Origin of the sequence: Streptomyces sp. NPDC019890 (genome assembly GCF_044903445.1) — a bacterium.
GTDB lineage: Bacteria > Actinomycetota > Actinomycetes > Streptomycetales > Streptomycetaceae > Streptomyces.
The window spans coordinates 226883-454729 of the sequence record NZ_JBJDQK010000005.1; the positions used below are offsets into that span (position 1 = coordinate 226883).

Sequence of the window (227847 nt, forward strand, 5' to 3'; positions counted from 1 at the left end):
AGGATCTTGACCAGCAATGGCCGACGAGAACACTCCCGCCATCACCGAAGAAGAAGAGCAGGGGCTGCGGATCGAGCCCGTCGGGCTCGAGACGGAGATGCAGCGCTCGTATCTCGACTACGCGATGTCCGTCATCGTCTCGCGTGCGCTGCCCGACGTACGGGACGGTCTCAAGCCCGTCCACCGTCGTGTGCTCTACGCGATGTACGACGGCGGATACCGGCCCGAGAAGGGCTTCTACAAGTGCGCCCGCGTCGTCGGCGACGTCATGGGTACGTACCACCCGCACGGCGACTCCTCGATCTACGACGCGCTCGTACGTCTCGCCCAGCCGTGGTCGATGCGGATGCCGCTGGTGGACTCCAACGGCAACTTCGGCTCTCCCGGCAACGACCCGGCCGCCGCCATGCGGTACACCGAGTGCAAGCTGATGCCGCAGTCGATGGAGATGCTCCGGGACATCGACGAGGAGACCGTCGACTTCCAGGACAACTACGACGGCCGCAATCAGGAGCCGACGGTTCTGCCGGCCCGGTTCCCGAACCTGCTGGTCAACGGTTCGGCCGGTATCGCGGTCGGCATGGCCACCAACATTCCGCCGCACAATCTGCGTGAGGTCGCGGCGGGCGCCCAGTGGGCGCTGGAGAACCCTGACGCCACCCACGAGGAGCTGCTCGACGCACTCATCGAGCGAATCAAGGGCCCGGACTTCCCGTCCGGCGCGCTGGTCGTGGGCCGCAAGGGCATCGAAGAGGCGTACCGCACCGGTCGCGGCTCCATCACGATGCGCGCGGTCGTCGAGGTCGAGGAGATCCAGAACCGCCAGTGCCTGGTGGTCACGGAGCTTCCGTACCAGACCAACCCGGACAATCTCGCGCAGAAGATCGCCGACCTGGTGAAGGACGGCAAGATCGGCGGCATCGCGGACGTCCGCGACGAGACCTCCTCCCGCACCGGCCAGCGCCTGGTCATCGTGCTCAAGCGGGACGCCGTCGCCAAGGTCGTGCTGAACAACCTCTACAAGCACACCGACCTGCAGACGAACTTCGGCGCGAACATGCTGGCGCTGGTCGACGGCGTGCCGCGCACGCTCTCGCTGGACGCGTTCATCCGCCACTGGGTGCACCACCAGATCGAGGTCATCGTCCGGCGTACGAAGTTCCGTCTGCGCAAGGCGGAGGAGCGGGCGCACATCCTGCGCGGTCTGCTCAAGGCGCTGGACGCGATCGACGAGGTCATCGCGCTGATCCGGCGCAGTGACACGGTCGAGACCGCGCGCGAGGGCCTGATGGGCCTGCTGCAGATCGACGAGATCCAGGCCAACGCCATTCTCGAGATGCAGCTGCGCCGACTGGCCGCCCTGGAGCGCCAGAAGATCGTCGCCGAGCACGACGAGCTGCAGGCCAAGATCAACGAGTACAACGCGATCCTGGCCTCGCCGGAGAAGCAGCGCCAGATCGTCAGCCAGGAACTGGCCGTCATCGTCGAGAAGTTCGGCGACGACCGGCGCTCCAAGCTGGTGCCCTTCGACGGTGACATGTCCATCGAGGACCTGATCGCCGAGGAGGACATCGTCGTCACCATCACGCGTGGCGGCTATGTGAAGCGTACGAAGACGGACGACTACCGCTCGCAGAAGCGCGGCGGCAAGGGCGTACGCGGCACGAAGCTGAAGGAAGACGACATCGTCGACCACTTCTTCGTCTCCACGACGCACCACTGGCTGCTGTTCTTCACCAACAAGGGCCGGGTCTACCGCGCCAAGGCGTACGAGCTGCCGGACGCCGGCCGCGATGCGCGCGGTCAGCACGTCGCCAACCTGCTCGCCTTCCAGCCGGACGAGCAGATCGCCGAGATCCTGGCGATCCGCGACTACGACGCCGCGCCCTATCTGGTGCTCGCCACCAAGGGCGGTCTGGTGAAGAAGACGCCGCTGAAGGACTACGACTCGCCGCGATCGGGTGGTGTCATCGCGATCAACCTCCGTGAGACGGAGGACGGCAGCGACGACGAGCTGATCGGCGCGGAGCTGGTGTCGGCCGAGGACGATCTGCTGCTCATCAGCAAGAAGGCGCAGTCGATCCGGTTCACGGCGACGGACGATGCGCTGCGCCCGATGGGACGCGCGACGTCCGGGGTCAAGGGCATGAGTTTCCGTGAGGGAGACGAGCTCCTCTCGATGAATGTTGTGCGGCCGGGTACGTTCGTGTTCACTGCCACCGATGGCGGGTACGCGAAGCGGACCGCCGTTGACGAGTACCGCGTTCAGGGGCGTGGTGGCCTCGGAATCAAGGCCGCCAAGATCGTCGAGGACCGCGGTTCGCTGGTCGGCGCGCTGGTGGTCGAGGAGACGGATGAGATCCTCGCCATCACGCTGGGCGGCGGTGTGATTCGTACGCGAGTCAACGAAGTCAGGGAGACGGGCCGTGACACCATGGGCGTCCAACTGATCAACCTGGGCAAGCGCGATGCCGTGGTCGGTATCGCTCGTAACGCCGAGGCCGGTCGTGAGGCGGAAGAGGTCGAAGGGGCCCTAGAGGTCGAAGGGACCGTAGAGGCCGACGGTGAGGCGGCCGAGGTGGCAGTCGAGGGCACGCAGCCCTCGGCCGGGGAGCACGAGGAGTAAAGCGTGAGTGGAGCCACGGGCGCCGGATCGGCCGCTGCTGGAGCTGCTGGAGCGAACGGTGCCCGTGGCTCCGCCACGGACTCCCAGGGGGTTACGGTGACGGACACCCGGGGGGCAAACCCCCCTTACGAGACGTACGGCGGCGAGCAGCCGCCCCAGCAGCCTGCGCAGCCGTACCACCCGCCACAGGCGTATCCCTCGCCGCCGGGCGGTGGCGGCGCGCCGCAGGCGGGGGGCGCCGTGCGCCTGCCGCGCACTGGGGCGCGCACGACGCCGCGTACCCGCAAGGCGCGGCTGCGGGTGGCCAAGGCCGACCCGTGGTCGGTGATGAAGGTCAGCTTCCTGCTCTCCATCGCGCTGGGCATCTGCACGGTGATCGCGGCCGCGGTGCTGTGGATGGTCATGGACGCGATGGGCGTCTTCTCGACGGTCGGCGGGACGATCAGTGAGGCCACCGGCTCCAACGAGAGCAATGGCTTCGACCTTCAGTCGTTCCTGTCGCTGCCGCGGGTGCTCATCTTCACCTCGGTGATCGCGGTGATCGATGTGGTGCTGGCGACGGCGCTGGCGACGCTGGGGGCCTTCATCTACAACCTGTCGGCCGGTTTCGTGGGCGGTGTCGAGCTCACGCTCGCCGAGGACGAGTGAGGCATGACAACCGATTTTGGGACTGGCCCCGACGTGCGCTAATCTTCATGAGTCAGCGCGCAGCGCGGCGGGGCTATAGCTCAGTTGGTTAGAGCGCATCCCTGATAAGGATGAGGCCACAGGTTCAAATCCTGTTAGCCCCACAGTCGTGATTCGGCCCGTATGGAGATTCTCCGTACGGGCCGATCGCTTTGTCCGGAGCAGTAGTTGAGGCGTGCACGGTTGGTACGCAGGTCACCGATCGGTATCGGTCGGTGTGTATAGTCGGGCGCCAGAAGTCCTCATACGTCAAGGAAAGACGAGGTCGCGCGGTGAAGAAGCTTCTCCTGGTCGCACTGGCCGCCATCGGCGGGCTCCTCGTGTACCGCCAGATCCAGGCGGATCGCGCCGAGCAGGATCTGTGGACGGAGGCGACCGACTCCGTGCCCGCAGGTTCGGGTGTGTGAGACGCAGCATTCTTGGATCACCAAGCCCCGGTCGCTGAAGCGGCCGGGGCTTCGTGCTGCCCGCGCCCGGTCGCTGCGGGGTGGCGTTGCGGGACCGTGACAATCTTGCTCTTGAGTTCACCGAAGCAAATCACTAGCTTGCAAGAGCAAATGCGGGGGACTCGGGAGGGGAACACGAGTGACGGCACGACTGGGCCACCGCGCGCCGGTGGCGACGATCGGAGCGGCGCTGCTGGCCCTTGCGGCCGGCCCGCTGCCGGTCGCGAGAGCAGCCGCACCGGCCGCGGAAGCCGGGCAGGCAGGCAAAGCGGGTCAGGCGGCGGAAGCCGGGCAGGCGGCGCGGGCCGAGGTGCCCGACGGGAAGAGCGGGCTGGTCATGGTGCTCGACTCCTCCGGCTCCATGGCCGACGACGACGGCACCGGGCAGACGCGGATGGCATCCGCCCGTGCGGCCGTCGGAACGGTCGTCGACGCCCTTCCGGACGGCTTTCCCACCGGCCTGCGGGTCTACGGCGCGGACCAGCCCAAGGGCTGCACCGACACCCGACTGGCCCGACCGGTCGGGCCACTGGACCGCGCGGGCATGACGCAGGCCGTGGCAGCCGTGCAGCCCAAGGGCGACACCCCCATCGGGCTCTCGCTGCAGAAGGCCGCCAACGACCTCCCGGCGCCCGCGGAGGGCTCCATCGGGACCCGTACGATCCTGCTGATCTCCGACGGCGAGGACAACTGCGGCTCCCCGCAGCCCTGCGAGGTCGCCCAGCAGCTCTCCAAGGGCGGGATCGGGCTGCGCATCGACACCGTCGGCTTCCAGGTGCGGGGCGCGGCACGAGCGCAGCTCGAGTGCATCGCGAAGGCGGGCAACGGCCGCTACTACGACGCACCCGACGCCAAGGCGCTCGCCCGCCAGCTGCAGCGCTCCGCACAGCTGTCCGCCGACGGATACCGCTTCCGCGGCAAGCAGGTCGAGGGCGCGCTGCAGCGGGACGCGGCACCGGCTCTCCTACCGGGGCAGTATCTAGACACCATCGGCCCGGGCGAGCGGCGGTACTACGCGGTCGACCTCGATGCCGAAAGCACTGTTCAGTTCTCGGCGACGGCGGTGCCCCAGCCCGGCGCGGCGGTGGACACCTTGGACGCACTGCGCACCAGGATCGCGTACGGCACTGACAGTTCCTGCGGGACGAGCACCGAGCACTTCTTCCAGAAGGAGGGGGCCACCCCGCTGACTTCGGCGGTGGCCCGGATTCCCAGCGAGAAGGGCACGAGCTCCTGCGACAAGGCGGGCCGCTACTGGCTCGTCGTCGAGCGGGAGAGCAAGAAAGGCTCGGACGCCGCGCGCTGGCCGCTGGAGCTGACGTACGGGTCCGAGAAGCCGCTGCCCAAGGGTGTGACGCCGGCCCAGTCGCAGCCTGAGTACGGGGACGGCGGCAAGGCCGCCCAGCTGCCGACCGGGGACCCTCGCGATGTGGCGGGCGGCACCGGCTTCAACGACGCCAGGGAGATCGGGCAAGGCGTGTGGCGGGACAAGGTGCTGCCGTCGCAGACGCTCTGGTACCGGGTCCCGGTCGGCTGGGGTCAGCAGCTGCGCTACGACGTGGAGTTCGCCAACGAGCCCACTGTGGACGGCGCCTCCTCGGTCTGGTCCTACGGAGCCACACAGGTCTTCACGCCGGGCAGGGCGCCGGTCGGCGGCGGCACCGGGGAGTTCAGTCCGCAGTCCGTCTACAACGGCCGGCCGATGGCACTGAAGATGGGCACCGTGCCGGTCGCCTGGACCAACCGCCACGAGTCCCACCCCAATGTCGTCCCCGTGCACACCAAGGGCGGTTTCTACATCGCCGTCACGCTCGGCGCCAAGGCCGCTGAAATCGCCGAGAACCCCCAGATCGGCGTCCTGTTGCGGGTGGCGGTGCTGGGTGACGAACTGTCCGGTCCGCAGCATGACGCGCCCCCGCTCGCGAAGAAGGGGGACAAGCAGGGTGATTCGGCTGCCCGCGAAGACAGCACAGCGGCTGCCGGGGCAGGATGGTCCGGCACCGCGACCGCCGCGGCGGCAGGCGGCGCAGTCGTCCTGATCGCGGGCCTGGTGCTCGTACTGGTACGGCGGACAAGGAGAAGCGCGTGAAGAGGCAGCGCGGCAGCGGCCGGGTGACGCTGGCGGCCCTGGCGGCGATGTGCGCGGTGGCGGCGCTGCCCGGGCAGGCCTGGGCAGCCGGCGAGCCCAATCCGTACGCCTTCGACAGCGAGGCCAAGACGGTCAAGGGCTCGGCGGTGAACAGCGACGGGCCGCCCCTGACGGCCGGATCGACCTACCGGGACACCATCAAGCCGGGCCAGAAGCGCTATTACCGCGTCGACCTGGATGACAAGACCAATGCGTACATCTCGGCGGTGGCTGTCCCCAAGCTGGCGACCAAGGTCGCGTACGCGGACAAGCTCGCGGTGAGCATCGAGGACCGATCGGGCATCAAGTGCGGTGACGACGACGCCCAGTTCGGCTCGGCCACATACGCCAGGCCGGTGGCCGCGTATGCCGACCGGACCATCGACAAGGACAGCAGCAGCTGCCAGGAGGCAGGCGCGTACTACGTACTCCTGGAGCGGTCCGGCGAGGACACCTCGACGCCCGAGCCGTGGGACGTGGAGATCCGTTTCGCCTCCGAGCCGGGGCTGAAGTCGGCCGGACCGACCGCGCCGCCCGAGAACTGGCCGTCCGCATCCCCCGCCGCGCCCGGCGGCGGGCCGCAGAAGCGGCACGGCGGCACGAGCTTCACGGACGCCACCGGCCTGAAGGAAGGCGAGTGGCAGGACCAGATCACCCCTGGCCAGACCCTCTTCTACCGGGTTCCGGTGAACTGGGGACAGCAGATCTTCGCCAGCGCCGACCTCGGCAGCAGCGCGGCCCCCGACAGCGCGCAGAGCGTCGGCAACGCACTCGTCATGGCCCTGCACAACCCGGCACGCGGGATGGTGGAGGACGCATGGAGCATGTACTACGACGGCAAGCAGAAGACGCTGGCGCTCGATCCGCTGCCGCCGGTGGCGTACGAGAACAGGCACGACTCCGACAGCTCCAACAGCGCCATGCGGTTCGCCGGCTGGTACTACCTCTCGGTCACGCTCAGCCCTGAGATCGGCGAGCAGTACGGCAAGAAGGCGATCCCGCTGACGCTGCGGGTGAACGTCGAGGGCGAGGCGCAGAGCGCTCCGGCATACGCGGGGCCCGCGGGGGACTTCGAGGTCACCCAGGACGACCAGGAGGCCGCGGACAGCGGGAAGAGCGCGCCTCAGGAGGCGAAGAGCGACACGATGAAGCTGGTCGCGGCGGCCGGGATCGGTGCGGGGGCCGTGCTGGTGGTGGGGCTCGGCGTGTGGACGCTGATGGCCCGGCGGCGGACGGGCCCGGGTGCGGTGCCCGAGGCGGCGCGGGGGCCGGCCGCTCCATTCCCGCCGCAGGCGCAGGGCCAGGTCCACGGGCACGTTCCGGGGCAGGCACAGGGCCAGGTCCACGGGCACGTTCCGGCTCAAGGGCACGTCCCGGGACAGGCGCCGGGGCAGTACGGGCCGCCGCCCTCCTGGTAGTTGAGGGCCGGAGGTTCAGGCCTGGGTCAGTGCCCAGATACCGACCGCGAAACACAGCAGCGCGACGATCAGCACCGGGACCGCAACCTTCGGGGGCGGTCCCGGTCGCTTTCCGGCCGTCGGAATTGGCGCGTGCGAGAGCGGAACCTGCGGGCTCTGAGCGGTGTAAGCACGAGTGGAAGGCGGTTCGTACTGCACCGGGGCGGTCGGCCCGGTCGGAGCATGAAGGGGGGAGGCGCTGTGCGCCGGTACGGGTGTGGGGATGGGGGTCGGCGTGGGCGTCGGCTCCGGTGCCGCGGGCATGGGGGGAGGAGTGGACGGCTCGGCCACGTGCGGGAGTTGTGCCGGCGGCTGCTGCGGTGGCGGGGCCAGATGGAAGCTGCCCGTCTCCGACGGCGGGAGCGGCGGCTGCACGGGAGCCTGCGTGGCCTGTGCGCCCTGCGGCGGGCCCTGGGGGGCCTGTGGGGCAGCTTCTGCGGCCGTTACGGGACCGGTCGGGCCGAAGCCCCCGGGGAGCGGCCCGATCTGGTCGAAGACCTCGACCGGCTCGTCGTCGGCCCCGGCGTCCGGAAGGATTTCGACGGCCGCCGTCAGCGCCTTCCGCGCGCCCGTGGCCGTACGGAACCGGGCCCCCGGATCGGGTTGCAGCAGACCGGCCAGCACCTGCCACAGCGGTTCCGGGATGCCCTGGGGAGCCCCGGGAGTCCCGTTGTTGGCGAAGTGCTCGACCAGCGCCCTGGAGTCGGGCTTCTGACCCTGCAGCAGATAGAGCGCGACCAGGCCGACCGCAAAAAGATCGGCCGGGAAGTCCGGCTCCGCGCCCATCATCTGCTCGGGCGCGAAATAACCGGGCGTGCCCACCACATAGTTCGTCTCGGTCAGCCGCGGCTCACCCTTGCGCATCGAGATGCCGAAGTCGGACAGCCGCAGATGCGGCCGCCCGGTTCCGGTGGCCTCCAGCAGGATGTTCGCCGGCTTGATGTCGCGGTGCACGACCCCCTCCGCGTGCACCGCGGCAAGTCCGGACAACAACTGATCGAGCAGGGTGCACACAAAACGGGGAGGCAGCGGGCCATAGTCGCCGATCACATGCGCCAGCGACCCGCCACTCACCAGATCCATGGTGAACAGCACCTTGTCGTCGTCCGCGGCCCAGCTGGCCGGGGCGAGGACATGCGGGTGATCGATCCGCAGAGCCTGCTCGCGGACGAAGCGCAGCAGCGTGTGCGCATCGCTCTGCTGCAGCACCTTGGCCGCGACATAGCGACGGCGCCGGTGATCCCAGGCACGCCAGACCGCACCGACACCGCCGCGTCCGATCGGGTCGATCAGTTCATACCGACCAGCGAAGACCTCACCCATTGCGCTGCGCCCGCTCCCCGTCCCCAGTGAGGCCCGCTGCCTCGGTCAGCTCTCGTCAGCTCTGATGCGACTCGTAGTGGGCGACCGCGTCAGCGGTGCGCCCCGCGCCGTACACCCTGAGGAACTCTGCCAGCTCGGGGTGGCTCGGGGCGAGCGAGTCCGCAGCATCGATGATGTCGCCCGCCGCGGCCACGGAGCGCAGCAGCGACTGAATCTCCCGTACGACACGGCGCACCGTCGGCGCACCGGAGCTGGTCGTGCTCTGGCTGGTACCGGTCAAGACGGAGCCCCCCTGCGACTTCTTGATCTCTTCCATCCGGTCGGTGGCTTCGACAGCGCTGACGCTCCCGTCGGCGACCTGGCTCGCCAAATCCTGCAGCGCCTGCACGCGCTGGACGACCGCGGGGTTGCCGATCTTGGCGCGCTGGCCGCTCATCAGCTGGGAAAGCATGGGAGCCGACAGCCCGAGCACCGCCGCGAGGCGGGCCTGATTCAGCCCCAGATCATCAATCAGCCGACGGAAGAGCGCCCCCAGCGGCTCTCCGTACCAGCTGCGCTGCAGCTCTCTGGCTCTTGCGGTTGTTTCCTGCTGAGCGGCGTCCATGTGCGTCTCCCCATCGCTTCCCCAAAGCGGGCTTCGCTGCTGCGAACCACGTCGAGCATCTTACGGAGAGTGGTCGCCCATAGGGAGTCCTAATCCTTTTGCAGGATCTGGGGGGTCACCCGGTACTCTGGTCTGCGGCGGTCGCCGAGACAGGGTTCTGCTCGGCCGTACCCACCCATCCCGGGGCCTTAGCTCAGTTGGTAGAGCGCTGTCTTTGCATGGCAGATGTCAGGGGTTCGACTCCCCTAGGCTCCACAACCCAAGGGCGCTCCGATCTGTTCTCGACAGATCGGAGCGCCCTTTTCGCTGCCCTCCCTACCGCCTCGCAGCTGTGCTCGCACTGCGGACTGGACCGTCCGGGTGGTGTTCATCCGAAGAACTGCACAGCGGCGGCGTAGCTCCCGCACTTCTCGAGATGCGTACACATCATGAGGAAGGTATGTAGATCGCTCAACCCGAAAGCGAGGGGTCATGGCCGCCTTGAAGGTCAGAAATCTGTGGACCGCGTTCCTCAGCGCATTCTTTGCGCTGCTTGCCTCGGTGGGGCTGACCACCGCGACCACCGCCGCCGAGCAGCCGGCCGCGCAGACGCCGGACCGGCCGGGTCTGCCCACCGTGCCGAAGCAGAGGCGCCGACAGGCCGTCCGGGCGACGGCATCATCCCCCCATCCACGATGGAACCCGATCGCGCGCGACAGATCGCTGCCGCCGACGATCAAGCAGCGCATCCGCGCCGAGGCCCATGGCTCGTCGCCCGCCGGCAGGCACCTGCCCGCACTCGACGCCGACAGCGCCGACGCTCTCCACCTTCCCGACGGCGGACCGCGCATCACTGCCGACCCCGCCACCGACCCGGCGCTCGCCACAGCGTGAGGCGCCGGGAGCTCTCACTGTCTCCCGGCGCCACCAGCCATCAGTGGTCGTCGCGATCCGCGGCTTCCGCCTCAGCCTGCTTCGCCTGCACCTCCGGGTCGAGATCGGTTCGCTCACTGCCGTCCACGGACGACAGCGGCGCGCGGTCGGAGACCTCCGTGGCAGCGGGCGGTTCGACCAGCCAATCGGGGTTGGCCTGCTTGTCCCACCACTTCCAGACGGCGACAGTTGCACCGGCCACCACGCCAATGATCGCAAGGCCCTTGGCGAGACGACCGGCCCTGGCGCGCCGTTCGTGCTTCCTCACCAACTTCTCGATTTCCTTCGCCGTCACCTGCCCACGTAGCGCGGCCAGCGCCGCTGCGGAACGGGCCACAGCCTCTTCCCGAACGGGCTGAGCGGCGGCCACCGCGTGCTCGACACGCGGAACGGTGTAGTCCGCCGCCTGACGAGCGGTCCTCCGGGCCTGAATCGCGGCCCGGCGCGCAGCGCGGTCCACATTCGGCGGCACATGCGGCGCCACACGCGTGCCGTACTGCACACGCGCCTGCACACGGGCCTTCTTGGCTGCCTTCGAGACTTTTGGCGCGAGCCGTACGCGGGCCTCGTGCGCATAGTGCGCGGCCTGGTCCTTTGCCGTATCGGCGTAGGGCGCCACCACGTCCGCGGCGTGCAGCACGCTGTCCTTCGCCGTACCGGTCGCGGCGCGCACGCTGTCCATGCGGGTCACGGGATCCTCCTCCTCGGTGGCGTTCTGGGGGACTGGGGCTTAATTCCAGTTGGGCACAGTTTCGCCTTTCCACCCGTTTCGAAATCATGCCTGTTGACTGGCGTCTCGGCATGCGGGGCGGGCATCCGGGTCATGTAGGTACCTTGTGGACGACGATGCCACGGTTCGCCTCATAACGCGCCGCCCAGTCGGCTACCCGGCGGCTTTTCTCCCTGCACGACTCTTCCGTGCGAGGATCGGGAGACGTCAGAGAAGACTTACGGAAGGCACACCGTGGCCGAGCAGCTTTACGCCACCCTGAAGACCAACCAGGGCGACATCGAGATTCGGCTCCTGCCGAACCACGCCCCGAAGACGGTCAAGAACTTCGTGGAACTCGCCAAGGGTGAGCGTGAATGGACCCACCCGGCGACGGGCAAGAAGTCCACGGACAAGCTGTACGACGGAACGGTCTTCCACCGCGTGATCAGCGGCTTCATGATCCAGGGCGGCGACCCGCTGGGCAACGGCACCGGCGGCCCGGGATACGAGTTCGGGGACGAGTTCCACCCCGACCTCGCCTTCGACAAGCCCTACCTGCTGGCCATGGCCAACGCCGGCCCGGGCACCAACGGCTCGCAGTTCTTCATCACCGTGTCGCCCACCGCCTGGCTCACCCGTAAGCACACCATCTTCGGCGAGGTCGCCAATGAGGCCGGCAAGAAGGTCGTGGACGCCATCGCGGGCACCCAGACCAACCCGCGCACCGACCGCCCGGTCAAGGACGTCGTCATCGAGTCGGTCGTTGTCGAGACCCGCGAAGGCTGATCCCACGGGAACCAATACGCCCCGCTCGTCCGTATGGATGGGCGGGGCGGTGTGTTGAGCCAGTGCTGTTGAGCTAGGGAGATCGAGGACTCATGGACCAGGCGCCAGGCAGTCCGCAGGAGCCGCAGGACGCGCACAGCCTGCCCAGCTGCTACCGGCATCCGGGCCGCGACACGGGCATCACCTGCACCCGTTGCGAACGGCCGATCTGCCCGGACTGCATGGTCAGCGCGTCGGTCGGGTTCCACTGCCCCGAGTGCGTACGCAGCGGATCCGGTACGGGACACTCCGCGACCGCCAACCAGCCGCGGACCCTCGCCGGCGGTGCTGTGTCGGCCAGCCCTCACCTGGTCACCAAGATCCTGCTGGCGATCAATGCCGCCGTGTTCATCGCCGCGCTGGCGAGCGACCGCGTGGTCAGCGATCTTGCTTTGGTCGGACAGTGGCCGCCGGCGCCGTTCGCCCCGGTGGAAGGCGTCGCCGAGGGACAGTGGTACCGGCTCTTCACCTCGATGTTCCTGCACCAGGCGGTATGGCACTTCGCATTCAACATGCTGGGCCTGTGGTGGCTCGGCGGTCCCCTGGAGCAAGCGCTGGGGCGCATCCGCTACCTCGCGCTCTATCTGATCTCCGGACTGGCCGGCAGCGCCTTCACCTACCTGCTCGCCTCCCCGGACCAGGCCTCGCTCGGTGCCTCCGGCGCCATCTTCGGACTGCTCGGAGCCACGGCCGTACTGATGCGCCGCCTCAACTACGACATGCGGCCGGTCATCGCCCTGCTCGCGCTGAACCTGCTCTTCACCTTCACCTGGTCGGGCATCGCCTGGGAGGCGCATGTCGGCGGCCTGATCGCGGGCACGGCCATCGCCTTCGGCCTGGTGCACGCGCCCCGTGAGCACCGCACCCTCGTGCAGGCCGGGACCTGTGCACTGGTCCTCGTCGCGACCGTCGTGACCGTGCTGGCCAGGACCACCGCGCTCACCTGAGCGAGACCTTTCCCCAAAGTTGTCCACAGCGCGTGGCGGATCTTGTGCATGCTGTGGGGAACAAGCGTGCCCCTTGTCGCTGAGCTGGGTTTTCCCAGCAGGGACAAGGGGCGGGGCGCTTCACCAAGATGGCCGATGCAGTCACACCGGCGTCAATGCCCGGAGAGTTATCCACAGATCGTCTGACCTTTTCCCCATGTGGAAAACCTGTGGATAACCTCAGGGCAGGGCTTGGCGGCCGAGCTGCGGCGGCTGCCGAAGCAGCGGAAAAGCTACTTCCACTGAGTGGAGACACCAAAGCCGGCGGCGATGAAGCCGAAGCCCGCAACGATGTTCCAGTTGCCGAAGCTCTTGATCGGCAGGTCGCCCTCGGTCACATAGAAGAGGACGATCCAGGCAAGACCGATCAGGAACAGCGCAAGCATCACCGGCGCGACCCAGCTGCGGTTGGTCAGCTTGAGGTTCGTCGCCTGCTTCGACGCCGGCGGCGTGAAGTCGGCCTTCTTGCGGATACGTGACTTCGGCACGAGGGACTCTCCTGTCGATGCGCTGCGTGACCGCGCAGGGAACTGTGGCTAAGCGCCGGGCTGGAGCGAGGGGGACCACGGCCTCACCCGGGCGTCCGTTAGCGTAGTGCTTCCGCGGCGCCTAAGGAGATAAGGGTACGTTGAGCAATTCTGCCGACTCCCCCCAAGGGCCGGTTCAGCGCTTCGAGTGGCGGCTGGTCCGGTTGCTGACGGCTGCCGTTTTCGCGCTTGCCGGGCTGATCTTCGTGACCAGCTTCAATACCGCCAAGGGCACCAATATCCGTACCGACACGTCGCTGCTGAAGCTCTCCGACCTGATCCAGCAGCGCAGCGCCAAGAACGCGGACCTCGACGAGTCCACCGCGGCGCTGCGCGGGGACATCGACGTCCTCGCCCAGCGCGACGACGGCTCCACCAAGGCCGAGGACGTGAAGCTCGGCGCTCTGGAGAAGGCCGCGGGTACCGAGAAGATCAGCGGGCCCGCCGTCACCGTCACCCTCAACGACGCGCCGCCGAACGCGCAGGCCGCGCCCGGCTACCCCGAGCCGCAGGCCAATGACCTGGTGATTCACCAGCAGGACCTGCAGGCCGTCGTCAATGCCCTGTGGCAGGGCGGCGCCCGGGGCGTCCAGGTCATGGACCAGCGGCTGATCTCGACCAGCGCCGTGCGGTGCGTGGGCAACACGCTGATCCTCCAGGGCCGCGTCTACTCCCCGCCGTACAAGATCACCGCGGTCGGTGACCGGGGCGCGCTCAAGAAGGCGCTCACCGCCTCCCCGGCGATCCAGAACTACCAGCTCTATGTGAAGGCCTACGGCCTCGGCTGGAAGGTCGACGACCGCGGGGCGGTGACTCTCCCCGGTTACTCGGGCACAGTGGATCTCCACTACGCGAAGCCGGTGCGGTAGCCCCTGGGGGGACGGTGGGACGGACGGTGTCGGTACGACTGGTCGTCAGGACCTTCAGTGAGCTCTGCATCACCGCCGGCACCTTGATGGTCCTCTTCGTCGTGTACGTGCTGTTCTGGACCGGCGTCAAGGCGGCCGGTGCCGGTGACGGCCAGATCGACAGGCTCCAGGAGGAGTGGTCCCGGGGCCCGGTCGCGTCCCCCGCCCCGGCGCCCGGGCGGACGACGACGCCCGTTCCGCCGGCTCCCAAGGCGTACGAGGACGGCAAGCCCTTCGCCGTGATGTACATCCCCCGCTTCGGCAGGAGTTGGGACTGGCCGGTCCTGGAAGGCACCACGACGGGCACCCTCAAGAAGGGCCTCGGGCACTATGCGTCCACCACGGCGCTCGGCGGCACCGGCAACTTCTCGGTCGCCGGGCACCGGCGCACGTACGGCGATCCCTTCAAGGACTTTCCACAGCTGCGCCCGGGGGACGCGGTCGTGCTGACGGACGGGACGACCTGGTTCACGTACCGCATCGACCATGAGCCCTACCGGACGGTCCCGAGCGACATCGGCGTGATCGATCCCGTCCCCGGGAAGTCCGGCTTCGACGGGCCGGGGCGCTATCTGACCCTGACCACGTGCGATCCGGAATGGGGCAGCAGCCACCGGCTGATCGCCTGGGCGCATCTGGACGCCACGCAGCCTGTGACCGACGGCAAACCGGAAGCTTTGCACAGCTGACCCATGCACCCCTGCCGACCCTTAGTCTGGTGCGGTACCGAACGGAAAGGGACAGCATGTACGGCTGGATCTGGCGGCATCTGCCGGGCAATGCATGGGCGCGGGCGTTCATCTCGCTCGTGCTGATCCTCGCGGTCGTGTACGTGCTGTTCCAGTACGTCTTCCCGTGGGCGGAGCCGCTGCTTCCGTTCAACGATGTGACGGTCGACGGAGCGGGGGCGGCCCGATGAGCGCGCGCATTCTGGTCGTCGACAACTACGACAGCTTTGTCTTCAACCTCGTTCAGTACCTGTACCAGCTCGGTGCGGAGTGTGAGGTTCTGCGCAACGACGAGGTGGCCCTCTCGCATGCGCAGGACGGCTTTGACGGGGTGCTGCTCTCCCCCGGGCCGGGCGCGCCCGAGCAGGCCGGGGTCTGTATCGAGATGGTCCGGCACTGCGCGGACACAGGTGTACCGGTCTTCGGCGTCTGTCTGGGCATGCAGTCGATGGCGGTGGCGTACGGCGGTGTGGTGGGCCGCGCGCCCGAGCTGCTGCACGGCAAGACCTCGCTGGTCACACACGAGGGCAAGGGGGTGTTCACCGGGCTGCCCTCGCCCTTCACCGCGACCCGCTACCACTCGCTGGCCGCCGAGCCCGCGGAGCTGCCGGACGAGCTGGAGGTCACGGCGCGTACGGCGGACGGCATCATCATGGGGCTGCGTCACCGTGAACTGGCCGTCGAGGGTGTGCAGTTCCACCCCGAGTCGGTGCTCACCGAGCATGGCCATCTGATGCTCGCCAACTGGCTGGAGCAGTGCGGCGACACCGGCGCGGTCGGGCGTTCGGCAGGGCTCGCACCGGTGGTGGGCAAGGCCGTGGCGTGAGCTCGCCGCCCCCCGGTGACGGGCACGAGTACGACCCGCTGACGGATCCTCTGCCGCCAGCGGAGCATGGCTCGCCGTGGTTCTTGGCGACGGACGGTCCGGCGGACGAGGGGTATGCGCAGCAGGAGGAGCCACCGCCTCAGTCTCAGTCCCAGGAGTGGTCCGGCTATCAGCAGCAGTACGCCGTGGACGACTCTGAGGGCTATCAGCGGGACTGGTATGCGCAGCCGCAAGCGCAGCCGCGGCCGGAAGCGGAACCTCAGCGGATATCCGAGCCCCTGCCGATGTCTGAGCCGATACCCGTACCGGACGACGAGACCGTGGCCCTGCGTACGTCGGAGACCCGGCGCGCCGCCGAGACGCCCGCCGGTCCCGGCCGCGCCGAGCGCCGCCGGGCGGCCAAGGCCCGCGGGCGCAGGCGCCCCGAGCCCACTGCCGCCGCCTCGGCTTCCGGGGCGCCTGGGGCGCCCGCCAAGCCTCTTTCGCGCGTCGAGGCCCGCCGTGCCGCGCGTGCGGCGAAGGACAGCCCCGCTGTCATCGCCAGCCGCGCCATCGGCGAGCTCTTCATCAGCTTCGGCGTGCTGATGCTGCTCTTCGTCACCTACCAGCTCTGGTGGACGAACATCCGCGCCGGGCAGGAAGCCAGCCAGGAGACGAACAAGATCCAGGACGACTGGGCGAAGGGCCGCAAGCCCGGTGCGTTCGAGCCGGGGCAGGGCTTCGCCATCATGCACATCCCCAAGCTGGATGTGGTCGTCCCGATCGCGGAGGGCATCAGCAAGCACAATGTCCTCGACCGCGGGATGGTGGGTCACTACGGCGAGGGGAAGCTCAAGACCGCAATGCCGTCGGACAAGTTGGGCAACTTCGCGGTCGCGGGCCACCGCAACACCCACGGCGAACCCTTCCGGTACATCAACCGTCTCAAGCCGGGGGATCCGATCGTCGTGGAGACCCAGGACGCGTACTACACGTACAAGATGGAGAGCATCCTCCCCCAGACGTCGCCGTCGAACGTGAGCGTGATCGGTCCCGTGCCGCCCGGCTCCGGGTTCACCGAGCCCGGCCGGTACATCACGCTGACGACGTGCACGCCGGAATTCACGAGTACGTACCGAATGATCGTGTGGGGCAAGATGGTCGAGGAACGGCCGCGCAGCAAGGGCAAACCCGACGCGCTTGTCGGCTGAATGCTGTGGGACTTCTGGGACTTCAAGACGGGAAAAGTGCAGTGTCACGTGCGCGTAGCCGGACCGCCGGCGTCATCAGTGTCTTCGGCGAGCTGCTGATCACTGCGGGCGTGGTGCTGGGGCTCTTCGTCGTCTACTCCCTGTGGTGGACGAACGTCCTTGCCGACCGCGAGGCTTCCAAGCAGGGCGACCAGATGCGCGAGGACTGGGCCGGCAGTCCCGGCGCGCTCGACACGAAAGACGGCATCGGCTTTCTGCACGTACCCGCCATGAACAACGGCGAGGTGCTGGTGAAGCAGGGCACCGATTCCACGAGCCTCAACGACGGCATCGCCGGCTACTACAAGGACCCGATCAAGTCGGCGCTCCCCTGGGACAAGAAGGGCAACTTCACGCTGGCCGCGCACCGCGACGGCCACGGTGCGAAGTTCCACAACATCCACAAGCTGAAGGACGGCGACCCGATCGTCTTCGAGACGCGGGACACGTGGTTCGTCTACAAGGTCTACAAGAAGCTCACCGAGACCTCGAAGTTCAACGTGGATGTGCTGCAGCCGGTCCCGAGGGAGTCGGGGAAGACGAAGCCGGGCCGGTACATCACGCTGACGACGTGCACGCCCATCTACACCTCCGACTACCGGTACATCGTGTGGGGCGAGCTGGTGCGTACGGAGAAGGTCGACAAGGACCGTACGCCGCCGGAGGAACTGCGCTAGCCGTACGATGAGTCGGGCCCGAAGCCGCAACTGAGCCTTGCGACTTCGGGACCTTGTCTGTACGGCGTCGGTTACCGCAGAACGTTCAGCGCCGTGCCCGCGCTCCAGGCCTCCAGCAGCCCTCGATGCACGGCGGTGATGCCGCCCTCGGCGGAGATGTTGAGCGCTTCCCGGGTGAACGGGCATGTGGCCACGTAGAGAGCGACGTCGGCCTAGTGCAGCACCTTGGCAGCCCCCAGAATTTCTGGATGTCGGGGCTCGTCACGGAGTTGTGAGGCGCGAATCGCTTGCACTGGACGACGAGAGGTCGCCCGTCCGGGGTACGGCCCGTGATGTCCACGCCACGGTCGCCGCCACCGCCGCGTACGACGACGGCGGTGCAGCCGTCACGGCGCAGCAGGCCGACGATGTGCTCTTCGAACTCGTAGCCGTTCATGGCGTCGATGGCGGCCATGACTCCGGCGAGCGGCCGGTCTTCCCGGGGGCCTTCCAGTCGGCGCAGCCGAGTGTGGTGGAGGCAGAGCTTGCGCTCGACGCGTTGGATGTCCTGGCGTAGGGCTATCAGTTCCTTGCGGTGTTCGCCCGAGGCCTCGATGAGGGCGTTGAACATGGGGACGACGGCTGTGCCGAGGATGTCGGTGATGCGCTGGTCGATGCGGCTGTCGAGGGAGCAGGCAGGTCTGTGGACGGAGTTGTCCACCGGGGCGGTGCGTGCCATGTACTCCATGTCCAGGAGGTATGTACGCACCTGACGTGCGACGTCGCTGTCGCGGAGCAGCATGGCGACGTTGAGGACGGCTCGACGTGGCCAGATGGCCATGCCCGAACGGGGCTATGGACAACTCTCGGGATAGGAACTCAGTGTGAGTTCCTTGAATTCCTGCAGCTCAGCGCCGCGCAGGACTCGTAGACCGTTAATCTCGAGCGCTTCGCGGTGTCGGCTGAGAAGGTTGTTGATCACCGTCTCGGCGACCCCGAAGTAGGCGGCAACCATCGCTGTCGTCACATGCATGCCGTCCGGCAGCAGCGACAGCGTCTTCACTTCGTCGAGCACCTCTGTTCGCGCGGCAACACCCTCGCGCAGCGACCTCGACTCCAGCAGTACGGCTTCGTTGATCACGTGTCCGTCCCTTGAAGACACGACCGATGGTCGAGAACATGCGCGAAGTGGGCGGCGGCACAAGAAGGGCCCCGGCGCCCATCAAGGGCGCCGGGGCCTCCGTCGTACCGCGGGCGGCGACTAGCCGAAGATTCCGCCGTCGTTGCCGCCGCCACCGTTGTTCCCGCCGCCACCGTCGATGGTGCGGACACTCACCTGCTGGCCGGGAGTCGCAGGGGTGCCGGCCGCCGGGTCCTGGATGATGACCCGGGCCTTGTCGTCGTTGGGACCGTCGACGTTGCCGAGCTGCAGGCCCGCCTGGGCGAGGAGCTGCTTGGCCTCGCCGAGTGTCTTGTTGAACAGGTTCGGCACCTGGGCGGTCTGCTGCGGGCCCTTGGAGACCTGAAGGGTGACCGTGGTTCCCTTGGCCGCCTTCGAGCCGCCCGTGGGGTCTTGCGCGATGACCGTACCCGCGGGCTGATTGGAGTCCACGTCGGTTCGGGCGACCTGGAACTCAAGGCCTTCCAGCTGGGCCTTCGCGGCGTCGAATTGCGCTCCCACGACCGGCGGCACGTTGATCTTGGACTGCTTGGCGACGGTGAGGGTGACCTTCGCGCCCTTCTCGGCCTCGGAGCCGCCCTTCGGGTCCTGGTCCAGTACGGTCCCCGGGTCCTGTTCAGATTCGGTCTCCACGACCTTGACGTCGTTGAAACCCTTCTTCGCCAGGGCGTCCTTGGCGTTCTGCAAAGACTTCTCGGTGACGTCGGGAACCTCGACCTTGGGCGCGCCCTCGGAGACGACGACCTGGACGGTCTCGCCCTCCTTCATCTTGCCGCCCTCACCCGGCGTCTGGCTGCAGATGCTGCCCTTGGGCTGTTCGCACCGCTGCGTACCGGACTGCGCGACCTTCACGTGCGAGTTCGTTGCGAGCTCCTGTGCGTCGGACAGTGTCTTGCCCACCAGCGCAGGTACCGGCACATCGCCGCTGCCGCCGCCACCGCCGAAGACCGACTTGCCGATCAGCACCGCGCCGACCAGCACCAGGATGCCCGCGAGGACCAGCAGGATCGTCGAGGTGTTCGACTTCTTCTGACGGCGGCGGTCCGGACGGTCGTCGTAACCGCCATAGCCCCCGTCATCCGGGTTCATCGGCGGGAGCATCGACGTCTGGCCCGCCGGGTCGGCCTGGCGCAGTGCCGTGGTCGGCTGGTCGTCCGCGCCGTACCCGCCGTAGCCGACCGCGCCCATCGCCGCCGTCGCCGCGACCGGTTGGCCGTCGAGGCAGGCCTCGATGTCCGCGCGCATCTCGTCGGCCGACTGGTAGCGGTAGTCGGGGTCCTTGACCAGGGCCCGCAGGACGATGGCGTCCATCTCGGGCGTGATCTCGGGGTCGAAGTTGCTGGGCGGCTGCGGCTCCTCGCGTACATGCTGATACGCCACCGCCACCGGGGAGTCGCCCACGAACGGGGGACGGACTGTGAGGAGCTCGTAGAGCAGGCAGCCGGTGGAGTACAGGTCGGAGCGCGCGTCGACCTGCTCGCCCTTGGCCTGCTCCGGGGAGAGGTACTGGGCGGTGCCGATGACGGCCGCGGTCTGTGTCATGGTCATGCCGGAGTCGCCCATCGCGCGGGCGATGCCGAAGTCCATGACCTTGACCTGGCCGGTGCGCGTCAGCATGACGTTCGCCGGCTTGATGTCGCGGTGGACGATGCCGTTGCGGTGCGAGTACTCGAGCGCCTGGAGGATGCCGATGGTCATCTCCAGCGTGCGTTCGGGCAGCAGCTTGCGCCCGGAGTGCAGCAGCTCTCTGAGCGTGGAGCCGTCCACGTACTCCATCACGATGTACGGGATCGAGACCCCGTCGACATAGTCCTCGCCGGTGTCGTAGACAGCGACGATCGCAGGGTGATTGAGCGAGGCGGCCGACTGGGCCTCACGGCGGAACCGGGCCTGGAAGGACGGGTCGCGGGCGAGGTCGGCCCGCAGCGTCTTCACGGCGACGGTGCGGCCGAGCCGGGTGTCGTGGGCGAGGTAGACCTCTGCCATGCCACCGCGGCCGAGCACCGAGCCCAGTTCGTACCGGCCGCCGAGGCGACGCGGCTCTTCCATAGCTGTTCCAGCCCTCTCCGTCAGTCCCGACCGCACCCTCGTGTGGTCCGGCGGTTAGCTGTTCGCGCATACGCTACCGGCCGTGTACCACCTGATCGGCCTGTGACCGTCACCTGATACCCGACCGGTATCGCAATGTGCAGGTATGGACGCCGGACGTGATCCGCGTCACTTCTTGCTGTCCAGTACCGCCTGCATCACGGCCTTGGCGATCGGGGCGGCGAGGCCGCCGCCGGTGATGTCGTCGCGCTTGGCCTCGCTGTCCTCGACGACGACCGCGACGGCGACCGGGGATCCGTCGCCGGTCTTGGCGTACGAGATGAACCAGGCGTAGGGGTTTTTGCTGTTGTTCTCGCCGTGCTGGGCGGTGCCGGTCTTGCCGCCGACCGTGGCGCCGTCGATCTTGGCCCTGGTGCCGGTGCCGTTCTCGACGACGTTCTCCATCATCTGCTGCAGGAGCTGCGCGTTCTTCTGGGAGAGCGGGCGGCTCATCTCCTGCGGCTCGTTCTTCTTGATGATGTCCAGGTTGGGCGATTCCAGCTGGTCGATCATGTACGGCTTCATCAGCTTGCCGTCGTTGGCGATCGCCGCGGTGACCATGGCCATCTGGAGGGGGGACGCGGCGGTGTTGAACTGGCCGATGGAGGACAGCGCGTTTCCGGGGCGGTCCATCGTCTTGTCGTAGACGGAGGCGGCGGCGCGCACCGGGGTGTCGACCTCGGGGTTGTTGAAGCCGAACTTCTGCGCCGTCTCCAGCATGTCGTCGCGGCCGACCTTGTCACCGAGCTTCGCGAAGACCGAGTTGCAGGAGACCTTGAGCGCCTGGTTCAGGCTGGCGTTCTTGCAGCCGCTGGCGTGGTTGACCATCGGCGTGCGGGTGGTGGGCAGGATGTACGGCTCAGGGGTGTCCGTCGCCGCCTCGATGTCCGTGACTTCGCCGTGCTCCAGGGCTGCGGCCGCCGTGACCACCTTGAAGGTGGAACCGGGCGGGTAGACCTCGCGCAGCGCGCGGTTGAGCTTCGGCTTGTCCTTGTCCTTCTCGAGCTTGTTCCAGGCGATCTCGTCCGATGCGCCGTAGCCGGCGAAGGAGGCGGGGTCGTACGAGGGGGTGGAGGCCAGCGCGAGGATCCTGCCGGTCTGCGGGTCGATGGCCGCGACGGCGCCCTTCTTGGAGCCGAGGCCCTTGTAGGCGGCCTTCTGTGCGGCGCCGTTGAGCGTCGTGACGACGTTGCCGCCCTTCTTCTTGTCGCCGGTGAACATCGCCATCGTGCGGTCGAAAAAGAGCTGGTCGGAGTTGCCGGTGAGGATGCCGTCCTCGAGCTTCTCGATCTGGTTGGCGTCGAATGCCTGGGAGGCGTACCCGGTGACGGGAGCCCACATGGGACCGTCGACGTAGGTGCGCTTGAACTTGAAGTCCGTGTCCTTCGTCTCCACGGAACCGGTGATCGGCTTGCCGTCGACGATGATGTTGCCGCGCTCGGCGGCGTACCGCTCGATCAGGACACGGCGGTTCTTCGAGTTTGTATTGAGGTCGTCCGCCTGGACGTACTGGAGCCAGTTGGTACGCACCAGGAGGGCGAGTACCAGGAGCCCGCAGAAGATCGCGATCCGGCGCAGGGGCTTGTTCACGGTCGGACCACCTGGGTCATCTCGGCGTCGGGGGACGGAGCGGGAGCCGGCGCGGGACGGCGCGCGGTGTCGCTGATACGGATCAGGATGCCGATGAGCGCCCAGTTGGCGATCACGGACGAACCGCCGTACGCCACGAACGGCATCGTCATTCCGGTGAGCGGGATGAGGCCCATGACACCGCCGGCGACGACGAAGACCTGGATGGCGAAGGCGCCGGAGAGGCCGATGGCGAGGAGCTTGCCGAAGGGGTCGCGGGCGGCGAGGGCGGTGCGTACGCCGCGCTCCACGATCAGGCCGTAGACCAGCAGGAACGCCATCATTCCGGCCAGGCCCAACTCTTCACCGAAGGTGGAGAGGATGAAGTCGGAGTTGGCGGCGAAGCCGATGAGGTCGGAGTCGCCCTGGCCGAGGCCGGTGCCGAGGGTGCCGCCGGAGCCGAAGGACATCAGCGCCTGGCCGATCTGTTCGCTCTGCCGCCAGGTCTCCTCTGCGAACGGGTTGAGCCAGAATTCCACCCGCTGCTGGACGTGCGGCTCGAAGGAGGCGACGCCGACCGCGCCGACGGCGGACATCAGCAGACCGAAGACGATCCAGCTGGTGCGCTCGGTGGCGACGTACAGCATGATCACGAAGAGGCCGAAGAACAGCAGCGAGGTGCCGAGGTCGGTCTCGAAGACGAGGATGAGGATCGACATCGCCCAGACCATCAGGATCGGTCCGAGGTCACGGCCGCGGGGCAGATACAGGCCCATGAAGCGGCGGCTGGCCAGCGCGAGGGCGTCCCGCTTCACCATCAGATAGCCGGAGAAGAAGATCGCAATGATGATCTTCGCGAACTCGCCGGGCTGGATGGTGAAGGGACCGAGACTGATCCAGATCTTGGCGCCGTTCACCGCCGGGAAGAACACCGGCAGGATCAGCAGGACCAGGGCCGCTGCCATCGAGATGTACGTGTAGCGCTGCAGGATGCGGTGGTCCTTGAGCAGCATCAGTACGCCGACGAAGAGGCCGATGCCGATCGCGGAGTACATCAGCTGCTTGGGGGCGTCCGGGCTGAAGCCGCCGAAGAGCTTCTGGGCGCGCTGGATCAGCCGGGGCGACTGGTCCAGTCTCCAGATCATCACCAGTCCGAGGCCGTTGAGCAGCGCGGCCAGCGGAAGCAGCAGCGGGTCGGCGTACTTGGCGAACTTGCGCACCGCGAGATGGGCCACACCGGCGAGCAGGCCGAGGCCGACGCCGTAGCCGAGCACTCCGGCCGGCAGCTTACCGTCGAGTGCGAGACCCACGTTGATGTACGCGAACACGGGGATGACGACTGCGAAAGCGAGCAGCATCAGCTCGGTGTTGCGACGGCTCGGTGCTTCGATCGCGCCGATCGTGGTGGTGTTGGTGACAACGCTCATGGTGGAGAGGCCCCCTACGGCCTATTACTGCTTGCCGCAGTTCGAGGCCAGCTTCTGCTCCTCCTCCGAGAGGGTGGGGCCCGGAGTGGGAGTGGCTGCGGTCGGCTTGGTCTTGGCGTTCTGGGTGGTCGGCTTGCCGGTGGTGCCACCGGCCTGGCCCTCGCCGGGCGGCGCGGTGCTCGCGCGGTCGGCCGCTTCGCGGCGCTGCTCGTCCTTCTTGCAGGCCGAGGCCTGTACGGCGAGCTCGTCGATCTTCGCGCGGGCCTTGCCGAGGCTGTCCGCCGTGATCGTCGCCTCCACCTGCTTGCGCTGGTAGGGCGGGAGGTACTTGAGTTCGATCTCGGGGTGGTCCTTCTCCACGTTCGAGAGCGAGACCCAGGCCAGGTCCTGGCTGATGCCCTGGTAGAGGGCGACGTGCTCGTCGTTGGAGCCGACGTAGTACTGGGTCTGGGTCCAGCGGTAGCCGCCGTACAGACCGCCGCCGACGACTGCCAGCGCAAGCACGGCGTAGAAGCTTCTCTTCAGCCACTTGCGGCTGCCGCGCGGCTTGATGAAGTCCTCGTCGGTGTACGCCCCGAAGCTGCCCTCGGGCGGCATGCCGCCGTAGCCCATGCCGTCGCCGCTGCCGGGCGGGCCGAAGCCGCCGGGCTGCGGGGATACGGGGCGGCCGAGGCCGGCGGCGCGTCCCGCCGGGGTCTGCATGGCGCCGCCGTCGTTCAGCTGGAGCTGGTTCTCGGCGACCGCGCCGACGACGACCGGGGTGTCGTTGAGCTGCCCGGCCAGGGTGTCGTTGGAGTCGGTGTCGAGGACGTCGGCGACGATGCAGGTGATGTTGTCCGGGCCGCCGCCGCGCAGCGCGAGCTGGATCAGGTCCTGGACGGTCTCCTGCGGGCCCTGGTAGCTGGCGAGGGTCTCTTCCATCGTCTGGTGGGAGACGACGCCGGAGAGCCCGTCGGAGCAGATCAGATAGCGGTCGCCGGCGCGCACCTCGCGGATGGAGAGGTCGGGCTCGACATGGTCGCCGCTGCCCAGCGCGCGCATCAGCAGGGAGCGCTGCGGGTGGGTGGTGGCTTCCTCTTCGGTGATCCGGCCTTCGTCGACGAGCCGCTGCACCCAGGTGTGGTCCTGGGTGATCTGGGTCAGCACGCCGTCGCGGAGGAGATAGGCGCGTGAGTCGCCGACGTGTACGAGGCCGAGGCGCTGGCCGGTCCAGAGCAGGGCGGTGAGCGTGGTGCCCATGCCTTCGAGCTGGGGGTCCTCCTCGACCATCAGCCGCAGCTGGTCGTTGGCGCGCTGCACGGCAGTGCCGAGCGAGGTGAGGATGTCCGAGCCGGGCACGTCGTCGTCGAGTGTGACGAGCGTGGAGATGACCTCCGACGAGGCGACCTCGCCGGCGGCCTGGCCGCCCATGCCGTCGGCGATGGCCAGAAGGCGGGGGCCGGCGTAGCCGGAGTCCTCATTGCCCTCCCGGATCATGCCCTTGTGTGATCCGGCGGCGAAGCGCAGAGACAGACTCATGCGCACCTCGCCCGTCGGATCGGGGTACAACCGGTCTCGAGCCACACTGCCCACCCTCCGGTCGGGAGCCCGTCCCGGTCCGCTGTTGGGACCGCTGCGGCTCGCTCGCTCCGCTCGCTCATTGTCGTACTACTTCCGCAGCTCGATGACGGTCTTGCCGATGCGGATCGGCGCGCCCAGCGGAATCGGTGTCGGGGTGGTGAGTCGGGTCCGGTCGAGATATGTGCCGTTGGTGGACCCGAGATCCTCGACGATCCACTGGCCGTCACGGTCCGGGTAGATCCTGGCATGCCTGCTGGACGCGTAGTCGTCGTCCAGCACGATCGTGGAGTCGTGCGCCCGGCCCAGGGTGATGGTCTGGCCCTGCAGCGCCACCGTGGTACCCGTGAGGGTGCCTTCCGAGACGACCAGTTTGGTGGGTGCTCCGCGGCGCTGGCGGCCGCTCGGCTGTTGCCGCTGCGGCGGTGGCGCGGCGGTCTGGCGCGTCTGCTGGGGACGCGCGTCGGCATTGCGGCGTGAGCCGCGCTGCGTGACGCGCGTACCGAACAGGTCGCTGCGGATGACCTGGACGGCCACGATCACGAACAGCCACAGAACGGCCAGGAAACCTAGCCGCATGACCGTCAGGGTCAGCTCTGACATTGCCCCCGCTTCACCCTTCGGCTTGCCGGTAAACGATGGTGGTGCTGCCCACGACGATCCGCGAGCCGTCGCGGAGCGTAGCGCGGGTGGTGTGCTGCCCGTCTACCACGATGCCGTTGGTAGACCCGAGATCCTGGATCGTCGAGGGCGTTCCGGTCCGGATCTCACAGTGCCGGCGCGAGACGCCGGGGTCGTCGATCCGCACATCGGCGTCGGTGCTGCGACCCAGCACCAGCGTCGGGCGGGAGATCTGATGGCGGGTGCCGTTGATCTCGATCCAACGTCGTACTTGGGTGCTCGGCATCGGTCCGGGACCGGGTGCCGGGCGTCGGTCCCCGACGGGCGCGGGGCCGGGGCGGCCGACGCCCGGAGGGGGCGCGGCCGGCATGGGAGGTGCTCCGGTGGGCGGGTAGCCGTAGCCGCCGCGGGCGCCGCCCTGGGGGGCGACGGGGCCGGGGCCGACGGGAGCCCGCTCGGGCGACTGTGACGTACTCGACGCGAGGGTGCGGCTGCGCACCCGGTACAGACCGGTGTCGAGGTCGTCCGCCTTCTCCAGGTGGACCTTGATGGGTCCCATGAAGGTGTAGCGCTGCTGCTTGGCGTAGTCGCGGACCAGGCCGGAGAGTTCGTCGCCGAGCTGACCGGAGTACGGGCTCAGGCGCTCGAAGTCGGGCGCGCTGAGCTCCACGATGAAGTCGTTGGGGACGACCGTCCGCTCGCGGTTCCAGATCGTCGCGTTGTTGTCGCACTCCCGCTGGAGGGCGCCCGCGATCTCGACGGGCTGGACCTCGGACTTGAAAACCTTGGCGAAGGTGCCGTTGACCAGACCTTCGAGACGCTGCTCGAAACGCTTCATGACTCCCATGGGGCACCTCCTCCGTCGTTGCCGTCCTGGTACTGCTTACTGATCGTATCCACGCGTCGGGAAATCGGCTGGTTCCCCTTGTCTGCCCCGTCGATGAGTGTCACCTCTCACACGGATCGTAGAGGCGGCTTCCTGACAGTGTCCCGCACCCGGGAGGCTCCCTGGAGGAGTGGGGGGCGGCCGCCTTCCGTTCCCTGTTTCCCGCCGGGGTGTGCCAAACAAACGGATGTGAATCCACCCTGCGCAGCGTGCTAATCTTCTGGATGTCGCCAGGCGCTCGCACCGAACAGGTGAGGGACGAGGCGGCGGCACCCAATGCGCGGGTGGCGGAATAGGCAGACGCGCTGGATTCAGGTTCCAGTGCCCGAAAGGGCGTGGGGGTTCAACTCCCCCCTCGCGCACAGAGAAACCGATGAAACGGGTCTCGACCAGTGACGAAAGTCCTGGTGGGGCCCGTTTCTCGTTGTTCGGGATCGCATCGGCCCGAGGTCGGTACGTACGGGGCGGTTCTACGTGAATGAGACCACATCATGACATGCCTCACGGTGCGGTCTCTGCTTGCTTGATGATCTTCAGTTGGTGTGCGCTCCGCGCCGGCGCCGCATCGTCAGCTCGTGCGGCTTGTCTTGGCCGGCTGCCCTGCCGCGGCGCGATGTGTGGCTGTGCGACGTTCGTCGTTCGGGGGCGATACGAAAGTGGGCCGTGCGCGGCGGGGTGTGCTGTCTAGGGTGCTGGCGTGGACGCGTCATCGAGGATCCGGGCCGGCTGGGCATGGCTGGCCGCACCCGAGCTGTGGTCGCGGCGGAGGACCGCCGGTGAAGTGGTGCTCGCGCTGGTGCTCGGCCTCATGGCGGCCGGGACCGAGGAGCTGACGGGCGGCGAGGGCTCGAGGCTGTTCGTCGTGGGGGCGTCGGCCGCGCTGCTGTCGCTGCTGCGGCGCAGGATGCCGACGCCGGTGCTTGCGGTCAGCGGGGTGCTCGCCCCGCTCATGAGCGGGTTCGCGCCGCTGCTGATGGTCGTGGGGTGGTCGGCCGGGCGCAGGATCGTGGGCGCTGGCCGGGCGCTGGCGGCGTTCACCGTCGCGTACTTCCTGTTCGTCGGCACCATGCTGCTGGACAACTGGACGCAGCAGGGGCCGATGACGCTGGTGCTGCTGGCCACCCTGTACTTCCTGGCGACGACCGTCGTGCCGGGGCTGGCCAGTCGCTACTGGACACAGCGGCGGACCCTGCTGCACGCGCTGCAGCAGCGCAACGCCCAGCTGCTGTGGGAGCGCGCGATGGTGGCCGGGCAGGCGCGGCTGCGTGAGCGGCAGCGGATCGCCCAGGACATGCACGACAGCCTCGGTCACCAGTTGGCGCTGATCTCCGTGCATACGGGGGCGCTTGAGGTGGATCCCGAGCTGACGGGGCGGCAGCGGGAGGCGGTCGGGGTGCTGCGGGAGGCTTCGGTGGCCGCGATGCATGAGCTGCGCGAGGTCGTCGGGATTCTGCGGGACGGGGTCGAGGGGCCTGCGCCGGTGGACGAGTCGGGGCGGGCCGCGCGCGGTACGGCAGGCATCGAAGGGCTCGTGGAATCGGCCCGCTCGGCGGGCAATGCGGTGGAACTGCGGTGTGCGGGCGAGGTCCGGCCGCTTGCCGCGGCGGCCGACCATGCCGCCTACCGCATCGTGCAGGAGGCGCTGACCAACGCGTTCAAGCACGCTCCCGGCGCTCCGATCGCGGTGGAGCTGCGGTACGAGCCGGACTCCTTCGTCGTCGAGATCGTCAGCGGGGCTGCGGCGGCTGCGGCGCCCGGCGAGGTGGTCAGCGGCGGTCAGGGGCTGACCGGGCTGCGTGAGCGGGCCCGGCTGGTCGGCGGCATCGTGCATGCGGGGCCCGCGGACGGCGGGGGGTTCCGGGTGGCGGGTGTGCTGCCGTACGGGGTCGTGGAGGCGGCGCCGTTCGTTGCGGCGGAGGACGACTTCCGCCAGCAGTCGCCGAGGGCTGCGCTCGGAAACGGTGGTCCGGTCATGGACTGGACCGTTTCGGAGCGGGAGCTGGCGATGGGCGGGAAGCGCAGGAGCAGGGGCGGCGGTCTGGCGCTGGGCTGCGGGATAGCGCTTGCGGCACTTCTGGTGCTGGGGGTGGCGGCGGTCTTCGGGATGTTCTTCCTCGTGGGGTCGGTGAGCGAGGGGATGATCGACCCGGCCCAGTACGAGAGCGTGCGGGTCGGGGCGGACGAGGACGAGGTGCGCGACCGGCTGCCGAGTGGGGACACGATCGCGACGGCCGGTTTGAGCGGCAAGGGCCCTCAGGAGCCTGCAGGCTCCGCATGTCTGGTGCTGATGTCCTCGGAGGTGGGGGACGACGTCGACACCGAGCCGGTGTTCCGGTTCTGCTTCAAGGGCGGCAAGCTGATCGAGAAGAAGTCCTACGAGGTCAGCCGGTGAGCGACGGCAGCCGTCGGTAGCTGTGGGGGTGCATGTGACGGGGTCGCCGATCCGGGTTGTCATCGCTGATGACGAGCCGCTCATCAGGGCCGGGATCCGGATGATTCTCACCTCGGACCGGGGGATCGAGGTCGTGGCGGAGGCGGCGAATGGGAGTGAGGCGGTCGACCTGGCCCGTTCGCACAGCGCCGATGTGGTGCTCCTCGACATTCAGATGCCGGTGATGGACGGGCTGACGGCGCTGGGGGAGCTGCGCAGGGCCGTACCGTCGGCGCGGGTGATCGTGCTGACGACCTTCGGTGAGCGCGAGAACGTACTGCGGGCGCTGGAACAGGGCGGCGCGGGCTTTCTGCTGAAGGACACGGCGCCGGCGGAGCTGATCGGTGCGGTACGGGCGGCGGCAGCGGGGGATGCGTATCTCTCCCCCGGAGCGACGCGGCATGTGGTCGACCAGCTGGCCTCGGGGCGGGCGGCCGCCCGCGGCGAGGAGGCGCGGGCACGGGTGGCCGGGCTGAGTGCGCGCGAGCGTGAGGTGCTGGCGCTGCTCGGGGAGGGGCTGTCCAACGCGGATGCGGGGCGGCGGCTGCACATGAGCGAGGCCACGGTGAAGACATATGTGAGCCGGATCCTGGCGAAGCTGGAGTGTGAGAACCGGGTTCAAGCGGCGCTGCTGGCGCGGGACGCGGGGCTGGATGCCGGTGGTGGGGGACCGTTGAGGGGCTGATCGGTGGGCGGAGCTCTCGGCCGGCGGCTGCTGCGAGGCTGGTTCGGCCGACGTTTCACGTGGAACATCCGCGTTGCCTGTTCCACGTGAATCGCCCGCAGAGGGTGCTGCCTCCGCGGGCGTTCGCAGGTTCGGAGGTCGTCAGGCCGCGAGGCGGGCGGCCAGTGCCTTGCCTTTCTCAGCGGCTTGGTCCAGCGCCTTCGTACGGGATGCGTCGGCGAGCGGAATCAGCTCCGCCATCTCCGGCTTGGAACGGGCCATTGTCAGCTCGGGGACGATGAAGTCGACCTCGGCGCCGAGCATGCCGACGAACACCTTTTCCAGATAGTTCTGGACGAACTCGAAGCCCTCGCGCGGGGTACCGGCGGCGTACGAGCCGCCGCGGCTGGCAACGACCGTGACAGGCGTGCCGGCCACCGGCCCGTCGGGACCCGTGTTGTGGCCGACGACGATCACCTGGTCCAGCCATGCCTTGAGGGTGGACGGGATCGTGAAGTTGTACATCGGTGCACCGATCAGAACGGCGTCCGCCGCTTCGAGTTCGGCGGTCAGCTCGGCGCGCAGTGCGTCCTCGATTCCGGCGGAGACGGCGGCGAAGTCCAGGTGGGGCAGCGGCGTGGCGGCGAGATCCCGGTAGACGACGGTGCCGTCGGGGTGCTGCTCCTGCCAGGCCTTGACGAAGGCGGCGGTGATGTCGCGAGAGGCCGAGCCCTGGGGGAAGACGGCGGAGTCGAGATGCAGCAGCGTGGCCATGAGGTTCTCCATGGAGGTGGTGACGAGGGACTAAAATTCCGTATGGACCTATGAATAGCATAGCTACTTATTTTTTGTAAGTCCATGATGGAGGCGCAGTACCCTGGAGCCATGGCGGAACCCCGGGAACACAGCGAAGAAGCGTGCAAGAGCGTCGACGGGGGCATCGCGCGTGTCTTCGAGCTGTTCGGCAAGCGCTGGACGGGGCCGATCGTCTTCGTACTGCTGCAGCGGGCGGTGCACTTCGCGGAGCTGCGGCGAGCCATCCCAGGCATCAGTGAGCGCATGCTCTCGGACCGGCTGACCGAGCTTGCGGCGGCGGGGCTCGTCGTGCGGGAGGTCGACGCGGGGCCGCCGCTGCGGGTCGCGTACCGGCTGACCGAAGCGGGCGCGGCGATGGAGCCCGCGCTCAAGGAGCTGGGGCTGTGGGCAGACAGGTACCTGGCCAAGGGGCGGTCGGGCGCCTGCTAGCGCGGGGATCTCCGCAGGCCGCGTAGTTGCGCAAGGTTATCCACAGGGGGAGACGGCTGTTGGGCGGCAGCGGTACGGTCGTTGGCAGTTGATGTTGAGGTTGTACGACGACGGGGGAGGCAGCGCGTTATGGGCGAGGCTCAGACAGTGGCGCCGGTGCAGCAGGCGGAGTTCGACGGCGCGGGGGCGCGCTCGGACGAGAGCTCAGCTTCCGGGAGTGGTGTGCGTATTCCAGTAGTGCCGGGCTTCGCGCGGCGCAAGGGCCGGGGGGCGGACGGCGCTGCGGGTGGCGCGCGATCGCCGAAGCAGGAGGGGAAGGCGCTGCGGGACCGGGTGCCGCGGTCCTCTCACGACTCGCTGGTGCTGGCAGTGGCGCGGCCCGACGCGGTCGAGGCCGTCGAGGAGTCCAGCCGCGGCCGGGTGCCCGGGCTGACGCCGATACGGGTGGGCAGGATGGCCGCCTCGCCCTTCGCCTTTCTGCGCGGCTCGGCCGCTCTGATGGCTCACGACCTGGTGGGCACCCCGGTCACCGGGGTGAGCGCGCAGATCTGCGGTGACGCGCACGCGGCGAACTTCGGTCTCTACGGCGATGCGCGCGGCCGCCTCGTCATCGACCTCAACGACTTCGACGAGACCGTTGTCGGCCCGTGGGAGTGGGATCTCAAGCGGCTCGCGGTCTCGCTGGTACTGGCGGGGCGCGTGGTGGGCGCGGACGAAACCATCTGCCGGGCGGCCGCGTTCGACGCCGTGGGCGCGTACCGGCGCACCATGCGTCTGCTGGCAAGGATGCCTGCGCTGGACGCATGGAACGCCATCGCCGACGAGGAACTCGTGTCCCACGCGGACGCGCGCGATCTGCTCGGCACGCTGGAGCGGGTGTCGGAGAAGGCCCGTAACAACACGAGTGCGCGATTCGCCGCCAAGGCGACGGAGGCGGTGTCCGACAGCGGTGAAGAGGGACGGCGCTTCGTGGATGCGCCGCCGGTGCTGCGGCGGGTGCCTGATGCGGAGGCGGCGGTCGTCGCCGCGTCGCTCGAGGAGTATCTGCGCACGGTGTCCGAGGACCGGCTGCCCCTGCTCGCGCGGTACGCGATCCACGATGTGGCGTTCCGGGTGGTCGGCACCGGGAGCGTCGGCACCCGGTCGTATGTGGTGCTGCTGCTCGACCACCGCGGAGATCCGCTGGTGCTGCAGGTGAAGGAGGCGCGTCCCTCGGCGTTGCTGCCCTATCTGCCGGCGGCCGGGTTTCCGACGGCGGAGGTGGGGCACGAGGGCCGCCGGGTGGTGCTCGGACAGAAGCGGATGCAGGTGGTCAGCGACATCCTGCTCGGCTGGACGACGGTCGACGGACGGCCGTTCCAGGTGCGGCAGTTCAGGAACCGCAAGGGCAGCGTGGACCCGGCTGCGCTGACACCCGACCAGCTCGACGACTACGGACGGATGACCGGCGCGCTGCTCGCCCGGGCGCATGCGCACAGCGCCGACCCACGGCTGATCGCCGGGTACTGCGGCAAGAACGAAGAGCTGGACGAGGCGGTGGCCGGCTTCGCCATGATCTACGCCGACCGCACGGAAGCGGATCACACGGAGCTGCTGATGGCGATCAAGAACGGGCGGATAGCCGCTGAGCTGGGGGTGTGACGGGGTGCTCCGCCGCGCCCGTAGGCTGGACGGGTGACCCAGGATGCCCCCGGGGGGCCGACGACCCGGAACCAGGAAGAGCAGGACGCGCAGACCCGGCCCGAGGCCCGGCTGGAGAAGGCGGTGCGCGCGGCCGAGCAGGCGCTGATCGAGTTCGAGATCGCGCTGGAGACGTTCCGGGTGGAGGTGGAGAACTTCTCCCGGCTGCACCACCAGAAGCTCGGCCCGATGTATGCGCGCCTGGACGAGCTGGACGCCCAGATCGCGGAGGCCCGGGCTGCCCGTACCGGCGACCCGGAGGATCTGCGTAAGGCCCAGGAGGCGCGGGCGATGGTGATGCCGATGCCCGGCGTCGAGGAGCTGTTCCACGACTGGATGGACTCCGACGGCCTCTCCCCCGAGGCCGCCGCGATGCTCAACGATCAGCCCGTGCAGGCGCCGAAGCGGGTGCGGCCGAGCGAGGAGGCACGCAAGCTCTACCGCGAGCTGGCACGCAAGGCGCATCCGGACCTGGCGCAGGACGAGACCGAGCGGGAACGGCGGGGCGAGTTCATCGCGCGGGTGAATGCCGCGTACGGGCTCGGCGACACGGGCCTGCTCCGGGAGCTGGCCGAGGAGTGGGAGGCCGGGCCGGTACCCGCCGAGCAGCGGCTCAGCGAGAGCGAAGAGCTCTACGCCCGGCTGGAGTGGCTCTCGCAGCGCAAGGAACTGCTCACGGCAGTGGCCAAGGAGCTGGAGGAGAGCGCGATCGGTGCGATGCTGCGAATGGCGCCCGAGGACCCGGACCGGCTGCTGGAGGAGATCGCCGAGCAGCTGCTTGCGCAGGTAGCCGAGCGTGAGAATGAACTGGCCGGACTGGTGCAGTAGTTTTCCTGAGGCATCCCGGGAAGTCGCAGACCCCTGCGGCGTAGGTACGAGAAAGGCATGACCCATGAATTTCGCCCCGCTGCCCTCGGTGGACCCCGCGGCGGTACCGGCCGACGGTCTGGTGCTGGACGTCCGGGAGGACGACGAGTGGGCGGCCGGGCATGTCAAGGGCGCTCTGCACGTTCCGATGAGTGACTTCGTGGCCCGTTTCGGTGAGGTGACCGAGGCGCTGGCCGACGGAGGCCGGGCGTATGTGATGTGCCGGGTCGGCGGGCGGTCCGCGCAGGTCACCCAGTATCTGGTGCAGCAGGGCATCGACGCGGTGAACATCGAAGGCGGCATGCTCGCCTGGGACGGCGCCGGGCGCCCCATGGTCACCGACGACGGCACCCCGGCTTTCGTCCTCTGAGGCTCTGCCGGCGCACTCCGACTCAGCCGAGGGGGTGGGCGGCCAGCAGGTCGCCCAGCGCCTCCTCATGGGCCGCGGCCGGGCCGAGCGAGAGCTCCAGCTGTTTGGCCCAGGCGTGATAGCGGTGCAGTGGGTAGTCGGTGTCCGCGCCGAAGCCGCCGTGCAGATGCTGGGCGGTCTGGACTACGCGGCGTACGCCCTCCGAGGCCCAGATCTTGGCCACCGCGACATCGCCGGACACCGGCAGCGGGCCGCCGACCCCCGCACTCCCTTGAGCCGGGCCCAGCCGCCAGGCCGCCTGCCAGAGGGTCGCTTCCATGGCGCGTAGATCGATATAGCGGTCGGCGGCCTGTACAGCGACGGCCTGGAAGGTCGCGACCGGGAAGCCGAACTGCTCTCGCTTTCCGGTGTATTCACTGGTCATCGCGAGCACGCCCTCGCCGAGCCCGAGCGCGAGCGCGCACGTTCCGGTGGCCAGCAGCTGGCGGAGCCACTCCCAGGCACCCTCGGCGTCGATCAGGTCCTGGCTGCCTATCCGTACGGAATCCAGACTGACCTCGGCGAAACGCTCGCCGCTGGTGGAGACCTGATCGGCGAGCGCGAGGCCGTCATGGTCCCTCGGGACCAGGGCGAGGACCCCGCGGCCGTCATCGGTGTGCGCGGGCACGGCGATGCGGTCCGCGTTCTGGGCCCAGGGCACGCCCGTCTGCACCCCGTCGAGCACCCAGCCGTCCTTGCGTTCGGCGTCCCGGCGGGCGGCGACGGCGAGTTCGGCGGGATCGTGGCCGGTGCGGCCGTTGGCTCCGACGGTGAGCACCAGTTCCCCGCGGCCGACCCGGGGGAGGATCTCGTGGCTCAACCGGGGGCTGCCGTAACGTTCCACGGCCATGGCGACCGCGCTGGTCTCCAGCAGCGGCACCCGGGCCAGGACCTTCGCTGACTCGCGCAGCACCAGACAGAGCGCGATGGGGTCGAGGCCTGCCCCGCCGTGCTGCGGGGGCAGGACCAGACTCAGCAGATCGGCCTGCGCCAACCTGGCCCACAGCGGCCGGTCGAACTCCTCGGCCACCGCGCCCGGAGTGAGAGCGGGGCTGGGCACTCCATCGGGCGCGACGCCAGAGAAGACCGCCCTTGCCGCTTCGACGGCCGCCTGCTGCTCCTCGGTGAAGGTGAAGTCCACTGCCTGTCCTCCCACGCACCGGCGCATCCTGAAGCGCTGCTCGAATCCGTATCCGATCCGTATCTGACGGACCGTCAAGATAGAACACGTTCTTGAAAAAGAACACAGTGCGGGAGGGAGCGAGCCCGTTCGGGGAGCTCAGCGGTCGAAGTCCAACTCCACTTCAGGGGTGGCCGGATGGGACTGGCAGGCCAGCACATAGCCCGCCTCGGTCTCTTCCTGCTCCAGCGCGAAGTTGCGGTCCATACGCACCTCGCCCGAGACCAGGAGTGCCCTGCACGTGCCGCAGACCCCGCCCTTGCAGGCGTACGGCGCGTCCGCGCGGCTCCGCAGCACCGTCTCCAGCAGCGACTCACCCTCCCGCACCGGCCACTTGCCGGACCGGCCGTCGAGGGTCGCGGTCAGTGCAGCGCGAGTCGGCGTGCTCACCGGAGCCGAGCTTGGGCCGGAGCCGTCGTCGACGTGGAAGATCTCCTCGTGGATACGGCTGCGGTCCACAGCGAGCCCGCGCAGCGCGCGCTCGGCGCCCTGGACCAGACCGAAGGGTCCGCACAGGAACCAGCCGTCCACGTCCGCCACCGGAAGCAGAGCCGGCAGCAGGCCCGTCAGCCGCTCCTGGTCCAGCCGCCCGGACGGCAGTCCCGACTGCTGCTCCTCCCGCGAGAGCACGGTGACCAGCTGAAAACGGTCCGGGTAGCGGTCCTTGAGGTCGGCAACCTCGTCCAGGAACATCGTCGAGGCCGCGGTGCGGTCGCTGCGTATCAGACAGAACCGGGCCTCCGGCTCCCGAGCCAGCAGCGTCGCCGCCATCGACAGCACCGGGGTGATGCCGCTGCCGCCGACGATCGCCGCGAAGTACCCAGGGCGAGGGGCGAGCAGGAAGCGGCCCATCGGAGGCATCACCTCGACGGTGTCGCCGACGGTCAGTTCCTTGAGCGCGTACGTCGAGAACTCGCCGCCGTCGACCAGCCGGATGCCCACGCGCAGCACGGGATCAGCGTTCGCCGGGGCGGCGGGGGCGCAGATCGAGTACGTACGGCGGATTTCCTCGCCGTCCACCAGCCGGCGCAGGGCCAGGTGCTGACCGGGGGTGTGGCGGAAGGTCTCGCGCAGCTCGGACGGCACCTGGAGGGTGACGGCCACCGAGTCGTCCGTGAGCTGTTCGACCTCGCTGACCCGGAGCGGATGGAACATCTACAACTCCTTGAAGTGGTCGAAGGGTTCACGGCAGCTGACGCAGCGGCGCAGTGCCTTGCAGGCGGTGGAGGAGAACCGGCTCAGCAGCTCGGTGTCGGTGGAGCCGCAGTGCGGGCAGCGCACCGAGAGGGAGAGCGGCACCGGCCCCTCCGCCGCGTGCGGGCGCGGCGGGGCTATCCCGAACTCGGAGAGCTTGCGTCGCCCTTCAGCGCTGATGTCGTCCGTCGACCAGGCCGGGGAGAGAACCCTGACGACGGAGACGTCCGGTATCCCGTGGTCGTGCAGCACCTGCTCGATGTCCGAGGTCATGGCCTCGATCGCCGGGCAGCCGGTGTACGTCGGGGTCAGCTTCACCTCGACCCTGCCGGGTCCGAGTATCTGCACCCCGCGCAGCACGCCGAGCTCTTCCAGCGTCAGCACCGGCAGCTCGGGGTCGGGCACCGAGCCCGCGAGCCTGCGCAGCTCCGCCTCGAGCCGGGTCTCGGTCCGATCGGTCCGATCGCTCACATCGGTCACCATGACGCCCCCGGGTGGCTGCGGTGCAGATGCTGCATCTCGGCCAGCATCCGCCCGAAGGACTCGGTGTGCAGACCCTGCCGGCCCGCGCCGGCGGCCCAACCGCCGGAGCGCGGTCCGGCGGGCACGGTCAGCGTCGAGCGCTCCAGGACGGCGGTGACGGACTCGAGCCAGCCCGCATGCAGCGCCTGCCAGTCGACGTCCAGCCCTTCGACCGGCTCGAACATCTCGCCGGTGAATCGCCACAGTGCGTCGACCGCCCGCTGCATCCGCTCATGGCTCTCGGCCGTGCCGTCGCCGAGCCGCTCGGTCCAGTGCTCGGCGTGGTCCTGGTGGTACGCGACCTCCTTGACCGCCTTCGCCGCGAGCCCGGCGAACTCACCGCCGCCGGCCGCCAACTGCCCGTACAGCAGCCGCTGGTAGACCGAGAAGTAGAGCTGGCGGGCGATGGTGTGCGCGAAGTCGCCGTTCGGCTGCTCGACCAGCTGGAGGTTGCGGAAGGCCCGCTCCTCGCGAAGGTACGCCAGCTCGTCCTCGTCCCCGACGAGGGAGAGCAGCACTCGCGCCTGGCCCAGCAGGTCCAGGGCGATATTCGCGAGGGCGACGTCCTCCTCCAGGACGGGCGCATGGCCCGCCCACTCCCCCAGCCGGTGCGAGAGCACCAGCGCGTCGTCGCCGAGGGCCAGTGCCGCGGCGTTCGCCGTGGTGGTCACAGGTGCTTCACCCCTTCCGGGATCTCGTAGAAGGTCGGGTGCCGGTAGGGCTTGTCGGCGGCCGGCTCGAAGAACGGGTCCTTCTCGTCGGGCGAGGACGCGGTGATCTCCGTTGAGGGCACCACCCAGATCGACACGCCCTCGTTCCGCCGGGTGTACAGATCGCGTGCGTTGCGCAGGGCCATCTCCGCGTCGGGGGCGTGCAGGCTCCCCGCGTGAGTGTGGGACAGCCCGCGGCGTGAGCGCACGAAGACCTCCCACAGCGGCCAGTCGGTCGAGCTGCTCATGCCGTCGCCTCCCCGGGCTTCGCGTGCTGCGGCGTGTGATGCGTCGCGTGTGTTTGATGCTTTTCGGCGTATGCCGCGGCCGCATCCCGGACCCAGGCGCCCTCTTCGTGGGCCTGGCGGCGCTGAGTGAGCCGTTGTTCGTTGCAGGGGCCGTTGCCCTTGAGGACCTCGTGGAACTCGGCCCAGTCGATCGCACCGAAGTCGTGGTGGCCCCGCTCCTCGTTCCACCGGATATCGGGGTCCGGGAGGGTGAGGCCAAGGGCCTCGGCCTGCGGGACGCAGATGTCCACGAAGCGCTGGCGCAGTTCGTCGTTGGAGTGCCGCTTGATCTTCCAGGCCATGGACTGGGCCGAATGGGCCGACTCGTCGTCCGGCGGGCCGAACATCATCAGCGACGGCCACCACCAGCGGTTCACCGCGTCCTGCGCCATGTCGTGCTGCGCGGGAGTCCCCTTGGAGAGCGTGAGCAGCAGCTCGTAACCCTGGCGCTGATGGAAGGACTCCTCCTTGCAGATCCGGACCATCGCGCGGGCATACGGGCCGTACGAGCAGCGGCAGAGCGGCACCTGGTTGGTGATCGCCGCGCCGTCCACCAGCCAGCCGATCGCGCCGACATCGGCCCAGGTCAGCGTGGGGTAGTTGAAGATCGAGGAGTACCGCTGGCGGCCGGCGTGGAGCTTGTCGAGCAGTTCCTCACGGCTTGTGCCCAGGGTCTCGGCGGCGCTGTACAGATACAGCCCGTGGCCCGCCTCGTCCTGGACCTTGGCCATCAGGATCGCCTTGCGTCGCAGCGAGGGCGCCCGGGTGATCCAGTTCGCCTCGGGCTGCATGCCGATGATTTCGGAGTGGGCGTGCTGCGCCATCTGGCGGACCAGCGTCGCCCTGTACGCGTCAGGCATCCAGTCGCGCGGCTCGATGCGCTCGTCGGCGGCCACGGCGGCGTCGAAAACCGCCTCGTACGTATCCGCAGTCACTGCCGTCATCCGGGCCCCCTACCGACCGATCGTTCGGTTCATTGGCTTCAATGGTGAGTCGACGGCCCGTAGGGTGTCAACCCTGTGGATAACTGAGGTGGACCGATGGGGATCGGGGCGGGATGGACTCCTACGAGGACGAGGACGTCAAAGGCGCCAGTAGCCTGAGCTCCGAGCCGCCGTCCGACGACGCCCCCGAGCAGCCTCCTGCAGCCCGGGGCGAGGTCCGGCCCCCAGCCCGGACCGAGTCCGTCCCCGCGTCCCGGACCGAGCCTCAGCCGGCGTTTGTACCGGTCTCGCAGGGCCCGAGTGTTCCGTCGGCCCAGGGGCCGGCCCAGGAGACGCAGGCAGCGGGCGGTCCACAGGCGCCGAGCGCCCCGCCCGCGCCGGGCACGCATGCCCCGCCCGCATCGCCCCCCGACGTCCCCGTTCCCCTGCGCGGCATCGCCGCTCTCTCCCTCCCCTACCAGGTGGCCGCCGCTCTCTCCCTCGCTCTCGTCGGCGTATTCGCCTGTGTCCACCTGGCCATGGTGTTTCTGCACGTGGCGCCGTCCAACACGGTGACCAAGGAGCACGGCGAGGCGGTCGACGGCTGGGTCTATCCCGAGTTCGAGCAGAACTGGAAGCTCTTCGCCCCCAACCCGCTGCAGCAGAACGTCGCCGTGGAGGTGAAGGCCGAGTACGCGGCCGCCGACGGCAGCCACAAGAACACCGACTGGATCGATCTCACCGCCGAGGACGGCGAGGCGATCCGCGGCAATCTTCTGCCGAGCCATGTGGAACAGAACGAGCTCCGCCGGGCCTGGGACTTCTACGTGAACTCGCACGACAACGAAAACCGCGGGAACGGCCTGCGCGGCCAGCTTTCCGAGAGCTATGTGCGCCGCATCGTGATGCAGCGGCTGGACGCGCACGATCTTGGCGGCCCCGTCGAGCGCATCCGGCTCAGGTCCTCGACCCGCTCGGTCAAGGCTCCTGAGTGGAGCGACGAGAAGATCGACACCCGCGCCTCGTACCGGGTCCTGCCCTGGTGGACGGTCACCGCAGCCGATCTGCCCGGGGGAGTCCGCAACGGGCGGACGGAGGCCGGGCAGTGAACGCCACTCCCGACCGCACGGTCGCCAGGGCCGTCCAGCGCGTCACGTCCACCGCCCTCGGCCCCTACCAGAGCGCCGTCGTCCGGATCGGCTTCGCCGCCACCTGGCTGCTCTTCCTGCTGCGGGAGCTGCCCAACCGCCATGAAATGTATGGGCCCCACGGCCCATGGAGCTGGGAAATGGCGCGCCAGCTTATTTCGGGCAATGACGCCTTCACCGCGCTCATGTGGGTGGACAACACCGTCTGGTTCGAGATCGTCTACGCCGGCGCCATGCTGTCCAGCGCGTTGCTGATGCTCGGCTGGCGGACCCGCACCATGTCGGTGCTCTTCATGATCGGTGTGCTGTCTCTGCAGAATCGCTCGATATTCATGGGCGACGGCGGCGACAACGTCATCCATCTGATGGCCATCTATCTGGTCCTGACGCGCTGCGGGCAGGTCTGGTCCCTGGACGCACGGCGGCTCGCAGCGGCCGTGCCGGGCGGGCCGTCGGCTCCGGGCGGGCCGGTAGTTCCCGTGGGGCCGGTAATTCCTGCGAGTCCGAGTGGTCCGCCTCGTGACCGGGTCGGCCCCGCCCTCTGGGTGGTGCTGGGATTCGCTCTGTTCAGTGCGACATTCCTGAACCAGACCGGCTGGTTCGTACTGCTCCTGCTCTGGGTGCTCTGGGTGGCACAGGCGCTGTGGTGGATGGTGAACCGGTACGCCCCGCACGGCGAGCCCCGCGCCCTGCTGGACATTCTCGCCAACCTGGCGCACAACGCGGCGCTCTTCGTGATCATGGCCGAGGTCTGTCTGATCTACGCCACCGCCGGCTGGTACAAGATCCAGGGCTCGCGCTGGCAGGACGGCACCGCGCTCTACTACCCGCTCAAACTCGACTACTTCACGCCCTGGCCGGCGCTCTCCGACCTCCTCGCATCCGGTGGCGTGATGGTGATGATCCTTACCTACGGCACGGTGATCGTGCAGGTCGCCTTCCCGTTCACGCTCTTCAACCGGCGCGTCAAGAACGTCCTGCTGGGCGCCATGATGCTGGAGCACGCGGCCATCGCGGTGCTGCTCGGGCTGCCCTTCTTCTCACTCGCGATGATCGCCGCGGACGCGGTGTTCCTGCCGACCGCCTTTCTGGTCTGGCTCGGCACTCGGATGGCCCGGGGGCGGGACCGGCTGTTCTCGCGCGGAGACGCTGCCGGGCCGGAACAGCGGCGGGGCGACCCCGGACCAGCCCCGTACGCTCGTCGGGTGACCCGAGGTCGGCGTCGGGCCGCATCCGCTGCCGTGGGTGCCGGGCCAGGCTTTCAGGCTTGGTTCCAGCACCCGTTGGGCCTGTTCAGGGCCAGATCTGGCCGTAGAAGTGTCCACCCCATCAGTTCCACAACGTCCACATCCGCCCCCTCCAGGGGGATCATGCCAGCCACGGGGATGCGGCATCATCGGGCAGTCTCGGGGCCCTACGAGGGCGACCAGGCGGAGCGACTGCACTGAGCACGCGGCTACAGCACCGCAGTACCGCAACTGCAGCAACCGTCCCCGTCCAGCCAGCTGGTGCGGGCCGCCAAAGACCGCCTCTGAAGCGGTCCCGGGCCGTCGCGGGGCTACCACGGTGGCGGCTTGCGCCCCTGTACAGCGCTGGTTGGGAACGCCTAGCAGCGGGGCAGGGTGCCGCTCTCCTTGGTGAGTTTGGTGCTGTGGGCCCAGCCTTCGGTGTTCGTCCCATCGATACGGGCGTAGATCCACTTGTTGCCGTAGGCGTTGGTGATGTAGCAGTGGTAGTAGAGCTTCACACCGGTCTTGACCACGGTCACGTACTGGCATTCCGCGTACGGCCCGGTGTAGAGGTGGGACGTCTCGGCCAGGTAGCCGTAGCCGTCGCTGCGGTTCTCGTGGCCCCAGCCGGTGCAGGCCGTCGACACCGGGGTGGGCTCCTTCACCGTCGGGCTGGGCTTGGTCTCTGGGGAGGCCGACGGGCTCTCGGTCGGCTTGTCGCCTTCGACGCCGGGCTTCTTCGTGGGGCCCAGCTCCTCGTCCTCGTGACCGTCCGGCTCCTCCGAGGTCGACGGCTTCGAGGACGTGCCGGGAGAACCGGCGGACGACGGGGTGCTGCCCCCGGTCGGCCAGGGGCTGTCCGTGGGGGAGCCGACGCCGGGCGGCGTCGCCTGTGCGCCGTCCGTGGTCGTGCCGCCCTGTTGGGACGTCAGGGCGTAGGTGATGCCGGCGCCTGCGGCGAGGAGCGCGACGGCGGCCGCTGCAGCGACGACGGTGCGGTTGCTGCGGCGCCCTGCGCGACGGGCTGCCGTCCGGCTCGTCTCGGGAGCGGGGACTCCGGCGTGGCCCGCGACCGGCGCGCCGTGCTGCGGCAGCGGCGGCAGGTCGGGCTGCGCGTAGCCGGCGTGCGGAGGCTCAGGCTGCGGGGCGGGCTGGGGGAACAGCGGGGGACCGAACCCGGGGGCCGGTGCGGCGGCGGCCGCAGCCCCGGGACCCACCGTGGGAGCGGGTGTCGGCGTCGGAGCAGCGGATGAGAGGTGGACCGTCCCGCCGGAGGCGACGCGCTCTAGCATGCCGCGCGCCTGTTCCGCGGTGGGCCGGTTCTCCGGCTCCTTCGCCATCAGCGCCTGGAGCACCGGCGTGAGCGGTCCCGCCCGGCGGGGCTCCGGCAGGGGCTCGGTGACGATCGCCGAAAGGGTGGACCACGCGGACGTGCGGCGGAACGGCGAAGTGCCCTCCACGGCTGCGTAGAGCGTCATGCCGAGCGACCAGATGTCCGACGCGGGACCGGGCTCCCTGCCCTGCGCGCGCTCCGGCGGCAAATAGTCGAGGGAACCGACGAGTTGACCGCTCTGGGTCAGCTTGGACATGGCGTCGTCGCCGGAGGCTTCCATGCTGGCGATGCCGAAGTCGGTGAGCACGACCCTGCCGCCGTGCTCGATCAGCACGTTTCCCGGCTTGACGTCCCGGTGGAGTACGCCGGCCCGGTGCGCGGCGTCGAGCGCGTCCATCAGCTTGGCGCCGATCGCGGCGGCTTCGTGGGGCTCCAGTGTGCCGCGCTCCGTCAGCACGTCGTCGAGCGAGGGCCCGTCGACGAGTTCCATGACGATGACCGGGAGGCCCTGCTCCTCGGTCACGTCGTGCACGGTGACCACGCCGCTGTGCCGGATACGGGCGGCGGCCTGCGCCTCCCGCTGCATCCGGGTCCGCACGTCGGCCAGTTCGGCTGCGGAGGTGTCGGTGAAAGCCCGCAGGACCTTGACGGCGACCTCTCGGTTCAGGAGTTCGTCCACCGCCCGGGCGACCACTCCCATGCCGCCTCGCCCGATCATGGAGGTCACCCGGTAACGCCCGCCGAGTACCTTGCCCGTCAGCTCTCCGCCATGCGCTTCCCCCGCGGTCACCGCACGCTCCGTTCCGTGGTTGTTCGTGAACCATCAATCCGAAGTCCTCAAGGGTAGAGGCAGGGGCGTGAGGGGAAGGCGGCGGCCGTGCGCAGGTATGTGGCTGCCCATCAGGGTTGTCGCCCATGGCGGGCACGGCGGTCCCCGGCCTGCGTCTCGGCTGGCGTCAGATGTCAGAGCCGGGTGCCAACTGCCGCCGTCCAAGGGAAAAGCGAAGACGATGGGCCCGGGGGAAGCCCCGCTGGCTCAGCAATGATGCAGGGTGCGCCTGCAGGGCGAGCGCACCAGATACGCACCAGACAGGGCAGCGATCACCGGTCAACCACGGTCACTCGGGAAGGCTGGAGCACACCCCGATTCGTATCGTTTCCACAGCTCAGCAGGCATGCCTGGTGGAAGCGGCCCGTGATTCCCAAGCTCAGAGCACGGGTCCAATTACGCCCGCAGGGGGTGGTATGCGATGCAGGAGAGCGGCTGTTCGACACCGTAGCCTGAGGCGATGAGCGATGACGATGCCACGAGGGCTGTACGGCAGTGGAGTGAGGCCGCGCCTGATGCTGTGCTGCTCGACGGCTTCCATGCGCTGAAGCACGCGCTTCGTTTCGGGGCGGACGTACGAGTCGCAGTCACCGGCAACAAGGAGGCCGCCCTGGCGCTCGCTGCTTCGCTCGCCGACGACGTGACGGACCGCATCAGGGATCTAGTCGTTGAGGTACCAGTACAGACCCTGCGCGAACTGGTGCCGAGGATTCACCCCACGCAGGTGGCCGCTCTGGCCACCAGACGCAGCCGTCAGACGAACTTGGCGGGGTTGGGCCGACTGCCACGGACGTCACCGATCGTCGTTCTGGACAACCCGCGCAATCTTGGGAATGTCGGGGCCGTGGTTCGTCTTGCTGCGGGTTTTGGGGTCACAGGCGTGGTCACTACCGGCGACGTGGACCCGTGGCACCCCAACGCGGTGAGGGCGGGCGCGGGTCTCCATTTCGCCACCGCCGTCGAACGGCTCCCCTTCAGTGATCTTCCACCAGGCCCGATGTATGTCCTGGACCCGGAGGGGGAGGACATCAGGTTTGTCGCCATCCCTGGTGACGCGCTGCTTGTGTTCGGCTCTGAGCGGCACGGGGTCTCGCCCGAGCTCCGGGGCCAGGCAACCAAGCTGCTGGCGCTTCCCATGCGGCCCCAGGTGTCGAGCTACAACCTTGCCACCAGCGTGGCCATGGCTCTGTTCCACTGGGGAGGTCCGCTACAGGGACCAGACGCCCAGGACGGCTGAGAGCTCTCCACAGCCGTTGCGCTGGAACCGGCGCGGCGCCACGGTCACCGACCGGTACCAGCATGTGCGCCACCACTCGGACACGGCCTCACTGACCGCGTGGGCGGCGGCCGAGGATCTGCCGATCATCGGGATCGACAATCTGCCGGGCGCGGTTGCCGCTGGAGCGGACCGAGCTGCCGCGGCGGTGTGTGCTGCTCTTCGGGCAGGAAGGGCCCGGGCTGACGGAGGAGGCGCGCAAGCACGCGACGATGGTGTGTTCGATCGCCCAGTTCGGCTCGACTCGCTCGATCAACGCGGGCGCCGCGGCGGCGATGCATGCGAGGGTTCAGCGGTATGCGGAGATCCCCTCCCCATAGGGAGTCGCGTTGTGCCGCGGGCCGTGACCCAAGAGGGACATCCTCCTGGATCACGGCCCGTCGGTCTCAGGCCTGGCGGCGGACCTCCACCACACGGAAGCGGTTCGAGACGAACGCGCCGTCGCACAAGGCCGCGTTCGCCGCCGGGTTGCCGCCCGAGCCGTGGAAGTCGGAGAACGCCGCCGTCTGGTTGACGTACACCCCGCCCGTCAGATTCAGGGAGAGCTGCGCCGACTCGTCCAGACAGACGTCCTCGATCGCGCGCTCCGTCTCCCCGGACGTGGTGTACGCGCCGACCGTCATCGCGCCCTTGTCGCGGACCGTTCGCCGCAGCAGCTCCACCGCGTCCGCCGTCGAGTCGACCGCGACCGCGAAGGAGACCGGGCCGAAGCACTCCGACATGTAGACCGCTTCGGCGTCGGGCTTGGCGCCGTCGAGCTTGACGATTACTGGCGTACGGACGACGGCGTCCGGGAATTCCGGATTGGCGATCTTCCGAGAGGGCAGGGCCACCTCGCCCAGTTCGGCCGCCGCGTCCAGGCGGGACTTGACGTCAGGGTTGACCAGAGCGCCCAGCAGGGCGTTCGCCCGCGCGTCGTCGCCGAGCAGGCCGCCCAGCGAGGCCGCGAGGTCGGTGACCACGTCGTCGTACGACTTGGGTCCGGCGTCCGTCGAGATGCCGTCCCTCGGGATCAGGAAGTTCTGCGGGGTGGTGCACATCTGGCCGCTGTACAGGGACAGCGAGAAGGCCAGGTTGGACAGCATCCCCTTGTAGTTGTCGGTGGAGTCGACGACGACGGTGTTGACGCCGGCCTTCTCGGTGTAGACCTGCGCCTGACGGGCGTTGGCCTCCAGCCAGTCACCGAAGGCGGTGGACCCCGTGTAGTCGATGATCTTGATCTCGGGCCGCACCGCGAGGGTCTTGGCGATCCCCTCGCCCGGCCGCTCGACGGCCAGAGCGACCAGGTTCGGATCGAAGCCCGCCTCGGACAGCACCTCGCGGGCCACGCGCACCGTGAGAGCGAGCGGCAGCACCGCGCGCGGGTGCGGCTTGACCAGCACCGGGTTGCCCGTGGCCAGGGAGGCGAACAGCCCCGGATAGCCGTTCCACGTGGGGAAGGTGTTGCAGCCGATCAGCAGGGAGATGCCGCGGCCTGCGGTCGTGAAGGTCTTCCGCAGCTCCAGGGGGTCGCGCTTGCCCTGCGGCTTGGACCAGTCGGCGGCCTCGGGGGTGCGGGTCTGCTCCTGGTAGGCGTACGCGACGGCCTCGAGGCCGCGGTCCTGGGCGTGCGGGCCGCCTGCCTGGAACGCCATCATGAAGGCCTGCCCGCTGGTGTGCATCACCGCGTGCGCGAACTCATGGGTGCGGGCGCTGATCCGCGAAAGGATCTCCAGACAGACCAGGGCGCGGGTCTCGGGCCCCGCCTCGCGCCAGGCGGTCATGCCCGCCCGCATGGCGGGCAGCAGGACGTCGATGTCCGGGTGGGGGTACTCGATGCCCAACTCCGGGCCGTACGGTGAGACTTCGCCACCTGTCCAGCCGTCCGTGCCCGGCTGGTCCAGCTCGAAGCGGGTGTTGCGCAGGGCCTCGAACGCCGCGAGTCCGTCGGCCGGCGCACTCTCGCCGTATGCCTTGGGGTGCTCGGGGTGCGGGGACCAGTAGGCGCGGGTGCGGATGGCTTCGAGGGCCTGGTCGAGCGTGGGCCGGTGGGTCTCGGTCAGCTGCATGGAAGGACCAACTCCTCGTCGAGCTGGGCAGGGAAGGATTGACAGAGTTAGAGTAACCGAACGATCGGTCGGTACAAGGGGGCCTGTCAAACCTGTGGACAACTCATCGGGGAGGATCGCTTCCATGACCGCCATCGATCAGAGCCGTACCGTCGCCGTGGTCGGCACCGGCACCATGGGTCAGGGCATCGCCCAGGTCGCCCTTGCCGCAGGCCATCCCGTACGTCTCTACGACGCCGTCCCCGGACGGGCGGCCGAGGCCGCGAAGACCATCGGCGCCCGCCTCGACCGGCTGGTCGAGAAGGGCCGCATGGACGCCCCCGAACGGGACGCCGCACGCGCGCGCCTGCACCCGGCCGCGGACCTCGCCGAGCTGGCCGATGCCGCGCTCGTCGTCGAGGCGGTACTCGAGCAACTGAAGATCAAGCAGGAGCTGTTCACGGCGCTGGAGGAGCTCGTTGCCGACGACTGCCTGCTCGCCACGAACACCTCCTCCCTCTCCGTCACGGCCATCGCGGGCGCCCTCAAGCACCCCGGCCGCTTCGTCGGACTGCATTTCTTCAATCCGGCGCCCCTGCTCCCCCTTGTCGAGGTCGTCAGCGGCTTCGCCACGGACGAGGCGTCGGCCACGCGCGCGTGGGCGACGGCAGCGGCCTGGGGCAAGACCCCGGTGCGCTGCGCCGACCTGCCCGGTTTCATCGTCAACCGCATAGCCAGGCCCTTCTACGCGGAGGCCTTCGCCGTCTACGAGGAGCGAGGCGCCGACCCCGCCACGATCGACGCGGTGCTGCGCGAGTCGGGCGGCTTCCAGATGGACCCCTTCGAGCTCACCGACCTGATCGGCCAGGACGTCAACGAAGCCGTCACCCGCTCCGTGTGGGAGTCCTTCTTCCAGAACGAGAAGTTCACCCCTTCGCTGCCGCAGCGGCGGCTCGTCGAGGCGGGTCTGCTGGGCCGTAAGTCTGGCCGTGGCTGGTACGACTACGCGGAAGGTGCCGTCCGCCCGGAGCCGCACACCGCAGAGCCCGCCGACGCCCCGGAGTACGTCATCGCCGCGGGCGATCTGGGAGCCGCCGCCGAGCTGCTCGACCTGATCCGCGAGTCCGGCATCACGGTGCGCCAGGAAGGCGAGGACATCGGTAACCGGCTGGTGCTGCCCAGCGGCGGCCAGCTGGGGCTCGCGGACGGACAGATGTCCGGAGAGTTCCGCGACGTCGTCTTCTTCGACCTGGCGCTGGATTACCGGGCCGCCACCCGGATCGCCCTCTCTGCCTCCCCGGACACCCCGGAACGCACCGTTTTGGAGGCCACCGGCCTGTTCCAGGCGCTGGGCAAGGAGGTCAGCGTCATCGGAGACGTACCCGGCATGATTGTCGCCCGTACCGTCGCGATGCTGGTGGATGCCGCGGCCGACGCCGTGGCCAAGGGAGTCGCCACCGAGGACGACATCGACACGGCGATGAGGCTCGGCGTCAACTACCCGCTGGGGCCCCTCGAATGGAGCCGCAGGCTCCCCCAGGGCTGGGCCTACGAGCTGCTGCAAGAGCTGGACCTGCGCTATCCGGGTGGGCGCTACGCACCCTCGGTCGCCCTCTTCCAGCACTCGCTCGCCGGTGACGCGAAAGGAGCGGCCGAATGACCACCGCCAAGCGCGACACGTACACCCCGGAGACGCTGCTGACCGTCGCAGTCCGGATCTTCAACGAGCGCGGTTACGACGGCACGTCCATGGAGCATCTCTCCCAGGCGGCCGGCATCTCCAAGTCCTCGATCTACCACCATGTGGCAGGCAAGGAGGAACTGCTGCGCCGGGCCGTCAGCCGGGCGCTGGACGCGCTCTTCGCGATCCTCGACGAGCCGGGAGCCCTCCGGGGGCGTGCCATCGAGCGGGTCGAGTACGTCACCCGGCGCACCGTCGAGGTGCTGATGGCAGAGCTGCCGTATGTGACGCTGCTGCTGCGCGTACGGGGCAACACCAAGACCGAGCGCTGGGCGATGGAGCGGCGGCGTGAGTTCGACCAGCGGGTGGCCGATCTGTTGAAGGCCGCCGCGGCGGACGGTGATCTCCGCACCGACGTGGACATCCGGCTGGCGACCAGGCTGCTCTTCGGCATGGTGAACTCGCTCGTCGAGTGGTACCGGCCGCATCCGGGCAGCGGCTACGACGGCGACCAGGTCGCCGAGGCGGTCGTCGGACTCGCCTTCGACGGGCTGCGTACGGACTCGTAGGCGCCCGGCGGCCTCCCCTCATGGGGCGGCTCTCGGCTAGAGCGGCTCGGCGTCCGGAGCGGATGCCGGGCCGAGAGCCGTACCCGGACTCGGGCCCGGCCCGGGGTCGAGGTCCGTCTCCTCGAAGACCAGCAGCGTACGGGTGGACAGCACCTCCGGGATCGACTGGAGCCTGGTCAGTACGAGCTCGCGCAGCGTGCGGTTGTCCGAGGTGTGCACCAGCAGCAGGACGTCGAAGTCTCCGCTGACCAGTGCGATATGGGCGGCACCCGGCAGCGCCTGGAGCTGTTCGCGCACGGTGCGCCAGGAGTTCTGGACGATCTTCAGCGTGATGTAGGCGGAAGCGCCCTGGCCTGCCCGCTCGTGGTTCACGCGGGCGCTGAAACCGCGGATCACTCCGTCGTCGATGAGCCGGTTGATCCGGGCGTACGCATTGGCGCGGGAGACATGGACGCGCTCGGCCACGGATCGTATCGAGGCGCGACCGTCCGTCTGGAGGATCCGCAGGATGTCCCGGTCGATGGAGTCGAGCGGGCGAGGCGGAGGCGTCTGCTCCGCCCGGTCCCCGCCCTCGGCCATTTGTTCAGCTGCCATATCCCCCGCTTCCCTAGCATGGACGACCTGTCTCTATATCAGGCTGTGGAGAACCGTTTGTCCACAGGCTGAAGGTGCCTGTAGCCAAAATGCGTCCACGACCGAACAATCGGTAGGTGAGGCGGACCACAGTCGTGCCGCTTCGTCGTCGCCCCCACGAGGAGGTGCTCGCGTTGAGAAAGAGCAGCATGACGGTTCAAGAGCTGCCCGGTGTCACGGCTGCCTACCGGCCCACCCCGCCCCCGGCGTGGAAGCCCCGCACCGACCCCGCACCGCTGCTCCCGGACCCGGAGCCGTACCGCGTGCTCGGCACGGACGCCGCAGCCGGGGCCGACCCCGAGCTGCTGCTGCGGCTGTACGCGGAGCTGGTGCGCGGCCGCAGGTACAACGCCCAGGCGACCGCGCTGACCAAGCAGGGCCGGCTCGCCGTCTACCCGTCGAGCACCGGGCAGGAGGCGTGCGAGGTGGCGGCTGCGCTGGCGCTGGAGGAGCGGGACTGGCTCTTCCCCAGCTACCGCGACACTCTCGCGGCCGTGGCCCGCGGCCTCGACCCGGTGCAGGCGCTGACCCTGCTGCGCGGCGACTGGCACACCGGCTACGACCCCCATGAGCACCGCATAGCGCCGCTGTGCACCCCGCTCGCCACCCAGCTGCCGCATGCAGTCGGGCTGGCTCACGCCGCCAGGCTCAAGGGTGACGACGTCGTCGCGCTCGCCATGGTCGGCGACGGCGGCACCAGCGAGGGCGACTTCCACGAGGCGCTCAACTTCGCGGCGGTCTGGCAGGCCCCGGTCGTTTTCCTCGTGCAGAACAACGGCTTCGCGATCTCCGTGCCGCTGGCCAAGCAGACGGCGGCACCCTCGCTCGCCCACAAGGCCGTGGGGTATGGAATGCCCGGCCGGCTCGTCGACGGGAACGACGCGGCCGCGGTCCACGAGGTGGTCAGCGATGCGCTGGCGCGGGCCAGGCGCGGCGGTGGTCCGACGCTGATCGAGGCCGTGACGTACCGCATCGACGCGCATACGAACGCCGACGACGCGACCCGCTACCGGGGCGAGAGCGAGGTCGAGGCCTGGCGCGCGCACGATCCGATCCGGCTGCTGGAGCGGGAGTTGACGGAGCGCGGACTGCTCGACGAGGACGGCATCGGGGCGGCGGCCGACGCCTCCGAGACGATGGCCGCGGATCTGCGCGAGCGGATGAACGCCGACCCGGTGCTGGACCCGATGGACCTGTTCGCGCATGTCTACGCCGAGCAGACCAGCCAGCTGCGGGAGCAGGCGACGCAGCTGCAGGCCGAGCTCGACGCTGAGGGAGAGGCGAGATGACCACCGCCGCGGTGAAGCCCGCCTCGATGGCGCAGGCCCTGCAGCGCGCGATGCGCGACGCGATGGCCGAGGACCCGGCCGTACATGTGCTGGGGGAGGACGTCGGCACGCTCGGCGGGGTCTTCCGGGTGACGGACGGGCTCGCCAAGGAATTCGGCGAGGACCGCTGTACGGACACGCCGCTCGCCGAGGCGGGCATCCTCGGCACGGCTGTCGGCATGGCGATGTACGGGCTGCGGCCGGTCGTCGAGATGCAGTTCGACGCCTTCGCGTATCCGGCGTTCGAGCAGCTGATCAGCCATGTGGCGCGGATGCGGAACCGCACCAGGGGCGGCATGCCGCTGCCGATCACCGTCCGGGTGCCGTACGGCGGCGGGATCGGCGGGGTCGAGCACCACAGCGACTCGTCCGAGGCGTACTACATGGCGACTCCGGGGCTCCATGTCGTCACGCCCGCGACGGTCGAAGACGCCTACGGGCTGCTGCGGGCCGCGATCGCCTCCGACGACCCGGTCGTCTTCCTGGAGCCCAAGCGTCTGTACTGGTCGAAGGCGCCGTGGTCGCCGGACGCGCCGACCGAGGTCGAGCCGATGGGCCGGGCCGTGGTGCGGCGGCAGGGGCGGAGCGCCACGCTGATCACCTACGGGCCTTCCGTGCCGGTCTGCATGGAGGCCGCGGAGGCCGCCGCGGCCGAGGGATGGGATCTTGAAGTCGTCGATCTGCGCTCGCTGGTGCCCTTCGACGACGAGACGGTCTGTGCGTCCGTCCGGCGTACGGGACGGGCGGTCGTCGTCCACGAGTCCACCGGCTTCGGCGGCCCTGGCGGGGAGATCGCCGCGCGGGTGACGGAGCGCTGCTTCCACCACCTGGAGGCACCGGTGCTGCGAGTGGCCGGTTTTGACATTCCGTATCCGCCGCCGATGCTGGAGCGGCACCATCTGCCGGGAGTGGACCGGGTACTGGACGCGGTCGCACGGCTGCAGTGGGAGGCGGCGAGCTGATGGCTCAGGTGCTCGAATTCAAGCTCCCGGACCTCGGGGAGGGCCTGACCGAGGCGGAGATCGTGCGCTGGCTGGTGGCAGTGGGCGATGTCGTTGCGATCGACCAGCCGGTCGTCGAGGTCGAGACGGCCAAGGCGATGGTGGAGGTGCCGTGCCCCTACGGGGGCGTGGTGACTGCGCGTTTCGGCGAAGAAGGCACGGAACTTCCCGTCGGCGCACCGCTGTTGACGGTTGCGGTGGGGGCGGTGGATTCCCTCGGATCCGCGGCTGCCGCCGGATCCTCCGCCGTCTCCGAGGCCTCGGCCGGGGCGAGCGAGTCGTCCGGCAATGTGCTGGTCGGCTACGGGACGGGGGCGCCGGCGGCTCGTCGTCGCCGGATCCGGCCCGCTACTTCCGCTCCGGCCGTTCCTGTCGTGACTCCTGCCCCCGCGCCGGCTGCGGAGCCGGAGCGGCGCGTGGTGCGCGCGGTGGCGGTCGAGGAAGTGGCGCAGAGCGGCCCCGTGCCCGTCATATCGCCACTCGTTCGCCGGCTCGCCCGTGAGAACGGCCTCGATCTGCGTCAGTTGACCGGATCCGGACCCGAGGGCCTGATTCTGCGGGCCGACGTCGAGCACGCGTTGCGGGCAGCCGAGACGCCGGCCGCTCCCGAGCCCGTGCTCGCCGCGGCGCCCGCCTCCGCGGCGGCGCGCGGTGAGCGGACACCGCTGCGCGGCGTGCGCGGAGCCGTGGCCGACAAGCTCTCCCGCAGTCGGCGTGAGATACCGGACGCCACCTGCTGGGTCGACGCTGACGCGACCGAGCTGATGGCCGCGCGGGCCTCGATGAACGCCGCGGGCGGGCCGAAGATCTCGCTCCTGGCACTGCTGGCCCGGATCTGTACGGCCGCGCTCGCCCGCCACCCGGAGCTCAATTCCACGGTGGACATGGACGCCAGGGAGATCGTGCGCCTGCCCGAGGTGCATCTCGGTTTCGCCGCGCAGACCGAGCGAGGGCTGGTCGTCCCCGTTGTACGGGATGCGCATCTGCGCTCGGCCGAGTCGCTGAGCGCGGAGGTCGGGCGGCTGACGGAGGCGGCCAGGCAGGGGACGCTGACCCCGGCGGATCTGACGGGCGGGACGTTCACCCTGAACAACTACGGGGTGTTCGGTGTCGACGGCTCCACGCCGATCATCAACCACCCCGAGGCGGCGATGCTCGGGGTCGGCCGGATCGTACCGAAGCCGTGGGTGCACGAGGGCGAACTGGCCGTACGCAAGGTCGTCCAGCTCTCGCTCACCTTCGACCACCGGGTCTGTGACGGCGGCACCGCGGGCGGTTTCCTGCGCTATGTCGCCGACTGTGTGGAGCACCCATCGGTGCTGCTGCGCAGCCTCTAGGTCCATACAGCGAGACGGACGGGCAGAGATCCAATCGGGGCTCCCCGCCCACGCAATCGCGGCCCATACTTCAGGCATGACCGCGTATGACGCCATCGTGCTCGCCGGAGGTGCCGCGAAGCGGCTGGGCGGGGCCGACAAGCCGGCGGTGAGCGTGGGCGGGCGCCCCCTGCTCGACCGCGTGCTCGGCGTGTGCCGCGACGCGGGACGCACCGTTGTCGTCGGCGGGCGCAGGGCCACCGCGCGCCCCGTGGTCTGGGCGCGTGAGGAGCCCCCGGGCGGCGGGCCGCTCGCCGCGCTGGACGCCGGCGTGCGACAGGTCGAGGCACAGGCAGTCCTTGTGCTCTCGGCCGATCTGCCGTTCCTGGGGGAGCGAACGGTACGGCAGCTGATCGGCACCCTCGGGACGAGCGGGCGCGAGGCGGCGCTGCTCACCGATCCCGACGGCCGCGACCAGCCTCTCGTCGCCGCGTACCGCATCGAGCCGCTCCGTCGTGAGCTTGCTCTTCTCGCCACCGAGTACGGGAGTCTGGCCGGGCTGCCGTTGCGCCTGCTGACGCAGGAACTGGATCTCGCCCGGATCGATGCGGAGCCGCTCGCCTCCTTCGACTGCGACACCTGGGAGGACATCTCCGCGGCCCGGGCCCGTATCAGGGAGCATGGGAACGTGCTGGACGAATGGATCACCGCAGTCAAGGACGAACTCGGCATCGAACTCGACGTCGACACCGGCGTCCTGCTCGACCTCGCCCGGGACGCGGCGCACGGCGTCGCCCGTCCCGCGGCACCGCTCACCACCTTCCTGGTGGGGTACGCGGCGGCTCAGGCGGGCAGCGGCGGCCCGGCGGCGGTCGCGGAGGCCGCCCGCAAGGCGGCCGCGCTCGCCAGGCGCTGGGCGGAGGAAGCCGAGCAGGCCACCCCCGAGGCAGGGGCCGCCAAAGGCACCGAGCCTCCCGGGCCGGTCAAGGCCGCCGAGCCGGCCGAACCGGACCGGGGCGACGCCGGATGAACGGTCAGGAGCAGGAGGCCGAGTCGGACGGCGTCGAGGAAGCTCTCGCACTGGTCGGCCGACCGACGCGGCAGGAGCCTGCCCCCGGCTCCGATCCCGCCTCCGGCTCGGCTCCCGGCACTGACCCCGGGCCGACCGGCCAGGCCGCCACGGTGCGCCATCGCGCGACCCCCTGGCCCGACGCCCGGGCACTCGCCGCCCGCATCGGGCGCGCCGCCCCGCCCCGTGCCGCGCGCATCCCCCTCGATCAGGCTCGTGGCCGGGTGCTCGCCGAGCCGCTCACCGCACTCTGCGACCTGCCCTCCTTCGACACGTCCGCCATGGACGGCTGGGCCGTCGCGGGCCCGGGTCCCTGGACCGTTCAGGACAGCGGTTCGATCCTTGCCGGGCACGGCGAGGCCCCGCCGCTCCCCGACGGCGCGGCGGTACGGATCGCCACCGGGGCCCGCATCCCGCCCGATACCACCGCGGTGATCCGCAGCGAGCACGCCCGTGCCGCGGACCGCGGCCAGTTGTACGCCGAGCGCGCGGTGGTCACCGGTCAGGACATCCGGCCGAGGGGCCAGGAGTGCCGTTCCGGCGAGCAACTCCTGCCCGCCGGCTCGCTGGTGACCCCGGCCGTGCTCGGCCTCGCTGCCGCCGCCGGCTATGACGGGCTGCTCACAGTCCCCCGGCCGCGGGTAGAGGTCCTTGTCCTCGGCGATGAGTTGCTCACCGCCGGACTCCCCCACGACGGCCTGATCCGCGACGCGCTCGGGCCGATGATCGGCCCCTGGCTCAGTGCCCTCGGCCTGGATGTCATCGCCACCCGCCGCCTCGGTGACGACGCCGAAACCCTCCACGAGGCCGTCACCACCTCCGACGCCGATCTCATCCTCACCACGGGCGGTACAGCCGCAGGCCCCGTCGACCATGTCCACCCGGTCCTGCGGAAGGCGGGCGCCGAGCTGCTGGTCGACGGTGTCGCCGTGCGCCCCGGGCATCCGATGCTCCTTGCCCGCCTGGCCCATGAGGGCGCCCGGCACGCCCGGCACCTGGTGGGCCTGCCCGGCAATCCCCTGGCGGCCGTCTCGGGGCTCCTGACGCTCGCCGAGCCGCTGCTGCGGGGACTTGCGGGCCACCCGGCGTCCGTTCCGTATCGCGCTCCCGTACGTGACGAGGTGCACGGGCACCCGTACGACACCCGCCTCGTGCCCTTTGTCCACCGCGCCGAACAGCTGGTGCCGCTGCACTACAACGGGCCGGCCATGTTGCGTGGCATCGCCGCCGCCGACGGGCTTGCCGTCGTACCGCCGGGCGGTGCGCGGTCCGGCGACGAGCTGGAAGTGCTCGATCTGCCGTGGACATCGGGGATCTCCTCGGTCGTCGGAGGAGGACGTTTCACGTGAAACTTCCCGGCCATGACGCCATGGCCCGGAATGCCGACGAACAGCTGGTCACCAGCCGGGTGAAACTCCCCCGCCGCATTGTCGAGCACCCGCTGCGGCAGGTCGGCAAGCGACTGCTGATGGCCTTGGGGGTGCTGGCCCTGACCGTACTGCTCGTCTGGGCCGACCGGTCGGGGTACCACGACAACGCCGACGACTCCGTCGACTTCCTCGACTCCGTCTACTACGCGACGGTCACCCTCTCCACCACGGGATACGGCGACATCGTCCCGCACAGCGACGCGGCCCGGCTCACCAATGTGCTGCTGGTGACGCCGCTGCGCGTGCTCTTCCTGATCATCCTGGTCGGCACCACTCTCGAGGTCCTCACGGAACGGACCCGGGAGGAATGGCGCTTGAATCGCTGGAGGCTTCAATTGCGTGAGCACACCGTCGTTGTGGGCTTCGGCACCAAGGGCCGGTCCGCGATTCAGACGCTGACTGCCACGGGCCTGAAGAAGGTACAGATCGTCGTGGTCGACCCCAGCAGCAAGGTGATCGAGACGGCCAATGCGGAGGGCTTTGTGGGGGTGATCGGCGACGCGACCCGCAGCGATGTGCTGCTGCGGGCCGAGGTGCAGAAGGCCCGCCAGATCGTCATCGCCACACAGCGCGACGACACGGCGGTGCTTGTCGCGCTGACCGCGCGGCAGCTCAATCGCGGGGCGAAGATCGTCGCGGCGGTGCGGGAGGAGGAGAACGCGCCGCTGCTGCGCCAGTCCGGTGCCGATGCGGTGATCACCAGTGCCAGTGCGGCGGGCCGGCTGCTGGGCCTGTCCGTGCTCAGCCCGAGCGCGGGCATAGTGATGGAGGATCTGATCCAGCAGGGCAGCGGGCTCGACCTCATCGAACGGCCGGTGACAAAGGCCGAGGTGGGGCGTGGTGTGCGGGAGACGGACGACCTGGTGGTGAGCGTGCTGCGGGGGCATCGGCTGATCGGTTACGACGATCCGGCGGCGAGCCCTTTGCAGCTGACGGACCGGCTGATCACTATCGTGCGCGCGGATGGTGGCTCACCCCTCAACAGTCTTAACAGGCTGGCTCCGGAGTAGCCTCGCGCCCATGCATGCGATCACGATTCCCGAACCCGGTGGTCCCGAGGCGCTTGTCTGGGCCGAGGTGCCCGATCCCGTGCCCGGCGAGGGAGAGGTCCTCGTCGACGTCGTCGCGAGCGCCGTCAACCGCGCCGATCTGCTGCAGCGGCAGGGCTTCTACGATCCGCCGCCCGGTGCGTCCCCGTATCCCGGGCTCGAATGCTCGGGGCGCATCTCGGCCCTGGGGCCCGGTGTCTCGGGATGGGCCGTCGGCGACGAGGTGTGCGCGCTGCTCGCGGGCGGTGGTTACGCGGAGAAGGCCGCCGTGCCGGCCGGGCAGCTGCTGCCGGTGCCGGAAGGGGTGGACCTGATCACGGCGGCGGCGCTGCCGGAGGTGACCGCGACGGTGTGGTCGAACGTGTTCATGATCGCGCACCTGCGACCGGGCGAGACGCTGCTGGTCCACGGTGGCGCGAGCGGCATCGGCACGATGGCGATTCAGCTGGCCAAGGCGGTGGGGGCGCGGGTGGCCGTCACGGCGGGTGGGCCGGAGAAGCTGGTGCGGTGCGCGGAGCTGGGCGCGGACCTACTGATCGACTACCGCGAGCAGGACTTCGTGGAGGAGCTGCGCAAGGCGACGGACGGGGCGGGGGCGGACGTCATCCTCGACATCATCGGCGCGAAATATCTGGACCGGAATGTGCGGGCGCTGGCGGTCAACGGACGGCTGGCCGTGATCGGCATGCAGGGCGGTGTCAAGGGTGAGCTGAACCTGGCGATGCTGCTGGGGAAGCGGGCGGCGGTGACGGCGACGTCGCTGCGGGGCCGGCCGCTGGGTGAGAAGGCGTCGATCGTGGCGGCGGTGCGGGAGCATGTGTGGCCGCTGATCGAGGGGGGCCGGGTGCGGGCGGTGGTGGACCGGCGGATTCCGATGCGCGATGCAGCGGAGGGGCACCGGGTGCTGGAGTCCGGCGCGAATATCGGCAAGGTCCTGCTGGTCTCGCCTGCGGCGGGCTGACCTCACCCGCCCCCTTGATTGTGGGGGCGTCCCACGCCCCGGGTGCGGGGCTGCTTCCACTCGCCCGCCCTGAGTGTGGGGGTACCCCCCCCAATGCCGTGGCGGCTTCGCCGCACGGCTCAGCAGGGGCTCTGCCGGTGTGCTGCGTACCCCGGGGGCCGGGCTCCCGGCGGCTGCGCCGCGCGGTCCCCTTCGCCTCCGACAACGGTCTGCGCCCGTTCGCTCCGGTCGCCGTACCGGCTTCGCCGGACGGCATGAAGCCGAGGTTGAGAGTGGGGTACTGCGTGCCCACGCACCTGCGCCACCGTCGCGGCTTCGCCGCACCGGCCGGCTCTCGCACGGGCTGAAGTTCCGCGCCGCGTGGCCGGGGGGCGCCGTGCCCCCCGGGCCCTCAATGGCGGTGGCTTACCAGGACTACAGGTACGGGCCCGAACGGATTGCTCCGTGTTGGCCGTCATCGTCGTCGTGCGGGGCGCCCGGTGGCAGAGCTCGGCGCATTTGTTCCAACTGGGCGCGGGCTGCCATTTGCTGGGCGAACAGGGCCGTTTGGATTCCGTGGAAGAGGCCCTCCAGCCAGCCCACCAACTGGGCCTGGGCGATGCGGAGTTCCGCTTCGGAAGGGATTGCCTCGTCGGTGAAGGGGAGCGAGAGGCGCTCGAGTTCCTCGACGAGTTCAGGAGCGAGGCCGTCCTCCAGTTCCTTGACCGAGCTGGCGTGGATCTCCTTGAGCCGGACCCGGCTCGCCTCGTCCAGAGGGGCTGCCCTGACTTCCTCCAGCAGCTGCTTGATCATGCTGCCGATCCGCATGACCTTCGCAGGCTGTTCGACCATCTCCGTCACCGGGACCTCGCGCGACTCGTCGTCACCGTCACCGCCGCCGAGTGCCATTCCGTCCTGCCCCACGACAAGGACGTGGGGGCTCTCCTGCGACCGTTCATTCCTCGGCATCTCCATGCCGCCATTCTCTCGTACATGGGCGTCACCACACGGTGTGCCCCCGTACGAGAGTGATCCACCCTCGTACGGGGGCACAAAACCGCAGGCAGCGCGATCAGTGGCCGATCATGTTGCCTCGCGGCGGGCCAGCGCCCCGCGCGAGCGCGTCACCAGCGCCGCCAGTAGCGCCGCGCCCACCGGGACCGCGACGAGCAGTGCGGCCAGGGTTTCCCAGGGCACGATGATCGGTACGTACGGCGCCGAACCGCCCGAGCCGTAGCCCTGGTCCAGTGCCTGCTGGTACCACTTGATCTGCTCGCGCTCCTCGGTGAGCCGCAGCCCGATCGCGGGCAGTACACCGGCTGCCGAGCCGAGCACCACACCCATTGCGGCCACCACCCCGCACTGGAAGCCGCTGAGCGTCCTGCGCACCCGCGGCGGGGCGCCGACCGCGGCGAGCGTCTTCAGATCGGCCTCGGCATCGGCCTGGGCGAGGCCCGTGGCGATACCGGCCGCGCCGATGGTGATCAGCCCGGCGAAGACGGTCAGCGACAGCAGGATGATGCTGTTCTTGCTGGTGTAACCCTCCTCGATGTGCAGGGCTACATCGGAACCGGTTTTGTCGAGCTCGCCGTCGAGACGCTGGCGCTGCTCGCTGCTCGGCATCTTGTCCGTCGAGTAGTACGCCCCGAGCGGCACCGTGGTCATGCCCGCCGACTTGGCCGCGGCAGGCGGCACGATCATCGAGACGCCGTACGACACGGGCTCACCGGCGACCTGATGCACGGAGAAGGTCTTGATCACGCCCGGCGCATCCTGGCCCTTCTGCTCGGCCTCGTCGGCCTTCTTGGTGTCGGTGATCAGACGGATGCCGATCTTGCCCTTGGCGTCGACGTTGCGCTTGTCGAACGCGACGACCTGTCCGGACGCCAGCGCCTTTTCGGCGCCGGGGTCGTCGATCGCGAGCACCTTCAGCAGCTTCGCGTCGCCGACCAGCACACCGCCTTCGACATTCGCGTAGCCCGCGGAATCCTTGCAGCGCCAGTCGGCGGAGAGCTTGCGGCGCTCGGCCTTGCTGAACTTCTCCGAGGGGTCCACGTCCGGCTTGGTCGGGTCCGTGATCCACAGCGGGCACTGGTTGGCCTTCGGCACGACGATCTCGTAGCGGCCGCACCCCTCCGCGTCGCTGTACGGCGAGCAGCTGGACTTGCCGACCGCGATCCGGTCCACATCGGCCCGTACGTCAATGGGCAGCAGCTTCTGCACGGTGGCGCGCACCGCCGGGACATCGCGCCCGGCTCCCTCGTCGAGGATCACGGAGACCGCGCCGTGCGGCAGACGTGCCTGGTACTCGGCCTCGCTCTGGGCATCGCTGCTCGCGGCGTACGTCACCACGGCCACCGTGCCCGCGACCGCGGCCAGCACCGCGGCCACGGCGGGAGCCGTGCGGCCCCGGTTGCGCACCGCGTCACGCAGTGCGAGGCGCGGAGAGAGCGGCAGGATGCGTCCGGTCCGGCCGAACAGGCCCACCAGGGCGGGGGTCAGCGCGACCACGCCCAGCTCGGCGACGGCGCTGCCCCCGGCGACGATGATGGACTGGTCGGTCACCACCGATCCGTAGAGCGCGATCACCACGCCCAGTGCCACCGCGATCAGGCCGACGACGGTCAGCGCGCGGCTGCTCTTGCGGACGCCGCGTCGACCGGTGAGCGAGGCCAGTACGGACTGCCGGGAGGACGTGATCGCCGGGACGATCGCGGCCATCAGGCCCGTGAGTACGGCGAGCAGCCCGATGCCGAGCAGCTCCAGCGGCCGTACGTCGAAGCTGCCGAAGCGCTGGCCCATGGAGTCCTCGAGCACCGGCTGCAGAGCGAAGGTGAGCAGCAGGCCGAGGACCGTGCCGACGACCGCCGCGGCGACGCCGATCACCAGACCACCTGCGAGGACGATGGCGCGGATATGGCGGCGGTCGCCGCCGTTGGCGCCGACCAGACCCAGCTGGCGGCGCGAGCGCCGGGCGCCGACCGCGAAGGCGGGCCCTGCCAGCAGGCAGATCTCGAGCATGGCGAGGCCGACGACGGTGCCGACGGCAGCAAGCGCGGCGGCCTTGGCGGCCGTGCTGTCCTCGAAGGTGCCCCAGCCCTCTTCCTGGTAGATCGGAACGTCGGCCTTGGCGGGCGGGTCGAGAGCGACCGCGCGCGAATTGACCGCCACACCCTTGGCGTTGATCTCCTTGACCTTGTTCCACGTGAAACCACCGGGAACGGTCACCAGATGGGTGGTGTTCGCCTCGCTGACGGGCAGCCCGGCCTTTTCGAGGGCCTTGTTGAGCGGGGCGAGAAATGCGCCCGGCAGCGCGTTGACCTGGTCGGTGTCCAGTTCGTCGGGGAGTTCGTACGAGCCGACGATCTTGTACTCACGGACGAGTCCGCGGGCCGTGAGTGTGCCGCCCACCTTCAGACCGCTGGACTCCAGGAAGTGCGTGGTCGCTGCGACCTCGTCGGACTTCTGCGGCAGCCGGCCCTGGTCGACGACCATGATGCCCTTGGCCATCGGGTCGGAGGACTTGAGCTCCCGGATCTCGGTGTTCAGCAGACCGTGCGTGGTGCGCAGCTTGCCCGAACCGGTGGAGTCCGACAGGGACTTGGTGCCGGCAGGCAGCGCCTTCGTGATGTCGGTCTTGCCCTCGGGCCACGGCTTGCCGTCGAAGTCCCCGACCGGCACATAGCTGTTGGCGTCGGGGGTCTGTTTGATGGGTGTCCCGCCCATGCCGGGGTCGGACACCCGCGCGTCCGCTGCGCCGAGCGTGCGCTCAAGGCTCTGCTCGGTGGACAGTTCCGCGCTGCGCAGGGTCAGATCCGCGGCGCTCACGCCGAGGATGGGGAGCGCGATCATCGCCAGGACGAGGAAACTGCGTCCTTTGGAGCGCCAGGCGTCGCGGCGGGCGATCCGTATCGCGGCCCGCCAGGAGTGGTACCAGGTCTTCACAGCTCGGCCGCCTGGCCGGAGAGCAGCGAGTCGGCCTGGCTGCGGATGGTCTGGTCGACGACCGCGCCGTCGCGCAGGAAGACCACACGGTCCGCCCATGCCGCGAAGCGCGGTTCGTGGGTTACGAGAATGCCGGCCGCACCGGCGTCACAGCGCGAGCGCAGCAGGGCGAGTACGGATTCACCGGTCTCCGAGTCCAGGGCGCCGGTCGGCTCGTCGGCGAGGACGAGACGGCGCTCGCCGACCAGGGCGCGGGCGATGGCCACACGCTGCTGCTGACCGCCCGACATCTCGTCGGGGAAGCGGTCGGCGAGATGCCCGAGCTCCATCTCCTCCAGTGCGGCGACGGCCTCGTTACGGGCCTTGCGTGCGGAGATGCCGTCCAGCTCGCGCGGCAGGGAGACGTTCTCGGCGGCGGTGAGGGCCGGGATGAGGTTGTAGTCCTGGAAGACATAGCCGATGCTGCGGCGGCGCAGGGCGGCGAGCGTCTTGCGGTCGGCGGTGGTGATGTCGGTGTTCTCGACGATCACGCGGCCCGAGGTGGGGGTGTCGAGCCCGCCCGCGATGGTGAGCAGCGTGGACTTGCCGGAGCCGGACGGGCCCATGACGGCGACGAGTTCGCCGGGGAAGACATCGAGGTTGATGCCGCGCAGCGCATGCACCTCGGTGGCGCCGCTGCCATGGACACGGGTCAGTTCCTGGAGTTGCAGCACAGGTTGCTGGGACTTCTGTGACTGGTGTTGAGACATGGGAAGGGTCCCCCCTTGGACGGACGGTGTACGTACGAGCGGATGTACGGAGCTTCAGAGATGCGAAGAGCTCTGTGAGGTCTGTGAGCTCTGTGAGGACGGTGAGAACGGCGAGGACGTGAGAACGGCGAGGACGGAGCGGTTGCCGAGCGGGACGCCGGGCAGCCGGGCTAGGTCGGCGTCGCGGGCCGAGGCTGCGCCGGTGCAGCGGGCTGCCCGAGGAGAGAAGCCGCCGTCGTGCTCTCGGCCCCCTGCTGGGCTGCCGCGGAGAGCCGGATGAGTCGCGCCTCGCAGTGATCGAGCCAGCGTGCCTCGGCCTCGGTCTGGAAGATCAGCTGCTCCAGCACGAGCAGCCAGGCCACGTCGTCGCGCTCGGCCGAGCTGCCGCCCTCGATCACGGCCAGGGCCTGCGCCTTGAGCCGGGTGTAGTCCTGCATCGCCCTCACGGTGTGGTGGCGCTGGGACTGAATGACGTCACGGATGTCCACGCCGGGCGCGCCGACCGCCATCGCGAGCTTGATGGCCAGCTCGTCACGTGGCGGGCTGCTGCGGTCCACGGGCGTCTCGAACCAGCTCTTCAGCTCGGTCCGCCCGGCATCGGTGATGACGTAGAGCGCATGGCCGGCGTCGTCCTCGCCGCCCTGGGCGACCATGCCGTCGCGCTCCAGGCGGTTGAGGGTCGTATAGACCTGGCCGACGTTGAGCGGCCAGGTGGCACCGGTACGCGACTCGAACTCCGTACGGAGCTGGGAGCCGTATCGAGGGCCGTGCTCAAGGAGGGCAAGGAGCCCGTGTCGGATGGACATACTCAGTATGTATACCGGGTATGTGAGGGCCGGCAACCACCAATAGGCGGAGCCCGTGCCTCCATCTTGAGGATGACGCGAGGATCAACGACGCCTCAGCCGCAGGCCCAGAAAGCCGATGCCGAGCCCCATGAGGGCCATTCCGATCCCCAGTGACATCGGGGAAATCTGGTGCGCGATGGGCTCGGGAAGCGCCTGAGGTCCCTGGTGACGTGCGGCGGCGGGTGCGGTACGGGTCGGCGTGGGCGTCGGCGCGGCCCAGGCGCCGTCCGGCTCCTCCGTCTCCAGTGCCTCGTCCTCCGAAGGAGGGGGCTCCGGCTTGGCCGGATGCGTACGGGACGGGGCCGCGGAAGCGGAACGGGACGCGGAAACGAACGCCGATGGTGACACGGACGCTCCGGTGGACGGCGTACGGGCCGGGTCGTCGCGGTCGTACGACCCGCCGTCGCCCTCGTCATCGCTCGGGCTCACCGTTCTGGGGTGCCGGCCGGGCCGGGGCCGCCCCTCCCCGGCCTGCCGCCCGGCCAGAGAGGCGGCGGGAGAGGCCGTTGGTGAGGGGTCGGAGGCCTCGGACTCCTCGGCGTACGCCACGGGCGTGGCCAGCAGCAGGAACGAGGCGACCATGATCGCGCACTGTGTGCGGAGCCTTGGAGTCACCGGGTGACCCCCTCCCGTGCCGAGTCGCCGAGTCGCCGAGATATCGGACTCAGGGTCACATGCCATGACTCTTCCGGCATCTCGGGCAGCTGCACGAGGGGACGGGGACGGGGACGGGAATCAGGAACAGGCGAGGGAACGGGAAACGGGAACGGCCCGGCACGAGCGCTGTGCCGGGCCGTTCCGGGAAAACGGTGCGGGCCGGGTCAGCCCGCCTTGCCCGTGGAGATCGTGAGCTCGAACTCCTGGCTCTTCGGCACGATGGCCTCGCCCGAACTCGGGTACTGCGAGACGACGGCGTCCTTGGGGTACTGAGGGTTGTCCACCTCGGTCACCTTCCAGGTCCAGCCGGCTTCCCGCAGGCAGTCCTTCACCGAGAGGATGTCCTTGTAGAGGAGCTGCGGGGCCTGAACCTTCGACGGGTCGGTGCCGTCCTCCGTGGCGTCCGTGCACTTCGACTTGTCGATCGTCCGCGTACGGTCCGGCGCCTTGACGCCCGCCTCCACCGACTCGCTCGCGCTCGGGTCGCCGCCCGTGTTGTCCCCGGTCCCCGAGTCCTTGTTCAGCGCGATCACCGTGATCAGGCCGCCGACCGCAAGCAGCGCCACCACGATCGCGCCCACGATGACCGGCATGTTCCGCTTGCCGCCGCCGCTGCTGCCGCCCGGCATCGCCGTCTGCGGTGAGATGGAGTACGGAGGCGGAGTCGAGGCCACCGGAGCATGCTGCTGATACGGCGAGACCGGAGCGGGCGTCTGCGGATACCCGTAGTGCGGCGCCGGAGCGGGCGCCGGGGTCGGCGGCCCGTACGGACCCGGCTGGTAGGGCGTCTGCACGCTCTGCGGTGCCAAAGGCGCCTGGTCCAGCGGCGGGAAGACCGCGGAGCCGACGCCCGCGCCACTCGTCGTCGGCGCGCCGCCGATGATCACCGGCGCCCCCGTCTGCCCGGCGCTCGCCACCCGCGCGATCTCGTCGCGCATCGCCGCGGCGCTCGGGAAACGTTCGTTGGGGTTCTTCTTCAGCGCCCGCGCGACCAGTGCGTCCATCGCGGGCGTGACGGAGCGGTTGATCGTGGACGGAGCGACCGGCTCCTCCTGCACATGCGCGTACGCGATCGCCAGCGGCGAGTCCGCGTCGAACGGCAGCCGTCCGGTCAGCAGTTGGAACAGCATGATGCCGACGGAGTACAGGTCGGACCGCGCGTCCACGCCACGCCCCAGCGCCTGCTCGGGCGACAGATACTGCGGCGTGCCGACGACCATGCCGGTCTGCGTCATCGAGGTGACGCCGGACTGCATGGCGCGCGCGATGCCGAAGTCCATGACCTTCACGACATTGCGCTTGGTCATCATCACGTTGCCGGGCTTGATGTCGCGGTGGACCAGGCCCATCTCGTGGCTGGTCTCCAGGGCGGCCAGCACATCGGCCGTCACCTTCAGCGCCTTGTCGGCCGGCATCGCGCCGTACTGTGCAATGTCCGCCTGCAGTACGGATCCGAGCGGCCGGCCCTCGACGTACTCCATCACGATGTACGGCATCAACGAGCCATCGAGCTCGTCCTCGCCGGTGTCGAAGACCGACACGATGTTGGTGTGCGACAGCTTGGCGACCGCCTGCGCCTCGCGCCGGAACCGCTCGCGGAAGGACTGCTCGCGCCCCAGTTCCGTATGCAGCGTCTTGATGGCGACCTGACGGTCCAGCGCCGAGTCGTACGCGAGGTACACGGAGGCCATGCCGCCTTCGCCGAGCAGGTCGCGCAGCTGATACCGGCCGCCGGCGACCGACCCTCCCGCATAGCGGCCCTGTGCGCCGTCCTGGCTCATTCTGTGCTTCCCCCTCGGCACGAAGGCCCGTGATCCGTATGGCCGCGACCCGTATTGCCGTGATCAGTATTGAGATGATCCGTTGGCGTGATCCGTATTACGGGCCAAGTCTGCCCGAGGGCAGAGACACGTCAAGCCAGGTGCCCGTTCCGTGACCGTACGCACAACAAGCGTCTCGGAAGCGTTACAGGAAAAGCATGGAATTTGCGTGGCCGGACCGGCAGCGGGTTTGATGGCCGGTCCATCCCGAAACCGCCGCGCCGCCCGAAGGCTGTAGCGTGACGTGACAGAGAACTGAGGACGACAGCGAACCCCGCACGCAACACTACGCAGGCGGACAGATACGACGGCGAGGACTGATGGCACCCGAACCCGAAGCCGGCAACGGCGGAGTGCCGGATGCGGCCGACTCCTGGGGCATCGGCGGAGTGGTCGGCGACGGCCGCTATCGCCTGACGCACCGTCTTGGACGCGGTGGCATGGCCGAGGTGTTCGCCGCGGAGGACGTACGGCTCGGCCGTACCGTCGCCGTCAAGCTGCTCCGACCCGATCTCGCCGAGGACCCGGTCTCCAAGGCCCGTTTCACGCGTGAGGCGCAGTCGGTGGCCGGCCTCAACCACCATGCGGTGGTGGCGGTCTACGACTCCGGCGAGGACGTGGTGGGCGGTCAGACTGTCCCCTACATCGTGATGGAGCTCGTCGAGGGCCGCACCATCCGTGATCTGCTCGTCAACGCTGAAGCCCCGCCGCCCGAGCAGGCGTTGATCATCGTCTCCGGTGTGCTGGAGGCACTCGCCTACTCGCACCAGCACGGCATCGTGCACCGTGACATCAAGCCCGCGAACGTCATCATCACCAACTCCGGTGCCGTGAAGGTGATGGACTTCGGCATCGCGCGCGCCCTGCACGGCGCGCAGTCGACCATGACCCAGACCGGCATGGTCATGGGCACGCCCCAGTACCTCTCCCCCGAGCAGGCGCTGGGCAAGGCCGTCGACCACCGTTCCGATCTGTACGCCACGGGCTGTCTGCTCTACGAACTCCTCGCCCTGCGTCCCCCGTTCACCGGCGAGACCCCGCTCTCGGTGGTCTACCAGCATGTCCAGGACATCCCGGTGCCGCCGTCCGAGGTCTCGGACGTGGTGCCGCCGGAACTCGACGGTCTGGTGATGCGCTCGCTCGCGAAGGACCCGGACGACCGGTTCCAGAGCGCGGAGGAGATGCGCGGCCTCGTGCAGTACGGGCTGCAGATGCTGCAGCAGCAGGGCAGCCACTCCGGCACCTGGAACACCGGTCCGGTCGAGATGCACGACGCCGCGTTCACCCCTGCGATGGGCATGACCGGGCCGACGGCGATGCATCATCCGGTGCACGGCGAGACCTCGCAGGGGCCGCTGTTGCCGCCGATGAACCCCAACGACGGCGGATACGACGGCGGTCACCGGGACGGCAAGGGCGGCCGCGGAAAGATGTGGCTGTTCGCCGTGCTCGCGGTGATCGCGATCGCGGCGGGTGTCGCGTTCGCGGTGGACAGGGCGAAGGACGCCGGTACGGGTCAGAAGGACGACACGAAGACGTCGCAGTCCCCGACGACGCCGGAGGCCTCGCCGACGCCGTCCGAAGAGGAGTCGCAGAGCGAGGATCCGGACCCCACGGGCGACGAGCAGCAGCCGACCTGGACGCCGTCGTACACGCCGTCGTACACGCCGAGCGATCCGCAGACGCCGACGGACGACCCGACGACGGCGGATCCGACGGAGCCGACGGGGGATCCGACCGGGGATCCGACGACGGCGGATCCGACGGAGCCGACGGGGGATCCGACCGGGGATCCGACGGGTGGGCCGGGGGAACCGGGCGGCGGTCCCTGACGGGCGCGGTGCGGCAGGCCTGGGCTCTGCCCCGGGCCCCGGTCCTCAATCGCCGGACGGGCTGAAGTGTGGGGCTGCGCCGCCCAAACCCGGCGGGCTCGATAGTGCTCAGCCCGTGAAGGCCTCGCGCACCGCCTCGTACTCGCTCGTCCACCACACTGCCAGGGCCGACGCCGCAGGGAACTGCGGGTCGGCCCTTCGGTCGTGCAGTTGGTAGCGCCAGCGCAGTATCCAGAAGTCGTTCAGCCGCTCCCACCACACCCGGTGCACCGCCGCCGTCAGCTCCGCCGCGTCCGCGCCGGCCGCCCGCCGGTAGGCCCGCGCATACGCCCGTACCTTCGGCAGCTCCAGCTCCCCGGCCGGCTGGACGAAGAAGATGGCCGCCGCCCGCACCGCCTCCTCCGCGCGCGGCTGCACCCCCAGCCGGTCCCAGTCGACGATCGCGGCCGGCTCCCCGCCCCGGTAGAGCAGATTCAGCGGGTGGAAGTCGCCGTGCACCCAGCCGCCCGCGGACGCCGGCGGCGGTCTGCGGGCGGCATGGCGCTCCAGCAGTTGGCGCCGCTCCAGGAGGCGGTGTTCGGCCAGGGCGTCGAAGGCGTCCAGGGGACGGGCCCGGCGGGCCAGCACCAGCAGTTCGTCGATGAGCGCGAACGTCTCCTCCGGGTCGGCGCTCTCGTACTGCCTGCCCTCGGTGGCGTCCACGTCCATGACCTGCTCCAGACAGGTGTGCACGAGCCCGAGGAGCGAGCCGAGCCGCTGGGACTGGAGGGTGGTCAGATGCGCGCCGTCGTGGTGCCGTCCGTCGATCCAGGGGTGCAGCGCGTAGCACCGCCCGCCGATCACCGCGACAGTGTCGCCGTGGGCGTCCTCGAGGGGCGGGGCGACCGGCACGCCGAGCGTCTGGAGCCGCTTGGTCGCACGGTGCTGGCGGGTGATGGCCTCGCGGTCTCCGTCGAGATGGTGCTTGAGGAAGTACGCCCCTCGGGTGGTGGCGAGCCGGTAGCCGCGGTTGAGGAGGCCCTGGGTGACGGGCTCGCAGGAGAGTGGTTCGCCCGGGTCCTTGTAGCGGTTCAGCAGTGGACCGATGGGAGGGGCAGTTGCAGATGAGCGCGGCACTCGCCAGATGTTAGATCACGCAGCGTGGTCAATGGGCGGCTCTTGGAGATAATCCGGAGGGTGCACCGTGGCGAGCTGTGCCACGCCACGCCGGACCACTTCGCGCAGATTCTTGCGAAATGCTGCGATTTTCCCGTCTTCGCGCGCGAAAGTGGTCTCACACATTTACTCTTCCCGTGTCCGGGGTGACCGGGATAACGTGCCGGTGTTCCGGCGCCTGCAAGGCTGTGACCAGTGGTTGTTCCCGCATTTCTCGATTTACTTGGAAATCCAAGCAAAATCGCAGGTCAAGTGGGGTTTCGCAGTAAGGCGACACACTGGGTAACGTGCCTTTGGCAGGGCGCTCGCCGGGGCACCTGTCACGCCTGATCCCGGCCGAGTCGCACCCACCCCGTGCACAGGTACGGATACAGGCGAGCCGCACTGGTTTCCCGGCGGACCCCGGGGGCCGGACCGACGGAGGAGCACGCACGTGACCGTGGAGAGCACTGCCGCGCGCAAACCGCGCCGCGCCAGCAAGCGCGCGAGCGCAGCGAAGAAGCCGCAGAGTGCCGAGCCCCAGCTCGTCCAGCTGCTGACCCCCGAGGGGGTGCGAGTCGAGCACCCCGAGTACGAGATCGACCTGAGCCCGGACGAGCTGCGCGGACTGTACCGGGACATGGTCCTGACCCGCCGCTTCGACGCCGAGGCCACCGCACTTCAGCGGCAGGGCGAGCTCGGACTGTGGGCGTCGCTGCTGGGCCAGGAGGCCGCACAGATCGGCTCCGGCCGGGCGCTGCGCGACGACGACTATGTCTTTCCGACCTACCGCGAGCACGGCGTCGCCTGGTGCCGCGGGGTCGACCCGACCAATCTGCTGGGCATGTTCCGCGGTGTGAACCACGGTGGCTGGGACCCCACCACCAACAACTTCCACCTGTACACGATCGTCATCGGCTCGCAGACGCTGCACGCCACCGGCTACGCGATGGGCGTGGCCAAGGACGGCGCCGACTCGGCCGTGATCGCGTACTTCGGCGACGGCGCGTCCAGCCAGGGCGATGTCGCCGAATCGTTCACCTTCTCCGCGGTCTACAACGCCCCGGTCGTGTTCTTCTGCCAGAACAACCAGTGGGCCATCTCCGAGCCGACCGAGAAGCAGACCCGGGTGCCGCTCTACCAGCGCGCCCAGGGCTTCGGCTTCCCCGGCGTCCGAGTCGACGGCAATGACGTACTCGCCTGCCTCGCCGTGACGCGGTGGGCGCTGGAGCGGGCCCGCCGCGGCGAGGGGCCCACGCTGGTCGAGGCGTTCACCTACCGGATGGGCGCGCACACCACGTCGGACGACCCGACCAAGTACCGGCACGACGACGAGCGGCAGGCCTGGGAGGCCAAGGACCCGATCCTTCGGCTGCGCACCTACCTGACGAACGAGGGGCACGCCGACGAGGCGTACTTCACCGCGCTGGACGAGGAGAGCGACGCGCTCGCCAAGCGGGTGCGGGAGGCGGTGCGGGCCATGCCCGACCCGGACGACATGGCCATGTTCGATCATGTCTACGCGGACGGGCACGCGCTCGTCGACGAGGAGCGCGCGCAGTTCGCCGCCTACCAGGCGTCCTTCGCCGAGGAGGGCAACTAACCATGGCCGTACAGAAGCTTCCCCTCGCCAAGGCGCTCAACGAGTCGCTGCGCAAGGCCCTGGAGACCGACCCCAAGGTCCTGATCATGGGCGAGGACGTCGGCAAACTCGGCGGCGTCTTCCGGGTCACCGACGGACTGCAGAAGGACTTCGGTGAGGACCGGGTCATCGACACCCCGCTCGCCGAGTCCGGCATCGTCGGCACGGCCATCGGTCTCGCGCTGCGCGGCTACCGGCCCGTCGTGGAGATCCAGTTCGACGGTTTCGTCTTCCCCGCGTACGACCAGATCGTCACGCAGCTCGCGAAGATGCACGCCCGTGCGCTCGGCAAGATCAAGATGCCGGTCGTCGTGCGCATTCCGTACGGCGGCGGCATCGGCGCGGTCGAGCACCACAGCGAGTCCCCCGAGGCGCTCTTCGCGCATGTCGCGGGCCTCAAGGTGGTCTCGCCGTCCAACTCCTCCGACGCGTACTGGATGCTCCAGCAGGCGATCCAGAGCGACGACCCGGTCATCTTCTTCGAGCCGAAGCGGCGTTACTGGGACAAGGGCGAGGTCGACACCGAGGCGATCCCCGGCCCGCTGCACAAGGCCCGGACCGTCCAGACCGGCTCCGACATCACGCTCGCCGCGTACGGGCCGATGGTGAAGGTCTGTGTCGAGGCGGCGGCCGCGGCCGCCGAGGAGGGCAAGTCGGTGGAGGTCCTGGACCTGCGCTCGATGTCCCCGATCGACTTCGACACCATCCAGACGTCGGTGGAGAAGACGCGCCGCCTGGTCGTGGTGCACGAGGCGCCGGTCTTCTACGGCTCGGGCGCGGAGATCGCCGCCCGGATCACCGAGCGGTGCTTCTACCATCTGGAGGCCCCGGTGCTGAGGGTCGGCGGCTTCCACGCGCCGTACCCACCGGCGAGGCTGGAAGAGGAGTACTTGCCGGGCCTGGACCGGGTACTCGACGCCGTCGACCGCTCGCTCGCGTACTGAGAAGGGCCCCTAGATCATGTCTCGCTACCGCGAATTCAAGATGCCCGATGTGGGCGAGGGCCTGACCGAGGCCGAGATCCTCAAGTGGTACGTCCAGCCCGGTGACACCGTCACCGACGGCCAGGTCGTCTGCGAGGTGGAGACCGCGAAGGCAGCCGTCGAGCTGCCGATTCCGTACGACGGGGTGGTGCACGAGCTCCGCTTCGAGGAGGGCACGACGGTCGACGTCGGCACGTCGATCATCACCGTGGACGTGGCCCCGGGTTCGGAGCCGGAGAAGCCCGCGGAGCCGGCGGCTCCACTGGCCGCTGCCGCTCCGGTCGCTGCCCCGGCCGAGGAGAAGAAGCCGGAGGGCCGGCAGCCGGTCCTCGTCGGCTACGGCGTCGCCGAGTCCTCCACCAAGCGCCGCCCGCGCAAGGGGGCCCCGGTCCCGGAGCAGCCCCAGGCCGCGCCCGCGAGCACGTACTACGCGCCGCCCGCCGCCGCGGCGGTCCAGGGCGAGCTGAACGGCCACGCGGGCACGGTCACGCTGGACCGTCCGCTCGCCAAGCCGCCGGTCCGCAAGCTCGCCAAGGACCTCGGCGTCGATCTGACGACGGTCACCCCGACCGGTCCGGACGGGATCATCACCCGCGAGGACGTCCACGCGGCGGTGGCCACGGCGCCCGTCGTCGCCCTTCCGGAGCCGTTGGCCGAGGCGCCTGCGCCGGTGGCGGCGGGTGCGCGGGAGACGCGTATCCCCGTCAAGGGCGTACGGAAGGCCATCGCGGCGGCGATGGTCACAAGCGCCTTCACCGCGCCGCATGTCACGGAGTTCATCACGCTCGACGTGACGCGGACGATGAAGCTCGTCGAGGAGCTCAAGGCCGACAAGGACATGGCAGGGCTGCGGGTCAATCCGCTGCTGCTGGTCGCCAAGGCGCTGCTGGTCGCGATCAAGCGGAACCCCGAGGTCAACGCCGCCTGGGACGAGGCCAACCAGGAGATCGTGCTCAAGCACTATGTGAACCTGGGCATCGCGGCGGCCACCCCGCGCGGTCTGATCGTGCCGAACATCAAGGACGCGCACGACAAGACGCTGCCCGAACTGGCGGCGGCGCTGGGTGAGCTGGTCTCCACGGCCCGCGAGGGCAAGACCTCTCCTGCCGCCATGCAGGGCGGCACGGTGACCATCACCAACGTCGGAGTCTTCGGCGTCGACACGGGCACGCCGATCCTGAACCCCGGCGAGTCCGCGATTCTCGCGGTCGGCGCGATCAAGCTCCAGCCGTGGGTCCACAAGGGCAAGGTCAAGCCGCGCCAGGTCACCACGCTCGCGCTCTCCTTCGACCACCGGCTGGTCGACGGCGAGCTGGGCTCCAAGGTGCTGGCGGACGTCGCGGCGATCCTGGAGAACCCGAAGCGGCTGATCACCTGGTCCTGATCCACAGGCCCTGATCCGCAGGTCACAAGGCAAGGCCCGGGCGAGTGACGCCCGGGCCTCTGCCATGCCTGTCCGGTGTGCCCGAAGGAGCAGCCCGAACTGCCCTTGTCCCCCCTCCGCCCGCCGGACATGATCGTCCGGGGCGGCGGCAGACGATGACTGGCGATGGGGAACACCATGACTTCAGCGCGCCGTTCGGCGTTTTTCGATGCCGACGAGACGGTGATCACGACCAAGAGCATGTTCGCGTTTCTGCGCCACTGGATGGCTCAGAACGGAGACTCCGGGTCCGGATACGACAGGATCATGGCGGACATCAGAGCCATGGCCGCGAACAACGTCGACCGCAGCGAGATCAATCGCACCTACTACCGGCTCTTCAAAGGCGTACCGCAGCGGGAGCTGTCGGCAGCGGGCCGCGAGTGGTACGCCGGCTACCGCGCCGGGCCCACCGCGTTCGTCGGAGCCACGCTCGACGCCCTGGACGAGCATCGTGCGGCCGGCGATCTGATCTGCCTTGTCTCCGGCTCGTTCCGCGGTGTTCTCCTGCCGCTTGCCGAGGAGATCGCTGCGGACGTCGTCCTGTGCACCGAGCCCGTCGTCACGGAGGACGGACTGCTCACCGGCGAGGTGCACCAGCCGATGATCGGCGCGGCGAAGAGTGCCGCGGTGGCCGACACCATCACCGAACACGGCCTCTCACCTGCGGATTGCTATGGATACGGCGACCATCTGTCCGACCTGGGACTGCTGGAGCAGGTCGGGAACCCTCATGTCGTCGACGTCGATCCGGCGCTGGTCGCCCTCGCGAAGGAGCGGGGCTGGCCGGTGCTGTCGTCCGCTCCCGCGCCTGCGCGCCGCGCGGCCGACCGCTGAAATGTAGGCGGTAATTCCACTTCGATTAACCCCCGGGTATTTCTGTCCGGGGGTTCTTTTCGCTTTCTTTCCCATTGTGTTGCCGATTTATTAACGAAATCGTCCGGCGGGTCATTCGGGTATGCGCATGCGGTGCGGTAGTTATTTCCTGAACTTCTTTTGTATCGTGTTCAATTTGTTGGTGGTGAGCTATATCACATAGGATGGCTGAATCCCGTCGGTATCCTTGACTTGTGCCCGGAGTCGGATGACCGCCGGCGCGCTTCAAAGCAACAGGGGGTAGTCTTGCTGGGCGTCTCGGAAATTAAGGAAAGAGAGATCACTGTACGGCGCGTCGTCGTGGCAATCGGGAATGGACTGCTGCGTTACGGCGTCGAGCGAATGCTTCAAGTGCCACCGAAGGTTGAGATCCGATCCCTGCCGGGGCTCGCCGGAGCGCTCACTGACGGTCTCGACGACGGAGACCTGCTCATCGCGCTGCTGAGTGAGGTCGACGACGCAGTTGCCGCGGAATTACGCCAGAACGAGGATCGCGGAGTCCGCATCATGCTGCTCATCGAGGACGACGATCTCGATGAGCTGCCCAATATGACCGGTATCAGGGCCGGGTTTGTGAAGATCGACGGGATCAACGAGGACACTCTGAACAAGGCCCTGGCCTCTGTTGCCGGGGGTAACGTACCCATCCCCCCTGAGCTCGCCCAGGATCTGCTCCTGCTCGCGACCCGGCGCAACGACGCGCCGCGGGGTCAGCTGAGGCTGACCCCGCGGGAGCAGGAAGCACTTGTACTCATGGTCGAGGGGCTGAGCAACAGGCAAATTGCCCGCAGGCTGCAGATATCCGAGCACGGAGCGAAGCGCCTGGTGGCCAATATTTTGGCAAAGATGGACTGCAACAATCGCACGCTCGCTGTTTCAAGGGCTCTGCGTGAAGGCCTCTACGAGCGTTATGTGAAAGCCCGCGAAATGAACTGACAACCCTCTGTGAAGGTCTTGTGCAAGGGAGCTGCTAAGAGGGGATCTCATAGTAAGCGGAATCCCCCCAGGTTGCTGTTGCCAGGTGGCCCTCGGCGTCAATGCCGAGGGCCACAGGCGAACTCAGACCAGTCAGCACGGACGTGATCGAGCCATCACGGGCCACCCGCTTGATCTCGCCGGCCGTGCGGTCGGTGACAAAAACGGAACCCGCCTTGTCGGCGACGATTCCCACACCGAGTCCGTCGAAGTCCTCGGAGTGGGTTTCCACGGTCCCGTCCCGCGTGACGCGGGACAGCACGCCACCCTCGTAATTCGACACATAGATCGTGCCGTCGGCGGCCTCGACCACACCCACCGGGGTGCGCAGCCCGTCGGCCACCCTGCTGCTCCTCCCGTCCGGGGAGACGCTCATGAGCTCGTTGCTCGCCCGGTTGGTGACGAGGAGGTTCTGCCGGGAGTCGAAGCTGATGCCGGTCGGGGTGTGGAAGCCGGAGGCGAACCTCTCCAGCTTCCCCGCGGCCGGGGCGCGGTAGACGACATCGGCGTTGTAGTCGGCGACGTAGAGGGCGCCCCGCCGGTCCACGGCCAGACCGGCGGGGGCCTCAAGACCCTTGACGTGGACGGAGCGCTTGCCGTCGCGGGTGATCCGCTCGACCGTGCCGGCCGACCAGTTGGACACATAGACCGAGCCGTCCCGGCCGTAGGCCAGACCGGTCGGCGACGAGAAGCCGGTGTATTTCGGCTTCCCGGCCTCCCGGGCCTTCGCGGCGGGCTCGCGGCCCGTCCCGCCTCCCGGGGTGGGGGGACCGGAGGATGCGGAGGATCCCGGCGACTGCGATGCGCCGGTGCGCCCCGTGTCGTCGTCGCTCGTGCAGGCTGCCACGGAGGACACCAGCAGGCCGCCCACGAGAAGCTTCGGCAGGAGTAAGGAACGCATGACCACCTCTTGGGGGGAGTGGATGAGTGCGCCGACGGTCAACGTACGAGTTGGAGCGCACTCCACCGCAAGGGCCGACCGGACTGCGGAACGGCTCAACGCCCCTTGCTGCGTACAAAGTCGGTCACGGACTGGGCCATGTAGTCGGTCATCTCGTCGGTGAGCCCGGGGTGCACACCGATCCAGAAGCTGTGCTCGGTGATGATGTCGCTGTTGGTCAGCTCGCCGGCCACGCGGTAGTTCGTGCCCTGGTAGGCCGGGTGCCGGGTCAGATTGCCCGCGAAGACCTGACGCGTGCCGATGCTCCTCGCCTCCAGGAAGGCCACCAGCTCACGGCGGGTGAAGGGGGCGTCCGGCAGCACGGTGAGCACAAAGCCGAACCAGCTCGGCTCGCTGTTCGGGGTGGCGCTCGGCAGCAGCAGACCCGGCACGTCCGCCAGCGCGTCGTGCAGCCGCTGCCAGTTGCGCCGGCGTGCCTCGATGAAGACGGGCAGCTTGGCCAGCTGGGTCAGGCCCAGCGCGGCCTGGCTGTCGGTCGCCTTGAGGTTGTAACCCACATGGGAATAGATGTACTTGTGGTCGTAACCCTCGGGCAGAGTGCCCAGCTGCCACCGGAACCGCTTGGCGCACTTGTTGTCCTCGCCGGGAGCGCACCAGCAGTCCCGTCCCCAGTCGCGCAGTGACTCGACGATGCGCGCCAGATGCAGATCGCTCGTGGAGACCACCCCGCCCTCGCCCATGGTGATGTGGTGCGCGGGGTAGCAGCTGAGCGTGGAGAGATCGCCGAACGTACCGGTCAGCCGGCCGTCGTAACGGGCGCCCAGGGCATCGCAGTTGTCCTCGACGAGCCACAGGTCGTGCTGCTCGGCCAGCTCCGCGATCTCGCGGGCCGCGTACGGATTGCCCAGCGTGTGGGCGAGGGCGATCGCCTTGGTCCGCGGGCCGATCGCCGCCGCGATCCGGTCCACGCTCGCGTTGTACGTACCGAGCTCGGTGTCCACGAACACCGGCACCAGACCGTTCTGCAGCACCGGGTTGACGGTGGTGGGAAAGCCCGCGGCGACCGTGATGACCTCGTCGCCGGCAACCAGCCGCCGGTCGGCCAGCTGCGGGGACGTCAGCGCGCTGATCGCCAGCAGATTGGCGGACGAGCCCGAATTCACCAGGTGCGACTTGCGTACGCCGATGGTCTTGGAGAAGCGGCTCTCGAATTCCTGCGCGGTCTTCTTCGCCACGATCCGCATCTCCAGTGCGGCCTCGACGAGCGCCACGCGGTCCTCGTCGTCGAAGACCGGCCCTGAGGAGTACAGCGGGGTCACACCGGGCACGAACGGCCGGTCGGACTCGGTGGAGCGATGGAACTTGCGTACGGCGTCGAGGAGCTGGGCCTTGGCTTCTTCACGGCTGTCTGTCTGCACGGGTGCGCTGGTCACACTGGACCCCTTCGCTTCGTGTGGTGGGAAATCAGGACTGACCGCGGTCAGCGGCCTTCGGCTTCGAAGGCCGTCTCCAGCAGGCGGACCGTCTCGTCGAGACCGGTGCGTGCGGCGTTCTCGTTCTGCAGCCGCCACGCGACCTCCTGGAGGCCGGGCTCCTCCAGCACGCTGCGTACGGATTCCCTGATGGCCTCCACCGACGCCTCCTCCGGGTGCAGTACGCGGGCGGCGCCGACCTCGGCGATCCGGTCCGCATGCTGGTACTGGACGCACATCTGCGGCAGCCCGAGCTGAGGAAGGCCGGCGGCGGTCGCGGCCATGGCGCTGCCCGCACCGCCGTGGTGGATGACCGCCGTGCAGGTCGGCAGCACCTGCGAGAGCGGCAGCGTGTGGATCAGCCGGGTGCGTGCCGGGCGCTCGCCCAGCTGGTCCAGCTTGATGTGGTCGCCGACCGCGATGACCACATCGAGGTCGAAGGCGGTCAGCGCCTGCACCGTGCGCTGGAGGACATTGGCGTGGTCGCCGCCGATCGGCGCGTTGCCGAGGGTGACGAGCACGCGCGGTGCGTCGGGCTGCTCGAACAGCCACTGAGGCATGACACCCGCCCCGTTGAAGGGGACGTACCGGCTGGGAACGGCGTTGGCCGGCGGGGTCCGCCACTGCAGTTCCGGCGGGCAGTTGTCGATGATCTTCCAGTGGCTGTGCGCCTCCTCGCCGAGGCCCCACTTGCGGCGGATCGGCCGCAGCGCCTCGGCGATCGGCTCGTCGACCGCGGGGTCGGCCAGCAGCCCCCAGCCGTGCAGGACGGTCGGCACACCGATCAGACCGGCCGCGATCGGGGCCGCGTACTCCCAGTCGGTGCACAGGATCAGGTCGGGCCGCCAGGTGTCGGCGACGGCCACGGTCCGGTCCACGGTCCGCTCGGTGGCGGGCACGTAGTAGTCGATGATGTGGTCGGTCAACTCGGCGATCGACGAGCCCTGCTGGGCCCTTTTGGTGCCGAGGTCGCCGAGACGGAAGTCCTCGGCGACCGCCACGGACGAGATTCCCGCCTCGGCGGTCAGCCGCGCGAACCTGTCGGGCAGCGCGGCCAGTACCTCGTGACCGGCGTTCCGCAATGCCCACAGCGTCGAAATCATTGGATAGAGATGCCCCTGGTTGGGGGCACTGGTCGCCAGAATTCGCATTGCTCGAACATAAGGAATCGATTTTCCCTCGGTCAATGCCCGCCAATTATCAGCCCTTTGGGTGTAGCCGTCTGGTGCATGCCCTCACGGGCAGCCCAGAATCGCCTTGTCGGGCGGTCTGTGGCGCTGGCAGGGTCGTCGGCATTCGTCCTCGAATGCTGGACAGGTGAATTCCATGCGCATTCTGGTTACCGGCGGGGCAGGCTTCATCGGTTCGCACTATGTGCGCAGCCTCCTCGGCAGCGATCTGCCCGCGCGCGCGGTGGAACGGCTCACCGTGCTCGACAAGCTGACCTACGCCGGAAGAAAGAGCAATATCGCGGCACATCTTGCTGATCCGCGGCTGACGTTCGTGCACGGCGACATCGGTGACCCGGAGCTGGTCGACGAGGTCATGGCCGGCCAGGACGTCGTGGTGCACTTCGCCGCCGAGTCGCACGTCGACCGGTCCATCGCCGAAGCCTCGGTCTTCGTCCGTACGAATGTGCTCGGCACAGAAGTGCTGCTCAGCGCGGCTCGGCGGCATGACGTCGGCACCTTCGTACATGTCTCGACCGACGAGGTCTACGGCTCCCTGGAACGGGGCTCATGGCCCGAAACCGATCCGATGAACCCCAACTCCCCCTACGCGGCGAGCAAGGCGTCCTCGGATCTGCTGGCCCTCGCGTACCACCGTACATTCGGAATGGACGTACGCATCACCCGCTGCTCCAACAACTACGGCCCGTACCAATTCCCCGAGAAGGTCATCCCGTTGTTCGTGACCAATCTTCTCGAAGGGAAGAAGGTGCCGCTCTACGGCGACGGAATGAACGTACGCGACTGGCTGCATGTCGACGATCACTGTCACGGCATCCGGCTGGTGGTGGAGAAGGGGCAGCCGGGCGAGATCTACAACATCGGCGGCGGGCAGGAACTGGCCAATATCGAACTGGCCCATCTGCTCCTCGACGCACTCGGCCAGGGCCGGGAAATGATCGAGCATGTCGAGGACCGCAAAGGCCACGACCGTCGCTACTCCGTGGACTGGTCGAAGGCACGCGCGGAAATCGGCTATGAGCCGCGACACGACTTCTCCTCCGGGCTCGCCGACACCATCGACTGGTACCGGGAAAACCAGGACTGGTGGACGGCGCTGAAGAAAAGGTGAATCGCTGATGCGTGGAATCATCCTGGCGGGCGGCGCCGGCACCCGGCTGCGGCCGCTGACCTCGGTGACATCGAAACAGCTGCTTCCGGTCTACGACAAACCCATGATCTACTACCCGCTCTCGATCCAGCTGCTGGCCGGGATCCGCGAGATCCTGATCATCACCACCCCCGAGAGCCGCGAGGACTTCCACCGGCTGCTCGGGAAGGGCGAGCGTCTTGGTGTGCGGATCGAGTACGCCCAGCAGGACGAACCGCGGGGCCTCGCCGATGCCTTCCTGCTCGGCCGCCGCTTCATCGGTGACGACCAGGTCTGCCTGGTCCTCGGCGACAACATCTTCCACGGACAGGACCTGCCGACCATTGTGCGCAAGGAGGTCGCACAGCTCGACGGGGCAACTCTCTTCGGCTACCAGGTGGACGATCCTCAGCGGTACGGCGTCGCGGTACTCGACGACGAGGGCCGGCTGGTCGACATCGAGGAGAAGCCCGCCGAACCCAAGTCGGACCTGGCGGTCACCGGGCTCTACCTCTACGACAACGACGTGGTCTCGTACGCGGCTCAGCTGTCGCCCTCCGCGCGCGGTGAACTGGAGATCACCGACATCAACCGGCGCTATGTGGAGCAGGGCAGGGCGCGGCTGGTGAATCTGGGCTCCGGTACGGCGTGGCTGGACACCGGGACCCACGACAGCCTCTTCGAGGCGGCCGGTTATGTCCATGCCGTGCAGTCGCGGCAGGGGGTACAGATCGCCTGCATCGAGGAGGTCGCGTTCCGGATGGGGTTCATCGGGGCGGACGACGTGGCCAACAGCATCGACGCGTACGGGCGTTCGTCGGACTACGGACGTCATCTGGCGCGGCTGGTGGGCTGAGCGCACGACAAAGGATGGCCGTCCCGGGGGGTGGGGACGGCCATCCGGCATGTCGGTGCTTCAGGATGTGGTGGCGGCTGCCGTGGAGAGCTTCTGCGCCAGCAGATTCAGCACATCGTCGAGGGTGTGCTCGAGGGTGATCTCCTCCTCGTCGACCGGGGTGCCGAACTCGTTCTCCAGGGCGGTGGCGAGCTCCACCAGGGTCAGCGAGTCGAACTCCAGGGACTCCAGCGTCGGATTGTCCGCCAGCGCGGCGGCATCGAGCTCGAAGGTGGACAGAAGGATTGCCGTCACCCGGCTCAACAGGTCGCTCATGGATCTTTTCTCCTCATCGGTGTGGTCGTTCAGGGGTCGGTGTCACGAGGTGACTGCGGTGACATCCGGCCAGCGCAGTACGGTCGAAGCCCAGGTCAGCCCGCCGCCGAAGGCCGTCAGCAGTACGCGCTGCCCCGGCCGCAGAGTGCCGGACGCGGCCGCGTCGGCGAGCGCGAGGGGTATCGAGGCGGCGGAGGTGTTGCCCACCCGCTCGATCTGCGAGACGACCCGCTCCCCCGGGACGTCCAGCTCGGCGGCGACGGCGTCGAGGATGCGCTGGTTCGCCTGGTGGGCGACGACATGGTCGAGGGTGTCGGCGCTCCAGCCCGCGCTCGCCAGCACCCGCCGCGCGGACTGCGACATATGGGCCACGGCATTGCGGTAGACCCGCTTGCCCTGCATCTGGAAGTAGTGGTCGGCCCGTTCGACGCTCTGCCCGGGGGCCGAGCGCTGGCGGGAACCGCCCGCGGGGATCGTGATGAGATCGGCGAGCGACCCGTCGCTGCCCAGGTCGTACGGTCCGAGCGCGCCCTCCTCGTCCGCGGTGCCCGCACGCAGCACCACGGCGCCCGCCCCGTCGCCGAACACCGCACGGGTGGTGCGGTCCTGCGGGTCGAGGATGGTCGAGTACGCGTCCGCGCCGATGACCAGGACCCGCTCGGCGATGCCGGCGGCGATGAAGCCCGAGGCGACGGCGAGGCTGTAGACGAATCCGCTGCACACGGCCGCCACATCGAAGGCGGGTACGGGGCCGAGGCCGAGGCGTCCCGCCACATCGGGCGCGGTGGCCGGACACGGCCTGTCCGGCGTTGTGGTGGCCACCAGCACCGCGTCCACGTCCGAGGCTCCGGCCGACTTCAGCGCACGGAAACCCGCTTCGACGGCGAGGTCCGAGGTGGCCATCCCCTCGTCGATCACATGCCGCTGGGCGATGCCCGTACGGCTGCGGATCCATTCGTCGCTGGTGTCGAGTTCGGCGGAGAGGTCATGGTTGGTGACCACTCTGGCCGGCAGCCAGGAGCCGACACCGGCGACGACGGCGGCCCTGTGGTGCCCCTGAAGTTGATTGCCCGGTTGACTCTCCGGTCCTGAAACCATGTCGATTCTTCCCCTTGTCGAAGCCGCGTCGAAAGTCTTCCAAGTGGTGTCGGAAATAGGGAATTTCATGGAAGCCGGTTTCGAAAGTATTCATCGAAGTGGGCCGGCGTCAACGGATATCTAGGGGATGCTTGCAGGTCACATCGGGCGGCGTAGCCGATCGGCCACCCCGGTCTGGCAGTTGTGGAGCGAGAATTCGGGAAACTAATGTCCATGACGTACTTCCTGGGCGGTTGTTACGCCGAAATTACCGGGAGAGGAACGGAAGATGAGCACCCACGTCATGGTGGTCGCAGACCGCTTCACCGGCTTTGTGCACTCGGACGACGTCCGCACGATCTCCGGACTGACTGCGGAGATCAACAAGGGCGTGTTCGACGACGGAGACGGCGAGGTCCTGCTGCACGAGGGGCAGGGCGTCGGCAGCTTCGAGCGCACGTACGTCCAGCAGGCCATCGACCGTCGCAAGCTGACCGACCGGATTCGCTTCACCGGCCCGGAGGTGGCCCCGGAAGGCCGCGATGTAGTGCACAAACACAGCGAGAACAACGTCTTGCTGGCGGGCCTGAGGCAGCTGGACGAGGCGCGCTACACCGCTGACATCCGGGTGCACGGCGACAATGAACTCCTCCTCGACCACCAGACCGGCGAGCACGTCCAGGGCATGGTCATCGTCGAGGCGGTGCGCCAGCTGTTCCTCGGTGTCTTCGAGCGCGGGTACCGCAATCGCTGGCCTCTCAGCGATTTCTACATCGTCTGGAACTCGGTGAATCTGACGTTCGGGAACTTCCTCTTCCCGCTCCCGGCAGAAATACGCTGCACCGTGCGTGAGCTGTCGGTCGACAAGCCGGATCGGCAGCTCGACTTCGAGCTCGACTTCGAGCTGTATCAGAGCGGAAAACTGGCGGCTTCGGGACAGGTCGGTTTCTCTGGATTCCCTCGCCAGAAAATCGCAGTACTTGAGCGTCGCAAGGCCCAGAAGGCCCTCAAGGGTCACCTTGAGGCCAGCGCCTGACTTCTTGCACTTCTTCACTCCACTTCACTTCTCCAGGAGGAAATCCTCGTGTCCGCACGCCTGTTGCTCGTGACCGAAGTGCCGGTGCAGAGCGAAGAGATCGACAAGACCGGCGCGGCCTGGGCCGCCCACAACGCGGCCTCCGGGCACAGCGGCTCCGTGCTCTACCGCTCGCTCGACGACGCCGGCCTGCTGGTGGAGCTGACGCCCATCAGCGGCCTCGGGGAGATCGCCGAGCGCGAGGCTGCCCACCGGGAGCTCTACGCCACGATCGCGCCTGCCCTGGCCGGGGACTTCCGCCGCCAGGTCGTCGAATTCGTCGAGGCTCCGAAGGACACCGACGAGCCGCTGCCGGCCACGCCGTACATCCAGCTGAGGCATGTCGAGGTGAAGCCGCCGGCGTACGACGCCTACCGGGAGTGGCGGGACCGCACGATCTTCGACGTCGTACGCACCCACGACGAGGTCGAGGTCTTCCTGGCCTACCACTCACTGCTGAGCACCGAGCCCGGCGTGCTGTTCGTCTCCGGATTCTCCGTCGAACCCGACGTCTACCAGGCGGTGTTCACCTCCCCCCGGTACCAGGACATCGTCAAGCAGGCCGGGGACACGTACATCACCGACCGGGGGCTCTACACCCGGATCTACGCCCGCGTCGAGAACTGAGGGGATCCCATGACTGAGGTGCGGGATACGGGCCGGGATGTGGCCGTCGTCAGCGGCGCCACCGGCGGAATCGGCGGCGCGGTCGTGGAACGGCTGGCCGCGGACGGAGCGCACGTGGTGCTGCTCGGACGTGACGCGGCGCGGCTCGAAGCGGCCCGCAAGCGCATCGCCGGGCGGCTCGGCGAGAGTGGCGACGCTGCGCACGAGCTCACCGCCGTGGTGCTCGACATCAACGAGACCGCGTCGGTCGAAGAGGGCATCGCCTGGGTGGTGGGCCGCTTCGGCCGGATCGACGTCCTGGTGAACGCGGCGGGCGACGGACCGGTGGCGCCCCTCCTGGAGTCCACCGACGAGCAGTGGGACACCACGGTCAACAGCAAGCTCTTCGGCGCGATACGGCTCACCAGGGCGGTAGCGAGGGCCATGGTGGAGCGGGGAGCCGGCCGGATCGTCTTCATCAACGGCTCGTTCCGGCGCGAGCCCGATCCGCTCTTTGTGATCAACGCAGTCGCCAACGCCGGGCTCGGCGGCTTCGCCAAGGCGATCTCCCGCGACCTGGGCAGGAGCGGACTGCGGGTCAACACCGTGGACCCGGGAGCGACCGACACCGATCTGTGGACACAGACCCTCGCGGACCTCGGGCAGCGCTTCGGCATCAGCCCCGACCAGGTGGGCCAGGACTTCCTCGGCAAGACGCCCTACGGATCGCTGCCGACGCCCGCCGATGTCGCGGAGGCGGTGGCCTATCTCGTGTCGCCCGGCGCCGCCCAGGTCAACGGAGCCTCGATCACCGTCGACGGCGGCGCCTCGGTGGCGCTGTAGGTGGAGGGATCCCACATGGTCACCACGGCACAGACAGCCTCCTCCGCTGCCGCGCGTTCCACGGCGGCGTCCTGGCGTGCGGCCGTCATCGCCGCGGCCGCAACCTGCTGCGCGGTCTCCACGATCTATATGACGCAGCCGGTCTTTCCCGAGATCGCCGCGTCCCTCGATGTCGGCCCGGAGGACGCGCGGTTCGTCTTCACCGTGGCGAGCTTCGCGTACGCCCTGTCGTTCTTCCTCTTCGGGCCGCTCTCCGACCGCTTCCGCAGCAAGGTGCTGGGCGCGGCCGGGGCGGTGACGGTCGCCGCACTGATCGCCATTGCCGCGGTGGTCCCCGGCTTCACCGCGTTCGCGCTGCTGCTCGCCGTGGCCGGGATCGCGGCCGCGGCGGTACCGGCCGCGATGATCGCGCTGATGCCGAGGATCGCGCCGGACGGTCTGGTGGGCGTCTTCTTCGGGCTGATCATCGGGGCCACCGTCGCCGGCATCACCCTCGGACGCTCGTTCACCGGGGTTGTCGCCGGCTGGGCGGACTGGCACAAGGCGGTGCTGCTGCTCGCGGCGCTCAATGTGGTGACCGCGGTGCTGATGCGGCTGCTGCCGACGCCGGGCGCGGGTGAGCAACGGGCCCGCAAGCCGGTGGGGCAGGCCTATCTGGCAGCGCTGCGGATGTTCGGACAGGGGCCCGTGGTCCGGCTGTTCGGGGTCGGGGCGCTGCTGTTCTTCGGGTATCTCGGACTCGTCACCTTCCTCACCTACCGGCTGCAGGGCGCCCCCTTCCACTACAGCGCCGGGGCGATCGGCACGGTCAGCCTGATCGGTCTGACCGGAGTGCTGGGCGCACCGCTGGCCGGACGGCTGAGCAGCCGGATCGCGCCGCGCCAGGTCGTCCTGCTGGGTCTTGGCCTGGTGCTGGCCGGTGTCGCGGCGCTCGGGGCGGCGGCCGGCACCGCGCTGCTGGTGGTCGGAATGCTGCTGCTCTTCCTCGGCGTCTTCTCGTGCCAGCCGGCCGTGCTGGTGCTGCTCGCGCGGGCCGTGCCCGAGGAGCGGAGGGGCGCCGCCTCGTCCATGTACATGCTCGTCTGCCTGCTCGCGGGCAGCGCAGCGAGCGCCGCGCTCGGCCCCGTGTGGACCGGCGGCGGCTGGGGTGCCGTGGTGGCCACCGGTGCGGGTTCCGTGGCACTCGCGGCCGCACTCGCCGCACTCGGCTTCCGGGACACCACAGCGGTCCGGGACAACACAGCAGAAGGGAGCGGTTCGCGATGAGCCGTTCGGGGACCTACCGGCTCAGCCCCACCACCCAGGGGCCGTCGTATCCGCCCAGTGAGATCGTCGACGCCGACGGGGACTTCGTGGTGATCGGCATGATCAACCGGGAGGGACCTTCAGGGGGTCTCGAACGGTCCTGGGGATCGGCGATCGTCAGCCCCAAGAGCGAGCTGCCGCCGTTCGGCGAGCAGGTCCCCTACACCGTCGTGCGCGAGCTCGGCGACGAACTCGACCCGGCGGACCGGGACATGGTGCTGTATACGCTGCCGCTCCCGCTGCCCTGCAACAACTACCCGATGGTCTTCGCGCCCGAGCAGCGCCCCGACGCGAACGAGATCGTACGGCCGAGCTATCCGCTGCATCAGGCGCCGATCCCCGATCTGCGTCCGGAGGACGGGCCCAAGGTGACCGAGCCGATCACGCTCGGCCGATGGGTCCAGGCGGAGGGGGAGCTGGAGGTGGAGCTCACCGAGGACGGCCGCGGCGCCGTGTTCCGGATGGAGTTCGGGGGGCTCGTCCCCAGCAGCCTCTACACCGTGATGTCCCTGCGGCAGCACGACCTGGACCCGGCCGGTCCCACCAGACCGGGGCCACTGGGTGTGCCCAATGTCTTCGTCACCGACGAGGAGGGCCGGGCAAGTTACCGCGCGACCATGCCCCATCCCTTCCCGGCGCCCGGCACACCGGGAGCGAACCGGATCATCAATGTCGTGGTGCTGTGGATGAGTTATCAGCAGAACTACGGCGGTGCCATCGGCTGGTTCGGTCTGGGCGGGGATATTCACGCCCAGTTGAAACTCCAGAAGCCTGCATTTCACGAATTTGTAACGACGGATTGAATCGAGGTCGGCGGCTGTGCCGTTCATCACTGTGACCACTTGGCCGAATCAGACGGACGAGAAGTGCCAGGAGCTGATAGAGGAGATCACGAAGGCCACGCACAAGGTCACCGGAGCGCCACTCGACAAGATAGCGGTGGTTATTCAGGAGATTCCCCAGAATCGCTGGGGCGAGGGTGGGATCATGGCTACGAACCCGGAATTTCCGGAGTTGAGCCGGCGTCGGTCCTGAGCCGGCTCAGGTCCTGACCATGGAACAAGGAGTCACCCAGGCATGGCAGTTGAGTCCCACAACGAGAAGGACCGCTACACCACGGGGTTGGCCATCCTTCAGCAACTGGCCGCTGAGGAACGTCCTTCGGTGCTCGACAGTTTCTCCGACATCGCACCGGATCTCGGCCGGTTCACGGTGGAGTTCCCCTACGGCGACATCTATGCGCGGTCCTCACTCACCCTGCGTCAGAGGCAACTGGCGACAGTGGGCGCCCTGACGGCTCTCGGGAATGCTGCACCGCAGCTGAAGTTCCATATCGGCGGAGCGCTCAATATCGGTGTGACGCGGCGCGAGATAGTCGAGGCGATCCTTCATGTCGTGGTGTACGCGGGATTCCCGGCGGCCATCAACGGCATCAATGTTGCCAAGGCGGTGTTCGCGGAGCGCACGGACGACGGCGACGAGGCCCCGCACGGGGTCAGCGAGAAGGACGAAACGTCGCGCTACGACCGCGGCTGGGACGCGCTCGCCGAGATCGACGGCCATGCCGGCGAGGCGGTGATCGAGAGCCTCAAGGACATCGCTCCCGATCTTGCCCGCTACATCGTGGAGTTCTCCTTCGGCGACATCTACACGCGCGGCGGCTTGGACCTGCATGCCCGCGAGGTGGTGACGATCGCCGCGTGCACCGCGCTGGGGACGGCCCGTCCCCAGCTCAAGGTGCATGTGAACGGGCTGCTCAACGTCGGCGGCACACAGGACGAAGTCGTCGAGACCATTCTGCAGATGGCCGTCTACGCGGGCTTCCCCGCCGCGATCAACGGCATCACGGCCGCCCGCGAGGTCTTCGCGGAGCGGGCGGCCGCCGGTCAGTAGTGGGCTATGGCGCCAGGTTCGGGTAGGCCCGGGCGGCCCGCGGGGGCACCGCGAACGTCGCCCGGCTCCGTACCTCCATCACCGAGTTGATGCCGTTGTTGCGGCGAACCCCGATGTCGCCGTGATGCCCCCGCGCATCCGCCGCGTTCATCACCGCGCGGGTGGCGTTGAAGTCCTCCATGGTGCGCTGCAGGGACACGAAATGGGTCCCGGGCGCACCATGGTCGAGCGTCGCGAAATCCCGCCGGTTGATCCGGGGACGCCCGTGGAGCCGGGCGCGGCCGGTGGCCTGCGCATGTCCGACCGATCCGTGCGCACCGGCCAGCGCGGGCAGCCGGTCCGCGTCGCTGCGTGCGTCGTCCACCAGCTTTTCGGCCTCGTCGGCGCTGATGCCGGGGGCGTACATCCGGGCGCTGCGGGTGTCGCGGTCCTGCTCGTACCAGCTGTCGAGATCGAGCTCGATATAGCTCACATGCATGGTGGTGCCGCCGGCCAGCGGGCCCTCGGCGACGGTGATGGACTCCTCGGTCGCCTGGTTGCCGCGCAGCCCCGAGTGGAAGCCGAGCAGCAGCGGCGCCTTCGGGGAGAGCCCGCGCTCGGGCAGCCGCTCGGCGGGCAGCCCGCCCCCGACAAACCCGGTGCGCACCTCCCGTATCCGCAGCCGTACGCGCTGGTCCAGCGGGCCGGGTCCGAACAGCGCGTCGGTGACCTCCGTGAGGCGGTCCTCGTCGTCGGACGCCAGATGCAGACAGGCGTCGATGTCCTCCAGTACCGGGTTCTCCCAGCGCGCCATGGGGATGGCGCGGGGTACGGGGGAGCGGACGGCGGTGTGCCGCGCGTACCAGCCGAATCCCCAGCCCAGGCAGGTGAGCAGTCCGTCGGGTCCGTACGGGAAACGCTCCTCCAGGGCGGCGAGCGCACCCTCGAGGCGCTCGGCGTCCGCGGCGGTGGGGTGGTCCAGGACATCGAGCATGAGCAGCCGATGGAACCGCGGGGCGAGCGGACGGCCCTCCTCGTCGGCACGAAAGGTCGGTTCCCATGCGTGCTGGGCCTCGGGCAGCTTCATACGAGTTCCTTGTGGGGCGCGGCGTCGGGCTGGAGGCGGGCGTATGCGGCGGCCCAGTCGGCAGGCGGTGTGCCCGGCTCGCTGAACAGCCCGAAGGTCGTACGGACGGCGCTCCCGCTCTCGATGGCCGCGATCAGTGCCACCGCGATGTCCGCGCGGGAGACCATGCCGTCGGCGTGCGGATCCTGGGTGAGGGTGATGGCGTGCGCACCGGGTGGATCGTCGGTGAGCCAGGTGGGGCGGACGATCGTGTACGGCAGCCCGGCGGCGCGCAGATCCTCTTCGGAGGCGATCCTCGCGGGCAGCTGCGTGGCGTCGACCCGGCTCAGCGGGTGGGCCCTGCCATGGCCGACGACGAAGGAGCTGACCAGCAGGATGCGCGGGGGCGAGGGGAGTTCGGCGGCAGCGGCGAGCAGGGTACGCATGGCCTGCTGGGCGTGCACCCGGGCATCGCCGCGCTTGGGGACGAGGACGGCGGCGTCGGTGCCGGTGAGCGCCCGGCGGACGGGCCCGACCTCGTCATAGGTGTCGAGCCGGCGTACATGGTGACCCCCGGCGCCGGCGAGTTCCGCGAAGTGCACCGCGGTGGTGCCGGGCGACATGGTCCCGGCGATGACGAGTCTCATGTCAGCACGTTAGGAGCGGGAGATGGCAGAGGGGAAAGACCGCCCGGGTCTCAACTCATAGGCAACGGTTATGAATTCGCGGCGATGCGTATCCTGGCTCCATGATTCCGGAGGCGAGGCTGCTGCGCTATTTCCTGGCCGTGGCCGAGGAACGGAACTTCACCCGCGCCGCCGAGCGCCTGCACATCGCGCAGCCGGCGCTGAGTGCCCAGATCCGCCGTCTGGAGTCCCAGCTGGGTGTACGGCTCCTGGAGCGGACCACCCGTGTGGTGCGACTGACCGAAGCGGGCCGTGCGGTCCAGGAGCGGGGCCCGGCCGCCTTGGCGGCGCTGTCCGAGGTCTGGGACGCCGCGCGCCGCGCGGGCCGGGGCGAGCTGGGCCGCCTCCGCATCGTCTACAGCGCGAGCACCGGCTACGGCACCGTCCCCCACCTGGTGGAGTCCCTGCAGCGGCACCACCCCGACATCGACGTGAGCACCGAGATGCTCCGTACGCCCGACATCACGCGTGCCGTGCTGGAAGGGCGCGCCGATGTCGGCATCGCGCGTACCCCGGAGCCGGCCGAGGGTGTGCGCGTGCGACCGCTGCGCCTGGAGCGCAGGGGGATTCTGGTCGCCGCGGGCCATCCGCTCGCGGGCGCGGCCCCGGTCGTCGACCCGGCGGGGATCGCACCGTTCCCGGTGCTGGCGCATCCGCGCGAGGCCAACCCGGTCCACTACGACGAGCTGGTCGAGCTGTTCCGGCGCGCGGGCGTGCGGCCCCGGCTGGTCGAGCGGCCGGTGGCCTTCGACCCCACGCAGCGCGTACTGCGCGACGCGGAGACCGTCGCGCTGGTCGGTGAGGCCTCCGCGGACGGACTGGCCCCGTGGCTGCGGTGGGTGCCGCTGGCCGAACCGCACGCCCGGCTGCTGGTCGCGCTCGTGCTGCCGGACCCCGCGCCGCCGTCGGCCGAGCGCTTCGAGCAGGTGGCGGTCGAGGCGGCCGCCGAGGTGGGCTGGCTGCCCCCCTGATGCGGTCCGTCGGCCGCCGTCACGACGAGACGCCGTCACAACGAGACGCCGACGCGGATCGCGTCGGCGTCTCGGGTGCTGCGGGGCAGGATCAGTCGCGTTCGGCGCCGGCCGGCAGCGAGCGCAGCTGCATCGTCTGCGCGGTGCTGGAGCCGAAGCCGAAGTCGAGCAGCTTCGCCGCGTCCTTGTAGCGGTCGGCGCCGTTCAGGGTGACGCCCACGAAGGTCTTGCCGTCGCGGGTGGCGGCGAAGACCAGGCAGGGTCCCGCGGCGGTGCCGGTGCCCGTCTTGATGCCGATGGCACCCTTGTACGAGCCGAGCAGCTGGTTGGTGTTGTACCAGGTGTAGGTGCGCTTGGCGCCCGTGCTGCTCGTCGCCGTGGTGACGTACTTCGGCGTGGCGACCACGGCACGGAAGTTGGAGTTGGTCATGGCGTACTTGGCGATCTTCGCCAGGTCGCGCGGCGACGTGTAGTTGCTCCCGGCGGACGAGATGCCGTCGAAGGAGTCGAAATGCGTGTTCTTCAGACCGAGTTCGGCGGCCTTCTTGTTCATCTTCCCGATGAACGACTTGGTGCGCGCGGCGGTGGTGGTGCCGGTGCCGAGGAGGTCGGCGAGGGCGTACGCGGCGTCGCAGCCGGAGGGCAGCATGGTCCCGTAGAGCAGCTGACGGACGGTCACCTTGTCGCCGGTCTTGAGGTCCGCGGTGCTGGCGCCCTGCTTGACGACGTAGTCGCGATAGGCCTGCTTGACGGTCACGACGTGGTTGAGATTGATGCCCTTCGTGGTGACCACCACGGCGGCCGTCATGATCTTCGTCGTGCTGGCCATCTGGCGGCGGGTGTCCGGGGTCTTGGTGTAGACCGCGGTGCCGGTCGTGCCGTTGATCAGGATCGCGCCCTTGCTGGCGATCGGCGGTACGGGGACCGCGTGAGCGGGGGCGGCCAGGGGCGAGATGGTCAGCAGGGAGCCGGTGGCGAGAACGACCACGGCGGCCTTGCGCACGCCCGGGAGGCTGATTGTCAAGAGAACGCTCCGAGTTCGCGAATGCGGTGAAAAGGGCGGTAAAGGACCACGGCAGAAAGAGGGTCCCAGTACGAGACCACTGAGAGCCCTCAAGGGATGTACGCCCACGGCACATCAGTTGACCCAAGTCCCGTCCTGCATCTCGTCCTGCATCGTGGACGCGACCTTCTGATGCACCTGTGTTGTATCTATGCTGTGCGCATGCCCGCCGCCGCACCCGCCGCCGAACGCGTCTACACCCACATCAAGCAAGCCGTCCTCGACCGCCGTTACCAGGGCGGCACCCTCCTCACCGAGGGCGAACTGGCCGACGCCGTCGGCGTATCGCGCACCCCCGTCCGCGAGGCGCTCCTCAAGCTCGAGGTCGAGGGGCTGATCAAGCTCTACCCCAAGAAGGGCGCCCTGGTCCTCGCTGTCTCCGCGCAGGAGATCGCCGATGTCGTGGAGACCCGGCTGCTCGTCGAGGAACACGCCGCACGCAAGGCCGTGCCGGCATCACCGCAACTCCTCGCCCGGCTGGAAGAACTCCTCGAGCAGCAGAAGCGGCAGGGCGAGGAGGGCGACCTGGCGGCCGTCGCGGTCACCGACCGCTGCTTCCACGCCGAGATCGTGCGCAGCGGCGGCAACGAAATCCTCTCCCGCCTCTACGACCAGCTCCGCGACCGGCAGCTGCGGATGGGCGTCGCCGTGATGCACTCCCACCCCGACCGGATCGCCAAGAACGTCGTCGAACACAGCGAGATCCTCGAAGCGCTGCGTGCCGGTGACCCGGACGCGGCAGCCGCGCTCGTACACCGGCATGTCGGCTGGTTCAGCAACCTGGCGCGGGGCGAAGTCCGATGAGCGCATCCGCCGTCGCCCTGCCGGGCGATCCACCCGGCGGCCAGCGCGCCGCCGCGGTCTGGGGCATAGGCGTCTCCGTCTACTTCGTCGCCGTCATCTTCCGTACGTCCCTGGGCGTAGCGGGCCTGGACGCCGCCGACCGCTTCGACGTCAACGCCTCCGCCCTGTCCACCTTCTCCATCCTCCAACTGCTGGTGTACGCGGGGATGCAGATACCCGTCGGCCTGATGGTCGACCGGCTGGGCACCAAGAAGGTCCTCACGCTCGGCGTGGTGCTGTTCACGGCCGGGCAGCTGGGCTTTGCGCTCTCCCCCTCGTACGGCATGGCACTCGCCTCCCGCGCGCTGCTCGGCTGCGGCGACGCGATGACCTTCATCAGCGTGCTGCGGCTCGGTACGCGCTGGTTCCCGGCCCGCCGCGGACCGCTGATCGGGCAGGTCGCCGCGCTCTTCGGGATGGCGGGCAATCTCGTGTCGACCATCGTCATCGCGCGCATGCTGCACGGCATGGGCTGGACCGCGACCTTCGCGGGCAGCGCGGTGGCCGGAGTGGTCGTGCTCGGGCTGCTCACCTTGTTCCTGAAGGACCACCCCGAGGGGCACGAGCCCCCGCCCGCGCAGCACGCCGGATCCGATTTCGTACGGAAGCAGATCGCGCTGTCCTGGCGGGAGCCCGGCACCCGGCTCGGACTGTGGGTGCACTTCACCACCCAGTTCCCCGCCATGGTGTTTCTGCTGCTGTGGGGGATGCCCTTCCTGGTCGAGGCACAGGGCCTGTCCCGGGAGACCGCGGGCACGCTGCTGACCCTGGTGGTGGTCACCAACATGGTGGTGGGTCTGGTGTACGGGCAGATCATCGCCCGCCACCATGCGGCCCGTGTCCCGCTCGCCCTCGGCACGGTCGGGGCGACGGCACTGCTCTGGGCCACGACCATTGCGTACCCCGGTGACCGGGCGCCGATGTGGCTGCTGATCACACTGTGCACGGTGCTCGGCGCGTGCGGTCCCGCTTCGATGATCGGCTTCGACTTCGCCCGCCCGGCCAATCCGCCGGAGCGTCAGGGGACGGCCTCGGGAATCGTCAACATGGGCGGTTTTGTGGCCTCGATGACGACGTTGCTGGCGGTCGGAGTGCTGCTGGACGCGACCGGGGGCAACTACCGGATCGCGTTCTCGTCGGTCTTCGTGCTGGAGGCGCTGGGGATCGCGCAGATCCTGCGACTGCGGGCGCGCACGGTGCGGCGGGAGCGGGAGCGGTTGGTGGCGAGCCGGGTGGAGGCCGTGCACGTACCGGCGTGAGGCGCGCCGATGCCATGACGGCGGAACCCGTCACCGGCGCGGGCGGTCCGCCCGCGAGGGGCCGCCCGCCGCCGGGCGTCCGCAGGCCTGCCCGGCGGAGGCGATCCCTCGCGAGCGACCGGGCTGCCGGGCTGCCGTCAGGGGGTGACCGCGAACTCGCGCAGGATCGCCGCGGCCAGGTCGGGGTCGCCGTCCACCTTGATCCGGTCCGGCACCGCGGTCGCCCGCACCCGGCCGCAGGCCAGGCGTACGAAGGTCTCCCAGTCCAGAGCGAGGGTGACGATCGGCCCGAGCGAGGGCGCCCCGTCGATCGTGCCGTGGCCGTCCGCGTCCACCCGGACCGTCCGCAGGAACTCAACCGGGCCGTGCACATCGAAGACGACCGCGGAGTTCGCCGGTGCGCCGGCGTCCTTCGCGACCACCTTGGGCAGGGCTTCGAGGAGGCAGTCCCGGGTGATGTACGCGCCGGGGGAGTCGAGGTTGCCCGGCTTGTTCAGCGCGACACGCAGATCCTGCTCGTGCGCCCAGGTGTCGAACGCGCGCATCCGCATGGCGAGTTCAAGGGTCTGCTCGGCGCCGAGCGGGGCGCGGACCTTGGCGTCGGGTGCGCGGTTCTCGTTGCGCAGCTGACGGGCCCGGCGGATCATCGTGTACTCGAGCTCGGAGGTCATCTCCGGCGCCGTGTGGTGGCGGCGCACATCGACCTGCATCTCCATATAGCGGGCGAACTCGCTCTGCACATGGTAAAGATCGCGCGGCAGCGTATGGATGGGCCGGGGATCGCCGAGCATCTCGCACTCCATGCCGATGACATGCGAGACGAGGTCACGCACCGACCAGCCCGGGCAGGGCGTTGGCCGGTTCCACTCGCCCTCGACGAGTGGCTGCACCAGCTCGGCTATTGATTCGATGGAGTGGGTCCAGGCGTCGGCGTAGGTCTGGAGGCTGGGATGGACGGTCACGGGACCCCTCGGCGGTTCTGCGGTACGCGGGCTGGGCTGCTGACTGCTGGGCTGCGTGGGAGGCTCGGCAGTTAAGTTACGCTGCCGGGCGGCACCCCGGCAGTGCTTTCGTGTGACGATCGTAGGCCCGTGTTTGAGGGCTCGAATGCCAGGACGGTGGTAGTGTGCGCGCCTCACTCATCCAGATCGCAGTAGACCCGGACGAATCGGTTGATTCTCGCCGCCGACGGGCCGCGTCGCTGGTACGGGCGCAGCACGGCGCCGATCTGGTGGTCCTGCCGGAGCTGTGGCCCGTCGGTGCTTTCGCGTACCAGTCCTTCGAGGACGAGGCGGAGTCGCCCACCGGACCGACCTACGAGGCGATGGCGAAGGCGGCGAGCGACGCCGGGGTCTGGCTGCATGCGGGCTCCGTCGTCGAGCGCGACCCGGACGGCACGCTCTACAACACCTCCCTCGTCCTCTCCCCCACCGGTGAGCTCGCCGCCACCTACCGGAAGATCCACCGCTTCGGCTTCGACAAGGGCGAGGCGGTGATGATGGGCGCGGGCGAATCGTTGGTCACCGTTCCGCTGCCCGAGCTCACGCTCGGCCTCGCCACCTGCTACGACCTGCGCTTCCCCGAGCTGTTCCGCGGCCTGGTGGACGCGGGTGCGCAGGCCTTCGTCGTGCCGGCCGGCTGGCCCGCCCGCCGCCGCGAGCACTGGACCCTGCTGGCCCGCGCCCGCGCCGTGGAGAACCAGGCGTACGTCCTGGCCTGCGGCACGGCGGGCACGCACGCCGGGGTCGAACAGGCCGGGCACAGCATGGTGGTCGACCCCTGGGGCGAGGTACTGGCCGAGGCGGGTCCGGGCGAGGAGGTCCTGAGCGTCGAGCTCGACGTGACGAAGGTGTTGACGACGCGGGAGCAGTTCCCGGTCCTTAAGGACAGGGTGCTGGGCGTGGCGGCGCCGCGCCGCGACTAGGCCGTTTCGTTTGTCCCCGCCGATCGCGTGCTCCCCGCCGACGCCGTGACGGGCGGCTGTTCTCAGCCGTCGAGTGCCGCCGCCATGTGGTCGAGGTCGGCGAGGAGTTCGGTGAGGCGTTGCTCCGGGACGGCGTCGGTCATGCGCTGGTCGATGGCGTAGACGGCGGAGCGTGCTGCCGCGAGGCGACGGTGGCCCTCCTCGGTGAGGTGGGCGGGCAGAGCGCGACCGTGGTCGGTGGTGGCCGGCCGGGTGATGAGGCCGGCGTCCTGCAGTCCGCGAAGGACGACGTTCATGGACTGCCGCGTGACGAAGGCGCCGCGGGCCAGCTCGGCGTTGGACAGGCCGGGTTGCTGGTCGAGGAGTTCGAGGCAGGCGTACTGCGGCACCGTCAGGCCGTGCTCACGCAGGGCTCTGTCCATCGCGCTGCGCAGCGCCGCGGCGGCGCGCTTGAGGCGGTATCCCAGTCGCTCGGTCACGTCGGCGGCCGGGGCCCGGTCGGCGGGAGTCCCATCATGCATGTCAGGAGTTTGACATGTAAGCACGACGCCGTCTATCTTCCAGGTATGTCAAAGTCCTGACATGCAGCGCGATCGAGGAGTACTCATGACTGTCACCGCCGGCGGACCGGACTTCATCGCCCTGCAGGTGCGCGATGTCGAAGCGGCTGCCGCCTTCTACGAGAAGCACCTCGGGCTGCGCCGGGCGCCCGCCTCGCCGCCCGGCGCCGTGGTGTTCGCCACCGAACCGGTCCCGTTCGCCGTCCGCGAGCTGCTGCCGGGAGTGGATCTCGACGCCGTCGAACGGCCCGGCCTCGGGGTCGCCCTGTGGTTCCGGACCACCGACGCACAGGCCCTGCACGACCGCCTCCACGCCGCCGAGGTCCCCATCATCAAGGCACCCGAGGACGGTCCGTTCGGCAGGATGTTCACCTTCGCCGGCCCCGAGGGCTACGCCATCACCACGCACGAAGGCTGACCATGACCGCCATCGTCATCACCCCGCGCGGGCCGTTCTCACTTGCGGCGAGCATGCGCTTCCTGGAGGGCTTCACACCCGCCGGGTACCGCGACGCCTCAGCCGGCAGGGTGCTGCGCCTGGCCTTTCCCGCCGACGACGGCCACTCGACGGTGAGCGCGGAGGTGCGGCAGGCGGAGGACTCGGAGGGCGCCGTACAGGCGGATGTCACCGTGCACGCCGGGACACCGGGCGAGGGCGGGGTGGGCACGGCATCTGCGGAATCGGACGGGACGAGCGGGGTGCGGGCGCAACTGGCCCGCATCCTCTCGCTCGACGTCGACGGCAGCGGGTTCCCACGGCTCGCCGAGGCCGATCCCGTCGTGGCCGAGCTCATCGCGGCGTACCCGGGGTTGCGGCCGGTGTGTTTCTACTCGCCGTACGAGGCCGCGGCCTGGGCGGTCATCGGCCACCGCATCCGGATGGTCCAGGCCGCCGCGATCAAGGCCCGTATCGCCGAGCACCATGGACCGCGCGTCACCGTCGCCGGGGAGTCGCTGCACGCCTTCCCCACCCCGCTGGTCCTGCGCGGACTCGGCCGTGTTCCGGGCCTGCCCGAGACAAAGGTCGAACGATTGCGTGCCCTCGCCGACGCAGCTCTCGCCGGTGATCTCGACGCCGCCCGGCTGCGCGCGATGCCAGTGGAAGACGCGCTTGCCCATCTGCGGACCCTGCCCGGCATCGGCCCCTTCTCCGCGGAGCTCATCCTCATCCGCGGCGCCGGACACCCCGACGTCTTCCCCCGCCATGAACGCCGGCTCCACGCCTCGATGGCCGTTGCCTACGGCCTTGGCGACCCCGAGGCCTCCGATGCGCGTCGGCTCACCGGGATCAGCGATCACTGGGCGCCGTACCGCAGTTGGGTCGCACTACTGCTGCGCACGCGCCGCGAGGAGAAGGCGGGGCCGACAGCCGGCGGTCGCTCGGTGCGGTAGTCCCGCGGCGGTCGGGTCCGGCCACACTCTGGGACGCCCTTCGGGCGTGTCCTCAATCTCCCCCCGGACTTCGTCCGGGGGGACCCCCAGACGGGCTTGATTTTCAAGCCCGGCCGGCGATTGAGGCGTGGGGGACCCCCGACCGCACCTCTTAATCGTCGTCGCCCTCGCGTTCCCTCTCCGCCATACGGATCACGCACACCGCGACCGCGATCATCAGCGCCGCGTCAGCGTCCTCCCGTACGACATTCACCGCGTACGTCTCCCGCACCCGGAACCACTGCCGGGAGATGTGCGCCAGCAGTTCCCCCTCGTACTCGACCGTGAACTCGCGGTCCAGGATCCGGCCGCTGACATCGAGCTCCGTGCCCTCGACGAGCGTGACGCGGTAGTGATTGCGCAGCAGCGAGAGCCGTTTCCTGCGGATCGTGGCGAGCGGCTGGTCGTTCCGCTCGATGGTCATCGCGTCCCGCAGGCTGAGCAACTTCTTGCGCAGCGTGACGAGTACAAGCCCGGCCGGATCCTTGAGCTCCAGCGTGTCGCGCAGCCGCAGCGCCTTGCCGTCCACGAGGAAGGCGTGGCGGCCCGCCTCGTCGTCGATCCAGTAGTCGTCACCGATCGCGAAGATCTTGTCGCGTACGAGGTATTTCATGGCTGGAATGCGTACCCCGCAGCGTGCTGTTGGATGGGGGTATGGCTACACGTGCACGCGTTCGGGCCCCCGAGCTGATCGGCAAGGGCGGCTGGCTCAATACCGGCGACACCCAGTACACCCTCGCTGACCTGCGAGGACGCATCGTCATTCTGGATTTTTGGACGTTTTGTTGTATTAACTGTCTGCATGTTCTGGACGAGCTGCGTGAGCTCGAGGAGAAGCACCGCGACACCGTGGTGATCATCGGGGTCCACTCGCCGAAGTTCGTGCACGAGGCCGAGCACCAGGCCGTCGTCGACGCCGTCGAGCGCTACCAGGTGCACCACCCCGTGCTCGACGATCCCGAGCTCGCCACCTGGAAGCAGTACGCCGTACGGGCCTGGCCCACGCTCGTCGTCATCGACCCCGAGGGGTATGTCGTCGCCCAGCACGCGGGTGAGGGGCATGCGCACGCCATTGAGAAGCTCGTGGAGGAGCTGGAGGCAGCGCACGAGGCGAAGGGCACCCTGCGGCGCGGCGACGGGCCGTATGTCGCGCCCGAGCCGGTTGCCACGCATCTGCGCTTCCCCGGGAAGGCGCTCGCGCTGCCCGGTGGTGGCTTCCTCGTCTCCGACACCACCCGTCACCAGCTGGTCCGGCTGGCCGAGGACGGCGAGAGCGTCGTTCAGCGGTACGGCGACGGTGAGCGCGGGCTCGTCGACGGTGGTCCGGACCGGGTGCGGTTCAGTGAGCCGCAGGGTCTCGCCCTGCTGCCCGGGGGCCGCATCGTCGTCGCCGACACCGTCAACCACGCCCTGCGTGAGCTCGATCCGGAGACCGGCGAGACGACGACCATCGCCGGCACCGGCCGCCAGTGGTGGCAGGGTTCGGCCACGTCCGGGCCCGCCCTCGATGTGGATCTCTCCTCGCCGTGGGACGTGGCCTGGTGGCAGGGCCGGGTGTGGATCGCGATGGCGGGTGTCCACCAGCTGTGGGCGTACGACCCGGAGACCAAGGCCGTCGAGGTCGCGGCCGGGACCACGAACGAGGGCCTCGTCGACGGGCCGGCCGCCGAGGCCTGGTTCGCCCAGCCGTCCGGGCTCGCCGCGACCGAGGACCGGCTCTGGATCGCCGACTCCGAGACCAGCGCGGTCAGATGGATCGACACCGACGGGGCCGTGCACACCGCCGTCGGCACCGGGCTCTTCGACTTCGGCCACCGGGACGGGGCCGCGGGTCAGGCCCTGCTGCAACACCCCTTGGGCGTCACCGCGCTGCCCGACGGCTCCGTGGCCGTCAGCGACACGTACAACCACGCGCTGCGCCGCTTCGACCCGGCGACGGGCGAAGTGACCACGCTCGCCACCGACCTGCGGGAGCCGAGCGGCGCCGTGCTCGTCGGGGACGAGATCGTGGTGGTGGAGTCGGCCCGGCACCGGCTGACCCGGCTGCGGCTGCCGGAGGAGGCGGTACGCGTCGAGGCCGTCGCCCACCGCACGCAGCGTGCCGCGACCGAAGTCGCCGCGGGCAAGCTCCAGCTGGATGTCGTTTTCCAGGCCCCGGCGGGCCAGAAGCTGGACACCCGGTACGGTCCTTCGACCCGGCTGCTCGTCTCCTCGACCCCGCCGGAGCTGCTGCTCGGCGGCGACGGCGCGGGCACCGATCTGTCGCGGGCACTGGAGATCGACCCGGCAGTCGCCGAGGGCGTACTGCATGTCTCGGCGATGGCGGCGTCCTGCGACGACGACCCCGATGGGGGCACCTCCCGGTCGGAGACTGGGGGAGAGTACCCGGCCTGTCATGTGCACCAGCAGGACTGGGGAGTTCCGGTGCGGGTGACCGCGGAGGGGACCTCGCGGCTGCCGCTCGTACTGGCCGGGATGGATCAGGAGCAGTAGCGGAAAGATCGGTCGGACGGCGCCTAGTGGAACAGGCCCTGCTTGATCATCTGCCGACCCGCCGCGCCGTCCAGGCAGCCCTCCACCCACAGACCGGGGTCGTACGTTGCCTTCCGCCCGCCCCACCCGGCGGCCTGAATCCGCGCGCATCCACCGGCCAGGAGCTTCTTGGTCTCCTGGCCGGTGGGGTCGGCCTTCCGGATGCGGCTGCCCTGGATGTAGCCCGCCTCGTACGTGATGTCCAGCGCCCACGGCGGCCGTTCGTTGTACCGCTGGATGATGAACCAGGATCCCGCGAGCAGGACCGCGACCGCCGAGGTGAGCGCGAGGGACAGGGTGCGTCGCGACGGGCCCGGGCGGTACGCGCCGAGCGTCTGATGACCGTGCAGAACCATGGTCGCCAGCGTGGCGCGCGGACGCTTTCGCAGATGTTTCGCGCGGCCTCAACGGCCGGGCGGATCAGGCGACTTCAGCCCTCCAGGAAGGCCGTCAGCGCGTTCGCCAGCAGATACGGGTCCTCGGCGCCGCACAGTTCACGCGCGCTGTGCATCGACAGGATCGCGACGCCGATGTCGACGGTCCGGATGCCGTGTCGGGCGGCGGTGATCGGGCCGATGGTCGTTCCGCACGGCATCGCGTTGTTCGACACGAACGTCTGCCACGGCACGTGGGCCTTCTCGCAGGCCGCGGCGAACACGGCACGGCCGCTGCCGTCCGTGGCGTACCGCTGGTTCACATTGACCTTGAGGATCGGGCCGCCGTTGACGCGCGGGTGGTGCGTCGGGTCGTGGCGCTCCGCGTAGTTGGGGTGGACGGCGTGGCCGGTGTCGGAGGACAGGCACACCGTGCCCGCGAAGGCGCGCGCCTTGTCCTCGTACGTACCGCCGCGCGCGAACACCGAGCGCTCCAGCACATTGCCGAGCAGCGGGCCGTCGGCGCCGGTGTCGGCCTGTGAGCCGTTCTCCTCGTGGTCGAAGGCGGCGAGTACCGGGATGTAACCGAGCTCCGGCGACGCGGAGGCCGCGGCGAGCGCTGCCGTCGCGCTGTGCACGGACAGCAGGTTGTCCATCCGCGGTCCGGCGACCAGCTCGCGGTCGCGGCCCAGGTGGGCGGGCGCCTCCAGGGCGTGCGTCATCAGGTCCCAGCCGGTGACCTCCCCGGCCGCGAGCCCGAGCTCCTGCTCCAGGAAGGAGATCAGACCGCGCTCGTCGCTGACGTCGCCCAGGCCCCAGATGGGCTGCATGTGCCGCTGCTTGTCGAGCTGCAGACCCTTCTCGTGGATCGAGCGGTCCATGTGGATGGCCAGCTGCGGCACGCGCAGCAGGGGCCGGTCGATATTGACCAGCCGCGTGGTGCCGTCGCGCAGGGAGAGCCGGCCGGCCAGGCCCAGATCACGGTCGAGCCAGGAGTTCAGCAGCGGGCCGCCGTAGATCTCGACGGCGATCTGACGCCAGCCGTGTGCGCCCATGTCGGGCTGCGGCTTGACGCGCAGATTCGGTGAGTCGGTGTGGGCGCCGACGATCCGGAACGGGGTGTGCGGCGCGGCGCCCTCCGGCACGTACCAGGCGATGATGGCCCCGCCGCGCAGTACGTACTTGCCGCCGGTCGTCCCTTCCCAGGCGTCCGTCTCCAGGACCTGCCGGAAGCCGGCCTTCTCGAGCCGCTCGGCGGCGGCGGCCACCGCGTGGTACGGAGACGGCGCGGCCGCCAGGAAGGACATGAGGTCGTCGGTGTGTCCGCGATCGAAGCGAGGTGCGCTGCTCATGGAGTCACCTTAACGAGGGGCGTACGCCCGGGCGCAGAGATGGAAGCGGCCCGCCCCCCGGGCGGGAGGCGGGCCGCATCACGAACGGGCCGGAGCGACTAGAACGCGGCCTCGTCCAGGTCCATCAGAGAGCTGTCGACCGTCTCCGCGAGCGCGCGCTCGACCGAGACGCCCGGCAGCACGTTCGCGGCGAAGAACTTCGCGGCCGCGATCTTGCCCTGGTAGAACGGCACGTCCTTCGCGGACGCCGTCTCGAGCTTCTCCGCCGCGACGGCCGCGCCGCGCAGCAGCAGGTAGCCGACGACCACATCGCCCGAAGCCATCAGCAGACGGGTGGTGTTGAGGCCCACCTTGTAGATGTTCTTGACGTCCTCGCCGGTGGCGATGAGGTCGTTCGTCATCGTGCCGACGATCGCCTCCAGGTCCACCGCGGCCTTGGCGAGCGCGTCGCGGGCCGGGGCCAGCTCCTCGCCGCCGGTGCCCACCGCCAGGAACTTCTTGATCTCCTCGGAGAGGGTGTTCAGCGCCTGGCCCTGGTCGCGGACGATCTTCCGGAAGAAGTAGTCCTGGCCCTGGATGGCGGTGGTGCCCTCGTAGAGAGTGTCGATCTTGGCGTCCCGGATGTACTGCTCGACCGGGTACTCCTGCAGATAGCCGGAGCCGCCGAAGGTCTGCAGCGACTGGGCGAGCTGCTCGTACGACCGCTCCGAGCCGTAGCCCTTCACGATCGGCAGCAGCAGGTCGTTCAGCGCGACGAGGGACTTGGTGTCCTCGCCCGCGGCCTCCTTGACGGCGATCTCGTCCTGGACGGAGGCGGTGTAGAGCACCAGGGCGCGCATGCCCTCGGCGTACGCCTTCTGCGTCATCAGCGAACGGCGCACGTCGGGGTGGTGCGTGATGGTGACCTTGGGCGCGGTCTTGTCCGCGAAGTTCACCAGGTCCTGGCCCTGGACGCGCTCCTTGGCGTACTCCAGCGCGTTCAGGTAACCGGTGGAGAGGGTCGCGATCGCCTTCGTGCCGACCATCATCCGGGCGAACTCGATGATCATGAACATCTGGCGGATGCCGTCGTGCTTGTCGCCGATCAGCCAGCCCTTTGCGGGGTGCTGGTCGCCGAACGTGATCTCGCAGGTGTTGGAGGCCTTGAGGCCCATCTTGTGCTCGACGTTCGTGGCGTACACGCCGTTGCGCTCGCCCAGCTCGCCGGTCTCCCAGTCGAAGTGGAACTTCGGCACGAGGAAGAGGGACAGACCCTTGGTGCCCGGGCCGTGGCCCTCGGGGCGGGCCAGCACGTAGTGAAGGATGTTCTCCTCCATGTCGTGCTCACCGGAGGTGATGAAACGCTTCACGCCCTCGATGTGCCAGGAGCCGTCCTCCTGCTGGACGGCCTTGGTGCGGCCGGCGCCGACGTCCGAGCCGGCGTCCGGCTCGGTGAGCACCATCGTGGAGCCCCAGCGCTTCTCGACGGCTATCTCGGCGACCTTCTTCTGCGCCTCGTTGCCCTCTTCGAAGAGGATGCCGGCGAAGGCCGGGCCGGAGGAGTACATCCAGATGGCCGGGTTCGAGCCGAGCAGCAGCTCCGCGTACGACCAGATCAGGGAGCGGGGAGAGGTGGTGCCGCCGATCTCCTCGGGGAGACCGAGCCGCCAGTACTCGGAGTCCATGAAGGCCTGGTAGCTCTTCTTGAAGGACGCCGGGACGGGCGCGGTGTTGGTGGCCGGGTCGAAGACCGGGGGGTTGCGGTCGGCATCGGCGAAGGATTCGGCCAGCTCGTTCTCGGCGAGACGGGCGATCTCCTCAAGGATGCTCTTTGCGGTGTCGACGTCCATCTCCGCGAACGGGCCGGTGCCGTACAGCTTGTCGCGCCCGAGGACCTCAAAGAGGTTGAACTCGATGTCGCGGAGATTCGACTTGTAGTGCCCCATGGCGACGGCTCCGTAAGGTCGGTATCAGCGGCGCGAAGCGCCTCATTGAGGTGGTGCTCGGGCGATGGCAGGCGGATTTCTTTCCACCTACCAGTCAGTAGCTACGATGATGCTACCCGTCGGTAATAAGATGCAACCCCTATGGGGCAAGTGTGACTCGCTACTCTTGCGGACATGTACGGCTACGACCAGAACCCGGGCGCTCAGCAGCAGTACGTACCGCAGCAGCCCTCCTACGGGGAGCAGCCGCTCTACCCCGAGCCGTCGCCCCCCTCCCTGGCCGACGCGGTGCGGGCCTTCACCACCGGGTCGCTGTCCGCCGAGGACTTCCAGCAGATCTTCGCGACCTCGAAGGTCTACTGTCCGCGCGGTGACAACCCCGGCTTCCTGGCGCTGCACAACACCCAGCAGCCGGTCATCCCCATGTTCAGCACGCTCAAGGAGCTGCGCAGGTACGCGGGCAAGGAGTCGAAGTACTTCGTGATCACCGGCGCCGAGGTGATCGATCTGCTGCCGACCGGGTACGGCTTCGTCCTCGACATGGAGGGCGATCACCGGATGGTCTTCGACGCGAAGGCCGTCGAGCAGATGGTGGACTTCGCCATGCGGCGGATGTACGGCTAGGCACTGCTGTACGGCCAGGCACTGTCCGGCCGATGCTGTCTTGGGCGCCCGGGGGGAATTCCTCCCGGGCGTCGTGCGTTCCCGGTGGCATGAAGTTCATTCTTCAACTAAATTGGACGCACAAGGAGGCCCTGTCATGCCTGCAGTGACCGTCGAGAACCCGCTCACCCTGCCGCGCGTCTCCGCGCCCGCCGGGGTGCTGCCGCGGCCCGTGCTCGCCGTGTCCACGGCGCCGACGGGCTTCGAGGGGGAGGGCTTCCCGGTGCGGCGTGCGTTCGCCGGGATCAACTACCAGTACCTCGACCCGTTCATCATGATGGATCAGATGGGCGAGGTGGACTATGCGCCGGGCGAGCCCAAGGGGACACCCTGGCATCCGCACCGCGGGTTCGAGACCGTCACCTATCTGATCGACGGAACCTTCGTCCACCAGGACAGCAACGGCGGCGGCGGGACCATCCAGAACGGCGACACCCAGTGGATGACGGCCGGCTCGGGCCTGCTCCACATCGAGGCGCCGCCGGAGTCGCTGGTGGTGTCCGGCGGGCTCTTCCACGGGCTCCAGCTGTGGGTGAACCTGCCCGCGAAGGACAAGTGGATGGACCCCCGCTACCAGGACATCCGCGGCGGAAATGTCCAGCTGCTCACCTCGCCCGACGGCGGTGCGCTGCTGCGCGTCATCGCCGGTGAGCTGGACGGTCATCAGGGCCCCGGCATCACGCACACGCCGATCACGATGATCCACGCGACGCTCCGGCCGGGCGCGCAGATCACCCTGCCGTGGCGGGAGGACTTCAACGGCCTGGCGTACGTCCTGGCCGGGCGCGGCGCGGTCGGCACCGAGCGGCGGCCCGCCCACATGGGACAGACCGCGGTGTTCGGCGAGGGCGGCGCGCTGACCGTGTGGGCCGACGACGCCCAGAACGGCTCGCACACCGGCGACCTCGAGGTCGTGCTGCTGGGCGGGCAGCCCATCCGTGAGCCGATGGCGCACTACGGGCCGTTCGTGATGAACACCCGTGAGGAGCTGCAGCAGGCCCTCGAGGACTTTCAGAAGGGCCGCCTGGGCACGATCCCCGCGGTGCACGGCATGTGAGCTGAGCCCGGCAGTGAGCCGTGCCCGGCATGTGAGCTGAGGCGACCAGGGTGCCTCACCCGCCCGGCCCCGGTGGGCGGGACGGGGTGGCACCCGCCGTGGTCGGCTGGGCCCTGTGCAGACCCTTCTTCCCGAGCCCGTGCGGCGGCTCGCCGCCTGGTGTGCAGTCGCGCTGCTGGTCGCAGGTGTGGCCGCCGTCGGGATCTGGCTCGTCATCACCCTCAAGACCGCCGTCACACCGGTGCTGCTCGCGCTGCTCGGGACCGCTCTTCTCGGGCCCCTGAACCGGCGGCTCATCAGGATGAAGATGCATCGGTCGCTCGCCGCCGGGCTCACCTGTGCCGCGGTGGTCGCCGTCTTCGGCGGGGTCACCTACATCGTCGTCAGTGCGCTCGTCGAGACCGGCGACCAGATCACCGCCTCGCTGCGGCAGGCCGCCAAGGATCTCGCCAAGCACTTCGGGGCCGCCGGGACCTCGCTCGACGATCTCGCCAAGAACTCGAAGGAACTGCTCGGGAAGTTCGGCGGGACCGCCGCGTCCGGGGTGATCAGCGGGCTCAGCGTGGTGGGGGAGGTGATCGCCACCGGCGTGCTCGCGCTGCTGCTCAGCTTTTTCTTTCTGCGGGACTCGCACAAGGCCGCCGGAGCCCTGAGGTCGCTGGCGCCGAGGGCGACCGGGGACCTCGTCGAGGCCATGGGGCGGCGCGCCTTCGAGGCCGTCGAGGGCTTTATGCGCGGGACGACCTTCATCGCGCTCATCGACGCCCTCTGCATCACCGTCGGCCTGCTGATCCTCCGCGTCCCCGGCGCCGTCGGACTCGGCGCGCTCGTCTTCGTGGGCGCGTACATCCCCTACCTCGGCGCCTTCATCTCCGGTGCCGTCGCCGTGCTCGTCGCGCTCGCCGACCGGGGAATTGTGATCGCCCTCTGGGTGGTGGGCGTGGTCCTCGCGGTGCAGGTGCTGGAGGGGCATGTGCTCCAGCCCGTGATCCAGAGCCGTCTGGTGCGGATGCACCCCGCCGTCGTGATGCTGGCGATCACCGCGGGCGCATCCGTCGCGGGCATCCTCGGCATGCTTCTTGCCGTGCCGGTCACCGCCGCCGCCTTCGGGGTGATCGGTGAGCTGCGCAGGCGCTACGAAAGCGGCGCCGACGGCTCGTAGCGCGCCGGTGGCTCGTGGAGCTCGAACCAGATCGACTTGCCCTCGCCCCGCGGCTCCACGCCCCACGCGTCCGCGAGCACCTCCGTCAGCAGCAGGCCACGCCCCGACGACGCCAGCTCGCCGGGCCGGCGCTTGTGCGGCAGTTCGTCGCTCGTGTCCGTGACCTCCACGCGCAGCCGCCGTGCGGCGTCGTGGGTCACCTCGGCCACCAGCAGCGCGTGCCCGTCCGTGTGGACCAGCACATTGGTGACCATCTCGGAGACCATCAGCACCGCGGAGTCGATCTGTTCCTGGTCCGCCCAGTCGTGCAGGAGCTCGCGCAGCTGCTGCCTGGCGGCCGCGATCCGTTCCGGTTCGGCCTGGGCCACGCTCATCGCCGTGCGCCGCGGCGCTCGCCGGGCCGGCGTTCCGTCCCGGCCGAGCAGCAGGACCGCGATGTCGTCCTCGCGCCGGTCCGCGAGCGGCCCGGTCGTGTGGTGCGAGCCGGGGCCGTGCACCGCGTGCACGAGGGCGTCCGCGAGTTCCTCCAGCGACTGGTCCGCGTGCTCCTCCAGGACCGTACGCAGCCGGGTCCACCCGGTGTCCAGATCGTGCCCGCCCGTCTCGAGGAGACCGTCCGTGCAGATCAGCATCGTCTCGCCGGGCTCAAGGACCAGCCGCGTCGTCGGATAGTCCGTGTCCGGGTCGATGCCCAGCGGCAGTCCGCCTTCGGTCGGGCGCACCAGCACCGTGCCGTCACAGGTGCGGACGATCGGCTCCGGGTGGCCGGCCCGGGCGATCTCGACGCTGCCGGTGGCCGGTTCGACCTCCAGATAGAGGCAGGTCGCGAAGCGGGGGCTGAAGTGGTCGCCTTCGTCGTGCGCATCGGCCCCGAAAAAATCATGCAGCCCGTGCAGGAAGCGGGAGGCGCGGGAGAGCACCGCGTCGGGCCGGTGCCCCTCGGAGGCGTAGGCGCGCAGGGCGATCCGCAGCTGGCCCATCAGTCCGGCGGCGCGCACATCGTGGCCCTGCACGTCGCCGATGACCACGGCGAACCGCCCCGACGGCAGCGGGATCATGTCGTACCAGTCGCCGCCGACCTGGAGTCCGCCGCCCGTCGGGACGTACCGCGCGGCGATCGCCATCCCCGGCACCTCGGGCCCGAGCACCGGCATCATCGAGCGCTGCAGGCCGAGCGACAGTTCGCGCTCGGAGTCGGCGACACCGGCCCGGGCGAGGGCCTGCGCCAGCATCCGGGCGACGGTGGTCAGCACGGACCGTTCGTCGGGCGTGAAGGCGACGGGGTGTTTGAAGGCGGCCATCCAGGCGCCGATGGTGCGCCCCGCGACGATCAGCGGCAGGTACGCCCAGGACTCCCGCCCGAAGGGCTCCGCGAGCGGCCAGGTGGTGGGGTAGCGGCGGCGGTACTCCTGCGGTGTCGGCAGATACACCGCGCGCCCGGTGCGTACCACGTCCGCCGCCGGATAGTCCGTGTCCAGCGGCATGTCGATGAACGGGCTCTCGTCGCCCGGCCGGTACCCGTGGTGCCCGATGACCGTCAGCCGCTCGCCCGCCGTCCCGAAGACGGCGAGCCCGTCCGGCGAGAAGCCCGGCATGGACAGCGAGGCGGCGACCCGCAGCACCTCGGCGGTGGAGCGTGCCTCGGCCAGCGCCCGGCCGGCGTCCAGCAGGAACGCCTCGCGCGAGCGCCGCCAGTCGCCGGTTATGGGCGTCTGCGCGGCGGCTCCCGGCTGCGGCTCGGCCACCTCCTGGATCATGCCGACCAGGCGGAAGTCGCCGTCGACCGCGATCGGCTTGGAGCGGCTGCGTACGGTGCGCAGCACCCGGCCCGCCTCGTCCACGATCCGCAGCCGCGCCTCGGCGAGGGTCTCCTCGGCGATCGCGAGGCTGACGACGCCGTTGATCTCGTTCCAGTCGACCGGGTGGAAACGGGAGCGCACGACGGACTCGGGGAAGTCGCCCGGTACGGCGGGCATACCGAGCAGCCGGGCGGCCTCGGCGTCGAGGGTGACCGTCCCGGATGCGTTGTCCCACCGCCACAGGCCGGTGGCGATCGTGGCCAGGACGTCCTCGGTGCGCATTGGGTTACTTTATTCCGATCCTCATGGCGGTGACCTGCCAGCCTGCTGGCATGCGTATGTCAATGGGGTGAAGGGGAACCGGCCGGTACCCTTGACGGGCCCACCCCCTCTCAAAACGCTAAGACTGGATGAACGACGATGCATCGGTACAGGTCCCACACCTGCGGCGAGCTCCGCGCCTCTGACGTCGGAGCCGACGTCCGGCTGAGCGGCTGGCTGCACAATCGCCGAGACCTGGGCGGCATCCTCTTCATCGATCTGCGCGACCACTACGGCATCACGCAGCTCGTCGCCCGCCCCGGCACTCCCGCGTACGAGGCCCTCGACAAGGTCAACAAGGAGTCGGTCGTCCGCGTCGACGGCAAGGTCGTCTCGCGCGGCGCGGAGAACATCAACCCCGAGCTGCCGACCGGTGAGATCGAGGTCGAGGTCTCCGCGGTCGAACTGCTGGGCGCGGCGCAGCAGCTGCCGTTCCAGATCAACACCGACGACGGGGTGGGCGAGGAGCGGCGTCTCGAGTACCGCTTCCTCGACCTGCGCCGCGAGCGCATGCACCGCAACATCATGCTGCGTACGGCGGTCATCTCCGCCATCCGGCACAAGATGACCGCGCTCGGCTTCAACGAGATGGCGACCCCGATCCTGACCGCGACCTCCCCCGAGGGCGCGCGCGACTTCGTGGTGCCCTCCCGGCTGAACCCCGGCAAGTTCTACGCGCTGCCGCAGGCTCCGCAGCAGTTCAAGCAGCTGCTGATGATCTCGGGCTTCGACCGCTACTTCCAGATCGCTCCCTGCTTCCGCGACGAGGACGCCCGCGCCGACCGTTCGCCGGGTGAGTTCTACCAGCTCGACATCGAGATGTCCTTCGTCGAGCAGGAGGACGTGTTCCAGCCCGTCGAGAAGCTGATGACGGAACTCTTCGAGGAGTTCGGCGGCGGCCGTCATGTCACCTCCCCCTTCCTGCGGATCCCGTTCCGCGAGGCCATGCTGAAGTACGGCTCCGACAAGCCCGACCTGCGTGCCCAGTTGGAGCTCGTCGACATCTCGGACGTCTTCGAGGGCTCGGAGTTCAAGGCCTTCGCCGGAAAGCACGTGCGTGCGCTGCCGGTGCCGGACACCGCGGGGCAGACGCGGAAGTTCTTCGACGGTCTCGGTGACTACGCCGTCGAGCACGGCGCGAAGGGCCTGGCCTGGGTGCGGGTCGGCGAGGACGGCACACTGAGCGGCCCGATCGCCAAGTTCCTCACCGAGGAGAACGTCAAGGTTCTCACCGAGCGTCTCGCGCTCGCGCCCGGCCACGCGGTCTTCTTCGGCGCGGGTGACTTCGACGAGGTCTCGAAGATCATGGGCGCGGTCCGCGTCGAGGCGGCCAAGCGGGCGGGCCGCTTCGAGGAGGGCGTCTTCCGGTTCTGCTGGATCGTCGACTTCCCGATGTACGAGAAGGACGAGGAGACCGGAAAGATCGACTTCTCGCACAACCCCTTCTCGATGCCGCAGGGCGGCCTCGAGGCCCTTCAGACCCAGGACCCGCTGGACATTCTGGGCTGGCAGTACGACATCGTCTGCAACGGCGTGGAGCTGTCCTCCGGCGCGATCCGGAACCACGAGCCCGAGATCATGTTCAAGGCGTTCGAGATCGCGGGCTACTCGCGCGAGACCGTCGAGCACGAGTTCTCCGGCATGCTGCGCGCCTTCCAGTACGGCGCCCCGCCGCACGGCGGCATCGCCCCGGGCGTCGACCGCATCGTGATGCTGCTGGCCGACGAGCCGAACATCCGCGAGACGATCGCCTTCCCGCTCAACGGCAACGCCCAGGACCTGATGATGGGCGCGCCGACGGAGCTGGACGAGGCGCGTCTGCGCGAGCTGAACATCGCGCTGCGCAAGCCGGTCGCCAAGTCCGGCGAGTAGTTCTACGTCGTAACGCACCCGGAAGGGGCCCGGAACCGAAAGGTTCCGGGCCCCTTCTCGGCTGTCGCGGGCAACCCTGGCCGGCGACGGCGACTTCCAGGCAGGTGTCGCCGCCCGGAGTACACCGCACTGATCGGTGTACTCGTCGAGGGCTGGGCTCCGCCGTCTTCGTCAGCCTCTGTGTCTCCGGCGACGCCTCACGCGCTCTGACCGAAACGCAACGGATGATCTTAAACGTCCGATTTGACGTCGCCGGGGCCGAGGTCGCCCCCACCCCGCCCCGAAGCAGCAGCACGACACGTCCCCGAACTGAAAGGCCCGCACATGTCCCTCCGCACAGGATCGTTCCCGGCGGTCGCCCTGGCCGTTGCCGGTCTGCTGCTCACCGGCTGCGCGGGCGATACCGGCAAGGTGGCGCCGGCGGCCGCGAATGTGTCCCCGAGCGCGAGCGCCGTCGGCAGGTCGGGCCCCGGCAGTCACTCCGGCCCCGAGGCGCTGGCCGGCCGGGCGCGGGAGATCCCCTCTCTCGGACCGGGGATCCGCGCGGAGATCACCCCGGCGAGCCGGCAGGCGGTGGTGGTGGTCGGCCAGGGCCCCGATTCCAACCGGTCCGTCGCCGTGCTCTATGAACGTGATCCCGTCCTGGGCTGGCGGCCCGTGACCGGTGCATGGCCGGCGCACAACGGGCTGCTCGGCTGGACCGACGACCATGAGGCGGGCGACCGTCGCTCCCCGATCGGGGTTTTCGGCCTCACGGACGCGGGGGGCAGACTGCCCAACCCGGGCACGAAGCTCCCGTACGACGAAGGACCCGACTTCGACGCGCCCGGCACCGGCTTCGAGGGGGAGCCCCTGGAGGGTTCCTTCGACCATGTCGTGGCCATCAACTACAACCGCGAGCCGGGGACCACGCCGCTGGACTGGACCCGGCCGCTCGGCGCGGACAAGGGCGGCGGCATCTGGATCCACGTCGACCACGGCGGGCCCACACAGGGCTGCATCTCATTGCCGCTCGAGCGGATGGAGCAACTGCTGCGGTGGCTGGATCCGGCGAAGCGGCCGGTGGTGGTGATGGGCGACGCAGCGGCGCTGGGCGAGTGAGGTGACGCGCCGCACGGCCGCGGGGCGGGAAAGCCGAAGGGGCCCGCGTGCTGCGGGCCCCTTCGGGACTGGCGTGTGCGACGACGTACGCGTACGTACTGGACCCCGTCCGACCTGATCGGCCGGGCAGGGGCCTACGCCTTCTTCGGCTCCTCCAGGCGCGGGAACAGCACCGCGCCCTTGGTCACTGTCGCGCCGGGCGAGAGCTTGCCCCACTCGCCCGCGTGCTGGACCTGCTGGTCCGCCAGCGCGCCCAGCGCGGCCTCGGCTCCCAGCGACTCCCACAGCGCCTGCGAGGTCTGGGGCATCACCGGGTTCAGCAGGACCGCGACCGCCCGCAGGGACTCGGCCGCCGTGTACAGGATCGTCGCAAGACGGGCCTGGCCCTCGGGCGAGTCGTCCTTCGCGACCTTCCACGGCTCCTGCTCGGTGATGTAGCCGTTGACCTGCTTCACGAAGTCGAAGACCGCCAGGATGCCGCCCTGGAAGTCCAGCTCCTCGCCGATCTTCCGGTCGGCCTCGGCGACCGCCTTCGCGAGCCCCTCCTGGATGGCCTTCTCCGCCTCGCCGGAGGCGTCGGCGGACGGCAGCGTGCCACCGAAGTACTTGCCGACCATCGCCGCGACGCGGGAGGCGAGGTTGCCGTAGTCGTTGGCGAGCTCGCTCGTGTAGCGGGCGGTGAAGTCCTCCCAGGAGAACGAGCCGTCCTGGCCGAACGCGATCGCGCGCAGGAAGTACCAGCGGTACGCGTCCACGCCGAAGTGCGAGGTCAGGTCCTGCGGCTTGATGCCCGTCAGGTTCGACTTGGACATCTTCTCGCCGCCGACCATCAGCCAGCCGTTCGCGGCGACGCGACCCGGCACCGGCAGGCCGTTCGCCATCAGCATCGCGGGCCAGATGATCGCGTGGAAGCGCAGGATGTCCTTGCCGACCAGGTGCACATCGGCCGGGAAGGTCTCGGCGAACTTCGCCGGGTTCTCGTTGTAGCCGACGGCCGTCGCGTAGTTGAGCAGCGCGTCGATCCACACATAGATGACGTGCTTCTCGTCCCACGGCACCGGGACGCCCCAGTCGAAGGTCGAGCGCGAGATGGAGAGGTCCTGCAGGCCCTGCTTGACGAAGTTCACGACCTCGTTGCGGGCGGACTCGGGCTGGATGAAGCCGGGGTTGGCCTCGTAGAACTCCAGCAGCTTCGGTCCGTACTCGCTGAGCTTGAAGAAGTAGTTCTCCTCCTTGAGGATCTCCACCGGCTTCTTGTGGATCGGGCAGAGCTTCTGCCCGGCGTACTCGCCCTCGCCGTCCAGCAGATCGGCGGGGAGCTTGTACTCCTCGCAGCCCACGCAGTACGGGCCTTCGTACCCGCCCTTGTAGATCTCGTCCTTGTCGTACAGGTCCTGCACGAACTCCTGCACACGGTCGGTGTGCCGCTTCTCCGTCGTACGGATGAAGTCGTCGTTCGCGACGTTCAGATGCTCCCAGAGGGGCTTCCATGCCTCCTCGACGAGCTTGTCGCACCACTCCTGGGGCGTGACGTTGTTCGCCTCGGCAGTGCGCATGATCTTCTGACCGTGCTCGTCCGTGCCGGTGAGGAACCACACCTTCTCGCCACGCTGACGGTGCCAGCGTGTGAGCACGTCGCCTGCGACGGTCGTGTAGGCGTGGCCCAGGTGAGGAGCGTCGTTGACGTAGTAAATGGGGGTCGAGACGTAGTACGCCTTCGCCCCCTGCTTCTCGGATCCAGTGGCCGCCATGGTCGAAATCCTAACGGCCCCGGGAAGGTCGACTCACCCCGATATCTCGAGGCGGGCCGGAGCGGGACAGCCGCCGCGGAGAGGTCCGCGAAACATCCGGTCCGGTAGAAAGGCGCATCCTGACAGAAGCGGCGGCGCGTGGGGGCAAGGAGAGCAGGGGGGAAGGCGGTATGCGGGTACTGGTCGTCGAGGACGAGGAAGTCCTGGCCGAGCTGGTCGCCACGGGGCTGCGGCGGGCCGGGTTCGCCGTCGACACCGTCTACAGCGGGGACGCCGCGCTCGCCTATCTCGGGCTCCACGACTACGACGTCGTGGTCCTCGACCGCGATCTGCCGCGGGTGCACGGCGACGAGGTGGCGCGGGAGCTGGTCGCCTCGGCGTCCCGCACCCGCATCCTGATGCTGACCGCCTCCTCGTCGACGGAGGACCGGGTGGAGGGCCTGGACCTGGGCGCGGACGACTATCTGGGCAAGCCCTTCGAGTTCCCCGAGCTGGTCTCCCGGGTGCGGGCGCTGCGGCGGCGCAGCGCCCGGCCGGTGCCGCCACTGCTGGAGCGGCACGGGGTGCGGATGGACACGGTGCGGCGCACGGCGGAGCGGGACGGGCGGGATCTGGACCTCTCCCCCAAGGAGTTCTCGGTGCTTCAGATCCTGCTCGAGGCGGACGGTGCGACGGTCTCGGCGGAGGAACTGCTGGAACGGGCCTGGGACGCGCACACGGATCCGTTCACGGGAGCGGTGCGGGTGTGCATGAGCAAGCTGCGCGGGAAGCTGGGGGAGCCGGCGCTGATCCGTACGGTGCAGGGTGTGGGGTACGTGCTGTGATCGGACCCGGGTCCACGATCCGTACGCGGATCGCGCTCGTCTACGGGGGTGTCTTTCTGGTCCTCGGGGCGGGTCTGCTCGGGATCGTCAATCTGCTCTCCCGGGCCGGTACGGAGGACGAGGTCGCGGCGATCAGGGCGCGCGCGGTGCCCGCGCTGCCGGTGACGGACGTGCGCGGGGGCACGATCGTCCAGCTGACGGACAGCGTCCGGGACGCGGCGGGGCAGCAGATGCTGATCTGGTCGGCGTTCGCGCTGCTGGGGACGGCACTGTGTGCGGTCGTGGTCGGGTGGTGGACGGCGGGGCGGGTGCTGCGGCCGGTCCATGAGATGACGGCGAAGGCACGGCGTCTTTCGGAGCGGACGCTGCACGAGAGGATCGGGGCGGGCGGTCCCGACGACGAGCTGAAGGAGCTCGGGGACACGCTGGATGCGCTGCTGGCGCGGCTGCAGAAGGCGTTCGACAGTCAGCGGCGGTTCATCGCGAATGCGTCGCACGAGCTGCGGACGCCGCTGGCCACGCAGCGAACGGCGATCCAGGTCGGCCTGGACGCGGGCTGTTCGCCGGACGAACTGGCCGCCACGAAGCGCGTGTTGCTGGACAACAACCGGCGCAGTGAGCGGCTGATCGAGGGCCTGCTGGTGCTGGCGCGCAGCGAGCGGGGGCTGGCGGAGCGGGAGGACGTGGACCTGGGGGAGGTCGTGTCGGAGGAGGCGGCGCGCCACGAGGTGAAGGCGGCGGCGTCCCGGTCCGCCGGGGTGGTGCGGGGGAACCGGCTGCTGCTGGCGCAGCTGGTGGGCAATCTCGTCGCCAACGCCGTGGCGTACAACGTGCCGGACGGCTCGGTGGACGTCCGCGTCGAGTCCGGGGTGCTGACGGTGTGCAACACCGGGCCGTTGGTCGCGGCGGAGGATGTGCCGGCGCTGTTCGAGCCCTTCCGGAGGGGGGAGGGGCGGGACCGGATGGGGCCCGGGGCGGGCCTCGGTCTGTCGATCGTCCGCTCGATAGCCGAGGCGCACGGCGGCACGGTGACGGCCGAGCCGGGCCCCGAGGGGGGCTTGGCCGTCACCGTGGTGCTGCCGGTGTCTTAGCTCCGGGGCCGCCAGGTGGCAAGGACGCCCTCGAACAGCTCGGTGTCGAGGAGCTCGCGGGGCGCGGGGCCGGCGTGGAAGAACGCGGCGTTGTCGGCCTGGAGCTTGCGCAGATAGTCGAACGCCTTGGCGTCGTGCTCGCCGAACGCCACGAACTGCCAGAAGACGGGCTTGTCGGCGGCCGCTGCGAGCGCGGCGGTGGCAGCGGTCTTGGACTCGGGCGCGCCGTCCGTCTGGAAGATCACGAACGCGGGGGCGTCCGTGTCCGCCTTGGCGTGCAGGGCGAGAACCTCCTCGACGGCGAGGTGGTAGTTCGTACGCCCCATGCGGCCGAGACCGGCGTGAAGCTCGTCGATGCGGCCCTCGTACGCGTCGAGGGTGAGCTCGCCGGTGCCGTCGATCTCGGTCGAGAAGAAGACGACGTCGACGGCGGCGTTCTCGGCGAGGTGCGCGGCGAGCGCGAGTGCCTGCTCACCGAGCCCCTGGGCGCTGCCGTCCTTGAAGTACGGCCGCATGGACCCGGACCGGTCCAGCACGAGATACACACGGGCCCGGGCCCCGCTGAGCCCGTTCTTCTTGAGGGCGGCGCCGGCGGCGGCGTAGGCGTTGACGAGCTGGGGCGCGCGGGAGGCGACCCGGGCACGGGAGACGGCCGGCTTGCCGCCCGAGACGGCGGCCTTGGGCTCCGGGTCGGCGGCGGCCGCGACGGGCACGGCGGCGGGCTCGGGCTCTGCGGGGGTGGGCTCGTCGTCGGCGGCCGCGACGGGCTCCGTCTCGGGCGCGGGTTCGGGTGCGGCCTCCGGTTCGGTGACCGCTTCGGGTGCTGCGACCGGCTTCTCCGGAGCAACTTCCGGCTCGGCTGCCGCGGCGGCGGGCTCGGCCTCGGTGTCGGCCTGCGGCTCGACGGCGGGGGCTTCGGTCTTCGCTTCGGCGACCGGCTCCTCATCGGTGGCCGGGGCCTCCGGCTCGGCGACGGCCGCTTCGGCCGCGGGCTCAACCTCGGGCTCCTCGACCGCAGGCTCCACCTCGGGCTCGTCGACCACGGGCTCGGCTTCGGCGACTGCCACCGGCTCCGGCTCGACGACCGGCTCGACGACCGCGGGAGTGGCCTCCGGCTCAACCTCCGCGGCGGCGGGCTCGGCCTCGGTGACGGCCTCTTCGGCCACAGGCTCCGGCTCGGTCGCTACGGCGGCCGCCGGCTCGGGCTCCTCGGCCACAGGCTCCGGCTCGGTCGCTGCCACGGGCTCGGGCGTGACCTCAGCCTCGGGCGAAGCCACCGGCTCCGGCTCGACGGGGGCCGGGTCGGCCGCAGCCGCAGGCTTGGCCTCCGGATCGGGCGTCGCCTGCCGGGTCTGCGGGGTCGGGTCCGACGAGGACTGGGCCGGGACCCTGGGGGCCGGGTTGTCGAACGCCGCCGAGACCAGGTCCGCCGCCCTCTCCGCCGGGGACGGGGCCGGCACCGTCGCCTTCGTCGGGTCCGTGCGCTCGGTCTGGGGCGGTACGGAGGCTGTCGCCGACTCGTTGCGCTCCGAACGATCGCGACCAAACACCTTGCGCAGCAAGCTCCGAATGCCCATGTGCGAGGCCTTTCGCATGAGTTGAGTGCGGTGATTGTCCGTCCTTGGGCCGGGCGTCCAGAGGGTGTCCTGGCCAGGGCAGACACGTAAGGTTAGCCGCCGCCCGCGGCGAACCCCGGCAGGGGCGCCCGCCCGGCCGCCGCACCCTGGGCCCCGCCCCCGCGCGCACACCCCAACCCCGCCCCGGCCGCGCCGGATTCATTCCGCGTTCACCTCGCGGCCGCCACATTGCACTCGTACACGCCTAGCGTCTCAGCCGGACATATTCCGACACCATGTCGGCGCAGGCTGCGCCGTAGGAGGACGAAGTGCGCAAACTGCTGCCGCTGTTGAACACGAACCCCCACCCCGGCGGACGTTCCGCCCTCACCTGCCGGTACCGCTGCGGCGACGCCTGCTTCCACGAGGTCCCGAACACCAGCGACAACGAATATGTCGGTGATGTCATAGCAAGCGCCATGTCGAGACGATCGATGATGCGCGCCGCCGCCGTCGTGACCGTCGCTGCCGCGGCCGGTACCGCGACCGTCATCGGCCAGGGCGGTGGCAGCCAGGCCGCCGCCGCGACCGTCGGCGCGGCGGACCGCCACGGGAACACCGGGCGAGGCGCCCGCGGCCTCCGCTTCAGCCCTGTCGCCCCCAACAAGGACGACCAGGTCACCATCCCCGACGGCTACGCCCAGAACGTCGTCATCCGCTGGGGCGAGCCGATCCTCCGCGGCGCGCCCGCCTTCGACGCCGACAAGCAGAGCGCCGAGGCACAGGCCGGCCAGTTCGGCTACAACAACGACTTCCTCTCCCTGCTCCCCCTCCACGGTGAGCGCGGCCGCCAGGTGCTCGTGGCCAACCACGAGTACACGGACGAAGTCCTGATGTTCAAGGGCTACGACCCGGCCAACCCCACCCGCGAGCAGGTCGAGATCGCCTGGGCCGCGCACGGCCTGGGTGTCGTGGTGGTCGAGGAGGAGCACCGGACCGGCAAGCTCAATGCCGTCACGCGCCACCACCTCAACCGCCGTCTGACGGCGACGAGCGAGTTCAGGCTCACCGGCCCCGTCGCGGGCGGCGCCCTGGTGAAGACCTCCGCCGACCCGAGCGGCACCAAGGTCCTCGGCACGCTCAACAACTGCTCCGGCGGCACCACCCCGTGGGGCACCACCCTCCACGGCGAGGAGAACTTCAACCAGTACTTCGCCAACGGGTCGAGTGCCACGGACAAGCGGTACGGCATCGGAACCGGCGCCACCGAGCGCAAGTGGGAGCGTTTCGACAAGCGCTTCGACGTCGCGCAGGAGCCCAACGAGTCGCACCGCTTCGGCTGGGTCGTCGAGCTCGACCCGTACAACCCGGACTCCACGCCCCGCAAGCGCACCGCGCTCGGCCGCTTCAAGCACGAGGGCGCGCAGCCGCGGCTGACCGACGACGGCCGTCCCGTCGTCTACCTGGGCGACGACGAGCGCTTCGACTACTTCTACAAGTTCGTGTCGTCCAAGCGGATGAAGAAGGGTTCGAGCCGCGCCGCCCGCGAGCACAACCTGACCCTCCTCGACGAGGGCACCCTGTACGTCGCCAAGCTGACCGGCGACTCCCCGGCGGCCGAGATCGACGGCACCGGCAAGCTCCCGAGCGACGGCGAGTTCGACGGCTCCGGGCAGTGGATTCCGCTGGCCACGGCGGGCCCCGAGGGCACCGTCTCGCACGTGCCCGGCATGAGCGCCGAGGAGGTGTACGTCTTCACCCGCCTCGCCGGCGACAAGGTGGGCGCCACCAAGATGGACCGCCCCGAGGACATCGAGCCGAGCCCGCGCACCGGCCGCGTCTACGTCGTACTGACGAACAACACCGACCGCGGCAAGACCGGCAAGTCCCCGGCCGACGAGGCCAACCCGCGCAACCTCAACAAGCACGGCCAGATCCTGGAGCTCGCCGAGCACTGGGACGACCCGGCCGGTGACGGCTTCTCCTGGCGCCTCTTCCTGGTCGCGGGCGACCCGAACGACCCCGCCACCTACTTCGCGGGCTTCCCGAAGGAGAAGGTCAGCCCCATCTCCTGCCCGGACAACGTCACCTTCGACCCGCACGGCAACCTGTGGATCTCCACGGACGGCAACCAGCTGGGCTCCCACGACGGCCTGTTCGGTGTCGCGACCCACGGCGAGCGGCGCGGTGAGCTCAAGCAGTTCCTGACGGTCCCGGCGGGTGCCGAGACCTGTGGCCCGATCGTGCAGGACCGCCGGGTGCTCGTCGCGGTCCAGCACCCGGGTGAGATCGACGGTGCGTCCGTCGAGAAGCCCGCGAGCGTCTGGCCGGACGGACCGGGCAGGATCGTCCGGCCGGCGGTCGTCGCCGTCTGGCGCAAGGACGGCTGCGACATCGGCGCCTAGGACTTCACCGGCGCCCAGGACTTCACCGGGTCCCGGACTTCACGGGGTCCAGGACGTCTCATGAGGTGGCGCGCACATGTGCGCGCCACCTCATGAACTCCGTCGCCGCGTCCCCCGTGTACGACCACGGCACCCGCGCCGCCCGTGTCCCGAGGAGTCCGAAGAGCCTGCGGGCCTCGTCGTTCAGCCCTGCATAACAGGCCGCGTGCGCCAGATAGTTGAGCTCCCCGATCTCCTCGGGTCCGGCGGGGCCCGCCGGACGGCCTACGATCCAGCGGTCCCAGGTGCGCCGCACGTCCGTCACCGCCAGCTCGTGGTGCCAGTGCCGCCCGAAGTCCCGCACCGCGGCCCGGCCGCCCTCGGTGGCGTACCGGTACTCCTCCACCCGTGCGATCTGCACCAGAACCTGCAGCGGCGACCCGAGCGGCGCCGCGCCCGCCACGTCGCGGGCGAAGTCGTACATCCTGCCGTGTGTGCCGTGCCAGCGCGCCGAGTAGTAGCGCAGCAGCTGTACATGGCCCTCGATGTTGTAAGGGTCGCGTCGGCGCAATTCGTCCCACCAGCGCCACAGTTCGCGCCGTGACACCCCCGTCCCGTACAGCCGGGCCACCGTCAGCAGCGACACCCACGGCATCGGATCGGCCGGGTGCGCCTCGGCCGCGCCCAGAGCGACCAGCACCGTCGCATCGAGCCGTGCCTCGTCGAGCCCGGACCCGCGGCCCGCCGCGATGACCTGGTGGAAGACCCGTACGACCTCCGTCGCCGCACGCAGCACCGCCGCGTCCGGGTCTTGGGGCTCCGCCGCACGCCAGGCCTCCACCGCGGACGAGCCCGCCGCCGCATGCGCGAGCAGCCGCAGCCGGTGGGTGCGCAGCGGCCAGTCGTCGCCGGTGGCGCGCAGCAGATCCCGTACGCCCTGCCAGCGGCCGATGACGATGTCGTGCACGGCGTCGGCGAGCGGCCGGTCCCCGAAGGCGGGGTCGAAGTCCGGGACGAAACCGCCACGGCGGCGGTGCGCGGCCATCTCCGGCACGTCCTCAGAAGTCCGTCGCCAGCGCGTTGTCGGCGTAATCCGTATGCTGGGAAGCGGAGTTGGCGTACCGCTCCTCGGCGTCCTTGGCACGGGTCGCATCCAGCCGTGCGGGACGGTAGTACGAACTCCCCTGCCGCCAGTAGCGGATCATCGGCACCAGACCGGCGGCGAGACCGCCGATGCCGATCGCGATCGAGGCCGCGCTCAGCTCGCCCAGCGCCTCGACGAGGATCCAGAGCATGAACAGCGCCCCGAGCAGCGGCCATACGCCGCCCAGGACGAAGTCCCGTACGGATGCCAGCAGCGTCCTGCGGTACGCGACGACGGCGGCGATGCCCGCGAGCCCGTAGTAGAACGCGATCTGCAGGCCTATCGCGGCGACCGCCGCGGAGAGCACCTCGCCGACCGAACCGAGCGCCGTGGAGGCGACGAACATCGCGAGCGCCACCGCGCCGACGACGGCGATCGCGACCCAGGGGGTGTTCCACCGGCGGTGCACGGCGCCGAGCGCGGCGGGCATCGTACGGTCCCGGCCCATCGCGAACAGCGAGCGCGTGACCTGGATCAGGGTGGTCTCCAAGGTGGCGACGGTGGACAGGAGCACCGCTACGACCAGCAGCTTTCCGCCGACGCCGGGCCAGACCGCATCACCGAGCGCGCCCAGCACATTGGCGCCGCCGGCCCGGATCTGCTCGCGGGTAAGGATCATGTTCACGGCGATCGTGAACGCCTCGAAGAGCAGGAAGACGACGCCGACGCCGACGAGCGCGGCGAATCCCGCTGTACGGCGGCTGTCGCGGGTCTCCTCGCTGAGGTTGCTGGTGACGTCCCAGCCCCAGTAGTAGAAGGCGGCGACCAGCGCGCCGGAGGCGAAGCCGGCCGCTCCGTCGAAGTGCGAGAAGCCGAGCCAGGACCAGTCGAAGGCGGTCGCGACGCGGCCCCGCAGAAGTAGGGCGACGACGAAGAAGAGCAGTATCGCCAGCTCCACGCCGGACATCAGCAGCTGCGCGCGTACGGTCATCCGCGCGCCGCCCAGGACGACGAGCAGCATCGCCAGGAACCAGGCCGCGCCGACGGCCGTTGCGAGAACGGTGTTGTCGGCGAGACCGGGTTCGAAGAGCGCGAGCGTCATCGCGCCGGCCGGGAGCGAGCCCGCCACCATGAAGATGGTCGCGGAGACGACCAGCGCCCAGCCGGACAGAAAGCCCAGAAAGGGATGGAGGGTTCGGGCCACCCAGGAGTAGCTGGCGCCCGCGTTGACGTCGATCCTGCCGAGCCTTCGGAAGGCGAGGACGATGCCGAGCATGGGTATGGCGCAGTAGAGCAGCGCGGCGGGTCCGGCGAGGCCGACGGCTGCGACGAGTACGGCGGTCGTGGCCGCGATGGAGTAGGCGGGGGCGCTGCCCGCGATGGCCATCACGATGGTGTCGAAGGTGCCGAGGACATTGGGCTGAAGCCCTCTGCTGGCTCTGCTGGAGCTTCTGCCGGAGCTGCTGCGCATACGACTCTCCGAATGCCCTCGTGCCGCCTCCGTAAAGGGAGGACGTGCGCATCGTAGTCGGATGTGTGCTCCGTGGTGAGGGGGCGGTGCTCTCCGGTGCCGGCGGCACGGACGGAATACAGTCGGTGCATGGCTGCAGAGGTTTCGGACGAGCAGACCGTACGGGTCGACGCCTGGATCTGGTCCGTACGGCTCACAAAGACCCGCTCCCAGGCCGCGTCGGCATGCCGGGCCGGCCATGTCCGGGTGAACGGTGAACGGGTCAAGCCGGCGCACACGGTGCGTACGGGTGACCAGGTGCGGCTGTTCCACGCGGGCCGGGAACGGCTGGTGGTCGTCTCGAAGATCGTCCGCAAGAGGGTGGGCCCACCGGTGGCGGCCCAGTGCTACGTGGACAACAGCCCGCCGCCCCCACCGCGGGAGTTCGTGGCGCCGGCGGCGGTACGGGACCGGGGCGCGGGGCGGCCGACCAAGCGGGACCGCCGCGAACTGGAACGCCTCCAGCGCGCTGCGTCGGACGGGTTCTCATCCTCCTCGGGTGGGTGACCCGCCGCGCGTGACCGGCCGCGGGCGGTAAAGCTGCACCCCGGAGGTGAGCCATGGAACGCCGGGATGCGGATGTGTGCGTGGTAGGTGCGGGTTTCGCCGGTCTGGCCGCCGCGCGGCAGCTGGCGCAGGCCGGCCGCGAGGTGGTGGTGCTCGAGGCCCGGGACCGGGTCGGCGGGCGGGTGTGGAACCGCGAGCTGCCCGAGGGCCCGGTGATCTCGGCGGGCGGCTCCTGGCTGGGCAAGGGCCAGGAGCGGATGTTCGACCTCTGCCGGGAGGTCGGCCTGGAGGTGTACCCGCAGTACGAGCAGGGTGATCAGATCCTGCGCCTGGACGGCGTCAACCACCGCTACCGGGGGCTGATCCCCAAGATCGGACCGGCGGCGGTCGCCTCACTCGGCGTGGCGTTCATGCGCCTGGACCGGATGGCGCGGCGGCTTCCGGCCGACGCCCCCTGGAAGGCACACGGCGCCCGGGCACTGGACGCCCGCACGCTCGGGGAGTGGCTCTCCAACCCGCTCAACCTGCCCTCGAACACGGCCCGCATCCTCGCCACGGCGTCGATGAATCTGGTGTTCTGTGCCGACCCGGCGGAAGTCTCGCTGCTGGGGGCGCTGGTCCAGGCCCGGGGCGGCGGCGGTTTCAGCTACTACACCGACAGCCGGCGGACCGAGACCCATCTGGTGGACGGCGGGGCGCCGGAGCTGGCCCGCCGGATGGCCGAGCGCCTGGGCGATGCGGTTCATCTGTCCTGTCCGGTCCGGCAGATCACGCACAACGGGACGGACGTGGAGGTCCGCTGCGACACGCTCACCGTGCGGGCGGGGCGGGTGATCGTGGCGACGCCACCCCTGCTGGCCGGCCGGATCGCCTTCGATCCGCCGCTGCCCGCCGACCACCACCACCTCCTGCAACGGGTGGTGCCCGGGGCGGTCTTCCGGGTGCACACGGTCTACCCGGAGCCGTTCTGGCGGGAGCAGCTCCTGTCGGGACAGACGCTGGCGCCGCAGTCGCCCGTCTCGGTCACCATCGACCAGACGCCGCGCTCGGGACGGCCGGGGGTACTCAGCACCTTCGCGTTCGGCCCCGGCGCCCTGGAGATGGGACGCCTGGAGCCCAAGGAGCGGCGGGACGTGTGGCTGAAGGCGCTCGCCGAGCGGTTCGGCCCGCGGGCGCAGTCACCCAGCGGCTACCTGGAAACCGACTGGTCCGCCGAGCCGTGGTCGCTGGGCGGGATGGTCGGCCACTTCCCGCCCGGCGCGCTGACCAGCTATGGCCCGGCACTGCGCCGGCCGGTGGGGCGGATCCACTGGGCGAGCACGGAGACGGCGACGCTGATGCACGGGCTGATGGAAGGGGCTGTGCGCTCGGGCGAGCGGGCGGCCCGCGAGGTGCTGGCGCTCTGATCGGCCGTGCCTCCCGCTACGGCCGGCGGGTTCGGCCCGGTGATCCCGAGCGACCCCGTCACCATGGCCGACCCCGTCACCCCGGCCGCTCCGGTGACGCAATTGCTCTTGCGGCCTGGACCTCCCGCCGCAGTGGGCCCAGCACCCCCTCCTCGTCCCCCGTCAGCTCCGCCCTGACCTCCACCAGCACCTCGCTGCTCCGCACCCCCGCCGCCAGCTCCCGCAGCTGCTGCTCGATCTCATCGACCTCCGGCCGCGTCGGCGGCTGGGCGCCGTGGTTGACCCGGACGCGCGCCGCCGTCGTCGCGTCCACGACGCGTTCGACGGCGACGACCAGCGGCCACCATGCCGCCGCCCGCGCGCCCACCGGCGGCGGTTCGGTCAGCGCGCGCTGGAACTCCAAGCGCACCGACGACAGATCGCGGTAGATCCGCCGCCGTCTGCGCACCCGCTCCCCGTGGTCCTCCCCCGACGGGGACCCGAACGCGTACGCCACATACCTCGCCGCGTCGTCCACCGCCGTCGCCAGCCGGTCGCCGACGCGGGTGTGCCAGCTCTCCGGCCAGAGCAGATAGCCCGCGACCAGCGCGATCGCGCAGCCTATGAGACTGTCCACCAGCCGGGGCAGGACCAGGTGGAAACCCTGGTGGTTGAGGACGTCGGAGAGCAGCAGGATCACCGGCGTGATGGCCGCGGTCTGGAAGGCATACCCCTTCGCGGAGAACGCGGGGATGAGCGCCGCGAGGACCATCATCACCGGCACGTCCCACCAACCGCGCGGCACCTGGGAGAGCACTGCCGCCGCGACGACCAGCCCCGCCGCCGTGCCGAGCGCCCGCAGTACCGCCCGGGAGAAGACCGAGCCGAAGTCGGGCTTCAGAACGAAGGTGACGGTGAGGGCGACCCAGTACGAGCGGGGCACGGGCACCAGCGAGACCAGCGACTGCGCGAGGCCGATGCAGAGTGCGAGCCGCAGCCCGTAGCGCCAGGAGGATTCGGAGAGCAGCACGTTCCGGGCCCCGCGCCGGACGCGGATGCGCAGTGCCGCGGGCCGCCCGAGCCGGTCGTCGACGTTGTACGGATCGGGATCCGGCTTGTGCACGACCACCGCGGCGTGCCGCAGCGCGGCCTCCACGGCGCGGTCGGCCGGTCCCTCGGGCCGGGGCAGCTCCAGCTCGGGGGCCTCGCTGCGGCCCTCGTCGACCGCGTCCGCCAAGTCCCGTACCACCTGGGCGATTTCGGGCCGCCGTGAGGCCCGCCCGTGCAGATGCGCCGCCGCGGCCGCCTCGACGAGCGGGATGAGCACGTTCAACTGCGCGAGCAGCCGTACGAGCGGGCTGCGCCGCCCGTGTTCGCCGGCCCGCCGGGCGAGGATCAGGTCGTACGAGGTGTTGAGGGAGTCGGTGACGGTCTGGCGCTTGTCGTCGTACGCCGAAGTGCCCGCGGCCGCCATCAGATCGGCGACGCTGCGGTACGCACCCGCGACCGCGGCCCGCTCCGGCTCCCGGCCGCGCAACGGCCAGGCCAGCAGCGTCAGTACGAGCACGAACATGCCGCCGAGCGTGAGCAGCAGCGGGGCCTTCCACCACGGCCCGGGCATCGGCAGCCCCGCGCCCACCACCGCGTTGAGCAGGAGCAGCAGCCCGGACACGGACGCCACCGCGCCGATCGAGGAGATCATCCCGGAGACGAGCGCGACCAGGGTCAGCGCGGCGACCGCGAGCCAGCCGTCCCCGTACACCAGCGTGCCGAGCGTGACGCCGACGGCGCCGAAGAACTGCGGGACCGCGATAGTGAAGATCCGCATCCGGTACGAGTCGGCGGTGTCGCTGATGACGCCCGAGAGCGCACCCATCGACACCAGCGCGCCGTACTGCGGCTGACCGATCGCGAGTCCGACCGCGAGCGGCGCGGCCAGCGCGACGGAGGCACGTGCGACGGCGGCCCAGGGGATGGGCGCCGACTGCGGCAGCAGGCCCTTGAGCAGCCAGTCGGGTGGGGACAGCCGTCCCGCTCGGGTCTCCATGGTCAAGACATGCCTCATGGAGGCGTACGGGAGCAAGCCCTGCGGGGTCAAAACCGGAATCAGGACACGTCAGCGCGGTTCGTGCAGTTCGATCTCGACGAGCAGCGAGCGGTGGTCGGTGGCCGGCAGGTCCAGGAAGCGGGCCTTGCGTACCGAGAAGTCCTTGCTGACCAGCACATGGTCGATCTGCGTGCCGAGCGGGCGGCGGACGGTGGCCGGCCAGGACGGGGTGTGGGCCGCGCCCACGAGGGTGGCGCTGTCGCGCAGGCCGCCCGCGTCCAGGATCCGGCGGAATGCGGCGTGGTCCTGGGTGGCGTTGAAGTCACCGGCGACGAGGGTCGGCCGGCCCTTGACCTCGCGGGCGTAGGTACGTACCAGGCCGAGTTCTCTGCGCCAGTCGGCCACGCCGCCGGGGAAGGGCGGCAGCGGGTGTACGAGCTGAAGGTTCACGGGATGGCCGGCGACGTCGGCCACCGCGCCGGGCATCGCCAGCGTGCTCTCGATCCCAGGGGCCGCGCGCAGCGGGTACTTGCTGAGGATCGCCGAGCCGGAGGCCGCGCCGCCCTCGACGACATTGCGGTACGGGTAGTCGGTGCGGGAGACCTTCGCCGCGAGCGCGTCCGAGCAGGCGCGGGCGCACTCCTGGACGAAGACGATGTCCGGCTGTTCGCGGCGGACGGTCGCAAGCAGCCCCTCGGTGGCGTTGCCGAACTCGAGGTTCGATGTGAGCACTTCGAGGCCGGCGACGACCCGGCCGGGCGGTTCGTCGGTGAGCCCGGTGTCGTACGGCCTGACGTACCAGCCGGTGACCGCGAGGACGGCGACCGCCCAGAACATGCCGGTGCGCCAGCGCGCGAGCAGGGCGAGCAGCAGGGCGGCCCCGGCCGGCACCAGCAGCCAGGGCAGGAAGGCCAGCAGCTGGGTCACGGGGGTGATGCCGTCGGTGTTCGCGGCGCGGCAGGCGGCGACCGCGCTGAGGGCGAGCAGCAGCAGCCCCGCCAGCCAGGCCGCGGCGCGTCGGCCGCCCGAGGGGCGGACGTCCGGCTCGGCGGCCGGGGCCGACGTCGAGATGGCGCTGTCCAAACCGGCCTCCGAGCCGAGGGTGTGCGTGGCCGAGGGGTGCGTGGCCGCGTGCGTGCAGTGTGGCCGAGGGTGTGCGTGTATGTCCGTCGACGTCAGTTTCAGCGACTTGGTTGCGGCTGTCGCGGCAATTCGCCGCAACTCACTCGGGGGCGTACCGGCGCAGCGCGCTGATCAGCAGTTCGACCCCGAAGGAGAACTCCGCATCGTGGTCGATCTCCGCCAGTATCGGGGCGAGTCTGGCCACGGCGGGGAACCCCGACTTCTCCAGATGCTCTCTGCGTTCCTGCACCGCTGACTCCGCCTCTCCCTTGAACGCGGGCGAATGGAACTCCCGCAGCATCGAGCCGACCTGGAAGGCGATGAGCAGCCGCAGGGCATGCACGGCGGCGGCCTCGTCGAAGCCGTGGTCGAGCAGGACGGAGAGGGAGCAGTTGATGGTCGGGAGCGCTCCAGGGGAAGCGAGCTGGCGGGTGAGGACCAGCTCGCAGGCGCGCGGATGACGCAGCGATGCCCGCCGGAAGCCGTGCGCGACCGATCGGATGCCGTCCTCCCAGCCGACGCCGGGCCGCCGGGACAGCTGCATCTCGGTGGTGATGTGCTCCGTGACCCCGTCGAGGACGTCCGCCTTGCCGTCCACATGGTTGTAGAGCGACATCGCCTGCACACCGAGGGCGGCGGCGAGTCGCCGCATGGAAAGGGCGTCCACGCCCTCGTCGTCGATGACTTCCAGCGCGGCCAGGATGATCCGCTCGCGGGACAGCGGTTCACGGGAAGACGGACTCTTCGCCGACAGCCGGTCGGCCGAGGTGCCGCGCTCCGTGGGGCGTTGACGGGTTGTTCCGTCAGACATCGCGGTGCTCCTGAGGGGGTTTCGCGGAGTCTGGTCCTACTCCTTGACGACTTACAGCGTAAGTGCTTCCCTCGGTTCCGGTACTTACGGCGTAAGTACGGAACGAATTGGCTTGGGGGGCCCGGAAGATGACGCAGGAAGCGCACGAGGCTCTCGTCGCATGGATCCTCGGCCGGCTCGGCCTCGCCCCGTCCCTCCCCCTCCCCGCGTAGCCGGAGTCACCGCATGTCCTGGCCCACCGTCCACCACCTCGACTGTGCCCCGATGCATCCCGTCGGCGGCACCCCGCTGGTCGCCCACTGCCTGCTGGTCGTCACGGGCAGCGGCCTTGTCCTCGTCGACACGGGCCTGGGCACCGCGGACGTCTCCGATCCGCGGCGGCTCGGGATGTTCTTCCGCAGGACCATGCGTCCGACGCTGGACCCGTCGCGCACGGCCTTTCACCAGATCCGGGCGCTGGGATACGACCCGTACGAGGTACGGGACATCGTCCTGACCCATCTCGACCTCGACCACGCGGGAGGTCTCGGCGACTTCCCCGAGGCGCGGGTCCATGTGATGGCGGACGAGTACCGGGCGGCGATGCGGCGCGACACCCGCCTGGACGCCGGGCGTTATGTCACCGCGCAGTGGGGCCACGGCCCGCAGTGGATCGTCCACGACACGGCGGACTCCACCTGGCACGGCTTCGCGGCGGCACGGGTACTGCGCTCCCCCGACATCCTGCTGGTGCCGCTGCCGGGGCACACCCGGGGCCACTGCGCGGTGGCGGTCCAGCAGCCGGAGCGGTGGCTGCTGCACGCGGGCGATGCGTACTTCTTCCACGGCGAACTGGACCTGCGCCGCCCCCGCTGCCCACGGCCGGTCGCTCTCCACCAGCGCCTGGTCGCGGAGAACCACGGCCAGCGGCTGATGCAGCTCGAGCGCCTGCGCGACCTGCGCAGGGCGGACCCGAGGCTGATCCGTATCTTCTCGTCCCACGACGCGTACGAGTTCGCCCAACTCAGCGCGGAAAGTATGAGTTCCTTGCGCTGACGAGCCGCGGATCCTTCCCACGCGCGCGGGATTCGGGCGGTGCGATGCTGCCGCTACAGGGGTGCGGGGGCGTCGGCGCCGGAACACACCACGGCCATCCGTCGCCCACAGACCCACGCCAGCGCCCCCACCGCCAGCCCCACCCACATCACCCACCACCCTGTCCTCACCAACGTCGACGTCAGCGCGTCGTACACCGCCCCCGCCGCCGCCCGGTCCACGTCCGGCGGCAGGTCGTCGAGTGCCAGGCCACGACCCACCGTGAGCGCGATCCGCAGGAGCACCGCGCCCGCGGAGAGCGCGAGGCCGAGCGTGGTCAGGGTGCGGGCCCGGCGGGACGCGAGGAGCAGCGCGGACGACGCGAGCAGCAGGGTCGTGACCGGGAGCCAGAGTCCGGCGAGCCGCAGGCCGTCGAAGACCTCCCGTGCCACCCCCAGCTCGTCGGACTCCAGGATCGTGATCCGCGTATGCCCGACCGGGATCTGTTCCGCGAACGGCACCCCGTCCTCGTCGAGCTGCCGCTTCACCTGCTCGATGACCGGCGCCAGATCCATGGAGACCGCGTCCTCGCTGTCGCTGCTGAGCCCCTCCTCGACCGCCCTGTGGGCGGCCCGGTTCACCGTGTTCCACACGGCCCGGAAGGACTCCGTGCCGGAGAAGGAGACCACCGCCTCGTGCAGCAGATTCCGTACGCCCTCCCGGTAAGGACCCCCGTCGAACTTCTTCATCGCCTCGTCGGTGATCCGCGTGGCAACCGCGTTCTGCACCGCGGGGTCCGAGGCCAGCGGCTCCATCGCCGCGATGTACCCGTCGGAGTCGCCGATCTCCCGGTCCGCCCAGACGGCGAGCGCGCTCAGCGGAGTCAGCAGCGCCACGAGGACGATCAGCACCGCCGACACCGATGAGAGGAAGCTCCGCACACCTCCAGGGAACGTGGGCGCCGAGGCGGGCGCGAGCGTTGCTCCGCCGACCGGGCGTGGACCGGTCGGCGCGGACCTGTCGGGGCGGATCGGCCGAGGATCGGGCGCGGACCGGCCGGGGCCTGTCGGGGCCGATCGCGGCCCGGGAAGCCGCACGGGTTCGTACGCCCGCTGACTTGCCACCCGGCCCGCCCGGGTGTGCTCTGAAAGAAGGACGCGGGGGACGAGAGGGAAGGAGCCCGCCATGGCCGCACAGCAAGCACTGCCCGCACGGCACCACGGTTCTCTCGGCTGGGCGATGCCCGTCACCCTGGGCGCCTTCTTCGGCTTCATGGCGGGGTTCCTCCGCCGCGAGGGAGCGCCCCTCGAGTGGGGGGACGTCCTCTACGGCGTGGTCGCCGGACTGGTCTTCGCGGCGGTGGCGTTCGGGCTCGGCCGCATCCAGCACGCTCTGACGCCCGAGCTGCACGCCGGTGCGTACGGGGCGCTGTGCGGCATCGCCCTCGGGTTCCTGCACAGCCTGACCGGGGCCAGCGTGCTGACGGCCGTGGTGACGGGGCTCGTCTTCGGCGGGATGATGCTCGTCGGGAGCTTCTACGTCTTCCACAACAGAGCGGACTGACCTGCGGGTTTCTGGTCCTCGCGCGGCCGCCGGATCCGATCCGGCGACCGCGCGCCACTGTCTGTCTTGACCTTCTCCCCCGGGGAAGCTCCAGCATCGGTGGGGCCGGGCGAAGCGCCCGGTACGAGGAGGAGAGCATGGGTCTGCTGACCATCGGTGCGTTCGCCCGCGCATCCCGGCTGTCCGCCAAGGCACTGCGTCGCTATGACGAGTTGGGGCTGCTGCCACCGGCCCGCGTCGACTCGTTCACCGGCTACCGGTACTACGACGAGACGCAGCTGGAACGGGCCCGGCTGGTGGCGTGGCTGCGGCGGATCGGGATGCCGCTGGCCCGTATCCGGGACGTCTGCGACCTGTGCGCGACGGACGCGGCCGCGGCAGCCCGGGACATCCGGACGTACTGGGCGCAGGTGGAGGCCGAGACTTCCGCGCGCCGCGATCTGGCCTCCTTCCTCGTCGACCAGCTGTCAGGGAAGGACACCGACGCGATGTCTCAGCTCAGTGCACCTCTGGGAATCCGTTACGCCGCACGGTCGGACCGCGGTCTCGTACGGGAGACCAACCAGGACGCCGCCTACGCCACATCCCGACTGCTCGCCGTCGCCGACGGGTTCGGGGGCGAGGGCGCGCCCGCGAGCACGGCGGCGATCGATGCGCTCAAACCCCTGGAGGCCGAGGCAGCCGGGTCCGCCCGGATCGGGGATCTGCTCAACGCCCTTGAGGACGCGGTCCACCGGGCCAACGCCGCGGTGAACGGCCTCGCCGACTCCGGTACGACACTGACCGCGATGGTGTGGACCGGCTCCCAGCTGGCGCTCGTGCACATCGGGGACACGCGCGCCTATCTGCTGCGCGGCGGGGAGTTCTTCCGGATCACCCATGACCACACCGTCGTGCAGTCGATGGTCGACGAGGGCAGTCTCAGCCCCGAGGAGGCGGCGTCCCACCCCCAGCGGGCGATGCTGCTGCGGGCGCTCGACGGCAGCGAGGGGCTCGCCCGCCCCGATCTGCGGCTGCACGAGGCGCGGGACGGCGACCGCTATCTCCTGTGCTCCGACGGCCTGTTCACGGCGGTACCGGAGGAGGACGTACGGCGGTCCGTCGCCGCCTTCGCCGATCCGGACGAGGCAGTACGGGAACTGATCGCGCACGCCCATCGCGCGGGCGGCCCCGACAACATCGCGTGCGTCGTCGCCGATGTGGTGGCCGTCTGACCGGGACCGCCTCCCGCCTCCGCGGCTCTGAGCTGCCCGGCTCAGAGCCGTCAGGCGTTCTTCGTAGACCCGTCCGCGGAGCCGATCAGCCGATCGCGGCCGCGTGCACCAGTTCGGGCGTACGGGCGGCCCCGGCCGCCATCAGGCCCGCGAGCTCGCCGCCCGCGCGCCCGATCCGCACCGGCAGGGTGTCAGTGAGCGTGTCGCCGGTCCCGCCCCAGTCCTCCGACGCCGCGTACACCGCCGTCGGCACGACCAGCGCCCGCAGATGGGCGAAGAGCGGCCGCAGCGCGTGCTCGAGCACCAGCGAGTGACGTGCGGTGCCGCCCGTCGCCGCGATCAGCACCGGCTTCCCGGTGAGCGCGTCCGGCTCGGTCAGATCGAAGAAGGACTTGAACAGCCCGCTGTACGAGGCCTTGAAGACGGGCGTCACGGCGATCAGGCCGTCCGCCTCCGTCACCGCCTCGATGGCCTCGCCGAGTGCCGGCGCCGGGAACCCGGTCACCAGGTGGTTGGCGATGGGCACGGCCAGCTCACGCAGCTCGACGACGCGCACCTGAACCTCCACGTCCCGCTCGGCGAGAGTGCCGCGTACGGCCTCCGCCAGCCGGTCCGCCAGCAGCCGGGTCGACGACGGCACGCTCAGTCCGGCCGATACCGCCACCAGCTTCAGCGTCCTCATGGTGATCAAGCCTCCTTCTGCGCCTGCAGGGCCGGGTGGAGCGGGGCGGTCTCCGGCACACCGGCCGGCCGCAGGCCGGCGAACTCCTTGCGCAGCACCGGTACGACCTCCTCGCCGAGCAGGTCGAGCTGCTCCAGGACCGTCTTCAGCGGAAGTCCCGCGTGGTCCATCAGGAAGAGCTGGCGCTGGTAGTCGCCGACGGACTCACGGAAGCCGAGGGTCCGCTCGATGACCTCCTGCGGGGAGCCGACGGTCAGCGGGGTCTGCTCGGTGAAGTCCTCCAGCGAGGGGCCGTGCCCGTACACCGGTGCGTTGTCGAAGTAGGGCCGGAACTCGGCGATCGCGTCCTGGGAGTTCTTCCGCATGAAGACCTGTCCGCCCAGGCCGACGATGGCCTGCTCGGCCGTGCCGTGCCCGTAGTGCGCGTACCGCTGCCGGTAGAGGTCGACCATCTTCCTGGTGTGCTCCATCGGCCAGAAGATGTTGTTGTGGAAGAAGCCGTCGCCGTAGTACGCGGCCTGCTCGGCGATCTCGGGGGAGCGGATGGAGCCGTGCCAGACGAACGGCGGGACCCCGTCCAGCGGCCGCGGCGTCGAGGTGAAGGACTGCAGCGGCGTACGGAACGTGCCCTCCCAGTCCACGACGTCCTCCCTCCACAGCCTGTGGAGGAGCGCGTAGTTCTCGAGGGCGAGCGGGATGCCCTGCCGGATGTCCTGGCCGAACCACGGATAGACCGGACCGGTGTTGCCGCGCCCCATCATCAGGTCGACCCGGCCGTCGGCCAGGTGCTGCAGCATCGCGTAGTCCTCGGCGATCTTCACCGGGTCGTTGGTGGTGATCAGCGTGGTCGAGGTGGAGAGGATCAGCCGCTCCGTCCGGGCGGCTATGTGCCCGAGGATCGTCGTCGGGGACGACGGGACGAACGGCGGGTTGTGGTGCTCGCCGGTCGCGAAGACGTCGAGTCCGACCTCCTCGGCCTTGTGCGCGATGGCGATCATCGCCTTGATCCGCTCGTGCTCGCTCGGCGTACGGCCGGTGGTCGGGTCGGTCGTGACGTCGCCGACCGTGAAGATGCCGAACTGCATATGAGCTCACCTCTCGGGGACTGAGTACCTTCGGGTCCAGTTGGTTGAATCTTGAACCAAACCCTACAACGGCAACCCCCCTCGCCCTATTCCGCGGGCTCGTACCCTGGTGCGAGGGCGCATACGGACGAGGGCGCATACGGAACGGAGCTGTGGTGAGCGAGAGCGAGAGCTGGAAGGAGCGCGGCGTTGCGCTGCGCGTCTTCGTCTATATCTTCGCGACGCACCTCTTCGCCGGTTTTGTGTATCTGCTCTTCTACGTCGGGGAGCACGCGCACAAGTGAGCCGCGGGGCCGGGCGGCCACGCCGCGCAGGCGCAGGCTGGCCGAGGACCGAACCGCCCGGACGGCCGTCGGTCAGCCCTTTCCCGCGGCGCTCGCGAACAGCTGCCGGAAGGCGTCCGCCGACTCCGAGCCCGACCGCCCGAAGGGTGCGTCGAAGTCCCAGACCAGGAAGAGCAGAAAGGCGATCAGGGCGCTGAAGAGGCCCGCGAGCAGCAGCTCCCGTGACGTACCGCCGATCTGCAGCGTGAAGATCAGGCCGACCGTCACCAGCGCCCCGGTGATCAGCCCGAACCACACGACGCCCGGCAGCGTCGCCCCCGCGTTCTGTGCCCGGGCGTTGCGCGCGTCGTCGGCGACGGCGACCTGGTCGAGCAGCGGCTGGTAGGCCTGCGCCTCCAGCTCGTCGGCCGGGGCCCGCTCCGCGATGTCGGCCCGTACCGTGCCGAGCAACTGGGCACCCCGGTCGGGCAGTTCCTTGTTCTCGACCATCCTCGGCCACTCCTGGTGGACGACATGGGAGACGTACCGGTCGATGTCCGTACGGATGCGCTGCTGCACGCGGACGGGGTAGACCTGGGCGCGCTGGGTGACCTCGTGCAGCGCCTGTGCCTCGCGGCGTACGTCGTCCTGCGCGGCGCTGCGCGCCTCCCAGACGCCCGCGATGGCCAGACCGAGCACGATCGCGTACACGACGCCGACCATCATCGTCATGTACTCGAGGACGTCAGGGGTCTCGGCGCCGTCCTCCTCGTCGGGTGTCCCCGCCCGGTGCAGCCTGTGCTGCCTGAGCAGCGTGATGACAAGGACGACGGCGCAGGCGGCGGCCATCGCGGCAGCCAGGACCAGCCATTCAGACATGAGGGATCTCCGAAGGGTGTGGTGTGTGTTCAGGCGCGGCCGCGCCGGGGCCGCAGCATTGCCGCGGCGAGTACGGCGGGGGTGGTGGTCACCAGCATCAGGACGACGAGGGAGGTCCCGGCGGGTTCCGGCGCCCCGGACGCCGGCCGGTGGTTGCGTACGGCGTTGACACGCGGTGGCGCGGGGGCCGCCGCCCCGGGAGGCGCCGTCGGGCTCGTAGCGGGGGCCGCGGGCTGCGAAGCCGCCGGCTCGGGAGGGGGCTGAGGGGTCTCGGTGGGCCGTTCGGCCGGCGGCGTCGGTGCCGGAGTGCTGGGCGGCACCGGGGCCGGAGTCGAGGGCACGGGCTGTGCCGGCGTCGGCGTGGGCACCGGAGTCGGGCTCGACGAGGGCACGGGCACGGGCGTGGGTGAGGGTGCGGGCGACGGCGGGCACTCGCAGGAGAGCGACACCGACAGTGATACGGATGCTGGCGCCAGTAGCGACACCGATAAATCGGCCCCACCGCACACAGAAATGCCGATGCCGATCCCGGCCCCCTGCGAGCCGAGAATCGCCGCGATCCCCAGTGCGCTCAACTGCTGCCATCCCGCCACAACCGGCACGTTATGGGCGCGCGGCCGGGTCGGGGGAGGGTCGGGCTACCTCATCACCCGTACGGATGATCAGCACACTTGTCGCACTGTGATTTTGCACCTTGTTGCAAAATAGGTTCGCGGGCGCTAGAACTGATGCGACGACCCCGCCCGAGGAGGCGCCCCGATGAGCACCACGAGCCCCTACCCGCACCTGCTGAGCCCGCTCGATCTCGGGTTCACCACCCTCCCCAACCGCGTGCTCATGGGCTCGATGCACGTCGGTCTCGAAGAGGCGGAGAACGGCTTCGAGCGGATGGCCGCCTTCTACGCGGAGCGCGCCCGCGGCGGCGTCGGCCTCATCGTGACCGGCGGCATCGCCCCCAACGACCGGGGCCGTCCGTACGAAGGCGGCGCCAGGCTCACCACCGAGGCCGAGGCGGCGAAGCACCGGACCGTCACCGACGCCGTGCACGCCGAGGGCGGCCGGATCGCGATGCAGATCCTCCACTTCGGCCGGTACGCGTATCACGCCGATCTTGTCGCGCCGAGCGCCATCCAGGCCCCCATCAGCCCCTTCGTCCCGCACGCCCTGACCGACGCGGAGATCGAGGAGACGATCGAGGACTACGTACGGGCGGCCGGCCTCGCGCAGTCCGCGGGGTACGACGGCGTCGAGATCATGGGCTCCGAGGGCTACTTCATCAACGAGTTCATCGCGAGCGCCACCAACCACCGCACCGACCGCTGGGGCGGCTCGTACGAGAACCGGATCAGGCTCCCGCTGGAGATCGTCCGCCGTACGCGCGAGCGCGTCGGCCCCGATTTCATCCTCATCTACCGCCTCTCCATGCTGGACCTGGTGCCCGGCGGCTCCTCGCTCGAAGAGGTGATCACGCTCGCCAAGGAGATCGAGGCGGCCGGAGCGACGATCATCAACACCGGGATCGGCTGGCACGAGGCCCGTATCCCCACCATCGCGACCTCGGTGCCGCGCGGCGCGTACACCTGGGTGACCAAGAAGCTGATGGGGTCCGTCTCGGTCCCGCTGGTGACCAGCAACCGCATCAACACCCCCGAGATCGCGGAGCAGTTGCTCGCCGACGGGCGCGCGGACATGGTGTCGCTGGCCCGGCCGTTCCTCGCCGACCCCGACTTCGTCGCCAAGGCGAAGGCGGACCGCGCGGACACCATCAACACCTGCATCGGCTGCAACCAGGCCTGCCTGGACCACACCTTCAGCGGGAAGCTCACCTCCTGTCTGGTCAACCCGCGCGCCTGCCACGAGACCGAGCTGGTCCTGTCCCCGACCCGGCGGCGCAAGCGTGTCGCCGTGATCGGCGCGGGTCCTGCGGGGCTCGCCTGCGCGGTCGCCTCGGCCGAGCGCGGGCACGAGGTCACGCTCTTCGACGCGGCGGACGAGATCGGCGGCCAGCTGAACGTCGCCAAGAGGATCCCGGGCAAGGAAGAGTTCGACGAGACGCTGCGCTACTTCCGTACGCAGCTCGAACTGCGGGGCGTGGAGGTGCGGTTGGGGACGCGAGTCGCCACCGAGGACCTCACGGCCGACGCGTACGACGAGATCGTGGTGGCCACCGGCGTCACGCCCAGGACCCCCGAGATCGAGGGCGTCGACCATCCGAGCGTCGTCAGCTACCTCGACGTCCTGCGCGACGGCGCGCCGGTCGGCGAGCGCGTCGCGGTCATCGGCGCGGGCGGCATCGGCTTCGACGTCGCGGAGTTCCTGACCGACGGGGGTCAGGGCGCGAGCCTGGACGCCGGGACGTACTTCCGGCAGTGGGGCGTCGACACGGACTACACCGCGCCGGGCGGGCTGATCGCGCCCGAGCGCCCGAAGCCGCCGCGCTCCGTACATCTGTTGCAGCGCAAGGCCAGCAAGGTCGGCGCGGGTCTCGGCAAGACGACGGGCTGGATCCACCGTACGGAGCTGAAGCACCGCGGGGTGACGATGACGGCCGGAGCGACGTACGAGCGGATCGACGACGAGGGTCTGCATGTCACGGTGGACGGCACGACGAGCGTGCTCCCCGTCGACACGGTGGTGCTGTGCACCGGCCAGGAGCCGCAGCGCGGACTGTACGAGGAGCTGAGCGCCGCGGGCCGTTCGGTGCATCTGATCGGCGGCGCCGACGTGGCGGCGGAGCTGGACGCGAAGCGCGCGATCGACCAGGGCACGCGGCTCGCGGCGACGCTGTGAGGCGCCGTCCTCGGCGTCCTCGCCGTGCTCGCCGTCCTTAGGATGCGGCCATGTCCCTCCAGCACGCGATCCTCACGGCTCTGCTCGAAAAGCCCTCTTCGGGCCTTGAGCTGACCCGCCGCTTCGACAAGTCGATCGGCTACTTCTGGTCGGCCACGCATCAGCAGATCTACCGCGAGCTGGGGAAACTGGAGCAGGCGGGCCACATTCGCGCGCTGCCGTCGGCGCAGCCGAGCCGCGGGCAGAAGAAGGAGTACGAGGTCCTGCCCGCGGGCCGCGAGGAGCTGACCGCGTGGGTCGCACGGCCGGAGGACCCCAGACCGGCGCGCGACCCGCTGCTGCTGCGGTTGCGCGCGGCGGGCGTGGTGGGCAGCGCGGGTCTCGAGGCGGAGCTGGAACGTCATCTGGCGCTGCACCGAGGGCAGTTGGAGCAGTATCTGGCGATCGAGGCACGCGATTTTCCGCCGGAGCGGCTGGTCACGGAGCAGGACAGGCTGCGGCACGTGGTGCTGAGGGGCGGGATCGAGCTGGAGACGTTCTGGACGAAGTGGCTGACGGAGGCACTGGCGGGGTTGCGGCCCTGATGTGGCCGCGGCGGTCACTGAGGCCCGCGTGGGTCGCCGGTGGCGGCTGCGGAACTGCGGGGCCGGGCAGGGCCCAGGGGATGTGCGTTGGCCGGGTCCGGCGGTGCCGACTCCAGGGCTCTGCCCGTTTCCGTACGGAGCCGCACGGTGACGGCTCGCGCGCGCCCGCCGATGCGGGCCGGGCGGCTGAGCGTGTGCGAGGACCGCGGGGGTCGACGGGCCGGCCCGTGCGCATCGGGCGGCGCGGCGTCCGTCTCCGTAGGGAGTACGCCGACGAGCGTCATCTGACGGACCGTGAGATTCTCGCCGGATGACAGATTCCTTGATCGCCGTCTTCTCCGCGGCCGCGCTCGCCCTCGTCCTGACCTCCGCTCTCCGCCTCTCCCGCGTCGGCAGCACCGACCCGTCCCACGAGGCGCGCTCCGTGACGCTCGCGCTGTACGGAGGCGTCGTCGCCGTCGTGACCCTGGGGTTGTTCATCGCCCTGGCGTGAGGCGGACGCCCGCCGGATTGTCAGTGGTGGCTGACACGCTGGGTGTCATGACCGACCCCCTCGCCTCGATCACCGATTACTGGGACGCCGCCGCGCCGGCCTTCGACAACGAGCCGGACCACGGCCTGCGCGCGGAGCCCACCCGCGCCGCGTGGGCCCGGCTCCTGCACTCGTGGCTGCCGTCCGCGCCGGCGAAGGTCCTCGACGTCGGCTGCGGCACCGGCTCCCTCTCCCTGCTCCTCGCCGAGGCCGGGCACGACGTCACCGGCGTCGATCTGTCCCCTCGCATGGTCGAAGCGGCACGCACAAAGCTGCGGGCAGCCGGTCTTGAGGCCGACTTCCTGGTCGGGGACGCGTCGACACCCCCGACCGGCGACCGGCGCTTCGACGTGCTGCTCTGCCGCCACCTGGTGTGGACGCTGCCGTCCCCAAAAGCCGCGCTGCGCGAGTGGGCCGGCCGTCTGCGCCCGGGCGGCCGGCTGCTGCTGGTCGAGGGCCGCTGGCGGGAGTCGGGCGAGAAGGGCGTGCCGTACGTGGCCGGGGCCGAAGCGCTGCCATGGCACGGCGGCATCGAGGCGGAGGCACTGGCCGCGGCGGTGCGTCCGCTGGTCACCGACCTGCGCATCGAACCGCTCAGCGGCGACCCGGACTTGTGGGGCGGCCCGGTGACCGACGAGCGTTATGCCCTCATGGCCCGGGTCTGAGGGGCCGCGTCGCACGTCGAGTCAGGCTGATGCGGTGTCCCGAGTGGTAGAGCTGACGACCTATCCCATCAAGGGATGCGCAGGCGTTCCGCTGACGGAGGCGTCGCTGACGGAGGCGGGTCTCGCCCACGACCGCAGCTTCATGGTGGTCGACGGGCGCGGGGTCTTCCGCAGCCAGCGCCGGGATCCACGTCTTGCGGTCGTGCGGCCGCACGTCACGGCCGGCGGAGAGCAGCTCACGCTGGGCGCGCCGGATGTCGAGGACCTTCGGATCGACGTCGACCGCACCTCCGCGAGAGTCGACGTGGCGCTGTTCGGCACGCCGTACCAGGGGATCGATCAAGGGGATACGGCGGCCGAGTGGCTGTCCGAGGTGCTCGGCACACCGAGCAGGCTGGTACGTGTACCGCCCGAACACGGCCGTGTGACGGACGGGTTGACGCCCGGCACGTCCGGCTATGCCGACAGCAGCGCGGTCCACATCCTTTCGGTCTCCTCGTTGGAGACGCTGAACCGGCGGATCGCGGCGTCGGGCGGCAGCCCGCTCGTCATGACCCGTTTTCGGCCCAACGTCGTTGTGGACGGCTGGGACGACCCACATCTCGAGGACCGGGCCCGCCGGATCAGTGTCGGGAACGCCGAGCTGGGATACGCGAAGCTCGCCATCCGCTGCGCGGTCACGCTGGTCGACCAATCAAGCGGTGCCAAGGCGGGGCCCGAGCCGCTGCGGACGCTTGCCGGCTATCGGCGGGCGGCGGAGGGCGGGGTCGCGTTCGGGTCGAAGTTCTCCGTGCTGCGTACGGGCAAGCTCGCCGTGGGCGACGACGTGACCGTCACGCAGTGGAGCGACTGGGACGGGTCGACGACGGAGCGCACTGCCATGCCCGTCACGGCGTCCGGGCGCGCTCAGCCGTGCGGCTGTCCGACCGGTGCCACCAGGTGCATGGTGAACCAGTCGCGGGCGAGCTCGGCAACCCGGTCCAGGGCCCCCGGCTCCTCGAAGAGATGGGTGGCACGCGGCACGACCTCCAGGCGGCACTCGCAGCGCAGCTCCTGCATGGCCTGCCGGTTGAGGTCGAGGACCCTGGTGTCGCGGCCGCCGACGATGAGGAGTGTGGGCGCGCGTACGTCGGTGAGGCGCGGCCCGGCGAGGTCGGGCCGGCCGCCGCGGGAGACGACGGCCCCGATGTCCGTCTCGTCCGTCCCGTTGCCGTCCGCCGCCGCGAAGGTGCCCGCGGCCAGCAGTGCCGCCGCGGCCCCGGTGCTCGCGCCGAAGTAGCCGATACGAACGGGCTCGCGTTCCCGCAGCCAGCGGGTCGCGGCCGCGAGACGCCTGGCCAGGGTCCCGATGTCGAAGACGTTCGCCCGGTCGGCCTCCTCGTCCACCGTGAGCAGGTCGAAGAGCAGGGTGCCCAGGCCTGCACGGTTCAGGGCCGCCGCCACGAGACGGTTGCGCGGGCTGTGGCGGCTGCTGCCGGAGCCGTGGGCGAACATCACGACCGCCCCGGCGCCCTCCGGCAGGTTCAGATCCCCGAGGAGCCGCACCCCGCCCGCTTCCACCTCGACCTCGCTCTCGACGGCCTCCCCGGCCGCCTCGGCGAGCAGGGCCGCGACCTCCTCGTCGGAGGTCTGGGAGAAGTCCTCGTACCACTCGCCGACCGCGCGGAACGCGCGCGGCGTGGCCAGGCACACCACCTCGTCCGCGTCGGCGCGCAGCGAGTCGAGCGAGTCCGGCGGCGCCACCGGTACGGCAAGGACCACACGGGCCGCGCCCTGGGCCCGTACCACCTGGCACGCAGCCGCCGCGGTGGCGCCGGTCGCGATTCCGTCGTCCACGATGATCACGGTCCGGCCGCGCAGCGGCAGCCGCGGCCGATGGGCGCGGAACCGTTTCGCCTGCCGCGCCAGCTCCGCCTCTTCGGCCCGCTCGACCGTGGCGAGCTCCTCCCGCCTGGCCCGGCTGCGGCGGACGATGTCGTCGCTGATGACCCGCACCCCGCCCTCGCCGATGGCCCCGAAGCCGAGCTCCCGGTGGTAGGGCACACCGAGCTTGCGGACCACGATCACATCGAGTGGTGCGCCGAGCGCCCGCGCGACCTGGAAGGCCACGGGCACTCCGCCCCGTGGCAGGCCGAGCACGACGGGTTTCTCCCCCTGCAGGTGCCGTAGCGCCTCGGCAAGTCGTCGTCCTGCATCCGTGCGGTCGGTGAAGAACACCATGGGTCACTCCCGCTTTCGTAATAACCCCATTTGTGGCTGTTTAGCAAGCGGGCGTCACGCCGACGGTACGGTCGTGCGCATGGAGCGAATCGGAGCGGTCCTGATCGACATCGACGGCGTGCTCACCGTGTCCTGGAAGCCGCTGCCCGGCGCCGTGGAGGCCATGGAACGGCTGCGCGCCGCAGGTCTCCCGCTGGCGCTCGTCACCAACAACACCTCACGGACGCGCGCAGTGATCGCCGAGCGGCTGGCCGGGGCGGGGTTTCCGGTCGAGGCCGACGACATCCTCACGGCACCGGCCGTGACCGCCGCGTATCTTCGCGAGCACTACCCCAACGCCCGCTGCCTGCTGCTGAACAGCGGTGACGTGAGCGACGATCTCGGCGGCGTGACGCTGCTCGACGAGGGGGACGGCGTGGCCCCGGACGTGGTCGTCCTCGGCGGCGCGGGGGGCGAATTCAGCTACGCGGCGCTCAACCGCGCCTTCCGTGAGCTCCAGCGCGGCGCCCGGCTGGTCGCCATGCACCGGAACCTGTACTGGCGTACGTCCCAGGGCCTCGACCTCGACACCGGAGCCTTCCTGTTGGGCCTGGAACGAGCGGCCCGCGTCGAGGCGGAGATCACCGGGAAGCCCGCGGAGGCGTTCTTCGCCACGGCCCTGATGCGCCTGGGCGTGACGGCGTCCGAAGCTCTGATGGTGGGCGACGACATCGAGTCGGACGTCCTGGCGGCGCAGCGCGGCGGAATCACCGGTGTGCTGGTGAAGACGGGCAAGTATCTGCCTCAGACGCACGAAGCGGCCGACGGGACGCCGGACCATGTGCTCGACTCCTTCGCGGACCTCCCCGAACTGCTCGGGGTCTGACCGCCTAGAGCCAGCCGTTGCGCCGGAAGCTGCGGTGGAGGACGAGGCAGGCGGTGGCCATGACGGCGAGGACCAGGGGGTAGCCGTAGGTCCAGCGCAGCTCCGGCATGTGCTCGAAGTTCATGCCGTACACGCCGCAGACCATCGTAGGTACGGCGATGATCGCCGCCCACGCGGTGATCTTGCGCATGTCCTCGTTCTGCGCGACGGTCACCTGCGCGAGATGGGCCTGGAGGACCGAGTCGAGCAGGGCGTCGAACGACGTGATCTGCTCGGTCACGCGCGCCAGGTGGTCGGCGACGTCACGGAAGTACGGCTGTATCTCCGGGCCGACCGCCGGCAGCGGCTGGTTGGCCAGGGCGTGCAGCGGCCGGTCCAGCGGCGCCACCGCGCGCTTGAGCTCCAGCAGCTCGCGCTTGAGCTGGTAGATCCGGCCCGCGTCGCCGCGACCCGCGTGCTCGCTGAAGACGGCCGTCTCGACGGCGTCGATGTCGTTCTGCACGGCGTCGGCGACGCCGAGGTACTCGTCGACGACATGGTCGGCTATGGCGTGCAGCACGGCGGCGGGACCTTTCGCCAGCTGCTCCGGAGTGTCCTCCAGGGCCTCCCGGAGCGGGCCGAGCGAACCGTGCCCGCCGTGCCGGACCGTGATCACGAAGTCGGGACCTGTGAAGATCATCAGCTCGCCGGTGTCCACCACCTCGCTGGTGGCGGTGAGCTCCTCGTGGTAGACGTAGCGGCAGGTCTTGAAGACGGCGAAGAGCGTTTCTCCGTACCGCTCCACCTTGGGCCGCTGATGTGCGTGGACCGCGTCCTCGACGGCCAGCGGATGCAGCCCGAACAGCTCGGCGACCCCGGCGAACTCCGCCTCCGACGGCTCGTGCAGCCCGATCCAGACGAAGCCGCGGCCGGTCTTGCGGACCCGCCGCGCGGCTTCGTCCACGGGACCGGCATCGGCCTGCCGTACGCCGTCCTCGTAGACCACGCAGTTCACGACCGTGCTGCCGAGCGGTGAGCGGGCCGGATGGCTCAGGTCCACCGTTTTGCGGTAGGCACGGCGCACGGCACGGCGGAGGTTGCGGATCATCGGCACGGCGGAGCTCCTTCGGACAACTCGCCGACCAGTGTGCCACCGCCGGTTGTCCGAGCCTGCCCCGCCGTGCCCGCCGTCACCCCGCCTCAGGCGCAGGTGAGCCTGGGGACTGCCCAGTCGGCGTGGTCGTAGTCGACACCGTCGCCGCTGTCGGTCACGACCAGCCTGAGCTCGAGGCCGCCGCTGAGATCCGCGGTCAGCGCCTTGGGAGCGTCGGCTCCGGTGACCCTGCCGCTGTCGGCCACCTTGGTCCCGTCCCGATAGATCTGGAACACCACCGACCCGTTCGTGCCACCCGACTCGTCGTCGACGCCGACGCTCGTGGTGAGGGTGGAGCAGCCGGCGCCGAGGTAGTACGTGATGTCGCTGGCCGCGTGTGTGCCGAGCCCCTTGGCGTATGTCGTGCCGCCGATGGTCAGGGTCCTGCCGTCGGCGGCGCCCTGTTCGCCGTTGCTGCGGTCGCGTTCGACGGGTCCCCAGCCGCCCACTGCTGCTGTCCACGGCAGGTCGCTGACCGCGTGCGTCCCGGCGGCGGGGCCCTTGCCGCAGGCCAGCCGGGCGTTGGCCCAGTCGGCGTGGTCGTAGTTGATGCCGTCGCCGCCGTCCGTGGCGAGAAGTCTCAGCTTTGTACCGCCGGTGAGGTCGGCGCTCAGGCGCGTGGGCGGATCGCTCGCTGTACGCACTCCGCTGTCGGCGACCAACGCCCCGTCCCGGTAGATCCGGAAAGCGACCGAAGCGCCCGCTGTCGACTCGTCGTCCACACCGACGTCGACGCTCAACGACCGGCAGGCGCCGCCCAGGTGGTACGTGATGTCGCTGGCCGCGTGTGTGCCGAGCCCCTTGGCGTATGTCGTGCCGCCGATGGTCAGGGTCCTGCCGTCGGCGGCGCCCTGTTCGCCGTTGCTGCGGTCGCGTTCGACGGGTCCCCAGCCGCCCACCGCCGACGTCCACGGCAGATCGCTGAGCTGGCTGACTCCGGTGGGCGGCGGCACCGGAGTGCCCGGCGTCACGCGGTACATCACCGTGCCGTGCGCGGGCACCGAGGCGCTGATGGCACCCGTGATGGTGCTGTTCTGCTTCGACCAGAGGTCCTTGAGGGAGTACGAGGAAGCGCCCCCGATCCCGATCGCGTCGACGCTCGTCGAGATCGTCCTCGTCGTGGTGGTCTCGTTCGTCAGCGTCACGGAACGGCCGCCGTCGGCAAGGGGTTTCGACATCACCACCAGACCGCCGGAGCCGGCCACCACCGTCCCCTGCTTGCCCAGGCTGTCCTGGTCGACCGCGATGACGTCCGTGTTCTTGAGGATCGCGAGCGTCGATGCAGAGGCGCTGCGCAGATCACTGCCGATGAGCAGCGGCGCGGCCATCTGCGCCCAGAGGCTGAAGTGGGTGCGGTACTCGGTGTCGGTCATCCCGCCGTTGCCGACCTCGAGCATGTCGGGGTCGTTCCAGGCACCGGGCCTGGCGTACGGCGCGAGCGACTGGTTCCGGTGCGCGATGCCGATCATGCTGGACCAGGAGTCGCTGATGTCCCCGGTGGTGCGCCAGGAATTGCCGTACTCCGCAGCCCAGTTCCAGGGCTGGTTCTCCCCCCACTCGCAGATGCTGTAGAGGATCGGCCGCCCGGTGGCCCGGAGCGCGTCCGCCATCGCCTTGTAGCGCTGCTTGGCGTCGGCGCCGGTGTTGTTGCAGTTGTCGTACTTCAGGTAGTCCACGCCCCAGGACGCCCACAGGTTGGCATCCTGCTGCTCATGCCCGAGCCCGCCAGGAAAGCCCTGCACGTCACAGGTCTTGGTGCCGGCGCTGGAGTAGAGGCCGAACTTGAGCCCCTTGGAGTGCACATAGTCCGCGACAGCCTTGATCCCATGCGGAAAGCGCACCGGATCGGGCACGAGATTTCCGGAGGCGTCGCGGTTCGGCAGGGCCCAGCAGTCGTCGATGTTGACGTAGGTGTAGCCGGCGTCCTTGAGACCTTGGGAGACGAAGGTGTCGGCGACGCCTTTGACCATGGCCTCGTTGAACTCGGCCCGGCAGTGGGTGGAGTTCCAGTTGTTGAACCCCATCTGGGGTGTACGGGCAAGTCCGTTGTCAGCGGCGGGGGTTGGGGCCGGTGTTGGGGCCGGGGCTGCGGTCGCGGCCGCTGAGGCGGGCGCACCGGCCAGGAGCGAGCCCCCGGCGAGAAGGGCGAAGGCGGCGGCAGCGGCCAGGCGCTGTCTGAAGGTGGGTCGTTCGGCAGGCATGTGCGGCTCCGTGTGGGGTGAATGGCGCACAATCAAACGAGGACGAACGAAAGCCACCACATCTCAGCGCCGAGTCAGGGCCATGTCAATAGATCGGGCCCGCCCTGACCGCAGGACGCTCGCCTGACCGGCGACGCCTGACCGCCCCGGATCGCCTCAGCGGTGCTCGGGGTTGGGGAAGTCGAAACGGCACCCCGCGTCCCATTCCGAGCGCTGGTTCCCATGGGCCGGGATGCCGCCGGACTGCTTGAGCAGGGCGGCCAGGTGCATCAGGTTCCAGCTCATGAAGGTGGTGTTGCGGTTCGTGAAGTCGTTCTCCGGCCCGCCCGACCCCGGGTCGAGATACGACGGCCCCGGTCCGGCCTCGCCGATCCAGCCCGAGTCCGCCTGCGGGGGGATGGTGTAGCCGAGATGCTGGAGGCTGTAGAGGATGTTCATCGCGCAGTGCTTGACGCCGTCCTCGTTGCCGGTGATCAGACAGCCGCCGACCCGACCGTAATACGCGTACTGCCCCCGCTCGTTGAGGAGCGACGAACAGGCGTAGAGCCGCTCGACGATCTGCTTCATCACCGAGCTGTTGTCACCCAGCCAGATGGGCCCCGCCAGCACCAGGATGTCGGCGGCCATCACCTTTTCGTACAGCGCGGGCCACTCGTCCGTACTCCACCCGTGCTCCGTCATGTCCGGCCAGACACCGCTCGCGATGTCGTGATCGACGGCCCGGACGACCTCGGTGGCGACGCCGTTGGACTCCATCACCGCCCGGCTCTTCCCGATCAGGCCCTCGGTGTTGCTGACCTCCGGAGAGCGCTTGAGGGTGCAGTTGATGAACATCGCGCGCAGGTCGTCGTAGCGCGGCGGAGTCGGGGAAGTGGGAGAAGTCATGGACGCCCTCCTGGGGTGCGGCTCTCGCGGGGGAGCGTAGTGCCGGAGGGCGGGGATTCTCGGTCCTTGCAACAGCAGAACCCTCGGTCGGCTCAACGAGTCGACCGAGGGCTGAGGCTGAGCGTCATGGTTCCTATTCGCCGATACGCACCAACGCGAGCGTGATGTTGTCAGGCCCGCCGGCCTCGATGGCGGCCTTCCACAGCTCGAAAGCCGCCCTGCCGTCGTCGTGCACCCGCAGCAGCATGTCGAGCTCGTCGTCCGGCACCGGGTCGGTCAGCCCGTCGGTGCACACCAAGTAGCGGTCGCCCGCGGCCAGTGGAAACGCATTCACGTGTGCCGTGACGGCGCTGAACACGGAGTTGCCGCCCAGCGTCTGCGTGACGGCCGAGGTGGTCCGGCGCCCCAGCGCCGGCGGCGGACTGTCGTCCACGCTCACCTGGCGCAGTCCGACCCGACCCGCCTCGAACACTTTGCTGTCGCCGACATTGAACGCCAGCAGCGAGTCCGCCAGCACGACGGCTCCCGCGACCGTGGTCCCCATCGTGACCAGATCCGGATGACCGTCGGCGGCCGCATACACCGAGTGATTGCATACGTCCAGGGCGTCACGAATGGCACTCTCGCTGTCGATGGCAGGACCGAGCGAGGCGAGTTGGCGGACGACCAGCGCACTGGCCACCTCACCGGCCGGCTGCCCGCCGAGCCCGTCGGCGACCGCGACGACGAGCGGTGAGCCCAGGGGGAACACCAGCGTCTGGGGGTTCTCCGTCACGGTGCCGCACAGGGTCCACGGCCCGACGACAACGCTGTCCTCGTTGTGCTCGCGAATCAGCCCGACATGACTCAACGCGGTCACAGCTATGTACGGCACCGCAATCTCCGCCTCTCCGCAGCGGCAGGCGTGTCCCTCCCCACCATTGTGACGCCGGGGAGGGTGCCGGGTCTCGCGGAAGCGGCGCCGGACCCTGTGCTGCGTTACGGGAAAATGGCGCCCGGTGCCCGTCGTGGCCCGGCCTTCTGTGAACCGTGCGCAACCATTCCCTTACCGTCGGGAAACCGCACCGGGCATATTCGTTTGTAGCGTCGTTGAACGTGAAGCGCACCCAATTACGCCTTCTGCCGCAACCGCCCGCCCTGCCCGGCTGGGGCACGATCCGCGGTCGTGTGGCCATCGTGCTCGCCGTCCCCACCTGTCTGCTGCTGGTCGTGACCGGCGTCGGCGTCGCCGACCGGGCGGCCGACTGGTCCGCGGCGCGTGAGACCGCCGGCCGGGTCGAACTCCTCATCGAGGCCCAGGGCCTCGTGCGCCAGCTGCAACGCGAACGGGGACTCACCAATGGTCTGCTGGGCGGCGCCGCGGAGTACCGCGACGACGTCGACGCCCAGCGCGCTCGCACCGACACCGCCCGCAGGGGATTCGACGCCCTCCTCGGGGAGGGCAGCGCGGGAGCGGACACCGCCGATGCCCTACGGGAGGCACTCACCCCGGTCGCGGCGCTGACCGCCATACGCGACCAGGTGGACGGCGGTAGTGCCCGGCGCGCCCCGACCCTGACCGCGTACACCAAGGCGATCGACGGGCTGATCGGCGCCGCGGCGGCCGAACCGGCTCGTGGTGACCGTGCCCTCGCCGAGTCGATGGGCGCCCTGCAGGCCCTCGCCCGGGCCACCGAGGCCGTCGCCCTTGAGCGCGGCTCCCTCAACGGGGTCTTCGCGGCCGGGCGTTTCAAGGGCAGCGAGTTCCTCGACTTCACCGAGGTACGGGCGGACCGGCTGGCCTTCCTGCGTCAGTACGCCGAACTCGCCACCCCCGCCCAGCAGTCCGCGCTCGACGCCGCCTTCGCCACGCCGGAGGCCAAGCGCGCCACCGGCTACGAGAAGCGGGCCGAGGGCGGAGCCGATGGCAGCCGGCTCGCCGTGAGTCCCGGCAGCTGGTGGTTGTCGATGACCGCGCTCGTCGACCAACTGCACGGTGTTCAGGGGAAGATCGGCGCCGAGGTACGGCTTCGCGCGGACCGGCTCGGGGACGACGCCACCGGCCAGCTGGGCGGTTTCATCGGCCTCGGTGTGCTCATCCTCGCGGTCGCCGCCGCGCTCGCGGTGCTTTCCGCCCGCTCGATCACCCGGCCGCTCGCCGCCCTCGCCGATGAGGCCGACTCGGTCGCCCGGGCCGGACTGCCCGCCGCTGTCGCCCGGATCCAGGAGGCCGACGTGGACGACGAACTCGTCTCCGGGGCGTCCCGCCGGGTGCCTGACAGCGCCCGCGAGATCACCCGGCTCGCCGCCGCCCTGCACAATGTCGAGCACACGGCGATCGGTCTGGCGACCGAGCAGGCTGTGCTGCGCCGCAACAGCTCGGAGTCGCTGGCCTCCCTCGGCCGCCGCAACCAGGCGCTGCTCTCCCGCCAGCTCGGCCTGATCACCACCCTGGAGAGCCAGGAGATCGACCCGGACGCACTCGGTGAGCTCTTCGAACTCGACCACCTCGCCACCCGCATGCGCCGCAACGCCGAGTCGCTGCTCGTGCTCGCCGGGGAGGAGCTGCCACCGCGCACCTGGTCGGGCCTGGTGACGGCGGCCGAAGTGGTGCAGTCGGCGATCGCCGAGGTGGAGCAGTACCAGCGGGTCGCCGTGGTCGACGTACAGGACGGCCGGATCCGCGGCCGGGCCGTCGCCGAGCTCTCCCATCTGCTCGCCGAACTCATCGAGAACGCACTGCTCTTCTCGCTGCCTTCGCATCCGGTCGAGATCTACGGATGGCGCGACGGCGGCGAGTACTGCCTCGCGGTCGTCGATCGCGGCTCGGGCATGACCGCCGAGGAACTGGCCCGCTCCAACGCCCGGCTCGCGGGCCGGGAGACCTTCCTGGTCGCCCCCACCCGCTACCTCGGCCACTTCGTCGTCGGGACTCTCGCCGCCCGGCTCGGTGCCCAGGTCGAACTGCGCCCCACCCTGGGGCAGGACGGCGCCTGCGGAGTCACGGCGTACATTGCCCTGCCGACCACCCTCGTCGATGTGCAACAGACGCACGCGGCGGCGGCCGGCTGACCTCGGTTCCCAGCAACGGCGGGCGGCGGCGCCCGCTCTATGGAAACTGACGGTCGGCGCGAAGCGGGACCGGGGCCCTGCCGCACGTCGGGTGCGGCGACGAGCCGCTACGGGATGCGCAGGGTGCCGCCTCCCGCTCCACGCCGAGCGGGAGGCGTCACAGGGCTCGCCGTTCCCCTTCCACCAGCTCCTTGAACAGCTCGAGGTCGCTGCGTACGAGCCGTTCGATCGCGGCCGCCTGGGCGAACCCCTTGGGCCCGCCGAACGCCTCTTTGACGGCGCCCGGGTCGTACTCGATCCGGGCCTGGACTTGGGTGTGATCCCGGTCGATGGGCAGCAGTGAGAAGGTTCCGGCCAGGTCCGGACCCATCGTGGTCTGCCACTCCATCGTGTTTGCCTTACCGCGGTCGGTGATCTGCGCTTCGAACTCCTGAGCCCGGCCGCCCGCGGTGACGTCGAGGTGCGCCCGGTGCCCGTCCTCCCGGCGAGCCTCGCTCACTCCTTCGAGGAATCGCGGATAGGTCTCCACATGGTGGAGGCAGTCCCAGGCCACATTCATCGGCACACCGACGTCGATCTGTTCTTCGAGAGTGCTCATCGGCCACCTCAAAACTCGGTACACGGTCTACGGGGCCATGTCTCCAGTGTGCTCCCGTAGGCGCGATGGCGGCTGATGCCGGCGCAGGGCTTGCGGATCTCGTCGTCTGCACGAAGGGATGGCGCGTCATGCGCCGCCGGGTGCGTGGTACTCCACCTTCTGCTGGACGGCCTTGTCGATCTCCTCGGGCGACAGCAGCACGACCGTGCTCGTACGAACGCCGCCGGCCGCGGACACGACCAGACCCATGGCCGCGGCGGACGTGTTGCTCGGCAGCTCCACGATGACGTACAGGTCCTCGTCGCCGAAGGCCCAGTAGAAGGATTCGAGCCGGCCATCGAGGCTCTCGACCATGCGCTTGACGACCTCACGGCGCGCGGTGGCGCCTTCCTTGAACACGCCGTTCAGTCCATCCACGGTCATCTTGACCCTGAGGAGGTATTTCGGCATCGGAGTCCGCCTTTCACGTGCGGCTGAGTGATGTACCCCTTCCACATGTTCGTTCCGCATGCGGCCTCCGTCGCGAGGGCGGCCGCCATATGGCTGACACCCTCGAGGCTCCGCTCAGCCGGGCTCCGGTGCGCGCCGGCGCGGTACGAAGCCGAAGCCGAGCGCGATGGCCATGACACACGCGGCCGTCACCAGCAGCACCACCGGCGGCCGCACAGCCTGGTGCAGCATCCAGGCACCGAGCAGCCCACCCGCGAACATCGCACCGACCGAAGCGGCCCGACGGAGCTCGGGGCCCGCGCCGGAGGGGATCTTTGTGTCGAGTCCCAGGGGCGAGGCGCCGAAGAGGGCCGTGATCGCCCGGGTGACCCGCGTGGTCGGCAGGTCCGCCACACTGGCCCGAAGGGTCGTCACACTCCGCATGCCCATCGCCAGAGCCACCAGGGCGGCCACCGCGTAGTGCCGACTGGAGAGCGGCTCGTGGAGCCGCTCGATCTCCCGGGCCACCAGCCCCGCGATGCCCAGCAGCACGGCTTCCGCGACGAGGGCCACCACGAACCACCGGCGCCCGCGGACATCCATGCCCGACTCCAGCTGGGCGCCCAGGAGCGCACCCGCGGCGAACCCGAGGAGCGAGGCCGTCGACGCCACGACGGAAAATCCGCCGGCGCCGGCGACCGCGAAACCGAGGAAGAGCGTGTTGCCGGTCTGGACGGCGGTGAAGACCGGGCCGAGCGTGAGGAAGCTGACCGCCTCGACCATCCCCGTCGTGACGGTGAGGGCCACCATGGCTGTCGTCAGAGCGGCTTCGTGCTTCACCGTCACGGGCGCACTCCTCACCGTCCTGACTGCATCGGCCCTCCGAGTCTCGGCGGGGCCCACGACCCGAACCGCCCATTGCGCCGTCTGTGGGCCGTGCAGAAGAGCCGGCGGTCAGAGCAGCTGGGCGTACTCGCGGAACTCCCAGTCCGTGACGTGCCGTCGGAAGCGGGCCAGCTCGTCGCGCTTGAAGGTGAGGAAGGCGTCGACGAAGGGTTTGCCCAGTACCTCGGTGAGTTCGTGGTCGGCTTCCAGGGCGTCGAGCGCGTCGCCGAGGTGGGTCGGCAGCTTGGGGGCGCTGGTGGGGTCGTATCCGTAGCCGCTCATTGGGGCGGCCGGCTCGGCTGCGGCCCGGATGCCCAGATGGACGGCGGCGACCAGACCGGCGATGGCGAGATAGGGGTTGGCGGTGGCGTCACCGAGCCGCATTTCCAGGCGGGATCCGCTGCCGCGCTCGGGCGGGATCCGCACCATGGCACCGCGGTTGTCCAGACCCCAGTCGATGAGCCAGGGCGCGGCGGTGTCGGGGCCGAAGCGCTTGTAGGAGTTGATCGTCGGGTTGAACAGGGCGGCGAGTGCGGGCGCGTGGGCGAGCAGACCGGCGATGGCGTGGTGGGCGGTGTCGGACAGCCCATGGGCCTGACCGGGTGCGTCGAAGACGTTGCGGCCGTCCGTGTCGATGACAGAGATGTGCAGGTGGAAGCCGGAACCGCCGCCGTCGTTGAGGGGTTTGGCCATAAAGGTCGCCAATCGGCCCTCGGCGCGGGCGAGTTCCTTGACCGCGGCCTTGAAGCGGAAGGCCCGGTCGGCGGCGTCCAGGGCCTCGGAGTGGTCGAGATTGATCTCGAACTGGCCGCCGTCGAACTCCCGGTTGCCGCCGCTGGCGCCGATGCCGATGTCGTGCAGATGGCGCAGCGTGCGCAGCAGGTGTCCGTCCGGATCGCCCTTGCGCCCGACGGTGTAGACATTGCCCGGTGCGGCGGCGTAGCGGCGCCAGCCGAGGGGCGAGGCGGGGTCGGGGTCGAGCAGGACGTACTCCAGCTCGGGGCCGACCACGGCCGTCAGCCCCCTCTCGGCCAGTTGTCCGGTGACCCGGCGCAGCAGGTCGCGGGGTGATTCGGGCGCGGGAAGCCCTGTCTCGGGGTCACGGGCGTCGCCTATGCACCAGGCCACCCCGGGTTCCCAGGGGAGCGGGACCAGGGTGCTCAGGTCGGGCCGTACCGCGATGTCGGGCATGCCGGCATCGAGACCGCCGGGTATGTCGGAATGGTCGCCCAGCGCGCCGGTGTGGTAGATCGCGCGACAGAAGGCCAGGCCGTGGCCGGTCGCGCTCGGCAGGTGGTGGAGCAGGATGTCCCGGCCGCGATCGGAGCCGATGAGGTCGGGGTAAGCGATGCGTACGACATCGATGCCCTGGGCGGCGAGTGCCTCGATCTTCTGCTGGATCTGTCCGGACTGGTCGGTGCTCACCGTCTGTCTCCTCAGGTACGGGCAGGATGCGGCGGTACGTGGAAATCTCGCCCGTATCCCCATGGTGCACACGAGATCTGTGCCCTGAGCGGGCTGCGGTGACGCCACACCTATTCGTTTGAAGTCAAACGATATGCTCGGAAAAGCTCCCCCGCAAGAGGTGGTTCGCCATATTGATCCGACAGCGGGGCGGCGGGTTAGATTTGGGCGCAAACGAGCCAAGTGGGGCGGCGGGAGTGCCGCTCGCGACCGAGGGGGAGCCAGTGTCCGGCCACCGTTCCATCGTCGAGACCGAGAAGGCTGTCCAGGAGAAGCTCGGCGACTTCCAGCTGCAGAGAGAGCAGATGGCGGCCGTCGCCAACATCCATCGCGCGGCGGCCGCCGTCCGGCAGCATCTGGAGAATTCGGTGCTGCGCCCCTCCGAGCTGACCTGGACCGGGTTCGTGGTGCTCTGGGTGCTGTGGATCTGGGGCGAGACGGAGACGCGTCATGTGGCCGAAGAGGCGGGGATCACCAAGGGGACGCTCACCGGTGTCGCGCGGACCCTGGAGTCGCGGGGGCTGGTGTCGCGTTCCGTCCATCCGGAGGACGGCCGGCGGGTGCTGCTCGTGCTGACCCCGCAGGGCGAGGAGGTCATGGAGAAGCTCTTCCCGGCTTTCAACACCGAGGAGGCGTTCGTGGCCTCGCGGCTCAGCTCCGAGGAGTGTCTGCGGCTCGCGGACGGCCTGCGTGCCATCGTCGCCCAGCTCGAAGAGCACGGCGAGGAGCGGCGGCTGGAGCTGCTGGGCGGGGCGGAGCCCAAGCCGCGCCGCTCGGGCCGGCGACCCCGGGCCTGATCCGCCCTGGCCTGAGCTGCCCGGCACTCCCGCTCGTCGCGTGGGCGGTGGCCCCGGGCTGGGGCCATCCGTCCGGGGGCTTGCGGGAGTGCCACCCTCCGGAGGTATCGTATGGATCCAAACGATTCTTGCGCTCCACCTGGCAAAGGAGGCGCCATGGCCGGCGTCCGCGGATTCTTCCACCCCAAGACCGCTACCGGCGGCTCGTCCCTCGTCCCCGCGCCCCCGTGGTACTACTCCGGCGACCTGATCACCATCGAGTACCGGACCGAGCCGGAGCGTGTTGCGGAACTGCTCCCGGAACCCCTGGAGCTGGCCGACGAGGACCCGGGCGCGGTCGCCCTGATCTGGGCCGACTGGCAGTCCTGCGGCGGCTCGAAGGAGGAACTGCTCGACCCGGTGCGCGCGCAGTACAAGGAGTGCTTCGCGGTGGTGCGCTGCACCTACCGAGGAAGGACGTACTCCCGCTGTGTGTACATCTGGGTGGACAAGGACTTCGCGATCGCGCGCGGCTTCCATCAGGGCTACCCGAAGAAGCTCGGCTCGATCCATATGACGCGCCCCCATCCCTTCGGGCCCGCGCCGCGGATCGAGGCCGGGGCGGCCTTCGGGGCGACTCTCGCCGCGGCCGACCGGCGGCTGGCCGAGGCGGTGGTGACACTGCGGGAGCCGGCTGCCGACAACGGCTTTGTGAACAGCCATCCGATGGCCCACCACCGCTGGCTGCCGTCGATCGAGAAGGGCAAGGGGCTGGCGCTCGACGAGTTGATCGAGACCGGCGCGGCATCCTTCGAGGCCGGTCAGCCCTGGGCGGCCGACGCGGACCTGGCGCTCTTCGAAGCCCCGACCGAAGAACTGGCCCGACTGGAGGTCAAGGAGCTCATCGGCGCCTACTACCGGCAGGTGGGCGTGTGCTGGGACGGTGGCAGCCTGCTGGAGTCGGGCACCTCGGGAGCTTCGGGCGCCGAGTAGTGGCCGGGGCATCGGGCGTCGTACCGCGAGCGGGTGCAGGGGTGTTGCCCGCAGCGGCCGGGCACTCACTGGCCCCGGGCAGCGGCGCCGGGGCCCTCGTGGAGGGGCTGTTCGGCCCAGATGGTCTTGCCGCGTGCGTCGTAGCGGGTGCCCCAGAACTCGGCCAACTGCGCGACCATGAACAGCCCCCGGCCTCCCTCGTCGGTCTCCAGCGCGTGCCGCACGTGGGGTGTCGTACTGCTGCCGTCGGAGACCTCGCAGATCAGGTCGCGGTCGCGGATCATTCGCAGCCGGATCGGTGGAGTGCCGTAATGGATGGCGTTGGTGACCAGTTCGCTGACTATCAGCTCTGTGGTGAACTCCAGCTCTTCCAGCCCCCATTCGGCCAGCTTCCGGATGGCGAGCGCGCGTGCCTCGGCCACCACCTCGGGCTCGGACGTCAGCTCCCAGGTGGCGTGCAGATCCGGATCCAGCCCCCGCATCCGCGCGACCAGCAGTGCCACGTCGCCCTGTGGGCGGATCGGCACCAGCCGGCGGATCACCGCGTCGCAGATGGTGTCGAGTGCGGGGGACGCGGTGAGACGGGGCTCGGACAGAGCCGCGCGGAGGCGCTCGGCACCTGTGCCGGCGCTTTGCTCCCGGGACTCCACCAGACCGGCGGAGTACAGCACGAGCAGTTCCCCGTCGGCCAGAGTCACCTCGGTGTCCTCGAACGGAGACCCGCCCCGGCCGAGCGGAGGCCCGTCGGGCAGATCGAGGATGTGGACCTTCCCGTCCGCCGAGGCGCGCGCGGGTGGCGGATGACCCGCACAGGCCAGCACGCAGCGCCGTGAGACCGGATCGAAGACCGCGTACAGGCACGTCGTTCCGGCCGCCCCGGCGGTGAGCCCTTCGCCGTGCTCGTCGTGGAACCGGTTGACCTGGTCGTCCAGATGGGTCAGCAGCTCCTCGGGTGACAGATCGAGGTCGGCGAGCGTCCGCACGGCGGTACGCAGCCGTCCCATGGTCACTGCCGCGTGCAGGCCGTGCCCCGCCACATCTCCCACCACCAGCGCCACTCGCGCGCTCGACAGCGGGATCACGTCGAACCAGGAACCCCCCAGACCGGCATGCGCGCTCGCCGGCAGGTATCGCGACGCGGCGTCCAGTGCCCCCAGCGCCGGCAACCGCTGCGGAAGCAGACTGCGTTGCAGGGCAAGTGCCGTCGCCCGCTCCCGGCTGTACCGACTCGCGTTGTCGATGCACACGGCGGCACGTGCCACGAACTCTTCGGCCAGCAGTACGTCATCGGCCTCGAACGGATGCGCCCGCTTGGAGCGTACGAAGACCGCCGTTCCCAGTGCGGCGCCCCGCGCGAACATCGGGACCAGCAGCCAGGAATGGACGCCGTACTCGCTCACCGTCGTGGCCCGGCCGGGGTCTGCCTCCGCGAACTCGGCGATCAGTTCCTCGCCCGACATCAGCAAGGGCTCGCCGCTCGCCAGGGCAAGCGTGAACAGTGATCCCGGCCCCGATGCGAATGGGTCGATGTCCCCCATGGGAACCATCGCCTCGCTGCGCGCACCAGGTGCGACCGAGCTCGCCGCCCGGCGCATGGGCATGGCCCCGGGCACGGGACCGGCCACCGGCTCCGCGCCGCCGAAGACCGGGTCCAGCAGGTTGACATAGGCGTGGTCGGCGAACCGCGGGACGGCCACCTCGACGAGCTCTTGCGCGGTCTTCAGCACGTCCAGCGTGCTGCCGATCCGTGTGCTCGCATCGTTCACCAGCGCCAACCGCTCCCGCGCTCTGGCCCGTTCGGTCACGTCGAGAACGGCATGCGCCAGTGCGATCACCTCCCCCGTACGGCTGCGGAGCGGAAGGATGGACTCGGACCAGACGTGCTCACGGTCCGGGTCGCCGGGGGTGCGGCCACGCACCTCCGTCTCGAGCTGAGCCTCACCGGTCTGAAGGACTCGCCGCTGCCGCGCCTCGAAGGCCGCCATGTCCAGCAGGCCGGGAGGCGCCACGTCGGCCATGGTGCGCCCCCTGAACTCCCTGCCCGCGAACGTCCCGGCGCGGGCCTGTGCGTCGTTCTGGGCCAGGAAGCGCAACTGGGTGTCGAAGACATCGATGACCACAGGGGATTCGGTGAACAGTCCTCTCAGGAGCGCGTCGCCGAGTTCGTGGCGCCGTGCGGCATCGGCATCCGTCACCTGGATCAGCCACTGCGGGTCACCGGCGGTGGACACCAAGGCACGTGCCTGCAAGGTGACCTCGATGCCCCGTCCGCTCCGGTGCCGCAGGACCGTCTGCCCCAGCTGGACCACCGAAGCCACCCCGCACCGCCCCACGAGGCCGGCGGCGTCCGAGCTGTTGTGCAGCAGTTCGGTCCCGCGCCGGCCCCGGACCTCCTCCGCCGTGTAGCCGAGCAGGTGTTCCGCCTCCGGGCTCAGTCCCAGCAGCACACCGTGCACATCCAGGACGGCGTAGGCCTCATCGCCCGGCTCCGAAAGGACGCCGGAAGCGTCGGGGAATACGGGGTCGTGCATCTCTCCGCCCACTTCTTGATCCGAGGGGCTCAGTTCTCCGGGGCCTGGGCCAATTGTCTCTTTGATCCACTTCTTGTGCAGCCTGCGTGGCGGGCGACCGAGCTACGAGCGCGCGGCTTCCACCAGTGCCTCGAACAGGGCCCGACTCCTCGCGTCGGTGGCGGCGGTGTCCTCGGGATGCCACTGCACGGCGACGAGCCAGCCGGGTGAGCCGGGCCGCTCCAGCGCCTCCACGGTGCCGTCGGCTGCTCGGGCGGTGACCGTGAGGCCGCGGCCCGGCCGGTCCACGCACTGGTGGTGGTAGCAGGAGACGTCGGCCTTGTCGTCCGCGAGAGCGTCGGCGAGCAGCGAACCGGGCGCCACGACGACCGGGTGCGTGAGGTGGCGGTGTTCGCCGTCCGGGCCGCCCATGTCCTGGCGGAGGGTGCCGTTCAGCGCGGTGTTGACGATCTGCAGGCCGCGGCAGACGGCCAGGGTGGGAAGTCCGGTGCCGAGTGCGTGGTGGGCGAGGGCGAGGTCGAAGGCGTCCTGCTCGTCGTCGATGTCGTAGAGGTCGGGATGGGCGTGCTCGTCTCCGTACCGGTGCGGGGAGATGTCGCCGCCGCCGGGAAGCAGAAGTGCGTCGCAGCGCTCCAGGCGTTCGGCGACCTCGGTGGGGTCGGCCTGGCCGCCCGGGGCGTGGGGGTGCAGCGTGAACGGCTCGCCGCCGGCCCGGTAGACGGCCTCGACCAGGGCGCGCGCGTTGACCTCGGCGGCGTAGCGGAGTGCGGAGGCGGACGAGGAGAAGCGGGCCGGGACGGCGATCAGCGGGCGGTACGTCACAGCTGGATCCAGGTGGTCTTGAGTTCGGTGAACTTCTCCAGGGCGTGCGCGGACTTGTCCCGGCCGTTGCCCGACTGTTTGTAGCCGCCGAAGGGGACGCCCGGGCCGCCCTCCTCGTAGCAGTTGATCCAGACGGTTCCGGCGCGAAGCCGCCGGGCCACCCGGTGGGCTGTGGACAGGTCGGCCGTCCACAGCCCGGCGGCAAGCCCGTACTCGCTGTCGTTGGCGAGGGCGACGGCCTGCTCGACGGTGTCGAAGGTCAAGACGGACAGCACGGGGCCGAAAACTTCCTGGCGGGCGACCCGCATATGGGGGGTGACCTGGTCGAACACGGTGGGCCGGACATGGAGGCCGCCATGGTCGGGGAGCGCGGAGCCGCCGGTGCGCAGCCGGGCGCCGTCCTGACGGGCCCCGGCGATATGGCCGAGGACGCTGTCGAGCTGGCGGGCGGTGGCGATCGGGCCCATCTCGGTGGCCGGGTCGAGAGGGTCGCCGGCGCGCAGGGTGCGGGCGCGCTCGACCACGGCGTCCACGACCTGCTCGGCGACGGAGGAATGCACCAGCAGCCGGGAGGGCGCGGTGCACATCTCACCCGCGTTGAAGAAGATGCCCCAGGCGGCGGTCGCGGCGGCGGTGTCCAGGTCGGGTGCGTCGGGCAGCACGATGTTGGGCGATTTGCCGCCGAGCTCCAGCCAGACCCGCTTGAGGTTGGAGTCCGCGGCGTAGCGCAGATAGTGGCGGCCTACGGCGGTCGAGCCGGTGAAGGCGACGACGTCGACGCCGGGGTGGAGGCCGAGCGCCCGGCCTGTCGCGGGGCCCTGACCGGTGACCACGTTGAGCACGCCGTCCGGGAGTCCGGCCTCGGCACCGAGGCGGCCGAGCCGCAGAGCGGACAGCGGGGTCTGCTCGGACGGCTTGAGGACAACGGTGCATCCGGTGGTGAGCGCCGGCGCGATCTTCCAGGCGGCGAGGGTGAGGGGGAAGTTCCACGGGACGACGGCGGCGACCACACCGATCGGTTCGCGGGTGACCAGGGCGAGGGCGTCATCGCCGGCCTGCGGTGCCTCGTCTAGGTGCTTGTCCGCCAGTTCGGCGTAGTAGCGCAGGGTGTTGATGACGGCGCGCAGTTCGATGCCGTACGCCTCGGTGACGGGCTTGCCCATCTCCAGACTGATGAGCAGGGCGAGCTCGGTGCGGTGCTCCTCGACCAGGTCCGCGAAGCGCTGCAGCACCCGGCCCCGCTCGGCGGCCGGCAGTCGGGGCCAGGAGCCGTGGTCGAAGGCGCGGCGGGCGGCGGCGACGGCGCGGTCGACCTCGTCAGGACCGCCGTCGGCGACCTCGGCCAGGACGTGGCTGTCCCGGGGGGAGACCAGCGGGAACACGCCGCCCTTGCCGGGTTCGTCGCTGCCGTCGATGAGGTGGTGCACGGGTGGCGTGAGCCCTGCGGCCAGGGACAGCCACTCGGCGTGGGTGGTTGGTGGCATGGAAGCTCCCGAGATTATGTTTGGGATCAAACGATAGCCTTGGTGTCCTGAGTGCGGAAGGTCTTGACCGGTCACCGGGTGCTGGCTAGTTTATTTGGAGCCAAACGATTCGGAGGCTCTCAGATGTCTGAACGGCACGACACGGCGGTGGTGACGACGGTCGCCGGGGTGGCGGTCGACACCCGTCACTGGATCGACGGGCGACGGGTCACCTCGTCGGCCACCTTCCCCGATGCCTCGCCCATGGACGGCGCCCCGCTCGCCGAGATCGCCCGAGGCGGCGCGGCCGAGGCATCGGCCGCCGTGACCGCGGCCCGCGCCGCGTTTCCCGGCTGGGCGGCGACCGCCCGCGAGGAGCGGGCCCGCATCCTGCACGCGATCGCCGACGGCGTCGACAAGCGCATCGAGGAGCTGGCGGCCGTCGAGACCGCCGACAACGGCGCCCTGCTCCGCTCGCACCGCCGGGGCGTCATGCCGCGCGTCGCGCACAACTTCCGTTTCTTCGCCGACTGGCTGCTGACGCTGGGCCACGAGGACTTCGAGACGCGCGGTCACACCAACCACGTCTCCTGGGACCCGGCAGGCGTCTGTGCGCTGATCACGCCCTGGAACGCCCCGCTGATGCTGGCCACATGGAAGGTCGCCCCCGCACTGGCCGCCGGAAACACCGTCGTCCTCAAGCCCGCCGAATGGTCTCCGCTCACCGCGTCCCTGCTCGCCGACATAGCCGCCGAGGCCGGGCTCCCCGCCGGGGTGCTCAACGTCCTCCAGGGCTACGGCGAGGAGGCCGGCGCCGCCCTCGTCTCGGACCCGCGCCTGGCCCGGATCAGCTTCACCGGCTCCGTACCCACCGCCCGCCACATCGCGGCCGCCGCGGCAGCCAACCTGGTCCCCGTCAGCCTCGAACTCGGCGGCAAGTCCCCGCTGCTGGTCTTCGCCGACGCCGACCTGGACCTCGCCGTCGAGCTGGCCGTAGAGCAGTACGACAACGCAGGCCAGGTCTGCCTCGCCGGCACCCGGCTGCTCGTTGAGTCCTCCATCGCCGAGGAGTTCACCCGGCGCCTCGTCGAGAAGAGCGCCGCGCTGCGCCAGGGCGACCCGCGCGACGAGGCCACCGGCATCGGCCCCAACATCCACCCCGACCACGTCGCACGCATCGACGGTTTCGTACAGCGCGCACTCGCCTCCGGCGCCCGCGCCGTCATCGGCGGCGGCCCCAACACCGAGCTGGGCGGGCTCTACTACCTCCCGACCCTCCTCACGGACGTCGCCCCCGACGCCGAAATCGTCACGGAGGAAGTCTTCGGCCCGGTGCTGACCCTGCAGACCTTCGACACCGAGGAGGAGGCCCTGGCGCTGGCCAACGGCACCCGTTTCGGACTCGCCGCCACGCTCCTGACCGGCGACCAGGAGCGTGCCCACAGGGTCACGAAGCAGCTGGTCGCCGGCACCGTCTGGGTCAACTGCTTCTTCGTACGGGACCTCCAGGCCCCGTTCGGTGGCTCACGGCAGTCCGGCATCGGCCGCGAGGGCGGTACCTGGAGCTTCGACTTCTACTGCGACGTCAAGAACACCGTCACCGCGCCGAAGGGCTTTCAGCACCATGGGTGAGATCGTCGGGGCCGGGATCGTCGCCCATGTGCCCACCATCATGCTGCCCGAGGCCACCCGCCGGGAGCTCAACCACGGCGAGGACACCACCCTGGTCGCCGGTCTCGAGCGGCTGCGCCGCGAGGTCTTCGAGACGAACGCGTACGACACCGTGGTGCTGCTGGACTCGCACTGGGCCACCACGGTGGAGTTCGTCGTCACCGCGCACGACCGCCGCGCCGGGCTGTTCACGTCCGAGGAACTGCCGCGCGGAATGTGCCGGATCCCGTACGACTTCCCCGGTGACCCCGAACTCGCCCACGCGATAGCCGCGCACGACGAGAAGCACGGCACCTGGATCACCCCGATCGACGACCAGCACCTGCCGATCTTCTACGCGACGGTCAACCTGTGGAAGTACCTCGGCGTCGAGGGCAAGCGATGGATCTCCATCGGCGTGTGCCAGACCGCAGACACCGAGGACTATCTCCGGCTCGGCCGGGCGATCGCGGACGGCATCGCCGCCACCGACCGCAAGGTCCTGTTCATCGCCTCCGGCGCCCTGTCGCACACCTTCTGGCCGCTGCGCCAGATCCGCGACCACGAGGCGAGCGGCCTCGAGCACATCTTCACCCCCGAAGCGCGCGCGGCCGACGAGGAGCGCATCGCCTGGTTCCAGCAGGGGCGCCACGACCGGGTCCTGCAGACCATGCCCGAGTTCCTCAACCACAAGCCCGAAGCCCGCTTCGGTCACTACCTGACGATGGCCGGCGCACTCGGCGAGGAGCGCCTGAGCGCTCCCGGCCGGCTGTTCAGCGCGTACGAGAACTCGGTCGGCACCGGCCAGGTGCACATCTGGTTCGACCGGCCGGCGGCCGGCTGGACCGCCCCGCGCGCCATCCGGGGCGGTCTGCGCCACGACCCCCATCACCATGTCGACCCTCATCACCACGAGGAGCCCCTCCATGCCTGAGTACCGCCGCATCCTGCTCGACGGCGCCGTGGCCGAGGTCGTCCGTGAGGGTGACGAGCTCGTCGCCGCCGACGGCCGCCGGGTGAAGACCGGCGAGGCGCACCATCTGCCGCCCGTCGTTCCGTCCAAGGTCGTCGCGGTGCACCTCAACCACCGCAGCCGGGTGACGGAGTTCCAGACCTCGCTGCCGCCCGCGCCCACCTACTTCCACAAGCCCACCTCGTCGCTCAACGCGCACGGCGGCGCGATCGTCCGTCCCGAGGGCTGTCAGTACCTCAACTACGAGGGCGAGGTGGCCATCGTCATCGGCAGGACGTGCCGCAACGTCTCGCCTGCCGAGGCGGGTCACCACATCGCCGGTTACACCGTCGCCAACGACTACGGCCTGCACGACTTCCGCGACACCGACGCCGGTTCCATGCTCCGCGTCAAGGGTTCTGACACCCTGTGCCCGCTCGGCCCCGGCCTGGTCACCGACTGGGACTTCCACGGCAAGCGGCTGCGCACATACGTCAACGGCGAGGTGGTCCAGGACGGCTCCACGGACGAGATGGAGTGGGACATGCACTATCTCGTCGCGGACATCGCCCGCACCATCACCCTCTTCCCGGGCGACGTGCTGCTCTCCGGCACCCCGGCCAACTCCCGCCCGGTCCGGCCCGGCGATGTGGTCGAAGTCGAGGTCGAAGGTCTCGGGAAGCTCACCAACCACATCGTCACCGGCCCGGTCCCGGTGCGCGACGACTGCGGAGCCCAGCCCACCGCGTCCGAAGAGGTGCTGTCCACGGCCTTCGGCGGCGACTGGGAGTTCCGCGGCATCCGTCGGCCCCAGCGGCCCTGACCCGGTACGAACAGGAGAGGACCCCATGGATCTGCGCTACTGGCTCGAAGCGGCCGTGACATCCAACGAGGAGTGGGCGAGCGGCTTCGGCGAATTCGCCAGGCATCCGTCGCTTCAGGTCGACGACGCGCGGTTCGCCGCCGCGTTCGGCACCTTCAGCGAACGGCTGAAGGACAACTACCCGTTCTTCCATCCCCGTTACGCCGGGCAGATGCTCAAGCCGCCGCACCCGGCCGCCGTCGTCGGCTACCTCGCCGCGATGCTGATCAACCCCAACAACCACGCCCTGGACGGCGGTCCGGCCACCGCGCGGATGGAGCGCGAGGCCGTCCAGCAGCTCGCCACGATGTTCGGCTACGACACCCACCTCGGCCACCTCACGACCAGCGGAACCATCGCCAACCTCGAAGCCCTCTTCGTGGCCCGGGAGCTCCACCCCGGCAAGGGCATCGCCTACAGCACCGAGGCCCACTACACACACGGCCGGATGTGCAAGGTCCTTGGTGTGGAGGGACATCCCGTAGCGGTCGACGACAGCGGCCGGATGGACCTCGACGCGCTGGAGGAGCTGCTGCGGACGGGTCGTGTCGGCACGGTGGTGCTCACCACCGGCACCACCGGGCTCGGCGCCGTCGAACCGGTCCACGAGGCGCTGGCCCTGCGCGAGCGATACGGCGTGCGCATTCATGTCGACGCCGCCTACGGAGGGTTCTTCACCCTGCTGGCCGGCGCCGACGGTCCCGAGGGGCTGCCCGAGGCGCCGTGGCGCGCCATCGCCGAGTGCGAGTCGATCGTCGTCGATCCGCACAAACACGGCCTCCAGCCGTACGGGTGCGGCGCCGTGCTGTTCCGCGACCCGTCAGTCGGCCGCTTCTATCTGCACGACTCGCCGTACACCTACTTCACCTCCGAGGAGCTGCACCTCGGCGAGATCAGCCTGGAGTGTTCCCGCGCGGGCGCGGCCGCTGCCGCACTGTGGCTCACGTTCCAGCTGCTGCCGCCCACCCGTGACGGGCTCGGCCAGGCGCTGGCCGCCGGTCGCCGTGCCGCGCTGCGCTGGTCCGAACTGATCGAGGAGTCGGAGCATCTGGAGCTCTACCAGACGCCGGAACTCGACATCGTCAGCTACTTCCCGGTGACGGAACCCCTCACCCTGTCGCGGATCGACGAGGCGTCCGGGCGCATCCTGCAGGCCGGCATGGCCGATGCCGACGACCCGGTGTTCCTGAGCACCCTGCGTATCGGGGCCGACCGGCTCACCGCCCGGCACCCGAAACTCACCCCCGACGCCGACGGCGCCCGCATTCTGCGCAGCGTCCTGATGAAGCCCGAATCCGAGGACTACGTGGACCATCTCCACCAGCGCCTGGAACAGCTCGCCCGCGCCTGACGGCACCCGACCGCAGACCGAGGGAGCCGGCAGGTGCGCGCACTGATCATCGAGCACGAGCACGTGTCCACACCGGGATACGTGGGCGAGCGGCTGGCGCAGCGGGGCTACGACCTCACCGAACTGGTCGTCGTCCCGGCGGAACGGTTCACCGACCCCGGGGTGGAACGGGTCTTCCCCGCAGCCGAGGCGTACGACCTCGTCGTGGCCCTGGGTGCGCCGTGGTCGGTGGACCACACCGAGCTCATCGGGCCATGGATAACGCCCGAGCTGGACCTGCTGCGCGCCGCGCACGCCGCCGGGGTGCCCGTGCTCGGTATCTGCTTCGGCGGCCAGGCACTGGCGACCGCGCTGGGCGGCCGGGTCGAGCGCTCCCCACGCTTCGAGCTCGGCTGGACCAGGGTCCACACCGACGATGCCCGACTCGTCCCGGAGGGGCCGTGGTTCCAGTACCACGGTGACCGTTGGCGCCTGCCGCCCGGCGCGCGGGAGGTCGCACGCAACAGCGTCTGCTCCCAGGCGTTCGTGCGCGGCCGCAGCATGGGTGTGCAGTTCCATCCGGAGCTCACCCCGGCCACGCTCGAGAAGTGGCTCGTTCACGGCGGCGGGGCCAAGGCGGACGAGCTGGGCGTGGACACCGCCGCACTGCTGGCACGTACGCGTACCGAGGCCCCGCACGCCCGTGCGCGTGCCCACCTTCTGGTCGATTCTTTTCTCGGCCTGCCCGCGCGGTAAGTGACGGCGGGCCAACCCTTGCCGGAATTCATTTGGGCCCTTACGATCCCTCTCAATGGGTCGTAAGGGTCCAAATAAGTACCTTTCCAGGCCATCGGGCACCATGGTTGCCACGGCCTTGTCCCCGACCGACGGGAGCGCCAGTCATGGCCGTCGAACAGCTCTCCACACCCGCCACGGACAGCACACTGAGACACGGAATCGGCGTCTCGCACATCGTCTTCTTCGTCGTCGCGGCATCAGCGCCGCTGACCGTCGCCGCGGGGGGAAGCCCGCAGGCCTTCGCCGTCAGCGGCGCGGTGGGCTACCCGCTCGCCTTCCTCGTCCTGACGGTCGTCCTCGTCGTCTTCAGCGCCGGCTACGCCGCGATGAGCCGCCACATCACCAACGCCGGCGCCTTCTACTCCTACGTGGCGCAGGGGCTGGGCCGGTCGCTCGGTGTGGGCACGTCCTTCGTCGCGCTCGTGTCCTACAACGCCATGCAGATCGGGATCTACGGCCTGTTCGGCTTCACCGCCGCCGACCTCGCCAAAACCCGGTTCGGCCTCGACCTGCCGTGGTGGACGTACGTCCTGGCATGCATAGCCGCCGTCGGCGTACTCGGCTACCGGCGCATCGACCTCAACGCCAAGGTGCTCGCGGTCCTGCTGGTGATCGAGACCGTGACCGTCGTCGTCTTCGACGCGGGGCAGTTCCTCGACCCCGGCCCGCAGGGCATCTCGGCCACCCCGTTGTCCTTCGACGCGCTCACCACCGGAGCGGTCGGCGCCGCCTTCTGTTTCGCGATGGCGGGCTTCATGGGATTCGAATCCGGCGCCATCTACGGCGAGGAGTGCCGGGATCCGCGGCGCACCATCCCGCGCGCCACCTACGTGGCGGTCATCCTGATGGGCGTCTTCTACGCCCTGTCGGCCTGGGCGCTCGCGATCGGCGCCGGACCCGGCCTCGTCGTCGGAGCCGCCCAAGAGCAAGGTCCCGGCCTCTTCTTCGCCCTCGGTGAGCAGCGGTTCGGCAGCGCCTTCGGCGACATCGCGAACGTCTTCTTCCTGACCAGCCTCCTCGCGGCCATCCTGTCCTTCCACAACGCCGTCGCGCGCTACTCCTTCGCGCTCGGACGAGAGCGCGTGCTCCCCGGCGCGCTGGGCGCCGTCCACCCCCGGCACAGTTCACCCCACGTCAGCTCGCTCGCCCAGACCGGGCTCGCGGGCCTGACGGTCATCGTGTTCGCGGCCGCGGGTCTGGACCCGCTGGCGACCCTTTTCACCTGGCTCACCAACCTCGGCGCCCTGGGAGTCATGTTCCTGCTCTCGGTCGTCTCCGCCTCGGTCATCGGGTTCTTCGCCCGCGACAGGCGCGGCGAGCGGCTGTGGAGCCGCGCGGTCGCCCCGGCCCTCGGCGGGATCGCCCTGGCCGCCGTCTTCATCACCGCCCTGATCAACTTCGACGTGCTGCTGGGCGCGGCGAAGGACTCGTCCCTGACGTGGATCCTTCCCGGCGTACTGCTCGCGGCGGGCATCGCCGGGGTCGCCTTCGGCCTCTTTCTCAAGTTCCGTCGCCCGCTTGTCCATACGGGCATCGGCCATGGCGCCGATGAGGGCACGCAGCTGTCCGACTGCCGGCAGGGATGAGCCTGCGGCGGTCACCGCTCATGACGTGGACCACTCCGCCCGGGCCGGCGGTGTACGACTCACCGTCCGGCCCGACGCGGCCGCTGTCCGGGCGAACTTCACGGCGTCCACCACGGCGGCACCACCCGTGTCGTTGTTGAAGTAGACGTACACGTCGTCCTTGTCCGGCCAGGCGTCGGCGATGCGTCCGGCCCAGGACTTCAGCGCCTGGCGGCCGTAGCGCGGCGCCGGCTCGGCGAGGCCGCCGTGAAACCGTACATACCCCCATGAGGCGGTACGCCACAGTGGCGTCACGGGGCGGGACCCCCGATCCGCCCAGCACAGTGCGCTGCCGTGCCGTTCCAGCACGGCCCGCAGCTCCCCCTCCGACTCCCACCACGAGGTGTGGCGGAGTTCGACGGCCACCCGAACCGTGCGGGGAAAGCAGCTCAGGCAGGCGTCAAGAGCCCCGATGTCCTTGCGGAAGTTGGGCGGCAGTTGCAGCAGTACGGGCCCCAGCCGCTCGCCCAGGCCCTCGGTCCGGTCCATCAGCCGGCCCACCGGCTCCTCGGGGTCGTGCAGCCGCTTGACATGGGTGAGATAGCGGCTGGCCTTGACCGCCATGACGAAGCCCTCCGGCGTCCGCTCCCGCCAGGACGCGAAGGTCTCCGTAGTGGGAAGCCGGTAGAAGGCGTTGTTGTTCTCCACGGTGGCGAAGTGGCGGGCGTACTCCTCCAGCCACAGCCGCTGCGGTTGCCCCGGCGGATAGAGAACACCGCGCCAGTCCTTGTACTGCCACCCTGAGGTTCCGACGAGCATAGGCATGGTCAGATCCGTGCCCGTTCTTCCCTTTTTGTCGCGCCCTCGAGGGCGAGCCCGCGCCGGGCCGTAGGCCTCAATCACCCGACCGGAGTCTCGACGACCGGACATGAGTCGGGGGGAGCCGGAGTGTAAGTATGTCTACGGGTCAACCCGGTAGGTGATGAGCCATCCTCCTGTGGCGACAGGTCACCCGGACGCCGGTCATCCGAGTGCGTGCCCCGTTCGTTTGATGTGCGTGACATCACCGAAGCTGTATCGCTCATTGCGCGGAAGACGACCCAGCGACACCAGCCGCGGAGGGTGCCCGCCCGACCCGGCGGCGGGGCACGCGGGACATATCACCGGCCAGTCCGTGGAGAGTGCCGACCTGGTCCCGCACTACTTTGTCGATGTGCTGGACGAGTTGCTGCAGGAACTGGAGTGCATCCAGAGCGACTTCCATCGCCGCCTTCATGCCGTACTGCCCACCCCGCCCCAGTACCCCCCGACGCAGCGAGGTGCTGACGCCGGCACCATGACGAGGCCCCGGCCTCCCGCACACTCGCCCGGCGCTTCGTACAAGGCCGGTGAGAGGCTGGGGCAGACGCGGCATGTATGACGGTCCCGAGTTGTTCGATGCTTACCAGATGCCGCCCAACGCCTACCAGATGCCACCGAACGGGACGCTGGAGTCCGATGCGCAGTGGTCTGCCGACCATGCGTTGCGCGGGCAAAATGGTTTCCTCCCGCCCGATATGGACCAGACACTTCCGGGCGAAGGGCTGTCCTGGGAAGGGGAAGCGCTGTCCTGGCAGGGCGAAGCGCTGGACTGGGAGGCAGAGCTGGCTCAGCTGCTGGCCACCTCCGCACCGCAGAGCGCCCCAGCGCCCGCAGCCTTTCCCCGGCCCCGCTCCCACACCCGCCGCAAACCCAAGGCCGCCCAGCGCTTCCAGGGCTGGACGTGGCTCCGTGTGGTCAGCTTCAGCCTTGCGACGCTCACCGCGTTCGTCATGACCATCGTCAGCGTCTACAGCGTGATGGTCTCCTACGATCCCCTGCTGTACGTGGCCGCCCCCGGGGTGCCCGCGGACCTGGCCCAGGGCTGGCCGCTCCTGGTCTTCGGGCCCTGGCTGGTTGCCTCGCTGTCGATCCTGCGCATCACACTGCACCGGCGCCGGGCACCGCACGCGTGGGCCGTCGTGGTGTTCTTCGCCGCCATCGCGGTGGCTCTGTGTGTCAGCAACGCGCCGAGGACACTGCCCGGCATCGCGGTGGCCGCGCTGCCACCGGTGGCCGCCCTGTCCTGTTTTCACCAGTTCATTCGCCAACTCGTTCTGACCCACCCCACCCACCCCCGCCACACCCTGTCCCGCCACCGGGCCGCCCATCGCGCCACCCCCTGACGTCCACACCGCAGGCCGCTCGGCGATGGCCAAGAGGCCCGGTCGTCCGCGATGTGGTGCGGACGACCGGGGCTGTTCGTTGCCGTGGTCAGCCCGGTGGGGCACGGAAGGTGGAGAGGGCTCGACGAAAACCCGCCACTGCCGCGCGGCAGCTGTCGGTGGTTTTCGTGTGCCCTATGTGGACGGGCCAAGGTGCCTGGCACCCATGCCTTTTGGTCCGGAAATGGGCGATTAAGAGCCTTTTCGTAGCGCCGCTTCGGGCCGCGCTTGTCTTCATTTAGCTAACGATCAGTACCCGTTGCTATCTCGTTAGTAATATACTTCTTGACGCTTTTGTCGGGGCGGGGTTGACTTCCAGCCACCTCGGCCGCTGAGGACGCGGCCTGTCAGGGAGGTTGACTTCTGTCCATGAACGCACATCTGCGTCACACTGCCGTTGCTGTCGCTGCTTCTGCGATGGCCGTCTCGCTCACTTCCTGTGTCAGCGCCCAGGACTCCGGAGTGAAGACGGGCGATGACATATCCGTCGGTCTGCTTCTTCCGGAGAACGAGGCTGCTCGTTACGAGAAGTTCGACAAGCCGGTCATCGAGAAGAAGATCAGCGAACTGACCAACGGCAAGGGCAAAGTCCTCTATGTCAACGCCAAGCAGGACGCCAACCTGCAGACGCAGCAGATCGACACGATGATCGAAAACAAGGTGGACGCGCTCATCGTGGACGCGGTCGACTCCAAGGCCATCGCCGGCGGCATCAAGAAGGCCAAGGAGGCCGGTATTCCGGTCGTCGCCTTCGACCGTCTCGCCGAGGGCCCGATCGACGCGTACACCTCCTTCGACAACGAAGAGGTCGGCCATGTGCAGGGCATAGCGCTGCTGCAGGCGATGGGTTCCGACACCACGTCGGGCCAGATCGTGATGATGAACGGCGCGCTCACCGACCCGAACGCCGCGCAGTTCAAAAAGGGCGCGCACACCAAGCTCGACGGCAAGGTGAACGTGGGCAAGGAGTACGACACCAAGGAGTGGAAGCCGGAGAACGCCACCGCCAACATGGAGGAGGCGATTTCGGCGATCGGCAAGAACAAGATCATCGGTGTCTACTCCGCCAACGACGGCATGGCGGGCGGCATTATCAACGCGCTGAAGGCCGCGGGCGTCTCCCCGCTCCCGCCGGTCACCGGTCAGGACGCCGAGCTCTCCGCCGTACAGCGCATCGTCGCGGGTGAGCAGTACATGAGCGTCTACAAGCCGTACGCCCCGGAGGCAAGTGCCGCGGCGGAGATGGCCATCCTGCTGGCCAGGGGCATGTCGCTGGACTCCATGGCGCAGGCGGACGTCAACAGTCCGACCAAAAAGAAGATCCCCTCGGTGCTGGTCCCGGTCATCTCACTGACCAAGGACAACATCAAGGAAACCGTGATCGAGGACGGCGTCTACACCGTCGCCGACATCTGCACCCCCGACTACAAGGCAGCCTGCGCCACGCTCGGCCTGAAGAAGTAGGGACCGTAAGGCCCCTCTTGGCGGACTTGCCGGCTTCCAGCGCCGGCTCGGAACCCGGAGGGCTCCTCCGGCCGGCTGGCCCTGGCCGCCTCTGGCGCCTTCGGCGTCGCGTACGCCTCGGTGGTCGCACGCGTCACCCGCGCACTGCGACTCCGTGGCCGGGCAGGTCACGTCCAGTCGTCGGGACCCGGGTCGCCGCCCGCCGCGAGCGTCGCGAGCCGGTCCACATAGTGCAGCCAGCCCTCCCTGTGCGCGGCGCAGGACTCGGCGGAGGGCAGGCCTCGGTGGACCAGGCGCAGCAGGGTGCCGTCGGCGACCGGTTCCAGGGTGATCTCCACCGTCGTCGAGCCGGGTGGCACGGACATCCCGCCCCCGGCCCAACCCCAGGTGAACACCAGGCGCTTGGGCGGGTCGATCTCGACGAAGCGGCCCTCGGCGACGTGCTCACCGGCGACGTTCGTGCGGTAGGCGCCGCCGGGCTCGAAGCTGAACTCGCCGTCCTTGCCCATCCAGGACAGCCACTTCTCCCGGTCGGTGAAGAAGGAGAACACCGTCTCGGGCCGGGCGGCGATGCGCAGCTCCAGCGCGACCACGTCCGTATGCAAAGGCTCGTCGCTCAAGGGCTTGTCACTCACGGGTTCGTCCCTTCGGACCTCTCGGCGCCTTCCGCCGCCTCTGCCGCTTCCGCCAGCTCGGCAAGGGTGTCCAGCTTGGTGGCCCACATGGACTGCAGATAGTCGGCCAGCGGGCCCATGCCCTCGCGGTCGGCCCGGTAGAAGCGCTTCTTGCCCTCCTGGCGCAGCGTAACCAGGCCGGAGTCCCTGAGCACCTTGAGGTGCTGGGAGACCGCGCCGAAGGTGACGTCGAACCGTTCGGCGATCTCCCCTGCGGACAGCTCTGCGTCCCAGACCAGGCGAAGAATCTCGCGCCGTCTGGGCTCGGCGACCGCCCGTACCGCATCCATGCACTTCATTTTAGCGGTCACTTCAACTTGCCAACGAGTGCTAAGTCATTTTAGTCTTGACTAAAGCAATCGGGAGGAGCAGACGCCATGGCGGACATCGCGATGCAGCCGCACATCGAGGCCGAAGCGGACACCGTGTACGCGGCGATCTCCACGACCGAGGGCATCAAGGGCTGGTTCACCGCCACCGCCACCGCGGACAAGGGCGTGGACGGTCTGCACGAGCTGCACTTCCCGGGTGTGCCCGAGCCGTGGCGGCTGCGCATCACCGAGGCGGAGCCCGGCAAGCGGCTCGTCCTGGCGTCAGAGAACGGCCCCTGGGGGGGCACGCTGCAGACCTACGAGGTGCTGACCCGGCCCGAGGGCGGCGTCACCCTGCGCTTCACCCACAGCGGCTTCCCGGCCGTCGACGACGCCTACCGGGACTTCGCCTACGGCTGGGCGACGAAGTTCGTACAGCTCAAGGCCTATGCCGAGACGGGCAGACCCGCGCCCTTCTTCACCGGCTGACCCCGTTACGACCCCCGCCGGGCGCACCGGCGAATTTCGAGGGAGAGACGTTATGAACACCCAGCACAGCACACTGCACTCCGCCATCCGCGAATGCGCCGACGCGGTCGCGGCCACGGCCTCCGGCATCCGCAGCGAACAGCTCGGCGACCGCACCCCGTGCGAGAAGTTCACTGTCGCCGAACTCCTCGACCACCTGGGCGAGACCCTGTCCTCCTCCGCGCGCGCCGCCAGGAAGGAGGCGCAGCCCGACGAGCCCGCTGCCTCGGGCACCTCGCCGGCGTCCCTCGCCGAGTCCGCGCACGGGGTCGCGGCGGCCTGGAGTGACCCGGGCGCGTACGAGGGCACCACCGAGTTCGGCCCGGGCGAGATGCCGGCCGGCTTCGCGGCCACGATCACCCTGGGGGAACTCGCCCTGCACGGCTGGGACCTGGCCCGCGCCACCGGGCGGCCATTCGCCATCAGCGAGGACGCCGCGCAGGTCGCACTCGGCGCGGTCGGGCAGTTCGCGGAGGGCGCCCGCGCCAATGGCTCCTTCGGCCCGCCCGTCCCCGTATCCGCCGACGCGCCCGCCCTCCACCGTGTGCTCGGTGTCAGCGGGCGGAATCCCGAGTGGAGCGGCTGACCGCTCCGCGTACGGCACCGGCAGGAAGGTCGAAACACCGCCATGAGCCGGCCCGGAACTCACAGCATGAGCGCCGTCTCCGGCATGGGCTGCTCCACGCCGTCCAGCTCCAGCGTGCATCTGGGCGGCCTGGAAGGGACGAGGTGCGGCTCGCGTATCCGGACCCGGATCGGGCGTTCGGGCTCTTCGGGCAGTTCGGCGGTCAGCAGGCTCGTCCCACGGCCGTGCTCTTTCTGGGCCGCGACCACTTTGCCGTCGACCAGGACCTCGATCTCTCCGTGCCTTCCGGGCCCCACGTTCACGGTGATCGAGTGGTCACCCTGATCCAGATGGAAGTGGTGTCTGTGCCCCATGACGCACCTCCACAGTGCTGTCGGTAGGTCCAGCGTAGATCCGGCTCCCGCTTTGCACGTAGTTGAGTTTCCCTGGGGCTTCTGCGTACCTGGGCCGCTCGCCGACGGCGGGAGGCATTGCGAGAGACAATTGTCAGTGGGTGCCGTGCTGGTCGGTTTACGGAGCGCAGGGCGCGAGGTCCTGCCCGGTGGACCGGTTCTCCAGCCGGCCGGAGACGACGATGAACGGCTCGGTCCGTGTCGGACAAGTGGTCGGGGTCCCGCTGCGCATGCACTGGAGCGTGCCGCTGCTGGTGGTCCTGTTCGCGTACGGTCTCGGCCGCCAGACCCTCCCCGCATGGACTCCGGGACGCTCGGACGCCGTGTACACCTTCGCCAGTGCCGTGGGCGCCGTGCTGCTCATGGGCAGCCTGCTGCTCCACGAGACGGCACACGCGGCGACTGCCCGCAGGAAGAAGATCGCGGTAGAGGATGTGACGCTGTGGGCGCTGGGCGGGATGACCCGGATGGGTCGACCGCAGTCCGCCGCGGTGGCTTTCGCCGTGGCGGTCAGCGGGCCGCTGACCAGCCTGGCTGTCGGAGGCACCGCGCTCGGAGCGGGAATCGGGCTGCACCTGACGACCGGCTGGGCGGTGCCAGCCGCCGTTCTGATGTGGCTCGGCTGGGCGAACCTGTTCCTCGGCGCGTTCAACCTGCTGCCCGCTTCGCCGCTCGACGGCGGAAGGGTGGTGCAGGCGCTGATGTGGTGGCGCACCGGAGACCGCGACCGCGCGGATCGGGCGGCGTCCCGAAGCGGTCAGGTCATGGGCGTGCTGATGATGGTCGTCGGCTGGATCGCCCTCCTGCGCGGGGTGCCGGGCGGGCTGTGGCTCGTCTTCGTCGGCCTCTTCATCACCCTCGTCGCCGGCGCGGAACGGCAGCGCGCCGTGATCCACACGGCCCTGCGGGGCGTGCGGGTGGCCGATGCCATGTCCAGCCCGGTGACCACCGGTGCCGACTGGCTGACCGTCCAGCGGTTCATCGACGAGGTGGCCGTGAAGACCCACCATTCCGCCGTGCCCCTGCTCGACTTCGAAGGCCGCCCCAGCGGGATCGTTCAGGCACGCAGGCTGGCCGGGGTACCGGGGCCGCGCCGGGAGGCTCTGCGTGTGCGCGATGTGGCGATCCCGCTGTCGCAGTGTGCGGTGGCCGCTCCGAGCGATCTCCTGAGTGATGCTCTCGACGGGCTCCGCCCGGGCAGCGGCATGCGCATTCTCGTCGTGGACGGGGGACAGCTGGTGGGGATCGTCAACGCGAAGGACATCTCACGGCAGATACAGCGGCAGGCACTGCGGGCCCAAGGGCCCAGCTGAGCCGGTCCCGAAGCGTCGTCGAGTGATGCGCACCGAAGAGCAGCAGTGCCCGCGCCCCGCCTTCGGCCCGCCGCGCGCACAAGGGCGCGGCGGGCAGGCATCAGGGGCGCGGTCGGATCAGCCCTCGGCGATCTCGCGGACCTCGGAGGTGACGGTCCAGTGCTCCGGGTGGATCTCCAGGAACCGCTTGGTCCACTCCAGGGCCTCGGCCTTGTCCTTCGCCTGCAGGATGGCGTAACCGCCGATGACTTCCTTGCTCTCGGTGAAAGGCCCGTCGGTGAAACGGAACTTGCCGCCGGACCAAGTGACCCGGGTGCCCTCGGAGGTCGGCGTGAGCCCGGCCGTGTCCAGCATGACCCCGGCCTTGGTGATCTCTTCGAACAGCGCGCCCATGCGCTGATCGAACTCGGGGCCGGGGTCATCGGTGGGGGCGTTCTGCTCGTCGATGCGGATCAGTGAGAGATAGCGCGGCATGGTGACTCCTCGGTCGGGAGGACGGGGGCTTTCCCTGCCTCTCATCCTTGCGTCGAACGGGAGACGGCCGGATCGACGGCTCCCCGGAATGCTTCTGAGAATTTTCCGGGGGGCGGGTACCGGAGGGGCGGCCACGGGTCGCGGCCGGTCCCGCCCGCCCCGCCCCCGGTCGCGGCCGGTCCCCGCTGGGCTGCCATATCGGGCCAGGTGGGCCGACCCTGCGCACACTGGGAATATGGGCGGGATGATCGCCGGTGAGACGGCGGAACGCGAGGATCTGCTTGCTGCGGCCGTCGTCAAAGCCGTCAGAGGAACCAGCGCGTACGCCGGGAGCGTCTTTCTCCGCTCCCGCGACCGCCGCTCGATCGTGCTCGCCGCCACGTGCGGGGTGCCACCCTCCCTGCTGGGCGGCTGGCGCCTCATCCCGGTGAGCAGCCCCATCCCGGTCGCCGCGGCCTACGGGTCGGGCCGCACGGTCCACCTGGCCGACGCCGATGAGACGATGCGCCGTTTTCCCCAGCTCGCGGTGGCTCTGCCGTACGCCTTCGGCTCCTGCTCCGTGCCGGTGGGCGCCGGTGGCGAGACCTTCGGGGCGCTCGCGATCGTCTGGGCGGCGGCACCGGGCAGCGAAGGGCTGTCCAAGGCCCAGCGCCGCCAGGTGCGCACCATCGCCAACCGGCTCGGTACCTCCCTCGCCGCCCTCCGCGCCCGTACCGGCGATCCCGTCGAGTGCGACCCGCAGACGGTTCCCGTCGAGACACCCGCTCCCTCGGCACCGGCCGTACGGGTCGGCTTGTTCGACTGGGATCTCGTCACCGGCACCTTCACCGTGGACGACGAGCTCTGCGCGATCTTCGGCCTGGACCCCCGTGCTTTCGACGGTCGAGCCGAAACGCTCGCTTCCTGTCTGCACCCCGGCGACCTCGCTGCCTTCCGGGCCGGGGCCCGCGACGCAGCCGCCGAGGGCCGGATCGTCGCGCGGCGCCTGCGCGTACGAGATCTCGGGGGCGACGGCGAGGGGTACCGCACCGTCGAGTTGTGGGGCCGTGTACCGGAGGTCGACGAAGCGCGGGTGCGCACCCACCTGGTGGGCGCGGTCGTCGACGCGCGGGCCGGCCGTGCGGCCGTCGCCGCGGTCGAGCGGCTGCGGGACGGGTTGTTCTCCCTCGCCCCGGACGGGCGGGTCACCTACGCCAACCCCAGCCTTGAACAGCTGCTGGACGTTGGCGGCGACGAGCTGCTGGGGCAGTGTCTCTGGGACGTCCTGCCGTGGCTGTCCGACCCCGATTTCGAGTACCGGCACCGGTCCGCGATGATCTCGCAGGAGCCGCTCTCCTTCCTTGCCCGTCGCCCGCCCGACCAGTGGCTCGCCTTCTCCCTCTACCCGGAGGCGGACGGGGTGACCGGCCATGTTGTCCCCACTGGTCGTCCCCCCCTGGCCGCCACAGCACCATCGGTCGCGACGGCATCCGCCGCATCGGCCGCGACACCACCCGCCGACAGACCGGCGCGCCTGGGCGTGATCTTCCATGTCCTGCAGCTGGGCAGCGCGCTGACCGAGGCGGTCACCGCCCGCGAAGTCTGCGACGTCGTCGCGGACCAGCTTCTCCCGGCCTTCGGCGGCCAGCAGCTGGCGATCTACGTCGTCCGCGAGGGAACGATGCATCTGCTCTTCCACACCGGCCGCCGTGAGGACTTCCTCGACTGGCTGGAGGGCGTGCCGCTGCACGCCCGTCTGCCCGGCACGGAGACCCTGACCTCCGGGGCCCCACTCTTCATCGAGTCGCAGCAGGACCTCTCCCAGGGATATCCGGAAATCCCCGCGGGCGGGTTGAGCTCCTGGGCGTATCTGCCGCTGATCGCCTCCAGCCGCCCCGTCGGCACGTGTGTTCTCGGCTTCGAGGACGCCCATCCGTTCACGGCGAAGGACCGCGGTGTCCTCACCGCGCTCGCGGGGCTGATCGCCCAGGCGCTGGAACGAGCGCGGCTCTACGACTCGGAGTTCGCCCTCGCGCGCGGCCTGCAGCAGGCGCTCCTGCCGCACCGGCTGCCGGTGGTCCCCGGCGTCCACGCCGCCGCCCGCTACCTGCCCGGCACCAGCGGAATGGACATCGGCGGCGACTGGTACGACATCATCCCCACCGGCAGCGGAGTGTCTCTCGTCATCGGGGACGTCGAGGGACACAGCATCGCCGCGGCGGCCACCATGGCTCAGCTGCGCAGCGCCGTACGGGCCTTCGCGGCGGTGGGTCATGCGCCCGGCGACGTGGTGGCCGGTGCCAACCAGACCCTCATCGACCTCGACGCCGGGCTGCTCGCCAGCTGCTGCTACATACGCCTCGAGCCCTCCGGCCACCGCGCGTACGCGGTCAGCGCCGGCCACCTCCCGCCACTGCTTCGCCGTCCCGACGGGACGACCGACGTCCTTGCCCTGGACGCCGGCCCACTCCTCGGCGTGGATCGCGCGAGCACCTATCAAGGAACCTGGATCGACCTCGCGCCGGGCTCCGTCCTCGCCCTCTACACGGACGGCCTGGTCGAGGAGCGCGGCACCGACATCGACGTGGGCATCGACCGGCTACGGGCATCCCTGGCCCACGCCCGTGCGGACTCGGTCGACGAACTCGCCGACCGGCTCCTGCACGACGCACGCCGTTCCACATACCGAGCCGACGACATCGCGCTGTTGCTCACCGAGTACGGCCCCTTCACAGCGCCGGGGTGAGGTCCGAGGCTGCCTTTGGCAGCCGACAGCCTCATGCGCCCCTCGGACAAAGGGACATGGTGGCTCCTGCGCAGCCGGCTCCCTTCTGCATGCGCCCAGGCCCGGCTCGGGCTATTGCCGGGAGCCTCATTTGGCGGCAGAGGGCCACCTGGCCCATTCATGCCTTTTTAATATTCCACGATCGCGAATGGTGAATTTCGCGGAATCGCCCGAGCGAATCATATGCTCTGGCGCGCCGGTGCGTAATATGCCAGCGACAGAAATGGGCGATTCTGTGTGACGACCGGGAACCGCCAAATACGCCACCATCCCCCAGGAGTTGGCTCCTCGATGACGCTGAATATTCCTGATGTGCCTCTACGGCGCACAACGCCGGTCTGGATCGCGGCAGTACTCGCCGTGGTGATCGCCGCTGTCGTAGTCGCGGTGACGCCGACACAGGCAAAAGCCATCGCAACATCCGTACCTCTGGGTACGGCGGGTAGTTTCGGAGTACTGGCCGGTACGACGGTCACCAACACCGGCGACTCGGTGATTTCTCAAGACCTCGGAGTGAGTCCGGGGACGGCCATCACCGGCTTCCCGCCAGGAGTGGTGCTCGGGGAGCAGCACTCTGCGGATGCTGTGGCCCTCCAAGCCCAGAGCGACCTGGTCGTGGCGTACGACGATGCTGCGGGACAGGACACGGATTTCGCTCTTGACTCGGGAATCGGTAATGGCGAGACGCTGCTTCCGGGCGTCCACACCGCCGAATCCGGAGTCGGACTCACCGGCGACCTCGTCCTGGACGCCGATGGCGACCCCAGCGCCGTCTGGGTGTTCCAGATCCCTGAAGCCCTGACGACGGCATCCGCCAGCCGGGTGCTCCTCACCAACGGTGCCTCGCCGTGCAATGTGTACTGGCAGATCGGAAGTTCGGCCACCATCGGCACCAACTCCACCTTCGTGGGCACCATCATGGCCCTGACCTCGATCAGTGTTACCACGGGGGCGAACATCGACGGCCGGGCGCTGGCCCGTAATGCCGCCGTGACGCTGGACACCAACAACATCTTCCTGTCGGCGTGCGGGACCGGGACCACGGGTGGTGCTGCGACGGGTGGTGCCGCGACGGGTGGTGCTGCGACGGGTGGTGCTGCGACGGGTGGTGCTGCGACGGGTGGTGCTGCGACGGGTGGTGCCGCGACGGGTGGTGCTGCCACAGGTGGTGCTGCCACAGGTGGTGCCGCGACGGGTGGTGCCGCGACGGGTGGTGCCGCGACGGGTGGTGCCGCGACAGGTGGTGCCGCGACAGGCGGCGATACTACGGGCGGTGCCAACGGCGGCGAAACTGGTGGAAATGGTCACGGCAAGCCCAAGAAGCCCAAGAAGCACAAGCCCAAGAAGCCGAAGAAGCACAAGCCCAGCAAGCCCAAGAAGCACAAGAAGCCCCACGAGCGCGTTGGGGGCTACGTCAGCGATCACAAAGATCACCTAGAGGAGTCTGTCCAGCACGAGGGTCAGCACAGCAGGAGTGCGTAGCTGAGTCACGTGCGTCCTTCCGGCGGAGTGAGTGCTCGAGGGCAGTCGCCCACATGCACGAGTGGGACGGGTGGCGCGCGGCGGACAGTCATCGATTCCGTCGCGCGCCGCCAGTGGAGGCTTCGGGAGAAGCAGGTGCGAGAAGTCGGGACTGAAAGGCCGGGTGGGGCCGTGCTGGGCGGCGTCGAAACATTGGATGCTGACGAATCGGACCGAGCCGGCCCAGGGCCGGTCGTACAGACCCGGGGCGGTAAAGCCCGTCCGTCCCGAGAGCCTTCAGAGCCTCTGTCCGTCCCCCTGAATGTGGGAACAAGAGCCGCCATGGTCCTGTGTCTGGCGACGGCTCTGGTGCATGTGCTCCTGGTATTTCTGCATGTGGCACCCCCGAATTCCGTCTCTCGGCAATACAGCCGGCAGGTCGACGCATGGGTCCTCCCGCTCTTCGAGCAGAACTGGCGACTCTTCGCCCCGGATCCGGAGTCGGTCAACCGGAGGTTTTCGGTGAGGACCAAGCACACCGGCCCGGCCGGCACCGTGCAGGTGAGCGACTGGTTCGAGCTGACCGCCATCGACAAATCCGCGGTGAAGCACAACGCATTCCCGAGCCATACGGTGCAGAACATGCTGCGCCGGGCCTGGAGCGCCTACCTCGAAACGCACGGCGGCGACGACCGGCCGCGCTCGGAGCGGGCTCTGATGATGCAGCAGTACCTGACCAACATCGCGGCGGATCGCGTCGCTGCCCAACGAGGCGGGACCTTCGAGTCCGTCCAGCTGCGGGTGATCACCCTGCCTGTCCCGCCTGCCGCAGCGGGTGGGCCAGACCAGGCCGCGGCCGCGCCGAAGCGTGCCGACACCCGCTACCTGCCCTGGTGGAAGGTGGTCTCCCATGGGAACTGAGCAGGCGCCCCCAGCGCACCCCCGTCGCACCCCCGAGCGGGCGGACGCGGGAACGCCACAACGAGCACTCGACCGGATCGAGGTGTTCCTCACGGCCCTGACCGGCCGGCCGATCTCCCTGTACGCGGCGGCGGTGTTGCGCATCGGGTACGGATTCCTCTACCTCGTCTTCCTGCTGCGAGAGTTTCCGCACCGCGACGAGATCTGGGGTCCCGGATCACCCTGGACGCCCGAGCTGGCGAAGCAGCTGTTCGACCAGACGGGATGGGGCAGCATCCTCACCCTGTCCGACAGCAGGGCGTACTTCGAAGTCTGTTACGCGGTGGCCCTCGTCACGTCCGCACTGTTCCTGTTGGGCTGGCGGACCAGAGCGGTGTCCGTGCTGTTCGCGGTCGTCGTGGTGTCGTTCCATGCCAGGGCGATCTTCATGACGGACGGAGGAGACAACCTCATTCTCCTCATGGCCGTGTACCTCGTCTTCACCGCATGCGGCCGTCGCTGGTCCCTCGACGCGCGCAGGACCCGGCTGCAAGCCTGCGTGGGCAGGGCGGAGAGTAATCCGGCGGGCCCGGGGCCGGGCGAGTTCATGCATCAACTCCGGTACAGCCGTGGTGCTTTGACGACGATTCTGCACAACTGTGGGATGTTCGTCATCGCGGCTCAGGTCTGCTTCCTGTACGGGGCCGCGGGCCTCTACAAGGTTCAGGGCGGCACCTGGGGCAATGGGACCGCCCTGCACTACGTCTTGAACCTCGACTTGTTCCGGCCCTGGCCCGAGCTCTCTCTCATGGCGGATGGCCATCCGGTGCTGATCGCCGTCGCCTGTTACCTGACGGTGCTGTTGCAGGTCGCCTTTCCGTTCGTCCTGTTCGGAAGGCTCAAGTACCCCGTCCTGACGATGCTGTTGGGCATGCACCTGGGTATCGCGGTGTTCATGGGCCTGCCGCTCTTCTCCGGCGCGATGATCACCGCGGATGCCGTGTTCCTTCCGGACCGCTTCTACCACTCTCTGGGACAACTATGGCGGCGCGCTGCCCAGCGGACAGTCGTCGGGGAGGCCGGGGCCCCGACCTCAGGAGAACCCGCACTTGTGCCGGCGCAGCCCGGGCCGGCGGGCTGAGGCGAAGCCGTCGGCAGGTTCCGCCAATCCGTGAGTCAGGCCTGCCGGTCAGAGCCAGTCCTTGCGCTTGAAGACGAGGTAGAGCAGCGCGGAGACGACCACGATGGCGGTGGTGGAGGCAATGAATCCCGTCTGGTCGGCGAAGCCCGGGTAAGGAAGGTTCTGACCGTAGAAGCCGGTGATGGCAGTGGGCACGGCGATGATCGCGGCCCAGCTGGTCACCTTCTTCATGATCAGATTCATTCGATTGGACTGGACCGACAGATTCGTCTCCATCGCCGAGGCCACCATGTCCCGCACGGACTCGGTCCATTCGATGGCACGCAGCACGTGGTCGTAGACATCCTGGTAGTAGGGCACAAGTGAGTCGTTGACCAGGCCGGGGCGCATGAGCGAGTTGACCACCTCGCGCATGGGAAGCACCACGCGGCGCAACCGGACCAGGGACTTGCGCAGTGCGTACAGGCGACGGTGCACGGTCCGGATCTGGTGGCGCCCTTCTGCGAAGAGCAGGTTCTCCAACTCCTCGATCCGGTCGTCGAGTTGCTGCGCTGCGGCGTAGTGCCCGTCGACCACGTGATCCAGCAAGCCGTGCAGCAGGAATCCGACTCCGTGCCCGGCCAGGTCCGGGCTCTGGTCCCAGCGGGCGACGACGTCGTCGATGGGAAAGCCGTCGTCATGGCGGATGGTGATCATCGCCTGGCGAGTGAGGAACACGGAGATCTCGCTGGTGGACAGGTCGGCGCTGTCCGGGGCGATGGAGACCGCATGGGCACTGAGGAATTCGTGGGTGCGGTAGCGGTCGAGTTTCGGCCGCTGCCCCTGGTGCGCGGCGTCTTCCAGGGCCAGATCATGAATCCCGAACTCATCGCCGACCATGGCGAATTCGTCCTGCCCGGGCCGGTACAGGTCCAGCCACAGCACCGACGACGGATCGGTGAGGTGCTCGGAGATGTCGTCGGCGGGAAAGTTCTCCAGGACCAGGGTGCCGTTTTGGTACAGCCGGGTGCGCGCCATGCGGCGAGCGTAGCCAGCCGACCGCCAAATTCTCGGTACGTATTACGGCTCGGGAAGGCGGACTCCGCCCGCGGTCGTGCTTGGCTCGCACACGACTGCACTGGTGGGCTCGACTGACCGGCTCTGGTCGGGTGGCGCCGCCGGGAGCCGTGGTCGGGATGCGGGTGCGGCACCGCCCGAAAGCGACCGAGACCGTAGGTCCGGGCCGCTTCCGGGCGCTCGCAGAGCCCGGCGGGGCCGTGGCGTGTCTCAGGTTCCGGGCTTGCGGCCGTAGACGAAGACGTCGTCGCCGCTGCGGAGCAGGCTCCAGTACTTGGCGGCGTCACTCTTGGTCATGTTCACGCACCCGTGCGAGCCGGGCGGCGCCCAGACACTGATGCCGACCGAGTGGAAGGCCTGGCCGCCGTCGAAGAACTGGCTGTACGGCATCGGCACGTTGTACAGGCTGGACACATGGTCGATGTCGCGCCAGTAGATCTTCTTCAGGCCGGTGCGGGTCTCGTGCCCGTCACGACCGGTGCGGACCGCGACCGGTCCGTACACCAGCTTGCTGCCGTCCTGAACCCAGCTGAGCTGGAGCGTCAGGTCGACGCAGGCGATGCGGCCCTTGTTCGTCGGGCACTTGCCGGCCTTGTTCGGGTTCTTCCCGACGGCCTTCTGCTTGTTCATGAGATCCATGACGCCCCAGGTGACGGGGCCCGCCAGCCCGGCGTTCGGGCTGATCGAGTGCTTCGTCTGGAAGGCCTCGATCGCCTTGCAGTCGGCGGCCGACTGCTTTCCGTCCACCGGGCGGCCGAGGAACTTCTCGACCTGCTTCTGGTACGCCCCGGTCTGCGTGGTGCACGAGGCTGCCTGAGCGGCCGTGCTCCCCATGGCCAGAGTGAGCGGGACCACCAGCGCGGTGATCCCGAGTGCGACGACTCCTCGTCGGCGTATGTCCCCCACGGCTGTCGACTCCTTGTGCGCGGCGCGGCATGGTGCGAGTTCCGCCTGGTAGACGGCGGAGGGGCCGCGGTAGTTGCACGGGGAAAGAAGACAGTTCCGTAACGGCCGCCGACGCAGCTGCCTCAAGGCTCGTTGTCCGTGGTCCGTGTTTCACTGTCCGGTCATGGACGATCAGGAACTGCTCAGGTCCGTTCACTCCCTGATCCTGCTGGACACAAAGGAGCTGGCGTGCGGTCAGGCCGTTCATTCGTGGGGCAGGTGTGCCTGACGGCGAACGAGGAGGTCGACCTGCCCGGGCTCCTCAAGAAGCTCAGCGGCCGGTACGGGCGACCGCGCCACCTCGCCATGGGCGGGTACGTCGATCCAACGGTGACCGAACGGACCGGACTGCCGCTCCTCGCTTCCTCAGACCGGCGGCATCCCCACTCGACCGCCCGCTCCTTCGACACCCACTGGTTCGAGAGCTGCCCAAGCGGCGAGAGTCCGGAATCGGAGGACGACTGACCGGCCCGTGGGCTCACCCGCCGCCGTGCCGGTTCCGTTTCCCTGCGTGCCTTCAGCTCGATACGTACTTCTGCAGACCGGCCTGGACATCGTCGAAGTTCATCACCGGCATGAAGGTCACCTTGGCACCGAGCTCCTGGAAGAACGGTTCGGCGATGGAGGGGATGTCGGAGGCCTCTTTCAGGTCGAAGACGATGAACCCGGTGCGCTTCCCGTCCTGCGCCCCGAAGTACGCAGCCTCCGGCTTGACGCGGTCCAGTACCGACTTCATCGTCTGCGGCAACGTGTTGCCCGTGATCGCCTTGTTCGCCTTCTCGGTGTCCATCTCGGCGATCAGCAACATCCTCATGGTTCTTCACCTCTCGTCGGCGCCTCAGCACACTCGTGCCCACCGCCGATCGTCACGGTGATCCCGGGCCTTCGCATCCGGAGCGGGCCAACGGGTGAATCCGTGGGATTCACGCTGGTCCGCAGCCCGACGCTGCGCCCGCATGCTCAGTAGCCATTGCCGTTCGGCGGGGTCGTGTTCGTGGGCGCAGTGCCGCCCACGCTGATCTCCGTCTTCATGCCCAGGTCCTTGTGACCGTCCACAGGGCAGTAGATCTCGTAGGTGCCGGACTTCAGGGTCACCTTGAGCGTTGCGGAGGCTCCGGGAGCAAGCGTCTGGGTGCGGTGCTCTCCGGCGGGGCCCTCGATCTCGAGCGCGTGGTCGTGCTGGCCGTTGTTCCTGGCCACGAAGCTGTACGCGCCCGCCTTGAACGTCTTCTGTGACAGCGCGATGTGGAAGTCGGTCAGGTTCGCGTTCACCCGTGTCACTCCCGTTGCGGCACTCTTCGCCGGGGGAGTGGAAGTCGTCGAGCCACCCCCGTTTCCACCCCCACAGCCCGCGAGTACGCCGCCCGCCAGTGCTCCGGCCGCCAGCCCCAGCACCACGCGCTTGCGAGTGAGTGTCCTTGTCATGGCTCAGCCCTCCGTGGAAGTTCCTCCAGCAGTGCATACGGATGAACCGTTCCGAGGGATTGGCACCGCATCCGGGGCCGGCCCCAGGAGCGGAATCCGTCGACAGGCGCGAGAGTGGCCTGTGGGGTACCCCCGCGGATCGGAGGTTCCATGAGCGGCCGGGACACGCGGAGCCTGCACTGTCTGGTGACGGGCGCGACGGGGTACATCGGAGGCCGGCTGGTGCCCGAACTGCTGGACGCCGGGCACCGCGTACGGTGCATGGCCCGGTCTCCGGACAAGCTGCGCGACCACCCCTGGGCGGGACGCGCCGAGGTGGTACGCGGGGATGTGACCGATCCGGATTCGGTCGGCGACGCGCTGCGCGGTATCGATGTCGCCTACTACCTTGTGCACGCCCTGCGGGCCGGACACGACTTCGAGGAAACCGACCGGAAGGCCGCCCAGGCGTTCGCCGAGCGGGCCCGCGCCGCGGGCGTCCGGCGCATCGTCTACCTGGGCGGGCTGACCCCGGCCGATGTACCGGAACGCGAACTGTCACCCCATCTGCGATCCCGCGCCGAGGTGGGCGAGATCTTCCTCCGCTCGGCTGTGCCGGCGACCGTGCTCCGCGCCGCGGTCATCATCGGCTCCGGTTCGGCGTCCTTCGAGATGCTGCGCTACCTCACCGAGCGGCTGCCGGTGATGGTCACCCCGAGCTGGGTCGGCACGCGCATCCAGCCGATCGCCGTCCGGGACGTGCTGCGATATCTGGTGGGCAGTGCCCGGATGCCCGACGAGGTGAACCGTGCGTTCGACGTCGGCGGACCCGACGTCGTGACATACGAGCAGATGATGCGGCGGTACGCGGCGGTGACCCGCCTGCCCCGTCGCTTCATCGTGCGCGTACCGATGCTGACGCCCCGTCTCTCCGGCCTGTGGATCGGCCTGATCACTCCCGTACCCTCGTCCCTCGCCCGGCCGCTGGCCGAGTCGCTGCGCCACGAGGTCGTCTGCCACGAGCACGAGATCGTCCAGTACGTACCCGATCCGCCTGGTGCACCGATCGGCTTCGACCAGGCACTCATCCTGGCCCTGCAGCGCGTACGAGACGCTCAGGTCACCACCCGCTGGTCCTCCGCCGCACTGCCCGGCGCTCCGAGCGACCCCCTGCCCTCGGACCCCGACTGGGCCGGGGGCAGCCTCTACATCGACCGGCGCGCGCTCGCCGTCGACGCCTCACCGAAGGCACTGTGGCAGGTCATCGAGGGGATCGGCGGTGACAACGGCTGGTACTCGTTCCCTCTCGCCTGGGCGGTACGAGGCTGGCTCGACCGGCTGGTGGGAGGCGTCGGCCTCCGGCGTGGCCGCCGGGACCCCGCACGGCTGCGGGTGGGGGACTCGCTGGACTTCTGGCGCGTGGAGGAGATCGAACCGGGCCGACTGCTGCGGTTGCGTGCCGAGATGCGCCTGCCGGGGGTGGCCTGGCTGGAGATGTACTCCGACCCGGACGAGCAGGGCCGGGCCCGCTACCGGCAGCGGGCGCTGTTCCACCCGCACGGTCTGCTCGGGCATGTCTACTGGTGGAGCGTGTCGCCGTTCCATGCGGTCGTGTTCGGCGGCATGGCCCGCAACATCACGCAGGCGGCACTCCGCGCGGACGCCGCACATGAGGACCACGGCGGCAATCCGGGCTGACGCCGACGCCGTGCGCTTGAGAGGGGTCGCGGCTCGGTCGAAAGAGTGTCACCCGAAGGTCTGCGGACCGACGGCACAGAGAAGGGCCAGGGCCTGGTGGTCGGGTGTGCCCGGCGCCGCGGTGTAGACGACCAGGCGGAGTGCCGAGCCCGTGGCCTCCAGTACGTCGCAGTTGAGTGCCAGCCGCCCCACCTCGGGGTGCTCGACTCTCTTGAGCTGCGACGTGCTCGCGGCGACGTCGGTCCGCGCCCAGAGTTCCGTGAAGCGCGGGCTGACCGACCGCAGTTCGCCGACGAGCCCGAGCAGGCACGGGTCGGCGGGGAATCGCCCGAGGCTCGCGCGCAGGTCGGCGACGGCGTACGCCTCGAAGTCCGCGGCTTCGGCGGGTGTACGGATCACCCGTGAGGGCCGCCCGGTGAAGTGCCGGCGCAGGACGTTGTGCTCGCCGTCCTCGCCCGTCGCGTCGTCGCCGAGGAGTGTGATCGCCAGCGGGTTGGCCAGGACGACGTTCCAGGCGCGGTCGACGGCCAGCACCGCGGCGTCGTTCAACCGGTCGATGATCCGTTGCAGCCCTGGCGTGATGTGCGCGGACGCGACCCCGGGCGCGGGCGACGAGTGTCCGGCCAGCCGGTAGAGGTGGTCGCGTTCCTCCTCGGTCAGCCGCAGGGCACGTGCCAGGGGCCGAAGGACCGAGGTTGAGGGGCGTCCCGCGCGGCCCTGTTCGATCCGGGCCAGGTACTCGACCGAGACCCCGGCCAGGGTGGCGAGCTCCTGGCGGCGCAGCCCGGGCGCGCGCCGCCGCGGGCCGGCCGGCAGGCCGACTTCGGCGGGTGCCAGACGGTCGCGCCAGGCGCGCAGGCAGCTGCCCAGTTCGGCGTCGCTCATGAGGTCATTGTGGCGGGTCCGGGTTCGCGGAGGGTCGCCCTGCGGGTACCAGGATCTTCCGGCCTCCTCCGTCCTGGGCGGCGCTCCCACGACGGCCTCCAGGCACCCGCCGATTCCGGACGACGAGGAGCGACAGATACGTCGACTGCCCGGTCATCAGCTGACGGAACGCCGAGCTTGCAATGGATTCGGTTGAATCTCGGTGTTGCAATGACCGATTTCGCGGAACCGTGGCATGAATGTTGCGATATCGGTAGCCTGTAGTGGTCGAGGCCGACCGCCCTCCGGCATGCCCATGCGCGACGTGGAAGAGGTCACGTGAACCAGAGCCCGCTGCCGCCCACGCTGCCCGCGACCGACCGCACGCGTCACCGCCGGCTGCGTGAGCAGGGAAGCCTCGACCGCGCAGCCCTCAACGCGATCCTCGATGCCGGCTTCATGTGCCACCTCGGTGTGGTCGTCGACGGGCATCCCATGGTCGTCCCGACCGTCTACGGAACCGACGGGCAAAGCCTGTACGTCCATGGGTCGGCCGCCAGCAGGAGCCTCGTCGCCGCGCCGAAAGCCACGGTGTGCGTCACGGTCACGCACGTGGACGGCCTCGTCCTCGCCCGGTCGGTTTTCGAGCACGGGGTCAACTACCGCAGCGCGATGATCTACGGCACGCCCCGCCTCGTCACCGACCGCGAGGAGAAACTCGCCGGTCTGCGCTGTCTGACCCAGCACGCCACTCCTGGCCAGTGGGAGTACGCACGTCAGCCCACCCGCAAGGAGCTGGCGGCCACCGCGCTTCTCGCCCTGCCGCTGGAGGAAGCCTCCGTCAAGATCCGCACCGGCGGCCCCGACGACGGTGACGGACCCGACGCCGAACTCGGGATATGGGCCGGTGTCCTGCCCATGGTGACCTCCTTCGGTCGGCCGGAACCCGATCCGGCGCTCAAGGAGGGCATCACCGCGCCGCCCCACATCACCGCCCGCAGCGGCACCCGGGTCGGGTGACCACGCCCGCCGCCGCTGTCCGCGTGGGCTTCTGCCGGAGACCGCCGTCGCGCCCGCGTGTTAAGTCCACGTTGAGTGGTGGGCCAGCGTGCTGCGGACGCTTGTGTCACGCGACGCCGCACATCGACGGCGTCGATGTGTGCGATGAGGAGCATGGATGGAGCGCATTCCCGTGTGCATCCGCGCGGATGACCCGATTTCGCAGGTCGGAGTGGCTGGAGCACTCAGACCGCGGCCGGAGGTGCAGGTCCTTGCCGACACGGACATGAACCAGGCGGAGGTCGCCCTGGTCGTCACGGGTGCGGTGACCGACCACAGCCTCCGAGTCCTTCGATCGGTTTCACAATCGAGCGGTGCCCGACTGGTGATGGTCACCACGGACATCGATGAGTCCGACCTGGTGTCTGTGGCGGAGAGGGGGGTGGTCGGGGTGGTCCGGCGCGGCGAGGCCACCCCCGAACGGCTGGTCACGGTGATCCGGTCGGCCGCGGCGGGAGAGGGGACCGTACCACCGGATCTGTTGGGCCGGCTGCTCGACCAGGTCGGCCGCGTGCAGCGTCAGGTACTGGGGCCACGCGGGCTGACCTTCAGCAGCCTCACGGAGCGGGAGGCGGAAGTGCTGCGGCTGGTCGCCGAGGGGCTCGACACCGTCGAGATCGCGACCAGGCTCGCCTACTCGCCGCGTACGGTGAAGCAGGTCCTCCACGACATCCAGAATCGCTTTCAACTCCGCAACCGTTGCCATGCCGTCGCCTACGCCATGCGTCACGGCCTGATCTGACGGCCGCGCGTACGAGGACCTGCCGCGCCGAACTGGGGAGAGCCGCAGTTGTGTTCGAGGTTGGCTCCGCCGTCGTCCGGGAACCGCCGCGGACAGTAAGTGGCGGCGATTCCCCGGACCTGGAAACGCCGCTGCGCGCAGTGGCTAGGGTTTGCCCAAGTGCTGGACGGCTGCTGGGGCCAGAGCGTACGACGGGGTGAACGCGGGTGGCCGAGTTAGGGAGTTGGCGGCGATGACAGGGAATCCGAGCCCGGGGCCCGGGGACCCTGGGGAGCCGAGGGCCGGCGCACCGACGGAAGAGCCCGACGCCCAACTCATCGTGCGCGCCCGGGGCGGGGACGATGCGTCCTTCGTCGTTCTCTACGAGCGGCACTTCGAGTCAGCCTGTCGGCTGGCTCGTCTCTATGCGAACAGTCCGGCGGATGCGGAGGACATGGCCTCCGAGGGTTTCACCCAGGTGCTCGGTGCGATCCGCGCAGGTGGCGGCCCGCGGAAGGCGTTCCGGCCGTATGTGCTGACCGTGGTGCGTCGGATCGCAGCCAGCGACGCGGCGCGGGGAAAGCGGGCCACGCCCATGCCGGAGATGGAGATCTACGCGCCCCTGCTCCCCTTCGAGGACCCGGTGCTGGCCGAGCTGGAGGCTTCGCTGGTCGGGCGCGCCTTCGCCGCCCTGCCCGAGCGCTGGCAGGCCGTGCTGTGGCACACCGAGGTGGAGGGGGAGAGCCCGGCGCAGGTGGCGCCACGGCTGGGGTTGTCCGCCAACGCGGCCGCCGCACTGGCCCTCCGGGCCCGCGAAGGACTGCGCAAGGAGTATCTGCAGGCGCACCTGTCCGAGCAGGAGATGAAGCGGGAGTGCCGCAAGTGCGCCTCCAAATTGGCGGCCTATGTGCGTGGCTCCCTGGGTGCGCGGGACAGACGCCGCGTCGAGGAGCACCTCGACGGATGCGACCGCTGTGCCCGACTGCTGCTGGAACTTCGTGAGGTCTCCAGCAGCCTGCGCGGCATCCTGGCCCCGATGATCCTGGGACCCGCGTTTGCGGGGTACTTCACCTCGCTGGCCGCGGCACCGTCCGACGGAACGACGGACGGAACGACGGACGGAACGGGGGAGCCGATCGATCAACACCTGTACAACAGCCCGGAGTTGAGGCCGCCGGGCGGCAGAGGTGCTGGGCAGGGCGCCGTTGTCGCCGCCATCTCGGTTGCTGCCGGCGTTGCCCTCTTCGCGATGGCTTCCTCGCTGTTCTTGTCTGCGGGACCAGCCTCGCGCCCCGGCGCGGACAGCAGAGAGCAGGTCGCTACGTCGTCCGCGCCTGCATTACGGGGGCCGGTGTCGCCCGGCCCCACGGCTCCCTCGCCGGTGGAGTCCCGGCCGAACGGCCATCCGGTGCGGCCGGGTCCGAGCCGGGCGTCGGACACCCCCGTGGGCAGCTCCACCCCGTCACGCCCCGACGTGACCGCCTCGACGTCCCCGACCAAGCACCCCAGTGCCCCGACCAACCGCCCCAGTCAGGTGCCGAGCACGATCCCGAGCCCGGTCCCGCGCCCGGCTCCCAGTACGTTGCTGACCAACGGCAGTTTCGAGTCGCCGTCCGCAGCTGCCCCCGTGACCGTCTACCACGCCGGTGACTCCATCGGGCGATGGCGGGTCGCCCAGAGCTCCGTAAATCTGGTCCAGTCGAACTACTCGCAGGCAGCGGACGGCAGCCAGTCCATCGACCTGAACGGCGATCTGCCCGCTCCCACCAACGGGTCGATCGCTCAGACCTTTCACACCACCACCGGCCAGAAGTACGCGCTCAGCTTCCACCTCGCCGGCAACTCCACGTGTGCACCGGTGGTCAAGACCATGACGCTCAAGGTCGCCGAGGTCACGCGGAACTTCTCCTTCGACACCACCGGGCATTCCCCCTCCGCCATGGGGTGGAGGCTGGAGACCGTGCGGTTCACCGCGACCGGTGACCGGACGACGCTGCGCCTGTCCAGCACCACCGACCCGAACAGCCAGTGCGGGCCACAGATCGACAGCGTCAAGGTCGTCTTGGCGTAGGGCACCACGCCGGCCCGCGGCGACACCCGGCAGCTGGGCAAGGCGGGGACGTGGCCGGATGCCGTCAACCATCGGGAAGAGCGGGACCGCCGCCGGATGCCGTCAACAGCCATCGGGAAGGGTGGGTTCGTCGGTGTCGATGCCGAGTGAGGCGAGCATGGCGGTGTAGCGGCGCCGGGCCCGCTCGGCGGCGGCGGGTGCGCCGATGCGCTGGTGGGCCCGCACCAGCAGTTGCCACCCTGTGTCGTGGAAAGCGTCGATGACCAGGCACTTCTCTGCTGCCACCACCGCTTCCCGAGGGTTGTCGGCGGCGAGTTCCGCGGCGGCCAGCTCTGCGGCGGCGTTGGCCGCCTGATGCCGGTACATCTCCCGGTCCTGCTGGAGCCACTCCGCGGGACCGTCCTCGGGCAGCAGTTCACCGCTGTACTCGGCGAGCGCGTCCCGCAGGCCCCCCACGGCCGTGGTGGTGTCCCCGACCGCCCTCGCCCGCCGACTCTGGGTCAGTGCGGTCTGGAACGCGAGGGTGTCGAGGTAGGCGTCGGCCGGCAGGTTGAGCAGGTAGGCGTCGCCGATGCGGACCACCAGCTGTGGCCTGCGGCGTTCGCGGTCCGGTTCCAGGAGGCCACGGAGGCTGGATATGGCCACCTGAAGGTTGGCCGTGGCCGACTCGGGAGGCGCCTCCGGCCAGAGCGCCTCGATCAGGGCCTCCCGGTGCACCGGACGGCCCGCACGCATGGTGAGCAGACGCATGGCGGCGCGGGCGCGGGGGCGGATCTTCGTACAGTCGACGATCCGGTCACCGATGGTCATCCGGAATCCGCCGAAGCACCAGATCGCCACGCGGGGTGTGCGCTCGGCGCGGCGCACGGACGCGAGCGCCGGCCGTCGCTGGCTCATCGAGTTGATCGAGCTGATGGAGCCGGTCGAGCCGGTCGGTCCGGTCGAGTTGATGGAGCCGGTCGGTTCGGCGGCTGGTGGTGTGCCAGTGGGGCCCGGCGCGGCCGCGCGACGCGCGCTTTGGCGGCGCTCCTCGTCGAGGCGGGGGACAGCGAGCGGCACGCGGCTGGGGGACGCGGTGACGTTCGCCGCGCCCGCGCGGTGCCTGATCCGGCGGGCGCCGGGTTCGACGGTCGTCGGCTGCTCGTGGGCCTCGAGCAGCGCGAGGAACGCCCGGGCCCGCGAGTGGATTGCTTCGGCGTCCAGCGTGGGACACCCTCGGGCCGAAGCGGCCAGGTTCTCTCCGAGCATTCTGGTGTCCTCGTCGGCTTCGTCGGCATCCTGAATCAGGCGCAGGGCCATCCCGAGTAATCGCAGCCCGACGTCGGCCGCGGACACTTCGGTCGGCTCCCGGCCGGTGGCGCGGTGGTCGGGCGCATCGTCGGCGAGGTGGCCTCCGGGACCGACCGCCTCAGGCCTGCGCGCGTCGGCATCCTTCTCTGCTCGCTGCTGGAGTGCATGACGGTTCGTATCCACGCCTATACAGAGGAGCCAAGGGCCGCACTATGACGGGAGAACGCCAAAATTCTTCCGGTGCCGGGCAACTCCCGCCGTAGGAACTCGCCGAGGCGGGGCGATGCCGGGCGAGGCCGTCGTACGGCGACTGCGGAAGCAGGGCCCGTTCGCCGACAACCGACGGGTGGCCGCCCTTTCGTGCGGCTCTGCCCACCCCAACGACCGTTCCGATGGCCGCTGTGGAAGGGCGGTCCGGTCGCTGAGGATGTGGCGACGCTCGGTCGATGTGGTCGAGCGACCGCGCAGCAGTGGTGACCGAGCGACGACTTCGCTTCGCTGCGAACAACCTCCGCGGTTCGTCACCTGACCTGCCAGGAGTGACCCCAGAGCGCCGTCCTTCTCCCCCAGAGGGCGGCACGGTCTGCCCGTGAACGAAGCGGGCAGACCGGTCAGGCCGCCCCGCCCCCCTCAGGCTCCGCCCGAACAGAGAGGGGCGGGGCGGTCCACCGACACCGATTCCAGGGCATTCTTCCTCAGCCGATGCACACGCCGATCAGACACACGTGCGTCGGTGCTGTCGGATCGCCCGCCGACGTTGTCGGCAGAAGGTTCAGGGCCGGTGTGCCGGCGCCGGGGCCTTCGGCGGCAGCGGGCGCGGTCGTCTCCGGGGCTGAGGCCGAGGCTGGGGCGTCGGCGTTGCCGACGTGTGTCCCCTTGGCCGGCTCCGCTGTGGAGTGCGGCGTTGCCCTCGGAGGCGCAGGGGCCGGGTGCGTGGCGGCGGACTTCGGCTGCCCGTTCGTTGCCGCGGTGGGAGGCGTGGCGGTGGCGGTGCTCTGCTGCCGGCCGGTTGTCGTGGGCGGACGAGTGCTGGGATGCCGCGACACCGGGGTGTCCGGTTGCTCCGCCGAGTCGGTGGTCGCCGTACCGGGAGTGGCCGAGGTCACCGGCTCCGGTGGTGAGGCTGCGTGTGTGTGGCTGGTGGAAGGCCTGGTGGTCGGCAGAGCAGCAACGGTCAGGCCGCCACCGACAATGGCAACGGCCGTTGCGGCCACGGCCCGACGCTTGTTCTTCTTCCAACGCGCCAGCTGCCGACGCCGAGCCGCCCGGCCCTGCCCGGTGGAGGCGGTGCCTTCGTGGCCGCTGGACGAACCAGTGCCGGATGCCTCCGCCATCGCGTCTTCGGACGTGCCGCTGCCGATCGGTGCGGTGTCGGTGTGATGAGTGCCGGGGTAGGGCCCCGGAGCGGGGACCTCCTGCGCGCGCCATGCCTGCCTCGTCGTTGCGGTAGAGGCAACGTCGCTGTGGCGGCGAGGGGCACGCGGGGCAATGTCGGGAGCGTATGCGCCGCACCCTGGACACACGAGCGCCCCGTTGAGAATCCGGCGGCACGAGGAGCAGTAGTCCATCTGCGATCTTTCTGTGCTGACTGCGCCGCCAGGGACGCCGGCGACCTGTTTCAAGTTCGCACGCGGGATCGAGCGGCCAGTAACGCTACTGGCACCCGCCAAAGGTGATGCGCAGCCCTTGTGATGCTGCTGCAAAGATCTACTGCCGGTTGTGCCTCGTACTCCCGGACATGTCGTCACGAATGCCGGGATGAGGGGCTGGGCTCCGCGGAGTGCCGCCGGGTCCGGATGGGGCGCAGCCGGAAAGGGACTCGGTCCTGGCATCACGAAGTCTGTTCGGGCACCCCGAACCGCAGGGCTTCACCGATTGGTGTTGGTCGCCCAGACCGCCGAATTATCGCTCCCGTACAGGCACATATTGCCGTCACAATCGCCTCGCCCCCAGGCTCCGGGGGCCGCCCAAACGGCGCTGCCGTCTCGGTACAGGACAAAGTTCCGGTCTGCCTGCATACGGAGCACGGTTCGTCCGTCGTACGAGGTCCAAGCCTGGTTGCCGTCCGGGGCGCTGCGGCACGCTCCGCCGAAGGGGCGGACCCTGCAGCATTCATGCCAAGCAATCCCTTGGCCTTCTCCGCCGGGTCGTTTCACTTCGGGCGGGAAAGACAACTGGCTCTGGGTCAAACAGGCAGCGTTAGGTGGCGAGATGCCCATAGTCTCGCTGGGACCCTCAGCGCGTACCTCTACCGCCCCAACCCCGAGCCGGCCACTTTCGCCTCGTCCACGAAGTCTCGCTCCAGCCGCGCGACCGGCGCAGCAGGGGGGAGCGGGGCGGAGACAGGAGCGTCGTCCCCGGCGCGGACGCCGGGTAGCGCGCGGCGAGCGGAGCGAGATGCCTTGATCAGTTGGTGCGGGCCGCCCGGCGGAAGGGCGCCGACCAGCCTTCTGGTGCGGATCTGGTGCGCGACGCCGAGCGCGGCCCGGACAACAAAGAGGCCCCGGGCTGCTGGCCTGGGGCTTTCGTATGGAGCGGGTGACGGGAATCGAACCCGCGCTCTGAGCTTGGGAATCCTGAGAATGATGTTGCGATGAAGTGGTCCTGACCTGCACACACGCTCTCAGATGATGGCGAATTTGGTCGGTCTGACCCACCCACGATGACCGTGGTCGACCGCAGTGAGTGGTGCTTAAGTGGTGCGGAGTGATGCGGCACTTGAGAAGGAAGTCGCCTCCGGCTCCTGCGACTTCCGGGGTCGGCTTCGCCGACAGGCTGTAACACCCGCGGGGCGCCCGAGCCCCACGGGAATCATTACCACCCTGCTGCTCATTCAGAGGCCTGCTCCGCGATGAGTTGACGACATCGCCGCGCGCGGTCTGCTGGTTCGTCGCCCAAGGCAGAGAGTTCGGCCAAGCACTGGAGCAGGTCCGTGACGACGTCCCAGTCCGGGCCTCATGCGAGGAACACCTCCGTTGCCTCCGCCACGTCGGATTCCGGTTCAAGGAGCAGCACCCTGAACAGGCCGAACAAGCTGGCGGCGTCCACCTCCGATGATTCCACCGGGGAGGTGAGAAACTCGGCCCACCGGTCCACGCACGCCGCGAGTCCCGACTCCACGGTGTCCAACATGATCATCTCGAATAGAAGACCAGGATCACCGGGCTCGGATGCGACAGCCCGCTCAAGATCTTCACGCGCACGAGAGTAGTGGCCAGCCTGCCGGTGGGCCTCACCCCGTATGCCCAGGGCCCAGACCAAGGTGGGGTCGAGATCGAGGGCGGCGCTGCAGTCGGCGATGGCCTCGTCAAGGCGGCCAGCCTGTTGGTGGGCTTGTCCCCGGGAGCCCAGGGCCCAGGCGTAGGACGGGTCGAGATCGAGGGCGGCGGTGAAGTCGGCGATGGCCTCGTCAAGGCGGCCAGCCTGCCGGTGGGCCTCACCTCGTATGCCCAGGGCCCAGGAGTAGGACGGGTCGAGATCGAGGGCGGCGGTGAAGTCGGCGATGGCCTCGTCGAAACGGCCAGCCTGCCGGTGGGCCTCACCTCGTATGCCCAGGGCCCAGGAGTAGGACGGGTCGAGATCGAGGGCGGCGGTGAAGTCGGCAATGGCCTCGTCGAAACGGCCAGCCTGCCGGTGGCCTTCTCCACGGTGAGCGAGGGCCCAGGCGTAGGTCGGGTCGAGATCGAGAGCGGTCGTGAGGTCGCTGATGGCCTGGTCGATATGGTCGAGCCAGCGGTGCACGTCACCTCGGCAGGCCCAGGCACGGGCGTTGCGAGGGTCTGTGGCGATGGCACGGTTCAACTCGGCGATGGCTTCGTGATTGCGATCGGCGAGGTGGAGGTGCTGGGCGCGGTAGGTATGGGCCCAGGCCCGAGCCGCGGTGGTCAGATGGCCGTGGGTCAGCAGCGCGGTGAGGGACGCCAAGGCAGGCTTGCTGCCAGCTACGGCATTCTGCAGGCGGTCGGCCCAAGACAGGAGGGCAGGATCGGCAGTGTCGCTGGCTGCTTGTTCGAGGGCGTCGATCCACTGCCGCAGGATCGCCGCATCGCGCCCGGCGGCATGGACGGCCTGCTCCAGGGCGGGTGCTAATTCGGCTGCAGGGTGCGCGCACAGCCGGTGGTAGGTCTCGTCTAAGCGGTGTCGGCGCCATTGAGGATTGCCCCACCGCTTGTCCGCATGTAGGCCTGGCTCGATGGCGGTGCGCCAGGTGGCGTGAGTGTCAGCGAGCCGCAGATGTGCTGTGGTCCAGCGCTGGGGGGAGTGGGTACGCTGCTGGCGCACCATGCTCGCGCGGACAACTGCGTGGTACTGCTTGAAGTCGCCGCGGCCGCTGACGAAGGGCTGCCCGCACAGCCACCCCCACAGCCGTAGCGCATCCTGCGGTGCGGCCGCGGCAAAGATGTCCTCGTTCAGTTGCGGGGCTAGCGCACACGCCAACACCGTCTCGCGCTGCTGCGCGTCCGTGATCCACTGCACGAAACGCTCTACTGCTGCGTCGACCACGTCCCCGCCCGCGTCCACGTCCTCGGCGGCCCCAGGTCGGGCCAGGGCAAGAAGTTCTACGAGCAGCGGCAGTCCCATCGACAGCTGCAGCACCGCCTCAACCACCGCAGGCTCCGCCACACCCTTCGCGGCCAGTAGCGCCCGCGTCTCCGCTTCTGTGAATACCTCAAGCGGCACGTCGGCCACCAGCGTCCGCAGCGGCGCCCATTCCCGTTCCGCGAGTTCGTCCCGCCCGGCCAGCACCACCATCACGTTGACGGGCACCGGCCCGAACGCGTCCTCCAGCAGATCCCGCAGCCACCCGTCCAGGTAGCGCCCGGTCTGCTCCCACGTGTCGAAGAGCAGCACCACCCACTGGTATCGACCACACAAACGGCCCAGCTCAGAGACGAAAGCCCGGCTCAGCCCCGCCACGTCACCCCCGCGCCCTCGACGGCCCCGGGCCCGAACACCGGCCCGCAGCCGGTCCAGGCCCTGGGCCGCGGCGTCCGGGTTTGCCATCGAGGTCACCACCCCGGCCCCCGGGATCAGCGACATGGCACCCAGCGCGGCCTGCGTCACCACCCGGCTCGACACCGACCCCTCGCCCTCCGCCGCCCCGGCGCCTTCCGCCGGCACCGGCTCGGCGGCCGCTTCCTGCTCCCGGCGGAACTGATCGGCTGCCCGATCGAAGTCCTTGAACGGTCCTGCCTGCTCCGCCAACTGTCGGGCCAGCTCGACCAGGACCTGCTGCACGCCATGGACGTCGCTCTCGTCCACCACCGCGGTCACCGCACCCGCCCCACCCGCGGTCGCCTGCCACTGCCGCAGCAGCGTGGACTTGCCCACCCCGCCCACTCCACGCACATGAAAAAGGAACTCCGCCGGATCCGCCTCCGACTCCGGATCCTTCGCCAGATTCTCCGCAAACAGCGAGAGCTGCGCCCGCCGACCTACGAACTGCGCTTGCGCACGCTGCCGGATCAGCTCACCACGCGACCGGCTCCGACGTTCCGACCCCGTCATGTCCCCACCCCCGGCTCGGACTCCCGCACCCACCGTTCAGGGCGCCATCCCCGCCAGCAGTATCGCCGCTCACCCAGGTACGAGGGCCGTCATTGGCGTCAAGTCCGGTTCTCAATACCCCCCGAGGCTGGGTACGAAGCCGCGTACCTGCCAAGCACGATCGGGTAACGCCGACCTCCTGCCGATGGCTGCAACCCCCAAGGGTGTTGCAGCAATCTGTAACTGGACAGCCCGGACACCTGGCGCTTGAGCTGTCCGGGGCGTTTCCGCAGCTCGTGGGCATAACCGGACAGTCGGACAGCTAGGACGCATCGCGTGCGGTCCATCAGCCCAGACATTCCGTAAGCAGCAGGACGATGTGCCAGCTGTGCGTGACGCGCTCATGAGCCCTCGGCGGCTCTCGCGTCTCCTGTTCGGGCCGGAGGTAGATGCCCAACTCCCCACAGGACCTTCGCCACACCGGACACACACTGTCCACGCGGTCCGGGGCCACGCTCAAGGACACGATGGTTCGTGCGGGGCAGTCGTCGGAGAAAGCGGCGCTGATCTATCAGCATTCGGACCGTGAGCGCCAGAAGGAAGTCGCGGGCGGGCTGGACGCGATGGTCCGGGCGGCACGGAAGAAGGGCTCTGACCAGCCTGAACGGGGGCTAGACGAGTAAGTCCGAAGTGTTTGGTCAATGGTCGTAGCCGACCAGTGACCTGTCCGACGCGGGCGAGGACCCCGGCTGGGGTTCTCGCTCCGTGGCGTTCGAGGACCCAGCGGAACCCAAGATCAACGTCCATCTTCTCGGCTGTCACGGCCGTTACCAGGCTGCTGTCTCTCTCGCGGCAAGAACGGCAGCACAGGTAAGGCGGAGGCGGGGCATCCGATCAGACCGTGCGCCCAGGGCGGGGAGTCGCGCGGCAGCAGACGGTACTCCGCCGCATTCCTCGCCTACGCCATGCGAAGAGAAGCGGCGTGTGCCCTCGTCTTCAATTTCGGCCATTTCTGGATTCTCTTAGCCGAGGGCTGCCGCACATCTCCAAACCCCTGATTGCCCAGCGTTCCTGAACCCAGGTCGCTCTCTCGCGTGACCTTGCATCTCCGTCGTTGTCAGCCATCATTTCCTGCCCGATTGCTGGTATGCGAAATTCCGGTTTGACGGTGGCGATCAGCAAAGGAGAAGGTCCTGTCGTAGGTATGGGTCCGGGGGGAGCCTTCCCTCGGCCTGCCCGCCGATGGAAGGATCAGCATCAATTACGTAAACGTGTGGCCACTTTTGGCGCCGCCATGGTGGCTACCCTCACGATGACTGGGGTTGCGCCCGCCGTGTCTGCAGAGCCGCGAGCAGACGAGGGCGTGGCCGCCTATGTGTGTGACGGCCACGCCATGTCGTACATCGCGAAGTACTACTACAGAGGGCCTTCCGTCATCCCGCTCCGCTGCGGCAGCGCCAAGTGGGGGTAACGGCATCTGGTTGAGAGGGGACGCTGGAACCCCATATTCGACTCAATGATCGCGGAGACCGTTTCGCGAGGAACGGTGAAACCCACCGTGGGCGGTCGGTGGCACTACATCAAGACGCCCACCCAGTGCGGGGTTCCTCCCTACTTCAGCGTGCTGGACAACCCGCTGGCATATGGAGGCGACTCCAAGATCAACCCGCAGGGCATTATCACCGCCTACTACGCGGATGCAGTCCCCACCCTCGCAAGCGCCCGGCTGGCAACCGCCGAGTGCTGAAATAGGAACCATGAAGCTCAGCTCCGAGACGAAGGCCCGCCTGCTGGATCGCCTTGCCCTGCACCAGGATCGCCACCGGAACCAACCGCAGGTTCAGCAACTGGAGTCATCTGACTCCGGCCGCGGAGAATCGGACGAAACGGTTCTGGAGATCACCGTCGAGGTATCGCCGACGGATGCCGCGCACCAGACGTGGCTGATCACCTTGGATTTCAGTGAGGACGCACCGAACCTGCTCATCGGCGATCCGACCGATGAATGCGTGCAGACAGCAGCACTCATCATCCGCGCCAACATCGACGAATGGTGGGCGACCAAAGACCGCGAGCCTGTCACGGCGGCCATGGGACGCAGGCTGCACTACTGAGGTTTTCGTTGGTTCTGTGGGTGTGGTGGCTGGATGGTGAGTCCGGTGTGGGCCAGGAAGGACCAGGGGAGTTGGTTGTTCTGGCCGATGCGGTGGATGCCGCGTTCGGTGGCGTCGGCGACATCGGCGAGGTGCTCGCCGGCGAGGTTGACGAGCTCGCGTTTCTTGATCGCCGACCACAGGAGTTCCACCGGATTGAGCTCGGGCGCGTAGGCGGGTAGTCGTTCGAGTGTCAGCCAGTCCTGTTCGGCGACCCAGGCACGCATGGCACGGCTCCAGTGGGCGGACAGCCCGTCCCAGACCAGCACCACCCGTTCCCCGGCGTAGAACACTTTGACCTGTTCCAGCACCTCGATCAGGGCGGTGGTGTCGTAGCTGCCCGGCCTGAGGTGGAAGCACAACCGCGGACCACGGTCGGGGTCGGCGGCGTGGTAACCCAGGGCCGCGGCCATCGAGGCACGTTTCCAGTTCAACCTGTGCCGCAGTGTCGGGGTGCGGCCGCGGGGCGAGTAGGTGCGGCGGACCTGGGGCAGCAGGGACACCCCCGATTCGTCGAGGAACACGATCCAGGCACGTTTGTTCACTGCCCCCTTTTGATGCGCGGCCACTCGTGGGCGATCCAGCGGGCGATCTCGGACTCGTTCCGCTCGAGGGCTCGACGCTCCGGGCGCTGCAGACTCCACCCCATCCACCCGGTCAGCAGTCGCCACACCGACGCCTGCGACAGAGTCACCCCCGTCACGCGTTCGACCACCAGACCGACCCGCTCCAACGTCCACAGATCGGCCTCGAAGCCGTGTGCCTGGGCGCCTCGCTCCAGCGCGGCCCGCACCTCCTCGACCTGGGCGTCGTCCAGCTTGGGCGGGCGACCGGCGGCCGGACGGCGCCGCAACGCGCGAGCACCACCCTTCTCCCACACGCGTTTCCACCGCCGCACGCTCTCGGCATGGACCCCCAACATTCTCGCGATCTCGGCATTCGGGCATCCCTGCTCGAACAACTCGACCGCCCGCACACGTCGCGCCTCGGCCAACTGCGGGCGCGTCAAAGGAGGAACAGAGGACTTGGAGACGACGGACGGAGACTGAAAGGACACGGCAACAGACTCCCACCAACGAGCCCACCACACCCACAGAACTAACGAAAACCTCAGGTAGTAGGTGGTGCGGAAGTGGTGCGCGACGCCTGAATCGGTCTAGACAGCGCAAAGGCCCGGGTTGGGGATCATGTCCCTGACCTGGGCCTCATCTTTTGGAGCGGGTGACGGGAATCGAACCCGCGCTCTGAGCTTGGGAATCACCGGGTCCGAAGACTGAGCAAGGGTGCTTGACCTGCTGTTATGGTGCTCACCGCCGTTACTGGTCCAGAGTCTGGGAGCCCGTAGGTGACCGCGGCTGACCGTCCGATCGGGCACGCATCGGGCACGGGCCTGTGCCTGGCTGGCGGAGTGGGAAGAGCTAACGTCTAACGTCACACCCACTGTCGCAGCTTCCTCATGGCACGATCCTTGCGGAGACGGGTTGCCGACCTTTCGCCTGGGCTCGTCATGAACGCCGTGACAGGGGTCCATCGCTTGCGTCCGTTGCGAGCCGTCCACCTCACCGCGGGGAAGTCCGTGATCTGCGTAATGCGCCCTCGTTCGATCACCCGCGTGCGTAGGTAGCCACGGATTACCAGTCGCGAGTGTTCATATGTCACGCCGAGCCGATATCCCCGCACCGCTAGGACTGCGAAACCGATCACGGCCAGACTAGCCGCGAGCTGTGCAACGGCGGTGTTGGCCTGCGCCAGGTACACACTGCAGACAACCGCCGGAACGGCTCCAAGGCCGCTGTTGGCGAGACGGTTCTGCGTGGCTAGTGATTGCTCCATGACGTTCCTCGTGTGGTCGAGTCAGCCGGCAGCCTACAGTCGGCGGTCCGCTCGACGTCTTGTGCACCAGTAGATGGCATTTCGCCGCCGTTCCCCGACTACTGCCTTGTAAGCCTGGCACCGCTCGCGGCCGGGACTTTGCTGGTCAACCGTGGAGCACGGCGCTCGTCCTGCGCGCGGCTGTCCGGACCCTGACGCGCCTCGACTGACCGTGGCTGACCGCTCGATCTGGCACGGATCTGGCACGAGCGCCGTCGCCGACACCTGCCTTGTAAGTTCGATCCAGGTGCTGAACGGGGCCAGGGTGCGGGCGATCGGAGCGTTGCCGTTGCCTGCCTGAGGTCGCCGCTGTTCACAGTCGTTGATGTCAACTCTGGATGTCGGTCCGACCGATCCGGCCTCGACTCTCGTTCGTCATGCGGGCTGGTAGTCCCAGAAGCAGTAGGCACATGCGCCACGTCCCTCCGCCGTGGCTTCGGCCAGCGCGACACGGCGCCGAGGGTGAGTTTCCATGCCCAGACTGAGGGCGTACTCCTGCCCTTCCTCGAGGGCCTTGCAGGCCGAAGAACGATGGAATACCTCGCCTCCGGCCGTGATGTAGACGAACTTGACCAAGCCCTCGGGGACGGGAGCGCAGTCCACGCACTGTTGGACGACTAAGTCGTGTATGCATCGCTCATCCATGAACCCAGACTAATCGGGCGGTCTGACAAGATCATCGAATGTTGATCTAAGTCGGGACCTCGGCACCAGACCGTCTCGCCACGCGCGTGCCCACGCGGCCGGTGGAGTCTCAATGGCTGGGTCAAGGCTGCATCGATCTTGAAATCCGTCGTGGCAGCGATGTCACCGTGGGTTCAAATCCCACACCCACCGCAGGTGAACGGCTCCTGACCAGGTAAATCGGTCAGGGGCCGTTCTCGTGAGCGTTGTCCGCCAGCGACTGCTGTTCCCCGCTGTTTCCCGACCGAACGGGCACGGGAGGGGCACGCCGACTGGCCATCTCTAGACCGCGAGCAGCCCGGCGAGCATCAAAGCCGCCACCGCAGAGAAGATCCGCAGCTTCCTCCAGCCCGGTCCCGAAGCCTGGCGGGTCAGCTCCCAGATGCCCACCAGACCACCACCTAGGCCCAGCGCGTCCCGCAGCAGGAAAACGGTGGTGTGCACAGGGAGCCTCCAGTGACCTTCGAACGGACGGGAAGGCTACCCCTGGTGGCGGTCGCGTGGATGACCAGCCCCAGTTTGGAAGACCACGTATGCGCATACGACCTGACCTGGCGAGTCCCTGACCTGCTCGGGAGCGCCTACAGCGCCGCAGTTCCCCGTGACTCCCTGCCGTTTCCTGCCGGATCGGGCACGCGACGGGCACGTCACTCTAGGCGAGATCGCGCCGCGAACGTATCTGCCGGTAGATCTCGTGGCATGCGAGCAGAACCAAGACTCCGGCACCAAGAGGCCAGAGCGGAGATGCTCCCTCGCCGTGCATCTTCACGCCCAATACCAAGAGGTTCGCGGAGACGATCAGGCTCACGTAGGGCATCGCCTTGTCCGCCGGGCCGCCGTCCCTGAATGGGTTCTCCATGATCGCCCTCTCCGCCTACGGGGACCGGCACTGTACCGCGCGGTCGGTGGAGTCTTAATGGGCGAGTCAAGCGCCGCTGGGTGCGATCAGAAGCCGAAGAAGTGACTGGCCGGGTCTCTGACCTGCGGCCACGTAATCGACCAACGCTGCGACCTGCGACTGGCTGTCGACGGTTCTCAGTGTTGGTCATCGTTGAGCACCCCCGCACGGCCCAGAGACGGCCCGAGCGGGGGTGTCGTCGTGTGCCCCTCGATGCGAACTATCGGCGGGACGGTCGCTAAGGTCCGCTCGACTGGTCAGCCCGGGTGCCTGGGGCTGATGCTGGTCGGATGCGGTTGCGGTGGTTGCTGTACTTCGCTGCTGTACTGGCCATTGGAGTGAACGCATGGTCGGTGGCGACCGTCGGCGTTCAATTAGCGGGGCCAGCAGGCGCTCCGTTGTGGTCGTGGCGCCCCGCCGGAAGCAGCGTGGTCACGGGCGCGATCACACCAAGGTCACGCCACCAGGATAGGCCGCCGGATCGTGCTTTCTCATTGTCACCTTGTAGGCGGCAGTTGATCCGATGCCCAAACAGGATTCGAAGGCCTCGTCGGTGACGTACACCGGCCCGTAGGGACCTGTCCAATGGCGCGTGCCGTCTTCAGTTTCCGCGTACCAGTACAAGGCCCGCCCATCGCTAGGTCCCACCTTGTACCGCTCTTGGGGCTTGAACAGCCACCAGCCCTCAGTCCGAAAGTTACCGTACTCGCCGCACGCATCCGGGGCCCAATACATGTCGGCGACCCAGATATTGAACGGAGTGCTGTTGCGTATGTATGGCATGATCAGCCTCCCTGTCGCTTAGCTTTTTCTATGCGCTCCCGAATCTGCTGAAGGACAGTCGTTTGGATGATTTCTTCTGCGACGGGAGGTTGCGCCTCCTTCGTGTCACCGGCGTGAACCTGGTAGTCGACGCCGCTTGCGGCTTCCTCTTCCGGCGCCTCGCTGAGTAGTCGGACTGCTGGCTCGAAACCTCCCAGCGCAGGCCCACCGTTCCCGTTCGAGTATTTGGACATGGCGGTAACACCTCGCTTACATCTGCCATTTGGGGCGGGGGAAGTGAATAGGGAGCGCGGCTGATCGCCACATTTCTGTCTAGGGCGGCTCCCGCTGTACCGGCCTCATCTTCATCGTGCCCGCGTTTTCGCTGACTCGCATCTCATGCATTCGGCCCAGATGGAGTCCGTGGTGGAGGCTGTGCTCCACGGTGTAGGCGCCTGTGCAACGAGCTGCGCTACTCAGGCATTTGCAACCATTGCGAGCAGGTCTGCAAGCAATTACCCGGCGCTCTTGTGGGGACAGCCCGGTGGCGCACGTTGAGGACGGTGGAACGGCTTTGGCCGGTGTCCTGCCTGGTTTGGGGTCGTGCATGATCAGGGGGCCGTACGCTTTCCGGCTGCTCGGGCAGGCTTGTCCTCTGCCCGCAATGTGTCCGAGTGGCCCCCTGGTCTTGCTCGACGCGGGTCCCGGATCGGGGAGTGTGGGTAAAGCCGTGGAGCCGTCCGTCCCACCCTCGGCCTGGTTCTTTTCGCCCCTTGTGGGCGCGGGCGGGCGACGACGTGCGGCCCCGGTGGCGTAGACATGGAGGGGCAAGCGCGGCGGCGTCCGGCCGGCGCCGCCGCACTCCGTGCGGCACCCTCTGATCCCTGATCAGACTGCTACCGCAGTTCAGGAGGTCGGGAATGCAGACGCTCGATGCGTCCAATGTGGTGTTCTCCCGAGCGTCCGCCTCTTCCCTCGGGCCTGGTGCGCTGGTGTCTTTGAAGTCTTCTGGGGCCACTCGGACGCGTGGCGGGCGTGGGACAGTGCCGGTCCCGTGTGGCCGGGCTGCGTGTGGCGGACGGGTTGGCAATGATCCACGCGCTGACCGAACCTCAGGTCGGGCAGCGAGCGCAGCGAGCCTTGATAGACGTAGGGAAACTCTGTCCGCGTCGTCTCAACTAGCTTGCTTAGCTTGCTGTCCGGACTCGGTTGATGCTTCACGCAGTGGCTCACCCGACGTTTGGGACCGCTTGCCAAGGCAAGGACCCGGGACGCTGACTGGGTAGTCGAGCAGCCCCGGCCGAGCGTGATCGGTTATAACAACGGCTAACACAATGAGGTGGATCAGTCCTGGTGGCCGTGTCCGGGGCGGGAGTTGAGCGTTCGCTCCGGTGTGGGGATGTCACCGTGGTTCGTGTCGGATGAGCTGTGGGACCGCTTGGAGCCGCTGCTTCCGCAGCGCGAGCGACGCTTTCGGTATCCGGGCCGCAAGCCGTTGCCGGACCGGGAGGTGCTGTGCGGGATCCTGTACGTGTTGCACACGGGGATCCAGTGGGAGTACCTGCCCAAGAGGCTGGGCTTCGGCTCGGGCATGACCTGTTGGCGTCGGCTGCGGGACTGGAACGAGGCCGGTGTCTGGCAGCGGCTGCACGAGGTCCTGCTTGCTGAGCTGAACGCGGCCTTACGGCTGGACTGGTCTCGCTGTGTGGTCGACTCCTCCCACGTCCGGGCGCTAAAAGGGGGCAGCACACGGGCCCGTCGCCGGTCGACCGGGGCCGGGCCGGCTCGAAGCACCACTTGATCACCGACGGGCACGGCACCCCGCTCGCGGTCCTGCTGACCGGCGGCAACCGCAACGACGTCACCCAGCTGATCCCGCTGCTCGATGCGATCCCGCCCGTCCGCGGCCGGGTGGGTCGTCCGCGCCGCAAGCCCGACTCGCTGTTCGCCGACCGCGGCTACGACCACGACATCTACCGCGACCAGGTCCGCGATCGCGGCATCGTCCCGGCCATCGCCCGCCGTGGCACCCGGCACGGTATCGGACTGGGTACTTACCGGTGGGTGGTCGAGCGCACCTTCGCCTGGCTGCACGGCTTCCGGCGACTGCGCATCCGATGGGAACGCAGGGCCGACATCCACGAGGCGTTCCTCAAACTCGCCTGCTGCCTGATCACCCAGCGACAACTCAGCTCATTGTGTTAGCCGTTGTACTAATCGTTCCTCTGTCCGGCCCAACCCCGGGTCGCTGAGGTTCTCGCGCGAACCTAGCGTCTTCCACTAGGGCCGGACGACCGGCTGACCGCCCAGAGCCTGCGGTCAGGAGGAGCGCAATGAGCGAGGTACCGAAGTGGGGCAGCGAACAAGAACCTGCCCAGACGCAAGAAGAGATCCAAGCCAGGATCGGAAAGCGCCTGGACGACGTTGCCAAGATCCTGGCTGGCGCCCTCGTCGCCGTTGCTGGCGTCATGACCCTGCTTGGCCTCAGCAGCGACGTCGTGTTCGTTGCCCTCAACAACGACTCGTGGCCCATCTATGTGGCCTCGCTCTGCGCCATCCTCGCGATCGTCTGCAGCATTGTGGCTCTGCTCGTCCACCCCACACGGCGGGGCAACCTGTGGGAGACCGTTGTGCTCATTCTCGGGGTGATCCTCTATATGGTGGCTCTGAGCGTGGCGGTTATCGGCGCGGCCAAGGCTGCTGGGGGTAACGGGCGGCCGACCATCACCAACATCAAAGTCGACGGCCCTCGGTCCAATCTGAAATTAAGTTTCGATGTTCATGCTGACGGCGTCGAGACGGGGGCCAGCATTGAAGTGTTTGTAAACGCTGTCAGGGCCGACTTGTCCGAGCCTGCTGTTGAGTCGGTCGATGCCTACTCAAGTGAGCTCAGACCCAACGACAAGGGCGTGGTCGAGCAGCGGGTCAGTATGCCGATGTCCCTTCCACCACAGGCCGCAGGCATCAGCATCATGGCCCTCAATGCGGGCGACGGAACCCAGGACAAGTGTGGCTCGCTCACACAGCGCGGGCCGGCGTGCGCGAGGTTCCGGGTTCCCTAGCAGCACGGTGTCGGCGGCAGCTGGAACACCGACACCACCGCCGTCACCGTCCCGATGCGGACCCGCACCACCCGCGAGAGCGAAGCCCTGCTGCTGCCCGGCCCGTTCATCACCGAGCACCGCGGCGGCGGCTCCACCACCCGCGGCATCGGTGACCCGCTGGCCGCTATCACCGCCGGAGGCAACCACCACGGACTGGTCATCCCCTACCGCAAGGGCGGCCCGACCACGACCGGAACACCGCTGCACACCATCGCCACCCGCGAATCAGCGGGCGTGGTCCTCGGAGCCGACCACACCCCCGAAGACATCGCGGTGGAGGACTGCTACTTCCGCATGCTGTCCGCCCGCGAGCACCTGCGCGCCCAGCGCTTCACCGACGACTACACCGTCGTGGGCCACGGGGGAGAGCAGACCAAGCAGGCCGGAAACGCCGTACCCGCCAACGTCGCCCAATGGATCGCCTCCGCCCTCCTGGAGGTGCTCTGATGCCCCAGCCCCACGCCCTCGAACTCGACACGGCGCCTGTTCTGGCACTCACCGTGTGGCAGCCCTGGGCAAGCGCCATCGCCTACGCCACCAGGCGGATCGAGAACCGGGACTGGCCGACCGACTACCGGGGCCTGGTCCTCATCCACGCAGGACGCACGACGGATCCCAACGCGCACGATGTGCCGCTGGCCCGTCCGTTCCTGCGCCGCCCGCAGCCCAGAGGCGCGATCGTCGCCGTGGCACTGCTGGATGACTGCCACCCCGATGACGGCTACTGCACCCTGTGGTCCGCCCGCGGCCGCTACCACTGGCGACTGACCACCGTCGTCCCGCTCGCCGCGCCGCTGCCCTGGCCCGGCGCACGCGGCCTGTGGATTCCGCCCCCCGGCCTGCTCGCCTCCCCACTCCTCACCGACGCGCTGGAGGTCGCCAATGCCTGACACGCTCGACCCGACCACCCTGGGCGACCTGCTCAGGGTGGCTTCGGCCCCCGACTTCGACCGCTGGCAAGAACAGATCCGCAAGACCGGCGGCTGCGCCCAACCCATCCACCTCACCGGCTGGTCCCTCACCCGCGACAAAACCACCGGCCAGATCCTGCACACCTACTCCACCCAGGACGAGCCCGGCGGCCGGCTGCGCATCGCCTGCGGAAACCGCCGCGCCTCCCGCTGCCAGCCCTGCGCCTACCTCTACGCAGGCGACGCCTACCGCCTCGTACGCGCGGGCCTGGCAGGCGACGACGCCATGAACATCCCGGCCGTCGTACGCGAGCGGCCCCGGGTCTTCGCGACCCTGACCGCCCCGTCCTTCGGCCGCGTGCACAACCGCCCCGACACCGGCCGCTGCCGCTGCGGAAACCGCCACACCGAGGACGATCCCGCCCTCGGCACCGCAATCGACCCGACCACCTACGACTACGCGGGCGCGGTCCTGTTCAACAACCACGCCGGCGAGTTGTGGCACCGGTTCGTCAACCGGCTGCGCCGCGAACTCGCCGCCTCCGCCGGACTCACCCAGAAGGCGTTCAAGGAGTCGGCCCGGCTGTCGTTCAACAAGGTCGCCGAGTTCCAAAAGCGCGGAGCGATCCACTTCCATGCCGTGATCCGCATCGACGGACCCGATGGGCCCGACACCCTTCCCCCGACGTGGGCCACGCTCGACCTGCTCACCCAGGCGATCCGCGAGGCGCGGGAGCACCCTTACACCTCGGTGACCGTGCCCGCTGCAGAAGATGAGCCTGCCCGCACGCTGTGCTGGGGCGAGAAGCTCGACGTCCGGCCCATCCAGGCCTTCGACGACGGTGACGACATCAGCGAGCAGAAGGTCGCCGCCTACGTGGCCAAGTACGCCACGAAAGCAGCCGAGACCACCGGCGCGCTTGACCGCCGCGTCGGCGAACTTGCCGAACTCGACCAGCACCGCGTGCCAGACCACGCGAGGCGGCTCATCCGTGCCTGCTGGGATCTCGATCCTCTGTATCCGGACCGCAAGCTGTGGGCCTGGGCTCACATGCTCGGCTTCCGAGGCCACTTCCTGACCAAGTCCCGCCGCTACTCATCCACGTTCAGCGAACGCCGCCAGGTCCGCGCCGACTACCGCGCAGCCGAGCAACGCCGAACCCTGGGCCTGCCTGAGCCGGACACCACGCTCGTCCTCGCCGACTGGCGCTACGCCGGCCACGGTCACACCCCCGGCGAATCCGCCCTCGCCGCCTCCATCGCCGAAGACATCCGCATCAACCGAGAAACCGCCCGCGAAGCACTCAGCGAGCCGCCCGACCTAGACAAGTCGGGGGAGTGGTGACCATGGATCGACTCCTGACGGTGGAGGAGGCCGCAGAAGTTTTGCGTACGGGGGTGCGCTTCCCTCGGCGTCTGATTGCTGAGCGGCGTATTGCGTACGTGAAGGTCGGTCGGCATGTGCGAATCCCGGAGAGTGTGTTGGCGGTATACATCACGGCTAACACGGTTGCGCCGGTTCGTCGGCGTACCCGGTATCGGAGGGCGGCCTAGTGGCGGGCAAGAAGCGGCGCTTTGGGCGTATCCGCAAGCTTCCGTCCGGCCGCTATCAGGCTCGGTACCTGGGGTCTGACGGTGTTGACCGGCCAGCGCCTCAGACGTTCGCGGCGGTGGGGGATGCGGACGATTGGCTCGCTGAGCAGCAGACCGAGATTCGCCGGGGCGACTGGCAAGATCCGGATGCGGGCGCGGTCAACTTCGGGGTGTACGCCTTGCAGTGGGTTCAAGAGCGGGACCTGTCGGCGACCACTGCAGAGCTGTACAGGCGGCTCCTGCGACTGCATATCCTGCCCACCTTCGGCGGCATGGACCTTGACGAGATAACCCCGCCGCACGTCCGGACCTGGCGGGCCGACCGGAAGCAGGTCACCGGAGAGACCACCGTGGCCAAGTCGTACCGGCTGCTCAGGGCCATCATGGAGACCGCCACCGATGACGAGCTGATCCGTCGCAACGCGTGCCGGATCAAGGGCGCTGGCAAGGAGTCCGCCGCAGAGCGTCCGGTGGCGACCGTGGCCCAGGTCGATGCGCTGGCCGATGCCATGGGGCCCCGCTGGCGGCTGATGGTCTATCTGGCCGCGTACGGCCCTGCCCGCCCGGAGGAACAGGCCGCGTTGCGCCGCTCGGCCGTGGATGTTGAGAGCGTTGGCGTGTGGGTTCGCAAGGCGGAGCCGGAGTTGACCACTGGTCGGCGCGCGCCGGGTGACACCAAGTCCGAGGCGGGCATGAGGTTCCTGGCCCTGCCCGCGTTCATGGAGAAGGAGTTGAAGCGGCATCTCGCCTGGTACGCCGAGAAGACTCCGGGCGGGCTGCTGTTCGTCGGCGAGCGAGGCAAGCCGTTCCGGCGTTCCACGTTCGGCCGGAAGTGGCGCAAAGCCCGTGCCAAGGTCGGTCTGCCGGAAGCCTTCCGCTTCTACGATCTTCGTCACACCGGGCACACCCTCACGACCCGTTCGGGTGCGACGCTCAAGGACACGATGGTGCGCGCCGGGCAGTCCACGGAGAAGGCCGCGCTGATCTATCAGCACTCCGACCGCGAGCGTCAGCGGGAGGTTGCTGCCGGACTCGACCGGATGGTCCAGGCTGAGCGGAAGAAGGCTGCGGCCCAGCTGGATGATCAAGCATCGGGCACGCAACGGGCACGAGACGCTTAGCGCGGTCTAGACAACAAAGAAGCCCCGGGCTGCTGGCCTGGGGCTTTCGTATGGAGCGGGTGACGGGAATCGAACCCGCGCTCTGAGCTTGGGAAGCTCATGTTCTACCATTAAACTACACCCGCGCGGCGGACCGGTGATCGGCACCGCACCGTCGCACACTGTACCCCATTGCTGGCCCCCGGTGTATTTCGCCGCGGGGCCTTCGTGCTGTCCGGGGCACCGATCCGGGCGCCGGTCCAGCCGATCCCGAGGGCTCCGATGTGGCTGCGGGGGGCGGGAGTTGAGGCGTACCTTTGAGTCACGGAGTGCCGCGTGCGGCCCCGCCCCATAGATCCCCTAATGTGGTCCTTCGTCCGGATTTCTTTGGGGAAGGGACCCGATGGACTTGATGGAGCGCACCGTCGTCCGCTGTGCCGAGGGGCACGTCTTCACTACCGCTTCGTTCCCGATGCAGCAGCTCGGCGCCGATCGGATCGGGCCCGGGCGGCTCATCCGGTGTCCGCGTTGTGCGCGGCTGCGGAATGTGGTGCCCGTGGAGTCCGCCAAGCGGTAACCGAGCGGCACGGCAGAGGGCGCGTGGGGCTGTCCGATTGGGGCGGGCCCGCGCGCTCTGCGTATCCTCGGGGCGTGCTTCTCTCAGACAAGGACATCCGGGCCGAGATCGACGCCGGTCGAGTGCGTATCGACCCGTACGACGAATCCATGGTGCAGCCCTCGAGCATCGATGTGCGGCTCGACCGCTACTTCCGGGTGTTCGAGAACCACCGCTATCCGCACATCGACCCCGCCGTCGAGCAGTCGGATCTGACGCGGCTCGTCGAGCCCGACGGCGATGAGCCCTTCATCCTCCACCCCGGGGAGTTCGTGCTCGCCTCCACGTACGAGGTCATCACGCTGCCCGATGATCTGGCGTCGAGGCTGGAGGGGAAGAGCTCCCTCGGGCGGCTCGGGCTCGTCACGCACTCGACCGCCGGGTTCATCGATCCGGGGTTCTCGGGGCACGTCACGCTCGAGCTGTCGAATCTCGCGACGCTGCCCATCAAGCTGTGGCCGGGCATGAAGATCGGTCAGCTGTGCATGTTCCGGCTGAGCTCCCCGGCCGAATTCCCGTACGGGAGCGAGCGCTATGGCTCCCGCTACCAGGGGCAGCGCGGGCCCACCGCCTCGCGCTCGTTCCAGAACTTTCATCGGACGCAGGTGTGAGGCATGTCTGAGGTTCGAGAGAACCTGACGTACGAGCGGTTCGGCGGCGCGATCCGCGAGCTCGCGCAGGCCGTCGCCGACGACGGGTACGAGCCGGACATCGTGCTCTCCATCGCCCGGGGAGGCGTGTTCGTTGCCGGCGGTCTTGCGTACGCGCTCGACTGCAAAAATATCCACCTCGTGAATGTCGAGTTCTACACGGGGGTCGGTACGACGCTCGAAATGCCCGTCATGCTCGCGCCCGTGCCGAACGCGATTGATTTCTCGGCCAAGAAAATCCTCATCGCCGACGACGTCGCCGACACCGGCAAGACGCTCAAGCTCGTGCACGACTTCTGCGTCGACCATGTCGCCGAGGTGCGCAGCGCCGTCATCTACGAGAAGTCGCACTCCCTCGTGAAGTGCGAGTACGTGTGGAAGCGCACCGACGAGTGGATCAACTTCCCGTGGAGCGTGTTGCCTCCGGTGCGTAAGTCGGGCGAGCCGATCACGCCCTCCAAGGAAGCGCTGTAGCGCCGGACTCCTACGCGTCCCTCCGGGTGGCTGTCGGGAATCGTGTCGCTGGCGCCGCCGTACGGGAACGGCTCACGTCCGTAGCCGCGATGGCGAGCAATTGATCCCAGCACAGGACGACTCCTGTGCGATCATTGCCGCATCTTTGTCATGTGCCGCACCAGACCACGAGCGCGGCCATGTCCTTACCGTCCCGGGGGGAACGGAATGTCACGCCATTCGCGTGCGACGGCCGCCAGACCAGCGCCGCGCACCGCACTCCTGCTCACGCTGCCCATCCTTTTGTCCGTCCTGCTGTCCACGCTGCTTCCGGTGGGAGCAGCGTGGGCGCGGGACGTCACGCCCACCGCCGCCGCCGCCGGCGACAACTGCGCCGCACTGCCGCTCACCCCCTTCGGGGACCCGGGCAGCGCGGCCGGCAAGGCGACGATCCCTGGCGGCAGCAGCGCCTGCTTCGGCTTCACCGCTGAGAAGGCCGGGCTGCACCGCGTCGTGCCCGGCAAGGTCCATGCCCAGACCTATATCCAGGTCTTCGACGGCGCCACCCAACTGAACTGCAACCAGACCGATCGGAGCGACGCGGGCTGGTGCGACCTGCCCCACGCCGGCGCCTACACCCTGAAGGTGGTCAACCAGGGGTGGCAGAACCTGATCGACACTCCTGTCGCCGTCGTGCCGCTGAACACCGCCGATCACTGTGCCCCGGAGGCCGGGACGGCTTGGGACGCCCCCGTCGTCAAGGGCTCCGCCCCCGGCCCGGTGGCGATCATGTGCCAGCCCTTGACCGGTAAGGCCGGTGAGCGCATCACGGTCGACCTCGGCACCGACAAGCACTCCGGCGACAGCCAGTACTGGATCACCGACGCGTCCGGTGCCCGGATCTGCCCGCGCTCGAACGACGACACCAGCGAAGGCTGCGTCCTGCCCGGCGACGGCCCCTACCGGGTCCTCGCCCGCATCGGCGACGTGGAGGGCGGCTTCCCCGCCGCGTACACCCTGAAGATCCGCCGCCTCTCCGACCCGGCCGGCTGCGCGCACGTCCCGCTCAACGCGTACGGCGCGGCGCCCACCACCGTGGATCCGGCCTCCGGCTGCAAGGTCTTCACCGCGCCCGCCGCCGGGCGCTACGACGTGTACGGGGTCCATGACGGGAAACGCTCCCGGCTGAAGACGTACGACCACACGGGCCGGACCGTCTGCACATCGGACGGCATCTGCACCCTGCCCGCCGCCGGCGACTACACCGTACTCACCGACGATGCCACCCTGATCCTCGACCGGTCCGCCACCACCGGCTGCCAGGCCGTCGAACTCGGCACCCACCAGGGCACTCTGACCCACAGCGGTGAGGTGGACTGCCTGACCCTGCCGCTGCCCAAGCGCTCGGGAATGGCCGCGCTGAAGAGCGTGAGCGGCCAGATCCCGCGGGTCGACGTCACCGTCGTCGACGCCACCGGCGCCCAGTTGTGCGACGGGACCACCCTCAACTGGGGCACCTGCGGGCTGAACGACTCCGCTCCGTTCCGTGTCCTGGTCTCCGCCGTCGACCAGAAGACGCCGACCGGCTCCTACAGCCTCGCCCTGTACCGCACGGACACGGCGAACGACTGCCAGGTGCTCCCGGCGGGCGACTTCACCTCCGACAGCGCCCACGCACGCTTCAGTACAGGCGGCGGGGTCTTCTCGCACTGCCTGACCATCCCTGCCGGCGACCACAGTGCGGTGGAGAGCATCCAGCTCCAGGCCGCCCCGGGTACGACGGCCAGGACGTACCTCTCGGTCGTGGACAAGTACAGCAGGCAGGTCTGCCGGGGCCCCGCTCTGCAGGGCATCCGGCTCACCTGCAACCTCGTGCCGGGCGTCGCGCACACCGTCCTGGTCAACGGAAGCGACACAACCGGCACCTACACCCTGACCCGCCGGGACGTCACCTCCACCGCGAAGGGCTGCACCGCCAATCCCGCGACCCCGGTCGGCGCACCGTCCACGGGCGGCACCTTCGCCGCGGGGGACACGCTGCTCTGCCGCCAGGTCACCACCGCCGACGCCACGGACACCCTGCACCTCAACGTCCGCGATGCGCTCGGCACCGCGAGCCTCGTGGCTTTCGGTGAGGACGGCAAGGTCGCCTGCAGCACCTACCCCAACAAGGCCTGCGCGGTCACCGGCTCCACCCACTACCAGGTCCTCGTCACCGTGCCGACGAGCCAGAAGGACGACGACTCCTACCACCTCGACGCCCTGCGCATCGCCACCGCCGCCGGGCCGGCCCGGGAGTGCACGGCCGTCCCCAACGTCAGCTATGGGTACGGTCCGATCACCGGCACCCTGGACGAGCAGCACACTGCCGTCTGCGCGACACTGCCGACCGCGTACAGCGACCGCTTCAACGTGGCGATCAGTGACACCACGGGGGCCACCGACACCGCCGTGCCCGCGCTGTACGGCAAGAGCCTCGACAACGGCTGCACGCTGATGCAGCCCACCGGCTACGAATGCTCCGTCAAAGAGCCGGAGACCAGGGCCGTCACTCCCAGCATCATGGTCCTGAGCCTGCCCAAGAAGGCGTCGCACACGTCCTACAGGGCGGAACTCACCTGCTCCTCCGCCATCTGCGGCACGCAGCGGGTCAGCGTCTACTCGGTGACCCCGACCACCGCCGAGAGCGGCACGAAGGCCACCGTTAGCGTGATCGGTACCGCCCTGCACAAGGACGACAAGGTGGTGCTCAGCCGGGTCGGCAGCAAGGTGGAGTCGACCACCGTGTCGGTGTCGGCCAACCGCAGGACGCTTACGGCCGTGCTGGATCTGACCGGGGCCGCCCCGGGCGACTGGAACCTCAGCGTCATCACCCACAACGCGGGCGAGTACGCACAGGGCACCTTCACCGTCACCCCGCCCACGCTGACCAACACCGCGGCTCCCGCCATCCAGGGCACGGCCCAGGTCGGCGCCACCCTCACCGCGAACCCGGGCAGTTGGACGCCCACCCCGGCGTCGTACGGCTACCAGTGGAAGGCGGACGGCGAGGCCATCTCCGGGGCGACGGCGTCCACGTACACCGTGCCCGCCTCGCTGCTCGGCAAGACGCTCACCGTCACCGTCACCGCCCGCCTCCTCGGTGGAGAAACCGCCGTCACCTCGGCGGCCGTCACGGTCGCCCAGGGCGCGGCCCCCAAGGCGACCACGGCCCCGACGATCAGCGGCACGGCGAAGGTCGGCGCCAAGCTCGGCCTCACGCCGGGCACCTGGACTCCTGCCGCCACGTCGTACGGCTACCAGTGGAGGGCCGACGGCAAGGTGATCTCCGGGGCGACGGCGTCCACGTACACCGTGCCCGCCTCGCTGCTCGGCAAGAAGCTCACCGTCACCGTCACCGCCCACCGCACGGGCCATGCCGACGGCACCGCCACGACCGCCGCGGTCACGGTCGCCAAGGGCAGCGCCCCGAAGGCCACCAAGGCGCCCACGATCTCGGGCACCGCGAAGGCCGGCTACACGCTCAAGGCCGCCCCGGGCAGCTGGACGCCCACCCCGTCCTCGTACGCCTACCAGTGGTACGCGGACGGCAAGGCGATCAAGGGCGCCACCGGGTCCTCGCTGAAACTGGCCTCCGCCCAGCGCGGAAGGAACATCACGGTCAAGGTGACCGCCCGTCGCACCGGGCACAGCGACGGCACCGCCACCAGCAAGCCGACGGCGAAGGTCGCTCGCTGAGCACGCCCAAAAGAGGGCCCCACCGGATGGTGGGGCCCTCTTCCATGTCAGTTCGCCCTAGAGGCTCATGATCCCGTAGGCGTCAGTGCCGGGCTGCGGACGTCGCTCTGGCCGGGCAGCCCCGACCGGAGGGTGGTCTCGCCGATGAGCGGCTTCTTGGGGTGGTCGCCCTTCCTGCAGACGGTGGCACTGGAGGGCAGATAGGTGTCGTCGCCCTCGAAGGTCGCGGTGTAGCAGGTGTCCTTGTCATGCTTGCCGGTGACCTTGCAGGTGGCTTTGCCTCGGTCGTCGGTGGTGTCCGTGCACAGCAGGACGGCGTTGGTGAAGTCGATGGTCTTGCCTTCCAGGTGCTCGCCCTCGGCGGTCAGCCGCGCGGTCAGCGTGAGGCCGTCCTTGTCGTGCGAGTGCTTCTTCTTCTTTTTCTTCGCCGTCAGCGTCAGCTTGGTCGGGGTCCGCTCGTCCTCCCCAGGTCCGACCGCCACACTGTCGGGGGAGTCGCCGACCGGGATGGTGGTGGTGACGGTGTTGGTGGCCGTGTCGATCACCGATACGTCGTCCGAGGCTCGGTTGGCGACGTAGACCCGGGAGCCGTCCGGCGTGACCGCCACACCGAAGGGCAGGTCGCCGACGGGGACGGTGTCGATGACGGTGTTGGTGTCGGTGTCGATCACCGATACGTCGTCCGTGGCGGTGTTGGTGACGTAGGCGCGGGTGCCGTCCGGCGTGACCGCCACACTGTCGGGTCCGTCTCCGACCGGGACGGTGTCGATGACGGTGTTGGTGGCCGTGTCGATCACCGATACGTCGTCCGAGGCTCGGTTGGCGACGTAGACGCGGGAGCCGTCCGGCGTGATCGCCAAACCCAGGGGAGTGTCGCCGACGGGGACGGTGTCGATGACGGTGTTGGTGGCCGTGTCGATCACCGATACGTCGTCCGAGACGGTGTTGGTGACGTAGACGCGGGAGCCGTCCGGCGTGACCGCCACACTGTCGGGGGAGTCGCCGACGGGGATGGTGGTGGTGACGGTGTTGGTGGCCGTGTCGATCACCGATACGTCACCCGAGACGGCGTTGGCGACGTAGACCCGGGAGCCGTCCGGCGTGACCGCCACACCCACGGGAGCGAGGCCGACGGGGACGGTGGTGGTGACGGTGTTGGTGGCCGTGTCGATCACCGATACGTCGCTCGAGCCGACGTTGGCGACGTAGGCGCGGGTGCCGTCCGGCGTGACCGCCACACCGCGGGGGCCATCGCCGACGGGGATGGTGGTGGTGACGGTGTTGGTGTCGGTGTCGATCACCGATACGTCGTCCGAGTCAGAGTTGGTGACGTAGACAGGTGCTGCGCCCTGCGCCATCGCGGGCGTGGCCACGGCGATCGGGACGGCCAGGCCCGCCAGGACCGCCAGCCCCGCCACCCATGCGCGCACCAGCACCCACCACGAACTCCCAACCCCGCGATGTGGCCCCGCACTTCCTTGTTCCGGCGCTCCCCGTACCGCGATACCCGACATGAAGACCTCCTGAGGTGCACGACACCGAAGTGCGTTCCGGTGCTCCGCATGAATTCGGCGATTGATGCCCCGTCATGGAAGTCCGTCCGGGACCGCCGCGGCGCTGATGATCGCCGCGGCCGACGCTAACCGCCGTGATCAGCGGGAGGCCGTCGGCGATCACGGATAGGACCGTACGGACGACTGGAATCCCCCTTCCGGACCCGTCGCCCGACGCAAAGAGGGCCCCACCGGGTGGTGGGGCCCTCTTCCGTGTCCGTACCCCGCTAGATCGTGCCCAGCTTGATGATCGACAGCAGCGCGATCAGCTGGATCGACGACGCCGCCAGCGCCTTCGGCCACGGCAGGTCGTGCGACTTGCTCACCATCGATGTGAACAGCGCACCCGCCGCCAGCCACGTCGCCCAGCCCAGGATCTGGACCAGAGAGTTCTCGCCGCCCAGGAACAGGGCGAAGACCAGACGCGGGGCGTCCGTGATCGACATGATCAGCATCGACAGGCCGACCGTCGGCTGCCAGGCGCCGTCGCCGCCCAGCTGGCGGGCCAGGGTGTGGGTCACCGCGCCCAGGATCAAGCCGCCGACGACGAATGCGACCGCCGTGGTCAGGACGTACGGGATGGCCGCGGAGATCGTCGCGTTGATCGTCTCCTCGCGGGCCTTGTCGAAGCCGAAGAGCGCGAGCAGGCCGTAGAGGAACGTGACGATCAGCGCCGGGCCCCACACGGGGTAGTCGCGCATCTGCCAGAACGTCGGGCCCGGGCGCAGCACGATGCCGCTCAGCAGTTGCTTCCAGTGCAGGCGGGGGCCCGCGGGTGCGGCCGGGGCCGTGCCTGCGCGGTAGGTCGCGCCGTCGCCGTACGGGTCCTCGTTGATGCTGAACGCCTGGGTGTGGCCAGGGTTGTTGGCATACGGGTCGACGTGCGGGGCGGGTCCGCCCTGGGGCTGCTGGTACGGGTCGCCGAAGTACTCCGGTTCGCCGTACGGGCCCTGGGGGCGCTGCTGACCGCCGCCGGCCTGGGGCCACTGCGGCGGCTGCTGCTGTTGCGCGTACGGCGGCCCCGCATGGCCTCCCCCGCCTCTGTAGGGCGGCGGTGCCTGCTGCTGCTGCTGCGTGCGGTTGTCCCGGCCGCGTCCGATCCTGAATCCAGCCACGTAATCGAACGTACCTGGTCCCGGAGAGTGAGGATGCCGGGGCGGGGAAACGCGGCCGCCTTTGCTGCCGACCTGTGACATCCCCTAGGGGGCCTGCCCGGGGGACCCTGAGGGGACGTCAGCGCAGGAAGACCGAGCTGCTGAAGGTGAGCAGCGGGTGGCTCGGCGCGGTGGCCGGGTACAGCGCCAGCACATCCGCGCGCTCGCCCCTGTGCGTACGAGTCACCAGGTCGGGGCGCTTGTCGCCGTCGAAGTCCGCGTACTGGAGCACGTCCGTGGTGGGCGTCGTCTCGCCCGACGGGAGCAAGGGCGCGGGCGGCGTCCGTACGGCGTCGAGGACATAGCGGCCGCCCGCGCGGCCCGGGCCGTCCGGGCCGCCCAGCAGCAGCTTGCCCTTGGCCGACGCGCCCGGCTTCGGGGTGCGGGCGGAGACCACCAGGTCGTCGTAGCCGTCGCCGTTCGCGTCGGGCTTCGGGGACGGGGCGGACAGGGCCGGGCCGCCGCCCGGGACGGGGGCCGTGGCGGTGCGCGGGGCGCCGGTGCGGGTGAAGGGGCCGCGCAAGAAGCTGACCCGGCCCGCGGACGCGGTGACGGCGAGGTCTGTCGAGCCGTCGCCGTCGAAGTCGCCGCAGACGGGGTGGTCGGGCCAGTCGTTGCCGTAGCGGGCCTTCTCGGGGATGCGCAGGACGACCGCCTTGCCGCCGAGGCCGGACGGGGAGCCGAAGAGCAGCTGGAGCGGTACGGGGGGCCGGCCGATGCCGTTGTACGGCGGGTCGGTGGCCACAATCAGGTCGGAGAAGCCGTCCTTGTCGAGGTCGCAGGCGGCAGCCGCGTCGAAGGCGGCGGGGAGTGTGCCGTCGACCGGGGCGGCGTTGGCTCGCGGGGTGAGGAGGCGGCGTACGACCGGGTCGAGGGCGCGGGGGCCGGCGGTGCCGTAGAGGACGCCGATGCCCGCGTCGTCGCCGTGGGTGTCGCCGGGGGCCTTCACCAGGTCGTTCACCACGAGGTCGCGGTGGCCGTCGCCGTTGAAGTCGGCGGGCACCCGGCTGCCCTTGCCCAGAGGGACGGGCAGCGCGGTGGCCCGGCCGGACAGTGGGGCGATGTCGCCGTTCTTGGCGGCGGCGGGCCGGTCGTCCGGCGCGGGGTGGCTCGTGCAGCCCGCGAGCAGCACCACGCAGGCGCCGGCCGCGCCGATCGCCACCGCTGCCGTAGCCCTCATCCGTATCCGCCCTGTCCGCCCTGTCCGCCGTTTCCGCACTGTCCGTCCCGTCCGTCTCGCCTGCGCTCGGTCTGCCCAGTCGCCCCTTGATGCTCGTTCGGCCGTCCCGGCAGGGCAATGGATCGGGCGTGATCGCTGGCCAATGGTTATTCGCTGGGTAGTTGAGTGGGTTCGTTATGTGGTGGATGAGGGAAATCGGGGGATTGCCCTTCCGTGCTCTGCCTGCCGAGCAGTGCACCCGTAGCTTCGTGGATGTCTCCACGGCACCGAGCTACAGACACGACGGATCGGGCATCAGCTCACCGGGGGAGAGCACTCCATGCACGCTCGCTCTCCACGGAGGTACCGCTCCACCGGAGGTACCGCTCCACCGGATCTCCACCGGAGGTACAAGGAAGCGGCCGGACCTGCCCCCGAGGCAGATCCGGCCGCTTCCGCGCTCCGTACGGACTACTTCACCGGCTCCGGTTCCGGCGCGTCCGCCGGCTCCTCGTCGTCCGCCGGGTCGGCCGGCGTCCTCACCGAGTCGAGCAGCAGCTGCGCGACATCGACGACCTGGAGCGACTCCTTGGCCTTGCCGTCGTTCTTCTTGCCGTTCACGGAGTCCGTGAGCATGACGAGGCAGAACGGGCAGGCCGTCGAGACGATGTCGGGGTTGAGCGAGAGGGCTTCGTCGACACGCTCGGTGTTGATGCGCTTGCCGATCCGCTCCTCCATCCACATGCGCGCGCCACCGGCGCCGCAGCAGAAGCCACGCTCCTTGTGGCGGTGCATCTCCTGCTGACGCAGACCGGGGACGGCCGACATGATCTCGCGCGGCGGCGTGTAGACCTTGTTGTGGCGGCCCAGGTAGCAGGGGTCGTGGTACGTGATCAGACCCTCGACCGGCGTGACCGGGATCAGCTTGCCCTCGTCGATGAGGTGCTGCAGCAGCTGCGTGTGGTGGATGACCTCGAACTCGCCGCCCAGCTGCGGGTATTCGTTCGCGATCGTGTTGAAGCAGTGCGGGCAGGTTGCGACGATCTTCTTCGCCGACTTCGGCTTCTTCGTGGACTCGTCCTCGTCGTCCTCGCCGAAGGCCATGTTCAGCATGGCCACGTTCTCCTGGCCGAGCTGCTGGAACAGCGGCTCGTTGCCCAGGCGCCGCGGCGAGTCACCGGTGCACTTCTCCTCGCCGCCCATGATCGCGAACTTCACGCCCGCGATGTGCAGCAGCTCCGCGAAGGCCTTGGTGGTCTTCTTGGCCCGGTCCTCCAGCGCGCCCGCGCAGCCGACCCAGTACAGGTAGTCGACCTCGGACAGGTCCTCGACGTCCTTGCCGACGATCGGGACCTCGAAGTCGACCTCCTTGGTCCACTCCACGCGCTGCTTCTTGGCCAGACCCCAGGGGTTGCCCTTCTTCTCCAGGTTCTTGAGCATCGTGCCCGCCTCGGACGGGAACGCGGACTCGATCATCACCTGGTAGCGGCGCATGTCGACGATGTGGTCGATGTGCTCGATGTCGACCGGGCACTGCTCCACGCACGCACCGCAGGTGGTGCAGGACCACAGCACGTCCGGGTCGATGACGCCGTTCTCCTCCAGCGTCCCGATCAGCGGGCGCTCGGCCTCCGCGAGGGCCGCCGCCGGCACACCGGCCAGCTGCTCCTCGGACGCCTTCTCCTCGCCCTCCATCGTCTTGCCGCCGCCGGCCAGCAGATACGGGGCCTTTGCGTGCGCGTGGTCGCGCAGCGACATGATCAGCAACTTGGGGGAGAGGGGCTTTCCGGTGTTCCAGGCGGGGCACTGCGACTGGCAGCGACCGCACTCCGTACACGTGGAGAAGTCGAGGATGCCCTTCCAGGAGAACTGCTCGACCTGGGAGACGCCGAAGACGTCGTCCTCGCCCGGGTCCTCGAAGTCGATCTCCTTGCCGCCGGACGTCATCGGCTGGAGGGCGCCGAGCGCGGTCCGGCCGTCGGCGTTCCGCTTGAACCAGATGTTCGGGAAGCCGAGGAAGCGGTGCCAGGCGACACCCATGTTGGTGTTGAGCGAGACCGTGATCATCCAGATCAGCGAGGTGCCGATCTTGATCATCGCGGTGAAGTAGATCAGCGTCTGCAGCGTGGCGACGCTCAGGCCCTTGAAGGCCAGCACCAGCGGATACGAGACGAAGTACGCCGCCTCGTAGTGGTCCACGTGGTGGATCGCGCCCTCGAGCCCGCGCAGGGCGAGGATCGCGAGGCCGATGGTGAGGATGACGTACTCGACGAAGTACGCCTGCCAGGCCTTGGAGCCCGCGAAGCGCGACTTGCGGCCGGCCCGCGAGGGCAGGTTGAGCAGCCGGATCGCCATCAGGATGACGATGCCCACCACGGTCATCAGGCCGATGAACTCGATGTACATCTCGAACGGCAGGAAGCCGCCGATGACCGGCAGGGTCCAGTCGGCCTGGAAGAGCTGGCCGTACGCCTGCGCCAGCGTCGGCGGCAACGTGAGGAAGCCGATCGCGACGAACCAGTGGGCAAAGCCCACGATCCCCCACCGGTTCATGCGGGTGTGGCCAAGGAACTCCTTGACCAGGGTGATCGTGCGTGCCTTCGGGTTGTCGGTTCGGCTGCCCGCGGGCACCGGCTGACCGAGCTTCACGAACCGGTAGATCTGCGCGACGGCTCGGGCGATGAGCGCAACGCCGACCACGGTCAGCACCAGCGACACGATGATCGCGGCGAGTTGCATTTCGGGCTCCTCGGGCCTGCGAGGGTGGGCAATCTGTCCAGACTACTAAGCGGTAACTTATGTAGTCCGTGCTGAGAGTACCCACTTATTCCGCCGCACTGTAGCCGCGCAGCCGGTGATCTGTGTCGCTCAGGCAAGCCTGACCGGACAGGGCGCCCGGCGTCCGGCCGCGGCCGCCGGGAGGGTGCGGGCCAGGATAAGAAGGTCCAGTCCCAGCCAGTGTTGCTCCACATAGTGCAGATCGAGTACTGCCATCTCCTCCCAGGGCAGCTCCGAACGGCCGCTGATCTGCCACAGGCCGGTCATCCCGGGGCGTACGCCGAGCCGGGCGCGGCCCGCGAAGCCGGCTTGCTCGGGGTCCTCGGGCGGCAGCGGGCGCGGACCCACGAGCGACATCTCGCCACGCACCACATTGATCAGCTGCGGCAGCTGGTCCAGGAAGTGGCGGCGCAGCAGCCGGCCGACGGGCGAGACCGGTGTCGTACGGAACGTCAGCATCGCAAACCTGGATCCGCCGAGGCCTGTCCGCTCCCGGCGGGTCAGGAGCGAGCCCCGGGTGGTGGCCGCGGCGGCGGCGGTGAGGGTCAGCAGCAGCGGGGACAGGAGCAGCAGCAGGACCAGACTGCCCGTCAGATCGACGGCTCGCTTTGCAGGCATGGACGGACGCCCTTCGTCGCGACCTTCGTCACGGCTGTCATTCGTTGACCGTTTTTTGCGGCTATGACTCTTCCAGACGGCCGCCGCTGCCGACCGGTGCGCCACGCGTGCGTACACAGGTTCGGCGCTGGTCCGGGGCAGTTTCCCGGGGCAGGGTGCAGGTAAGTGCGGGATAAAAGTTGAGTGGGGTCGACTCAGCTCCGTTGACGCCCTGGGCTCGGTCGTGCATCCTTGAGCCAGATCCACTCAAGTCAGTCTGCTGGAGGAATTGAAATGGCACGTGCGGTCGGCATCGACCTGGGCACGACTAACTCCGTCGTCAGCGTTCTGGAGGGCGGCGAGCCCACCGTCATCACCAACGCCGAGGGTGCCAGGACCACGCCGTCCGTCGTCGCCTTCGCGAAGAACGGTGAGGTGCTGGTCGGCGAGGTTGCGAAGCGTCAGGCAGTCACCAACGTCGACAGGACCATCCGGTCGGTCAAGCGCCACATGGGCACCGACTGGAAGATCGAGCTCGACGGGAAGACCTTCAACCCGCAGCAGATGAGCGCCTTCATCCTGCAGAAGCTGAAGCGCGACGCGGAGTCCTACCTCGGCGAGAAGGTCACCGACGCGGTGATCACCGTCCCGGCGTACTTCAACGACTCCGAGCGCCAGGCCACCAAGGAGGCCGGTGAGATCGCCGGTCTGAACGTCCTGCGCATCGTCAACGAGCCGACTGCGGCCGCCCTGGCCTACGGCCTCGACAAGGACGACCAGACGATCCTCGTCTTCGACCTCGGTGGCGGCACCTTCGACGTCTCGCTGCTGGAGATCGGCGACGGCGTCGTCGAGGTGAAGGCCACCAACGGTGACAACCACCTCGGTGGTGACGACTGGGACCAGCGCGTCGTCGACTACCTGGTGAAGCAGTTCGCCAACGGGCACGGCGTGGACCTGTCCAAGGACAAGATGGCTCTCCAGCGTCTTCGCGAAGCCGCGGAGAAGGCGAAGATCGAGCTGTCGTCCTCGACCGAGACCACGATCAACCTGCCGTACATCACGGCCTCCGCCGAGGGCCCGCTGCACCTGGACGAGAAGCTCACGCGCGCCCAGTTCCAGCAGCTCACCGCGGACCTCCTGGAGCGCTGCAAGACCCCGTTCCACAACGTCATCAAGGACGCCGGCATCCAGCTGTCCGAGATCGACCACGTGGTCCTGGTCGGCGGCTCCACCCGCATGCCCGCGGTCGCCGAGCTCGTCAAGGAGCTGACCGGCGGCAAGGACGCCAACAAGGGTGTGAACCCCGACGAGGTCGTCGCCATCGGCGCCGCCCTCCAGGCCGGTGTCCTCAAGGGTGAGGTCAAGGACGTCCTGCTCCTCGACGTGACCCCGCTGTCCCTCGGTATCGAGACCAAGGGCGGCATCATGACCAAGCTGATCGAGCGCAACACCACGATCCCGACCAAGCGGTCCGAGATCTTCACCACGGCCGAGGACAACCAGCCGTCCGTGCAGATCCAGGTCTACCAGGGCGAGCGCGAGATCGCGGCGTACAACAAGAAGCTCGGGATGTTCGAGCTGACCGGTCTGCCGCCGGCCCCGCGCGGGGTCCCGCAGATCGAGGTCGCCTTCGACATCGACGCCAACGGCATCATGCACGTGACCGCGAAGGACCTGGGCACGGGCAAGGAGCAGAAGATGACCGTCACCGGCGGCTCCTCGCTGCCGAAGGACGAGGTCGACCGGATGCGCCAGGAGGCCGAGCAGTACGCGGACGAGGACCACCGCCGCCGTGAGGCCGCGGAGTCCCGCAACCAGGGCGAGCAGCTCGTCTACCAGACCGAGAAGTTCCTCAAGGACAACGAGGACAAGGTTCCCGGCGAGGTGAAGACCGAGGTCGAGACCGCGGTCGGCGAGCTGAAGGAGAAGCTCAAGGGCGAGGACACCGCCGAGATCCGCACCGCCACCGAGAAGCTCGCGGCGGTCAGCCAGAAGCTCGGCCAGGCCATGTACGCCAACGCCACGCCCGACGGCGCCGAGGCCCCGGCCGGTGAGCAGGCCCAGTCCGCGGACAACACCGAGGACGTCGTGGACGCCGAGATCGTGGACGACGAGAAGGACGCGAAGGGCGGTGCAGCGTGACGGAGGAGACCCCGGGCTTCGAGGAGAAGCCCGACGTCCCCTCCGGCGCCACCTCTGACGACGCCGCCGAGTCCGCCGAGTCCTCCAAGAAGGAGGGCCCGGCGGCCCCGGGAGGGGACGCAGCCAAGATCGCCGGTCTGACGGCTCAGCTGGACCAGATCCGTACGGCGCTCAACGAGCGCACGGCGGACCTCCAGCGGCTCCAGGCCGAGTACCAGAACTACCGCCGTCGGGTGGAGCGCGACCGGATCACGGTCAAGGAGATCGCCACGGCGAATCTGCTGACCGAGCTCCTGCCCGTGCTCGACGACATCGGCCGCGCCCGTGACCACGGGGAGCTGGTGGGCGGGTTCAAGTCGGTGGCCGAGTCCCTGGAGACCGCGGCCGCCAAGATGGGCCTGCAGCAGTTCGGCAAGGAGGGCGAGCCCTTCGATCCGACGATCCACGAAGCCCTGATGCACTCGTACGCACCGGATGTCACCGAGACCACCTGCGTCGCGGTCCTTCAGCCGGGGTATCGCATCGGCGAGCGGACCATCCGCCCCGCGCGGGTCGCGGTGGCCGAGCCCCAGCCGGGCGCGGCCCCGAAGGAAGAGACGGCGAACGACGAGGAGAGCGGTGGCCCGGAGGAGGGTGCGTGATCTGGTTCCGCGCGGATAAGGGAGCGGCGTCCGGCGCGTGCAGATGCAAGGCGGAAGAGGGAGCCGACGCAGAGCGTCGGCGACCGACGACAACGCAGCAGATGTGCGTGCCGGGAGTCGCGAGCCCGCGCGGAGCCGGGGCAGGCACCCTACGGGCTGACGCAAGGATTGTCCGAGAGGAGGGACGTCGATGAGCACGAAGGACTTCGTCGAGAAGGACTACTACAAGGTCCTCGGCGTCCCCAAGGACGCCACCGAGGCCGAGATCAAGAAGGCGTACCGGAAGCTCGCCCGCGAGTTCCACCCGGACGCCAACAAGGGCGACGCCAAGGCCGAAGAGCGCTTCAAGGAAATCTCCGAGGCCAACGACATCCTCGGTGACCCCAAGCGGCGCAAGGAGTACGACGAGGCCCGCGCCCTCTTCGGCAACGGCGGCTTCCGCGGAGGTCCCGGCGGCCCCGGCGGGAGCTTCAACTTCGACCTGGGCGACCTCTTCGGGGGCGCCCAGGGCGGCGGTACGCAAGGTGGCGCAGGCGGCTTCGGCGGCGGTATCGGCGATGTGTTCGGCGGACTGTTCAACCGAGGCGCCGGCCCGGGTACGCGTACCCAGCCGCGTCGCGGCCAGGACATCGAGTCCGAGGTGACGCTCAGCTTCACCGAGGCGATCGAAGGCGCCACGGTCCCGCTGCGGATGTCCAGCTCCGCGGCGTGCAAGGCCTGTTCGGGCACCGGCGACAGAAACGGTACGCCTCGGGTGTGCCCGACCTGTCTCGGCACCGGCCAGGTCTCGCGCGGCGGCAGCGGCTCCTTCTCGCTCACCGACCCGTGCGTGGACTGCAAGGGCCGCGGTCTGATCGCGCAGGACCCCTGCGAGGTCTGCAAGGGCAGCGGGCGCGCCCGCTCGTCCAGGACCATGCAGGTCCGCATCCCCGCGGGTGTCTCCGACAGCCAGCGGATCCGGCTGCGCGGCAAGGGCGCCCCGGGCGAACGGGGTGGCCCGGCAGGCGACTTGTATGTCGTCGTGCATGTCGACGCCCACCCCGTCTTCGGCCGCAAGGGCGACAATCTCACCGTCACCGTGCCCGTCACCTACGCGGAGGCGGCGCTCGGCGGTGAGGTGAAGGTGCCGACCCTGGGCGGTCCGCCGGTCACGCTGAAGCTGCCGGCCGGGACGCCCAACGGCCGTACGATGCGAGCCCGCGGCAAGGGCGCGGTCCGCAAGGACGGCACCCGCGGGGACCTGCTGGTCACCGTCGAGGTCGCCGTACCCACGGAGCTCAGTGAGACGGCGAAGGAAGCGCTGGAGGCCTACCGCGAAGCCACCGCGGCCGAGGACCCGCGGGCCGAGCTGTTCCAGGCCGCGAAGGGAGCATGAGATGGACGGCCGAACCGGACGCAGCCGCAATCCCTACGAACTGACCGAAGAGTCGCCGGTGTACGTCATCTCGGTGGCGGCCCAGCTCTCGGGCCTGCATCCGCAGACCCTTCGGCAGTACGACCGGCTGGGTCTGGTCTCCCCCGACCGCACCGCGGGACGGGGCCGGCGCTACTCGGCCCGCGACATCGAACTGCTGCGCACCGTCCAGCAGTTGTCGCAGGACGAGGGCATCAACCTGGCCGGCATCAAGCGCATCATCGAGCTGGAGAACCAGGTCGCGGCGCTTCAGCAGCGGGTCGCGGAGCTGTCGTCGGCAGTCGAGGGAGCGGCGGCGGCGATGCAGCAGCGCGAAGCCCAGGTGCACGCGTCCTACCGGCGCGATCTGGTGCCGTACCAGGATGTGCAGCAGGCGAGCGCGCTGGTGGTCTGGCGGCCCAAGCGGCCTGAATAGGACAGGGTTTGTGCGCTGAGGGGCCGGAGATGTGCTGCTCCGGCCCCTGATGTCCGCCCCTTGCCGGTCCCTTGCCTGTCCCTTGCGGGGATCGGTCAGCCTTCGGAGAGGATGAGGGCGATGAAGATCCCGCAGGCGATGATGCTGATGAGCCAGCTGTGGGTGTTCATCCACTCACGCACCCCGGGCATGGCGCGCTCGGCCCTCCTGCCGAACAGCAGACGGGCCAGCAGCGGCAGTGCCGCGATGAGGACCGTCAGCCCGATGAAGGCCAGCGCCTCGCCCAGGTTGGCGTGGTGATGCTGCAGATGAATCCCCACGGTCAGCAGGACCACGAGGTCGGACGGCATCAGCAGAATCAGCAGTACACCGACGGTGAACGCCTTCCTCGGCCCGGCCGTCATCAAGGACTTCAGCCACTTCGGCGGCTCG

General features: G+C 69.4%; 204 protein-coding genes, 4 tRNA genes and 4 pseudogenes (1 of these 212 running past the window's edge). 120 read left to right on the forward strand and 92 right to left on the reverse strand.

All coding sequences use genetic code 11. The features are described from left to right. Window positions 1-16 precede the first annotated feature (16 nt). From gyrA to ACI2LP_RS16075, 6 genes are all read left to right on the forward strand, one after another. On the forward strand, window positions 17-2626 hold the full coding sequence (gyrA, locus tag ACI2LP_RS16050; RefSeq protein WP_404725131.1) for a DNA gyrase subunit A: 2610 nt from the start codon (window positions 17-19) through the stop codon (window positions 2624-2626). 96 nt (window positions 2627-2722) lie between these two features. Then, window positions 2723-3274 carry a DUF3566 domain-containing protein gene (locus tag ACI2LP_RS16055; RefSeq protein WP_404725132.1) on the forward strand — a complete coding sequence of 184 codons (552 nt, stop codon included), beginning with the start codon at window positions 2723-2725 and terminating at the stop codon, window positions 3272-3274. A gap of 69 nt (window positions 3275-3343) precedes the next feature. Then, window positions 3344-3417 (forward strand) — tRNA-Ile (locus ACI2LP_RS16060). 168 nt (window positions 3418-3585) lie between these two features. Continuing rightward, a complete protein-coding gene (locus ACI2LP_RS16065; protein ID WP_003958712.1) occupies window positions 3586-3720 on the forward strand; it encodes a DLW-39 family protein in 135 nt (44 codons plus the stop codon). Between the two features lie 178 nt (window positions 3721-3898). Further along, window positions 3899-5848, forward strand: a complete 1950-nt coding sequence (locus tag ACI2LP_RS16070) for a VWA domain-containing protein (protein ID WP_404725133.1) — start codon at window positions 3899-3901, stop codon at window positions 5846-5848. Then, window positions 5845-7305, forward strand: a complete 1461-nt coding sequence (locus ACI2LP_RS16075; protein WP_404725134.1) for a hypothetical protein — start codon at window positions 5845-5847, stop codon at window positions 7303-7305. The genes ACI2LP_RS16070 and ACI2LP_RS16075 overlap by 4 nt, the downstream gene beginning before the upstream one ends. A gap of 15 nt (window positions 7306-7320) precedes the next feature. On the opposite strand, the gene ACI2LP_RS16080 is transcribed toward ACI2LP_RS16075, so the two are convergent. Further along, a complete protein-coding gene (locus ACI2LP_RS16080; RefSeq protein WP_404725135.1) occupies window positions 7321-8667 on the reverse strand; it encodes a serine/threonine-protein kinase in 1347 nt (448 codons plus the stop codon). Window positions 8668-8722: 55 nt separating this feature from the next. After that, on the reverse strand, window positions 8723-9271 hold the full coding sequence (locus ACI2LP_RS16085) for a helix-turn-helix domain-containing protein (protein ID WP_404725136.1): 549 nt from the start codon (window positions 9269-9271) through the stop codon (window positions 8723-8725). Window positions 9272-9453: 182 nt separating this feature from the next. On the opposite strand from ACI2LP_RS16085, the gene ACI2LP_RS16090 reads away from it, so the two are divergent. Together ACI2LP_RS16090 and ACI2LP_RS16095 are read left to right on the forward strand one after the other, a co-directional pair. Continuing rightward, window positions 9454-9526: transfer RNA gene (locus ACI2LP_RS16090), tRNA-Ala, on the forward strand. A 216-nt stretch (window positions 9527-9742) separates the two neighbouring features. Then, entirely contained in the window at window positions 9743-10144 is a 402-nt protein-coding gene (locus ACI2LP_RS16095; protein ID WP_404725137.1) for a DUF6344 domain-containing protein, read from the forward strand. A 40-nt stretch (window positions 10145-10184) separates the two neighbouring features. Here the strand turns inward: ACI2LP_RS16095 and ACI2LP_RS16100 are convergent, their stop codons facing one another. Continuing rightward, window positions 10185-10874, reverse strand: a complete 690-nt coding sequence (locus ACI2LP_RS16100; RefSeq protein WP_404725138.1) for a DUF5324 family protein — start codon at window positions 10872-10874, stop codon at window positions 10185-10187. A 273-nt stretch (window positions 10875-11147) separates the two neighbouring features. On the opposite strand from ACI2LP_RS16100, the gene ACI2LP_RS16105 reads away from it, so the two are divergent. Both ACI2LP_RS16105 and ACI2LP_RS16110 read left to right on the forward strand, forming a co-directional pair. Then, on the forward strand, window positions 11148-11681 hold the full coding sequence (locus ACI2LP_RS16105) for a peptidylprolyl isomerase (protein ID WP_404725139.1): 534 nt from the start codon (window positions 11148-11150) through the stop codon (window positions 11679-11681). Between the two features lie 92 nt (window positions 11682-11773). Then, complete coding sequence (locus ACI2LP_RS16110; protein ID WP_404725140.1) at window positions 11774-12667, forward strand: rhomboid family intramembrane serine protease; 894 nt, start codon at window positions 11774-11776, stop codon at window positions 12665-12667. A 272-nt stretch (window positions 12668-12939) separates the two neighbouring features. Here the strand turns inward: ACI2LP_RS16110 and crgA are convergent, their stop codons facing one another. Next, entirely contained in the window at window positions 12940-13194 is a 255-nt protein-coding gene (crgA, locus tag ACI2LP_RS16115; protein ID WP_404725141.1) for a cell division protein CrgA, read from the reverse strand. Between the two features lie 140 nt (window positions 13195-13334). Here crgA and ACI2LP_RS16120 point away from each other — a divergent pair, with 140 nt between their 5' ends. The 6 genes from ACI2LP_RS16120 to ACI2LP_RS16145 are packed head-to-tail and all read left to right on the forward strand — an operon-like array spanning window position 13335 to window position 17601. Further along, window positions 13335-14102 carry a DUF881 domain-containing protein gene (locus ACI2LP_RS16120; RefSeq protein WP_404725142.1) on the forward strand — a complete coding sequence of 256 codons (768 nt, stop codon included), beginning with the start codon at window positions 13335-13337 and terminating at the stop codon, window positions 14100-14102. A gap of 26 nt (window positions 14103-14128) precedes the next feature. Further along, a complete protein-coding gene (locus ACI2LP_RS16125) occupies window positions 14129-14830 on the forward strand; it encodes a class E sortase (RefSeq protein WP_404725143.1) in 702 nt (233 codons plus the stop codon). Window positions 14831-14859: 29 nt separating this feature from the next. Then, a complete protein-coding gene (locus tag ACI2LP_RS16130; protein ID WP_404725410.1) occupies window positions 14860-15060 on the forward strand; it encodes a hypothetical protein in 201 nt (66 codons plus the stop codon). Next, the gene (locus ACI2LP_RS16135; RefSeq protein ID WP_360867061.1) at window positions 15057-15695 is read left to right on the forward strand and encodes an aminodeoxychorismate/anthranilate synthase component II; all 639 of its coding nucleotides are present in this window, start codon (window positions 15057-15059) and stop codon (window positions 15693-15695) included. The genes ACI2LP_RS16130 and ACI2LP_RS16135 overlap by 4 nt, the downstream gene beginning before the upstream one ends. Further along, a complete protein-coding gene (locus tag ACI2LP_RS16140) occupies window positions 15692-16885 on the forward strand; it encodes a class E sortase (RefSeq protein WP_404725144.1) in 1194 nt (397 codons plus the stop codon). The genes ACI2LP_RS16135 and ACI2LP_RS16140 overlap by 4 nt, the downstream gene beginning before the upstream one ends. 41 nt (window positions 16886-16926) lie before the next feature. Further along, on the forward strand, window positions 16927-17601 hold the full coding sequence (locus tag ACI2LP_RS16145) for a class E sortase (RefSeq protein WP_404725145.1): 675 nt from the start codon (window positions 16927-16929) through the stop codon (window positions 17599-17601). Between the two features lie 85 nt (window positions 17602-17686). Here the strand turns inward: ACI2LP_RS16145 and ACI2LP_RS16150 are convergent, their stop codons facing one another. From ACI2LP_RS16150 to ACI2LP_RS16185, 8 genes are all read right to left on the reverse strand, one after another. Continuing rightward, window positions 17687-18421 carry a restriction endonuclease gene (locus ACI2LP_RS16150; RefSeq protein ID WP_404725146.1) on the reverse strand — a complete coding sequence of 245 codons (735 nt, stop codon included), beginning with the start codon at window positions 18419-18421 and terminating at the stop codon, window positions 17687-17689. A gap of 12 nt (window positions 18422-18433) precedes the next feature. Further along, on the reverse strand, window positions 18434-18721 hold the full coding sequence (locus tag ACI2LP_RS16155; RefSeq protein WP_404725147.1) for a hypothetical protein: 288 nt from the start codon (window positions 18719-18721) through the stop codon (window positions 18434-18436). Window positions 18722-18841: 120 nt separating this feature from the next. After that, entirely contained in the window at window positions 18842-20809 is a 1968-nt protein-coding gene (gene pknB / locus ACI2LP_RS16160; protein ID WP_404725148.1) for a Stk1 family PASTA domain-containing Ser/Thr kinase, read from the reverse strand. Between the two features lie 168 nt (window positions 20810-20977). After that, window positions 20978-22438: a peptidoglycan D,D-transpeptidase FtsI family protein gene (locus ACI2LP_RS16165; RefSeq protein ID WP_404725149.1), complete on the reverse strand. Its 1461-nt coding sequence runs from the start codon at window positions 22436-22438 to the stop codon at window positions 20978-20980. After that, complete coding sequence (locus ACI2LP_RS16170; RefSeq protein WP_404725150.1) at window positions 22435-23844, reverse strand: FtsW/RodA/SpoVE family cell cycle protein; 1410 nt, start codon at window positions 23842-23844, stop codon at window positions 22435-22437. The genes ACI2LP_RS16165 and ACI2LP_RS16170 overlap by 4 nt, the downstream gene beginning before the upstream one ends. A gap of 24 nt (window positions 23845-23868) precedes the next feature. Beyond that, complete coding sequence (locus ACI2LP_RS16175) at window positions 23869-25362, reverse strand: PP2C family protein-serine/threonine phosphatase (protein WP_404725151.1); 1494 nt, start codon at window positions 25360-25362, stop codon at window positions 23869-23871. Window positions 25363-25491: 129 nt separating this feature from the next. After that, window positions 25492-26004: an FHA domain-containing protein gene (locus ACI2LP_RS16180; protein WP_360867038.1), complete on the reverse strand. Its 513-nt coding sequence runs from the start codon at window positions 26002-26004 to the stop codon at window positions 25492-25494. Between the two features lie 10 nt (window positions 26005-26014). Then, window positions 26015-26869 carry an FhaA domain-containing protein gene (locus tag ACI2LP_RS16185; protein WP_404725152.1) on the reverse strand — a complete coding sequence of 285 codons (855 nt, stop codon included), beginning with the start codon at window positions 26867-26869 and terminating at the stop codon, window positions 26015-26017. A 317-nt stretch (window positions 26870-27186) separates the two neighbouring features. On the opposite strand from ACI2LP_RS16185, the gene ACI2LP_RS16190 reads away from it, so the two are divergent. The 3 genes from ACI2LP_RS16190 (at window position 27187) to ACI2LP_RS16200 (ending at window position 30024) form a co-directional block, all read left to right on the forward strand. Further along, window positions 27187-27270: transfer RNA gene (locus ACI2LP_RS16190), tRNA-Leu, on the forward strand. A gap of 335 nt (window positions 27271-27605) precedes the next feature. Further along, window positions 27606-29300 carry a sensor histidine kinase gene (locus ACI2LP_RS16195; protein WP_404725153.1) on the forward strand — a complete coding sequence of 565 codons (1695 nt, stop codon included), beginning with the start codon at window positions 27606-27608 and terminating at the stop codon, window positions 29298-29300. Window positions 29301-29334: 34 nt separating this feature from the next. Then, a complete protein-coding gene (locus ACI2LP_RS16200) occupies window positions 29335-30024 on the forward strand; it encodes a response regulator (RefSeq protein WP_404725154.1) in 690 nt (229 codons plus the stop codon). Between the two features lie 141 nt (window positions 30025-30165). Here the strand turns inward: ACI2LP_RS16200 and ACI2LP_RS16205 are convergent, their stop codons facing one another. Then, the gene (locus ACI2LP_RS16205) at window positions 30166-30777 is read right to left on the reverse strand and encodes an FMN-dependent NADH-azoreductase (protein ID WP_404725155.1); all 612 of its coding nucleotides are present in this window, start codon (window positions 30775-30777) and stop codon (window positions 30166-30168) included. 111 nt (window positions 30778-30888) lie between these two features. On the opposite strand from ACI2LP_RS16205, the gene ACI2LP_RS16210 reads away from it, so the two are divergent. From ACI2LP_RS16210 to ACI2LP_RS16225, 4 genes are all read left to right on the forward strand, one after another. Continuing rightward, entirely contained in the window at window positions 30889-31248 is a 360-nt protein-coding gene (locus ACI2LP_RS16210) for a winged helix-turn-helix transcriptional regulator (protein ID WP_404725156.1), read from the forward strand. 129 nt (window positions 31249-31377) lie between these two features. Then, window positions 31378-32889 (forward strand): DUF2252 domain-containing protein, encoded by a 1512-nt coding sequence (locus ACI2LP_RS16215; RefSeq protein ID WP_404725157.1) that lies wholly within the window; start codon window positions 31378-31380, stop codon window positions 32887-32889. 33 nt (window positions 32890-32922) lie between these two features. Then, a complete protein-coding gene (locus tag ACI2LP_RS16220) occupies window positions 32923-33756 on the forward strand; it encodes a J domain-containing protein (RefSeq protein WP_404725158.1) in 834 nt (277 codons plus the stop codon). A 64-nt stretch (window positions 33757-33820) separates the two neighbouring features. Continuing rightward, window positions 33821-34165 (forward strand): rhodanese-like domain-containing protein, encoded by a 345-nt coding sequence (locus tag ACI2LP_RS16225; RefSeq protein ID WP_404725159.1) that lies wholly within the window; start codon window positions 33821-33823, stop codon window positions 34163-34165. A gap of 22 nt (window positions 34166-34187) precedes the next feature. On the opposite strand, the gene ACI2LP_RS16230 is transcribed toward ACI2LP_RS16225, so the two are convergent. From ACI2LP_RS16230 to paaA, 6 genes are all read right to left on the reverse strand, one after another. Continuing rightward, window positions 34188-35345: an acyl-CoA dehydrogenase family protein gene (locus ACI2LP_RS16230; RefSeq protein ID WP_404725393.1), complete on the reverse strand. Its 1158-nt coding sequence runs from the start codon at window positions 35343-35345 to the stop codon at window positions 34188-34190. Window positions 35346-35483: 138 nt separating this feature from the next. Then, the gene (locus ACI2LP_RS16235; protein WP_404725160.1) at window positions 35484-36539 is read right to left on the reverse strand and encodes a 2Fe-2S iron-sulfur cluster-binding protein; all 1056 of its coding nucleotides are present in this window, start codon (window positions 36537-36539) and stop codon (window positions 35484-35486) included. Next, window positions 36540-37061 (reverse strand): 1,2-phenylacetyl-CoA epoxidase subunit PaaD, encoded by a 522-nt coding sequence (paaD, locus tag ACI2LP_RS16240; protein ID WP_404725161.1) that lies wholly within the window; start codon window positions 37059-37061, stop codon window positions 36540-36542. After that, window positions 37055-37771 carry a 1,2-phenylacetyl-CoA epoxidase subunit PaaC gene (paaC, locus tag ACI2LP_RS16245; protein WP_404725162.1) on the reverse strand — a complete coding sequence of 239 codons (717 nt, stop codon included), beginning with the start codon at window positions 37769-37771 and terminating at the stop codon, window positions 37055-37057. The genes paaD and paaC overlap by 7 nt, the downstream gene beginning before the upstream one ends. Continuing rightward, complete coding sequence (paaB, locus tag ACI2LP_RS16250) at window positions 37768-38058, reverse strand: 1,2-phenylacetyl-CoA epoxidase subunit PaaB (protein WP_360866943.1); 291 nt, start codon at window positions 38056-38058, stop codon at window positions 37768-37770. Before paaB ends, paaC begins: the two co-directional genes overlap by 4 nt. Then, entirely contained in the window at window positions 38055-39041 is a 987-nt protein-coding gene (gene paaA / locus ACI2LP_RS16255) for a 1,2-phenylacetyl-CoA epoxidase subunit PaaA (protein ID WP_404725163.1), read from the reverse strand. Before paaA ends, paaB begins: the two co-directional genes overlap by 4 nt. Window positions 39042-39154: 113 nt before the next feature. On the opposite strand from paaA, the gene ACI2LP_RS16260 reads away from it, so the two are divergent. Continuing rightward, window positions 39155-40129 (forward strand): DUF5819 family protein, encoded by a 975-nt coding sequence (locus ACI2LP_RS16260; protein ID WP_404725164.1) that lies wholly within the window; start codon window positions 39155-39157, stop codon window positions 40127-40129. Then, a complete protein-coding gene (locus ACI2LP_RS16265; RefSeq protein WP_404725165.1) occupies window positions 40126-41616 on the forward strand; it encodes an HTTM domain-containing protein in 1491 nt (496 codons plus the stop codon). The genes ACI2LP_RS16260 and ACI2LP_RS16265 overlap by 4 nt, the downstream gene beginning before the upstream one ends. A 158-nt stretch (window positions 41617-41774) precedes the next feature. Here the strand turns inward: ACI2LP_RS16265 and ACI2LP_RS16270 are convergent, their stop codons facing one another. Next, entirely contained in the window at window positions 41775-43520 is a 1746-nt protein-coding gene (locus ACI2LP_RS16270) for a protein kinase (RefSeq protein WP_404725166.1), read from the reverse strand. A 499-nt stretch (window positions 43521-44019) separates the two neighbouring features. Between ACI2LP_RS16270 and ACI2LP_RS16275 the strand changes: the two genes are divergently transcribed. Next, the gene (locus ACI2LP_RS16275) at window positions 44020-44796 is read left to right on the forward strand and encodes a TrmH family RNA methyltransferase (protein WP_404725167.1); all 777 of its coding nucleotides are present in this window, start codon (window positions 44020-44022) and stop codon (window positions 44794-44796) included. 19 nt (window positions 44797-44815) lie between these two features. After that, window positions 44816-45155 (forward strand): annotated as a pseudogene (locus ACI2LP_RS16280) (TrmH family RNA methyltransferase); the annotation flags it as partial. 66 nt (window positions 45156-45221) lie between these two features. Here ACI2LP_RS16280 and paaN read toward each other — a convergent pair. Beyond that, window positions 45222-46883, reverse strand: a complete 1662-nt coding sequence (gene paaN / locus ACI2LP_RS16285) for a phenylacetic acid degradation protein PaaN (RefSeq protein ID WP_404725168.1) — start codon at window positions 46881-46883, stop codon at window positions 45222-45224. 124 nt (window positions 46884-47007) lie between these two features. On the opposite strand from paaN, the gene ACI2LP_RS16290 reads away from it, so the two are divergent. Both ACI2LP_RS16290 and ACI2LP_RS16295 read left to right on the forward strand, forming a co-directional pair. Beyond that, window positions 47008-48522 carry a 3-hydroxyacyl-CoA dehydrogenase gene (locus tag ACI2LP_RS16290; RefSeq protein ID WP_404725169.1) on the forward strand — a complete coding sequence of 505 codons (1515 nt, stop codon included), beginning with the start codon at window positions 47008-47010 and terminating at the stop codon, window positions 48520-48522. Next, window positions 48519-49112: a TetR/AcrR family transcriptional regulator gene (locus ACI2LP_RS16295; RefSeq protein ID WP_404725170.1), complete on the forward strand. Its 594-nt coding sequence runs from the start codon at window positions 48519-48521 to the stop codon at window positions 49110-49112. The genes ACI2LP_RS16290 and ACI2LP_RS16295 overlap by 4 nt, the downstream gene beginning before the upstream one ends. A gap of 36 nt (window positions 49113-49148) precedes the next feature. Here the strand turns inward: ACI2LP_RS16295 and ACI2LP_RS16300 are convergent, their stop codons facing one another. Further along, window positions 49149-49691 carry an Lrp/AsnC family transcriptional regulator gene (locus ACI2LP_RS16300; protein ID WP_404725394.1) on the reverse strand — a complete coding sequence of 181 codons (543 nt, stop codon included), beginning with the start codon at window positions 49689-49691 and terminating at the stop codon, window positions 49149-49151. Window positions 49692-49894: 203 nt separating this feature from the next. Here ACI2LP_RS16300 and pdhA (ACI2LP_RS16305) point away from each other — a divergent pair, with 203 nt between their 5' ends. From pdhA (ACI2LP_RS16305) to ACI2LP_RS16335, 7 genes are all read left to right on the forward strand, one after another. Next, the gene (gene pdhA, locus ACI2LP_RS16305) at window positions 49895-51034 is read left to right on the forward strand and encodes a pyruvate dehydrogenase (acetyl-transferring) E1 component subunit alpha (protein WP_404725171.1); all 1140 of its coding nucleotides are present in this window, start codon (window positions 49895-49897) and stop codon (window positions 51032-51034) included. Beyond that, window positions 51031-52035 (forward strand): alpha-ketoacid dehydrogenase subunit beta, encoded by a 1005-nt coding sequence (locus ACI2LP_RS16310; protein ID WP_404725172.1) that lies wholly within the window; start codon window positions 51031-51033, stop codon window positions 52033-52035. The genes pdhA (ACI2LP_RS16305) and ACI2LP_RS16310 overlap by 4 nt, the downstream gene beginning before the upstream one ends. Then, window positions 52035-53411, forward strand: a complete 1377-nt coding sequence (locus ACI2LP_RS16315; protein ID WP_404725173.1) for a dihydrolipoamide acetyltransferase family protein — start codon at window positions 52035-52037, stop codon at window positions 53409-53411. The genes ACI2LP_RS16310 and ACI2LP_RS16315 overlap by 1 nt, the downstream gene beginning before the upstream one ends. 76 nt (window positions 53412-53487) lie before the next feature. Continuing rightward, the gene (locus tag ACI2LP_RS16320; protein WP_404725174.1) at window positions 53488-54420 is read left to right on the forward strand and encodes an NTP transferase domain-containing protein; all 933 of its coding nucleotides are present in this window, start codon (window positions 53488-53490) and stop codon (window positions 54418-54420) included. Beyond that, the gene (locus ACI2LP_RS16325; RefSeq protein ID WP_404725175.1) at window positions 54417-55808 is read left to right on the forward strand and encodes a molybdopterin molybdotransferase MoeA; all 1392 of its coding nucleotides are present in this window, start codon (window positions 54417-54419) and stop codon (window positions 55806-55808) included. Before ACI2LP_RS16320 ends, ACI2LP_RS16325 begins: the two co-directional genes overlap by 4 nt. Window positions 55809-55828: 20 nt before the next feature. Then, a complete protein-coding gene (locus ACI2LP_RS16330; RefSeq protein ID WP_404725395.1) occupies window positions 55829-56899 on the forward strand; it encodes a potassium channel family protein in 1071 nt (356 codons plus the stop codon). A gap of 10 nt (window positions 56900-56909) precedes the next feature. After that, window positions 56910-57899, forward strand: coding sequence for an NAD(P)H-quinone oxidoreductase (locus tag ACI2LP_RS16335; protein WP_404725176.1), 990 nt, complete (start codon window positions 56910-56912; stop codon window positions 57897-57899). Window positions 57900-58313: 414 nt separating this feature from the next. Here ACI2LP_RS16335 and ACI2LP_RS16340 read toward each other — a convergent pair whose 3' ends face one another. The 6 genes from ACI2LP_RS16340 to ACI2LP_RS16365 all read right to left on the reverse strand — a co-directional run bounded on the left by ACI2LP_RS16340 (window position 58314) and on the right by ACI2LP_RS16365 (window position 65858). Continuing rightward, window positions 58314-58853 (reverse strand): bacterial proteasome activator family protein, encoded by a 540-nt coding sequence (locus tag ACI2LP_RS16340; protein ID WP_360866901.1) that lies wholly within the window; start codon window positions 58851-58853, stop codon window positions 58314-58316. 108 nt (window positions 58854-58961) lie between these two features. Continuing rightward, window positions 58962-61823: an FtsX-like permease family protein gene (locus ACI2LP_RS16345; protein WP_404725177.1), complete on the reverse strand. Its 2862-nt coding sequence runs from the start codon at window positions 61821-61823 to the stop codon at window positions 58962-58964. After that, complete coding sequence (locus tag ACI2LP_RS16350; RefSeq protein ID WP_404725178.1) at window positions 61820-62572, reverse strand: ABC transporter ATP-binding protein; 753 nt, start codon at window positions 62570-62572, stop codon at window positions 61820-61822. The genes ACI2LP_RS16345 and ACI2LP_RS16350 overlap by 4 nt, the downstream gene beginning before the upstream one ends. A 170-nt stretch (window positions 62573-62742) precedes the next feature. Further along, window positions 62743-63378: a PadR family transcriptional regulator gene (locus ACI2LP_RS16355; RefSeq protein WP_404725179.1), complete on the reverse strand. Its 636-nt coding sequence runs from the start codon at window positions 63376-63378 to the stop codon at window positions 62743-62745. An 84-nt stretch (window positions 63379-63462) separates the two neighbouring features. Further along, window positions 63463-64035: a hypothetical protein gene (locus tag ACI2LP_RS16360; RefSeq protein ID WP_404725180.1), complete on the reverse strand. Its 573-nt coding sequence runs from the start codon at window positions 64033-64035 to the stop codon at window positions 63463-63465. A gap of 206 nt (window positions 64036-64241) precedes the next feature. After that, window positions 64242-65858, reverse strand: a complete 1617-nt coding sequence (locus tag ACI2LP_RS16365; protein WP_404725181.1) for a protein kinase — start codon at window positions 65856-65858, stop codon at window positions 64242-64244. 359 nt (window positions 65859-66217) lie between these two features. Here ACI2LP_RS16365 and ACI2LP_RS16370 point away from each other — a divergent pair, with 359 nt between their 5' ends. Beyond that, entirely contained in the window at window positions 66218-67729 is a 1512-nt protein-coding gene (locus tag ACI2LP_RS16370; protein ID WP_404725182.1) for a protein kinase, read from the forward strand. Window positions 67730-67837: 108 nt separating this feature from the next. On the opposite strand, the gene ACI2LP_RS16375 is transcribed toward ACI2LP_RS16370, so the two are convergent. After that, window positions 67838-68845 (reverse strand): phosphotransferase, encoded by a 1008-nt coding sequence (locus ACI2LP_RS16375; protein WP_404725183.1) that lies wholly within the window; start codon window positions 68843-68845, stop codon window positions 67838-67840. 472 nt (window positions 68846-69317) lie between these two features. On the opposite strand from ACI2LP_RS16375, the gene pdhA (ACI2LP_RS16380) reads away from it, so the two are divergent. The 5 genes from pdhA (ACI2LP_RS16380) to ACI2LP_RS16400 all read left to right on the forward strand — a co-directional run bounded on the left by pdhA (ACI2LP_RS16380) (window position 69318) and on the right by ACI2LP_RS16400 (window position 74723). After that, a complete protein-coding gene (pdhA, locus tag ACI2LP_RS16380) occupies window positions 69318-70466 on the forward strand; it encodes a pyruvate dehydrogenase (acetyl-transferring) E1 component subunit alpha (RefSeq protein ID WP_404725184.1) in 1149 nt (382 codons plus the stop codon). Window positions 70467-70468: 2 nt separating this feature from the next. Next, the gene (locus ACI2LP_RS16385; protein ID WP_360866876.1) at window positions 70469-71449 is read left to right on the forward strand and encodes an alpha-ketoacid dehydrogenase subunit beta; all 981 of its coding nucleotides are present in this window, start codon (window positions 70469-70471) and stop codon (window positions 71447-71449) included. A 16-nt stretch (window positions 71450-71465) separates the two neighbouring features. Beyond that, a complete protein-coding gene (locus ACI2LP_RS16390) occupies window positions 71466-72872 on the forward strand; it encodes a dihydrolipoamide acetyltransferase family protein (RefSeq protein WP_404725185.1) in 1407 nt (468 codons plus the stop codon). 177 nt (window positions 72873-73049) lie between these two features. After that, window positions 73050-73748: an HAD family hydrolase gene (locus ACI2LP_RS16395; RefSeq protein WP_404725186.1), complete on the forward strand. Its 699-nt coding sequence runs from the start codon at window positions 73050-73052 to the stop codon at window positions 73746-73748. 285 nt (window positions 73749-74033) lie between these two features. Then, window positions 74034-74723, forward strand: a complete 690-nt coding sequence (locus tag ACI2LP_RS16400) for a response regulator transcription factor (protein WP_404725187.1) — start codon at window positions 74034-74036, stop codon at window positions 74721-74723. Window positions 74724-74757: 34 nt separating this feature from the next. On the opposite strand, the gene ACI2LP_RS16405 is transcribed toward ACI2LP_RS16400, so the two are convergent. The 3 genes from ACI2LP_RS16405 to ACI2LP_RS16415 all read right to left on the reverse strand — a co-directional run bounded on the left by ACI2LP_RS16405 (window position 74758) and on the right by ACI2LP_RS16415 (window position 78286). Next, a complete protein-coding gene (locus ACI2LP_RS16405; protein WP_404725188.1) occupies window positions 74758-75663 on the reverse strand; it encodes a serine/threonine protein kinase in 906 nt (301 codons plus the stop codon). A 95-nt stretch (window positions 75664-75758) separates the two neighbouring features. After that, complete coding sequence (gene rfbH / locus ACI2LP_RS16410) at window positions 75759-77096, reverse strand: lipopolysaccharide biosynthesis protein RfbH (RefSeq protein WP_404725189.1); 1338 nt, start codon at window positions 77094-77096, stop codon at window positions 75759-75761. Window positions 77097-77143: 47 nt separating this feature from the next. Next, entirely contained in the window at window positions 77144-78286 is a 1143-nt protein-coding gene (locus ACI2LP_RS16415) for a nucleotide disphospho-sugar-binding domain-containing protein (RefSeq protein ID WP_404725190.1), read from the reverse strand. Between the two features lie 175 nt (window positions 78287-78461). Between ACI2LP_RS16415 and rfbB the strand changes: the two genes are divergently transcribed. Further along, window positions 78462-79436 carry a dTDP-glucose 4,6-dehydratase gene (rfbB, locus tag ACI2LP_RS16420; RefSeq protein ID WP_404725191.1) on the forward strand — a complete coding sequence of 325 codons (975 nt, stop codon included), beginning with the start codon at window positions 78462-78464 and terminating at the stop codon, window positions 79434-79436. Between the two features lie 7 nt (window positions 79437-79443). Next, window positions 79444-80310, forward strand: coding sequence for a glucose-1-phosphate thymidylyltransferase RfbA (rfbA, locus tag ACI2LP_RS16425; RefSeq protein WP_404725192.1), 867 nt, complete (start codon window positions 79444-79446; stop codon window positions 80308-80310). Between the two features lie 60 nt (window positions 80311-80370). Here the strand turns inward: rfbA and ACI2LP_RS16430 are convergent, their stop codons facing one another. Together ACI2LP_RS16430 and ACI2LP_RS16435 are read right to left on the reverse strand one after the other, a co-directional pair. Next, complete coding sequence (locus tag ACI2LP_RS16430) at window positions 80371-80625, reverse strand: acyl carrier protein (RefSeq protein ID WP_404725193.1); 255 nt, start codon at window positions 80623-80625, stop codon at window positions 80371-80373. Between the two features lie 42 nt (window positions 80626-80667). Beyond that, a complete protein-coding gene (locus ACI2LP_RS16435) occupies window positions 80668-81723 on the reverse strand; it encodes a beta-ketoacyl-ACP synthase III (RefSeq protein WP_404725194.1) in 1056 nt (351 codons plus the stop codon). 268 nt (window positions 81724-81991) lie between these two features. On the opposite strand from ACI2LP_RS16435, the gene ACI2LP_RS16440 reads away from it, so the two are divergent. The 7 genes from ACI2LP_RS16440 to ACI2LP_RS16470 are packed head-to-tail and all read left to right on the forward strand — an operon-like array spanning window position 81992 to window position 87424. After that, window positions 81992-82738 carry an AfsA-related hotdog domain-containing protein gene (locus tag ACI2LP_RS16440; protein WP_404725195.1) on the forward strand — a complete coding sequence of 249 codons (747 nt, stop codon included), beginning with the start codon at window positions 81992-81994 and terminating at the stop codon, window positions 82736-82738. Window positions 82739-82786: 48 nt separating this feature from the next. Beyond that, window positions 82787-83404 (forward strand): hypothetical protein, encoded by a 618-nt coding sequence (locus ACI2LP_RS16445; RefSeq protein WP_404725196.1) that lies wholly within the window; start codon window positions 82787-82789, stop codon window positions 83402-83404. A 9-nt stretch (window positions 83405-83413) separates the two neighbouring features. Continuing rightward, entirely contained in the window at window positions 83414-84226 is an 813-nt protein-coding gene (locus ACI2LP_RS16450; protein ID WP_404725197.1) for an SDR family NAD(P)-dependent oxidoreductase, read from the forward strand. Between the two features lie 15 nt (window positions 84227-84241). Next, entirely contained in the window at window positions 84242-85492 is a 1251-nt protein-coding gene (locus ACI2LP_RS16455) for an MFS transporter (protein WP_404725198.1), read from the forward strand. Next, window positions 85489-86334, forward strand: coding sequence for a hypothetical protein (locus ACI2LP_RS16460; protein ID WP_404725199.1), 846 nt, complete (start codon window positions 85489-85491; stop codon window positions 86332-86334). The genes ACI2LP_RS16455 and ACI2LP_RS16460 overlap by 4 nt, the downstream gene beginning before the upstream one ends. Before the next feature lie 31 nt (window positions 86335-86365). Continuing rightward, window positions 86366-86566 carry a 4-oxalocrotonate tautomerase family protein gene (locus ACI2LP_RS16465; RefSeq protein ID WP_404725396.1) on the forward strand — a complete coding sequence of 67 codons (201 nt, stop codon included), beginning with the start codon at window positions 86366-86368 and terminating at the stop codon, window positions 86564-86566. A gap of 42 nt (window positions 86567-86608) precedes the next feature. After that, window positions 86609-87424: a carboxymuconolactone decarboxylase family protein gene (locus ACI2LP_RS16470; protein WP_404725200.1), complete on the forward strand. Its 816-nt coding sequence runs from the start codon at window positions 86609-86611 to the stop codon at window positions 87422-87424. A 4-nt stretch (window positions 87425-87428) separates the two neighbouring features. Here ACI2LP_RS16470 and ACI2LP_RS16475 read toward each other — a convergent pair whose 3' ends face one another. Then, on the reverse strand, window positions 87429-88490 hold the full coding sequence (locus tag ACI2LP_RS16475; protein ID WP_404725201.1) for a hypothetical protein: 1062 nt from the start codon (window positions 88488-88490) through the stop codon (window positions 87429-87431). Next, entirely contained in the window at window positions 88487-89116 is a 630-nt protein-coding gene (locus tag ACI2LP_RS16480) for an NAD(P)-binding oxidoreductase (protein ID WP_404725202.1), read from the reverse strand. The genes ACI2LP_RS16475 and ACI2LP_RS16480 overlap by 4 nt, the downstream gene beginning before the upstream one ends. Before the next feature lie 101 nt (window positions 89117-89217). Here ACI2LP_RS16480 and ACI2LP_RS16485 point away from each other — a divergent pair, with 101 nt between their 5' ends. Beyond that, window positions 89218-90126, forward strand: coding sequence for a LysR family transcriptional regulator (locus tag ACI2LP_RS16485; protein ID WP_404725203.1), 909 nt, complete (start codon window positions 89218-89220; stop codon window positions 90124-90126). Window positions 90127-90217: 91 nt separating this feature from the next. On the opposite strand, the gene ACI2LP_RS16490 is transcribed toward ACI2LP_RS16485, so the two are convergent. Beyond that, complete coding sequence (locus ACI2LP_RS16490; RefSeq protein ID WP_404725204.1) at window positions 90218-91150, reverse strand: D-alanyl-D-alanine carboxypeptidase family protein; 933 nt, start codon at window positions 91148-91150, stop codon at window positions 90218-90220. A 201-nt stretch (window positions 91151-91351) separates the two neighbouring features. On the opposite strand from ACI2LP_RS16490, the gene ACI2LP_RS16495 reads away from it, so the two are divergent. Together ACI2LP_RS16495 and ACI2LP_RS16500 are read left to right on the forward strand one after the other, a co-directional pair. Beyond that, complete coding sequence (locus tag ACI2LP_RS16495) at window positions 91352-91993, forward strand: GntR family transcriptional regulator (protein ID WP_404725205.1); 642 nt, start codon at window positions 91352-91354, stop codon at window positions 91991-91993. Then, entirely contained in the window at window positions 91990-93291 is a 1302-nt protein-coding gene (locus tag ACI2LP_RS16500; protein ID WP_404725206.1) for a nitrate/nitrite transporter, read from the forward strand. The genes ACI2LP_RS16495 and ACI2LP_RS16500 overlap by 4 nt, the downstream gene beginning before the upstream one ends. Before the next feature lie 137 nt (window positions 93292-93428). On the opposite strand, the gene ACI2LP_RS16505 is transcribed toward ACI2LP_RS16500, so the two are convergent. Next, on the reverse strand, window positions 93429-94253 hold the full coding sequence (locus tag ACI2LP_RS16505) for a maleylpyruvate isomerase family mycothiol-dependent enzyme (protein ID WP_404725207.1): 825 nt from the start codon (window positions 94251-94253) through the stop codon (window positions 93429-93431). Window positions 94254-94417: 164 nt separating this feature from the next. On the opposite strand from ACI2LP_RS16505, the gene ACI2LP_RS16510 reads away from it, so the two are divergent. Beyond that, the gene (locus tag ACI2LP_RS16510) at window positions 94418-95215 is read left to right on the forward strand and encodes a carbon-nitrogen family hydrolase (protein WP_404725208.1); all 798 of its coding nucleotides are present in this window, start codon (window positions 94418-94420) and stop codon (window positions 95213-95215) included. A gap of 62 nt (window positions 95216-95277) precedes the next feature. On the opposite strand, the gene ACI2LP_RS16515 is transcribed toward ACI2LP_RS16510, so the two are convergent. Further along, window positions 95278-95736: a MarR family winged helix-turn-helix transcriptional regulator gene (locus tag ACI2LP_RS16515; protein WP_404725209.1), complete on the reverse strand. Its 459-nt coding sequence runs from the start codon at window positions 95734-95736 to the stop codon at window positions 95278-95280. Window positions 95737-95821: 85 nt separating this feature from the next. On the opposite strand from ACI2LP_RS16515, the gene ACI2LP_RS16520 reads away from it, so the two are divergent. Then, a complete protein-coding gene (locus tag ACI2LP_RS16520) occupies window positions 95822-96193 on the forward strand; it encodes a VOC family protein (RefSeq protein WP_404725210.1) in 372 nt (123 codons plus the stop codon). A 2-nt stretch (window positions 96194-96195) separates the two neighbouring features. Next, window positions 96196-97167, forward strand: a complete 972-nt coding sequence (locus ACI2LP_RS16525; RefSeq protein WP_404725211.1) for a DNA-3-methyladenine glycosylase family protein — start codon at window positions 96196-96198, stop codon at window positions 97165-97167. A gap of 151 nt (window positions 97168-97318) precedes the next feature. On the opposite strand, the gene ACI2LP_RS16530 is transcribed toward ACI2LP_RS16525, so the two are convergent. Then, complete coding sequence (locus tag ACI2LP_RS16530) at window positions 97319-97819, reverse strand: LURP-one-related/scramblase family protein (protein ID WP_404725212.1); 501 nt, start codon at window positions 97817-97819, stop codon at window positions 97319-97321. A gap of 41 nt (window positions 97820-97860) precedes the next feature. Between ACI2LP_RS16530 and ACI2LP_RS16535 the strand changes: the two genes are divergently transcribed. Then, a complete protein-coding gene (locus ACI2LP_RS16535) occupies window positions 97861-99699 on the forward strand; it encodes an NHL domain-containing thioredoxin family protein (RefSeq protein WP_404725213.1) in 1839 nt (612 codons plus the stop codon). 23 nt (window positions 99700-99722) lie between these two features. Here ACI2LP_RS16535 and ACI2LP_RS16540 read toward each other — a convergent pair whose 3' ends face one another. From ACI2LP_RS16540 to ACI2LP_RS16550, 3 genes are all read right to left on the reverse strand, one after another. Further along, on the reverse strand, window positions 99723-100094 hold the full coding sequence (locus ACI2LP_RS16540; RefSeq protein ID WP_404725214.1) for a hypothetical protein: 372 nt from the start codon (window positions 100092-100094) through the stop codon (window positions 99723-99725). 74 nt (window positions 100095-100168) lie between these two features. After that, window positions 100169-101464 carry a M18 family aminopeptidase gene (locus tag ACI2LP_RS16545; protein WP_404725215.1) on the reverse strand — a complete coding sequence of 432 codons (1296 nt, stop codon included), beginning with the start codon at window positions 101462-101464 and terminating at the stop codon, window positions 100169-100171. A 98-nt stretch (window positions 101465-101562) separates the two neighbouring features. Beyond that, on the reverse strand, window positions 101563-103389 hold the full coding sequence (locus ACI2LP_RS16550; RefSeq protein WP_404725216.1) for an acyl-CoA dehydrogenase: 1827 nt from the start codon (window positions 103387-103389) through the stop codon (window positions 101563-101565). Window positions 103390-103563: 174 nt separating this feature from the next. Between ACI2LP_RS16550 and ACI2LP_RS16555 the strand changes: the two genes are divergently transcribed. The 3 genes from ACI2LP_RS16555 to ACI2LP_RS16565 all read left to right on the forward strand — a co-directional run bounded on the left by ACI2LP_RS16555 (window position 103564) and on the right by ACI2LP_RS16565 (window position 106271). Beyond that, window positions 103564-104013 (forward strand): SseB family protein, encoded by a 450-nt coding sequence (locus ACI2LP_RS16555; RefSeq protein WP_360866783.1) that lies wholly within the window; start codon window positions 103564-103566, stop codon window positions 104011-104013. A gap of 136 nt (window positions 104014-104149) precedes the next feature. Further along, window positions 104150-105109 carry a pirin family protein gene (locus ACI2LP_RS16560; protein ID WP_404725217.1) on the forward strand — a complete coding sequence of 320 codons (960 nt, stop codon included), beginning with the start codon at window positions 104150-104152 and terminating at the stop codon, window positions 105107-105109. Window positions 105110-105224: 115 nt separating this feature from the next. Then, window positions 105225-106271, forward strand: coding sequence for an AI-2E family transporter (locus ACI2LP_RS16565; protein ID WP_404725218.1), 1047 nt, complete (start codon window positions 105225-105227; stop codon window positions 106269-106271). Here the strand turns inward: ACI2LP_RS16565 and ACI2LP_RS16570 are convergent. Next, window positions 106244-108352: a SpoIIE family protein phosphatase gene (locus tag ACI2LP_RS16570; RefSeq protein WP_404725219.1), complete on the reverse strand. Its 2109-nt coding sequence runs from the start codon at window positions 108350-108352 to the stop codon at window positions 106244-106246. The two genes, ACI2LP_RS16565 and ACI2LP_RS16570, sit on opposite strands and share 28 nt — an antisense overlap. A gap of 138 nt (window positions 108353-108490) precedes the next feature. On the opposite strand from ACI2LP_RS16570, the gene aspS reads away from it, so the two are divergent. Both aspS and ACI2LP_RS16580 read left to right on the forward strand, forming a co-directional pair. Then, on the forward strand, window positions 108491-110263 hold the full coding sequence (gene aspS, locus ACI2LP_RS16575; RefSeq protein ID WP_404725220.1) for an aspartate--tRNA ligase: 1773 nt from the start codon (window positions 108491-108493) through the stop codon (window positions 110261-110263). A 324-nt stretch (window positions 110264-110587) separates the two neighbouring features. After that, window positions 110588-111364 (forward strand): L,D-transpeptidase family protein, encoded by a 777-nt coding sequence (locus ACI2LP_RS16580; protein WP_404725221.1) that lies wholly within the window; start codon window positions 110588-110590, stop codon window positions 111362-111364. 134 nt (window positions 111365-111498) lie between these two features. Here ACI2LP_RS16580 and metG read toward each other — a convergent pair whose 3' ends face one another. Then, entirely contained in the window at window positions 111499-113115 is a 1617-nt protein-coding gene (metG, locus tag ACI2LP_RS16585; protein WP_404725222.1) for a methionine--tRNA ligase, read from the reverse strand. 170 nt (window positions 113116-113285) lie between these two features. On the opposite strand from metG, the gene ACI2LP_RS16590 reads away from it, so the two are divergent. Both ACI2LP_RS16590 and ACI2LP_RS16595 read left to right on the forward strand, forming a co-directional pair. Beyond that, window positions 113286-113939 (forward strand): response regulator transcription factor, encoded by a 654-nt coding sequence (locus ACI2LP_RS16590; RefSeq protein ID WP_404725223.1) that lies wholly within the window; start codon window positions 113286-113288, stop codon window positions 113937-113939. Next, window positions 113936-115030, forward strand: a complete 1095-nt coding sequence (locus ACI2LP_RS16595; protein ID WP_404725224.1) for a sensor histidine kinase — start codon at window positions 113936-113938, stop codon at window positions 115028-115030. The genes ACI2LP_RS16590 and ACI2LP_RS16595 overlap by 4 nt, the downstream gene beginning before the upstream one ends. Here the strand turns inward: ACI2LP_RS16595 and ACI2LP_RS16600 are convergent. After that, window positions 115027-116607, reverse strand: a complete 1581-nt coding sequence (locus tag ACI2LP_RS16600; protein ID WP_404725225.1) for a VWA domain-containing protein — start codon at window positions 116605-116607, stop codon at window positions 115027-115029. The two genes, ACI2LP_RS16595 and ACI2LP_RS16600, sit on opposite strands and share 4 nt — an antisense overlap. Window positions 116608-116915: 308 nt before the next feature. On the opposite strand from ACI2LP_RS16600, the gene ACI2LP_RS16605 reads away from it, so the two are divergent. After that, entirely contained in the window at window positions 116916-118991 is a 2076-nt protein-coding gene (locus tag ACI2LP_RS16605) for a PhoX family protein (RefSeq protein ID WP_404725226.1), read from the forward strand. A 58-nt stretch (window positions 118992-119049) separates the two neighbouring features. Here the strand turns inward: ACI2LP_RS16605 and ACI2LP_RS16610 are convergent, their stop codons facing one another. Beyond that, window positions 119050-120015: a hypothetical protein gene (locus tag ACI2LP_RS16610; RefSeq protein ID WP_404725227.1), complete on the reverse strand. Its 966-nt coding sequence runs from the start codon at window positions 120013-120015 to the stop codon at window positions 119050-119052. Between the two features lie 13 nt (window positions 120016-120028). Continuing rightward, window positions 120029-121525, reverse strand: coding sequence for an APC family permease (locus ACI2LP_RS16615; protein ID WP_404725228.1), 1497 nt, complete (start codon window positions 121523-121525; stop codon window positions 120029-120031). 129 nt (window positions 121526-121654) lie between these two features. Here ACI2LP_RS16615 and ACI2LP_RS16620 point away from each other — a divergent pair, with 129 nt between their 5' ends. Then, entirely contained in the window at window positions 121655-122071 is a 417-nt protein-coding gene (locus ACI2LP_RS16620; protein ID WP_404725229.1) for an RNA-binding S4 domain-containing protein, read from the forward strand. 53 nt (window positions 122072-122124) lie between these two features. Beyond that, window positions 122125-123477 (forward strand): flavin monoamine oxidase family protein, encoded by a 1353-nt coding sequence (locus tag ACI2LP_RS16625; RefSeq protein WP_404725230.1) that lies wholly within the window; start codon window positions 122125-122127, stop codon window positions 123475-123477. A gap of 76 nt (window positions 123478-123553) precedes the next feature. Here the strand turns inward: ACI2LP_RS16625 and ACI2LP_RS16630 are convergent, their stop codons facing one another. The 3 genes from ACI2LP_RS16630 to ACI2LP_RS16640 form a co-directional block, all read right to left on the reverse strand. Then, complete coding sequence (locus tag ACI2LP_RS16630; protein ID WP_404725231.1) at window positions 123554-125521, reverse strand: FUSC family protein; 1968 nt, start codon at window positions 125519-125521, stop codon at window positions 123554-123556. Window positions 125522-125572: 51 nt separating this feature from the next. Beyond that, on the reverse strand, window positions 125573-126586 hold the full coding sequence (locus ACI2LP_RS16635) for an endonuclease/exonuclease/phosphatase family protein (RefSeq protein ID WP_404725232.1): 1014 nt from the start codon (window positions 126584-126586) through the stop codon (window positions 125573-125575). Between the two features lie 139 nt (window positions 126587-126725). Further along, on the reverse strand, window positions 126726-127436 hold the full coding sequence (locus tag ACI2LP_RS16640; RefSeq protein ID WP_404725233.1) for a TetR/AcrR family transcriptional regulator C-terminal domain-containing protein: 711 nt from the start codon (window positions 127434-127436) through the stop codon (window positions 126726-126728). 225 nt (window positions 127437-127661) lie between these two features. Between ACI2LP_RS16640 and ACI2LP_RS16645 the strand changes: the two genes are divergently transcribed. Then, entirely contained in the window at window positions 127662-128471 is an 810-nt protein-coding gene (locus ACI2LP_RS16645) for an MBL fold metallo-hydrolase (RefSeq protein ID WP_404725234.1), read from the forward strand. Window positions 128472-128524: 53 nt separating this feature from the next. Here the strand turns inward: ACI2LP_RS16645 and ACI2LP_RS16650 are convergent, their stop codons facing one another. Further along, window positions 128525-129391 carry a hypothetical protein gene (locus tag ACI2LP_RS16650; RefSeq protein ID WP_404725235.1) on the reverse strand — a complete coding sequence of 289 codons (867 nt, stop codon included), beginning with the start codon at window positions 129389-129391 and terminating at the stop codon, window positions 128525-128527. Between the two features lie 244 nt (window positions 129392-129635). On the opposite strand from ACI2LP_RS16650, the gene ACI2LP_RS16655 reads away from it, so the two are divergent. Next, entirely contained in the window at window positions 129636-130013 is a 378-nt protein-coding gene (locus ACI2LP_RS16655) for a hypothetical protein (RefSeq protein ID WP_404725236.1), read from the forward strand. 137 nt (window positions 130014-130150) lie between these two features. Further along, window positions 130151-131227, forward strand: coding sequence for a MerR family transcriptional regulator (locus ACI2LP_RS16660; RefSeq protein ID WP_404725237.1), 1077 nt, complete (start codon window positions 130151-130153; stop codon window positions 131225-131227). An 85-nt stretch (window positions 131228-131312) separates the two neighbouring features. On the opposite strand, the gene ACI2LP_RS16665 is transcribed toward ACI2LP_RS16660, so the two are convergent. Both ACI2LP_RS16665 and ACI2LP_RS16670 read right to left on the reverse strand, forming a co-directional pair. Further along, window positions 131313-131909, reverse strand: a complete 597-nt coding sequence (locus ACI2LP_RS16665) for an FMN reductase (protein ID WP_404725238.1) — start codon at window positions 131907-131909, stop codon at window positions 131313-131315. Between the two features lie 5 nt (window positions 131910-131914). Next, window positions 131915-132994, reverse strand: coding sequence for an LLM class flavin-dependent oxidoreductase (locus ACI2LP_RS16670; RefSeq protein ID WP_404725239.1), 1080 nt, complete (start codon window positions 132992-132994; stop codon window positions 131915-131917). A 155-nt stretch (window positions 132995-133149) separates the two neighbouring features. Here ACI2LP_RS16670 and ACI2LP_RS16675 point away from each other — a divergent pair, with 155 nt between their 5' ends. Next, complete coding sequence (locus ACI2LP_RS16675) at window positions 133150-133278, forward strand: DUF6126 family protein (RefSeq protein WP_360877435.1); 129 nt, start codon at window positions 133150-133152, stop codon at window positions 133276-133278. Window positions 133279-133350: 72 nt separating this feature from the next. Here ACI2LP_RS16675 and ACI2LP_RS16680 read toward each other — a convergent pair whose 3' ends face one another. Then, window positions 133351-134136 (reverse strand): hypothetical protein, encoded by a 786-nt coding sequence (locus ACI2LP_RS16680; protein WP_404725240.1) that lies wholly within the window; start codon window positions 134134-134136, stop codon window positions 133351-133353. Window positions 134137-134895: 759 nt separating this feature from the next. Here ACI2LP_RS16680 and ACI2LP_RS16685 point away from each other — a divergent pair. From ACI2LP_RS16685 to ACI2LP_RS16705, 5 genes and pseudogenes are all read left to right on the forward strand, one after another. After that, window positions 134896-136926 (forward strand): FAD-dependent oxidoreductase, encoded by a 2031-nt coding sequence (locus ACI2LP_RS16685; protein WP_404725241.1) that lies wholly within the window; start codon window positions 134896-134898, stop codon window positions 136924-136926. 50 nt (window positions 136927-136976) lie between these two features. Then, the gene (locus ACI2LP_RS16690; protein ID WP_404725242.1) at window positions 136977-137510 is read left to right on the forward strand and encodes a PadR family transcriptional regulator; all 534 of its coding nucleotides are present in this window, start codon (window positions 136977-136979) and stop codon (window positions 137508-137510) included. Between the two features lie 310 nt (window positions 137511-137820). Continuing rightward, window positions 137821-138003: a hypothetical protein gene (locus tag ACI2LP_RS16695; protein ID WP_404725243.1), complete on the forward strand. Its 183-nt coding sequence runs from the start codon at window positions 137821-137823 to the stop codon at window positions 138001-138003. A 47-nt stretch (window positions 138004-138050) separates the two neighbouring features. Beyond that, the gene (locus ACI2LP_RS16700; protein WP_404725244.1) at window positions 138051-138707 is read left to right on the forward strand and encodes a class I SAM-dependent methyltransferase; all 657 of its coding nucleotides are present in this window, start codon (window positions 138051-138053) and stop codon (window positions 138705-138707) included. Window positions 138708-138741: 34 nt separating this feature from the next. Continuing rightward, window positions 138742-139557 (forward strand): annotated as a pseudogene (locus ACI2LP_RS16705) (MOSC domain-containing protein); the annotation flags it as partial. A 56-nt stretch (window positions 139558-139613) separates the two neighbouring features. On the opposite strand, the gene ACI2LP_RS16710 reads toward ACI2LP_RS16705, so the two are convergent. Further along, the gene (locus tag ACI2LP_RS16710) at window positions 139614-140924 is read right to left on the reverse strand and encodes a phosphoribosyltransferase family protein (protein ID WP_404725397.1); all 1311 of its coding nucleotides are present in this window, start codon (window positions 140922-140924) and stop codon (window positions 139614-139616) included. 1 nt (window position 140925) lies between these two features. On the opposite strand from ACI2LP_RS16710, the gene ACI2LP_RS16715 reads away from it, so the two are divergent. Beyond that, window positions 140926-141792 carry a TIGR01458 family HAD-type hydrolase gene (locus ACI2LP_RS16715; protein ID WP_404725398.1) on the forward strand — a complete coding sequence of 289 codons (867 nt, stop codon included), beginning with the start codon at window positions 140926-140928 and terminating at the stop codon, window positions 141790-141792. Between the two features lie 4 nt (window positions 141793-141796). On the opposite strand, the gene ACI2LP_RS16720 is transcribed toward ACI2LP_RS16715, so the two are convergent. The 4 genes from ACI2LP_RS16720 to ACI2LP_RS16735 form a co-directional block, all read right to left on the reverse strand. Further along, the gene (locus ACI2LP_RS16720; RefSeq protein ID WP_404725245.1) at window positions 141797-142879 is read right to left on the reverse strand and encodes a magnesium and cobalt transport protein CorA; all 1083 of its coding nucleotides are present in this window, start codon (window positions 142877-142879) and stop codon (window positions 141797-141799) included. A 92-nt stretch (window positions 142880-142971) separates the two neighbouring features. Continuing rightward, the gene (locus ACI2LP_RS16725; protein ID WP_404725246.1) at window positions 142972-145125 is read right to left on the reverse strand and encodes an NPCBM/NEW2 domain-containing protein; all 2154 of its coding nucleotides are present in this window, start codon (window positions 145123-145125) and stop codon (window positions 142972-142974) included. Between the two features lie 156 nt (window positions 145126-145281). Further along, window positions 145282-146010 (reverse strand): flavodoxin family protein, encoded by a 729-nt coding sequence (locus ACI2LP_RS16730; protein WP_404725247.1) that lies wholly within the window; start codon window positions 146008-146010, stop codon window positions 145282-145284. 133 nt (window positions 146011-146143) lie between these two features. Beyond that, on the reverse strand, window positions 146144-146884 hold the full coding sequence (locus ACI2LP_RS16735; RefSeq protein WP_404725248.1) for a PP2C family protein-serine/threonine phosphatase: 741 nt from the start codon (window positions 146882-146884) through the stop codon (window positions 146144-146146). A gap of 221 nt (window positions 146885-147105) precedes the next feature. On the opposite strand from ACI2LP_RS16735, the gene ACI2LP_RS16740 reads away from it, so the two are divergent. After that, window positions 147106-149061 (forward strand): nitrate- and nitrite sensing domain-containing protein, encoded by a 1956-nt coding sequence (locus tag ACI2LP_RS16740; protein ID WP_404725249.1) that lies wholly within the window; start codon window positions 147106-147108, stop codon window positions 149059-149061. A gap of 157 nt (window positions 149062-149218) precedes the next feature. Here ACI2LP_RS16740 and ACI2LP_RS16745 read toward each other — a convergent pair whose 3' ends face one another. The 4 genes from ACI2LP_RS16745 to ACI2LP_RS16760 form a co-directional block, all read right to left on the reverse strand. After that, complete coding sequence (locus tag ACI2LP_RS16745) at window positions 149219-149659, reverse strand: SRPBCC family protein (protein ID WP_404725250.1); 441 nt, start codon at window positions 149657-149659, stop codon at window positions 149219-149221. Between the two features lie 126 nt (window positions 149660-149785). Continuing rightward, window positions 149786-150109: a GYD domain-containing protein gene (locus ACI2LP_RS16750; RefSeq protein ID WP_404725251.1), complete on the reverse strand. Its 324-nt coding sequence runs from the start codon at window positions 150107-150109 to the stop codon at window positions 149786-149788. Window positions 150110-150223: 114 nt separating this feature from the next. After that, on the reverse strand, window positions 150224-150934 hold the full coding sequence (locus ACI2LP_RS16755) for a YoaK family protein (protein WP_404725252.1): 711 nt from the start codon (window positions 150932-150934) through the stop codon (window positions 150224-150226). 108 nt (window positions 150935-151042) lie between these two features. Next, window positions 151043-152398 (reverse strand): glutamine synthetase family protein, encoded by a 1356-nt coding sequence (locus ACI2LP_RS16760; RefSeq protein WP_404725253.1) that lies wholly within the window; start codon window positions 152396-152398, stop codon window positions 151043-151045. Window positions 152399-152661: 263 nt separating this feature from the next. Here ACI2LP_RS16760 and ACI2LP_RS16765 point away from each other — a divergent pair, with 263 nt between their 5' ends. After that, on the forward strand, window positions 152662-153234 hold the full coding sequence (locus ACI2LP_RS16765; protein WP_404725254.1) for a MarR family winged helix-turn-helix transcriptional regulator: 573 nt from the start codon (window positions 152662-152664) through the stop codon (window positions 153232-153234). A gap of 156 nt (window positions 153235-153390) precedes the next feature. Continuing rightward, window positions 153391-154206 (forward strand): acetoacetate decarboxylase family protein, encoded by an 816-nt coding sequence (locus ACI2LP_RS16770; RefSeq protein ID WP_404725255.1) that lies wholly within the window; start codon window positions 153391-153393, stop codon window positions 154204-154206. 65 nt (window positions 154207-154271) lie between these two features. Here the strand turns inward: ACI2LP_RS16770 and ACI2LP_RS16775 are convergent, their stop codons facing one another. The 3 genes from ACI2LP_RS16775 to ACI2LP_RS16785 form a co-directional block, all read right to left on the reverse strand. After that, window positions 154272-156737 (reverse strand): SpoIIE family protein phosphatase, encoded by a 2466-nt coding sequence (locus tag ACI2LP_RS16775; protein ID WP_404725256.1) that lies wholly within the window; start codon window positions 156735-156737, stop codon window positions 154272-154274. A 102-nt stretch (window positions 156738-156839) separates the two neighbouring features. Then, the gene (locus ACI2LP_RS16780; RefSeq protein WP_404725257.1) at window positions 156840-157559 is read right to left on the reverse strand and encodes a gamma-glutamyl-gamma-aminobutyrate hydrolase family protein; all 720 of its coding nucleotides are present in this window, start codon (window positions 157557-157559) and stop codon (window positions 156840-156842) included. Beyond that, complete coding sequence (locus ACI2LP_RS16785) at window positions 157556-159043, reverse strand: aldehyde dehydrogenase (RefSeq protein WP_404725258.1); 1488 nt, start codon at window positions 159041-159043, stop codon at window positions 157556-157558. The genes ACI2LP_RS16780 and ACI2LP_RS16785 overlap by 4 nt, the downstream gene beginning before the upstream one ends. Before the next feature lie 123 nt (window positions 159044-159166). Between ACI2LP_RS16785 and ACI2LP_RS16790 the strand changes: the two genes are divergently transcribed. The 6 genes from ACI2LP_RS16790 to ACI2LP_RS16815 all read left to right on the forward strand — a co-directional run bounded on the left by ACI2LP_RS16790 (window position 159167) and on the right by ACI2LP_RS16815 (window position 166200). Beyond that, entirely contained in the window at window positions 159167-160654 is a 1488-nt protein-coding gene (locus tag ACI2LP_RS16790) for an aldehyde dehydrogenase (protein WP_404725259.1), read from the forward strand. Then, window positions 160647-161606 (forward strand): catechol 1,2-dioxygenase, encoded by a 960-nt coding sequence (locus tag ACI2LP_RS16795; RefSeq protein ID WP_404725260.1) that lies wholly within the window; start codon window positions 160647-160649, stop codon window positions 161604-161606. The genes ACI2LP_RS16790 and ACI2LP_RS16795 overlap by 8 nt, the downstream gene beginning before the upstream one ends. After that, window positions 161599-162447 carry a fumarylacetoacetate hydrolase family protein gene (locus ACI2LP_RS16800; protein ID WP_404725261.1) on the forward strand — a complete coding sequence of 283 codons (849 nt, stop codon included), beginning with the start codon at window positions 161599-161601 and terminating at the stop codon, window positions 162445-162447. The genes ACI2LP_RS16795 and ACI2LP_RS16800 overlap by 8 nt, the downstream gene beginning before the upstream one ends. A gap of 25 nt (window positions 162448-162472) precedes the next feature. Beyond that, complete coding sequence (locus ACI2LP_RS16805) at window positions 162473-163837, forward strand: pyridoxal phosphate-dependent decarboxylase family protein (protein ID WP_404725262.1); 1365 nt, start codon at window positions 162473-162475, stop codon at window positions 163835-163837. A 33-nt stretch (window positions 163838-163870) separates the two neighbouring features. Beyond that, window positions 163871-164572 carry a type 1 glutamine amidotransferase gene (locus ACI2LP_RS16810; protein WP_404725263.1) on the forward strand — a complete coding sequence of 234 codons (702 nt, stop codon included), beginning with the start codon at window positions 163871-163873 and terminating at the stop codon, window positions 164570-164572. Between the two features lie 146 nt (window positions 164573-164718). Beyond that, complete coding sequence (locus tag ACI2LP_RS16815) at window positions 164719-166200, forward strand: APC family permease (RefSeq protein ID WP_404725264.1); 1482 nt, start codon at window positions 164719-164721, stop codon at window positions 166198-166200. A gap of 18 nt (window positions 166201-166218) precedes the next feature. Here the strand turns inward: ACI2LP_RS16815 and ACI2LP_RS16820 are convergent, their stop codons facing one another. Beyond that, window positions 166219-167004 (reverse strand): DUF72 domain-containing protein, encoded by a 786-nt coding sequence (locus tag ACI2LP_RS16820; protein WP_404725265.1) that lies wholly within the window; start codon window positions 167002-167004, stop codon window positions 166219-166221. A 731-nt stretch (window positions 167005-167735) separates the two neighbouring features. On the opposite strand from ACI2LP_RS16820, the gene ACI2LP_RS16825 reads away from it, so the two are divergent. Next, window positions 167736-168383, forward strand: a complete 648-nt coding sequence (locus tag ACI2LP_RS16825; protein ID WP_404725266.1) for a DUF2637 domain-containing protein — start codon at window positions 167736-167738, stop codon at window positions 168381-168383. A gap of 408 nt (window positions 168384-168791) precedes the next feature. After that, complete coding sequence (locus ACI2LP_RS16830; protein ID WP_404725267.1) at window positions 168792-169886, forward strand: sugar ABC transporter substrate-binding protein; 1095 nt, start codon at window positions 168792-168794, stop codon at window positions 169884-169886. Window positions 169887-170053: 167 nt separating this feature from the next. Here ACI2LP_RS16830 and ACI2LP_RS16835 read toward each other — a convergent pair whose 3' ends face one another. Together ACI2LP_RS16835 and ACI2LP_RS16840 are read right to left on the reverse strand one after the other, a co-directional pair. Continuing rightward, window positions 170054-170521 (reverse strand): SRPBCC domain-containing protein, encoded by a 468-nt coding sequence (locus ACI2LP_RS16835; RefSeq protein ID WP_404725268.1) that lies wholly within the window; start codon window positions 170519-170521, stop codon window positions 170054-170056. Beyond that, window positions 170518-170850, reverse strand: a complete 333-nt coding sequence (locus ACI2LP_RS16840) for an ArsR/SmtB family transcription factor (protein ID WP_404725269.1) — start codon at window positions 170848-170850, stop codon at window positions 170518-170520. The genes ACI2LP_RS16835 and ACI2LP_RS16840 overlap by 4 nt, the downstream gene beginning before the upstream one ends. A gap of 87 nt (window positions 170851-170937) precedes the next feature. On the opposite strand from ACI2LP_RS16840, the gene ACI2LP_RS16845 reads away from it, so the two are divergent. Continuing rightward, a complete protein-coding gene (locus ACI2LP_RS16845; protein WP_404725270.1) occupies window positions 170938-171360 on the forward strand; it encodes an SRPBCC domain-containing protein in 423 nt (140 codons plus the stop codon). A gap of 52 nt (window positions 171361-171412) precedes the next feature. Next, the gene (locus ACI2LP_RS16850) at window positions 171413-171985 is read left to right on the forward strand and encodes a TIGR03086 family metal-binding protein (protein ID WP_404725271.1); all 573 of its coding nucleotides are present in this window, start codon (window positions 171413-171415) and stop codon (window positions 171983-171985) included. A gap of 59 nt (window positions 171986-172044) precedes the next feature. On the opposite strand, the gene ACI2LP_RS16855 is transcribed toward ACI2LP_RS16850, so the two are convergent. Next, window positions 172045-172338, reverse strand: a complete 294-nt coding sequence (locus tag ACI2LP_RS16855) for a hypothetical protein (protein WP_404725272.1) — start codon at window positions 172336-172338, stop codon at window positions 172045-172047. 221 nt (window positions 172339-172559) lie between these two features. Between ACI2LP_RS16855 and ACI2LP_RS16860 the strand changes: the two genes are divergently transcribed. Further along, the gene (locus ACI2LP_RS16860) at window positions 172560-173690 is read left to right on the forward strand and encodes a site-2 protease family protein (RefSeq protein ID WP_404725399.1); all 1131 of its coding nucleotides are present in this window, start codon (window positions 172560-172562) and stop codon (window positions 173688-173690) included. Between the two features lie 117 nt (window positions 173691-173807). Here the strand turns inward: ACI2LP_RS16860 and ACI2LP_RS16865 are convergent, their stop codons facing one another. After that, window positions 173808-174164, reverse strand: coding sequence for a YciI family protein (locus ACI2LP_RS16865; RefSeq protein WP_360877314.1), 357 nt, complete (start codon window positions 174162-174164; stop codon window positions 173808-173810). 235 nt (window positions 174165-174399) lie between these two features. On the opposite strand from ACI2LP_RS16865, the gene ACI2LP_RS16870 reads away from it, so the two are divergent. The 4 genes from ACI2LP_RS16870 (at window position 174400) to ACI2LP_RS16885 (ending at window position 180430) form a co-directional block, all read left to right on the forward strand. Continuing rightward, window positions 174400-176889 (forward strand): SpoIIE family protein phosphatase, encoded by a 2490-nt coding sequence (locus ACI2LP_RS16870; RefSeq protein WP_404725273.1) that lies wholly within the window; start codon window positions 174400-174402, stop codon window positions 176887-176889. Between the two features lie 330 nt (window positions 176890-177219). Further along, window positions 177220-178410: an ice-binding family protein gene (locus ACI2LP_RS16875; protein WP_404725274.1), complete on the forward strand. Its 1191-nt coding sequence runs from the start codon at window positions 177220-177222 to the stop codon at window positions 178408-178410. A gap of 321 nt (window positions 178411-178731) precedes the next feature. Continuing rightward, window positions 178732-179310, forward strand: coding sequence for a DUF5819 family protein (locus tag ACI2LP_RS16880; protein ID WP_404725275.1), 579 nt, complete (start codon window positions 178732-178734; stop codon window positions 179308-179310). After that, the gene (locus ACI2LP_RS16885; RefSeq protein ID WP_404725276.1) at window positions 179300-180430 is read left to right on the forward strand and encodes an HTTM domain-containing protein; all 1131 of its coding nucleotides are present in this window, start codon (window positions 179300-179302) and stop codon (window positions 180428-180430) included. Before ACI2LP_RS16880 ends, ACI2LP_RS16885 begins: the two co-directional genes overlap by 11 nt. A gap of 48 nt (window positions 180431-180478) precedes the next feature. Here the strand turns inward: ACI2LP_RS16885 and ACI2LP_RS16890 are convergent, their stop codons facing one another. Together ACI2LP_RS16890 and ACI2LP_RS16895 are read right to left on the reverse strand one after the other, a co-directional pair. Continuing rightward, a complete protein-coding gene (locus ACI2LP_RS16890; protein ID WP_404725277.1) occupies window positions 180479-181447 on the reverse strand; it encodes a magnesium transporter CorA family protein in 969 nt (322 codons plus the stop codon). A 249-nt stretch (window positions 181448-181696) separates the two neighbouring features. Beyond that, window positions 181697-182392, reverse strand: coding sequence for a L,D-transpeptidase (locus ACI2LP_RS16895; protein ID WP_404725278.1), 696 nt, complete (start codon window positions 182390-182392; stop codon window positions 181697-181699). A 228-nt stretch (window positions 182393-182620) separates the two neighbouring features. Between ACI2LP_RS16895 and ACI2LP_RS16900 the strand changes: the two genes are divergently transcribed. Continuing rightward, on the forward strand, window positions 182621-182896 hold the full coding sequence (locus tag ACI2LP_RS16900; RefSeq protein WP_404725279.1) for a hypothetical protein: 276 nt from the start codon (window positions 182621-182623) through the stop codon (window positions 182894-182896). A gap of 52 nt (window positions 182897-182948) precedes the next feature. On the opposite strand, the gene ACI2LP_RS16905 is transcribed toward ACI2LP_RS16900, so the two are convergent. After that, window positions 182949-183245 carry a DUF3303 family protein gene (locus ACI2LP_RS16905; RefSeq protein WP_404725280.1) on the reverse strand — a complete coding sequence of 99 codons (297 nt, stop codon included), beginning with the start codon at window positions 183243-183245 and terminating at the stop codon, window positions 182949-182951. Between the two features lie 146 nt (window positions 183246-183391). Beyond that, window positions 183392-183856, reverse strand: a complete 465-nt coding sequence (locus tag ACI2LP_RS16910; protein WP_404725281.1) for a copper-binding protein — start codon at window positions 183854-183856, stop codon at window positions 183392-183394. Window positions 183857-184006: 150 nt separating this feature from the next. On the opposite strand from ACI2LP_RS16910, the gene ACI2LP_RS16915 reads away from it, so the two are divergent. Beyond that, window positions 184007-185533 (forward strand): SDR family oxidoreductase, encoded by a 1527-nt coding sequence (locus ACI2LP_RS16915; RefSeq protein ID WP_404725282.1) that lies wholly within the window; start codon window positions 184007-184009, stop codon window positions 185531-185533. Window positions 185534-185581: 48 nt separating this feature from the next. Here ACI2LP_RS16915 and ACI2LP_RS16920 read toward each other — a convergent pair whose 3' ends face one another. Further along, window positions 185582-186418, reverse strand: coding sequence for a helix-turn-helix transcriptional regulator (locus ACI2LP_RS16920; RefSeq protein WP_404725283.1), 837 nt, complete (start codon window positions 186416-186418; stop codon window positions 185582-185584). 318 nt (window positions 186419-186736) lie between these two features. Between ACI2LP_RS16920 and ACI2LP_RS16925 the strand changes: the two genes are divergently transcribed. The 3 genes from ACI2LP_RS16925 to ACI2LP_RS16935 all read left to right on the forward strand — a co-directional run bounded on the left by ACI2LP_RS16925 (window position 186737) and on the right by ACI2LP_RS16935 (window position 190248). Continuing rightward, window positions 186737-187417: a pyridoxamine 5'-phosphate oxidase family protein gene (locus ACI2LP_RS16925; RefSeq protein WP_404725284.1), complete on the forward strand. Its 681-nt coding sequence runs from the start codon at window positions 186737-186739 to the stop codon at window positions 187415-187417. Window positions 187418-187574: 157 nt separating this feature from the next. After that, window positions 187575-188198 (forward strand): response regulator transcription factor, encoded by a 624-nt coding sequence (locus tag ACI2LP_RS16930; protein ID WP_404725285.1) that lies wholly within the window; start codon window positions 187575-187577, stop codon window positions 188196-188198. Between the two features lie 232 nt (window positions 188199-188430). Beyond that, on the forward strand, window positions 188431-190248 hold the full coding sequence (locus ACI2LP_RS16935; protein WP_404725286.1) for a choice-of-anchor C family protein: 1818 nt from the start codon (window positions 188431-188433) through the stop codon (window positions 190246-190248). A 102-nt stretch (window positions 190249-190350) separates the two neighbouring features. Here the strand turns inward: ACI2LP_RS16935 and ACI2LP_RS16940 are convergent, their stop codons facing one another. Next, entirely contained in the window at window positions 190351-191721 is a 1371-nt protein-coding gene (locus tag ACI2LP_RS16940; RefSeq protein WP_404725287.1) for a BTAD domain-containing putative transcriptional regulator, read from the reverse strand. A gap of 750 nt (window positions 191722-192471) precedes the next feature. On the opposite strand from ACI2LP_RS16940, the gene ACI2LP_RS16945 reads away from it, so the two are divergent. Beyond that, window positions 192472-192918, forward strand: coding sequence for a hypothetical protein (locus ACI2LP_RS16945; protein WP_404725288.1), 447 nt, complete (start codon window positions 192472-192474; stop codon window positions 192916-192918). A gap of 1575 nt (window positions 192919-194493) precedes the next feature. Here the strand turns inward: ACI2LP_RS16945 and ACI2LP_RS16950 are convergent. After that, window positions 194494-196812, reverse strand: coding sequence for a tetratricopeptide repeat protein (locus ACI2LP_RS16950; RefSeq protein ID WP_404725289.1), 2319 nt, complete (start codon window positions 196810-196812; stop codon window positions 194494-194496). A 680-nt stretch (window positions 196813-197492) separates the two neighbouring features. Between ACI2LP_RS16950 and ACI2LP_RS16955 the strand changes: the two are divergent. The 4 genes and pseudogenes from ACI2LP_RS16955 to ACI2LP_RS16970 form a co-directional block, all read left to right on the forward strand. Then, window positions 197493-197708: pseudogene (locus tag ACI2LP_RS16955) on the forward strand (site-specific integrase); the annotation flags it as partial. A gap of 650 nt (window positions 197709-198358) precedes the next feature. Further along, on the forward strand, window positions 198359-198496 hold the full coding sequence (locus tag ACI2LP_RS16960) for a hypothetical protein (protein ID WP_404725290.1): 138 nt from the start codon (window positions 198359-198361) through the stop codon (window positions 198494-198496). A 75-nt stretch (window positions 198497-198571) separates the two neighbouring features. Beyond that, on the forward strand, window positions 198572-198772 hold the full coding sequence (locus ACI2LP_RS16965; protein ID WP_404725291.1) for a hypothetical protein: 201 nt from the start codon (window positions 198572-198574) through the stop codon (window positions 198770-198772). A 10-nt stretch (window positions 198773-198782) separates the two neighbouring features. Next, window positions 198783-199139, forward strand: coding sequence for a hypothetical protein (locus ACI2LP_RS16970; protein ID WP_404725292.1), 357 nt, complete (start codon window positions 198783-198785; stop codon window positions 199137-199139). Here ACI2LP_RS16970 and ACI2LP_RS16975 read toward each other — a convergent pair. The 6 genes and pseudogenes from ACI2LP_RS16975 to ACI2LP_RS17000 all read right to left on the reverse strand — a co-directional run bounded on the left by ACI2LP_RS16975 (window position 199133) and on the right by ACI2LP_RS17000 (window position 203415). Further along, complete coding sequence (locus ACI2LP_RS16975) at window positions 199133-199723, reverse strand: transposase (RefSeq protein WP_404725293.1); 591 nt, start codon at window positions 199721-199723, stop codon at window positions 199133-199135. The two genes, ACI2LP_RS16970 and ACI2LP_RS16975, sit on opposite strands and share 7 nt — an antisense overlap. Continuing rightward, window positions 199720-200031, reverse strand: coding sequence for a winged helix-turn-helix domain-containing protein (locus ACI2LP_RS16980; RefSeq protein WP_404725400.1), 312 nt, complete (start codon window positions 200029-200031; stop codon window positions 199720-199722). Before ACI2LP_RS16980 ends, ACI2LP_RS16975 begins: the two co-directional genes overlap by 4 nt. A 9-nt stretch (window positions 200032-200040) precedes the next feature. Next, a pseudogene (locus ACI2LP_RS16985) lies at window positions 200041-200268 on the reverse strand (helix-turn-helix domain-containing protein); the annotation flags it as partial. 1748 nt (window positions 200269-202016) lie between these two features. Further along, entirely contained in the window at window positions 202017-202178 is a 162-nt protein-coding gene (locus tag ACI2LP_RS16990; RefSeq protein WP_404725294.1) for a hypothetical protein, read from the reverse strand. A gap of 208 nt (window positions 202179-202386) precedes the next feature. Beyond that, window positions 202387-202593 carry a hypothetical protein gene (locus ACI2LP_RS16995; RefSeq protein WP_404725295.1) on the reverse strand — a complete coding sequence of 69 codons (207 nt, stop codon included), beginning with the start codon at window positions 202591-202593 and terminating at the stop codon, window positions 202387-202389. Between the two features lie 483 nt (window positions 202594-203076). Beyond that, window positions 203077-203415: a hypothetical protein gene (locus tag ACI2LP_RS17000; RefSeq protein WP_404725296.1), complete on the reverse strand. Its 339-nt coding sequence runs from the start codon at window positions 203413-203415 to the stop codon at window positions 203077-203079. A 1378-nt stretch (window positions 203416-204793) separates the two neighbouring features. On the opposite strand from ACI2LP_RS17000, the gene ACI2LP_RS17005 reads away from it, so the two are divergent. The 7 genes from ACI2LP_RS17005 (at window position 204794) to ACI2LP_RS17035 (ending at window position 210123) form a co-directional block, all read left to right on the forward strand. Further along, window positions 204794-205599 (forward strand): IS5 family transposase gene (locus tag ACI2LP_RS17005; RefSeq protein ID WP_404725297.1). Its coding sequence is split into 2 segments (ribosomal slippage): window positions 204794-205118 and window positions 205118-205599, totalling 807 coding nucleotides; the frame shifts between segments, so codons are not numbered across the junction. 128 nt (window positions 205600-205727) lie between these two features. Next, a complete protein-coding gene (locus ACI2LP_RS17010) occupies window positions 205728-206456 on the forward strand; it encodes a hypothetical protein (protein ID WP_404725298.1) in 729 nt (242 codons plus the stop codon). Window positions 206457-206510: 54 nt separating this feature from the next. Next, window positions 206511-206945, forward strand: coding sequence for a DNA cytosine methyltransferase (locus ACI2LP_RS17015; protein WP_404725299.1), 435 nt, complete (start codon window positions 206511-206513; stop codon window positions 206943-206945). Continuing rightward, complete coding sequence (locus tag ACI2LP_RS17020) at window positions 206945-207388, forward strand: hypothetical protein (RefSeq protein ID WP_404725300.1); 444 nt, start codon at window positions 206945-206947, stop codon at window positions 207386-207388. The genes ACI2LP_RS17015 and ACI2LP_RS17020 overlap by 1 nt, the downstream gene beginning before the upstream one ends. Next, window positions 207381-208754, forward strand: coding sequence for a replication initiator protein RepSA (repSA, locus tag ACI2LP_RS17025; protein WP_404725301.1), 1374 nt, complete (start codon window positions 207381-207383; stop codon window positions 208752-208754). The genes ACI2LP_RS17020 and repSA overlap by 8 nt, the downstream gene beginning before the upstream one ends. 2 nt (window positions 208755-208756) lie before the next feature. Continuing rightward, window positions 208757-208963 carry an excisionase family DNA-binding protein gene (locus tag ACI2LP_RS17030; protein WP_404725302.1) on the forward strand — a complete coding sequence of 69 codons (207 nt, stop codon included), beginning with the start codon at window positions 208757-208759 and terminating at the stop codon, window positions 208961-208963. Continuing rightward, a complete protein-coding gene (locus ACI2LP_RS17035) occupies window positions 208963-210123 on the forward strand; it encodes a tyrosine-type recombinase/integrase (RefSeq protein WP_404725303.1) in 1161 nt (386 codons plus the stop codon). The genes ACI2LP_RS17030 and ACI2LP_RS17035 overlap by 1 nt, the downstream gene beginning before the upstream one ends. A gap of 51 nt (window positions 210124-210174) precedes the next feature. Here the strand turns inward: ACI2LP_RS17035 and ACI2LP_RS17040 are convergent. After that, window positions 210175-210248 (reverse strand) — tRNA-Gly (locus ACI2LP_RS17040). 505 nt (window positions 210249-210753) lie between these two features. Between ACI2LP_RS17040 and dcd the strand changes: the two genes are divergently transcribed. The 3 genes from dcd to ACI2LP_RS17055 all read left to right on the forward strand — a co-directional run bounded on the left by dcd (window position 210754) and on the right by ACI2LP_RS17055 (window position 215559). Further along, entirely contained in the window at window positions 210754-211329 is a 576-nt protein-coding gene (dcd, locus tag ACI2LP_RS17045) for a dCTP deaminase (protein WP_404725304.1), read from the forward strand. A gap of 3 nt (window positions 211330-211332) precedes the next feature. Then, window positions 211333-211842 (forward strand): phosphoribosyltransferase, encoded by a 510-nt coding sequence (locus ACI2LP_RS17050; protein ID WP_404725305.1) that lies wholly within the window; start codon window positions 211333-211335, stop codon window positions 211840-211842. 207 nt (window positions 211843-212049) lie between these two features. After that, window positions 212050-215559: a hypothetical protein gene (locus tag ACI2LP_RS17055; protein ID WP_404725306.1), complete on the forward strand. Its 3510-nt coding sequence runs from the start codon at window positions 212050-212052 to the stop codon at window positions 215557-215559. Between the two features lie 65 nt (window positions 215560-215624). Here the strand turns inward: ACI2LP_RS17055 and ACI2LP_RS17060 are convergent, their stop codons facing one another. The 5 genes from ACI2LP_RS17060 to ACI2LP_RS17080 all read right to left on the reverse strand — a co-directional run bounded on the left by ACI2LP_RS17060 (window position 215625) and on the right by ACI2LP_RS17080 (window position 222821). Next, the gene (locus ACI2LP_RS17060; RefSeq protein ID WP_404725307.1) at window positions 215625-216995 is read right to left on the reverse strand and encodes a beta-propeller fold lactonase family protein; all 1371 of its coding nucleotides are present in this window, start codon (window positions 216993-216995) and stop codon (window positions 215625-215627) included. Between the two features lie 344 nt (window positions 216996-217339). Then, complete coding sequence (locus tag ACI2LP_RS17065) at window positions 217340-218227, reverse strand: Yip1 family protein (protein WP_404725308.1); 888 nt, start codon at window positions 218225-218227, stop codon at window positions 217340-217342. Between the two features lie 118 nt (window positions 218228-218345). Then, window positions 218346-219446, reverse strand: coding sequence for an FG-GAP repeat domain-containing protein (locus ACI2LP_RS17070; protein WP_404725309.1), 1101 nt, complete (start codon window positions 219444-219446; stop codon window positions 218346-218348). A gap of 450 nt (window positions 219447-219896) precedes the next feature. Then, complete coding sequence (locus ACI2LP_RS17075) at window positions 219897-222164, reverse strand: heterodisulfide reductase-related iron-sulfur binding cluster (protein WP_404725310.1); 2268 nt, start codon at window positions 222162-222164, stop codon at window positions 219897-219899. 129 nt (window positions 222165-222293) lie between these two features. Next, entirely contained in the window at window positions 222294-222821 is a 528-nt protein-coding gene (locus ACI2LP_RS17080; RefSeq protein WP_404725311.1) for a sugar transferase, read from the reverse strand. Window positions 222822-223094: 273 nt separating this feature from the next. On the opposite strand from ACI2LP_RS17080, the gene dnaK reads away from it, so the two are divergent. The 4 genes from dnaK to ACI2LP_RS17100 all read left to right on the forward strand — a co-directional run bounded on the left by dnaK (window position 223095) and on the right by ACI2LP_RS17100 (window position 227415). Then, window positions 223095-224945 carry a molecular chaperone DnaK gene (dnaK, locus tag ACI2LP_RS17085; RefSeq protein ID WP_404725312.1) on the forward strand — a complete coding sequence of 617 codons (1851 nt, stop codon included), beginning with the start codon at window positions 223095-223097 and terminating at the stop codon, window positions 224943-224945. Further along, the gene (gene grpE / locus ACI2LP_RS17090; RefSeq protein WP_404725313.1) at window positions 224942-225586 is read left to right on the forward strand and encodes a nucleotide exchange factor GrpE; all 645 of its coding nucleotides are present in this window, start codon (window positions 224942-224944) and stop codon (window positions 225584-225586) included. Before dnaK ends, grpE begins: the two co-directional genes overlap by 4 nt. Before the next feature lie 190 nt (window positions 225587-225776). Then, window positions 225777-226961 (forward strand): molecular chaperone DnaJ, encoded by a 1185-nt coding sequence (dnaJ, locus tag ACI2LP_RS17095; RefSeq protein WP_404725314.1) that lies wholly within the window; start codon window positions 225777-225779, stop codon window positions 226959-226961. A gap of 1 nt (window position 226962) precedes the next feature. After that, window positions 226963-227415, forward strand: coding sequence for a heat shock protein transcriptional repressor HspR (locus tag ACI2LP_RS17100; RefSeq protein WP_360877238.1), 453 nt, complete (start codon window positions 226963-226965; stop codon window positions 227413-227415). 95 nt (window positions 227416-227510) lie between these two features. Here the strand turns inward: ACI2LP_RS17100 and ACI2LP_RS17105 are convergent, their stop codons facing one another. Further along, window positions 227511-227847 carry the 3' portion of a GAP family protein gene (locus ACI2LP_RS17105; protein WP_404725315.1) on the reverse strand. The gene runs 299 nt beyond the window's last position, so the window shows 337 of its 636 coding nt (coding positions 300-636); the start codon falls outside the window, past its right edge — the gene reads right to left on this strand; its stop codon occupies window positions 227511-227513.

Coding starts and splice junctions, on each gene's coding strand:
- ACI2LP_RS17075 (WP_404725310.1), bottom strand. CDS start 222,164: ATGCAACTCGCCGCGATCATCGTGTCGCTGGTGCTGACCGTGGTCGGC.
- ACI2LP_RS16715 (WP_404725398.1), top strand. CDS start 140,926: ATGGGTCACTCCCGCTTTCGTAATAACCCCATTTGTGGCTGTTTAGCA.
- ACI2LP_RS16630 (WP_404725231.1), bottom strand. CDS start 125,521: ATGAGGCATGTCTTGACCATGGAGACCCGAGCGGGACGGCTGTCCCCA.
- pdhA (WP_404725171.1), top strand. CDS start 49,895: ATGACGGTTCAAGAGCTGCCCGGTGTCACGGCTGCCTACCGGCCCACC.
- ACI2LP_RS16730 (WP_404725247.1), bottom strand. CDS start 146,010: ATGACTTCTCCCACTTCCCCGACTCCGCCGCGCTACGACGACCTGCGC.
- ACI2LP_RS16775 (WP_404725256.1), bottom strand. CDS start 156,737: ATGCACGACCCCGTATTCCCCGACGCTTCCGGCGTCCTTTCGGAGCCG.
- ACI2LP_RS16875 (WP_404725274.1), top strand. CDS start 177,220: ATGACGCTGAATATTCCTGATGTGCCTCTACGGCGCACAACGCCGGTC.
- ACI2LP_RS16355 (WP_404725179.1), bottom strand. CDS start 63,378: ATGTCCATCCGACACGGGCTCCTTGCCCTCCTTGAGCACGGCCCTCGA.
- ACI2LP_RS16610 (WP_404725227.1), bottom strand. CDS start 120,015: ATGGCCGCGCACCGCCGCCGTGGCGGTTTCGTCCCGGACTTCGACCCC.
- ACI2LP_RS16860 (WP_404725399.1), top strand. CDS start 172,560: ATGAACGGCTCGGTCCGTGTCGGACAAGTGGTCGGGGTCCCGCTGCGC.
- ACI2LP_RS16700 (WP_404725244.1), top strand. CDS start 138,051: ATGACCGACCCCCTCGCCTCGATCACCGATTACTGGGACGCCGCCGCG.
- ACI2LP_RS16830 (WP_404725267.1), top strand. CDS start 168,792: ATGAACGCACATCTGCGTCACACTGCCGTTGCTGTCGCTGCTTCTGCG.
- ACI2LP_RS16915 (WP_404725282.1), top strand. CDS start 184,007: ATGAGCGGCCGGGACACGCGGAGCCTGCACTGTCTGGTGACGGGCGCG.
- metG (WP_404725222.1), bottom strand. CDS start 113,115: ATGGCGGCCACTGGATCCGAGAAGCAGGGGGCGAAGGCGTACTACGTC.
- ACI2LP_RS17070 (WP_404725309.1), bottom strand. CDS start 219,446: ATGAGGGCTACGGCAGCGGTGGCGATCGGCGCGGCCGGCGCCTGCGTG.
- ACI2LP_RS16820 (WP_404725265.1), bottom strand. CDS start 167,004: ATGCCTATGCTCGTCGGAACCTCAGGGTGGCAGTACAAGGACTGGCGC.
- ACI2LP_RS16320 (WP_404725174.1), top strand. CDS start 53,488: ATGACCGCGTATGACGCCATCGTGCTCGCCGGAGGTGCCGCGAAGCGG.
- ACI2LP_RS16800 (WP_404725261.1), top strand. CDS start 161,599: ATGCCTGAGTACCGCCGCATCCTGCTCGACGGCGCCGTGGCCGAGGTC.
- ACI2LP_RS16600 (WP_404725225.1), bottom strand. CDS start 116,607: ATGGGCATTCGGAGCTTGCTGCGCAAGGTGTTTGGTCGCGATCGTTCG.
- ACI2LP_RS16670 (WP_404725239.1), bottom strand. CDS start 132,994: ATGCAGTTCGGCATCTTCACGGTCGGCGACGTCACGACCGACCCGACC.
- ACI2LP_RS16620 (WP_404725229.1), top strand. CDS start 121,655: ATGGCTGCAGAGGTTTCGGACGAGCAGACCGTACGGGTCGACGCCTGG.
- ACI2LP_RS16770 (WP_404725255.1), top strand. CDS start 153,391: ATGGCCGGCGTCCGCGGATTCTTCCACCCCAAGACCGCTACCGGCGGC.
- ACI2LP_RS17100 (WP_360877238.1), top strand. CDS start 226,963: ATGGACGGCCGAACCGGACGCAGCCGCAATCCCTACGAACTGACCGAA.
- ACI2LP_RS16475 (WP_404725201.1), bottom strand. CDS start 88,490: ATGAAGCTGCCCGAGGCCCAGCACGCATGGGAACCGACCTTTCGTGCC.
- ACI2LP_RS16680 (WP_404725240.1), bottom strand. CDS start 134,136: ATGTCTGAATGGCTGGTCCTGGCTGCCGCGATGGCCGCCGCCTGCGCC.
- ACI2LP_RS16845 (WP_404725270.1), top strand. CDS start 170,938: ATGGCGGACATCGCGATGCAGCCGCACATCGAGGCCGAAGCGGACACC.
- ACI2LP_RS16930 (WP_404725285.1), top strand. CDS start 187,575: ATGGAGCGCATTCCCGTGTGCATCCGCGCGGATGACCCGATTTCGCAG.
- ACI2LP_RS16525 (WP_404725211.1), top strand. CDS start 96,196: ATGACCGCCATCGTCATCACCCCGCGCGGGCCGTTCTCACTTGCGGCG.
- ACI2LP_RS16580 (WP_404725221.1), top strand. CDS start 110,588: ATGTCCCTCCGCACAGGATCGTTCCCGGCGGTCGCCCTGGCCGTTGCC.
- ACI2LP_RS16520 (WP_404725210.1), top strand. CDS start 95,822: ATGACTGTCACCGCCGGCGGACCGGACTTCATCGCCCTGCAGGTGCGC.
- ACI2LP_RS16790 (WP_404725259.1), top strand. CDS start 159,167: ATGTCTGAACGGCACGACACGGCGGTGGTGACGACGGTCGCCGGGGTG.
- ACI2LP_RS16150 (WP_404725146.1), bottom strand. CDS start 18,421: ATGGCCATCTGGCCACGTCGAGCCGTCCTCAACGTCGCCATGCTGCTC.
- ACI2LP_RS16570 (WP_404725219.1), bottom strand. CDS start 108,352: ATGCGCACCGAGGACGTCCTGGCCACGATCGCCACCGGCCTGTGGCGG.
- ACI2LP_RS16500 (WP_404725206.1), top strand. CDS start 91,990: ATGAGCGCATCCGCCGTCGCCCTGCCGGGCGATCCACCCGGCGGCCAG.
- ACI2LP_RS16485 (WP_404725203.1), top strand. CDS start 89,218: ATGATTCCGGAGGCGAGGCTGCTGCGCTATTTCCTGGCCGTGGCCGAG.
- ACI2LP_RS16225 (WP_404725159.1), top strand. CDS start 33,821: ATGAATTTCGCCCCGCTGCCCTCGGTGGACCCCGCGGCGGTACCGGCC.
- gyrA (WP_404725131.1), top strand. CDS start 17: ATGGCCGACGAGAACACTCCCGCCATCACCGAAGAAGAAGAGCAGGGG.
- ACI2LP_RS16855 (WP_404725272.1), bottom strand. CDS start 172,338: ATGGGGCACAGACACCACTTCCATCTGGATCAGGGTGACCACTCGATC.
- ACI2LP_RS16645 (WP_404725234.1), top strand. CDS start 127,662: ATGTCCTGGCCCACCGTCCACCACCTCGACTGTGCCCCGATGCATCCC.
- paaD (WP_404725161.1), bottom strand. CDS start 37,061: ATGGTGACCGATGTGAGCGATCGGACCGATCGGACCGAGACCCGGCTC.
- ACI2LP_RS16560 (WP_404725217.1), top strand. CDS start 104,150: ATGCCTGCAGTGACCGTCGAGAACCCGCTCACCCTGCCGCGCGTCTCC.
- ACI2LP_RS16655 (WP_404725236.1), top strand. CDS start 129,636: ATGGCCGCACAGCAAGCACTGCCCGCACGGCACCACGGTTCTCTCGGC.
- ACI2LP_RS16290 (WP_404725169.1), top strand. CDS start 47,008: ATGACCGCCATCGATCAGAGCCGTACCGTCGCCGTGGTCGGCACCGGC.
- ACI2LP_RS16335 (WP_404725176.1), top strand. CDS start 56,910: ATGCATGCGATCACGATTCCCGAACCCGGTGGTCCCGAGGCGCTTGTC.
- ACI2LP_RS16415 (WP_404725190.1), bottom strand. CDS start 78,286: ATGCGAATTCTGGCGACCAGTGCCCCCAACCAGGGGCATCTCTATCCA.
- ACI2LP_RS16935 (WP_404725286.1), top strand. CDS start 188,431: ATGACAGGGAATCCGAGCCCGGGGCCCGGGGACCCTGGGGAGCCGAGG.
- ACI2LP_RS16460 (WP_404725199.1), top strand. CDS start 85,489: ATGAGCCGTTCGGGGACCTACCGGCTCAGCCCCACCACCCAGGGGCCG.
- ACI2LP_RS17080 (WP_404725311.1), bottom strand. CDS start 222,821: ATGCCTGCAAAGCGAGCCGTCGATCTGACGGGCAGTCTGGTCCTGCTG.
- ACI2LP_RS16615 (WP_404725228.1), bottom strand. CDS start 121,525: ATGCGCAGCAGCTCCGGCAGAAGCTCCAGCAGAGCCAGCAGAGGGCTT.
- ACI2LP_RS16210 (WP_404725156.1), top strand. CDS start 30,889: ATGGCGGAACCCCGGGAACACAGCGAAGAAGCGTGCAAGAGCGTCGAC.
- ACI2LP_RS16435 (WP_404725194.1), bottom strand. CDS start 81,723: ATGGTTTCAGGACCGGAGAGTCAACCGGGCAATCAACTTCAGGGGCAC.
- ACI2LP_RS16315 (WP_404725173.1), top strand. CDS start 52,035: ATGGCTCAGGTGCTCGAATTCAAGCTCCCGGACCTCGGGGAGGGCCTG.
- ACI2LP_RS16370 (WP_404725182.1), top strand. CDS start 66,218: ATGGCACCCGAACCCGAAGCCGGCAACGGCGGAGTGCCGGATGCGGCC.
- ACI2LP_RS16350 (WP_404725178.1), bottom strand. CDS start 62,572: ATGTCTCAACACCAGTCACAGAAGTCCCAGCAACCTGTGCTGCAACTC.
- ACI2LP_RS17055 (WP_404725306.1), top strand. CDS start 212,050: ATGTCACGCCATTCGCGTGCGACGGCCGCCAGACCAGCGCCGCGCACC.
- ACI2LP_RS16405 (WP_404725188.1), bottom strand. CDS start 75,663: ATGCGTTCCTTACTCCTGCCGAAGCTTCTCGTGGGCGGCCTGCTGGTG.
- aspS (WP_404725220.1), top strand. CDS start 108,491: ATGCATCGGTACAGGTCCCACACCTGCGGCGAGCTCCGCGCCTCTGAC.
- ACI2LP_RS16870 (WP_404725273.1), top strand. CDS start 174,400: ATGGGCGGGATGATCGCCGGTGAGACGGCGGAACGCGAGGATCTGCTT.
- ACI2LP_RS16455 (WP_404725198.1), top strand. CDS start 84,242: ATGGTCACCACGGCACAGACAGCCTCCTCCGCTGCCGCGCGTTCCACG.
- rfbB (WP_404725191.1), top strand. CDS start 78,462: ATGCGCATTCTGGTTACCGGCGGGGCAGGCTTCATCGGTTCGCACTAT.
- ACI2LP_RS16365 (WP_404725181.1), bottom strand. CDS start 65,858: ATGAGCCAGGACGGCGCACAGGGCCGCTATGCGGGAGGGTCGGTCGCC.
- ACI2LP_RS16625 (WP_404725230.1), top strand. CDS start 122,125: ATGGAACGCCGGGATGCGGATGTGTGCGTGGTAGGTGCGGGTTTCGCC.
- ACI2LP_RS16785 (WP_404725258.1), bottom strand. CDS start 159,043: ATGCCACCAACCACCCACGCCGAGTGGCTGTCCCTGGCCGCAGGGCTC.
- ACI2LP_RS16480 (WP_404725202.1), bottom strand. CDS start 89,116: ATGAGACTCGTCATCGCCGGGACCATGTCGCCCGGCACCACCGCGGTG.
- ACI2LP_RS16235 (WP_404725160.1), bottom strand. CDS start 36,539: ATGTTCCATCCGCTCCGGGTCAGCGAGGTCGAACAGCTCACGGACGAC.
- ACI2LP_RS16590 (WP_404725223.1), top strand. CDS start 113,286: ATGCGGGTACTGGTCGTCGAGGACGAGGAAGTCCTGGCCGAGCTGGTC.
- ACI2LP_RS16275 (WP_404725167.1), top strand. CDS start 44,020: ATGAGCGATGACGATGCCACGAGGGCTGTACGGCAGTGGAGTGAGGCC.
- ACI2LP_RS17010 (WP_404725298.1), top strand. CDS start 205,728: ATGAGCGAGGTACCGAAGTGGGGCAGCGAACAAGAACCTGCCCAGACG.
- ACI2LP_RS17030 (WP_404725302.1), top strand. CDS start 208,757: ATGGATCGACTCCTGACGGTGGAGGAGGCCGCAGAAGTTTTGCGTACG.
- ACI2LP_RS16470 (WP_404725200.1), top strand. CDS start 86,609: ATGGCAGTTGAGTCCCACAACGAGAAGGACCGCTACACCACGGGGTTG.
- ACI2LP_RS16330 (WP_404725395.1), top strand. CDS start 55,829: ATGGCCCGGAATGCCGACGAACAGCTGGTCACCAGCCGGGTGAAACTC.
- ACI2LP_RS16170 (WP_404725150.1), bottom strand. CDS start 23,844: ATGAGCGTTGTCACCAACACCACCACGATCGGCGCGATCGAAGCACCG.
- ACI2LP_RS16865 (WP_360877314.1), bottom strand. CDS start 174,164: ATGCCGCGCTATCTCTCACTGATCCGCATCGACGAGCAGAACGCCCCC.
- ACI2LP_RS16545 (WP_404725215.1), bottom strand. CDS start 101,464: ATGAGCAGCGCACCTCGCTTCGATCGCGGACACACCGACGACCTCATG.
- ACI2LP_RS16805 (WP_404725262.1), top strand. CDS start 162,473: ATGGATCTGCGCTACTGGCTCGAAGCGGCCGTGACATCCAACGAGGAG.
- ACI2LP_RS16390 (WP_404725185.1), top strand. CDS start 71,466: ATGTCTCGCTACCGCGAATTCAAGATGCCCGATGTGGGCGAGGGCCTG.
- ACI2LP_RS16535 (WP_404725213.1), top strand. CDS start 97,861: ATGGCTACACGTGCACGCGTTCGGGCCCCCGAGCTGATCGGCAAGGGC.
- ACI2LP_RS16690 (WP_404725242.1), top strand. CDS start 136,977: ATGTCCCTCCAGCACGCGATCCTCACGGCTCTGCTCGAAAAGCCCTCT.
- ACI2LP_RS16970 (WP_404725292.1), top strand. CDS start 198,783: ATGAAGCTCAGCTCCGAGACGAAGGCCCGCCTGCTGGATCGCCTTGCC.
- ACI2LP_RS16430 (WP_404725193.1), bottom strand. CDS start 80,625: ATGAGCGACCTGTTGAGCCGGGTGACGGCAATCCTTCTGTCCACCTTC.
- ACI2LP_RS16880 (WP_404725275.1), top strand. CDS start 178,732: ATGGTCCTGTGTCTGGCGACGGCTCTGGTGCATGTGCTCCTGGTATTT.
- ACI2LP_RS16665 (WP_404725238.1), bottom strand. CDS start 131,909: ATGAGGACGCTGAAGCTGGTGGCGGTATCGGCCGGACTGAGCGTGCCG.
- ACI2LP_RS16725 (WP_404725246.1), bottom strand. CDS start 145,125: ATGCCTGCCGAACGACCCACCTTCAGACAGCGCCTGGCCGCTGCCGCC.
- paaN (WP_404725168.1), bottom strand. CDS start 46,883: ATGCAGCTGACCGAGACCCACCGGCCCACGCTCGACCAGGCCCTCGAA.
- ACI2LP_RS17020 (WP_404725300.1), top strand. CDS start 206,945: ATGCCCCAGCCCCACGCCCTCGAACTCGACACGGCGCCTGTTCTGGCA.
- ACI2LP_RS16795 (WP_404725260.1), top strand. CDS start 160,647: ATGGGTGAGATCGTCGGGGCCGGGATCGTCGCCCATGTGCCCACCATC.
- ACI2LP_RS16310 (WP_404725172.1), top strand. CDS start 51,031: ATGACCACCGCCGCGGTGAAGCCCGCCTCGATGGCGCAGGCCCTGCAG.
- ACI2LP_RS16555 (WP_360866783.1), top strand. CDS start 103,564: ATGTACGGCTACGACCAGAACCCGGGCGCTCAGCAGCAGTACGTACCG.
- ACI2LP_RS16530 (WP_404725212.1), bottom strand. CDS start 97,819: ATGAAATACCTCGTACGCGACAAGATCTTCGCGATCGGTGACGACTAC.
- ACI2LP_RS16340 (WP_360866901.1), bottom strand. CDS start 58,853: ATGGAGATGCCGAGGAATGAACGGTCGCAGGAGAGCCCCCACGTCCTT.
- ACI2LP_RS16260 (WP_404725164.1), top strand. CDS start 39,155: ATGGACTCCTACGAGGACGAGGACGTCAAAGGCGCCAGTAGCCTGAGC.
- ACI2LP_RS16840 (WP_404725269.1), bottom strand. CDS start 170,850: ATGGATGCGGTACGGGCGGTCGCCGAGCCCAGACGGCGCGAGATTCTT.
- ACI2LP_RS16495 (WP_404725205.1), top strand. CDS start 91,352: ATGCCCGCCGCCGCACCCGCCGCCGAACGCGTCTACACCCACATCAAG.
- ACI2LP_RS16910 (WP_404725281.1), bottom strand. CDS start 183,856: ATGACAAGGACACTCACTCGCAAGCGCGTGGTGCTGGGGCTGGCGGCC.
- ACI2LP_RS16095 (WP_404725137.1), top strand. CDS start 9,743: ATGGCCGCCTTGAAGGTCAGAAATCTGTGGACCGCGTTCCTCAGCGCA.
- ACI2LP_RS16395 (WP_404725186.1), top strand. CDS start 73,050: ATGACTTCAGCGCGCCGTTCGGCGTTTTTCGATGCCGACGAGACGGTG.
- ACI2LP_RS17050 (WP_404725305.1), top strand. CDS start 211,333: ATGTCTGAGGTTCGAGAGAACCTGACGTACGAGCGGTTCGGCGGCGCG.
- ACI2LP_RS16905 (WP_404725280.1), bottom strand. CDS start 183,245: ATGAGGATGTTGCTGATCGCCGAGATGGACACCGAGAAGGCGAACAAG.
- ACI2LP_RS16295 (WP_404725170.1), top strand. CDS start 48,519: ATGACCACCGCCAAGCGCGACACGTACACCCCGGAGACGCTGCTGACC.
- ACI2LP_RS16185 (WP_404725152.1), bottom strand. CDS start 26,869: ATGGGAGTCATGAAGCGTTTCGAGCAGCGTCTCGAAGGTCTGGTCAAC.
- ACI2LP_RS16920 (WP_404725283.1), bottom strand. CDS start 186,418: ATGAGCGACGCCGAACTGGGCAGCTGCCTGCGCGCCTGGCGCGACCGT.
- ACI2LP_RS16890 (WP_404725277.1), bottom strand. CDS start 181,447: ATGGCGCGCACCCGGCTGTACCAAAACGGCACCCTGGTCCTGGAGAAC.
- ACI2LP_RS17000 (WP_404725296.1), bottom strand. CDS start 203,415: ATGCCATACATACGCAACAGCACTCCGTTCAATATCTGGGTCGCCGAC.
- ACI2LP_RS16175 (WP_404725151.1), bottom strand. CDS start 25,362: ATGAGTCTGTCTCTGCGCTTCGCCGCCGGATCACACAAGGGCATGATC.
- ACI2LP_RS16135 (WP_360867061.1), top strand. CDS start 15,057: ATGAGCGCGCGCATTCTGGTCGTCGACAACTACGACAGCTTTGTCTTC.
- ACI2LP_RS16515 (WP_404725209.1), bottom strand. CDS start 95,736: ATGCATGATGGGACTCCCGCCGACCGGGCCCCGGCCGCCGACGTGACC.
- ACI2LP_RS16385 (WP_360866876.1), top strand. CDS start 70,469: ATGGCCGTACAGAAGCTTCCCCTCGCCAAGGCGCTCAACGAGTCGCTG.
- ACI2LP_RS16550 (WP_404725216.1), bottom strand. CDS start 103,389: ATGGGGCACTACAAGTCGAATCTCCGCGACATCGAGTTCAACCTCTTT.
- ACI2LP_RS17015 (WP_404725299.1), top strand. CDS start 206,511: ATGCGGACCCGCACCACCCGCGAGAGCGAAGCCCTGCTGCTGCCCGGC.
- ACI2LP_RS16300 (WP_404725394.1), bottom strand. CDS start 49,691: ATGGCCGAGGGCGGGGACCGGGCGGAGCAGACGCCTCCGCCTCGCCCG.
- ACI2LP_RS16085 (WP_404725136.1), bottom strand. CDS start 9,271: ATGGACGCCGCTCAGCAGGAAACAACCGCAAGAGCCAGAGAGCTGCAG.
- dnaK (WP_404725312.1), top strand. CDS start 223,095: ATGGCACGTGCGGTCGGCATCGACCTGGGCACGACTAACTCCGTCGTC.
- ACI2LP_RS16720 (WP_404725245.1), bottom strand. CDS start 142,879: ATGATCCGCAACCTCCGCCGTGCCGTGCGCCGTGCCTACCGCAAAACG.
- ACI2LP_RS16750 (WP_404725251.1), bottom strand. CDS start 150,109: ATGCCGAAATACCTCCTCAGGGTCAAGATGACCGTGGATGGACTGAAC.
- ACI2LP_RS16640 (WP_404725233.1), bottom strand. CDS start 127,436: ATGTCTGACGGAACAACCCGTCAACGCCCCACGGAGCGCGGCACCTCG.
- ACI2LP_RS16685 (WP_404725241.1), top strand. CDS start 134,896: ATGAGCACCACGAGCCCCTACCCGCACCTGCTGAGCCCGCTCGATCTC.
- ACI2LP_RS16885 (WP_404725276.1), top strand. CDS start 179,300: ATGGGAACTGAGCAGGCGCCCCCAGCGCACCCCCGTCGCACCCCCGAG.
- ACI2LP_RS16850 (WP_404725271.1), top strand. CDS start 171,413: ATGAACACCCAGCACAGCACACTGCACTCCGCCATCCGCGAATGCGCC.
- ACI2LP_RS16110 (WP_404725140.1), top strand. CDS start 11,774: ATGGACCAGGCGCCAGGCAGTCCGCAGGAGCCGCAGGACGCGCACAGC.
- ACI2LP_RS16440 (WP_404725195.1), top strand. CDS start 81,992: ATGAGCACCCACGTCATGGTGGTCGCAGACCGCTTCACCGGCTTTGTG.
- ACI2LP_RS16815 (WP_404725264.1), top strand. CDS start 164,719: ATGGCCGTCGAACAGCTCTCCACACCCGCCACGGACAGCACACTGAGA.
- ACI2LP_RS16660 (WP_404725237.1), top strand. CDS start 130,151: ATGGGTCTGCTGACCATCGGTGCGTTCGCCCGCGCATCCCGGCTGTCC.
- pknB (WP_404725148.1), bottom strand. CDS start 20,809: ATGGAAGAGCCGCGTCGCCTCGGCGGCCGGTACGAACTGGGCTCGGTG.
- ACI2LP_RS16825 (WP_404725266.1), top strand. CDS start 167,736: ATGGACCAGACACTTCCGGGCGAAGGGCTGTCCTGGGAAGGGGAAGCG.
- ACI2LP_RS16215 (WP_404725157.1), top strand. CDS start 31,378: ATGGGCGAGGCTCAGACAGTGGCGCCGGTGCAGCAGGCGGAGTTCGAC.
- ACI2LP_RS16180 (WP_360867038.1), bottom strand. CDS start 26,004: ATGTCAGAGCTGACCCTGACGGTCATGCGGCTAGGTTTCCTGGCCGTT.
- paaA (WP_404725163.1), bottom strand. CDS start 39,041: ATGACGGCAGTGACTGCGGATACGTACGAGGCGGTTTTCGACGCCGCC.
- ACI2LP_RS16745 (WP_404725250.1), bottom strand. CDS start 149,659: ATGAGCACTCTCGAAGAACAGATCGACGTCGGTGTGCCGATGAATGTG.
- ACI2LP_RS16205 (WP_404725155.1), bottom strand. CDS start 30,777: ATGGCCACGCTGCTGCATCTCGACTCCGCCGTCTTCCCCCAGGGCTCG.
- rfbA (WP_404725192.1), top strand. CDS start 79,444: ATGCGTGGAATCATCCTGGCGGGCGGCGCCGGCACCCGGCTGCGGCCG.
- ACI2LP_RS16325 (WP_404725175.1), top strand. CDS start 54,417: ATGAACGGTCAGGAGCAGGAGGCCGAGTCGGACGGCGTCGAGGAAGCT.
- ACI2LP_RS16080 (WP_404725135.1), bottom strand. CDS start 8,667: ATGGGTGAGGTCTTCGCTGGTCGGTATGAACTGATCGACCCGATCGGA.
- repSA (WP_404725301.1), top strand. CDS start 207,381: ATGCCTGACACGCTCGACCCGACCACCCTGGGCGACCTGCTCAGGGTG.
- ACI2LP_RS16450 (WP_404725197.1), top strand. CDS start 83,414: ATGACTGAGGTGCGGGATACGGGCCGGGATGTGGCCGTCGTCAGCGGC.
- ACI2LP_RS16695 (WP_404725243.1), top strand. CDS start 137,821: ATGACAGATTCCTTGATCGCCGTCTTCTCCGCGGCCGCGCTCGCCCTC.
- ACI2LP_RS16540 (WP_404725214.1), bottom strand. CDS start 100,094: ATGGTTCTGCACGGTCATCAGACGCTCGGCGCGTACCGCCCGGGCCCG.
- dnaJ (WP_404725314.1), top strand. CDS start 225,777: ATGAGCACGAAGGACTTCGTCGAGAAGGACTACTACAAGGTCCTCGGC.
- paaB (WP_360866943.1), bottom strand. CDS start 38,058: ATGAGCAGCTCGACCGACTGGCCGCTGTGGGAGGTCTTCGTGCGCTCA.
- ACI2LP_RS16995 (WP_404725295.1), bottom strand. CDS start 202,593: ATGGAGAACCCATTCAGGGACGGCGGCCCGGCGGACAAGGCGATGCCC.